The organism is Nocardioides glacieisoli (assembly GCF_004137245.1).
Taxonomy (GTDB): domain Bacteria; phylum Actinomycetota; class Actinomycetes; order Propionibacteriales; family Nocardioidaceae; genus Nocardioides; species Nocardioides glacieisoli.
The window spans coordinates 1-222,727 of the sequence record NZ_SDWS01000003.1; the positions used below are offsets into that span (position 1 = coordinate 1).

The 222,727-nt window shown below is 71.3% G+C and carries 223 protein-coding genes and 1 riboswitch (1 of these 224 cut by a window edge); of the genes, 134 read left to right on the top strand and 89 right to left on the bottom strand.

Annotated features, from left to right (window positions below; all coding sequences use genetic code 11):
* Window positions 1-70: 70 nt before the first annotated feature.
* The 9 genes from EUA06_RS07510 to EUA06_RS07550 form a co-directional block, all read right to left on the bottom strand.
* The gene (locus EUA06_RS07510) at window positions 71-1,438 is read right to left on the bottom strand and encodes a transaminase (protein WP_129474430.1); all 1,368 of its coding nucleotides are present in this window, start codon (window positions 1,436-1,438) and stop codon (window positions 71-73) included.
* A gap of 10 nt (window positions 1,439-1,448) precedes the next feature.
* A complete protein-coding gene (locus tag EUA06_RS07515) occupies window positions 1,449-2,909 on the bottom strand; it encodes an NAD-dependent succinate-semialdehyde dehydrogenase (protein WP_129474431.1) in 1,461 nt (486 codons plus the stop codon).
* Window positions 2,909-4,261, bottom strand: coding sequence for a 4-aminobutyrate--2-oxoglutarate transaminase (gabT, locus tag EUA06_RS07520; RefSeq protein ID WP_129474432.1), 1,353 nt, complete (start codon window positions 4,259-4,261; stop codon window positions 2,909-2,911). The genes EUA06_RS07515 and gabT overlap by 1 nt, the downstream gene beginning before the upstream one ends.
* Window positions 4,258-5,538, bottom strand: coding sequence for a saccharopine dehydrogenase family protein (locus tag EUA06_RS07525; RefSeq protein ID WP_242498031.1), 1,281 nt, complete (start codon window positions 5,536-5,538; stop codon window positions 4,258-4,260). Before EUA06_RS07525 ends, gabT begins: the two co-directional genes overlap by 4 nt.
* A 39-nt stretch (window positions 5,539-5,577) precedes the next feature.
* The gene (locus EUA06_RS07530) at window positions 5,578-6,432 is read right to left on the bottom strand and encodes an ABC transporter permease (protein ID WP_129474433.1); all 855 of its coding nucleotides are present in this window, start codon (window positions 6,430-6,432) and stop codon (window positions 5,578-5,580) included.
* A gap of 1 nt (window position 6,433) precedes the next feature.
* Entirely contained in the window at window positions 6,434-7,345 is a 912-nt protein-coding gene (locus EUA06_RS07535; RefSeq protein ID WP_242498032.1) for an ABC transporter permease, read from the bottom strand.
* On the bottom strand, window positions 7,342-8,454 hold the full coding sequence (locus tag EUA06_RS07540; protein ID WP_129474434.1) for an ABC transporter ATP-binding protein: 1,113 nt from the start codon (window positions 8,452-8,454) through the stop codon (window positions 7,342-7,344). Before EUA06_RS07540 ends, EUA06_RS07535 begins: the two co-directional genes overlap by 4 nt.
* A gap of 1 nt (window position 8,455) precedes the next feature.
* Window positions 8,456-9,703 carry an ABC transporter substrate-binding protein gene (locus EUA06_RS07545; protein WP_129474435.1) on the bottom strand — a complete coding sequence of 416 codons (1,248 nt, stop codon included), beginning with the start codon at window positions 9,701-9,703 and terminating at the stop codon, window positions 8,456-8,458.
* A 70-nt stretch (window positions 9,704-9,773) separates the two neighbouring features.
* Window positions 9,774-11,219 (bottom strand): gamma-aminobutyraldehyde dehydrogenase, encoded by a 1,446-nt coding sequence (locus tag EUA06_RS07550; RefSeq protein WP_129474436.1) that lies wholly within the window; start codon window positions 11,217-11,219, stop codon window positions 9,774-9,776.
* A gap of 201 nt (window positions 11,220-11,420) precedes the next feature.
* On the opposite strand from EUA06_RS07550, the gene EUA06_RS07555 reads away from it, so the two are divergent.
* The 29 genes from EUA06_RS07555 (at window position 11,421) to EUA06_RS07695 (ending at window position 29,511) form a co-directional block, all read left to right on the top strand.
* On the top strand, window positions 11,421-11,879 hold the full coding sequence (locus EUA06_RS07555) for an Lrp/AsnC family transcriptional regulator (RefSeq protein ID WP_129474437.1): 459 nt from the start codon (window positions 11,421-11,423) through the stop codon (window positions 11,877-11,879).
* Window positions 11,876-13,261, top strand: coding sequence for an aspartate aminotransferase family protein (locus EUA06_RS07560; protein ID WP_129474438.1), 1,386 nt, complete (start codon window positions 11,876-11,878; stop codon window positions 13,259-13,261). The genes EUA06_RS07555 and EUA06_RS07560 overlap by 4 nt, the downstream gene beginning before the upstream one ends.
* A 44-nt stretch (window positions 13,262-13,305) precedes the next feature.
* Complete coding sequence (gene trmB / locus EUA06_RS07565) at window positions 13,306-14,028, top strand: tRNA (guanine(46)-N(7))-methyltransferase TrmB (RefSeq protein WP_242498033.1); 723 nt, start codon at window positions 13,306-13,308, stop codon at window positions 14,026-14,028.
* Between the two features lie 194 nt (window positions 14,029-14,222).
* Entirely contained in the window at window positions 14,223-15,023 is an 801-nt protein-coding gene (locus EUA06_RS07570; RefSeq protein WP_129474439.1) for an alpha/beta hydrolase family protein, read from the top strand.
* A 363-nt stretch (window positions 15,024-15,386) separates the two neighbouring features.
* Window positions 15,387-15,695, top strand: a complete 309-nt coding sequence (gene rpsJ, locus EUA06_RS07575) for a 30S ribosomal protein S10 (protein WP_008360994.1) — start codon at window positions 15,387-15,389, stop codon at window positions 15,693-15,695.
* A 9-nt stretch (window positions 15,696-15,704) separates the two neighbouring features.
* On the top strand, window positions 15,705-16,373 hold the full coding sequence (gene rplC / locus EUA06_RS07580; protein WP_129474440.1) for a 50S ribosomal protein L3: 669 nt from the start codon (window positions 15,705-15,707) through the stop codon (window positions 16,371-16,373).
* A 2-nt stretch (window positions 16,374-16,375) separates the two neighbouring features.
* Entirely contained in the window at window positions 16,376-17,323 is a 948-nt protein-coding gene (gene rplD, locus EUA06_RS07585; RefSeq protein ID WP_129474441.1) for a 50S ribosomal protein L4, sunset domain variant, read from the top strand.
* Window positions 17,320-17,625 carry a 50S ribosomal protein L23 gene (rplW, locus tag EUA06_RS07590; RefSeq protein WP_129474442.1) on the top strand — a complete coding sequence of 102 codons (306 nt, stop codon included), beginning with the start codon at window positions 17,320-17,322 and terminating at the stop codon, window positions 17,623-17,625. The genes rplD and rplW overlap by 4 nt, the downstream gene beginning before the upstream one ends.
* Window positions 17,626-17,650: 25 nt before the next feature.
* On the top strand, window positions 17,651-18,487 hold the full coding sequence (rplB, locus tag EUA06_RS07595; RefSeq protein WP_129474443.1) for a 50S ribosomal protein L2: 837 nt from the start codon (window positions 17,651-17,653) through the stop codon (window positions 18,485-18,487).
* A 5-nt stretch (window positions 18,488-18,492) separates the two neighbouring features.
* Window positions 18,493-18,774 (top strand): 30S ribosomal protein S19, encoded by a 282-nt coding sequence (gene rpsS, locus EUA06_RS07600; RefSeq protein ID WP_091109718.1) that lies wholly within the window; start codon window positions 18,493-18,495, stop codon window positions 18,772-18,774.
* Window positions 18,771-19,220 (top strand): 50S ribosomal protein L22, encoded by a 450-nt coding sequence (gene rplV, locus EUA06_RS07605; RefSeq protein WP_129474444.1) that lies wholly within the window; start codon window positions 18,771-18,773, stop codon window positions 19,218-19,220. The genes rpsS and rplV overlap by 4 nt, the downstream gene beginning before the upstream one ends.
* Entirely contained in the window at window positions 19,220-20,023 is an 804-nt protein-coding gene (gene rpsC, locus EUA06_RS07610; RefSeq protein WP_129474445.1) for a 30S ribosomal protein S3, read from the top strand. The genes rplV and rpsC overlap by 1 nt, the downstream gene beginning before the upstream one ends.
* A gap of 4 nt (window positions 20,024-20,027) precedes the next feature.
* Window positions 20,028-20,447: a 50S ribosomal protein L16 gene (gene rplP / locus EUA06_RS07615; protein WP_129474446.1), complete on the top strand. Its 420-nt coding sequence runs from the start codon at window positions 20,028-20,030 to the stop codon at window positions 20,445-20,447.
* A complete protein-coding gene (rpmC, locus tag EUA06_RS07620; protein WP_129474447.1) occupies window positions 20,447-20,689 on the top strand; it encodes a 50S ribosomal protein L29 in 243 nt (80 codons plus the stop codon). The genes rplP and rpmC overlap by 1 nt, the downstream gene beginning before the upstream one ends.
* The gene (gene rpsQ / locus EUA06_RS07625) at window positions 20,686-20,967 is read left to right on the top strand and encodes a 30S ribosomal protein S17 (protein WP_129474448.1); all 282 of its coding nucleotides are present in this window, start codon (window positions 20,686-20,688) and stop codon (window positions 20,965-20,967) included. Before rpmC ends, rpsQ begins: the two co-directional genes overlap by 4 nt.
* A gap of 124 nt (window positions 20,968-21,091) precedes the next feature.
* On the top strand, window positions 21,092-21,460 hold the full coding sequence (gene rplN, locus EUA06_RS07630) for a 50S ribosomal protein L14 (RefSeq protein ID WP_129474449.1): 369 nt from the start codon (window positions 21,092-21,094) through the stop codon (window positions 21,458-21,460).
* A gap of 15 nt (window positions 21,461-21,475) precedes the next feature.
* On the top strand, window positions 21,476-21,817 hold the full coding sequence (gene rplX / locus EUA06_RS07635; protein WP_129474450.1) for a 50S ribosomal protein L24: 342 nt from the start codon (window positions 21,476-21,478) through the stop codon (window positions 21,815-21,817).
* Between the two features lies 1 nt (window position 21,818).
* Window positions 21,819-22,382, top strand: coding sequence for a 50S ribosomal protein L5 (gene rplE, locus EUA06_RS07640; RefSeq protein WP_129474451.1), 564 nt, complete (start codon window positions 21,819-21,821; stop codon window positions 22,380-22,382).
* Between the two features lies 1 nt (window position 22,383).
* Complete coding sequence (locus EUA06_RS07645; RefSeq protein ID WP_011757321.1) at window positions 22,384-22,569, top strand: type Z 30S ribosomal protein S14; 186 nt, start codon at window positions 22,384-22,386, stop codon at window positions 22,567-22,569.
* Between the two features lie 89 nt (window positions 22,570-22,658).
* A complete protein-coding gene (gene rpsH / locus EUA06_RS07650) occupies window positions 22,659-23,078 on the top strand; it encodes a 30S ribosomal protein S8 (RefSeq protein ID WP_129474452.1) in 420 nt (139 codons plus the stop codon).
* Between the two features lie 34 nt (window positions 23,079-23,112).
* Window positions 23,113-23,655, top strand: coding sequence for a 50S ribosomal protein L6 (gene rplF, locus EUA06_RS07655; protein ID WP_129474453.1), 543 nt, complete (start codon window positions 23,113-23,115; stop codon window positions 23,653-23,655).
* A 1-nt stretch (window position 23,656) separates the two neighbouring features.
* A complete protein-coding gene (gene rplR, locus EUA06_RS07660; RefSeq protein WP_129474454.1) occupies window positions 23,657-24,040 on the top strand; it encodes a 50S ribosomal protein L18 in 384 nt (127 codons plus the stop codon).
* A 48-nt stretch (window positions 24,041-24,088) separates the two neighbouring features.
* Window positions 24,089-24,709 (top strand): 30S ribosomal protein S5, encoded by a 621-nt coding sequence (rpsE, locus tag EUA06_RS07665; RefSeq protein ID WP_129474455.1) that lies wholly within the window; start codon window positions 24,089-24,091, stop codon window positions 24,707-24,709.
* Window positions 24,709-24,891, top strand: a complete 183-nt coding sequence (gene rpmD / locus EUA06_RS07670) for a 50S ribosomal protein L30 (RefSeq protein ID WP_129474456.1) — start codon at window positions 24,709-24,711, stop codon at window positions 24,889-24,891. The genes rpsE and rpmD overlap by 1 nt, the downstream gene beginning before the upstream one ends.
* A gap of 1 nt (window position 24,892) precedes the next feature.
* The gene (gene rplO / locus EUA06_RS07675) at window positions 24,893-25,333 is read left to right on the top strand and encodes a 50S ribosomal protein L15 (protein WP_129474457.1); all 441 of its coding nucleotides are present in this window, start codon (window positions 24,893-24,895) and stop codon (window positions 25,331-25,333) included.
* A gap of 217 nt (window positions 25,334-25,550) precedes the next feature.
* A complete protein-coding gene (gene secY, locus EUA06_RS07680; RefSeq protein WP_129474458.1) occupies window positions 25,551-26,846 on the top strand; it encodes a preprotein translocase subunit SecY in 1,296 nt (431 codons plus the stop codon).
* Window positions 26,847-27,422 carry an adenylate kinase gene (locus EUA06_RS07685; RefSeq protein WP_129474459.1) on the top strand — a complete coding sequence of 192 codons (576 nt, stop codon included), beginning with the start codon at window positions 26,847-26,849 and terminating at the stop codon, window positions 27,420-27,422.
* Between the two features lie 22 nt (window positions 27,423-27,444).
* Window positions 27,445-28,269, top strand: coding sequence for a type I methionyl aminopeptidase (gene map, locus EUA06_RS07690; RefSeq protein ID WP_129474460.1), 825 nt, complete (start codon window positions 27,445-27,447; stop codon window positions 28,267-28,269).
* 213 nt (window positions 28,270-28,482) lie between these two features.
* Complete coding sequence (locus EUA06_RS07695) at window positions 28,483-29,511, top strand: TerC family protein (protein WP_129474461.1); 1,029 nt, start codon at window positions 28,483-28,485, stop codon at window positions 29,509-29,511.
* A gap of 9 nt (window positions 29,512-29,520) precedes the next feature.
* On the opposite strand, the gene EUA06_RS07700 is transcribed toward EUA06_RS07695, so the two are convergent.
* Genes EUA06_RS07700 through EUA06_RS07710 form a run of 3 tightly spaced genes read right to left on the bottom strand, consistent with a single transcriptional unit; the run spans window position 29,521 to window position 32,761 of the window.
* The gene (locus tag EUA06_RS07700; protein WP_129474462.1) at window positions 29,521-30,207 is read right to left on the bottom strand and encodes an HNH endonuclease family protein; all 687 of its coding nucleotides are present in this window, start codon (window positions 30,205-30,207) and stop codon (window positions 29,521-29,523) included.
* Window positions 30,195-31,598, bottom strand: a complete 1,404-nt coding sequence (locus tag EUA06_RS07705; RefSeq protein WP_129474463.1) for a serine/threonine-protein kinase — start codon at window positions 31,596-31,598, stop codon at window positions 30,195-30,197. Before EUA06_RS07705 ends, EUA06_RS07700 begins: the two co-directional genes overlap by 13 nt.
* Window positions 31,595-32,761 carry an FHA domain-containing protein gene (locus EUA06_RS07710; protein WP_129474464.1) on the bottom strand — a complete coding sequence of 389 codons (1,167 nt, stop codon included), beginning with the start codon at window positions 32,759-32,761 and terminating at the stop codon, window positions 31,595-31,597. Before EUA06_RS07710 ends, EUA06_RS07705 begins: the two co-directional genes overlap by 4 nt.
* Before the next feature lie 194 nt (window positions 32,762-32,955).
* Here EUA06_RS07710 and EUA06_RS07715 point away from each other — a divergent pair, with 194 nt between their 5' ends.
* The 11 genes from EUA06_RS07715 (at window position 32,956) to rplQ (ending at window position 47,981) form a co-directional block, all read left to right on the top strand.
* Window positions 32,956-39,240, top strand: coding sequence for a fibronectin type III domain-containing protein (locus EUA06_RS07715; protein ID WP_129474465.1), 6,285 nt, complete (start codon window positions 32,956-32,958; stop codon window positions 39,238-39,240).
* Between the two features lie 64 nt (window positions 39,241-39,304).
* Window positions 39,305-40,276: an AAA family ATPase gene (locus tag EUA06_RS07720; protein WP_129474466.1), complete on the top strand. Its 972-nt coding sequence runs from the start codon at window positions 39,305-39,307 to the stop codon at window positions 40,274-40,276.
* Window positions 40,277-40,283: 7 nt separating this feature from the next.
* Complete coding sequence (locus tag EUA06_RS07725; protein ID WP_129474467.1) at window positions 40,284-41,474, top strand: DUF58 domain-containing protein; 1,191 nt, start codon at window positions 40,284-40,286, stop codon at window positions 41,472-41,474.
* A complete protein-coding gene (locus tag EUA06_RS07730; protein ID WP_129474468.1) occupies window positions 41,471-43,957 on the top strand; it encodes a transglutaminase-like domain-containing protein in 2,487 nt (828 codons plus the stop codon). The genes EUA06_RS07725 and EUA06_RS07730 overlap by 4 nt, the downstream gene beginning before the upstream one ends.
* Window positions 43,958-44,156: 199 nt before the next feature.
* The gene (gene infA / locus EUA06_RS07735) at window positions 44,157-44,378 is read left to right on the top strand and encodes a translation initiation factor IF-1 (protein WP_129474469.1); all 222 of its coding nucleotides are present in this window, start codon (window positions 44,157-44,159) and stop codon (window positions 44,376-44,378) included.
* A gap of 31 nt (window positions 44,379-44,409) precedes the next feature.
* A complete protein-coding gene (rpmJ, locus tag EUA06_RS07740) occupies window positions 44,410-44,523 on the top strand; it encodes a 50S ribosomal protein L36 (RefSeq protein ID WP_038272979.1) in 114 nt (37 codons plus the stop codon).
* 161 nt (window positions 44,524-44,684) lie between these two features.
* Window positions 44,685-45,059: a 30S ribosomal protein S13 gene (rpsM, locus tag EUA06_RS07745; RefSeq protein WP_036490072.1), complete on the top strand. Its 375-nt coding sequence runs from the start codon at window positions 44,685-44,687 to the stop codon at window positions 45,057-45,059.
* Window positions 45,060-45,123: 64 nt separating this feature from the next.
* Window positions 45,124-45,519, top strand: a complete 396-nt coding sequence (rpsK, locus tag EUA06_RS07750; RefSeq protein ID WP_010831742.1) for a 30S ribosomal protein S11 — start codon at window positions 45,124-45,126, stop codon at window positions 45,517-45,519.
* A 28-nt stretch (window positions 45,520-45,547) separates the two neighbouring features.
* Window positions 45,548-46,156: a 30S ribosomal protein S4 gene (gene rpsD / locus EUA06_RS07755; RefSeq protein WP_129474470.1), complete on the top strand. Its 609-nt coding sequence runs from the start codon at window positions 45,548-45,550 to the stop codon at window positions 46,154-46,156.
* A gap of 116 nt (window positions 46,157-46,272) precedes the next feature.
* Window positions 46,273-47,289 carry a DNA-directed RNA polymerase subunit alpha gene (locus EUA06_RS07760; RefSeq protein ID WP_129474471.1) on the top strand — a complete coding sequence of 339 codons (1,017 nt, stop codon included), beginning with the start codon at window positions 46,273-46,275 and terminating at the stop codon, window positions 47,287-47,289.
* A gap of 74 nt (window positions 47,290-47,363) precedes the next feature.
* Window positions 47,364-47,981, top strand: a complete 618-nt coding sequence (gene rplQ / locus EUA06_RS07765; RefSeq protein WP_129474472.1) for a 50S ribosomal protein L17 — start codon at window positions 47,364-47,366, stop codon at window positions 47,979-47,981.
* 72 nt (window positions 47,982-48,053) lie between these two features.
* On the opposite strand, the gene EUA06_RS07770 is transcribed toward rplQ, so the two are convergent.
* The 6 genes from EUA06_RS07770 to EUA06_RS23305 all read right to left on the bottom strand — a co-directional run bounded on the left by EUA06_RS07770 (window position 48,054) and on the right by EUA06_RS23305 (window position 52,613).
* Window positions 48,054-49,010 carry a ketopantoate reductase family protein gene (locus EUA06_RS07770; protein WP_129474473.1) on the bottom strand — a complete coding sequence of 319 codons (957 nt, stop codon included), beginning with the start codon at window positions 49,008-49,010 and terminating at the stop codon, window positions 48,054-48,056.
* Window positions 49,011-49,032: 22 nt separating this feature from the next.
* Window positions 49,033-49,632, bottom strand: a complete 600-nt coding sequence (locus EUA06_RS07775) for a dihydrofolate reductase family protein (RefSeq protein WP_129474474.1) — start codon at window positions 49,630-49,632, stop codon at window positions 49,033-49,035.
* On the bottom strand, window positions 49,629-50,207 hold the full coding sequence (locus EUA06_RS07780; RefSeq protein ID WP_129474475.1) for a TIGR03086 family metal-binding protein: 579 nt from the start codon (window positions 50,205-50,207) through the stop codon (window positions 49,629-49,631). The genes EUA06_RS07775 and EUA06_RS07780 overlap by 4 nt, the downstream gene beginning before the upstream one ends.
* A complete protein-coding gene (locus EUA06_RS07785; protein ID WP_242498034.1) occupies window positions 50,207-50,728 on the bottom strand; it encodes an SRPBCC domain-containing protein in 522 nt (173 codons plus the stop codon). The genes EUA06_RS07780 and EUA06_RS07785 overlap by 1 nt, the downstream gene beginning before the upstream one ends.
* A complete protein-coding gene (locus EUA06_RS07790; protein ID WP_129474476.1) occupies window positions 50,725-51,099 on the bottom strand; it encodes an ArsR/SmtB family transcription factor in 375 nt (124 codons plus the stop codon). Before EUA06_RS07790 ends, EUA06_RS07785 begins: the two co-directional genes overlap by 4 nt.
* A gap of 80 nt (window positions 51,100-51,179) precedes the next feature.
* On the bottom strand, window positions 51,180-52,613 hold the full coding sequence (locus tag EUA06_RS23305; protein ID WP_340640787.1) for a thrombospondin type 3 repeat-containing protein: 1,434 nt from the start codon (window positions 52,611-52,613) through the stop codon (window positions 51,180-51,182).
* 81 nt (window positions 52,614-52,694) lie between these two features.
* Between EUA06_RS23305 and truA the strand changes: the two genes are divergently transcribed.
* Window positions 52,695-53,531 carry a tRNA pseudouridine(38-40) synthase TruA gene (gene truA / locus EUA06_RS07800; protein ID WP_129474478.1) on the top strand — a complete coding sequence of 279 codons (837 nt, stop codon included), beginning with the start codon at window positions 52,695-52,697 and terminating at the stop codon, window positions 53,529-53,531.
* On the top strand, window positions 53,524-54,120 hold the full coding sequence (locus EUA06_RS07805) for a class I SAM-dependent methyltransferase (protein ID WP_129474479.1): 597 nt from the start codon (window positions 53,524-53,526) through the stop codon (window positions 54,118-54,120). The genes truA and EUA06_RS07805 overlap by 8 nt, the downstream gene beginning before the upstream one ends.
* Window positions 54,121-54,127: 7 nt before the next feature.
* On the opposite strand, the gene EUA06_RS07810 is transcribed toward EUA06_RS07805, so the two are convergent.
* Genes EUA06_RS07810 through EUA06_RS07825 form a run of 4 tightly spaced genes read right to left on the bottom strand, consistent with a single transcriptional unit; the run spans window position 54,128 to window position 57,411 of the window.
* The gene (locus tag EUA06_RS07810; RefSeq protein WP_129474480.1) at window positions 54,128-54,448 is read right to left on the bottom strand and encodes a DNA gyrase subunit A; all 321 of its coding nucleotides are present in this window, start codon (window positions 54,446-54,448) and stop codon (window positions 54,128-54,130) included.
* A 23-nt stretch (window positions 54,449-54,471) separates the two neighbouring features.
* Window positions 54,472-55,404 (bottom strand): phosphotransferase, encoded by a 933-nt coding sequence (locus tag EUA06_RS07815; RefSeq protein ID WP_129474481.1) that lies wholly within the window; start codon window positions 55,402-55,404, stop codon window positions 54,472-54,474.
* Between the two features lie 35 nt (window positions 55,405-55,439).
* Entirely contained in the window at window positions 55,440-56,150 is a 711-nt protein-coding gene (locus tag EUA06_RS07820; RefSeq protein WP_242498035.1) for a class E sortase, read from the bottom strand.
* A 19-nt stretch (window positions 56,151-56,169) separates the two neighbouring features.
* Window positions 56,170-57,411 (bottom strand): cytochrome P450, encoded by a 1,242-nt coding sequence (locus tag EUA06_RS07825; protein WP_165354305.1) that lies wholly within the window; start codon window positions 57,409-57,411, stop codon window positions 56,170-56,172.
* A gap of 113 nt (window positions 57,412-57,524) precedes the next feature.
* Between EUA06_RS07825 and mgrA the strand changes: the two genes are divergently transcribed.
* Genes mgrA through EUA06_RS07850 form a run of 5 tightly spaced genes read left to right on the top strand, consistent with a single transcriptional unit; the run spans window position 57,525 to window position 62,354 of the window.
* Complete coding sequence (gene mgrA / locus EUA06_RS07830) at window positions 57,525-58,568, top strand: L-glyceraldehyde 3-phosphate reductase (RefSeq protein ID WP_129474483.1); 1,044 nt, start codon at window positions 57,525-57,527, stop codon at window positions 58,566-58,568.
* Window positions 58,569-58,623: 55 nt separating this feature from the next.
* Window positions 58,624-59,997: an FAD-dependent oxidoreductase gene (locus EUA06_RS07835; protein ID WP_129474484.1), complete on the top strand. Its 1,374-nt coding sequence runs from the start codon at window positions 58,624-58,626 to the stop codon at window positions 59,995-59,997.
* A gap of 32 nt (window positions 59,998-60,029) precedes the next feature.
* On the top strand, window positions 60,030-60,764 hold the full coding sequence (locus EUA06_RS07840; protein ID WP_129474485.1) for an N-acetyltransferase: 735 nt from the start codon (window positions 60,030-60,032) through the stop codon (window positions 60,762-60,764).
* A gap of 53 nt (window positions 60,765-60,817) precedes the next feature.
* Window positions 60,818-61,336, top strand: coding sequence for a SigE family RNA polymerase sigma factor (locus tag EUA06_RS07845; RefSeq protein ID WP_129474486.1), 519 nt, complete (start codon window positions 60,818-60,820; stop codon window positions 61,334-61,336).
* Window positions 61,329-62,354, top strand: coding sequence for a hypothetical protein (locus EUA06_RS07850; RefSeq protein ID WP_129474487.1), 1,026 nt, complete (start codon window positions 61,329-61,331; stop codon window positions 62,352-62,354). The genes EUA06_RS07845 and EUA06_RS07850 overlap by 8 nt, the downstream gene beginning before the upstream one ends.
* Here the strand turns inward: EUA06_RS07850 and EUA06_RS07855 are convergent, their stop codons facing one another.
* Both EUA06_RS07855 and EUA06_RS07860 read right to left on the bottom strand, forming a co-directional pair.
* Window positions 62,355-63,614 (bottom strand): Nramp family divalent metal transporter, encoded by a 1,260-nt coding sequence (locus tag EUA06_RS07855; protein WP_129474488.1) that lies wholly within the window; start codon window positions 63,612-63,614, stop codon window positions 62,355-62,357.
* A gap of 33 nt (window positions 63,615-63,647) precedes the next feature.
* The gene (locus tag EUA06_RS07860; RefSeq protein ID WP_207208264.1) at window positions 63,648-64,133 is read right to left on the bottom strand and encodes a class I SAM-dependent methyltransferase; all 486 of its coding nucleotides are present in this window, start codon (window positions 64,131-64,133) and stop codon (window positions 63,648-63,650) included.
* Between the two features lie 66 nt (window positions 64,134-64,199).
* On the opposite strand from EUA06_RS07860, the gene EUA06_RS07865 reads away from it, so the two are divergent.
* Genes EUA06_RS07865 through EUA06_RS07880 form a run of 4 tightly spaced genes read left to right on the top strand, consistent with a single transcriptional unit; the run spans window position 64,200 to window position 67,908 of the window.
* Entirely contained in the window at window positions 64,200-65,882 is a 1,683-nt protein-coding gene (locus tag EUA06_RS07865; protein WP_129474490.1) for an ABC-F family ATP-binding cassette domain-containing protein, read from the top strand.
* Window positions 65,879-66,898 carry a GNAT family N-acetyltransferase gene (locus EUA06_RS07870; RefSeq protein WP_129474491.1) on the top strand — a complete coding sequence of 340 codons (1,020 nt, stop codon included), beginning with the start codon at window positions 65,879-65,881 and terminating at the stop codon, window positions 66,896-66,898. Before EUA06_RS07865 ends, EUA06_RS07870 begins: the two co-directional genes overlap by 4 nt.
* Window positions 66,898-67,374 carry a GNAT family N-acetyltransferase gene (locus EUA06_RS07875; protein WP_129474492.1) on the top strand — a complete coding sequence of 159 codons (477 nt, stop codon included), beginning with the start codon at window positions 66,898-66,900 and terminating at the stop codon, window positions 67,372-67,374. Before EUA06_RS07870 ends, EUA06_RS07875 begins: the two co-directional genes overlap by 1 nt.
* A gap of 9 nt (window positions 67,375-67,383) precedes the next feature.
* Window positions 67,384-67,908 (top strand): hypothetical protein, encoded by a 525-nt coding sequence (locus EUA06_RS07880; RefSeq protein WP_129474493.1) that lies wholly within the window; start codon window positions 67,384-67,386, stop codon window positions 67,906-67,908.
* A gap of 2 nt (window positions 67,909-67,910) precedes the next feature.
* Here EUA06_RS07880 and EUA06_RS07885 read toward each other — a convergent pair whose 3' ends face one another.
* Window positions 67,911-68,450: a P-loop nucleotide/nucleoside kinase family protein gene (locus EUA06_RS07885; RefSeq protein ID WP_129474494.1), complete on the bottom strand. Its 540-nt coding sequence runs from the start codon at window positions 68,448-68,450 to the stop codon at window positions 67,911-67,913.
* A gap of 29 nt (window positions 68,451-68,479) precedes the next feature.
* Here EUA06_RS07885 and EUA06_RS07890 point away from each other — a divergent pair, with 29 nt between their 5' ends.
* Window positions 68,480-69,226: an LLM class flavin-dependent oxidoreductase gene (locus EUA06_RS07890; RefSeq protein ID WP_129474495.1), complete on the top strand. Its 747-nt coding sequence runs from the start codon at window positions 68,480-68,482 to the stop codon at window positions 69,224-69,226.
* Here EUA06_RS07890 and EUA06_RS07895 read toward each other — a convergent pair.
* From EUA06_RS07895 to EUA06_RS07950, 12 genes are all read right to left on the bottom strand, one after another.
* Entirely contained in the window at window positions 69,223-70,467 is a 1,245-nt protein-coding gene (locus tag EUA06_RS07895; protein WP_129474496.1) for a WD40 repeat domain-containing protein, read from the bottom strand. The two genes, EUA06_RS07890 and EUA06_RS07895, sit on opposite strands and share 4 nt — an antisense overlap.
* A gap of 108 nt (window positions 70,468-70,575) precedes the next feature.
* On the bottom strand, window positions 70,576-71,727 hold the full coding sequence (locus tag EUA06_RS07900) for an acyl-CoA dehydrogenase family protein (RefSeq protein WP_129474497.1): 1,152 nt from the start codon (window positions 71,725-71,727) through the stop codon (window positions 70,576-70,578).
* Window positions 71,727-72,866 carry an acyl-CoA dehydrogenase family protein gene (locus EUA06_RS07905; protein WP_129474498.1) on the bottom strand — a complete coding sequence of 380 codons (1,140 nt, stop codon included), beginning with the start codon at window positions 72,864-72,866 and terminating at the stop codon, window positions 71,727-71,729. Before EUA06_RS07905 ends, EUA06_RS07900 begins: the two co-directional genes overlap by 1 nt.
* Before the next feature lie 10 nt (window positions 72,867-72,876).
* Window positions 72,877-74,028 (bottom strand): acyl-CoA dehydrogenase family protein, encoded by a 1,152-nt coding sequence (locus EUA06_RS07910; RefSeq protein ID WP_129474499.1) that lies wholly within the window; start codon window positions 74,026-74,028, stop codon window positions 72,877-72,879.
* 90 nt (window positions 74,029-74,118) lie between these two features.
* The gene (locus EUA06_RS07915) at window positions 74,119-75,318 is read right to left on the bottom strand and encodes a S1C family serine protease (protein WP_129474500.1); all 1,200 of its coding nucleotides are present in this window, start codon (window positions 75,316-75,318) and stop codon (window positions 74,119-74,121) included.
* 74 nt (window positions 75,319-75,392) lie between these two features.
* A complete protein-coding gene (locus tag EUA06_RS07920) occupies window positions 75,393-75,911 on the bottom strand; it encodes a GNAT family N-acetyltransferase (RefSeq protein WP_129474501.1) in 519 nt (172 codons plus the stop codon).
* An 18-nt stretch (window positions 75,912-75,929) separates the two neighbouring features.
* Window positions 75,930-76,451, bottom strand: a complete 522-nt coding sequence (locus EUA06_RS07925; RefSeq protein WP_129474502.1) for a SigE family RNA polymerase sigma factor — start codon at window positions 76,449-76,451, stop codon at window positions 75,930-75,932.
* Window position 76,452: 1 nt separating this feature from the next.
* Window positions 76,453-77,145, bottom strand: coding sequence for a hypothetical protein (locus tag EUA06_RS07930; RefSeq protein ID WP_207208265.1), 693 nt, complete (start codon window positions 77,143-77,145; stop codon window positions 76,453-76,455).
* A 124-nt stretch (window positions 77,146-77,269) separates the two neighbouring features.
* The gene (locus EUA06_RS07935; RefSeq protein ID WP_129474503.1) at window positions 77,270-79,570 is read right to left on the bottom strand and encodes an ATP-binding protein; all 2,301 of its coding nucleotides are present in this window, start codon (window positions 79,568-79,570) and stop codon (window positions 77,270-77,272) included.
* Between the two features lie 91 nt (window positions 79,571-79,661).
* The gene (locus EUA06_RS07940; protein WP_129474504.1) at window positions 79,662-80,966 is read right to left on the bottom strand and encodes a citrate synthase; all 1,305 of its coding nucleotides are present in this window, start codon (window positions 80,964-80,966) and stop codon (window positions 79,662-79,664) included.
* A gap of 112 nt (window positions 80,967-81,078) precedes the next feature.
* Entirely contained in the window at window positions 81,079-83,190 is a 2,112-nt protein-coding gene (locus EUA06_RS22335) for a hypothetical protein (protein ID WP_165354303.1), read from the bottom strand.
* A 102-nt stretch (window positions 83,191-83,292) separates the two neighbouring features.
* A complete protein-coding gene (locus EUA06_RS07950; RefSeq protein WP_242498036.1) occupies window positions 83,293-84,618 on the bottom strand; it encodes an NAD(P)/FAD-dependent oxidoreductase in 1,326 nt (441 codons plus the stop codon).
* A 61-nt stretch (window positions 84,619-84,679) separates the two neighbouring features.
* Here EUA06_RS07950 and EUA06_RS07955 point away from each other — a divergent pair, with 61 nt between their 5' ends.
* The 5 genes from EUA06_RS07955 to EUA06_RS07975 all read left to right on the top strand — a co-directional run bounded on the left by EUA06_RS07955 (window position 84,680) and on the right by EUA06_RS07975 (window position 89,102).
* Window positions 84,680-86,008 carry a TolB-like translocation protein gene (locus EUA06_RS07955; protein WP_129474506.1) on the top strand — a complete coding sequence of 443 codons (1,329 nt, stop codon included), beginning with the start codon at window positions 84,680-84,682 and terminating at the stop codon, window positions 86,006-86,008.
* 227 nt (window positions 86,009-86,235) lie between these two features.
* Window positions 86,236-86,679 carry a 50S ribosomal protein L13 gene (gene rplM, locus EUA06_RS07960; protein ID WP_129474507.1) on the top strand — a complete coding sequence of 148 codons (444 nt, stop codon included), beginning with the start codon at window positions 86,236-86,238 and terminating at the stop codon, window positions 86,677-86,679.
* Window positions 86,680-86,696: 17 nt separating this feature from the next.
* Window positions 86,697-87,209, top strand: a complete 513-nt coding sequence (gene rpsI, locus EUA06_RS07965) for a 30S ribosomal protein S9 (protein WP_129474508.1) — start codon at window positions 86,697-86,699, stop codon at window positions 87,207-87,209.
* A gap of 19 nt (window positions 87,210-87,228) precedes the next feature.
* Window positions 87,229-88,578, top strand: a complete 1,350-nt coding sequence (gene glmM, locus EUA06_RS07970) for a phosphoglucosamine mutase (protein WP_129474509.1) — start codon at window positions 87,229-87,231, stop codon at window positions 88,576-88,578.
* Window positions 88,575-89,102 (top strand): hypothetical protein, encoded by a 528-nt coding sequence (locus tag EUA06_RS07975; protein WP_129474510.1) that lies wholly within the window; start codon window positions 88,575-88,577, stop codon window positions 89,100-89,102. The genes glmM and EUA06_RS07975 overlap by 4 nt, the downstream gene beginning before the upstream one ends.
* On the opposite strand, the gene EUA06_RS07980 is transcribed toward EUA06_RS07975, so the two are convergent.
* Complete coding sequence (locus tag EUA06_RS07980) at window positions 89,099-89,452, bottom strand: GatB/YqeY domain-containing protein (RefSeq protein ID WP_129474511.1); 354 nt, start codon at window positions 89,450-89,452, stop codon at window positions 89,099-89,101. The genes EUA06_RS07975 and EUA06_RS07980 overlap by 4 nt on opposite strands.
* Before the next feature lie 82 nt (window positions 89,453-89,534).
* Between EUA06_RS07980 and EUA06_RS07985 the strand changes: the two genes are divergently transcribed.
* Window positions 89,535-90,533, top strand: a complete 999-nt coding sequence (locus EUA06_RS07985) for a GNAT family N-acetyltransferase (protein WP_129474512.1) — start codon at window positions 89,535-89,537, stop codon at window positions 90,531-90,533.
* Window positions 90,534-90,585: 52 nt separating this feature from the next.
* Entirely contained in the window at window positions 90,586-91,035 is a 450-nt protein-coding gene (locus tag EUA06_RS07990; RefSeq protein ID WP_129474513.1) for a hypothetical protein, read from the top strand.
* On the opposite strand, the gene EUA06_RS07995 is transcribed toward EUA06_RS07990, so the two are convergent.
* Window positions 91,008-91,385 carry a winged helix-turn-helix transcriptional regulator gene (locus EUA06_RS07995; protein WP_129474514.1) on the bottom strand — a complete coding sequence of 126 codons (378 nt, stop codon included), beginning with the start codon at window positions 91,383-91,385 and terminating at the stop codon, window positions 91,008-91,010. The two genes, EUA06_RS07990 and EUA06_RS07995, sit on opposite strands and share 28 nt — an antisense overlap.
* An 82-nt stretch (window positions 91,386-91,467) precedes the next feature.
* On the opposite strand from EUA06_RS07995, the gene EUA06_RS08000 reads away from it, so the two are divergent.
* Both EUA06_RS08000 and EUA06_RS08005 read left to right on the top strand, forming a co-directional pair.
* Window positions 91,468-92,052, top strand: a complete 585-nt coding sequence (locus tag EUA06_RS08000) for an NAD(P)-dependent oxidoreductase (RefSeq protein ID WP_129474515.1) — start codon at window positions 91,468-91,470, stop codon at window positions 92,050-92,052.
* A 172-nt stretch (window positions 92,053-92,224) separates the two neighbouring features.
* The gene (locus tag EUA06_RS08005) at window positions 92,225-93,187 is read left to right on the top strand and encodes a hypothetical protein (protein ID WP_129474516.1); all 963 of its coding nucleotides are present in this window, start codon (window positions 92,225-92,227) and stop codon (window positions 93,185-93,187) included.
* A 39-nt stretch (window positions 93,188-93,226) separates the two neighbouring features.
* On the opposite strand, the gene coaA is transcribed toward EUA06_RS08005, so the two are convergent.
* Window positions 93,227-94,207 carry a type I pantothenate kinase gene (coaA, locus tag EUA06_RS08010; RefSeq protein ID WP_129474517.1) on the bottom strand — a complete coding sequence of 327 codons (981 nt, stop codon included), beginning with the start codon at window positions 94,205-94,207 and terminating at the stop codon, window positions 93,227-93,229.
* A gap of 65 nt (window positions 94,208-94,272) precedes the next feature.
* Between coaA and glmS the strand changes: the two genes are divergently transcribed.
* From glmS to tsaD, 9 genes are read left to right on the top strand one after another with little or no spacing between them, the layout of a single operon-like run.
* Window positions 94,273-96,117: a glutamine--fructose-6-phosphate transaminase (isomerizing) gene (glmS, locus tag EUA06_RS08015; RefSeq protein WP_129474518.1), complete on the top strand. Its 1,845-nt coding sequence runs from the start codon at window positions 94,273-94,275 to the stop codon at window positions 96,115-96,117.
* A gap of 2 nt (window positions 96,118-96,119) precedes the next feature.
* Window positions 96,120-96,473, top strand: coding sequence for a holo-ACP synthase (locus EUA06_RS08020; protein WP_129474519.1), 354 nt, complete (start codon window positions 96,120-96,122; stop codon window positions 96,471-96,473).
* Window positions 96,473-97,864, top strand: coding sequence for an NAD(P)H-hydrate dehydratase (locus EUA06_RS08025; protein ID WP_129474520.1), 1,392 nt, complete (start codon window positions 96,473-96,475; stop codon window positions 97,862-97,864). The genes EUA06_RS08020 and EUA06_RS08025 overlap by 1 nt, the downstream gene beginning before the upstream one ends.
* An 8-nt stretch (window positions 97,865-97,872) precedes the next feature.
* On the top strand, window positions 97,873-99,018 hold the full coding sequence (gene alr, locus EUA06_RS08030) for an alanine racemase (RefSeq protein ID WP_129474521.1): 1,146 nt from the start codon (window positions 97,873-97,875) through the stop codon (window positions 99,016-99,018).
* On the top strand, window positions 99,015-100,082 hold the full coding sequence (locus EUA06_RS08035) for an alpha/beta fold hydrolase (RefSeq protein ID WP_129474522.1): 1,068 nt from the start codon (window positions 99,015-99,017) through the stop codon (window positions 100,080-100,082). The genes alr and EUA06_RS08035 overlap by 4 nt, the downstream gene beginning before the upstream one ends.
* Complete coding sequence (tsaE, locus tag EUA06_RS08040; protein WP_129474523.1) at window positions 100,079-100,966, top strand: tRNA (adenosine(37)-N6)-threonylcarbamoyltransferase complex ATPase subunit type 1 TsaE; 888 nt, start codon at window positions 100,079-100,081, stop codon at window positions 100,964-100,966. Before EUA06_RS08035 ends, tsaE begins: the two co-directional genes overlap by 4 nt.
* Window positions 100,967-100,976: 10 nt before the next feature.
* Entirely contained in the window at window positions 100,977-101,615 is a 639-nt protein-coding gene (gene tsaB, locus EUA06_RS08045) for a tRNA (adenosine(37)-N6)-threonylcarbamoyltransferase complex dimerization subunit type 1 TsaB (protein WP_129474524.1), read from the top strand.
* On the top strand, window positions 101,612-102,079 hold the full coding sequence (locus EUA06_RS08050; protein WP_165354306.1) for a GNAT family N-acetyltransferase: 468 nt from the start codon (window positions 101,612-101,614) through the stop codon (window positions 102,077-102,079). The genes tsaB and EUA06_RS08050 overlap by 4 nt, the downstream gene beginning before the upstream one ends.
* A complete protein-coding gene (tsaD, locus tag EUA06_RS08055) occupies window positions 102,072-103,118 on the top strand; it encodes a tRNA (adenosine(37)-N6)-threonylcarbamoyltransferase complex transferase subunit TsaD (protein ID WP_129474526.1) in 1,047 nt (348 codons plus the stop codon). Before EUA06_RS08050 ends, tsaD begins: the two co-directional genes overlap by 8 nt.
* Before the next feature lie 9 nt (window positions 103,119-103,127).
* Here tsaD and EUA06_RS08060 read toward each other — a convergent pair whose 3' ends face one another.
* Both EUA06_RS08060 and EUA06_RS08065 read right to left on the bottom strand, forming a co-directional pair.
* Window positions 103,128-104,354, bottom strand: coding sequence for a hypothetical protein (locus tag EUA06_RS08060; protein ID WP_129474527.1), 1,227 nt, complete (start codon window positions 104,352-104,354; stop codon window positions 103,128-103,130).
* Window positions 104,351-104,920 carry a SigE family RNA polymerase sigma factor gene (locus tag EUA06_RS08065; protein ID WP_242498037.1) on the bottom strand — a complete coding sequence of 190 codons (570 nt, stop codon included), beginning with the start codon at window positions 104,918-104,920 and terminating at the stop codon, window positions 104,351-104,353. The genes EUA06_RS08060 and EUA06_RS08065 overlap by 4 nt, the downstream gene beginning before the upstream one ends.
* A gap of 134 nt (window positions 104,921-105,054) precedes the next feature.
* Between EUA06_RS08065 and EUA06_RS08070 the strand changes: the two genes are divergently transcribed.
* Complete coding sequence (locus tag EUA06_RS08070; protein WP_129474528.1) at window positions 105,055-106,161, top strand: S-(hydroxymethyl)mycothiol dehydrogenase; 1,107 nt, start codon at window positions 105,055-105,057, stop codon at window positions 106,159-106,161.
* A complete protein-coding gene (locus EUA06_RS08075; RefSeq protein ID WP_129474529.1) occupies window positions 106,158-106,778 on the top strand; it encodes an MBL fold metallo-hydrolase in 621 nt (206 codons plus the stop codon). Before EUA06_RS08070 ends, EUA06_RS08075 begins: the two co-directional genes overlap by 4 nt.
* A gap of 4 nt (window positions 106,779-106,782) precedes the next feature.
* Here EUA06_RS08075 and EUA06_RS08080 read toward each other — a convergent pair whose 3' ends face one another.
* A complete protein-coding gene (locus tag EUA06_RS08080; protein WP_207208266.1) occupies window positions 106,783-107,343 on the bottom strand; it encodes a TOPRIM nucleotidyl transferase/hydrolase domain-containing protein in 561 nt (186 codons plus the stop codon).
* An 84-nt stretch (window positions 107,344-107,427) separates the two neighbouring features.
* Here EUA06_RS08080 and EUA06_RS08085 point away from each other — a divergent pair, with 84 nt between their 5' ends.
* Entirely contained in the window at window positions 107,428-107,886 is a 459-nt protein-coding gene (locus EUA06_RS08085) for a GNAT family N-acetyltransferase (protein ID WP_129474531.1), read from the top strand.
* A gap of 23 nt (window positions 107,887-107,909) precedes the next feature.
* Window positions 107,910-109,706 carry a glycoside hydrolase family 3 protein gene (locus tag EUA06_RS08090; protein WP_129474532.1) on the top strand — a complete coding sequence of 599 codons (1,797 nt, stop codon included), beginning with the start codon at window positions 107,910-107,912 and terminating at the stop codon, window positions 109,704-109,706.
* Here the strand turns inward: EUA06_RS08090 and EUA06_RS08095 are convergent.
* Together EUA06_RS08095 and EUA06_RS08100 are read right to left on the bottom strand one after the other, a co-directional pair.
* Window positions 109,700-109,966 carry a hypothetical protein gene (locus EUA06_RS08095; protein WP_129474533.1) on the bottom strand — a complete coding sequence of 89 codons (267 nt, stop codon included), beginning with the start codon at window positions 109,964-109,966 and terminating at the stop codon, window positions 109,700-109,702. The two genes, EUA06_RS08090 and EUA06_RS08095, sit on opposite strands and share 7 nt — an antisense overlap.
* Window positions 109,967-110,002: 36 nt before the next feature.
* Window positions 110,003-111,178, bottom strand: coding sequence for a class I SAM-dependent methyltransferase (locus EUA06_RS08100; RefSeq protein ID WP_129474534.1), 1,176 nt, complete (start codon window positions 111,176-111,178; stop codon window positions 110,003-110,005).
* Window positions 111,179-111,379: 201 nt separating this feature from the next.
* Here EUA06_RS08100 and groES point away from each other — a divergent pair, with 201 nt between their 5' ends.
* From groES to EUA06_RS08120, 4 genes are all read left to right on the top strand, one after another.
* Window positions 111,380-111,673, top strand: coding sequence for a co-chaperone GroES (gene groES, locus EUA06_RS08105; RefSeq protein WP_129426251.1), 294 nt, complete (start codon window positions 111,380-111,382; stop codon window positions 111,671-111,673).
* A gap of 98 nt (window positions 111,674-111,771) precedes the next feature.
* On the top strand, window positions 111,772-113,397 hold the full coding sequence (gene groL / locus EUA06_RS08110) for a chaperonin GroEL (protein WP_129474535.1): 1,626 nt from the start codon (window positions 111,772-111,774) through the stop codon (window positions 113,395-113,397).
* A 75-nt stretch (window positions 113,398-113,472) separates the two neighbouring features.
* Window positions 113,473-114,312, top strand: coding sequence for a glycosyltransferase (locus EUA06_RS08115; protein WP_165354307.1), 840 nt, complete (start codon window positions 113,473-113,475; stop codon window positions 114,310-114,312).
* A gap of 228 nt (window positions 114,313-114,540) precedes the next feature.
* Window positions 114,541-115,290, top strand: a complete 750-nt coding sequence (locus EUA06_RS08120) for a hypothetical protein (RefSeq protein ID WP_165354308.1) — start codon at window positions 114,541-114,543, stop codon at window positions 115,288-115,290.
* On the opposite strand, the gene EUA06_RS08125 is transcribed toward EUA06_RS08120, so the two are convergent.
* Window positions 115,266-116,798 (bottom strand): hypothetical protein, encoded by a 1,533-nt coding sequence (locus EUA06_RS08125; protein WP_129474538.1) that lies wholly within the window; start codon window positions 116,796-116,798, stop codon window positions 115,266-115,268. The genes EUA06_RS08120 and EUA06_RS08125 overlap by 25 nt on opposite strands.
* A gap of 48 nt (window positions 116,799-116,846) precedes the next feature.
* On the opposite strand from EUA06_RS08125, the gene guaB reads away from it, so the two are divergent.
* Entirely contained in the window at window positions 116,847-118,349 is a 1,503-nt protein-coding gene (gene guaB / locus EUA06_RS08130; protein WP_129474539.1) for an IMP dehydrogenase, read from the top strand.
* 15 nt (window positions 118,350-118,364) lie between these two features.
* Here the strand turns inward: guaB and EUA06_RS22340 are convergent, their stop codons facing one another.
* Window positions 118,365-120,053, bottom strand: a complete 1,689-nt coding sequence (locus tag EUA06_RS22340) for a CHAP domain-containing protein (protein WP_165354309.1) — start codon at window positions 120,051-120,053, stop codon at window positions 118,365-118,367.
* A 96-nt stretch (window positions 120,054-120,149) separates the two neighbouring features.
* Here EUA06_RS22340 and EUA06_RS08150 point away from each other — a divergent pair, with 96 nt between their 5' ends.
* Window positions 120,150-121,259, top strand: coding sequence for a GuaB3 family IMP dehydrogenase-related protein (locus tag EUA06_RS08150; RefSeq protein ID WP_129474542.1), 1,110 nt, complete (start codon window positions 120,150-120,152; stop codon window positions 121,257-121,259).
* Complete coding sequence (locus tag EUA06_RS08155) at window positions 121,256-122,974, top strand: glycerol-3-phosphate dehydrogenase/oxidase (RefSeq protein WP_129474543.1); 1,719 nt, start codon at window positions 121,256-121,258, stop codon at window positions 122,972-122,974. Before EUA06_RS08150 ends, EUA06_RS08155 begins: the two co-directional genes overlap by 4 nt.
* Here EUA06_RS08155 and EUA06_RS08160 read toward each other — a convergent pair.
* Window positions 122,971-123,498 carry a hypothetical protein gene (locus tag EUA06_RS08160; RefSeq protein ID WP_129474544.1) on the bottom strand — a complete coding sequence of 176 codons (528 nt, stop codon included), beginning with the start codon at window positions 123,496-123,498 and terminating at the stop codon, window positions 122,971-122,973. The genes EUA06_RS08155 and EUA06_RS08160 overlap by 4 nt on opposite strands.
* A gap of 132 nt (window positions 123,499-123,630) precedes the next feature.
* Between EUA06_RS08160 and EUA06_RS08165 the strand changes: the two genes are divergently transcribed.
* The 3 genes from EUA06_RS08165 to guaA all read left to right on the top strand — a co-directional run bounded on the left by EUA06_RS08165 (window position 123,631) and on the right by guaA (window position 128,843).
* The gene (locus EUA06_RS08165; protein WP_129474545.1) at window positions 123,631-125,241 is read left to right on the top strand and encodes a succinic semialdehyde dehydrogenase; all 1,611 of its coding nucleotides are present in this window, start codon (window positions 123,631-123,633) and stop codon (window positions 125,239-125,241) included.
* Window positions 125,238-126,974, top strand: coding sequence for a GMC oxidoreductase (locus tag EUA06_RS08170; protein ID WP_129474546.1), 1,737 nt, complete (start codon window positions 125,238-125,240; stop codon window positions 126,972-126,974). Before EUA06_RS08165 ends, EUA06_RS08170 begins: the two co-directional genes overlap by 4 nt.
* Window positions 126,975-127,265: 291 nt before the next feature.
* Window positions 127,266-128,843, top strand: a complete 1,578-nt coding sequence (guaA, locus tag EUA06_RS08175; protein ID WP_129474547.1) for a glutamine-hydrolyzing GMP synthase — start codon at window positions 127,266-127,268, stop codon at window positions 128,841-128,843.
* Window positions 128,844-128,849: 6 nt separating this feature from the next.
* On the opposite strand, the gene EUA06_RS08180 is transcribed toward guaA, so the two are convergent.
* Both EUA06_RS08180 and EUA06_RS08185 read right to left on the bottom strand, forming a co-directional pair.
* The gene (locus EUA06_RS08180; RefSeq protein ID WP_129474548.1) at window positions 128,850-129,200 is read right to left on the bottom strand and encodes a hypothetical protein; all 351 of its coding nucleotides are present in this window, start codon (window positions 129,198-129,200) and stop codon (window positions 128,850-128,852) included.
* Between the two features lie 35 nt (window positions 129,201-129,235).
* A complete protein-coding gene (locus EUA06_RS08185; protein ID WP_129474549.1) occupies window positions 129,236-129,853 on the bottom strand; it encodes a pyridoxamine 5'-phosphate oxidase family protein in 618 nt (205 codons plus the stop codon).
* A gap of 158 nt (window positions 129,854-130,011) precedes the next feature.
* Between EUA06_RS08185 and EUA06_RS08190 the strand changes: the two genes are divergently transcribed.
* From EUA06_RS08190 to EUA06_RS08245, 12 genes are read left to right on the top strand one after another with little or no spacing between them, the layout of a single operon-like run.
* On the top strand, window positions 130,012-131,727 hold the full coding sequence (locus tag EUA06_RS08190; protein ID WP_129474550.1) for a sodium:solute symporter family protein: 1,716 nt from the start codon (window positions 130,012-130,014) through the stop codon (window positions 131,725-131,727).
* A gap of 34 nt (window positions 131,728-131,761) precedes the next feature.
* On the top strand, window positions 131,762-132,082 hold the full coding sequence (locus tag EUA06_RS08195; RefSeq protein ID WP_129474551.1) for a hypothetical protein: 321 nt from the start codon (window positions 131,762-131,764) through the stop codon (window positions 132,080-132,082).
* A gap of 20 nt (window positions 132,083-132,102) precedes the next feature.
* Window positions 132,103-133,365 carry a DUF6986 family protein gene (locus tag EUA06_RS08200; protein WP_129474552.1) on the top strand — a complete coding sequence of 421 codons (1,263 nt, stop codon included), beginning with the start codon at window positions 132,103-132,105 and terminating at the stop codon, window positions 133,363-133,365.
* A 4-nt stretch (window positions 133,366-133,369) separates the two neighbouring features.
* A complete protein-coding gene (gene pucL, locus EUA06_RS08205; protein ID WP_129474553.1) occupies window positions 133,370-134,227 on the top strand; it encodes a factor-independent urate hydroxylase in 858 nt (285 codons plus the stop codon).
* Window positions 134,224-134,718: a 2-oxo-4-hydroxy-4-carboxy-5-ureidoimidazoline decarboxylase gene (gene uraD / locus EUA06_RS08210; RefSeq protein WP_129474554.1), complete on the top strand. Its 495-nt coding sequence runs from the start codon at window positions 134,224-134,226 to the stop codon at window positions 134,716-134,718. Before pucL ends, uraD begins: the two co-directional genes overlap by 4 nt.
* Window positions 134,718-135,038 (top strand): hydroxyisourate hydrolase, encoded by a 321-nt coding sequence (gene uraH, locus EUA06_RS08215; RefSeq protein WP_129474555.1) that lies wholly within the window; start codon window positions 134,718-134,720, stop codon window positions 135,036-135,038. Before uraD ends, uraH begins: the two co-directional genes overlap by 1 nt.
* Window positions 135,028-136,365 carry an allantoinase AllB gene (gene allB, locus EUA06_RS08220; RefSeq protein ID WP_129474556.1) on the top strand — a complete coding sequence of 446 codons (1,338 nt, stop codon included), beginning with the start codon at window positions 135,028-135,030 and terminating at the stop codon, window positions 136,363-136,365. Before uraH ends, allB begins: the two co-directional genes overlap by 11 nt.
* The gene (locus tag EUA06_RS08225; protein WP_129474557.1) at window positions 136,362-137,180 is read left to right on the top strand and encodes a bifunctional allantoicase/(S)-ureidoglycine aminohydrolase; all 819 of its coding nucleotides are present in this window, start codon (window positions 136,362-136,364) and stop codon (window positions 137,178-137,180) included. The genes allB and EUA06_RS08225 overlap by 4 nt, the downstream gene beginning before the upstream one ends.
* Entirely contained in the window at window positions 137,177-138,559 is a 1,383-nt protein-coding gene (locus tag EUA06_RS08230; protein WP_129474558.1) for a xanthine dehydrogenase small subunit, read from the top strand. The genes EUA06_RS08225 and EUA06_RS08230 overlap by 4 nt, the downstream gene beginning before the upstream one ends.
* Entirely contained in the window at window positions 138,556-140,916 is a 2,361-nt protein-coding gene (locus EUA06_RS08235; RefSeq protein WP_129474559.1) for a xanthine dehydrogenase molybdopterin binding subunit, read from the top strand. Before EUA06_RS08230 ends, EUA06_RS08235 begins: the two co-directional genes overlap by 4 nt.
* On the top strand, window positions 140,913-141,734 hold the full coding sequence (xdhC, locus tag EUA06_RS08240; RefSeq protein ID WP_129474560.1) for a xanthine dehydrogenase accessory protein XdhC: 822 nt from the start codon (window positions 140,913-140,915) through the stop codon (window positions 141,732-141,734). The genes EUA06_RS08235 and xdhC overlap by 4 nt, the downstream gene beginning before the upstream one ends.
* Window positions 141,731-143,110, top strand: a complete 1,380-nt coding sequence (locus EUA06_RS08245) for a guanine deaminase (RefSeq protein WP_129474561.1) — start codon at window positions 141,731-141,733, stop codon at window positions 143,108-143,110. The genes xdhC and EUA06_RS08245 overlap by 4 nt, the downstream gene beginning before the upstream one ends.
* Here EUA06_RS08245 and aceB read toward each other — a convergent pair.
* The gene (gene aceB, locus EUA06_RS08250; protein WP_129474562.1) at window positions 143,073-144,653 is read right to left on the bottom strand and encodes a malate synthase A; all 1,581 of its coding nucleotides are present in this window, start codon (window positions 144,651-144,653) and stop codon (window positions 143,073-143,075) included. The two genes, EUA06_RS08245 and aceB, sit on opposite strands and share 38 nt — an antisense overlap.
* Before the next feature lie 25 nt (window positions 144,654-144,678).
* Here aceB and EUA06_RS08255 point away from each other — a divergent pair, with 25 nt between their 5' ends.
* Both EUA06_RS08255 and map (EUA06_RS08260) read left to right on the top strand, forming a co-directional pair.
* Window positions 144,679-145,386 carry a hypothetical protein gene (locus tag EUA06_RS08255; RefSeq protein ID WP_129474563.1) on the top strand — a complete coding sequence of 236 codons (708 nt, stop codon included), beginning with the start codon at window positions 144,679-144,681 and terminating at the stop codon, window positions 145,384-145,386.
* Window positions 145,387-145,396: 10 nt separating this feature from the next.
* On the top strand, window positions 145,397-146,170 hold the full coding sequence (gene map, locus EUA06_RS08260) for a type I methionyl aminopeptidase (protein ID WP_129474564.1): 774 nt from the start codon (window positions 145,397-145,399) through the stop codon (window positions 146,168-146,170).
* 3 nt (window positions 146,171-146,173) lie between these two features.
* On the opposite strand, the gene EUA06_RS08265 is transcribed toward map (EUA06_RS08260), so the two are convergent.
* The 4 genes from EUA06_RS08265 to EUA06_RS08280 all read right to left on the bottom strand — a co-directional run bounded on the left by EUA06_RS08265 (window position 146,174) and on the right by EUA06_RS08280 (window position 152,129).
* The gene (locus EUA06_RS08265; RefSeq protein WP_129474565.1) at window positions 146,174-148,321 is read right to left on the bottom strand and encodes an MMPL family transporter; all 2,148 of its coding nucleotides are present in this window, start codon (window positions 148,319-148,321) and stop codon (window positions 146,174-146,176) included.
* 66 nt (window positions 148,322-148,387) lie between these two features.
* A complete protein-coding gene (locus EUA06_RS08270; protein WP_129474566.1) occupies window positions 148,388-149,425 on the bottom strand; it encodes a hypothetical protein in 1,038 nt (345 codons plus the stop codon).
* Window positions 149,422-150,279: a glycerophosphodiester phosphodiesterase family protein gene (locus tag EUA06_RS08275; RefSeq protein WP_165354310.1), complete on the bottom strand. Its 858-nt coding sequence runs from the start codon at window positions 150,277-150,279 to the stop codon at window positions 149,422-149,424. Before EUA06_RS08275 ends, EUA06_RS08270 begins: the two co-directional genes overlap by 4 nt.
* Window positions 150,276-152,129: an AMP-dependent synthetase/ligase gene (locus EUA06_RS08280; protein ID WP_129474568.1), complete on the bottom strand. Its 1,854-nt coding sequence runs from the start codon at window positions 152,127-152,129 to the stop codon at window positions 150,276-150,278. Before EUA06_RS08280 ends, EUA06_RS08275 begins: the two co-directional genes overlap by 4 nt.
* A gap of 58 nt (window positions 152,130-152,187) precedes the next feature.
* Here EUA06_RS08280 and EUA06_RS08285 point away from each other — a divergent pair, with 58 nt between their 5' ends.
* Both EUA06_RS08285 and EUA06_RS08290 read left to right on the top strand, forming a co-directional pair.
* Window positions 152,188-152,469 carry a hypothetical protein gene (locus EUA06_RS08285; protein ID WP_129474569.1) on the top strand — a complete coding sequence of 94 codons (282 nt, stop codon included), beginning with the start codon at window positions 152,188-152,190 and terminating at the stop codon, window positions 152,467-152,469.
* 19 nt (window positions 152,470-152,488) lie between these two features.
* The gene (locus EUA06_RS08290) at window positions 152,489-152,788 is read left to right on the top strand and encodes a hypothetical protein (RefSeq protein WP_129474570.1); all 300 of its coding nucleotides are present in this window, start codon (window positions 152,489-152,491) and stop codon (window positions 152,786-152,788) included.
* Between the two features lie 297 nt (window positions 152,789-153,085).
* On the opposite strand, the gene EUA06_RS08295 is transcribed toward EUA06_RS08290, so the two are convergent.
* Entirely contained in the window at window positions 153,086-153,877 is a 792-nt protein-coding gene (locus EUA06_RS08295; protein ID WP_129474571.1) for a hypothetical protein, read from the bottom strand.
* A 169-nt stretch (window positions 153,878-154,046) separates the two neighbouring features.
* Between EUA06_RS08295 and EUA06_RS08300 the strand changes: the two genes are divergently transcribed.
* On the top strand, window positions 154,047-155,408 hold the full coding sequence (locus EUA06_RS08300; protein WP_165354311.1) for a DUF222 domain-containing protein: 1,362 nt from the start codon (window positions 154,047-154,049) through the stop codon (window positions 155,406-155,408).
* On the opposite strand, the gene EUA06_RS08305 is transcribed toward EUA06_RS08300, so the two are convergent.
* From EUA06_RS08305 to EUA06_RS08315, 3 genes are read right to left on the bottom strand one after another with little or no spacing between them, the layout of a single operon-like run.
* On the bottom strand, window positions 155,337-155,747 hold the full coding sequence (locus EUA06_RS08305) for an HNH endonuclease (protein WP_129474573.1): 411 nt from the start codon (window positions 155,745-155,747) through the stop codon (window positions 155,337-155,339). The genes EUA06_RS08300 and EUA06_RS08305 overlap by 72 nt on opposite strands.
* Before the next feature lie 4 nt (window positions 155,748-155,751).
* Window positions 155,752-155,934: a PspC domain-containing protein gene (locus EUA06_RS08310; RefSeq protein ID WP_129474574.1), complete on the bottom strand. Its 183-nt coding sequence runs from the start codon at window positions 155,932-155,934 to the stop codon at window positions 155,752-155,754.
* A 9-nt stretch (window positions 155,935-155,943) separates the two neighbouring features.
* The gene (locus tag EUA06_RS08315) at window positions 155,944-156,459 is read right to left on the bottom strand and encodes a metallophosphoesterase family protein (RefSeq protein WP_129474575.1); all 516 of its coding nucleotides are present in this window, start codon (window positions 156,457-156,459) and stop codon (window positions 155,944-155,946) included.
* A gap of 39 nt (window positions 156,460-156,498) precedes the next feature.
* On the opposite strand from EUA06_RS08315, the gene EUA06_RS08320 reads away from it, so the two are divergent.
* The 4 genes from EUA06_RS08320 (at window position 156,499) to EUA06_RS08335 (ending at window position 159,503) form a co-directional block, all read left to right on the top strand.
* Window positions 156,499-156,777, top strand: a complete 279-nt coding sequence (locus EUA06_RS08320; RefSeq protein WP_129474576.1) for a hypothetical protein — start codon at window positions 156,499-156,501, stop codon at window positions 156,775-156,777.
* Window positions 156,778-156,866: 89 nt separating this feature from the next.
* The gene (locus EUA06_RS08325; protein ID WP_129474577.1) at window positions 156,867-157,310 is read left to right on the top strand and encodes a ferritin-like domain-containing protein; all 444 of its coding nucleotides are present in this window, start codon (window positions 156,867-156,869) and stop codon (window positions 157,308-157,310) included.
* 34 nt (window positions 157,311-157,344) lie between these two features.
* Window positions 157,345-158,568, top strand: a complete 1,224-nt coding sequence (locus EUA06_RS08330; protein ID WP_129474578.1) for an NAD(P)/FAD-dependent oxidoreductase — start codon at window positions 157,345-157,347, stop codon at window positions 158,566-158,568.
* Complete coding sequence (locus tag EUA06_RS08335) at window positions 158,565-159,503, top strand: NAD(P)/FAD-dependent oxidoreductase (RefSeq protein WP_129474579.1); 939 nt, start codon at window positions 158,565-158,567, stop codon at window positions 159,501-159,503. Before EUA06_RS08330 ends, EUA06_RS08335 begins: the two co-directional genes overlap by 4 nt.
* Here EUA06_RS08335 and EUA06_RS08340 read toward each other — a convergent pair.
* Window positions 159,475-159,840, bottom strand: coding sequence for a nuclear transport factor 2-like protein (locus EUA06_RS08340; protein WP_129474580.1), 366 nt, complete (start codon window positions 159,838-159,840; stop codon window positions 159,475-159,477). The two genes, EUA06_RS08335 and EUA06_RS08340, sit on opposite strands and share 29 nt — an antisense overlap.
* Entirely contained in the window at window positions 159,837-160,631 is a 795-nt protein-coding gene (locus EUA06_RS08345) for a DinB family protein (protein WP_129474581.1), read from the bottom strand. Before EUA06_RS08345 ends, EUA06_RS08340 begins: the two co-directional genes overlap by 4 nt.
* Before the next feature lie 55 nt (window positions 160,632-160,686).
* Here EUA06_RS08345 and EUA06_RS08350 point away from each other — a divergent pair, with 55 nt between their 5' ends.
* Complete coding sequence (locus tag EUA06_RS08350) at window positions 160,687-161,583, top strand: alpha/beta fold hydrolase (protein ID WP_129474582.1); 897 nt, start codon at window positions 160,687-160,689, stop codon at window positions 161,581-161,583.
* A gap of 1 nt (window position 161,584) precedes the next feature.
* On the opposite strand, the gene EUA06_RS08355 is transcribed toward EUA06_RS08350, so the two are convergent.
* The 9 genes from EUA06_RS08355 to EUA06_RS08395 form a co-directional block, all read right to left on the bottom strand.
* A complete protein-coding gene (locus tag EUA06_RS08355; RefSeq protein ID WP_129474583.1) occupies window positions 161,585-161,800 on the bottom strand; it encodes an amphi-Trp domain-containing protein in 216 nt (71 codons plus the stop codon).
* A gap of 22 nt (window positions 161,801-161,822) precedes the next feature.
* Window positions 161,823-162,971: an acyl-CoA dehydrogenase family protein gene (locus EUA06_RS08360; protein ID WP_129474584.1), complete on the bottom strand. Its 1,149-nt coding sequence runs from the start codon at window positions 162,969-162,971 to the stop codon at window positions 161,823-161,825.
* Window positions 162,964-163,863 carry an oxygenase MpaB family protein gene (locus EUA06_RS08365; RefSeq protein WP_129474585.1) on the bottom strand — a complete coding sequence of 300 codons (900 nt, stop codon included), beginning with the start codon at window positions 163,861-163,863 and terminating at the stop codon, window positions 162,964-162,966. The genes EUA06_RS08360 and EUA06_RS08365 overlap by 8 nt, the downstream gene beginning before the upstream one ends.
* Entirely contained in the window at window positions 163,851-164,891 is a 1,041-nt protein-coding gene (locus tag EUA06_RS08370) for an LLM class F420-dependent oxidoreductase (protein WP_129474586.1), read from the bottom strand. Before EUA06_RS08370 ends, EUA06_RS08365 begins: the two co-directional genes overlap by 13 nt.
* Window positions 164,892-164,930: 39 nt before the next feature.
* Complete coding sequence (locus tag EUA06_RS08375) at window positions 164,931-165,899, bottom strand: hypothetical protein (RefSeq protein ID WP_129474587.1); 969 nt, start codon at window positions 165,897-165,899, stop codon at window positions 164,931-164,933.
* Between the two features lie 93 nt (window positions 165,900-165,992).
* On the bottom strand, window positions 165,993-167,747 hold the full coding sequence (locus EUA06_RS08380; RefSeq protein ID WP_129474588.1) for an ABC transporter ATP-binding protein: 1,755 nt from the start codon (window positions 167,745-167,747) through the stop codon (window positions 165,993-165,995).
* Window positions 167,748-167,814: 67 nt separating this feature from the next.
* Window positions 167,815-169,527: an ABC transporter ATP-binding protein gene (locus tag EUA06_RS08385; protein WP_207208267.1), complete on the bottom strand. Its 1,713-nt coding sequence runs from the start codon at window positions 169,525-169,527 to the stop codon at window positions 167,815-167,817.
* 57 nt (window positions 169,528-169,584) lie between these two features.
* Window positions 169,585-170,196, bottom strand: coding sequence for an alpha/beta hydrolase (locus EUA06_RS08390; RefSeq protein WP_129474589.1), 612 nt, complete (start codon window positions 170,194-170,196; stop codon window positions 169,585-169,587).
* Window positions 170,197-170,251: 55 nt separating this feature from the next.
* Entirely contained in the window at window positions 170,252-170,812 is a 561-nt protein-coding gene (locus tag EUA06_RS08395; RefSeq protein WP_129474590.1) for a YbaK/EbsC family protein, read from the bottom strand.
* A 48-nt stretch (window positions 170,813-170,860) separates the two neighbouring features.
* On the opposite strand from EUA06_RS08395, the gene EUA06_RS08400 reads away from it, so the two are divergent.
* A complete protein-coding gene (locus tag EUA06_RS08400) occupies window positions 170,861-171,853 on the top strand; it encodes a glycerophosphodiester phosphodiesterase family protein (protein WP_242498038.1) in 993 nt (330 codons plus the stop codon).
* Here the strand turns inward: EUA06_RS08400 and EUA06_RS08405 are convergent, their stop codons facing one another.
* Complete coding sequence (locus EUA06_RS08405; RefSeq protein WP_242498039.1) at window positions 171,854-172,621, bottom strand: cytochrome c biogenesis CcdA family protein; 768 nt, start codon at window positions 172,619-172,621, stop codon at window positions 171,854-171,856. It lies immediately after the preceding gene.
* Between the two features lie 3 nt (window positions 172,622-172,624).
* A complete protein-coding gene (locus EUA06_RS08410) occupies window positions 172,625-173,218 on the bottom strand; it encodes a TlpA family protein disulfide reductase (RefSeq protein WP_129474592.1) in 594 nt (197 codons plus the stop codon).
* Between the two features lie 124 nt (window positions 173,219-173,342).
* Between EUA06_RS08410 and EUA06_RS08415 the strand changes: the two genes are divergently transcribed.
* A complete protein-coding gene (locus tag EUA06_RS08415; RefSeq protein ID WP_242498040.1) occupies window positions 173,343-175,031 on the top strand; it encodes an aminotransferase class V-fold PLP-dependent enzyme in 1,689 nt (562 codons plus the stop codon).
* Window positions 175,032-175,034: 3 nt separating this feature from the next.
* Here EUA06_RS08415 and EUA06_RS08420 read toward each other — a convergent pair whose 3' ends face one another.
* Together EUA06_RS08420 and EUA06_RS08425 are read right to left on the bottom strand one after the other, a co-directional pair.
* Window positions 175,035-175,334, bottom strand: coding sequence for a hypothetical protein (locus tag EUA06_RS08420; RefSeq protein WP_129474594.1), 300 nt, complete (start codon window positions 175,332-175,334; stop codon window positions 175,035-175,037).
* 11 nt (window positions 175,335-175,345) lie between these two features.
* Window positions 175,346-176,560, bottom strand: coding sequence for a PspC domain-containing protein (locus EUA06_RS08425; protein WP_165354312.1), 1,215 nt, complete (start codon window positions 176,558-176,560; stop codon window positions 175,346-175,348).
* 143 nt (window positions 176,561-176,703) lie between these two features.
* On the opposite strand from EUA06_RS08425, the gene EUA06_RS08430 reads away from it, so the two are divergent.
* From EUA06_RS08430 to pcrA, 6 genes are all read left to right on the top strand, one after another.
* The gene (locus tag EUA06_RS08430; protein WP_129474596.1) at window positions 176,704-177,999 is read left to right on the top strand and encodes an ATP-binding protein; all 1,296 of its coding nucleotides are present in this window, start codon (window positions 176,704-176,706) and stop codon (window positions 177,997-177,999) included.
* The gene (locus EUA06_RS08435) at window positions 177,996-178,661 is read left to right on the top strand and encodes a LuxR C-terminal-related transcriptional regulator (RefSeq protein WP_129474597.1); all 666 of its coding nucleotides are present in this window, start codon (window positions 177,996-177,998) and stop codon (window positions 178,659-178,661) included. The genes EUA06_RS08430 and EUA06_RS08435 overlap by 4 nt, the downstream gene beginning before the upstream one ends.
* Window positions 178,662-178,728: 67 nt before the next feature.
* Window positions 178,729-180,156 carry an APC family permease gene (locus tag EUA06_RS08440; protein ID WP_129474598.1) on the top strand — a complete coding sequence of 476 codons (1,428 nt, stop codon included), beginning with the start codon at window positions 178,729-178,731 and terminating at the stop codon, window positions 180,154-180,156.
* A gap of 2 nt (window positions 180,157-180,158) precedes the next feature.
* Entirely contained in the window at window positions 180,159-180,602 is a 444-nt protein-coding gene (locus EUA06_RS08445; protein WP_129474599.1) for a universal stress protein, read from the top strand.
* A gap of 27 nt (window positions 180,603-180,629) precedes the next feature.
* Entirely contained in the window at window positions 180,630-180,983 is a 354-nt protein-coding gene (locus EUA06_RS08450) for a hypothetical protein (RefSeq protein WP_129474600.1), read from the top strand.
* Window positions 180,984-181,041: 58 nt separating this feature from the next.
* A complete protein-coding gene (pcrA, locus tag EUA06_RS08455; protein WP_129474601.1) occupies window positions 181,042-183,411 on the top strand; it encodes a DNA helicase PcrA in 2,370 nt (789 codons plus the stop codon).
* Between the two features lie 241 nt (window positions 183,412-183,652).
* On the opposite strand, the gene EUA06_RS08460 is transcribed toward pcrA, so the two are convergent.
* Window positions 183,653-184,369 carry a M23 family metallopeptidase gene (locus EUA06_RS08460; protein WP_165354313.1) on the bottom strand — a complete coding sequence of 239 codons (717 nt, stop codon included), beginning with the start codon at window positions 184,367-184,369 and terminating at the stop codon, window positions 183,653-183,655.
* A gap of 242 nt (window positions 184,370-184,611) precedes the next feature.
* Window positions 184,612-185,934, bottom strand: a complete 1,323-nt coding sequence (locus EUA06_RS08465; RefSeq protein ID WP_129474603.1) for a cryptochrome/photolyase family protein — start codon at window positions 185,932-185,934, stop codon at window positions 184,612-184,614.
* A gap of 128 nt (window positions 185,935-186,062) precedes the next feature.
* Here EUA06_RS08465 and sucC point away from each other — a divergent pair, with 128 nt between their 5' ends.
* Window positions 186,063-187,232 carry an ADP-forming succinate--CoA ligase subunit beta gene (gene sucC / locus EUA06_RS08470; protein ID WP_129474604.1) on the top strand — a complete coding sequence of 390 codons (1,170 nt, stop codon included), beginning with the start codon at window positions 186,063-186,065 and terminating at the stop codon, window positions 187,230-187,232.
* A gap of 21 nt (window positions 187,233-187,253) precedes the next feature.
* Window positions 187,254-188,135 carry a succinate--CoA ligase subunit alpha gene (sucD, locus tag EUA06_RS08475; RefSeq protein WP_129474605.1) on the top strand — a complete coding sequence of 294 codons (882 nt, stop codon included), beginning with the start codon at window positions 187,254-187,256 and terminating at the stop codon, window positions 188,133-188,135.
* Window positions 188,136-188,354: 219 nt separating this feature from the next.
* Here sucD and EUA06_RS08480 read toward each other — a convergent pair whose 3' ends face one another.
* On the bottom strand, window positions 188,355-189,665 hold the full coding sequence (locus EUA06_RS08480; RefSeq protein ID WP_129474606.1) for a hypothetical protein: 1,311 nt from the start codon (window positions 189,663-189,665) through the stop codon (window positions 188,355-188,357).
* Between the two features lie 68 nt (window positions 189,666-189,733).
* Window positions 189,734-191,632, bottom strand: coding sequence for a SigE family RNA polymerase sigma factor (locus tag EUA06_RS08485; protein WP_129474607.1), 1,899 nt, complete (start codon window positions 191,630-191,632; stop codon window positions 189,734-189,736).
* A gap of 598 nt (window positions 191,633-192,230) precedes the next feature.
* On the opposite strand from EUA06_RS08485, the gene EUA06_RS08490 reads away from it, so the two are divergent.
* The 5 genes from EUA06_RS08490 to EUA06_RS08510 all read left to right on the top strand — a co-directional run bounded on the left by EUA06_RS08490 (window position 192,231) and on the right by EUA06_RS08510 (window position 197,010).
* Complete coding sequence (locus EUA06_RS08490) at window positions 192,231-193,487, top strand: cell division protein PerM (protein ID WP_129474608.1); 1,257 nt, start codon at window positions 192,231-192,233, stop codon at window positions 193,485-193,487.
* An 11-nt stretch (window positions 193,488-193,498) separates the two neighbouring features.
* Window positions 193,499-194,116: a phosphoribosylglycinamide formyltransferase gene (gene purN / locus EUA06_RS08495; protein WP_207208268.1), complete on the top strand. Its 618-nt coding sequence runs from the start codon at window positions 193,499-193,501 to the stop codon at window positions 194,114-194,116.
* 1 nt (window position 194,117) lies between these two features.
* Window positions 194,118-194,195, top strand: a riboswitch (ZMP/ZTP riboswitch).
* Window positions 194,196-194,219: 24 nt separating this feature from the next.
* Complete coding sequence (purH, locus tag EUA06_RS08500; protein WP_129474610.1) at window positions 194,220-195,800, top strand: bifunctional phosphoribosylaminoimidazolecarboxamide formyltransferase/IMP cyclohydrolase; 1,581 nt, start codon at window positions 194,220-194,222, stop codon at window positions 195,798-195,800.
* A 23-nt stretch (window positions 195,801-195,823) separates the two neighbouring features.
* A complete protein-coding gene (locus EUA06_RS08505; protein WP_129474611.1) occupies window positions 195,824-196,675 on the top strand; it encodes a bifunctional methylenetetrahydrofolate dehydrogenase/methenyltetrahydrofolate cyclohydrolase in 852 nt (283 codons plus the stop codon).
* On the top strand, window positions 196,672-197,010 hold the full coding sequence (locus tag EUA06_RS08510; RefSeq protein WP_129474612.1) for a DUF3017 domain-containing protein: 339 nt from the start codon (window positions 196,672-196,674) through the stop codon (window positions 197,008-197,010). The genes EUA06_RS08505 and EUA06_RS08510 overlap by 4 nt, the downstream gene beginning before the upstream one ends.
* A gap of 42 nt (window positions 197,011-197,052) precedes the next feature.
* Here EUA06_RS08510 and EUA06_RS08515 read toward each other — a convergent pair whose 3' ends face one another.
* Window positions 197,053-198,036 carry a malate dehydrogenase gene (locus EUA06_RS08515; protein ID WP_129474613.1) on the bottom strand — a complete coding sequence of 328 codons (984 nt, stop codon included), beginning with the start codon at window positions 198,034-198,036 and terminating at the stop codon, window positions 197,053-197,055.
* A gap of 109 nt (window positions 198,037-198,145) precedes the next feature.
* On the opposite strand from EUA06_RS08515, the gene EUA06_RS08520 reads away from it, so the two are divergent.
* A complete protein-coding gene (locus EUA06_RS08520; protein WP_129474614.1) occupies window positions 198,146-198,826 on the top strand; it encodes a hypothetical protein in 681 nt (226 codons plus the stop codon).
* On the opposite strand, the gene EUA06_RS08525 is transcribed toward EUA06_RS08520, so the two are convergent.
* The gene (locus EUA06_RS08525) at window positions 198,823-199,938 is read right to left on the bottom strand and encodes an MIP family channel protein (RefSeq protein WP_129474615.1); all 1,116 of its coding nucleotides are present in this window, start codon (window positions 199,936-199,938) and stop codon (window positions 198,823-198,825) included. The two genes, EUA06_RS08520 and EUA06_RS08525, sit on opposite strands and share 4 nt — an antisense overlap.
* A 172-nt stretch (window positions 199,939-200,110) precedes the next feature.
* Here EUA06_RS08525 and EUA06_RS08530 point away from each other — a divergent pair, with 172 nt between their 5' ends.
* The 3 genes from EUA06_RS08530 (at window position 200,111) to EUA06_RS22345 (ending at window position 203,893) form a co-directional block, all read left to right on the top strand.
* A complete protein-coding gene (locus tag EUA06_RS08530) occupies window positions 200,111-202,321 on the top strand; it encodes an NADP-dependent isocitrate dehydrogenase (RefSeq protein WP_129474616.1) in 2,211 nt (736 codons plus the stop codon).
* Window positions 202,322-202,397: 76 nt separating this feature from the next.
* On the top strand, window positions 202,398-203,630 hold the full coding sequence (locus EUA06_RS08535; RefSeq protein ID WP_242498041.1) for an MFS transporter: 1,233 nt from the start codon (window positions 202,398-202,400) through the stop codon (window positions 203,628-203,630).
* 104 nt (window positions 203,631-203,734) lie between these two features.
* Entirely contained in the window at window positions 203,735-203,893 is a 159-nt protein-coding gene (locus EUA06_RS22345) for a hypothetical protein (RefSeq protein ID WP_165354314.1), read from the top strand.
* Between the two features lie 19 nt (window positions 203,894-203,912).
* Here EUA06_RS22345 and EUA06_RS08540 read toward each other — a convergent pair whose 3' ends face one another.
* The 5 genes from EUA06_RS08540 to EUA06_RS22350 all read right to left on the bottom strand — a co-directional run bounded on the left by EUA06_RS08540 (window position 203,913) and on the right by EUA06_RS22350 (window position 207,722).
* A complete protein-coding gene (locus tag EUA06_RS08540) occupies window positions 203,913-205,118 on the bottom strand; it encodes a hypothetical protein (protein ID WP_129474617.1) in 1,206 nt (401 codons plus the stop codon).
* The gene (locus EUA06_RS08545) at window positions 205,115-205,636 is read right to left on the bottom strand and encodes a sigma-70 family RNA polymerase sigma factor (protein ID WP_129474618.1); all 522 of its coding nucleotides are present in this window, start codon (window positions 205,634-205,636) and stop codon (window positions 205,115-205,117) included. The genes EUA06_RS08540 and EUA06_RS08545 overlap by 4 nt, the downstream gene beginning before the upstream one ends.
* 81 nt (window positions 205,637-205,717) lie before the next feature.
* Window positions 205,718-206,953, bottom strand: coding sequence for a lipase family protein (locus EUA06_RS08550; RefSeq protein WP_129474619.1), 1,236 nt, complete (start codon window positions 206,951-206,953; stop codon window positions 205,718-205,720).
* A gap of 45 nt (window positions 206,954-206,998) precedes the next feature.
* Complete coding sequence (locus EUA06_RS08555) at window positions 206,999-207,520, bottom strand: DUF4328 domain-containing protein (protein WP_129474620.1); 522 nt, start codon at window positions 207,518-207,520, stop codon at window positions 206,999-207,001.
* Window positions 207,521-207,551: 31 nt separating this feature from the next.
* Entirely contained in the window at window positions 207,552-207,722 is a 171-nt protein-coding gene (locus tag EUA06_RS22350) for a hypothetical protein (protein WP_165354315.1), read from the bottom strand.
* Between the two features lie 94 nt (window positions 207,723-207,816).
* Here EUA06_RS22350 and trpS point away from each other — a divergent pair, with 94 nt between their 5' ends.
* The 4 genes from trpS to EUA06_RS08575 all read left to right on the top strand — a co-directional run bounded on the left by trpS (window position 207,817) and on the right by EUA06_RS08575 (window position 211,652).
* The gene (gene trpS / locus EUA06_RS08560; protein WP_129474621.1) at window positions 207,817-208,866 is read left to right on the top strand and encodes a tryptophan--tRNA ligase; all 1,050 of its coding nucleotides are present in this window, start codon (window positions 207,817-207,819) and stop codon (window positions 208,864-208,866) included.
* Between the two features lie 10 nt (window positions 208,867-208,876).
* Window positions 208,877-209,386 carry a 2'-5' RNA ligase family protein gene (locus EUA06_RS08565; protein ID WP_129474622.1) on the top strand — a complete coding sequence of 170 codons (510 nt, stop codon included), beginning with the start codon at window positions 208,877-208,879 and terminating at the stop codon, window positions 209,384-209,386.
* Window positions 209,386-210,447 carry a YihY/virulence factor BrkB family protein gene (locus tag EUA06_RS08570; RefSeq protein WP_129474623.1) on the top strand — a complete coding sequence of 354 codons (1,062 nt, stop codon included), beginning with the start codon at window positions 209,386-209,388 and terminating at the stop codon, window positions 210,445-210,447. The genes EUA06_RS08565 and EUA06_RS08570 overlap by 1 nt, the downstream gene beginning before the upstream one ends.
* A 263-nt stretch (window positions 210,448-210,710) precedes the next feature.
* A complete protein-coding gene (locus EUA06_RS08575) occupies window positions 210,711-211,652 on the top strand; it encodes a hypothetical protein (protein WP_129474624.1) in 942 nt (313 codons plus the stop codon).
* 155 nt (window positions 211,653-211,807) lie between these two features.
* On the opposite strand, the gene EUA06_RS08580 is transcribed toward EUA06_RS08575, so the two are convergent.
* From EUA06_RS08580 to EUA06_RS08590, 3 genes are read right to left on the bottom strand one after another with little or no spacing between them, the layout of a single operon-like run.
* Window positions 211,808-212,551 carry a succinate dehydrogenase/fumarate reductase iron-sulfur subunit gene (locus EUA06_RS08580; protein ID WP_129474625.1) on the bottom strand — a complete coding sequence of 248 codons (744 nt, stop codon included), beginning with the start codon at window positions 212,549-212,551 and terminating at the stop codon, window positions 211,808-211,810.
* Window positions 212,548-214,569 carry a fumarate reductase/succinate dehydrogenase flavoprotein subunit gene (locus EUA06_RS08585; protein ID WP_129475035.1) on the bottom strand — a complete coding sequence of 674 codons (2,022 nt, stop codon included), beginning with the start codon at window positions 214,567-214,569 and terminating at the stop codon, window positions 212,548-212,550. Before EUA06_RS08585 ends, EUA06_RS08580 begins: the two co-directional genes overlap by 4 nt.
* A gap of 32 nt (window positions 214,570-214,601) precedes the next feature.
* Complete coding sequence (locus EUA06_RS08590) at window positions 214,602-215,312, bottom strand: succinate dehydrogenase cytochrome b subunit (RefSeq protein ID WP_129474626.1); 711 nt, start codon at window positions 215,310-215,312, stop codon at window positions 214,602-214,604.
* Between the two features lie 107 nt (window positions 215,313-215,419).
* Here EUA06_RS08590 and EUA06_RS08595 point away from each other — a divergent pair, with 107 nt between their 5' ends.
* The 3 genes from EUA06_RS08595 to EUA06_RS08605 are packed head-to-tail and all read left to right on the top strand — an operon-like array spanning window position 215,420 to window position 218,879.
* Window positions 215,420-216,241 (top strand): hypothetical protein, encoded by an 822-nt coding sequence (locus tag EUA06_RS08595; RefSeq protein ID WP_129474627.1) that lies wholly within the window; start codon window positions 215,420-215,422, stop codon window positions 216,239-216,241.
* Window positions 216,241-218,106, top strand: a complete 1,866-nt coding sequence (locus tag EUA06_RS08600) for a fumarate reductase/succinate dehydrogenase flavoprotein subunit (RefSeq protein ID WP_207208269.1) — start codon at window positions 216,241-216,243, stop codon at window positions 218,104-218,106. Before EUA06_RS08595 ends, EUA06_RS08600 begins: the two co-directional genes overlap by 1 nt.
* Window positions 218,103-218,879, top strand: a complete 777-nt coding sequence (locus EUA06_RS08605) for a succinate dehydrogenase/fumarate reductase iron-sulfur subunit (protein ID WP_129474628.1) — start codon at window positions 218,103-218,105, stop codon at window positions 218,877-218,879. Before EUA06_RS08600 ends, EUA06_RS08605 begins: the two co-directional genes overlap by 4 nt.
* A gap of 3 nt (window positions 218,880-218,882) precedes the next feature.
* Here EUA06_RS08605 and EUA06_RS08610 read toward each other — a convergent pair whose 3' ends face one another.
* On the bottom strand, window positions 218,883-219,656 hold the full coding sequence (locus EUA06_RS08610) for a DUF4328 domain-containing protein (RefSeq protein ID WP_129474629.1): 774 nt from the start codon (window positions 219,654-219,656) through the stop codon (window positions 218,883-218,885).
* 93 nt (window positions 219,657-219,749) lie between these two features.
* On the opposite strand from EUA06_RS08610, the gene EUA06_RS08615 reads away from it, so the two are divergent.
* The gene (locus tag EUA06_RS08615; protein ID WP_129474630.1) at window positions 219,750-221,567 is read left to right on the top strand and encodes a methylmalonyl-CoA mutase family protein; all 1,818 of its coding nucleotides are present in this window, start codon (window positions 219,750-219,752) and stop codon (window positions 221,565-221,567) included.
* Window positions 221,564-222,727, top strand: the 5' portion of a protein-coding gene (gene scpA, locus EUA06_RS08620) for a methylmalonyl-CoA mutase (RefSeq protein ID WP_129474631.1). It continues 1,017 nt past the right edge of the window; the window shows 1,164 of its 2,181 coding nt (coding positions 1-1,164); the start codon lies at window positions 221,564-221,566; its stop codon lies off the right edge, out of view. The genes EUA06_RS08615 and scpA overlap by 4 nt, the downstream gene beginning before the upstream one ends.

The window sequence follows — 222,727 nt, forward strand, 5'->3', positions numbered from 1 at the left end:
TGAATGGAACCTGTCGGTCCCTTCCAAGCACCTCCGGAGGTGTCCCGTGAAGGACTAACCCCGACCTATATCAGCCGGTGAGGGCCTCCACGGCAGCACGGAAGACCGACGTGTGCGCGTCGACGTCGGCCTGGGTGTGGAACGGCGAGAACAGCGACATGTTGTGGAAGGGGGCCAGCAGCACGCCGCGGTTGACGGTCCAGAGGTGGAAGAAGGCGTCGAGCTCCTCGTCGACGGCCTCCGCGGCCTCCGCGCCGGCCCGCGGGGGCGGGCAGAACCAGTACTCGGCACGGCAGCCGAGCCGCTGGACGTGCCAGGGGAGCCGGTGGTCGTCGATCACGCCCTGGATGCCGTCGGTGAACGACTCGGCCAGAGGGATCGCGACGTCGAAGTCCTCCTGCCGCAACGCGGACGACAGTGTCGCGCGGACGGCAGCCATCGCGAGCGCCGAGCCCGACAGCGTGCCCCCGACGCCGGCCACGTCGATGTCGTGGCCGAGCATCGGTCCCTCCAGCCGTGCCGCGACCTCCGCGGTCATGCCGTAGGCCGCCACCGGGATGCCCCCGCCGATCGGCTTGCCGATCACCACGAAGTCGGGGTCGAGGTCCCAGGCCGCGGTCGCACCGCCCGGTCCGGCGCAGATCGTGTGCGTCTCGTCGTTGACCAGCAGCACGCCGTGCCTGCGGGTGATCTCGCGGACGCCGGCCAGGTAGCCCTCGTCGGGCAGCACGATGCCGATGTTGGTGAGCGCGGGCTCCATGAGCAGGCACGCGACGTCGCCCTCGGCGAGACGGGAGTCGAGCGCGTCGAGGTCGTTGAAGGGCACGACCGCGGTCGTCACGGCGACGTCGACCTGTGGGCCCAGCGCGCCCGGTCGGGCCACCACTCGGTCGCCCGCGCGGCCGTGCTCGAGCACGCCCAGCGTCTCGTCGACCGTGCCGTGGTAGCACCAGTCCATGACCGCGATCCGCGGCCGACCCGTGAGGTGGCGGGCGAAGCGCAGCACGAACCGGTTGGCGTCGGTGGCCGTCATCGCCATCTGCCAGCGGGGCAGGCCGAAGCGACGGCTGAGCTCGGCGGCGACCCAGGTCGCGTCGGTCGAGGGGAGCATCGTGGTGATGCCGCGCTCGGTGCGCTCACGCACGGCCTCGGCGACCGCCGGTAGGCAGTGGCCGGTCATCGACCCGGTGTCTCCGAGGCACAGGTCGACGTAGTCGAGGCCGTCGACGTCGGTGAACCGGCCTCCACCGGCCGACTCGACGAAGAGCGGGAACGACCCCGGCCACCGCGTCATCCAGGGCATCGGCACGCCCGCCAGTAGGTGCTCACCCGCGGCGGTCGCGAGGTGGGCCGAGGTCGGGTGCAGGTCGATGAACCGCTGCTCCTCCTCGGCGTGGAGCGCGGCCAGCCGGGTGCGGTCGACCTCCGCCGCCGTCACAGTGCCCCCCTCACAGGGCGCTGCCGACGTACTTGGTCTCGAGGTACTCCTCGATGCCCTCGAATCCGCCCTCACGGCCGAACCCGGACTGCTTCACGCCGCCGAAGGGCGCCGCCGGGTTGGACACGATGCCGGTGTTGACGCCGACCATGCCGAACTCCAGCGCCTCGCTGACCCGGATCACGCGGGCGTGGCCCTGCGAGAACAGGTAGGCGACCAAGCCGTAGTCCGTGTCGTTGGCGCGCGCGATCGCCTCCTCCTCGCTGTCGAAGGTGGTGACCGGCGCAACCGGGCCGAAGATCTCCTCGCGGAACACCCGCGCCGACGCGGGTACGTCGACGAGCACCGTCGGCGGGTAGAAGAAGCCCGGGCCGTCGGGGATCTCGCCGCCGACGACCGCGCGGGCACCGGCCGAGACCGCGTCGGTGACGAGCTCGTGCACGCCGTTGCGCGCCTTCGCGGTGATGAGCGGGCCGACGTCGACGCCCTCCTGCGTGCCGTCGCCGACGGTGAGCGCACCCATCCGCTCGGCGAGCCGGCGGGAGAACTCGTCCGCGACCGACGTGTGCACGAGGAAGCGGTTGGCGGAGGTGCATGCCTCGCCGATATTGCGCATCTTCGCGAGCATCGCCCCGTCGACGGCGGCGTCGAGGTCGGCGTCGTCGAACACGATGAACGGGGCGTTGCCGCCGAGCTCCATCGAGACCCGCAGCAGCTGGTCGGAAGCCTGGGCGACGAGCTTCTTGCCCACTGCGGTCGACCCGGTGAACGTGAGCTTGCGCAGCCGCGGGTCGGTGATGATCGGTTCGCACACGCCACCGGAGTCGGTCGTGGTCACGACGTTGAGCACGCCCTTCGGCAGGCCGACCTCCTCGAGCAGCGCGCCGAGCGCGAGCATGGTCAGGGGCGTCTCGTGGGCCGGCTTGACGACCATCGTGCAACCGGCCGCGATGGCCGGCCCGATCTTGCGGGTGCCCATCGCGAGCGGGAAGTTCCAGGGCGTGATCATCAGCGTCGGCCCGACGGGGCCCTTCATGGTGATCAGCCGGGTGTTGCCGGCGGGCGCCTGGGCGTAGCGGCCGTGGATGCGCACCGCCTCCTCGGAGAACCACCGGAAGAACTCGGCGCCGTAGGCCACCTCGCCCTTCGCCTCCGCGAGCGCCTTGCCCATCTCGAGCGTCATCAGCCGCCCGAAGTCGTCGGCGCGCTCGGTGAGCAGCTCGAAGGCGCTGCGCAGGATCTCGCCGCGCTTGCGGGGCTCGGTCGCGCGCCACTCGCGCTGGGCGTCGGCGGCCGCGGCCAGTGCGCGCTCGCCGTCGGCCGGCGTGCCGTCGGCGATGCTGGTCAGCACCTCGCCGGTGGCTGGGTTGCTGACCTCGAAGGTGGCGCCACCGCTGGCGTCGACCCACTCGCCGCCGATGAACAGCTGGTTCGGGACGGTCTCGATGAGGGACTGGTTCTGGTCGGCCATCAGTCCACCTTGCCACTGGCGGCAGCATCGAACGCCGCCTCGAAGATGTCGAGCCCCTCGCTCAGCAGGTCGTCGCCGATCGCGAGCGGCGGGAGGAAGCGGAAGACGTTGCCGAAGGTGCCACAGGTGAGCGTCACCAGGCCCTGTGCCGAGCACGCCCGGTGCACGGCTCCGGCGAGGGCGGCGTCCGGCGTACGACCGGGGCCGTCGCTGACGAGCTCGACCGCGAGCATCGCGCCGCGTCCGCGGATCTCGCCGACGCGGTCGGGGTGCCGGTCGGCGATCGCCCGGAGGCGGGGGACGAAGGCGGCCTCGATCGCGCGGGCGCGGGCCGGGAGGTCCTCGGCCTCCATCGTCTCGATGGCGGCGAGCGCAGCCGCGCACGCGACCGGGTTGCCGCCGTACGTGCCGCCGAGCCCGCCGACGTGGACGGAGTCCATCACGTCGGCGCGACCGGTCACCGCCGCGAGCGGGAGGCCGCCGGCCATCCCCTTCGCGGTGGTCACCAGGTCGGGCACGACGCCCTCGTGGTCGCAGGCGAACCAGTCGCCCGTGCGCGCGAAGCCGGTCTGGATCTCGTCGGCGATGAAGAGGATCCCGTTGTCCCGGCACCACTCGGCGACGCGGGGGAGCCAGCCCGGTGGCGGCACGATGAACCCGCCCTCGCCCTGGATCGGCTCGATCAGGACGGCGGCGCACTGGTCCTCGCCCACCTGCGCGTGGACGGTGTTGACGAAGGCCTCGAACGCCTCGTCGGCGCAGGCCTCGGCACCGCCCGGCCAGCGGTAGGGGTAGGCCATCGGCGCGCGGTAGATCTCGCCGGCGAAGGGCCCGAAGCCGTGCTTGTAGGGCATGTTCTTCGCGGTCAGCGCCATCGTCAGGTTCGTACGCCCGTGGTAGGCGTGGTCGAAGACGACGACCGCGTCGCGGCCCGTGTGGTGGCGCGCGACCTTGACCGCGTTCTCCACCGCCTCGGCGCCGGAGTTGAAGAGCGCCGAGCGCTTCTCGTGGCTGCCCGGGGTGAGCTCGGCGAGCTTCTCGCAGACCTGGATGTACTCCTCGTAGGGAGTGACCATGAAGCAGGTGTGGGTGAAGTCGGCGACCTGGCGCTGCACCGCCTCGACCACGCGGGGAGCGGCGTTGCCGACGGTGGTCACCGCGATGCCGGAGCCGAAGTCGATGAGCTGGTTGCCGTCGACGTCGCGGAGGATGCCGCCGCCGGCTCGCTCGACGTACACCGGCAGCGTGGTGCCGACGCCGGCGGAGACCGCCGCGACCTTGCGGGCCTGGAGCTCCTGCGAGCGCGGGCCGGGGATCGCGGTGGCGAGGATGCGTTCCTGGGAGAGTGTCATCGTTCCTCCATCCCCCAGGGGCTTCCGTACCCCTCGGGCTTCGGTGCGGCGAGCAGGTCGAGGAAGGGCTTCGGGGGAAGCGCCTCCGGGCCGAGCACACCGGTGCCCGACCAGGTGCCGTCGGCGAGCAGCTCCAGCGCGACGACGGGGTTGATCGCGGTCTGCCACACGACGCACTGGGCGCCGTAGTCGCGCATCGAGTCGGCGTTGTCGACCACGTGGTAGAGGTACGTCGACCGTGGCGCGCCGTCCTTGCCGGTGCCGGTGACGAAGAGGCCGGCGCAGGTCTTGCCCTCCATCCGCGGCCCGATCGTGGCGGGGTCGGGCAGGCAGGCGGCGACCACGTCGCGCGGCGAGACCTGGACGCCCTTGACGGTGACCGGCTCGGTCGAGTCGAGGCCGAGCGTGTGGAGGGTGCGGAGGATCGAGATCATCTCCTCGCCCAGGCCGTACTTGAACGTCACCCGGTCGGCGTCGACCCAGCGCGGCATGAGGAGCACCTCCTCGTGCTCGACGTGCACGCACTCCACCGGGCCGATGCCGTCGGGGAAGTCGAACACCTCGGGCTCGGAGAACGGCGGCAGGGTGAAGAAGCCCTGCTCCAGGTCGCCGGCCGCGCGCTCGCGCTCCCACACCACGGGCGGGTTGAGGCACTCCTCGATGATCGTCCACATCGAGAAGCCGGGCGCGAAGACCTCGTTGCCGTCGTCGTCGCGGATCACCAGGTTGGCGCCGTCGCGGGTGCCGAGCTCGTCGATGTGGTCGAAGAGCTCGTCGGCGGCGTAGCGCGCGAACACGTCGGACAGGCCGGGCTCGACGCCGATCCCGAGCAGCGCCAGGCGACCGGCCGACTCCCACTCGCCGGCCCGGGCGAACTGCTCGTCGCCGAGCTTGACCCCGACCTCCTCGTAGGGCCGGTCGGGGTGGCGCACGGACAGGCTCATCGCCATGTCGAGGTAGTCGGCGTCGGCGGCGAGCGCGCCGCTGAAGATCGGTATCACGAACCGCGGGTCGACGGCGTTGAAGACGTGCGTGGCACGCACCTCGCGGGCGAGGGCCGCTACGGCGTCGGCGTCCGACGCATCGACCTGTGCGGCGACGAAGCGCTCCTCGCCCGCACGTCGCCCGGTGGCCGCGGCGACGGTGTGCTCGGCGCGGCCGAGGTCGTAGTCGGCGACGACCCAGGCCTCGAAGAAGTCGCGCTCGACCGCGATCCGGGCCGCGGCGTCACCGACGCCCCCGGCTCCGACCATCAGGACGCGCATCGGCTCGGGCATGGTGCTCCTTGCTGTTGTAGTGCTCAGCTGGTGTGGTGCTCAGTCCTTGAGCCGGTTCGCCCGCAGCGAGCTGACGCCCTGCGCGCCGACGACGAGCAGGACGGCGATCACGAACATCGAGAAGCCGATGACGTTGGCCTCGGCGGGGATGCCGCGGCGGGAGGCGACGTAGACGAACTTCGGGAACGTGGACTCGTTGCCCGAGACGAAGTTGGTGATGATGAAGTCGTCGAAGGACAGCGAGAACGCCAGCATCGCGGCGCCCGCGATGCCCGGCAGGATCAGCGGGAAGGTGACCTTCCAGAAGGTCTGCATCGGGCTGGCGTAGAGGTCCTGCGCCGCCTCCTCGATCCGGGGGTCGAGGGACTGGATCCGTGCCTTGACCGTGACGACCACGAAGCTCAGGCAGAACATGATGTGGGCGAAGACGATCGTGGTGAAGCCCAGGCTGAGCCCGATGTTGGAGAAGCCCTGCACGAAGATCGTCAGCAGCGCGGCACCCATCACGATCTCGGGCGTCGCCATCGGCACGAAGATCAGCACGTTGCTGGCCTGCTTGCCGCGGAAGCGGTAGCGGACCATCGCCAGCGCCATCAGGGTGCCGAGCACCGTCGCGACGAGCGTGGAGATCGCGCCGACCTGCAGCGAGGTCACCAGCGAGCCGCACACGCCGGGCACACCGCACGGGTCCTGCCAGTGCTCCCACGTGAAGCCCTGCCACACGATGTTGGTCTTGCCATGGTCGTTGAACGAGAACGCGAACGTGTAGGCCACCGGCAGGAAGAGGTAGAGCAGCACCAGGATCGCGGACAGCATCGCGAAGTGGTTGGCCAGCCAGATCTGCGCGCGCTTGGCCGTGGAGGGCCGGTAGGGGGTCGTCGTCGTGGAGGTCATCTCACACCAGCTCCTCGGTGCCGAAGCGGCGAACGTAGAGGAAGACCATGACGAGGATCGCCGCCATCAGGGTGAACGACAGCGCGGCAGCGACCGGGTAGCCGCCCGGGATGGCGAGGAACTGGTCGTTGATGACGTTGCCGACCATCTTCCCGCGTTGGGGGCCGAGCAGCTCCATGTTGACGAAGTCGCCCGCCGCCGGGATGAAGGTCAGCAGGGTCCCGGCGAGGACGCCGGGCATCGACATCGGCAGGGTCACGGTGCGGAACGTCGTGAAGCCGTTGGCGTAGAGGTCTCCACCGGCCTCGATCACGCGCGGATCGGCGCGCTCGAGGGAGGCGTAGATCGGCAGCACCATGAAGGGGAGGAAGTTGTAGGTGAGGCCCGCGACCACCGCGAGTGGCGTGTTGATGATGTTGCCGCCCGGCAGCACATTCAAGAAGTTGAGGGTGCCGGCGACCCACCCCTCGTCGGCGAGGATCTGGGACCACGCGAAGGTGCGCAGGATGAACGAGGTGAAGAACGGCGCGATGACGCAGATCATCATCAGGTTGCGCCACTTGCCCGCCTTGAACGCCATCGCGTAGGCGAGCGGGTAGGCCACGACGAAGGCCAGGAACGTCGCGAGCCCGGCGTAGAGGAACGAGCGCGCGAAGTGTGGGGCGTAGTCGGTCAGCGCCGCTGCGTAGTTCTGGAAGTTGACGTCGCGGTAGTAGTAGCCGGGGAAGCCGGGGTAGCGGCTCTGCAGGCTGACGGCTGCCAGCTGGACCAGCGGCAGGACGAAGAAGACCCCGAGCCACAGCGCGCCCGGGAGCAGCAGGAGGTACGCCGTCCAGCCCCGCTTCGTCGCCTCCGGTGCGGGTGGCGCCGGGGTGACGTCCGGGTCGCCGGCGACGTGGGCCAGGGCGCTCACCTCTGGGCCGTCTCGTCGTCCACCGGGACGCCGAAGGCGTGACCGGGGTTCCAGGTCAGCCACACCTCGTCCCCGGGCCGGAGGTCGAGGGGCTCGACGTCGAGGTTCTGCTCGTAGCAGCTCCACGTGGTTCCGCTCGGCATGTCGACGAGGTAGCTGGTGGCGACGCCGAGGAAGGACACGTCGCGCACGACGCCCTTCACGTCGTTGCCGGCACCCTCGGGCTGGCTGCGCGAGACCGTCACCTTCTCGGGACGTACGCCGAAGAGCACCTCGCCCTCGTGCACCTGCGAGCGCGACTTGAGGATCTTCACCGGCGTGCCGAGGACGTCGGCGACGAGGTGGTCGCCGTCGGTGTCCTTGATGGTGCCCACCCCGGTGTTGGCCTGGCCGAGGAAGTTGGCGACGAACCGCGTGCGCGGGAGGTCGTAGAGCGCAGCCGGTGCGCCGAGCTGCTCGATGTGGCCCTTGTTCATCACCGCGACGGTGTCGGCCATGGTCATGGCCTCCTCCTGGTCGTGGGTGACGTGGATGAAGGTGAGCCCGACCTCGGTCTGGATGCGCTTGAGCTCGACCTGCATCTCGCGGCGCAGCTTGAGGTCGAGGGCGCCGAGCGGCTCGTCGAGCAGCAGCACCTCCGGGTGGTTGACCAGGGCGCGGGCCAGGGCGACGCGCTGCTGCTGGCCGCCGGAGAGCTGGGAGGGCTTGCGGCCGGCGAACTGCGTCATCTGCACCAGCTCGAGCGCCTCGTCGGTGCGCGTCGCGGCATCCTTGTCCTTGCGGCGCTTGGGACCGAACGCGACGTTGTCCTTGATGCTCAGGTGCGGGAAGAGCGCGTAGGACTGGAACACCGTGTTGACCGGTCGCTCGTAGGGACGCGACCCGGTCAGGTCGGTGTCACCGATCATCACCCGGCCGGCGGTGGGCTGCTCGAGCCCGGCGATCATCCGCAGGGTCGTGGTCTTGCCGCAGCCGGAGGGACCGAGCAGGGCGAAGAACGAGCCACGGGGGACGTGCAGGTCGATGTCGTCGACGGCGGTGAAGTCACCGAACGCCTTGGTCACCTTGTCGAGCTGGAGGTCGCCTCGCGCCTCGCGGAATCCCGCCATGTCAGTTCCCCATCACCTTCGTGGACCAGAGGTCGGCGAACTCGATGTCCTCGTCCGCGTCGAGCACGCGGAACGCCTGGATGTTGTTCTCCGAGATGTAGTCGGCGGTCGGGAAGATGAAGGGGCTCTCGGCCAGGTCGGGGTCGATCTTCTCCATCTCGGCCTGCGCACCGTCGACGGGGCAGACGTAGTTGACCCAGGCGGCGACCTGCGCGGCGACCGCCGGGTCGTAGTAGTAGTCCATGAGCTTCTGGGCGTTGGACCGGTGCGTCGAGGTGATCGGCACCATCATGTTGTCCGACCAGAGCGTGCCGCCGGACTCGGGGATCGTGAAGGTCCAGTTGGGGTCCTCGGTGTCGTAGGCGAGGACGAAGATGTCGCCGCTCCACGTGATGCCCGCGACCGCGTTGCCGCTGGTGAGGTCCTCCATGTAGGAGTTGCCCTTCACCTTGCGGATGTAGCCCTCCTCGATCTTCTGCTCGATGAAGTCCAGCGCGCTCTCGAACTCGGCCCTGCCCCAGTCGCTGTCGATGTCGACGCCCTGGGACTGCATGACGAGGCCCGCGGTGTCGCGGAACTCCGAGAGCACCACGATCCGGCCCTTGAGGTCGTCGGCCCAGAGGTCGTCGAGCGACTTGAGCTCGCGTCCGACCTTCTCCTTGTTGTAGCCGATGCCGGCGAAGCCGCTCTGCCACGTGATCGAGTGCTGGCGGCCGGGGTCGAAGGACACGTCCTTCAGCGGCTGCAGCAGGTTGTTGACGACGTTGGGCATCTGGATGAGCTCCAGCGGCTGGCAGAGCTGGTCGCGGATGATCCGTGCCGCCATCCAGTCGGTCATCGTGATGATGTCGCGGTCGATGCTCTGGCCGGCGCGCAGCTGGGGCCCGACCTTGGCGTAGTAGGAGTCGTTGTCGTCGATGTCCTCGCTGTAGGACACCTCGATCCCCGACTGCTCGATGAAGGCGGTGAGGGTGGGGGACCTCGTCTCCTTGCCGTTCATGTCGAGGTAGGCCGTCCAGTTGGCCCACTTGAGGATCTTCTCGGAGTCCGAGACGTCGGTGGGCAGCTTGACGGCTGCCGGGCCACCGGTCGGCGGCTTGGGGGGCGCGCAGGCCGACAGGGCGAGGCCGGCGCCGGCGGCGGCGCCGGTGCCCAGCAGGGCCCGTCGGCTCAGGCCGCCCGACGCGGAGACGACAGCCGCCGCCTCGGGGGACAGGTGGCGGCGCGAACGGCGCGGAATGGGTGTCATCAGTGGTAGTCCTCCGTCAGCCCCGAGTCGGTCCGTGATGGTGCGGTGTGCGGTGGTGCGTGCTCGCTCGTCAGCTCTCGATATTCGCCATGACGTGCTTGATCCGGGTGTAGTCCTCGAAGCCGTACATCGACAGGTCCTTGCCGTAGCCGGACTTCTTGTAGCCGCCGTGCGGCATCTCGGCCACGAGCGGGATGTGGGTGTTGATCCACACGCAGCCGAAGTCCAGTGCCCGCGACATCCGCATCGCCCGGCCGAAGTCCTTGGTCCACACCGACGACGCCAGGCCGTAGTCGACGCCGTTGGCCCAGCGGACCGCCTCGTCCTCGTCGGTGAACTTCTGCACGGTGATCACCGGACCGAAGATCTCGTTCTGGATCGCCTCGTCGTCCTGGCGGAGGCCCGACAGCACGGTGGGCTCGAGGAAGTAGCCGTCGCCCAGGTCCGTACGCCGGTTGCCGCCGGCCGACACGGTGGCGTGGGACGGCAGGTTCTCGATGAAGCCGCTGACGTGGGCCAGCTGACGCTGGTTGTTGACCGGACCGAAGAGCGCGTCCTCGTCGTCGGGCAGCCCGACGGGGGCGGAGGTGCGGGCGTAGTCGGCCAGCGCCGCGACGAAGTCGTCGTGGATGCCGGGCGCGACGAGCACGCGGGTGGCGGCGGTGCAGTCCTGGCCGGCGTTGAAGTAGCCGGCGATCGCGATGCCCTCGACGGCCGCCTCGATGTCGGCGTCGTCGAAGACCACGACCGGCGCCTTGCCGCCGAGCTCGAGGTGCACGCGCTTGATGTTCGGCGCCGCGCACGCGGCGACCTCGGCGCCCGCTCGCACGGACCCGGTGATCGCGACCAGGCTCGGGGTCGGGTGCTCGACGAGCAGCCGGCCGGTCTCGCGGTCACCGGTGATGACGTTGAGCGTGCCCGCCGGGAGGAACTCCGAGGCGAGCTCGGCCAGCCGCAGGGTGCTCTCAGGCGTGGTGTCGCTCGGCTTGAGGACGACGGTGTTGCCGGCCGCCAGCGCGGGCCCGATCTTCCACACCGCCATCAGCAGCGGGTAGTTCCATGGCGTCACCTGGCCGACGACGCCGATCGGCTCGCGCCGGATCCACGAGGTGTGGCCCGCCATGTACTCGCCGGCTGCCTTGCCCTCCAGGACGCGGGCCGCGCCGGCGAAGAACCGGAGCTGGTCCACCATCGGCGGGATCTCCTCGCTCGCGGTGAGCGCCTTGATCTTGCCGGTGTTCTCCGACTCGAGGGCGATGAGCTCCTCGGCGTGTGCCTCGATCGAGTCGGCGAGCTTGAGCAGCGCCTGCTGGCGCTCGCTCGGCGTCGTACGACCCCACTCGCCGAAAGCCGTGTCCGCGGCCGCGTAGGCGGCGTCGACCTCCTCGCCACCACTGACCGGGGCGTGGGCCACGACCTGACCGGTCGCGGGGTTCACCACCTCGCTGGTGGCACCGCCATCGGCGTCGACGTAGGCACCGCCGATGAAGTTGCGCAGCGTGCGTGGGCTGGTCACGTCAAACGTCCTCCCGGTCGGGTGCGGTGAGGGGAGAGTAGGCCGCAAACCGGCTTCGTCGCCATAGTCTGCCGTCACAATTCTGCGGTAATCGTGGATTTAACGGGCCGGAAACACGGATTCCGCGATCTGCGGCTTGCCTTTTCCCTCTTCGGCCCTCCACCATGGGCGCATGAGCGAGTGCAGCGGGGCGGGCCTGTCATGACCGACGGACCCGTACGCCTCGATGCGACCGCCAAGCGGATCATCGAGCTGCTCCAGGAGGACGGCCGGATCTCCTACGCAGCGATCGCCAAGGCGGTCGGGCTGTCGGAGGCCGCCGCCCGCGCCCGGGTCCAGAAGCTGCTCGACTCCGAGATCATGCAGGTCGTCGCGGTCACCGACCCGACCCAGGTCGGGTTCACCCGGCAGGCCATGATCGGCGTCCGCACCGAGGGTGACCCGATGCGGGTGGGCGACCGCCTCGCGGAGGTCCCCGAGGTCGACTACGTCGTCACCACCGCCGGCAGCTTCGACCTGCTCGTCGAGGTGGTGTGCGAGGACGACCCGCACCTGCTCGACGTCATCCGCCGAGTCCGTGAGCAGGAGGGCGTGCTCTCCTCGGAGACGTTCGTCTACCTCAAGCTCAACAAGCAGCACTACAACTGGGGAACACGATGAGCCAGTCAATCGACGAGTCCTTCGACTACCAGGCCGCCGGGCGCGACCACCTCTGGTTGCACTTCACCCGTCACTCGACCTACGAGAAGGGCGGCGAGATGCCGCTCATCGTCAAGGGCGAGGGCCACAAGATCTGGGACAGCCACGGCCGCGAGTACATCGACGGCCTCGCCGGCCTGTTCGTCGTGCAGGTCGGCCACGGTCGCGAGGAGCTGGCCGAGGCCGCCGCGAAGCAGGCCAAGGAGCTGGCGTTCTTCCCGCTCTGGTCGTTCGCGCACCCGCGGGCCGTCGAGCTCGCCGACCGGATCGCCGCGATGGCGCCCGGCGACCTCAACCGCGTCTTCTTCACCACCGGCGGCGGCGAGGCCGTCGAGTCCGCGTGGAAGCTCGCGAAGCAGTACTTCAAGCTCACCGGCAAGCCCAACAAGCACAAGGTCATCTCCCGCGCGGTCGCCTACCACGGCACCCCGCAGGGCGCGCTGTCCATCACGGGCATCCCGCCGCTCAAGGAGATGTTCGAGCCGCTGGTCCCGGGGGCCCACAAGGTGCCGAACACCAACTTCTACCGCCGTCCTGAGTTCGTGGGTGACGACGAGAAGGCGTTCGGCCGGTGGGCCGCCGACCGGATCGCGGAGGCGATCGAGTTCGAGGGTCCCGACACTGTCGCCGCGGTGTTCCTCGAGCCCGTGCAGAACGCCGGCGGCTGCTTCCCACCGCCGCCCGGCTACTTCGAGCGGGTCCGCGAGATCTGTGACCAGTACGACGTCCTGCTGGTGTCCGACGAGGTCATCTGCGCGTTCGGACGGGTGGGGGAGATGTTCGGCGCCGCCGAGTTCGGCTACCAGCCCGACATCATCACCTGCGCCAAGGGCATGACCTCGGGCTACTCGCCGATCGGCGCGATGATCACGAGCGACCGGCTCTTCGAGCCCTTCAAGTCGGGCACGACGGCGTACGCCCACGGCTACACGTTCGGCGGCCACCCGGTGTCGTCCGCGGTCGCGATGGCCAACCTCGACATCTTCGAGCGCGAGGGCCTCACCGACCACGTCGCGCAGAACGCCCCGGCGTTCCGCTCGACCCTGGAGAAGCTCTACGACATCCCGATCGTCGGCGACGTGCGCGGCCACGGCTACTTCTACGGCATCGAGCTGGTGAAGGACCGCGAGACCAAGGAGACGTTCGACGACGCCGAGTCGGAGCGGCTGCTGCGCGGCTACCTCTCGGGCGCGCTGTGGGAGGCCGGGCTGTACTGCCGCGCCGACGACCGCGGCGACCCGGTCATCCAGCTCGCGCCGCCGCTGATCATCGGCCAGCCCGAGTTCGACGACATCGAGCAGCGCCTGCGGTCCGTCCTCACGGGAGCGCTCGCGCACCTCTGATCGCCGATGTGCGTGTGTCCGGCACGCCGGGCGAGAATCAGCGCGTGAACGACGTACGCCCTGCCCGCCCGCACCACAAGCTCACCGAGGACGGGCGCCGGATGCGCGAGGTCCTCACCTACTCGCGTCGCGGCAGCCGGTTCACCCCTCGCCAGGCCGAGTCGTGGGCCGCGCACCAGGCGGACTGGGTGATCCCGGAGGAGGCCGTCGACCGTGCGGACTTCTCGCTGGCCGAGCGGTTCGGGCGTGAGGCGCCGCTGGTCCTCGAGATCGGGTCGGGCATCGGCGAGGCGACCGCGGTCCTCGCCGCGGCACGTCCGGACCACAATGTCCTGGCCCTCGACGTATGGCTGCCGGGCGTCGCCGACTCGTTGTGGCGGGTGGCCGAGGCCGGCGCGGACAACGTGCGGTTCTGCTCCGTCGACGCCGTCTGGACCCTCGAGAACCTGATCGCTCCCGACAGCCTCGCCGAGCTCTGGACCTTCTTCCCCGACCCGTGGCGCAAGACCAAGCACCGCAAGCGCCGCCTGGTCAACCCGGCCAACGCCGCGCTCGCATCCTCGCGCCTCGTGCCGGGCGGCGCGTGGCGGCTGGCCACCGACTGGGCCGACTACGCCGACCAGATGCGGGACGTCCTCGACGCCGAGCCGACCCTCGAGGGCGGTCCCGTCGAGCGCTGGGCCGAGCGCCCGGTCACCCGCTTCGAGCGCAAGGGCGTCGACGTCGGTCGCGACATCGCCGACTTCTGCTACCGCCGCGTCTCCTGACGCTTGTGTGCACACGCAGGTGCCGAGCTGACGCTTGTGTGCACACACAGGGTGCCGAGCTGACGCTTGTGTGCAACCCGGGCGTGCACAGGAGACAGGTCGGCGAGTTTGCGGCGCACCCAAGCGACAGGTCGGCGGGTGTGACGCGTCCACAAGCCTCAGTTCGACAGCAGTCCCCGCCTATCCTCGGAACCGTGCGGACGACGGGGGGCTGGGCCGGGGGAGCGGTGCTGGCAGCCGTGGTGCTGCTCGCCACCGCGTGCACAAGCTCCGGCGGGGCCGACGGGCCGGCCCAGCCCACGACGTCGACGACCCCCGACGCCACGACCGCACTGCGCGAGCGGTGCCTCTCCGCGATCCCGGACGACGCGGAGCTCGAGGCGTTCACCCTCACCGGCGCCACGGGCGGCGACCTCGAGGCAGCGCGCATCGGGCCGTCGGCCAACGAGCACGTGGCGGTGCTGCTGCCGCAGACCTCCGGGCTGTGCGGCTGGGGACGCTGGGCGACCGCAGCGGCCGGGGAGGGGCTGACCTCGATCCTGGTCAACCCGTGCGGCTACGGGGAGTCGACCTGCACGCCCGAGGAGGACGCCGACCCGCTCAACGAGGTGGCCGCGGCCGTCGTGGAGGCCCGCGACGGGCTCGGGGCCGAGCGTGTCGCCCTGTTCGGTACGTCGATGGGCGGGTCGTTGACCGTGATGGCCGCGGCCGCCGGGGCTGACGTCGACGTGTGGGCCGACGTCTCGGGCCCTGCCGCCTGGGAGGGCACCGAGCTGGCGCCGCTCGCAGCGTCGCTCCCGGCCGATGGCCTCGTGGTGATGGCGCCGAGCGACGGACAGGCCGAGTACGACGCTGCCGAGGCGCTCGCCGACGCCGCCGGCGTACCCTTCGTCCCGGGCAGGTCCGGCCACGGCTGGGAGCTGCTGGTGGACCCCGTGGACGGCTCCGTGACCCGGATCGGACGTCTGCTGACGGGTCTGGCGACCGGCCGCTGACGCCCCCCGCCATTCCGATTTGGCGTGTGCGTGCGGAGTCTGCCAAGATGTTCCGGTTGCTCCGGCGGGTCGCCAGGGCACGGCACACCTTGACTTCTGAATCGCGTCTCCTCGATCGAAACAGTCGTCTGCGTGCGCCGCACCGGATCAGAACTCTTGATCGGAGACCCGACCAGATCCGACAACCGTCGGGTGCCATCCAGAGCAGTACCGCCTCCGGAGACTGGGTCGTATCGCGAGTAACCAGCGCGACACGCCCGACCGCGGGGGTCGGAGGATGGCGGAGAAACAGGCGGTGCTCGCCCAACGGGGGCTGAGCGCCGAAACAGACCAGGCGTACGAGATCGAAGAGGACACGGACCTATGGCGGGACAGAAGATCCGCATCAGGCTCAAGGCCTATGACCACGAGGTGATCGACACCTCGGCGCGGAAGATCGTGGACACCGTCACCCGTACGGGTGCGAAGGTCGCCGGCCCTGTGCCGCTGCCGACCGAGAAGAACGTGTACTGCGTCATCCGTTCGCCCCACAAGTACAAGGACTCCCGCGAGCACTTCGAGATGCGCACGCACAAGCGCCTCATCGACATCATCGACCCGACGCCGAAGACCGTCGACTCGCTGATGCGTCTCGACCTGCCTGCCGGTGTCGACATCGAGATCAAGCTCTGAGGGCCTGAGATGACCAACACTTTTGAGCGCAACGCGAAGGGTCTGCTGGGCACCAAGCTCGGCATGACCCAGCTCTGGGACGAGAACAACAAGGTCGTCCCCGTGACCGTGATCGCGGCGAGCACCAACGTGGTGACCCAGATCCGCCAGCCCGAGGTGGACGGCTACAACGCCATCCAGATCGGCTACGGCGAGATCGAGGCCCGCAAGGTCAACTCGCCCGAGGCCGGTCACTTCACCAAGGCCGGGGTGACCCCGCGTCGCCACGTGGCCGAGATCCGCACCGCCAACGCCGCCGCGTACACCGTGGGCCAGGAGCTCGGCGTCGACACCTTCGCCGCAGGCGAGGAGATCGACGTCACCGGCACCAGCAAGGGCAAGGGCTTCGCCGGTGTCATGAAGCGTCACGGCTTCCACGGTGTCTCCGCCTCGCACGGTGCCCACCGCAACCACCGCAAGCCCGGTTCGATCGGCGCCTGCGCCACCCCGGGTCGTGTCTTCAAGGGCACGCGCATGGCTGGTCGCATGGGTAACGACACGGTGACCACGCAGAACCTGACGGTCCACGCCGTCGACGCCGACAAGGGCCTGATCCTGCTCAAGGGTGCCGTTCCCGGCCCCCGCGGCGGACTCGTCGTCCTGCGCTCGGCCGCCAAGAGCACCGTGAAGGAGGCCTGAGCATGGCTGTCAAGACCATCAAGGTCGACCTCCCCGCCGAGATCTTCGACGTCGAGGTCAACATTCCCCTGATCCACCAGGTCGTCGTCGCGCAGCAGGCTGCCGCGCGTCAGGGCACGCACGCCACCAAGACCCGCGCCGACGTGCGCGGCGGTGGCCGCAAGCCCTACAAGCAGAAGGGCACCGGCCGCGCCCGCCAGGGCTCGACCCGTGCGCCGCAGTTCGCCGGCGGTGGCGTCGTCCACGGCCCGCAGCCGCGCAGCTACGACCAGCGGACCCCCAAGAAGATGAAGGCCGCCGCCCTGCGCGGTGCCCTCTCCGACCGGGCCCGCAACGGCCGGGTGCACGTCGTCGACGCGCTGGTGTCGGGCGACACGCCCTCCACCAAGTCGGCGCTGGCCTCGCTCATCACGCTGACCGACCGCGTGGGCTACCTCGTGGTGCTCGAGCGCTCCGACGCGATCACCTGGCTCTCGCTGCGCAACGCGCCCGAGGTGCACATCGTCGCCGTCGACCAGCTCAACACCTACGACGTGCTCAACTCCGACGACGTGGTGTTCACCAAGGGCGCCTACGACGCCTTCGTGGGTGGCGTGTCCGCCGCCCCGGCCAAGGCCGAGACGAAGACCGAGAAGCCCGCCGCCGCGAAGGCCGAGAAGAAGACCGAGCCGAAGACCGAGGCCAAGGCCGAGGTTGCCGCGTTCGCCGACGTCCCGGCCGACGACGAGTCCGACGCCCCGGCCCTGCCGAAGGGCGCCAAGGCCCCGCTGAAGAGCGGCAAGGCCCCGAAGGGCTACGAGGTCAAGGGCAACGCCGACTCGGGCAAGTACCACGAGCCCGACGGCCAGTGGTACGACGCCACCGAGGCGGAGTTCTGGTTCAAGAGCGCCGAGGACGCCGAGGCCGCTGGCTTCGTGCGTGCCGGTGGTCCGAAGGAGGACGACAAGTGAGCACCCTGCACAAGGACCACCGCGACGTCCTGATCGCGCCGGTCGTGTCGGAGAAGAGCTACGGCCTCCTCGACGCGAACAAGTACACCTTCATCGTCCACCCGGACGCCAACAAGACCGAGATCAAGATCGCGGTCGAGAAGGTCTTCGACGTCAAGGTCACCTCGGTCAACACGATCAACCGCCAGGGCAAGACGCGTCGCACCCGCTACGGCGTGGGCAAGCGTCCGAACACCAAGCGCGCGATCGTCAGCCTCGCCGAGGGTCACCGCATCGACATCTTCGGAGGTCCGGTCTCCTGACCGGGCTCCTGACTAGGAACTGACTATGGCAATCCGCAAGTACAAGCCGACCACCCCGGGCCGTCGTGGCTCGTCCGTGGCCGACTTCGTCGAGATCACCCGGACCACGCCCGAGAAGTCGTTGACGCGTCCGCTGCCGAAGAACGGTGGCCGCAACAACCAGGGCCGCATCACCACCCGTCACAAGGGTGGTGGTCACAAGCGCGCCTACCGCATCATCGACTTCCGTCGCTACGACAAGGACGGCGTGCCGGCCAAGGTCGCGCACATCGAGTACGACCCCAACCGCACCGCCCGCATCGCGCTGCTGCACTACGCGGACGGCGAGAAGCGCTACATCGTGGCCCCCAAGGGCCTCGTGCAGGGCATCGCGGTGGAGTCCGGCCCGAACGCCGACATCAAGCCCGGCAACAACCTCCCGCTGCGCAACATCCCGGTCGGTACGACCATCCACTGCGTGGAGCTGCGTCCGGGCGGTGGCGCCAAGATCGCCCGCTCGGCCGGCAACTCGGCCCAGCTGATCGCCCGCGAGGGAAGCCGCGCGACGCTCCGCATGCCCTCGGGCGAGATGCGCTTCGTCGACGTGCGCTGCCGCGCCACGATCGGTGAGGTCGGCAACGCCGAGCAGTCCAACATCAACTGGGGCAAGGCCGGCCGCATGCGCTGGAAGGGCGTCCGCCCGACCGTCCGCGGTGTCGTCATGAACCCGGTCGACCACCCGCACGGTGGTGGTGAGGGCAAGACGTCCGGTGGTCGCCACCCCGTCTCCCCCTGGGGCAAGCCCGAGGGCCGCACGCGCAAGCGCAAGGCCAGCGACTCCCAGATCATCCGTCGTCGCAAGTCCGGCAAGGGTAGGAAGTAACCGACATGCCTCGCAGCCTGAAGAAGGGCCCCTTCATCGACGACCACCTTCAGAAGAAGGTGGACGCCGAGAACGCGAAGGGCAGCCACAACGTCATCAAGACCTGGTCGCGCCGGTCGATGATCGTGCCCGACATGATCGGTCACACCATCGCCGTGCACGACGGTCGCAAGCACGTCCCCGTCTTCGTGACCGACTCCATGGTCGGCCACAAGCTCGGGGAGTTCGCCCCGACCCGCACCTACCGCGGGCACGTCAAGGAAGACCGGAAGGGACGCCGTCGATGAGCACCACCGAGCGCAGCCGCACCAGTGCGCGCCGCAGCACGTTGCTCGGCGACCAGCCGGGCGCGTACGCCAGCGCACGCTACGTGCGGATCACCCCGATGAAGGCCCGCCGTGTCGTCGACATGGTCCGCGGCCTCCAGGTCGACGAGGCCCTGACCCTGCTGCAGTTCGCGCCGCAGGCCGCCTCCGAGACCGTCTACAAGGTGCTGGAGAGCGCCGTCGCCAACGCGGAGACGACCGAGGGCCTCAACCGGGCCGACCTGGTCCTGTCCGTCGCGATGGTCGACGAGGGCCCGACGATGAAGCGTTGGCGTCCGCGTGCCCAGGGCCGTGCCACCCGCATCAACAAGCGCACGAGCCACATCACCCTCGCGGTGCAGCCGGCCGACGCGCTCACCGCGCCGGGCAAGAAGGCCCGCGCCTCGAAGAACGGAAAGGGTGCCTGATGGGCCAGAAGATCAACCCGAACGGGTTCCGCCTGGGCATCTCCACCGACCACAAGAGCCGTTGGTACGCCGACAAGCTCTACAAGTCGTACGTCGGTGAGGACGTCGCCATCCGCAAGCTGCTCTCCAAGGGCATGGAGCGGGCCGGCATCTCCAAGGTCGAGATCGAGCGCACCCGCGACCGCGTCCGGGTGGACATCCACACCGCGCGTCCCGGCATCGTGATCGGTCGCCGTGGCGCCGAGGCCGACCGCATCCGCGGCGAGCTCGAGAAGCTCACCGGCAAGCAGGTGCAGCTCAACATCCTCGAGGTCAAGCAGCCCGAGATCGACGCGCAGCTGGTTGCCCAGGGCGTCGCCGAGCAGCTCGCCGGTCGCGTGCAGTTCCGCCGCGCCATGCGCAAGGCCATGCAGACCTCGATGCGCTCGGGTGCCAAGGGCATCCGGATCCAGTGCTCGGGTCGTCTCAACGGCGCCGAGATGTCGCGTACGGAGTTCTACCGCGAGGGCCGCGTGCCCCTGCACACGCTCCGAGCCGACATCGACTACGGCTTCTACGAGGCCAAGACCACCTTCGGTCGCATCGGCGTCAAGGTCTGGATCTACAAGGGCGAGGTCGCCGGCACCCGTGCCGAGCGTCAGGCCCAGCAGGCCGCCCGCGCCGGTGCCCCCGGTCGCGGCGGTCGCCCCGCCACCCGTGGCGCCGACCGCCCGAGCCGCGGCACCCGCGGCGACCGCGCGCCCCGCACCGAGTCGACCGAGGCTCCGGCCGAGGCCGCTCCGAGCACCGGACAGGAGGCCTGACCTCATGTTGATGCCCCGTCGCGTCAAGCACCGCAAGCAGCACCACCCCAAGCGCACCGGTACCGCCAAGGGCGGCACGTCGCTGGCGTTCGGTGACTTCGGCATCCAGGCGGTCGAGGGTCACTACGTGACCAACCGACAGATCGAGTCGGCCCGTATCGCCATGACCCGTCACATCAAGCGTGGTGGAAAGGTCTGGATCAACATCTACCCGGACCGCCCGCTGACCAAGAAGCCTGCCGAGACCCGCATGGGTTCCGGTAAGGGTTCCCCCGAGTGGTGGGTTGCCAACGTCAAGCCCGGCCGCGTCATGTTCGAACTCTCCGGTGTGGACGAGGTGACTGCTCGTGAGGCCATGCGCCGCGCGATGCACAAGCTTCCGATGAAGTGCCGGTTCATCTCCCGTGAGGCCGGTGAATTCTGATGGCTACCAAGCTGAACGCCCACGAGCTCGACGAGCTCAACGCCACCGACCTGGAGGCGAAGCTGCGCGAGGCCAAGGAGGAGCTTTTCAACCTCCGGTTCCAGGCGGCCACCGGCCAGCTGGACAGCAACGGCCGCCTGCGCGTGGTCAAGAAGGACATCGCCCGCATCTACACCGTGGTCCGCGAGCGCGAGCTCGGCATCCGCACCACGCCGGGCACCAACGAAGAGGCGAAGGCATGAGCGAGAACACTGCGACCGAGTCCGTCGAGCGCAACCAGCGCAAGACCCGCGAGGGCCTCGTGGTCAGCGACAAGATGGACAAGACCATCGTCGTCGCTGTCGAGGACCGCGTGAAGCACGCCCTCTACGGCAAGGTGCTGCGCAAGACCTCGCGCCTCAAGGCGCACGACGAGAGCAACCAGTGCGGCATCGGCGACCGGGTCCTGATCATGGAGACCCGTCCGCTGTCCGCCACCAAGCGCTGGCGCCTCGTCGAGGTCCTCGAAAAGGCCAAGTGACCCACCGGCGGAGTGAGCCCAGCTCGCCCCGCCCGGTCCCGGCAGACACACAGAACCCCACCAGTTCGGCCAGGCTCCCACCCCGCGAGGGTGTGAGAACCAGCTCGACAACCAGGAGAAATCAATGATCCAGCAGGAGTCGCGACTCAAGGTCGCCGACAACACCGGTGCGAAGGAGATCCTTTGCATCCGTGTTCTCGGTGGCTCTGGCCGTCGCTACGCCGGCATCGGTGACGTCATCGTCGCCACCGTCAAGGACGCGATCCCCGGTGGCAACGTCAAGAAGGGCGACGTCGTCAAGGCCGTGGTCGTACGCACCGTCAAGGAGCGTCGCCGCGCCGACGGTTCCTACATCCGCTTCGACGAGAACGCCGCCGTCATCCTCAAGACCGACGGCGAGCCTCGCGGCACGCGCATCTTCGGCCCCGTGGGCCGCGAGCTGCGCGAGAAGCGCTTCATGAAGATCATCTCGCTCGCCCCGGAGGTGTTGTGAGAGATGGGTAAGAACATGAACATCAAGAAGGGCGACACCGTCAAGGTCATCGCCGGCAAGGACAAGGGTGCCCAGGGCAAGGTCATCACGGTGCTCCGCGAGGAGGACCGCGTGATCGTCGAGGGAGTCAACCTCGTCAAGCGCCACACCAAGTCCGTCCAGCAGACCGGCACCACCGGCGGCATCATCACCCGCGAGGCCCCCATCCACGTGTCCAACGTGATGCTGGTCGAGGGTGACGGCGTCACCCGCATCGGGTTCCGCCGCGACGAGGTCACCAAGCGCCGTCCCGACGGCTCGACCTACTCCGCGACCCGCTCGGTCCGCGTGTCCCGCAAGACCGGCAAGGAGATCTGAGATGGCCGAGACCACCAACGAGATTCCCCGGCTCAAGACCCGCTACCGCGAGGAGATCCTCCCCGCGCTGCGTTCTGAGTTCGACATCGCCAACGTGATGCAGGTCCCCGGCCTGACCAAGATCGTGGTCAACATGGGTGTCGGCGAGGCTGCTCGCGACTCCAAGCTGATCGAGGGCGCCATCCGCGACCTCACCGCGATCACCGGCCAGAAGCCGGCCGTGACCAAGGCCCGCAAGTCCATCGCGCAGTTCAAGCTGCGCGAGGGCATGCCGATCGGTGCGCACGTCACGCTGCGCGGCGACCGGATGTGGGAGTTCCTGGACCGCCTGCTCTCGCTGGCCCTGCCCCGCATCCGTGACTTCCGCGGCCTCTCGCCGAAGCAGTTCGACGGGCGCGGCAACTACACCTTCGGTCTCACCGAGCAGGTCATGTTCCACGAGATCAACCAGGACAAGATCGACCGGTCGCGCGGTATGGACATCACCATCGTGACCACCGCCACCAACGACGACGAGGGGCGCGCGCTGCTGAAGCAGCTCGGCTTCCCGTTCAAGGAGAACTGACATGGCGAAGACTGCGCTCAAGGTCAAGGCCGCCCGCAAGCCGAAGTTCGCTGTCCGCGGTTACACCCGCTGCCAGCGTTGCGGTCGCCCGAAGGCCGTCTACCGCAAGTTCGGCCTGTGCCGGATCTGCCTGCGGGAGATGGCCCACCGCGGCGAGCTGCCCGGCGTCACCAAGTCCTCTTGGTGACCACCTTCTCCTGGTAACCACCTCTCAACACGTTGCAGGTCCCCAGGCCGCGAGCCTGGGGAAACCACGACGAGAAAGAAACACACATCATGACGATGACTGACCCGATCGCAGACATGCTCACTCGTCTGCGCAACGCCAACCAGGCGTACCACGACGTGGTGTCGATGCCTTACAGCAAGATGAAGGCCGGCCTCGCGGAGATCCTCAAGCAGGAGGGCTACATCACCTCCTACGACGTCGCGGACAACGTCTCCTCCGACGGCGAGCCCGCCGTCGGCAAGACGCTGACCGTCACGCTCAAGTACGGCCGCAACCGGGAGCGCTCGATCGCGGGTGTCCGCCGCATCAGCAAGCCCGGTCTGCGTGTCTACGCCAAGAGCACGAACCTGCCCAAGGTCCTTGGTGGCCTCGGCGTCGCGATCATCTCGACGTCGCAGGGGCTGCTGACCGACCGCCAGGCGAACCGGAAGGGCGTGGGCGGCGAAGTCCTCGCCTACGTCTGGTGACCCGGACCTACTGAGACCAGGAAGAGAGAGAAGCATGTCGCGTATTGGCAAGCTCCCCATCGCGGTCCCGTCCGGCGTCGACGTCGCGATCGACCAGTCGCTGGTGACCGTCAAGGGCCCCAAGGGCACCCTGTCGCACACCATCGCCGCGCCGATCACGATCGCCAAGGGCGAGGACGGCATCCTCGAGGTGCAGCGTCCCGACGACGAGCGCAACAGCCGCTCGCTCCACGGACTGACCCGCACCCTCATCAACAACATGGTGGTGGGTGTCACCGAGGGGTACGAGAAGAAGCTCGAGATCGTGGGCGTGGGTTACCGCGTCCTGCCCAAGGGCCCGACGCAGCTCGAGTTCCAGCTCGGCTACTCGCACCCCATCGTCTTCGACGCCCCCGAGGGCATCACCTTCACCGTCGAGGGCCCGACCAAGCTCGGTGTCGTCGGCATCGACAAGCAGCTCGTCGGAGAGGTTGCGGCCAAGATCCGCAAGCTCCGCAAGCCTGAGCCCTACAAGGGCAAGGGCGTGCGCTACGCCGGCGAGCACATCCGCCGCAAGGTCGGAAAGGCCGGTAAGTGACATGGCTATCTCCCTGAGCAACAACAAGCACACGGCGACCCGTGTCCGCGCCCGCCTGCGCCGCCAGGCGCGTGGTCGCAAGCGGATCAACGGCACCACCGAGCGTCCGCGCCTGGTGGTCACCCGGTCGGCGCGTCACATCAGCGTCCAGGTCGTCGACGACCTGGCCGGCGCCACCCTGGCGTACGCCTCCTCCATGGAGGCCGACGTCCGCACCGCGGGCGGCGACAAGACCACCCAGGCCAAGAAGGTCGGCGAGCTGGTTGCTTCGCGTGCCAAGGCCGCGGGGATCGAGGGCGTCGTCTTCGACCGCGCCGGCAACAAGTACCACGGCCGCATCGCGGCCCTCGCCGATGCCGCCCGGGAGGGCGGATTGTCCTTCTGATCGCGCTCGTCGCGAGAAGAGAGAGAACCTAGATATGGAGCACATCTCATGAGCGGAGCCCAGCGCGGACAGCGCAGCGGTGGCTCGGGTGACCGTCGCGGACGCGACAACGGTCGTGGCCAGGCTGAGAAGTCGGTCTACATCGAGCGCGTCGTCGCGATCAACCGTGTCGCCAAGGTCGTCAAGGGTGGTCGTCGCTTCAGCTTCACCGCCCTCGTGATCGTCGGCGACGGCGACGGCATGGTCGGCGTCGGCTACGGCAAGGCCAAGGAAGTCCCGGCGGCGATCGCCAAGGGTGTCGAGGAGGCCAAGAAGGCATTCTTCAAGGTCCCCCGCATCCAGGGCACCATCCCGCACCCGGTCCAGGGCGAGAAGGCCGCAGGCGTCGTCCTGCTGCGTCCCGCCGCTCCCGGTACCGGTGTGATCGCCGGTGGCCCGGTGCGTGCGGTCCTCGAGTGCGCCGGCATCCACGACGTCCTGAGCAAGTCGCTCGGCTCGTCCAACCAGATCAACATCGTCCACGCGACGGTCGAGGCCCTCCGCATGCTGGAGGAGCCCGAGCAGGTCGCGGCCCGCCGCGGCATGCGCGTCGAGGACGTCACCCCGGCAGCGCTGCTGAAGGCGCGCGCCGAGGGTCAGCTCGAGGCGACGGCAGGAGCGCAGCAGTAATGGCTCAGCTCAAGGTCCAGCAGAAGCGCGGAACGGTCGGCCTCAAGGCCAACCAGCGCGAGACGCTCCGCTCGCTCGGTCTCAAGAGGATCGGCGACGTCGTCGTCAAGGAAGACCGCCCGGAGATCCGCGGCATGGTCAACACGGTCCGTCACCTCGTGACGGTTGAGGAGGTGGAGTGACATGACGCTCAAGCTGCACCACTTGCGTCCCGCTCCGGGAGCCAAGACTGCCAAGACCCGCGTGGGTCGCGGTGAGGGCTCCAAGGGAAAGACCGCCGGCCGCGGTACCAAGGGCACCAAGGCGCGCTACCAGGTTCCGGTTGCCTTCGAGGGTGGCCAGATGCCGATCCACATGCGCCTGCCCAAGCTGAAGGGCTTCAAGAACCCCTTCCGCGTGGAGTTCCAGGTCGTCAACCTCGACCGCCTCGGCGAGCTGTTCCCCGACGGTGGCACCGTGACCGTCGCCGACCTCGTGGCCAAGGGTGCCGTCCGCAAGGGCCAGCCCGTCAAGGTCCTCGGTCAGGGTGACATCTCGGTGGCCGTCCAGGTCAGCGTCGACGCGTTCTCGTCCTCCGCCAAGGAGAAGATCGAGGCCGCAGGCGGCACCACGACCGTGATCTGAGGCAACGTCCTCGGATCCACGATCACACGCTCATCCGGTGAAGGCCTGGCCGCACAGTGGGAACTGTCGGCCGGGCCTTCGTCGTTAGCCCTCATCATGGGAGGGAGGCCGGTCGTACCCCGACTGTTAGGCTTCCCCGGGCCTCACGCCGTACGACGGTGAGTGCCTCTCGACCGCCCGCCGATCCCGGCTGGGCACCCGAACGAAAGAGGAACCAGTGCTAGGCGCGTTCGCCAACGCTTTCCGGACTCCGGACCTGCGGAAGAAGCTGCTGTTCGTCCTGTTGATCATCACGGTCTTCCGGCTCGGATCGCAGGTCCCGACCCCGGGCGTCAACGTGGCCAACGTCCAGGCCTGCATCAGCCAGCTCGAGGAGGGTGGGCTCTACAGCCTCATCAACCTCTTCTCCGGCGGTGCGCTGCTCCAGCTCACCATCTTCGCGCTGGGGATCATGCCCTACATCACGGCCTCGATCATCCTGCAGCTCCTCGTCGTGGTGATCCCACGTCTCGAGGCGCTGAAGAAGGAGGGTCAGGCCGGTCAGGCGAAGATCACCCAGTACACGCGCTACCTCACGCTGGGCCTCGCCGTCCTGCAGGCGACCGGCATCGTGGCCCTCGCGCGCAACGGCGCGCTGCTCCAGGGCTGCACGCGCGACCTGCTCCACGACAACAGCACCTCGACCTTCCTCGTGATGGTCGTGACCATGACCGCCGGCACCGCGGTCATCATGTGGCTCGGTGAGCTCATCACCGACCGCGGCATCGGCAACGGCATGTCGATCCTGATCTTCACCCAGGTCGTCGCGACCTTCCCGGCCTCGCTGTGGAGCGTCCAGACGTCCAAGGGCTGGGTCGTCTTCGGCATCGTGATGGTGATCGGCCTGATCCTCGTGGCCGGCGTGATCTTCATCGAGCAGGCGCAACGCCGCATCCCGGTGCAGTACGCCCGCCGCATGGTGGGCCGCAAGATGTTCGGCGGCAACTCGACCTACATCCCGCTCAAGGTCAACCAGGCCGGCATCATCCCGGTCATCTTCGCCTCGTCGCTGCTCTACCTCCCGGCGATGGCGGTGCAGTTCAACCCGGAGAGCAGCAACCCGGTGCTGGACTTCATCGGCACCTATCTCGTCGGTGGCGACCACCCCCTCTACATGATCACCTACTTCGCTCTGATCATCTTCTTCACGTACTTCTACGTCTCGATCACCTTCAACCCTGTCGAGGTGGCGGACAACATGAAGAAGTACGGCGGCTTCATCCCCGGGATCCGGGCGGGCAAGCCGACCGAGGACTACCTGTCCTACGTCCTGTCCCGCATCACGTTCCCTGGAGCTCTCTACCTCGGCCTGATCTCGCTGGTACCGCTCGTCGCGTTCGCGATGATCGGGGCCAACCAGAACTTCCCGTTCGGTGGCACGTCCATCCTCATCATGGTCGGCGTTGCGCTCGACACGGTGAAGCAGATCGAGAGCCAGCTCCAGCAGCGCAACTACGAAGGATTCCTGAAGTAGATGAGACTGATCCTCATGGGCCCGCCCGGCGCGGGCAAGGGCACCCAGGCCCGATTCGTGGCCGAGCACTTCGGGGTGCCCGCGATCTCCACCGGCGACATCTTCCGCGCCAACGTCTCGCAGGGCACGCCGCTCGGCGTCGAGGCCCAGCGCTACATGGACTCGGGGGAGTACGTCCCCGACGAGGTCACCAACCGAATGGTCCGTGCCCGGATCGACGAGCCCGACGCCGCGCCCGGCTTCCTGCTCGACGGCTACCCGCGCACGCTCGACCAGGTCGAGGAGCTCGACGGGATGATCGCGCACACGGGTCACTCGCTCGACGCGGCCGTGGTGCTGACCGTCGACGCCGAGGAGCTCGTCCAGCGCCTCCTGCAGCGCGCGCAGACCGACGGCCGCGCCGATGACACCGAGGACGTCATCCGGCGTCGCCAGGAGGTCTACACCGAGCAGACGGAGCCGCTGATCGGCGTCTACCGCGAGCGCGGCCTCCTCGTCGAGGTCGACGGGATGGGCGAGGTCGACGAGGTCACCCAGCGCATCTTCGACGCGCTCGACGACATCCCGCAGAGCTGACCTGAAGACGGGTTCGCCGCAGATGGGCTTCCGGGACCGTGGTCTCGAGATCAAGACGCGAGACCAGGTCGACCTCATGCGGGTCGCCGGTCGGCTCGTGGGGGAGACCCTCGAGCTGCTCCGAGCGGCGACCCGTCCGGGCGTGACGACGCTCGAGCTCGACACGCTCGCCGAGACCAACATCCGCGACCACGGTGGCATCCCGTCGTTCAAGGGCTACAGCCAGCCGCCGTTCCCGGCGACCATCTGCGCCTCGGTCAACGACGAGGTGGTGCACGGCATCCCCGGCCCGCGGACCCTGGTCGACGGCGACATCATCTCGATCGACTGTGGCGCCATCGTGGCGGGCTGGCACGGTGACGCGGCGATCACCGTCCCCGTCGGCGAGGTCGGTGACGACGTACGCGAGCTGCTGCGGGTCACCGAGGAGTCGCTCTGGCGCGGGATGGCCGCCGCCCGCCTCGGCGGCCGGGTCACCGACATCAGCCACGCCATCGAGACCTACGTCCGCTCGCAGGGGCGCTACGGCATCCTCGAGGACTACACCGGGCACGGCATCGGCACCGAGATGCACATGGCGCCCAACGTGCCCAACTACGGCCGGCGCGGTCGCGGCCCCGCGATCGTCGAGGGCCTGGCCCTGGCCGTCGAGCCGATGGTCACGCTCGGCAGCAAGGACACCGACCTGCTCGAGGACGAGTGGACCGTCGCGACCGTCGACGGATCGATGGCCGCCCACTTCGAGCACACCTTCACCGTCACCCGGGAGGGCTCCTGGGTGCTGACCGCGGTCGACGGCGGTCAGGCCCGCCTGGCCGAGCTCGGCGTCCCATTCGGCGGACGCTGACCGCTCCGTTTCGCCCCCCGCCGTCGGCTCGTGGAACACTGACGGTGCAGGAGGGGAGTATTCCCCGACAGTGGTGTCGTCAGCACGGCGTCCGCGCGAGCGGGGCCCGGCGCCACGGGTTCGCCCGACAGGTGCGAGCGGAAGAGACCTCCGGCCTCCGTGTGCTGCGCGGACCCCGAACTCATCCCCACCTTCGTCTCTAGGAGCATCAGCGTGGACGTACCCACCTGGGTCTGGATCGCCACTGGCGTGGTGACCGTCGCCATCTTCACCTTCGACCTCGCCGTGGTCGGCCGCCGGCCGCACGAGCCGAGCATGAAGGAGTGCGCGACCTACCTCTCGATCTACGTCGGCCTGGCGATCATCTTCGGCCTCGGGGTCTGGTACACCTCCGGCGGCACGTATGCGCTGGAGTTCTACTCCGGCTGGCTCGTCGAGTACTCGCTGTCGATCGACAACCTGTTCATCTTCATCATCATCATGGCGAAGTTCGCGGTGCCGCGAGAGCTCCAGCAGTACGCCCTCATGATCGGCATCGTGATGGCGCTGGTCATGCGCGCGATCTTCATCGCCGTGGGCGCTGCCGCGATCAGCAACTTCAGCTGGATCTTCTACCTCTTCGGCCTCTTCCTGGTCTACACGGCCTTCAAGCTGGCCAAGGAGGGCGGCGAGGACGAGGACGAGGAGTTCGAGGAGAACAAGCTCGTCGCGTTCATCGAGCGCCGATTCCCGGCCACCTCCGAGTGGCACGGCCGCGAGCTGTTCCACAAGGACACGGGCAAGCGGATGATCACCCCGATGTTCATCGTGATCGTCACGCTCGGCACGACCGACCTGCTGTTCGCACTGGACTCGATCCCCGCCATCTTCGGCATCACCAAGGAGCCCTACCTGGTGCTCACGGCCAACATCTTCGCGCTGATGGGCCTGCGCCAGCTCTACTTCCTCATCGGCGGCCTGCTCCAGCGCCTGATCTACCTGTCCTACGGCCTCGCGTTCCTGCTGGCGTTCATCGGCGTCAAGCTGTTCTTCCACGCCCTGCACGAGAACGAGCTGCCGTTCATCAACGGTGGCGAGCACCTCGACTACGACTGGCTGGAGATCCCGATCTGGCTCTCCCTCGTGGTCATCATCGCCACGCTGGCGGTCACGGCCGTGCTGTCCCTGTGGGTGTCGAGCCGGATGTCGCCCGAGGAGCAGGACGCGGCCACCGGGCCGCGCCGCGACTGGGAAGACGACTGACCGAGGCGGCTAGCAGGTCGCAGCGACGCGTCGTACGGCGTCCGCGTCGGCCGTGGTGAGGGGCAGGTCCCACGCCACGGCGACGCGGACGTAGCGGCGTACGTAGTCGCAGTGGGAGCGACGCCACGGCGGCAGCCAGTCGGCGGGACCGTCGGCCTCCTTGGCCTGGTTGGTGCGCGCCGAGACGGCCAGCAGCTCACGACGTACGTCGTTGGCGAAGGCGATCCGCTTGCGCAGCGGCCATGCCCAGGCGCCGCCGTGCCACGCGCGCGCCAGCGGGTAGACGTGGTCGATCGAGATGAAGTAGCCGTCGTCGCGCCACGTCATCCGCTCGCCCGAGTAGGGGTCGCGCAGCCGGGCCTCGTAGATCCGGCAGCGCGAGCCCCAGCGCATCTCGATGTCCTTCATCTGCATGAGCAGGACGTCCTCGCGGGTGGTGCACCCGTTGCGCCCCTTGGGGCCGTCGTGGTCGTCGGTCCACGGCTCACCGAAGACGCATCCGCCGGGGTCGCAGTCGCGGTCGTAGCCGGGCTGGTAGTCGATGTCGCCGACGATCCGGGCCTGCCCGAGCAGGTCGAGGATCCGCTGCTCGTCCGGACTCGTCCGGCTCGACCCCGCCGCCTGCGCCGGGGTCGCGCCTGAAACGGCCAGCACGAGCGTGCAGGCCGCCGCGGCGAGGCGGCTCAGGTCACGCACTGGCTGACCTGCGGCGAGTTGTCGGACCCGCGGGTCATCCGCAGGTCGAGGCAGACCGGGTCGTCGGTGCGCAGCAGGAGCCGCTGCTTGGTGGTCCGCCCGTAGTCGTCCGTGTCGTCGCGGTGGTAGCTGAACGAGTCGCCCGGCTCGGTCGGGACCGGAGGGTTCCACTCGAACAGCACGCCCCGCGGCGTACGTCGTCCGGTGAGGGTCGGGGCGGACGTCAGCACGTCCGGGACGACGGCGCTCGGCACCTGCGACTCGGTCGGGACCACGACGCCGGGGTCCTCCTCGCGGTCGCCGCCGAAGACCAGGAAGCCGACGACCAGCGCCACGACGAGCGCGCCGATGCCGGCCCAGACGAGGCCGGACACCGACGAGGGCTCGTCGTCGTCCGTGACCGCGGGCGCGATGTCCTGTGCGGCGATCCGCCGCGGCCCGCTCGCCGAGATGACGGTCACCGGCTTCATCGCGGTGGCGTCCTCGGGGGCCTCCGGGACACCGGGTGCGGCCACGGAGGCGTCCGGGCGATCGCCCTCCACCGCCACGGCGGTGCGGGACCAGCCGGCAGCCGACTCGATGCGCTGGAGTGCGCGGGCGAGCTCCAGTGCACTGGTGGGCCGGTGGTCGGGCCGCTTGGCCAGGCACTGCTGCAGCAGCCGGTCGAGGGCGGGTGGCACGTCGGGACGCTGGGTCGCCGGGGGAGCGGCGTGCAGGATGCGCGCGCTGAGCGCCCGCGTGGAGTTGTCGCCCGACGGGATCGAGAACGGCGAGCGGCCCACGAGCAGGTGCCAGATGGTGGCGCCGAGGGAGTAGACGTCGGAGGCCACCGACCCGTTGGACCGGCCGTCGAGGAGCTCCGGCGGCGACCACGGGTAGGAGATCCGCACGTCGTTGTCGCCCTCGACCTCGGCCATGTGGCCGGCGATGCCGAAGTCGGTCAGCGCGGGTTCGTGATAGCTGGTGACCAGGACGTTGCTGGGCTTGATGTCCCGGTGCAGGATGCCCGAGCGGTGGGCGGTCTCGATCGCGCTCGCGAGCTTGATCCCGGTGGACACCGCGTCGACCGGCGCCATCGGGTTGGAGCGCACCCGCACCCCGAGGTCCGGCGGCGGGCAGTAGCGCATGACGAGGAACGGCCGCCCGCCCTCGGCAGTGACGCCCGCGGTGATCACCGAGACGATGTAGGGGTGGTCGGCCAGGCGCGCCATCGCGTTGGCCTCGGCGGTGAAGAGGTACTTCTCGCGGTCGGTGAGCGGCACGTCAGGTCGTACGACCTTGACCGCGACGCGCTGGCGCGGCCACTGCTGCTCGTAGAGGAAGACGTCGGCGAAGCCGCCGCTGCCCAGGTGCTCGACGAATGCGAACCCGGGGATGACCGGGGCGCTCACCGGGCAACCGCCCCCGTCTCGAAGCGGACGGCGTAGACCTGCGCCAGGTCCAGGACGGTACCCGGCTCGAGGACGTAGGCGTCGCGCGGCCGCATCCGCTGCGGCTCGCGCCCGGGCGGGGCGATGGTCGTGCCGCCCCTGCTGTCGAGGTCGCGTGCCACGACGTCCCAGCCGTCGAGCTCGATCTCGAGGTGCTGGCGCGAGACGAACGAGTGGTCCCTCGGCAGGTGCACGAGGTGGGGCCAGTCGGTGCTGCCGTCGGCGGGCGCGGGCTTGCGGCCCAGCACCACGCCACGGTCGAGGGGCACGACCTCGCCGGTCGGCAGCCGCAGCCCGCCCAGCGGGGGACGCTCGACGCGGCGCGGCTCCTGCGGCGCGACGCGCTGGTGGCACACGCGGCACTGCGGGGACGCGGGCGGCGTCAGGTGGCCGAGGGGACAGCTGACAGCCAGGACGGTGGGTGCGGTGCCGTGGGAGAGGTGGGCCGGGCGGATCGTGGTCGCGCCGTCGTGGTCGTCGTGCGAACCGAGCACCTCGGCGCCGGCCGTCGGAGCCGAGTGGGGCTCGGACGGCGTACGGATCGTGGTGCGCGTGCCCTCCTCGATGCGGGCCGCGAGGAGCGGGTCTGGCTCGGAGGTGTCCCGTGCCGGACCGGTGTCGTCCAGCGACGGTCGGACGCGGTTGCGTGGCGGGGGACCGTCGGGCCCCTTGGCCGCGAGGATGGACGCCGGGATCCCGTCGATCATGCCGGCTGCGGGCTGGGGCGCCTCGGACTCCTGCGCCACGGGTGCCGGGGCGACGCGGGCCGAGATCGGCTTGAGCTCGACCCGCTGGGCGGCGACCACGCCGCCGACGAGCCGGCGGGTGGTGGCGAGCTCGCCGGGGTCGCTGCCGCCGTCCAGGCTCAGCACGCGGGCCGGCCCGGCCATCCGCACGTGGCCCGCCCCTCGGGAGAGGGTGGTCGAGGCGCCGGACGTGAAGTCGACGAAGGCCAGTCCGGGCGGGTCGCCGTCGAAGGCCTTCTCGACGATCGCGAGGACCCGCTCGACGACGCCTGCTCCCGACGGGGCGGTCATGGACAGCACGTCCCAGACCTCCTGGACGACGTGCTCGTCATCCGGGTCGGTGAGCAGCACCCAGTGGGCACCACTGCCAATCAGCACACCAGCCCCACTGGTGTACCGCGCCTCGACGATCAACGTCGGCTCCCCTCGTACGCGCCCACACCACCATCATCACCCATCACACGGGTCCGGCGCACGCGGTCGCGACTTGTCGGATGCTCGTCTCCCTACATACTGTCCTCTCGGGTGACTGCGGTGGGCGCACGTCATTCGTGGGCCAAGGGGGAATTGGCGTGGCGCGTGCGACCTTCGTGCGACGGCACCGGGTGGGCATTGCCTCCGGTGTCGCACTGGCAATCGCTTCTTCCGCCGTGGCGGTGTACGCCGTCACCGCGAGCGGCTACAAGAAGCACGAGGCCGAGCTCAACGACGGCGGCATCTGGGTGGTCAACGGCAAGAAGGGCTGGTCCGGCCGGCTCAACAAGCCGATCAACCAGCTCGACGGCGTCGTCCCGGGTGAGGACGGCAAGACGCGGCTCGACGTCGTCCAGGACGGCGCGTCGGTCGTCACGCTGGACCTGAACTCCGCGCGCGGCCAGGCGATCGAGACCAGCCGCCTGCAGCTGCAGGACGGTGGGTCGGCGGCTGTCCCAGCCGCGGCGGCGGTCCGGATGGGCGGCGGCACGCTCGCCAGCGCCGACCCCGAGACCGGTGACCTGTGGGCTGTCCGCTACGACGACGAGGTCGGCAAGCCCCTCATGAGCTCCCTCGACAGCCAGTCGGAGGCACTCGCCGAGGCCGGCGAGGACGCTGCCCTCGCCGTCAGCCAGGCGGGCACGATCGTCGTCACGTCGGCCGCCGACGGCACGGTGACGACCGTCGACCCCGACGGCCCGGGATTCGGCAAGCCCGTGACGACCGGCCTGCCGGGTGACGCGGGCCAGGTGAGCGACGTGACCACGGTGGGGGAGCGCGTCGTCACGCTCGACGCCGACTCCGGCGTCCTGCGCGTGCTCGACGGGGCGACCGTCTCGGTGCCGGCCGGCAGCGTGCTCCAGCAGTCCGGACCGTCCTACGACGCCGTCCTGGTGGGCGCCGCCGACGACGGGCTGCTCAGCGTCGACCTCGACTCCGGGGACGTCACCACGATCACCGAGACCTACTCCGGCACGCCGGTCCGGCCGGTGCGCCTGGGCCCGTGCGTGTTCGGCGCGTGGTCGGGCGGGCTCGGCGCGGTGGCGACGCAGTGCGGGTCGCGGCCGATCATGGAGGACACCCTCGGCGGCAACGCCACCAGCCTCGCGTTCCGCGTCAACCGCGGCGAGATCGTCCTCAACGACGCCACCAGCGGTTCGGTGTGGGACGTCGAGCAGGACCGCCCGATCAACATCGACAACTGGGACGCGTTCACGTCGAAGAAGCAGAGCGAGGACGACGAGAAGGACAACGAGAACCCCAGCGAGGCCGACAAGCGCCCGCCGACGGCCAAGCCCGACTCCTACGGCGTGCGCGCCGGTCGGACGACCGTGCTCCACCCGCTCGACAACGACGCGGCCCCGGAGGGGCGGCTGCTGAGCATCGTCGACGTCGACCAGCCCACCGGCGGTGCGCGCGTCGAGATCAGCCCGGACGGCCAGACGCTGATCCTCCAGATGCCCGACAGGGCGAAGCCGGCCGTCTTCGACTACTTCATCGACGACGGGCGCAACGGCCTGTCGGCGCGAGCGGCGGTCACCGTCGACGTGCGCAACGGCGACGAGAACGAGCCGCCGGACCTGCGGGAGGGCTACCGCAAGCCGGTCTACCGCGTCCCCCACGGCGGCGCGCTCGCCGTGCCCGTGCTTGCCGACTGGCGCGACGACCGCGACGGCGACACGCTCCTGCTCGACTCGGCCAGGGCCGTCGGCGGCGAGCAGACCGGTGCCGCCGCACGCACGACGGCGGACGGCCGGATCCGCTTCACCGCTCCCACGATCGCGGCCGACGGCCCGCAGACGGTCCGCGTCGAGTTCGCCGTCACCGACGGCCGCGCGGCGCCGGTGAAGAAGTCGCTGGCCTTCCAGGTGCAGGCGCCCAAGGACCAGAACTCCTTCCCGCCGAGCGCCGAGCCCGACGTCGTACGAGGTGAGGTCGGCAAGCCGATCAAGATCCGTCCGCTCCTCAACGACCTCCCCGGCTCCGACCCCAACACCCCCAACGCAGACCTCGCCCTGGGCGGCAAGGTCCCGCAGCAGCCGGGCTCGAAGGTGGTCACCGACCTCGACACCGGGCAGCTCACCTTCACCGGCGACCGGGCCGGCACCTACTTCCTCAGCTACGACGCGGGCTACGGCACCGCCGACCTCGACGAGGGCACGATCCGCGTCGACGTGAAGCAGCGGCCCAAGCGGGCGGCCGAGCCGATCGCGATGCCCGACAACCTCACGATCTACGGCCAGGCGCCGGGTGTCGTCGACGTGCTCGCCAACGACCTCGACCCGGCCGGCGGGCTGCTCACCGTCCAGCGGGCGATCGGCGACCGCGCCCGCCAGCTCGACGTGGCGATCATCGACGGTCGCTGGTTGCGGATCTCCGCCGTGCAGCCCGCCCTGTCGCCCACCACCCAGACCATCGCGTACACGATCAGCAACGGCACCAGCTCCGGAGTCCGCGGTGAAGTCGTGGTCACCCAGCGCGAGGCGCCGGCCGACAACACGCCGATCACCGCCGGCGACCGGGTGGTCGTGCGGGCCGGCACGTCCGTCAGCGCTCCGGTGCTCGACAACGACGTGTCACCTGCGGGTGACCGGTTGACCCTGGTCAGCGACCTCGTCGACAGCGCGACCCCGGGCGAGCTCGACGTCGTCGCGCCCATCGACGTCACCGGCGACAAGGGCCGGGCGTTCGTGTCGGGGCGCGTCGTGCGCTACGTCGCTCCCGAGAAGATCAAGGAGCGCGACACCTACGAGATCACCTACGTCGCACAGAACCTCGAGGGCAAGAAGGCCAACGGTCTCCTGCGCGTCACGGTCGTGCCCGCCGCCGACCCCAACGACCCACCGGAGCCGCCCACCCTCGAGAGCCGGGTCACCTCCGCCGACTCCGTGAAGATCCGCGTGCCCGGCACCGGGGTGGACCGCAACGGCGACCCGGTCACGGTCACGGGCATCACATCCGCGCCCCGCCTCGGCCGGATCGTGTCCTACGGCGGCAACTTCCTCGAGTACGAGGCCTACCCGCGCACCGTCGGGACCGACGAGTTCACCTACTCCGTCGTGGACTCGCAGGGAGCGTTCGCGACCGGCACCGTCCGCGTGGGCGTCGTGCGGGCCACGCAGTCCCAGCCGCCGCTGGCGGTCGAGGACCGGCTGACCGTGGCCCCCGGACGCACCGCGACGTTCGACCCGCTCGCGAACGACTTCGTCGCGCCCGGCGACGCCGTCGAGGTCACCCTGCTCGACGGACCCGACGGCGCCGCGCTCGACCCCGACACCAACCTCGTCACGGTGCCGGCCCCGAAGACCGACGCCCCGCCGGTCGTGATCGTCTACAGCGTCACCAACGGCCTGAGCGAGTCGCGGTCCACGATGACCCTCGAGACCTCGGAGGGCTTCAACAACCCGCCGATCGTCTACGACGCCTTCGGCCGCGTGAACGACAGCGGCAGCGTGGTCGTCGACGTCCTGGAGGGTGCCTACGACCCCGACGGCAAGGTCGACGACCTGACCGTCGCCGGGGTGAGCGGGGACGAGTCCGCCACGGTCGTCGACGGGGTCTCCGTCCGGGCCGACCGGGGCGCGTCCCCGAAGGTCCTGCCCTTCGTCGTCGAGGACGGCGACGGCGCCTCGGCCACAGCGTCGGTCTACGTCCCGCCGACCGGCACCGGCCTGCCCTTCGTCGTCGACGACGCCCTCATCACGCTCGACCCGGGCGAGACCACCACCGGCAAGATCGGTGACTACGTCTCCGCACCGGACGGCGCCGACGTACGCTTCGCCTCGGGGCGGCGGTCCTGGGCCGCGTCGCCGGAGCAGCTGACGGTCGACGGCGACGCCGAGCGCGGCTTCACCCTCAGTGCCCCCGACACCTTCCGTGGCCCCGGCGCCCTGCTGGTCGAGGTCACCACCGCCACCGACGCGACCGGCAACGAGGACACCACCACCACGGAGGACGGCGCCACCGTGCTGCTCTCCATCCCGGTGCTGGTCGGCGACGACAGGCCCGAGCTGGAGTGCCCCTCGTCGGTGGTGCCGATCTCCGCGGGGCAGCGCTACGACCTCGACATCGCCACCTTCTGCAAGGTATTCACCGTCGACCCGCGCGACGAGGCCGGTCTCGACTACAGCGCCGAGTGGGGTGAGTCCGTCGACGGGCTCGACGTCGGCTCGCCCGAGGGCTCCGTCGTGGCCGTGACGGCTGCCGAGTCCGCCACGCAGGGCGGCGAGGCCGTGCTGTCCGTGCGCGCCGGTGACAGCAACACCGAGGAGGTGCGCTTCCGCCTGGCCCAGGCGCCGCCCCCGACGATGAACCCCATCCAGGTGGACGCGATGGAGGCGGGGGAGACCCGGACCTTCGACATCGGGTCCTACCTGCAGGCCGGGGTGTCCGACCCCGACCCGTCGATCGTGTCGGTGCAGAGCATCGGCAACTCCGGGGTGCGTGCGAGCGCCGACGGCAGCAGGCTGACGCTGACAGCCGACAAGGAGGCGCGCGGCGTGAAGGCCGAGGTGCGGCTCGTCGTCAGCGACATCTCCTCGTCGAGCCCGCCCCCCGAGCGCCAGGCCGAGGCCCGGCTCCAGTTCCAGGTCATCGGCGTCCCCTCGCCGCCGGGAGAGCCACGCCCCTACCCGTCCAACAACGAGGTCGGCACGGTCAAGATGTCGTGGCAGCCGCCGGAGGACGACGGCGGAGCGCCGATCCTCTACTACGAGGTCAAGGAGGAGCGGAAGGGCGCCCGGCAGAAGTGCGAGACCAACGAGTGCGTCTTCCGCAAGCTCAAGGACGGCGGCAGCTACAGCTTCCGGGTGCGCGCGTTCAACCGCGTCGGACCGAGTGAGTACAGCGACCTCTCCACGCAGGCACGTGCGGACACCGAGCCGGGCCGGGTCCAGAACATCCGGTTGAGGGGCCAGGGCGACGGCCAGATCACCTTCGCCTGGGACAAGCCGTCCATCGGCGGCACCCGGATCCTCGACTACACGATCACCTGGGTCGGTGGGCAGGCCGTCGTGCCGGGCAGCCAGCTGAGCTACACCGCGTCCGGCCTCAACAACAACGAGAAGTACGTCTTCACGATCAAGGCCCAGAACAAGGTGGGCTTCTCCGCTCCGCGAGCGTCCGGGGAGTTCCAGCCCCTCGGCACACCGACGGCGCCGCCCGCGCCCACGGTGACGGACCTCGAGGCGGGAGCCAACCAGACGAACATGCGGATCGCCTGGCAGGCCGTCCTGCCCGAGGGCCAGGGCCCGACCGTCTACACCGTCTCCTACACCAACGGCGTCAACACGGGCTCCGTGCCGGGCTGCCAGAAGACCGCGTCCCTCACCTGCACGCACCAGGGGGTGCCCTACGACGGACTGACCTACACCTACCGGGTCGTGGCCGCCAACCAGCCCGCCAACCAGCCCGGCAACCGGTCGCAGCCGAGCGAGGGCACGCCGATCGAGGCCGTCGGCCGGCCGGCGCAGTGGGGATCCTTCAGCGCGGCGGCGACGGGCACCAGCCAGGAGGTCCAGCTCCAGTACACCGTGCCGGACTCCCGCGGCACCACGAGCAAGGTCGACATCCTCGTCGGCGGTCTGGTCAACCGGTCCTTCAACCAGCAGACCGGCCCGATCACGACCCGGATCCAGGTGCCGAGCAACGAGCAGCCCTATCCCGTCCAGCTCCGCGTCTGCAACGAGAAGGCGCCCGCCGGGTGCACGCTGAGCGGGCAGCAGAACGTCCAGTCCTACGGACGCCTCGACGGGATGCTCAACGACATCGGTGCGCCGACCGTCAACGGCAAGGACGTCACCTGGACCGTCACCGGGTCCAGCAACGGCGACCCGGCCGTGCTCGTCTACTCCATCAACGGAGGGGCCGCACAGTCGATCGGCCTGTCCGGCGTGGGCGCGTTCAGCCAGTCCATCACCGGTTCGACGGCGGACTTCGCCCAGGACATCAGGCTCGAGGTGTGGTTGCGCGACAACGCTCCCGCCGGTCGCGGCGAGTCCTACGAGAGGAACGACGCCCGGAGCGGTGCGCCCGACCCGGGCGTCAGCGTGCGCAGGATCCCCGCCCCCGACGGCAGCTGCAGTGATGGCGACGATGCGGAGAGCAACAACTGCAAGCCCAACGGCAACAACAACCTGCCGGTGTGCGACCTCAACACCTGCGCGCGGGTCGAGTTCACCGTCAACGGCTTCTACGAGAGCTTCTCGTGCCGCCTCACCGGCACCGGGCTCGACGACAGCGCCTGGGCCGTCCAGACGGGATCGACCTTCGGCGGGACAGCGACGTTCACCCCGGCCAACTGGTACGGCAAGGGGTCGGCGACCGTGAGCTGCACCGGCACCGGAGCCTTCGGCAAACAGTCGTCCGGCTTCGGCACATGGTGATCCGGCGCCACGCACCTGACCAGCACCACCCTCCGACCCCACGGCTCGCAGAAGGAGCTCGCACATGACGATCAGCCACGAACAGGCCGAGTGGTTCAGGACCACCTTCGACCAGCTCACCGACAACATGGAGAAGGCCGTCCTCGGCAAGCGCCATGTCGTACGGCTGGCGCTGACGTGCCTGCTCTCCGAGGGCCACGTGCTGCTCGAGGACTTCCCCGGCACCGGCAAGACGATGCTCGCGCGGGCGCTGGCGAACACCGTCCAGGGCAGCCACGCCCGGGTGCAGTTCACCCCCGACCTGCTGCCGTCCGACGTGACCGGCGTGACGGTCTACGACCAGCACAAGGGCACGTTCGAGTTCCACCCCGGCCCGATCTTCCACACGATCGTCCTCGCCGACGAGATCAACCGGGCCTCACCCAAGACCCAGTCGGCGCTGCTCGAGGTGATGGAGGAGGGGCGCGTCACCGTCGACGGCGTCGCGCACTCGGTGGGCAAGCCGTTCCTGGTGATCGCCACGCAGAACCCGATCGAGCAGGCCGGCACGTACCGCCTGCCGGAGGCCCAGCTCGACCGCTTCCTGATGAAGACCTCGGTCGGCTACCCCGACCGCCAGGCCACCGTGGAGCTGCTCAACAACGCCGCGGTCCGCGACCGCGCCGCGCTGGTCCAGCCGGTGATCACCGCAGCGACGATCGCGCAGATGAGCGGTCTGGCCGACCAGGTCTACGTCGACCCGGCCGTGATCGGCTACGTCGCCGAGCTGGCGGAGGAGTCGCGCCGCCAGCCCCACGTGAAGCTCGGCCTCTCACCGCGCGGCTGCCTGGCCCTCGTGCGGGTCGCCAAGACGTGGGCCGCCGCCGACGGTCGCGACCACGTCGTGCCCGACGACGTCAAGGACCTCGCCGAGCCGGTGCTGTCCCACCGCCTGCTCCTCGACGCCGAGGCGCAGTTCAGCGGCGTCGACGTGCAGACCGTGATCTCGCGCCTGCTCGACGCCGTCGCGCCGCCGACGGACCGCGTGGGGGTCTGACGCAACGATGAGGCAGCGGTTGAACGATGCGCTCGAGGTGATCAAGCCGATCGGTTGGCTGGTCCTCGGGCTGGGGCTGGGTGCGCTCGTGGTCGCCAGCCTCACCCAGTGGCGGGAGCTGGCAGTCCTCGGCACGGCGTGCCTCGCCCTCATCGTCCTCTCGCTGCCGTTCCTGGTGGGGCGCACATCGGTGTCGGTCGACCTCCGCCTGCAGCCCGAGCGGGTCGCGGCGGGGGAGTCGGTCGCCGCCGGTGTGCTCGTCGTCAACCGCGCGTCGTCGCGCCTGGTGCCCACCACGCTGGAGGTGCCGGTGGGTTCGGCGATCCACCGCTACGGCATCAGCTCGCTCGCGCCCGGCGACGTGCACGAGGAGTCGTTCACCATCCGCACCGAGCGACGCGGCGTGATCGCGGTCGGTCCGGCCATGACCCGTCGGGGCGACCCGGTCGGGATCTTCTCCCGCGACGTCGTCTGGACGCCGGTGCGCGAGGTGCTGGTGCGGCCGCACCTGGTGCCCATGGAGTCCCTGGGCGCCGGGCTCCTGCGTGACCTCGAGGGCGTGTCCACCGACGCCGTCAGCCAGAGCGACCTGGCCTTTCACGCGTTGCGCGAGTACGTCCCCGGTGACGACCTGCGCCACATCCACTGGCGCTCGTCGGCCAAGGTGATGGCCTCGACGGGCGAGTCCGCGCTGCTGGTCCGCCAGTACCTCGACACCCGCCGCAGCCACGCGACGATCGTGGTCGACGACCGGCTGGCGTCGTGGTCGGACCCGGAGGACTTCGAGACGGCGATGGCGGTCGCGGCCTCGATCGCCGTGCGTGCCGTGCTCGACGAGTTCGACGTGTCCTTCGTGTGCGGCTCGCACGCCTCGGCCGGCGCGTCCGGCTCCGACGGCTATCTCGCGCTCGACGCCGTGTGCCGCGCCGACTTCGGCACCCGGGGCATCGTCGAGTCCGGCCGGCAGGCAAGCATGCTGGCCCGCGACACCAGCCTGGCCTTCTTCGTCGGTGGCACCGGCACGGGCTTCCGCGACCTCCTCCGCTCGGCCGCCGCCTTCCCGCCCGAGGTCCGCCGGTTCGGCATCGTCGTCGACCCGGAGGGCTCGAGCCGGGTCACCGAGACGGGCGGCCTGCCCGTCCTGCACCTCGCCTCCAAGGAAGACCTCGGCGGCCTGCTGCGCTGGAGCGTCCGATGAGCTCCCACACCTCGACCACCGGCACCCGCACCCGTGTCCGCCCGCACGCCCTGCTGCCCGACCGGCACTCGTGGATCGACATCGGCTTCACGCTGGTCCTCGCCGCCGTCGCGCTGAGCGCCCTCGGCTCGTCCTTCACCGGCGTGACCTACCTCGTCGTGGGGATGCTCGGCGTCGTGATCGCACTGGTGGTCACCCACCTCACCCGCGCCGCGGGATGGCCGATCATCTCGGCGGTCGTCATCTGCGTGGTGCTCTTCTTCCTGCTCGGCGGACCGCTCTGCCTGCGGTCCCTGGGTGACGGCTCCCTGCTGCCCGGGCCCACGACGCTCGCCCGGGTGGCCGACCAGGCCGTCTTCGGGTGGAAGGACCTGCTCACCACCCTGCCGCCGGTTGACGGCCAGGGGCCGTTGCTGGTCCTGCCGTGGCTCGCCGGGATGCTGGCCGGCCTGGTCGGCCTCGGGCTCGCCCACCTGTCGGTGCGCCGCGCCTGGCTGGCGGCCGTGCTCCCGGTCGTCGGCATGACCCTCGCCCTCTCGGGCGCGATCCTGCTCGGCGTACGCCACCCCCAGTCGCTGCTGCTGCAGGGCTCGGTGTTCGCCGGGCTCGCCCTCGCCTGGCTCGCGATCCGCGCGCGCCGGGCCAGCGCCGCGGTGCAGGGCGGCACCACGTCCTACGTCCGCGGGGTCGGCGCCCTCGCGATGCTCGCCCTGGCCGCCGGGATCGCCTTCCCGGCGAGTGCCGTGCTGGCGGGCAACGACGAGGAGCGCGCCGTGGCCCGCAACTGGGTCGAGCCGCCCTTCGACATCGGCCGCTACCCGTCCCCGCTCGCCGGGTTCCGCAAGTACGTCAACCCCAAGGGCCGTCCCGACCGCGCCAACGCCAACGTCTACGACAAGACGCTGCTGGAGGTGCAGGGCGACCTCCCGGAGAACACCCGCGTCCGGTTCGCCACGATGGACCGCTACGACGGCATGGTCTGGGGCGCGAGCGACAACGCCCTTCCGGGGCCAGCCGACGACTCCTTCCAGCGGGTGTCCTCGACGATCGACAACCCGGTGGCCGACCCGGCCGACGGAGACGGCGACCCGACCGAGGTGACCATCACCCTCGGGGAGGGCTGGTCGGGCGTCTGGCTGCCGACCATCGGTGCACTGCAGTCGATGACGTTCGAGACCGCCGACGCGCGCGCCAAGGCCGAGGTCTTCCGCTACAACCTCGCCACGTCGACCGCGGTGGTCCCCACCGGTCTCCAGCCCGGTGACCGCTACTCCTTCGACCAGGTCCAGCCCGACGACGTGCTGACGCCGGAGACCGTGGGCTCGGCCGACGTCACGAGCCTCCCGCCGAGCGCCTCCTTCATCCAGGGGCCGACCGAGAAGTGGACCGAAGGCGCCGGCACCGACCCGATGGACCGCGTCCTGGCCGCCGCCGAGCACCTCCGGTCGCAGGGCAAGTACTCCGACGGCGTCGGGCGCACCGAGAAGATCTACGTCGGTGGTCACAGCGTGTGGCGGTTGTCCGACGAGTTCGTCAACGCCCCGCAGATCGTCGGCAACGACGAGCAGTACGCCGCCACGATGGCGCTGATCGCCAATGACATCGGCGTCCCGGCGCGCGTCGTCCTCGGGGCGGTCGTGCCCGAGAGCGGCGTGGTGACGGGCAGCGACGTGTCGGCGTGGGTCGAGCTCCGCGCGGCCGACGGCACGTGGCGCACCCTGCCGACCGAGGCCTTCATGTCGCTGACGCCCCCGGCCGACCAGGTGCCGGAGACCAACACCCCGATGTCCGGCACGGTGATCCCGCCGCCGAACCCGATCCCGCCGCCGTCCGACGCGGGCGAGCAGAGCGACGCCGACCTCAAGGAGCGCAAGGCGTCGAAGAAGAAGAAGGCTGCCGACGATCAGGGCCTGATCGCCGGGCTTCCCTCGTGGGTCGGGGTGGTGGTGACCTACGTCGGCGGCCCGTTGCTCCTGATCGCCCTGCTGCTGGGCGCGGTCCTCGCCCTGAAGGCGTGGCGCCGGCACCGCCGCCGCAGTGCCGACTCCGTGTCCGCCCGCTTCGTCGGGGCGTGGCGCGAGCTCGTCGACCACGCCCGCGACCTGGGGCAGCCGGTGCCCCTGGGGCCCACGGTGACCCGTCGCGAGCAGTCGGTCGGCATCGTGTCCGGCCAGGCCGGGTCGCTCGCCCGGCGCGCCGACAGCTTCGTCTTCGGCCCGAGCGCACCCGCCGAGGCCGCGGCAGCGACGTACTGGGAGTCGGTCGACGCCGAGCGCCGGGCGATGTCGCAGGAGGTCGGCACGTGGCACCGCGTGCGGGCCGCCGTGAGCCTCCGGTCGCTGCGTCCGGGTCGGTCATCGCGCCGGGACGATGACCCCGAGCGGGGCCTCGACGAGGGGGCGCCGACGGCCGAGCCGGTGGCGAGTCGCGCGTCGCGGCTCCGCGCCCTCGCTGATTGGCGTTCTCGCCGCACGCCTGACTAAACTGGTACGTCGGCCCAACGTGGGCTGTGTTTCGTGGCGCCTCGCGGCTGCCCGGAATCTCGTGCGATCGTCGCAGACGACTGTGCGTGTGCCCGGGAAGAGGCTCCCAGGAACCGCCTCACGAGGTCCACCGGACACCTGCGGGTGCCGGGCGGTTCCCGGGCCACGGTAGACAAACAGACAACAGATTGTGGAGGACATGCCGAAGAAAGAAGGCGTGATCGAGATCGAGGGCACCATCACGGAGGCCCTTCCCAACGCCATGTTCCGTGTGGAGCTGGCCAACGGGCACAAGGTGCTCGCGCACATCAGCGGCAAGATGCGACAGCACTACATCCGGATCCTCCCCGAGGACCGGGTCGTGGTGGAGCTCTCGCCGTACGACCTCACGCGAGGTCGGATCGTCTACCGCTACAAGTAACCAGTCAGCCGAGCAGCAAGGATTCGTTGACATGAAGGTCAACCCCAGCGTCAAGGCCATCTGTGACAAGTGCAAGGTCATCCGCCGTCACGGACGCGTCATGGTCATCTGCGAGAACCCCCGCCACAAGCAGCGGCAGGGTTGAGCAAGACCCACAACTGAAACACCACAACGTGATCGCTAGGCAGTGAGTCCCCGGACTCCCTGACCGAAGTCACCTCCGGAGCACTGGCCGGAGCCCACCCGAGGCGGGATGGGACGCGACACGACCAGAAACCATTGCGAGAACAGACAAGGAAACGCCACATGGCACGCCTCGTTGGTGTCGACCTCCCGCGCGACAAGCGCATCGAGATCGCACTCACCTACATCTACGGCATCGGCCGTACCCGCTCCCAGCAGCTGCTCGCTGCCACCGGTGTCGACCCGAACGCCCGGGTCCACACGCTCGGTGACGAGGAGCTGGTCAAGCTTCGCGACGAGATCGAAGCCAACTTCAAGATCGAGGGTGACCTCCGACGTGAGGTCCAGGCGGACATCCGCCGCAAGATCGAGATCGGCAGCTACCAGGGTCGCCGCCACCGCATGGGCCTCCCGGTCCGCGGTCAGCGCACCAAGACCAACGCGCGCACCCGCAAGGGTCCGAAGCGCACGGTTGCCGGCAAGAAGAAGGCGAAGTGATCGGCGCCCTGCGCTGATCCTCGTCATCACCGAAGCTTTCAGACCAGACCTCAGGAGTTAGTGAATGCCTCCCAAGAGCCGTGCGACCAAGGTCCGCCGCAAGGAGAAGAAGAACATCGCTCAGGGCGAAGCCCACATCAAGAGCACGTTCAACAACACCATCGTCACCATCACCGACCCGACCGGTGCGGTGATCTCGTGGGCCTCTGCCGGCACCGTCGGCTTCAAGGGCTCGCGCAAGTCCACCCCCTTCGCCGCCCAGATGGCTGCCGAGGCCGCTGGCCGTCGCGCCATGGACCACGGCATGAAGAAGATCGACGTCTTCGTCAAGGGTCCGGGCTCGGGTCGTGAGACCGCCATCCGTTCGCTGGGTGCCATCGGCCTCGAGGTCGGCACCATCCAGGACGTCACGCCCACCCCCCACAACGGATGCCGGCCGCCCAAGCGCCGCCGCGTCTGACCCGAGACTGAGAAAGAGAGACTGAAACATGGCCCGCTACACCGGTCCCATGACCCGCAAGTCGCGCCGTCTCGGTGTCGACCTCGTCGGCGGCGACGCTGCCTTCGAGAAGCGTCCCTACGCCCCCGGCCAGCACGGCCGCGGTCGCATCAAGGAGTCCGAGTACCTGCTGCAGCTCCGTGAGAAGCAGAAGGCTCGCTTCACCTACGGCGTGATGGAGAAGCAGTTCGTCCGCTACTACAAGGAGGCCAGCCGTCGCCAGGGCAAGACCGGCGACAACCTCCTGCAGCTCCTCGAGTGCCGCCTCGACAACGTGGTCTACCGCGCCGGCTTCGCCCGTACGCGCCGCCAGGCCCGCCAGCTCGTCGTGCACGGCCACTTCCTGGTCAACGGCAAGAAGGTCGACATCCCGTCCTTCCAGGTCACCGACCACGACATCATCGACGTGCGCGAGAAGTCGCTCGAGCTCACGCCGCTGATCGTTGCTCGTGAGACCCACGGCGAGCGCGTCACCCCTGCGTGGATGGAGGTCATCCCGTCGCGGATGCGCATCCTGGTCCACCAGGTCCCGGTCCGCGCGCAGATCGACGTGCCGGTCCAGGAGCAGCTCATCGTGGAGTACTACTCCAAGAAGTGATCCACCGTCGGTGGCCGCCTCCGGGCGGCCGCCGACGCCCCTCTTCCAGCTCGTTCTTCCGCCAACTCATGTTCGGATCCCTCAAATAGCGGTCGGATCCGGAAAGGAAAAACTCCGTGCTCATTGCTCAGCGCCCGACCCTCACGGAAGAGACCGTCGACGAGTTCCGCTCGCGGTTCGTCATCGAGCCCCTCGAGCCGGGTTTCGGCTACACGCTCGGCAACTCGCTGCGTCGTACGCTCCTCAGCTCGATCCCCGGCGCGTCGGTCACCAGCATCAAGGTCGACTCCGTCCTCCACGAGTTCTCGACCATCGAGGGCGTCACCGAGGACATGACCGAGATCATCCTCAACCTCAAGGGCATCGTCGTCTCCTCGGAGCACGACGAGCCCGTCGTGATGTACCTCCGCAAGTCCGGTGCCGGTGACGTCACCGCCGCCGACATCACGCCGCCCGCCGGCGTGGAGGTCCACAACCCCGAGCTCAAGATCGCCACGCTGTCCGACAAGGGCAAGCTGGAGATGGAGCTCGTCGTCGAGCGTGGCCGCGGCTACGTCTCGTCGGTCCAGAACAAGGGTGCCGACAACGAGATCGGCCGCATGCCGGTCGACTCGATCTACAGCCCCGTCATGAAGGTGACCTACAAGGTCGAGGCCACCCGAGTCGAGCAGCGCACCGACTTCGACAAGCTCGTCATCGACGTCGAGACCAAGCAGTCGATCCGTCCCCGCGACGCGATCGCCTCGGCCGGCAAGACGCTCGTCGAGCTCTTCGGCCTGGCTCGTGAGCTCAACGTCGAGGCCGAGGGCATCGACATCGGCCCGTCGCCCGTCGACGAGCAGCTCGCCGCCGACCTGGCCCTGCCGGTCGAGGACCTGCAGCTCACGGTCCGCAGCTACAACTGCCTCAAGCGCGAGGGCATCCACACCGTGGGTGAGCTCATCTCGCGCTCGGAGCAGGACCTGCTCGACATCCGCAACTTCGGCGCGAAGTCCATCGACGAGGTGAAGGCCAAGCTCGTCGAGATGGGCCTCTCGCTCAAGGACAGCGCGCCCGGCTTCGACCCGCACGCCGCCCTCGCCGCCTACGGCGACGATGACGACGATGCCTTCATCGAGGACGAGCAGCTCTGATCTGAAAATCGACCGGCACAGTGCCGGTCGTCTACCCGGGTACCTGACACGGCCCGAGAGAAGGAAGGCACCACATGCCCAAGCCCACCAAGGGCAAGCGCCTCGGCGGGAGCGCTGCTCACCAGAAGCTGATGCTCTCGAACCTGGCGACCGCTCTGTTCGAGCACGGCCGGATCACCACCACCGAGACCCGCGCACGCCTGCTGCGCCCGCTCGCGGAGAAGCTGATCACCAAGGCCAAGCGGGGCGACCTGCACAACCGTCGTGAGGTCCTCAAGAGGATCCACGACAAGTCGGTCGTCCACACGCTGTTCACCGAGATCGCGCCGACCTTCGCGGACCGTCCCGGCGGCTACACCCGCATCACCAAGGTCGGTCCCCGCAAGGGCGACAACGCCCCCATGGCGGTCATCGAGCTGGTGACCGAGGCCTACAGCCCCAAGGCTCCGTCGACCAAGAAGACCGAGAAGGCCGCTGCTCCGGCGCCGGCTGCCCCGGTCGAGGCCGACGAGACCGAGGAGACCAGCGCCGACACGGCTGCCGAGGAGCACGAGGCCGCCGCCGCCGAGCACGAGGCCGCTGCCGAGGAGCACGAGGCTGCCGCTGAGGAGCACGAGGCTGCCGCCGAGGAGCACGAGGCTGCCGCCGAGGCTGCGGAGTCGGACTCCACCGAGGACGACGCCAAGGCCTGATCCACGCCTTCACACACGAGGCCCGTCACCCCACTGGGGTGGCGGGCCTCGTTGCGTGTGCTGCTCGGGGGACTAGAGGGAGGCGAGGACCGACGCGGCGTCGAGGCTGCGGGGAGCGCCGCCGGACTGCGTGAGCGAGCGGGTGGCGGCGACGACGGCCTCGTTGACCGGGGTCGGGACACCGTGGAGGCGGCCCTGGAGGACCACCTCACCGGCGAGGTAGTCGATCTCCGAGTCGCCGGTGCCGCGGGCCAGGCTCTGCCAGGTCGAGCCGCCGCGGCGCTCGAGGTCGGGGCGCCGCACCAGGATGTCCCCGCGTCGCGACCGGTCCTCCTCCGCGCTCACGAAGGTGAGCCCGGCGGCGGTGAGCACCTGCTCGCCCTCGGCCTGGGCGCGCTCGGCGAGCTCGTCCGCGGCGTCGCCCTGGGCGAAGGAGGCGTCGACGCCGTTGCCGAGGTTCATCAGGAGCTTGCGGCGCTTCCACGCCATGATGTCGTCGCGCTCGACCGAGGCGATGGAGGCGGCGGCGAGGTCGGCCGCGACCGCAGCCGTCGTCTCGTCGGTGCCGCCGGGGATCCGGCCGATGTCGAGGATCGCGGGCGTCGGGTGGCACCCGGCCACCACGACGCCGGGCTCGAGGTGGGAGGACGGCAGCATCACGCAGACGGCGTACGTCCGGGGGAAGAGGCGCAGCGTCGCGGTCTCGGTCGCGATGCCGTTCGTCGCGCACACGACCCGCGTGTCCACCGGCGCGTGCGCGCGCAGGTCGGCGAGGGCGACGGCGGCCTGGTGGGACTTCACGGCCAGGATCACCACGGTGTCGTCGGTCCACGCGACCTCGGCCGCGGTGTCGGTGGCAGGCGCGTCGATCGTGTGCCGCCCGTCGCCTGCGTCGAGCACCAGCCCGTCGGCGCGGATCGCCGCGAGGTGGGCGCCGCGGGCGACGAGGGTCACCGGGAGGCCGGCGAGGTGGAGGTGGCCACCGATGACCCCACCGACGGCCCCGGCGCCGTACACGACGTACTTCATGACCTCGACCCTACGAGGCGCCTCAGCGGCGGACGCGGAACCGGAGGTGGAGCACCCGGTCTCCCTGGACGACGACGTGCGGGTCCTCGAGCAGGTGCTGGGTGTCGATCGATCCGAAGAACCGCTTGCCGCTGCCGAGCACGACGGGCGCGACGTCCATCGCCACCTCGTCGACGAGGCCGAGCGCGAGCGCCTGGCCGCCCACGTCGCCGGCCGTCAGCGCGACCATCCGGTCGCCGGCCAGCTCCCGCGCGGTGGCGATGGCGGCGGTCACGTCGTCGACGAAGCTGTACGACGCCTCCGGGTGCCACCCCTCGGGCTTCGGCCGGTGGGACACCACGACCACGTGGTCACCGGTGGGCGGACGACCTTCCCAGCCGTTGGTGATGTCGAAGAGCTGGCGGCCGATCACCATGCAGCCGATGGCGTCCCACACGGGCCGGACGTGGTCGTACGACGTCTTCGACACGCGCAGGCCACCGGGCGACGGGTCGGCCATGTCCTGCGCGGCCAGGGGCTGGTCACCGTTGAAGTACCAGTCGAACAGCGGACCGGGGTCGTCGTGGGGGTCGGCCACGAACCCGTCCACCGAGACGACGGCGTGCAGCATCACGGTGCTCATGGTGTTCCTCTCGTCGACGAGCGCCAGCCGGGGTCGCGACCGACGAAGCCCATCAGCTGCTCGACGGGGGCCGCGTCGTCGGGCACGGGAACGGCAGGGCCGTACTGGCCCGAGTCGCGGAGCAGCGACTCGATGGGCCGCATGGCTTCCAGCATCTGCCCGGCGAAGTCCTGGTCGAGCCGTGGCTCCTGCCCGGTGGCGCGGGCCAGGTCCCACGAGTGCATGAAGACGTCGGAGGTGTAGAACCGGTCGATGGTCCCGGCGAGCTGTCCGGGCCCGACGTGGGGGTGCGTGAACTCCTCGTCACCGCGCTTGTCGAGCAGCGCCTGCACGCCGTTGGCGTGGTGGTGCCAGGCAGCCAGCGGGTCGTCCGCGACGGAGGGGCCGGCCGGCAGCTCGACTCCGCCGGCGGACAGGAACCCGCCGAACCAGGAGACCAGGTGGTCGACGACGTCGCGGGCGGTCCAGCCCTCGACGGGTGCGGGTGCGGACCAGTCGGTCGTCTGCTCGACCAGCCTGGCGAACTCCCCGGCCACCACCTGGTGCCTGGCGGCCGGGGCCTCGGGGAGTGACATCAGAGCGAGCCCTCGGCCAGCATCCGGTCGATCGCGGCGTAGCCGTCGTTGACGCCGACCTCCATGCCGCTGCGCAGCCAGGCGTCGCGACCCTCGAAGGAGTCGCAGAGGCTGAACGCGTGCAGCCGGGTGCGGCCGTCACCGAGGTCCTCGAAGGTCATGGTCTCCAGCGACACCTCGTCGGGCATGCCGTCCCACGTGAAGGTCTGGACGAGGCGGTCCTCGCGCACGGTGTGGAAGCAGCCGCGGAAGGACGTCTCGAACTCCTCGCGCCCGTCGGTGCCGCGCACGGAGTAGCTCCAGCTGCCGCCGTCGTGGGCCTCCCAGTGCGTGATGTCGGCGCCGACGTCCTTCGGGCCGACCCACTGCGAGAAGATCCCGGCCTCGGTGTGCGCCCGGAACAGCTGCGCCGGGGTGGCGTCGAAGTCTCGCCAGATGTGGATGGCGGGCACGTGCTCGTCGGCGAGGATCGCGGCCTCGGGGAAGCGGGTGCTGGTGTCGGGGCTCTGCATTGTGGTCATGATGCGGTTCCTTCCTGCTGCTGGGTAGGTGTGGTGGCGGTCCTGTCGTCGTCGTCCTGCATCCGCGCGAGCACGGCGTCGAGGCGTGAGTAGCGCTCCTCGGCCTGTCGGCGGTAGCGCTCGATCCACTTGGTCATCAGGTCGAACACCTCGGCTTCCAGGTGCACCGGCCGGCGCTGCGCCTCGCGGGTCCTGGTCACCAGTCCGGCGTCCTCGAGCACCTTGAGGTGCTTGGACACGGCCTGGAGGCTCACGTCGTAGGGCGCGGCCAGGTCGTTGACGGTGTGGTCGGCCTCGGTGAGGCGCGCCACCATGTCGCGACGGGTCGGGTCCGCCAACGCGGCAAAGACTCGGGAGAGCTGATCGGCCATCTGACACCTTCTTCAACTAATTGGTTGAATGAAGGTACGACGGCTCGCCCAGCGTTGTCAACCAGTTGGTTGAACAACCCTCAGCCGCGCGGGGCGAGCACCTTCCGCGACTCCGCGGCACCACACTCGGCGACACCGGAGGCGTACGACGTCGGCACCGTCACGTAGTACGTCGCCCCCCGGGCGACCTTGATCCGCAGCCGACCGCTGAAGCTGACGCTGCCGCCGAAGACCTTGTAGTCCCGGTTGGGGCGCACCCGGAAGAGCGCGATGCGTGCCCGCTGCGCGCAGCCCGCGACGGGGGAGCCCACCTGCACCTGGAGGCGCTGCTTCCCGGCCAGCCACTTCAGCGAGACGCTCCGAGAAGCGGACGGGCAGCCGGTGGAGGTGCTCGCGGCGACCGTCGGGCAGCCGTCCCGGGTGTCGTCGAGGCCGTCACCGTCGGTGTCGACCAGCAGGGCGCGGAGCGCCGTCCTGGCCCGCGGCACGCGTTCCTTCTTCGACCGGGCACGGCCGCACTCGGCCTCACCCGTGGCGTAGGAGCTGGCGACCTTCACGTAGTAGCGGCCGGCCACCTTCGGAGCCTTGCGCGTCCAGCGACCCTTGCTGGTGGTCGTGCCGACGACGAGCTTGGTGTCCTTGCCGGGCTTCGAGCGGAACAGCGTCACCTTGGCGTCAGCACGGCAGGAGGGCATGTCGGAGCGGACGACGGCCGTGAGCTTCTTCGTGGCCTTGGCGTATCTCAACGAGGCCGTGCGGCCGACCGCCGGACAGCCGGTCTCCGTTGCCGCGGCCGTGCGTGCGCAGCCGTCGGTGCTGTTGCCGAGGCCGTCTCCGTCGATGTCGAGGTCGCAGGCATCACCCAGTGCATCGGCGTCGCGGTTGACCTGGTCGGCGTTGGCGACCAAGGGGCAGTTGTCGGCCTTCTCCTCCACGCCGTCGCCGTCGCTGTCGCAGGTGGCGTAGGTGAGGGTCAGGGTCATCGAGCTGACGATGCCTGCCGCTGATCCATAGTTGGAGAGCCAGAGGTTCCAGGTCCCGGTCGCCGGGTAGCCCTCGAGGATCTTCTCGGGGGTGGCGGTCCCATAGGTGCCGGGAGCAGGGTTCGCGCCGGAAAGCGGCCTGGCGCCGGAGTCCTCGTCGAAGGTGTACGCCCCCTGTGCGCGGCCGGTTGCCATGCCGGTGTTGAACGCCTGGATGGTGGGTGAGAGCCCCTGCGTCTGCGGTGTCAGGAGGTGCAGGCTCAGCTGGCTCACGTCCGGGTGCGTGAAGTCGGCGGTGATGTCGATGTCGGTGACGACCCGCGCGTCGTCGACCTTCGCGACGAGCCACAGCAGCGAGTGGTTCTTGCCCGCGTCGGGCTCCGCTCGAATCGCCCCGCCCGGTACGGCGTACGCAACCTCGCAGGGCTGCACCGCGGCCCCCGCCGGCACGACCAGCGCCGGCACGCCGCCGAGCGCGCCGGCCCCCAGGGCGAGCGGCAGGAACAGTCGCAGCAGTCGGATCCCCCACATCACGCGGGTCAGCCTAGGTAATGAATCCGTCGTGCGACACCACTTCTCGCAGGCGGTCCGGACGCGCCCTAGGATCGCAGGGTGCGCCTGAGGATCGACTGTGCCTACGACGGCGCCGACTTCTCCGGCTGGGCGGCGCAGCCCACGCTGCGCACCGTGCAGGGCACGCTCGAGGACGCCCTCGCGACCGCGCTGCGGATTCCGCAGGCGCGGATCACCGTGGCGGGTCGCACCGACTCGGGCGTCCACGCCCGCGGGCAGGTGGCACACCTGGACGTCGAGCCCGACGTCGTCACGGCGTCGGCCGGTCGCTCGACCGACCCGCCGCTCGACGCACTCGCCCGCCGGGTCGACGGGATCCTGCCGCCCGACCTGCGCGTACGCCGGATCAGCGAGGCGCCCGACGGCTTCGATGCCCGCTTCTCCGCGATCTGGCGCCGCTACGCCTACCGCATCGTCGACGCCCAGGAGCTCGCCGACCCGCTCGTGCGCGGGCACGTGCTGACCTGGCCGCGGCGCCTCGACCTCGGCGCGATGAACGCCGCCTCGGCGCCGCTCGTCGGGCTCCAGGACTTCGCCGCCTTCTGCAAGCAGCGTGAGGGTGCGACGACGGTGCGCACCCTGCTCGACCTCGCCTGGAGGCGCGACGCCGCAGGCCTGGTCGTCGGGTCGGTCCGCGCGGACGCCTTCTGCCACAACATGGTGCGGGCGCTCGTCGGCAGCCTGATCGCGGTCGGCGAGGGGCGGCAGCCGACGACCTGGCCCGCCGAGGTGATGGCCGGACGCCGTCGCGACGCCGGCGTGCGCGTCGTACATGCGCACGGGCTCACGCTCGAGGAGGTCGGCTATCCCGACGACGCCGAGCTGGCCGCGCAGTCCGAGCGGGCCCGAGCGAAGAGAGAGGCGATCGATGCCTGAGCACTACTTCTCCGCCGACCCGAACGTGCCGTTCGAACGGGAGAGCTTCGAGGTCGAGCTGTGGGGACACCGGCTGACCCTCGACTCCGGCTCCGGGGTCTTCAGCCGCGGTCACCTCGACCACGCGACGGCCGTGCTGTTCCGCGAGCTCGAGCCTCCGCCGCAGGGACAGTTCCTCGACCTGGGCTGTGGTTACGGCGTCATCGGGCTCGCGCTGGCCCGCGCAGTGCCGCTCGCCAACGTCACCGCCGTCGACGTCAACGAGCGCGCGATCCTGCTCGCCAACGACAACGCGCGTGCGGCCGGCCTCGCCCCGCGCTTCGTCGCGTGCCTGCCCGAGCAGGTGCCGAGCGACCAGGTCTTCGACGAGATCTGGTCGAACCCACCGATCCGCATCGGCAAGGAGGAGCTGCACGACCTCCTGCTCACCTGGCTCCCGCGCCTCGCCCCCGGCGGGCGGATGGTGATGGTCGTCGGCAAGTTCCTCGGCGCCGACTCGCTCCAGCGCTGGCTCGGCGAGCAGGGTTGGCCGACGACGCGGCTGGCCAGCCACAAGGGCTTCCGGGTGCTGGAGACGCGGCGCGGCTGACGGTGCGTCAGCCGAGCTGCTCCTCCAGCTCGGCGACACGAGCTCTCACCTCGTGCAGGCCCTGCTCGATCCGCTGCCGCTGCGAGGACGTCACGCGCGAGAGCTGGAGGTCCAGCACGGCGGACGCCTGGACCTCGGTGAACCCGTAGCGCTCCCGGAGTGCCGCGCGGGCGGCGTCGGGGTCCGCCGCACCGAGCAGGTCGTCGAGCACGGCGTGCGCATCGCCTGCCGCGACCAGGATGGCCTCGTAGACGTGCACCTGCTGGCGACCCATGCGGAGGTCGGTCTCCGCGGTGCTCCGCTCATCGCCCGGGTGGTCGCCTGCCATGTGCGTCAGCCTGCCACGCCGGCCTACGGCTTCCCGTCGAGGAACATCTTCAGCCGCACGTGGGTGCGGTCGGGCTCCTGCGGGAGCGCGCCGTTGACCGCCCGGCAGACCCAGCCGAGGCGCATCGCGATCGCGGCCGCCTCGCGCAGGTGGGCGACCGTGGTGCCGTAGCGGGCGGCGTAGGGCTCGAGGTAGGCCGCGAGGTGCGGGCGGAGGTCCTCGGAGTCCTGGACGTCGTCGACGCCCCACGAGATCACTCCCTCGAGCGTCACGGCGAGGGTGAAGAAGGGGTGGGAGACACAGGCATCGCCCCAGTCGAGCACCTGGTGGACGCCGTCGGAGAGGAACACCTGGCCGTCGTGGAGGTCGTCGTGCTGCACGGTCTCGTGGATGCCGTACGCCGCCAGCCGGGTGCAGAGCTCCTCGATGTCCGACGCGGGAGGCAGGCGCCGATCGGCGTCGGGGAGGGCGGCCACCAGGTCGGCGTACGCCCCGGGCAGCGTCGCCAGCCGGCGGTCGGGCAGGCCGAGGGCGAGGAGCTCGTCGACGACGTCCTCGCACGCGATCTGGACGCGCGCGTACGCGCCCAGCACGTCCTGCCAGCGAGCCAGGCTGCGCTCCTCCTCGACGAGCTCGCGCAGCCGTTGTCCGCCGTCGGCCAGCAGCATCCAGCCCGTGCCGGGATCGCGCACGAGCGGTGCGGGGACGCGACCGGCCGAGCGCGCCGCGACCAGCTCGAGCACCGCGGCCTCGTGGACCATGGTGTCGTCGTTGGCCTTGAACCACACCGTGCCGCCGTCGGTCGGGACGCGCATGACGGTGGACCAGTCGGTGACGTGCGGCTGCTCCACCTCGCCGGTGCGCGTGCGGCCGAGGTCGACGAGACGCTCGTCGATCCACGCGTGCGAGCGCTCCACGAAGTCGGGCTCGCGCCAGGTGTCCTGCATGGCGCGCATCCAATCCTGTCGCCGGTCCGCGCGGCAACCGGGAATCAGGCAGGCCGGGTGGCGACGAGCACGCCGATCTTGTCGATGCGGTGCTCGGGGTTGTCGAACTCGTCGGACCAGTAGTTGCCGTTGGCGTGGTCCTCGAGCGTCGCGCACGTCGAGAGCGTGATCATCGGCTCGGTCGCCTCCTCGCCGATGCGGCCGGGCATCGGTGCGCGTTGTGCGCGCAGCGACCGCGGCTGGCGGAAGGACGTCCAGCGGGTGCGGCGGACCTCGTAGACGAACACGGTGTCGCCGGTCCGCACGAGGATCCGGTCGCCGCGGCGCAGCGAGGGGGAGTCGCGCAGGGGAGCGGTGCCCGTGAGCCGGTGGCCGGTGACGATGTAGTTGCCCACCTCGCCCGGACCGACACCACCGCGGGCTCCGCGCGGGGACGCCATCTCGCCCGCGTTCTGCAGCTCGGTGCCCGGGGCGTCGTCGGGCGAGCCCGTGTAGCGCACGACCGGGAAGTCCTCCAGGCCGATCGCCGGGATGGTGACGAACGAGCGCCTCGGCTCGGGCACCGGCGCGGGAGCAGGCGTCTCGGAGGCGGTCGGGGTCTCCGTGGGGGTCGGGGTGGGCGCCGGCGTCGCCGCGCTCGTCGTACGTCGCTCGACGGGCGCCTGCGACGAGGACGGGCGCCGCGGGTCGTCCGTCGCGCAGGCCGAGGTCATCGCGACCACTGCCGCGGCGAGGACGAGCGGACTGCGTGCCACCCGTTCGAGCCTACGACCGTCACCCCAGCCGCACCGGCAGCGCCTCGACGCCGTGGACGATGGCGAGCTCGGTGAAGCGGAGGTCGGCCGGGTCACACGCGAGCGACAGGTCGGGGAAGCGTTGCGCGAGCCCGACCAGCGCGGTCCGCAGCTCCATCCGGGCCAGCTCCGCGCCGACGCAGCGGTGCAGCCCGTGGCCGAAGGCGAGGGTCCCCGCCGTGGCGGTGTTCGGGTCGAACCAGGCGGCGTCGACACGACGAGCGGGGTCGCGCTCGGCACCGGTGAGGGACACGACGACGACGTCGCCGGCACGCACGGCCTGCTCGCCGACCACCAGGTCGCGCCGGGCGACGCGCGGGAAGGCGATCTGCACGGGGCAGACGAAGCGGAGCAGCTCCTCGACGACCTGCTCGACCTCGGCGGGCTCGCCGCGCTGCAGGGTCTTCCACGCGGTCGGGTGCTGCAGCAGCACCCACGTGCCGAGCGACAGCATGCTGGCGCTGGTCTCGTAGCCGCCGAGGAAGACACCGTCGGCGAGGCCGCCGAGCTCCACGTCGTCGAAGTCCGGGCCGTGCTCGGCGACCATCCGGGCCAGCAAGCCGTCGGGCAGGTGCGGGTCGCGGCGCTCCGAGGCGACGAGGTCGATGAGGAACTGTCGCGTCCCGGCTGCGGTGTCGAAGATGCGAGCGGTGCCGTCACGCAGGTCGAAGCGCGCGGCCCCGCGCTGCCGGAAGTCGAGCCGGTCGACCTCAGGCATCCCGAGCAGGTCGCAGATCACCCCGAACGGCACCGCGAAGCCGAACCGCTCCACCAGGTCCACCTCGGGACCGTGTGCGGCCATGTCGTCGAGCGCGTCGGCGACGACCCGGTCGATGTCGGCCTGCAGGTCGGCCAGGCGGCGACGCGTGAAGTACGGCGTCAGCACCCGCCGCAGCCGCTCGTGGTCGGGCGGGTCGGTCATGCCGAGGCCGCCGATCCGTTCGGCCGGCGCGCGGTCCTGCCGCCCGATCAGCTGGCGCACGTCGTTGGCGAACGAGTCGGAGTCGGCGAGCACGGCCCGCGCGACGTCGTACCCCGTGACCAGCCAGACGCGCGTGCCCAGCAGCCGCGTGAGGCGTACGACGTCGCCGTGCGCACGGGCCTCGTCGAGCCGCCGCACTGGGTCGACGCCGTCGCGCTGCAACGGGAAGCGGACGTGCGCAGGAAGGCGCCGTGACGCGGTCGAGACCGCGAGCCTGAGGGCCGTTCCGCGCAGCGACATGTGACCAGTGGACTCCTGTTGGCGCCGGCAAGCCATCCGGTACAGCCCGGAGGCGCCCCCGGGACACCCCCGAGGGCGATCACCGGGTGGGGCGCAGGCGGCAGGATGGGGCCATGGCCCACGAAGCAGCGTCCAGCAGGTACGACGACTCGACCGGGATGACCTACCGCTACACCGGGCGGAGCGGGTTGAAGCTGCCCGCGCTCTCGCTCGGGCTCTGGCAGAACTTCGGCACCGACCGGCCCGAGGAGACGCAGCGTGCGATCCTGCGCCGCGCCTTCGACCGCGGCGTCACCCACTTCGACCTCGCCAACAACTACGGGCCGCCCTACGGCCGCGCCGAGGAGAACTTCGGGCGCTACCTCGCGGACGACTTCAAGCCCTACCGTGACGAGCTCGTCGTCTCGACGAAGGCCGGTTACGACATGTGGCCGGGCCCCTACGGCCAGGGCGGTGGGTCGCGGAAGTACGTCCTCGCCTCGCTCGACCAGTCACTGGCCCGGATGGGGCTCGACTACGTCGACATCTTCTACAGCCACCGCTTCGACGCCGAGACGCCGGTCGAGGAGACCATGACGGCGCTGGACACGGCCGTCCGGTCCGGGCGCGCGCTCTACGTCGGCATCTCGTCCTACTCCGCGGCGAAGACGAAGGAGGCGGCCGAGATCGCCCGCGACCTCGGCACGCCGCTGCTGATCCACCAGCCGTCCTACAGCCTGCTCAACCGGTGGATCGAGGAGCCGCAGGACGGCGGCCCGAGCCTGCTCGACGAGCTCGAGGCGCAGGGGATGGGCTGCATCGTCTTCACCGCGCTCGCGCAGGGCCTGCTGACCGACCGCTACCTCGACGGCGTGCCGGCGGACTCCCGGGCCGCGCGCGACGACTCGACCATCGCCGGGCTGGAGGACGACGTGCTCGCGCGGGTCCGCCACCTCAACGGCGTCGCCGAGCGGCGCGGGCAGAAGCTCGCCCAGCTCGCGCTCCAGTGGGTGCTGCGTGACGAGCGGGTGACCAGCGCCGTGATCGGGGCCTCGAGCGTCGAGCAGCTCGACACCAACCTCGACGCCCTCGCCGGGCCGGGGCTCACCGACGACGAGCTCGCCGAGATCGAGCGCTACGCCACCGAGTCCGAGGTCAACCTCTGGGCCAAGCAGTGAGCGAGCGCAGCGAGCGAAAGCGCTCATGGACGCGCGCAGCGCAGCAAGCGCGCACATGAGTCCGGCGAAGCGGGTGATCATCATCGGCGCCGACGCCGCCGGCATGTCGGCCGCCCACCAGGCACTGCGGACCGCGAAGCGCACCGGCCGCGAGCTCGCGATCACCGTCCTCGACAAGGGCACCCACACGTCCTACAGCGCATGCGGCATCCCCTACCTGATGGCGGGCGACGTCGACTCCGCCGACGACCTGGTCGCCCGGACCGCCGACGCGCACCGCGAGGCGGGCATCGACCTGCGGATGTCGACCGAGGTCGTGTCGGCCGACCTGGTCGCGCAGACCGTCACGACCGGCGAGGGCGAGGTCGTGGAGTGGGACGAGCTCGTGGTCGCCACCGGAGCCCCGGCGGTCCTGCCCGACTGGGCCCTGCGACCGGACGGGACGACGTACGACGGCGTGGGCGCGGTCAAGACGCTCGACGACGGAGCCGAGTGGATCGAGCGCTTCGCGGGTGCTCCCGAGGGTGCGCACGTGGTCGTCGTCGGTGCCGGCTACGTGGGGGTCGAGGTCGCAGAAGCCGCACTGCGCAAGGGTTTCGGCGTCACCGTGCTCACCCGCACCCGCGGGATGGCGATGCTCGAGGACGAGATGTCCGACCGGGTCAACGTCGGCCTGGCCGATGCCGGCATCGAGCTGCTGCTGGGCGCGGAGGTGACGGGCCTCGAGCTCGACGGCGACCGTGTGACCGGTGTCCGCTGGGACGGCGGCACGCGTGAGGCTGACCTCGTCGTGGTCGCGATCGGCGTACGACCCGCCACGGCCTTCCTCGAGGGCACGGGGATCGAGCTGACGGAGGGCGGGGCGCTGCGCCCCGACCCGCACGGCCGGGTGGCCGACCACGTCTGGGCCGCCGGCGACTGCTGCGAGGTGCGCCGACGGCTCGACGACGCGTGGGTGTTCCGACCGCTCGGCACGCACGCCAACAAGCACGGCCGCGCTCTCGGCGACAGCCTGGCGGGCGGCACGCTGTCGTTCGACGGGATGACCGACACCTCGATCACCCGCTTCTCCTACGGCGACGTGCACCTCGAGATCGCCCGCACCGGGCTGTCGCGGAAGGATGCCGAGGCCGCGGGCCACGATCCCGTCGCCCTGGTCACCGAGGGATCGACCGCCAGCGGCTACATGCCGGAGGCGGAGCCGATCGCGCTGTGGGTGATGGCCGACCGCACCACACGGCGGCTGCTGGGCGTGCAGGTCGTCGGGGGACGCGGCGCCGGGAAGCGGATCGATGCCGCCGCGGCCGTGCTGTGGGCCGGGGGGACGGTCGACGACCTGGCGTGGATGGACCTCGCCTACGCCCCGCCCTTCTCGACTGCCTGGGAGATCCTGCAGGTCGCCGCGCGACGGGTGGCCGAGCGACTCTGAAATCGGTTGCTCCCGCGAGGACGATGAGTGGCATGGACCTCGAGATCGTGACCCTGGCCGAGCGGCCGCAGCCGTGGGACGTGTTCTGGGACATGGAGACCTCCTGGCCGGAGTTCATGAAGCACGACCCGATCGGCAACTCCTATTACGACTGCCTCGACGAGTTCCTCGACTACGTCCTGGTCGCCCTGGACGCGACGGGCAGGATCGTCGCCAAGGCGTTCAGCGTGCCGTTCCAGCTACCGGCCGGCGACCTGCCCGACGCCGGCTGGGACTACGCCCTCCGCAACGCCCTGCTGACCCGGATCTGGGAAGACACCCCCAACGCGGTGACGGCCGCGGAGATCTGCGTGGAGCCCGCGCTCCAGGGCACCGGGCTCTCGAGCGTCATGCTGGCCGCGCTGCGCGACAACGCCGGGCGGCTGGGCTTCGCCGAGCTGCTCGCCCCGGTCCGGCCCAACGGCAAGACGGACCCGCACGAGCCGATGTCGACGTACGCCTTCCGCACCCGCGACGACGGCCTGCCGGTCGACCCGTGGCTGCGCGTCCACGTGCGGGCCGGCGGCACGATCGACCGGGTCGCGCCGCGGTCGATGTGCATCCCGGGCACCGTCGAGGAGTGGCGCGGGTGGACCGGGCTGCCCTTCGACACGACCGGTCCCGTCGTGGTGCCCGGCGCGCTGGCGCCGGTGATGTGCGACGCCCAGCACGGCACCGCGACCTACGTCGAGCCCAATGTCTGGATCCGGCACCGGACCGGCATCTGACACTGTCTGCACCACGCCTGCAACAGGAGGCCGCCCAGCGGCGTTGGTAGTGCATGACGACGATGGCCCAGGCCGGGAGGACCAGCGTGGAGGTGCCCGACTTCGACAGCTGGGTCGCGGCCAGGGGTCCCGCCCTGCTGCGGTTGGCCTACGTCCTGACCGGCAACGGCGCCGACGCAGAAGACGTCGTGCAGGACGCGCTCTCCCGGGCGCTGCCACGGTGGTCACGCATCTCGACCGTCGACGACCCCGACGCCTACGTGCGCCGGATGGTCGTCAACGCCCACGTGTCCCGGTGGCGCAAGCTGCGCCGGCGCGAGGTGCCCGTGGAGGTCGTGCACGACCGACCGGTGCCGACGGGTGTGGGCGCCGAGGACCGCGACCGGCTCTGGCGTGCGTGCCAGGCGCTGCCGCCGGACCAGCGGACCGCCGTCGTGCTGCGGTTCTACGAAGACCTCGACTATGCCGAGATCGCCGCCCTCACCGGCGTGCGCGAGGGGAGCGTGCGATCGCGCGTCTCCCGCGGGATCGCGGCGATGCGACACGACCTGGGAGAAGAAGACGATGAGTGATCTCGAGGCACGGCTGCGCGACACCCTCACCGAGCGCGCGGGCGCTGCGCCCGACGCCCTCCGGCTCGCCACCGGTGCACGCCGGCGCCTGCGTCGACGTCGTACGACGTGGGCGGTCGCGGCTGCCGCGGTCGTGGCGGCAGGGGTGCCGCTGGGACTCGACCAGCTCGGGCCGTCGTCGGACGGCGGTGGGCGGATCGCCGACGAGCCGACCGCGACCTCCGGCCTGCCGCCGGGGGTCATCGAGACGGGCTACCGCGCCGAGTCGTGGCACGACGTGACCTTCGAGGTGCCGGTGGACTGGGGATACGGAGGAACGTCCGGCTGGTGCACCGTCGGGGCGACACCCGACGAGGCGCTCCCGCTCGTCACCCGGCCCGACACGCTCACGCCTGCGATCGCGTGCTCGCCGATCAACGGCTATGGCGTGACGATCGGCGACGGGGCGGCGCTCGACCCGGCGTACGACAGCGGTCACGTATGGCAGTTCGAGACCGAGGGCGCCTCGGACCCGATCTACCCCGACGGCGCCTGGCTGGGCTACTGGTACGACGCGGACACGGTGGTCACCGTCGTCGCTCCCGACCGCGCGACGGCGCGACGGCTGGTCGACTCCGTCGAGACCAACGACGGCGTCGACCCCAACGACTGCCCCGCGACGTTGGGGGAGGCGGAGGCGGCGACGACCACCGAGTCGTACGCGACGTTCTCGATCTGCCGCTACGGCCCCGACGACCTGCTGGAGGCGAGCCGGCGGCTGATCGGCAGGGAGTCGAGTGTGGCGGAGGACGCGATCTTCTCCTCCCCGCGCCGCACGGCCGACTACGACTGCCCGACCGAGAACGACCTGTCGCGCATCGCCCTGCTCTCCAGCGGTGGCTACGTCGCGACCGCCGTCACGGAGGCGTCCTGCCCGGGCTGGAACGGTCTCTTCCGGTCCGGTGTCGTCCAGGACCTCACTCCGGAAGCTCTGCGGCAACTCGACCTGTCGCAGCTCCCGGTGCCGCCCGAGGAGTGATCAGGCGCCCGCGATCGCCTTGCGCACCTCGTTGACGCAGAGGGCCAGGAAGGCGAGGGCGATGATCACCATCAGCACGTTGGAGTGCAGCTTGTTGCGCCACTCGACCGGGGTGCGGTCGGTGTTGAGCAGCCACAGCAGGGTGACGGCGAGGAACGGCATGAAGAAGGCGCCGAGCACGCCGTAGGCCAGGAACAGCCAGACCGGCTTGCCCAGGAAGAGCATCGCCATGGGCGGGAAGGTCAGCCAGAGCAGGTAGGCCTTGTACCACTTGCCCCCGGCGCGGGCGTCGGCGTCCTCACTGACGCCGCCGCGCACGATGGTCACGAAGTCGGCGAACATCAGGCTGACGCCGTTCCACACGCCTACGAGTGACGACATCGCGGCCGCCCAGAAGCCGAGCAGGAAGAGCTTGCCGGCCCACTGGCCGTAGCGGTCCTGCAGCACGAGACCGAGGTCCAGCAGTCCGGCGTCGCCGCTCTCGATCGCGACGCTGGTGGAGTACAGCAGCTCGGCGCCGACGACGAGGGTGGCGAGCACGAAGAGGCCGGTGACGACGTAGGCGACGGTGTTGTCGATGCGCATCACGCGCATGTAGGTCGGGGTGCTCCAACCCTTCTCGCGCAGCCAGTAGCCGTAGGCCGCGAGCGTGATCGTGCCGCCGACGCCGCCGGCGAGGGCCAACGTGTTGACCAAGCCTCCGTCGGGGATCCGCGGGGCCAGGCCGGTGAGCAGCTCACCCAGGTTGGGCAGGGTCAGGAGGGCGGCTCCGACCATCGTCACGAACATGATCCCGACGAGGGCGGCGAGCACCTTCTCGAACACCGAGTAGCGACCCGTCCAGACCAGCGCGAGACCGATCAGGCCCGACGCGATGCCCCACCAGGTGGTCGACAGCCCACCGAACAGTCCCTGCAGGGCGAGCCCGGTGCCGGCCATCGCGGCGGCACCATAGACGAAGCCCCAGATCACGATGTAGGGCGCGAAGTACCACGTGGTCCAGATGCCGAGGGAACGCCAGCCCTCGAAGATCGTCTTCCCCGTGGACAGCGAGTAACGTCCCGCTCCCTCGACGAGCACGATCTTCATGAGGCAGCCGACGACAACGCACCACAGCAGCGTGTAGCCGAACTTCTGCCCCGCGATCAGCGTCGCGACGAGGTCGGCCGCACCGACGCCCGTGGCCGCGACGACGAGTCCGGGGCCGATGATCTTCCAGCGGGGGACGGTGGTCTGCTCTACCGAGGTGGAGGACGCCATGTCCGTCACCCTAGGCATGGACTAGACCGGTTGTCAGCGCCCCCTGCGGACGAGGAAGGTCAGCCAGTGGCTCTCCTCGGAGTCCTCGGCCTCGGCTCGCCACACGAGGTCGAGGTCGGCGTCCTCGAGCAGGTCGCAGAGGTCCGGCTCGCGCCACAGCACGGTGAAGTAGGGGTTGCCGGAGTCGCCGACCTCCCACTGCTCGCCGTCGCCCACGCGGACGGAGAGGAGGAACACGCCGCCGGGTCGCAGGGCTCCCGCGACCCGGCCGAGCACGTCGGGGAGCTGCTCCCGTTCGACGTGCTGCAGCACGGCGAGCGCCAGCACGGCGTCGTACGGACCACCGAGGTCTTCGGTGGTCACGTCGGCACGGAGCACGGTGATGCCCTGCGCCTCGAGGACCTCGGCGTCCTGCCCGGGTCCGGAGGCGATCTCCAGCGCGGTGCCGCCGGCTGGAATCGCGGCGACCAGCTGGCGCAGGGCGTCACCCGGCTCCGGGACGGGCGTGCGCGGAGTCATGGTCTCGACCCTAGTCATGGCAATTGAGGTGACGGCCCCGACGGCGGCAGTGGACAATCCCCTCTCGTGGGTCACGTGGATGTCGCTGGAGTGCGTTACGAGCTGCCGGACGGGCGGGTGCTGCTCGACGACGTGAGCTTCCGCGTCGGCGACGGCCAGAAGGTCGCCCTCGTCGGCGCCAACGGGGCCGGCAAGACCACGCTCCTGCGCATCATCACCGGCGACCTGGCGCCCCACGCAGGCGTGGTGACCCGCTCCGGCGGGCTCGGTGTGATGCGGCAGTTCGTCGGCCACGGCGGGGGCGACGAGACCGTCCACGACCTGCTGCTCAGCGTCGCTCCGCCGCGCGTGCGTGAGGCCGCGGCGGCCGTCGACGCCGTCGAGCTCGAGATGATGGACACCGACGACGAGCGCACGCAGATGGCCTACGCCACCGCGCTGTCCGACTACGCCGACGCCGGTGGGTACGACGTCGAGGTGACGTGGGACGTCTGCACGACCGCGTCGATGGGGCTGCCCTTCGACCGCGCGCGGCACCGGCTGCTCAGCACCCTCTCGGGCGGCGAGCAGAAGCGGCTCGTGCTGGAGTACCTCCTGCGCGGGCCCGACCAGGTGCTGCTCCTCGACGAGCCCGACAACTACCTCGACGTCCCCGGCAAGATCTGGCTCGAGGGCCGGATCCGCGAGTCGGCCAAGACGATCCTCTTCATCAGCCACGACCGCGAGCTGCTCGACAACACCGCCACGCGCATCGTCACCGTCGAGCTCGGCAGCGCGGGCAACCTGGTGTGGACGCACCCGGGCGGCTTCGCGAGCTATCACGCGGCGCGTGCGGACCGGTTCGAGCGCTTCGAGGAGATGCGGCGCCGCTGGGACGAGGAGCACGCGAAGCTCAAGGCGCTCGTGCTGCGCTACAAGATCAAGGCCGAGTACAACGACGGCCTGGCCTCGCAGTACAAGGCCGCGCAGACCCGCCTCCGCAAGTTCGAGGAGGTCGGGCCGCCCGTCGAGCAGCCGAGGGACCAGCAGGTCACGATGCGGCTCAAGGGCGGTCGAACGGGCAAGCGCGCGGTCGTGTGCACCGACCTCGAGCTCAGCGGGCTGATGAAGCCGTTCGACCTCGAGGTCTGGTACGGCGAACGGGTGGCGGTCCTCGGCTCCAACGGGTCGGGCAAGTCGCACTTCCTGCGGCTGCTCGCCGCGGGTGGCAGCGACCCTGACGTCGAGCACCAGCCGGTCGGTGACACCCCTCCCAAGGCGGTGCCGCACACGGGCCTGGCCAAGCTCGGCGCGCGCGTGCGGCCCGGGTGGTTCGTGCAGACGCACGAGCACCCCGAGCTGGTCGGGCGCACGCTGCTGGAGATCCTGCACCGCGGTGACGACCACAGGGACGGGATGGGACGTGAGGCCGCCAGCCGGGTGCTCGACCGCTACGAGCTGGCCCACGCGGGCGAGCAGCGGTTCGAGTCGCTCAGCGGCGGGCAGCAGGCGCGCTTCCAGATCCTGCTGCTCGAGCTGTCGGGCGCGACGCTGCTGCTCCTCGACGAGCCGACCGACAACCTCGACGTCCAGTCCGCCGAGGCGCTCGAGGCGGGTCTCGAGGCGTTCGACGGCACCGTGCTCGCGGTCACCCACGACCGCTGGTTCGCGCGGGGCTTCGACCGATTCCTGGTCTACGGCGCCGACGGCGAGGTCTACGAGTCCGACGGGCCGGTGTGGGACGAGGGCCGGGTGGTCCGGGCGCGATGAGTCTCGAGATCGTCGACCTCGACCCCTTCGACGCCACCGCTTTCGAGGCCTGGCACCGCGTCTACCTCCGCGCCCAGGACGCGATGGGCGAGGCGGCCACGCCGTGGATGCTCGAGGAGCTGCGTGCCGTCATGCAGCAGACCGGGGCGTCGGCGTGGTCCGGCGGTTGGTCGGCCGTCGCCGCAGGCGAGACCGTCGGCGCCGGTTTCCTGCGCACGCCGCTGCTGGACAACCTCGAGCTGGCCGAGCTCGACGTGCACGTCGACCCCGACCGGCAGCGGGCGGGGATCGGCACGGCGCTCCTGGCGCACGTCGAGGAGCAGGCGCGTCGCCGCGGTCGCACGGTCCTGACCGGGCTGGTCGGGTGGACCTGGGACCACGGCCCGCTCGGCGAGGACGCGCCCGGTCCGCAGTTCGCCCGCGCCCGCGGCTACGACCTGGCGCTGACCGAGGTGCAGCGCGAGCTCACGCTGCCGGTCGACGACGCCGTGCTGGCGCGGCTGGCGGACGAGGCGGCGCTCGCGCACCCGGCGTACGAGCTGCGGTCCTGGGTCGGCCCGGTGCCCGACGACCTGCTGGAGGGGTGGGCCGCACTCACCTCGAGCCTGGCGACCGAGGCCCCGACGGGCGAGCTGGAGCTCGAGCCCGAGGTGGTCAGCACCGACGCGGTGCGCGAGCGGGAGGCCACCCTGGCGCGGCAGGGCCGCACGAAGTACAACACCGTCGCGCTCTCCGCGTCCGGTGACGTGGTCGCGTACTCCGACCTCGCCACCACCGTCCACGACCCCGGTCGCGCGTACCAGTGGGGCACCCTCGTGCGCCGCGAGCACCGTGGCCACCGGCTGGGGGTGGCGGTCAAGGTCGCCAACCTCCGTCTGCTGCAGCGGGAGCGCCCCGATGTCGTCCGGCTCACGACGTACAACGCCGAGGTCAACTCCCACATGATCGCGGTCAACGAGGTGCTGGGCTTCCGCCCGGTGGCCTGGCTGGGCGACTTCCAGAAGAAGCTCGGCTGATGTCGGCGCCCGAGCTCGTCCGCGTCGGTCCCGACGAGTGGGAGACCTTCCGCGACGTGCGCCTGGCCTCGCTCGCGGACGCACCCGGTGCCTTCGGGGCGTCGTACGCCGACTGGGTGGACGCGCCCGAGCAGCGCTGGCGCTCACGGCTGACCGACGTGCCGCTCACGGTCGTCGCCCTGTCCGACGGCCGCGGCGTGGGCGTGGTGTCGGGCGCGCAGGCCGACGACCACGTGGAGCTGATCTCGATGTGGGTCGCGCCCGAGCACCGGGGGACCGGGCTCGCGGACCGCCTCATCGAGCAGGTGGCCGGGTGGGCGTCGTCGAGCGGCCACGACACGTTCCTGATGGTCCGTGACGACAACGAGCGCGCGGTCGCGGCCTACGAGAAGTCCGGCTTCGTCGACCTCGGGGTGCCGGCGGACTGGCCGGCCGACGCGCTGCGCGAGCGGCGCATGCGGCGGGCTGAGCAGTAGGGTCGGGTGATGACCCGGCCACGTTTCGTCACCGCGGCCGCAGGCGTGGCGGGCCTCAGCGCTGCGCTGGTGGTCGTGCTCTCGACCGTCATGGACTTCGCCATCAGCACCACGACCGAGCCACGACCACCCGCGCCACCCGCCGGTGTGTCGCAGAGCGAGTGGGAGGCGGTGCTGGCCTCGCCGTCGCCGGCGCCCGAAGCTGAGGGGCTGACCAACCTCGAGCTCTACGGCCGGCTCTTCGACGGCCTCTCGATCGCGCTGCCCCTTGCTGCCATCGTCCTGTGGCTTGCCGTCGGGGTCGCCGCCCTCCGTGGCCTTGCGTGGTCCCGGCCGGTGGCGGTGGTGGTCGCGGCGGCGCAGGGCGTGTGGCTCCCCGTCCATGCGACGGGCAGCGCGCCCGTCGTGCTCGTCGTCACTGGGGCGGCCGTCGCTGCCGGAGCGGCGTGCGTGGTGCTGCTCTCCAGCCGCGAAGCCACCGCCTATGTCGGCGCGAGGACGAACCGCTCGCCAGCTGCGGTGCCAGCGCGCTGACGTCAGGCGAGGTGGGTCAGCGCCTCCGCGAGGTTCGCCTCGACCGACACCTCGGCATCGAGACGGAGCCAGTCCTGCTCAGGACGGACCAGCTGCGACTGCCACGTGCTCAGGGTCCTCTCGGGTGTGCCGAACTCCCACGCGGTGCCGGGAACCGGTGCCGTCGACGAGGCGACCTGCGAGGCCCGTGGCGTACGCCGGTCGAGTCGAGGCAGCAGGGCAGCCGTGTCCGAGGCCCAGAGCTCGATGAAGGCGTACCGGACCCCAGCGTCCCTCGCGAGCCGCTGCCCCGCCGCGAGCAGCTCCGGGTAGCGGCAGGGGGAGTCGAGCACGACGCCTCGGTGCTGGGCCAGGAGGTCGGCGGACAACGCCAGCGCGGCGGCGTACGTCGGCCGACCTGCGGCGGCGACGGCGATGCCGCTGCCGACCAGCGCGCTCTTCAGGACGTCGGTGTCCACCACCACGGCACCGGTCGCCGCGGCGATGCCGCGCGCCAGCGTCGACTTGCCGGAGCCCGGGACTCCCGAGAGCTGCACTAACATCGCCCGACAGTAACGGCATGATCGGCCTCATGACTGCTCGCCGCGGACTCTTCGTCGCCCCCTTCGACGCCCTGGCCGACCCGCGGGTGGTGGGCGACCTGGCCGCCGAGGCCGAGGCGGCCGGGTGGGAGGGGTTCTTCGTGTGGGACCACCTGCAGTACGGCGACCGCGTGACCGAGATCGCGGACGTGTGGACCTGCTGCGCCGCTGTGGCGATGCGCACCGAGCGGATGGTCTTCGGGCCGATGGTGACGCCGCTGGCCCGGAGACGCCCGCAGGTGCTGGCCCGGCAGGCAGCGAGCCTGGCGGTGCTGTCGGGGGAGCGGTTCGTGCTGGGGCTCGGGCTGGGTGACGACTGGGTCGGCGAGTTCAGCGACTACGGCGACGAGCCCGACCCGAAGGCGCGCGCCCGGCTGCTCGACGAGGGCCTCGAGGCGCTGACCGGCTACCTCGCCGGCGGCTTCCAGCCCGCGCCGCGGGTGCCGATCTGGCTGGCCGGGCGGTTCCCCAACAAGGCGCCGATGCGGCGCGCAGCCCGCCACGACGGCTTCTTCGTCATCGGCCTCGACGGCCCCGAAGCCCTCGACGTCGTGACCGGTGACCTCGCCGGCCACGAGCCGAAGGCCGGGTTCGAGGTCGTCGTCGACCTGCAGCCCGACCAGGACGTCGCACCGTGGCTCGACCGCGGTGCCTCGTGGGTGCTGACCCGCATCGGGCCCTACGACCTCGACGTGGACGACGTACGACGCCTGGTCGAGGCGGGACCGCGGCCCTAGGCCCGAAGCGTGACCCGGCGCCCGATCCGAACGACGGCCGCTGCGACGAGCCACATGACGAGCCCGGCGAGGACGGCCGCCGAGATGCGCTGGAGGAGCGGCCACGGACCGCGGCCGACGTCGTCGGGGTCGACGACCTCGAGGCGATCGCCGGCCGCCGCGGCCAACTGGAACCGGCCGACGCCGTAGGAGCCCATGTCGTCCATCCGCATGAGCGTGGTGGGCTCCGAGCCGTCGAGCGGGACACGGGAGACGGTGTAGGCGTCGTCGTCCTCGACGGCGAGGAGCACCAGGACCGCCTCGGTGCCGTCCCACCCGAGCACCCGCCCCGGGCCGGTCAGCGGCAGGGGGAGCGGCTCCGGGACGTCCCCACCGTCCCCTGTCGGGTCGACGAACGCGAGCCCGGACGGGACGCCCGGCTCGTCCGCACCCGGCGGTCCGAGGGCCGGCTCGACGGTGGTGATCGCCAGCAGGCGCCCGTCGGGCGACCACGCGGTCGGCCCGGCCAGGACTCCGTCGAGGGACAGGCGGCGCTCGGAGCCTCCGCCGCCGAGGGCGATCAGCGACAGCTCCCGGGGGGACGCGCGCTCGACCCCGATCTCCGAGCCGTCGGGAGAGAACGCCGCGGTGGCCCCCGTGCCGCCGACGTCGATCACCTCGGTCGAGCTGTCGGCGAGGTCGAGGACGCCGACGTCGCCCGTGATGCGCACACCCCGGTAGGGGTTCGTCGGCTCGGCGGACAGCAGCATCGCGAGCGATCCGCCGTCGGCGGAGAACGCCACGGGGATGACGCTGCGGCCCTGCGGGAGGTCGTACGTCGACGTCTCGCCGGTGGTCAGGTCGACGATCGCCACGTCGGGCTCGGTGGTGTCGTGGTCCCCGACGGCGACGTACTGGCCGTCCGGCGACAGCAGCATCGGCGCCGGGTCGCCCTGGGTCTCGGCGCCCGCCCGGTCCTCGGCCACGTCGACGCGGCGGTAGGAGTCGCCCCCCGCGCCGAGGACGACGGCCTGGGGGAAGTCCATGAACTCGACGCCGAAGCCGTGCTGGAAGAGCGCGACCGCGGGTCCGGGAGGGGACGACGAGACGCTGCCGGTGACGTAGGAGTAGCCGGCCAGCTCCTCGGGCAATGCGTAGGTCCCGGCCTCAGGGGCCTGTCGATCGTGCTCGGAGCCGAGGGTGAAGGCCAGGCCGGACGCGCAGAGGCCGAGGACCAACGGCACCCCCGCTGCCATGCGCATGGCGTGACTCTAACGACGTTGTGCGGTGACTGCGGTGCGGCTGGCGCACTGCCATCACCGCACTGTCGTCGTGATCCCCGGATATCCGGGGATCACGACACGACAGGATCAGCCGAAGGCGCTGATCCCCGTCTCGGCGCGGCCGATCAGCAGCTTCTGGATCTGGGACGTGCCCTCGTAGAGCGTCATCACGCGGGCGTCGCGGAGGTACTTCGCGACCGGGAAGTCGTCGACGTACCCCGCCCCGCCGTGGACCTGGATGGCGTTGTTGGCGGCGCGCACCGCGGCCTCGGAGGCGAACAGCTTGGCCTTCGACGCGGCCACCCCGTAGGGCTCGCCGCGGTCGATGAGGTCGGCGCACCGCCACGCGAGCAGCCGCGCGGCGTCGGCGTCGAGGGAGATGTCGGCGATCAGGTCCTGCACGAGCTGGAACGACGCGATCGGCTTGCCGAACTGCGTGCGCTGGGTGGCGTACGCCACCGACGCCTCGAGGCAGCCCTGCACGATCCCGACGCACCCCGAGGCGACCGCCAGCCGGCCCTTGTCGAGGGTGCCCATAGCGATCTTGAAGCCCTGCCCGACCTCGCCCAGCCGCGCTGAGTCCGGGAGGCGTACGCCGTCGAGGAACAGCTCGGCCGTCGCCTGACCGCGCAGCCCGAGCTTGTTCTTGATCTCGCGGGCCTCGAAGCCGGGGGAGCCGGTCGGCACGAGGAACGCCGTCACCCCGCGCGGCCCGTCGTCGCTCGTGCGGGCGAAGACCAGCGCGACGTCGGCCCACGTGCCGTTGGTGATGAAGAGCTTGCGGCCGTCGATCACCCAGTCCGACCCGTCCCGGACGGCGCGGGAGGTGAGGTTGCCGGCGTCGGACCCGGTGCCGGGCTCGGTGAGCCCGAAGCAGCCGAGCTTCGTCGCCGCGGCGAGCTGGGGCAGCCACTCCTGCTTCTGCTCGTCGGTGCCGTGGAAGAGGATCGACTTGCCGACCAGGCCGCTGCTGACCGACACGATCCCGCGCAGCGCGGAGTCGGCGCGGCCGAGCTCCTCCATCGCGATCGAGTACGTCACGTAGTCGCCGCCCACCCCGCCGTGCTCCTCGGGGATGGTCAGGCCGAAGAAGCCGAGCTCGGCCATCTTCGGGATGATCGCGAGGTCGACCGACTCGTCGTGGTCCCACTGCATCCGGTGCGGCACGGCCTCGCGCTCGAGGAAGTCGCGCGCGAGGTCGCGGAACGCCTCCTGCTCGTCGGTGAGCGAGAGGTCCATCAGACGGCCTCGACGAGCTCGTGGTCGGTGACGCGCGCGGACAGCCGGGTCAGGTGGTGGTGGGCGTTGCCGAGCCACTGGTCGAGGACCTCGAGGTGGGCCGTGCCGACGCCGACGGCGTACTCCGCGGTCATGCCGATGCCGCCGTGCAGCTGGATCGCCTCCTGGCCGATGTGCCGCCCGGCTCGCGCGACGGCCAGGCCGACCCGGTCGGCGGCGTCGGCCACCACGTCGCGGTCGCCGCCGGCGATGGTCATCGTCGCCCAGTCGACCATGCTGTGCGCGAGCTCGAGCTCGACGTACATGTCGGCGGCCCGGAAGGTGAGCGCCTGGAAGGTGTTGAGGGTGACGCCGAACTGCTTGCGGCTCTTGAGGTAGTCCGTCGTCGCGCGCACCTGGCTCTGCATCACGCCGAGCGCCTGGTTGGCGCCCATGATCCGGGTGAGGTCGCTGATCGTCGCGATGCTCTCGGACAGGTCGCGCCCCGGCTCGCCGAGCGGCGTCGCGGCGCTGCCGTCGAAGGTGACGCTGGCCGCCCGGGTCAGGTCGGCGGCCGCGTAGCCGGTGCGGGAGACCGCGTCGGCCGCGACGACGAAGACACCCGTGCCGCCGTCATCGGGCAGCGCCGCCGTCACGACGAACTGGTCCGCGACCTCGCCGCCGACCACCGGGTCGGCGACCCCGTCGAGGGTCCACGCGTTGCCGTCGAGTGACGCGCGTACGCCGTCCGCGCGCGACGTCCAGCGCCCGCCGGGGGAGGTGTCGGCGGCAGCCAGGACGATCTCGCCCGAGCTCAGCCGGCCCAGCAGGTCGGCCTTCTGCTCGGGCGTCCCGACGGCAGCGACGAGGCCGCCGGCGTGCACGACGCTCGCGAGGTAGGGCTCCGGGGCGAGCACACGACCGAGCTCCTGGCACACGATCCCGATCTCGACCGGGCCGGCGCCGACGCCGCCGTCGTCCTCGCTGAAGGGCAGCCCGAGCACGCCCATCTCGGCGAGCCGGCCCCACAGGGCGCGGTCGAACCCGTCGTCGGAGGCCACCGCCTGCCGACGTGCCTCGTGGTCGCCGTACGTCTGCTTGAGCAGGCCGCGCACGGCCTCGCGCAGCGCCTGCTGCTCGTCGTCGTAGGTGAAGTCCATCGTCTGCTCCTCAGAGTCCCAGGATCGTGCGGCTGATGATCTGGCGCTGGATCTCGTTGGACCCTCCGTAGATCGACGCCTTGCGGAGGTTCAGGTAGGTCGGGGCAGCGCGTCGGGCCCAGCCCTCCTGCGGCGAGTCGTCCTCGGCGCGTGAGGCGAGCGACGCCGGGCCGGCGAGGTCCAGGGCCAGCTCGCTGACCGCCTGCTGCAGCACCGTTCCGCGGAGCTTGAGGACGGACGAGGCCGGGTGCGGCTCGCCACCGGCGGAGTGCGCCACCACCCGCAGCGCGGTGAGCTCGAGGGCGAGCAGGTCGTTCTCCAGCTCGGCGACGCGGGCCCGGACCAGCGGGTCGTCCATCAGGTCGCCGGCCGTCGCCTTGAGGGTCGCCAGTGCGCGCTTGGTGGCGCCCACCGGCGCGACGCCGACCCGCTCGTTGCCGAGGAGGAACTTCGCGATCGTCCAGCCCTCGCCGGGCTCGCCCACCAGCAGGTCGCCCGGCACGCGGACGTCGGAGAACCACACCTCGTTGACCTCGTGGCCGCCGTCGATCAGCTCGATCGGTCGCACCTCGACGCCTGGCGAGGTCATGTCGATGAGCAGCATCGAGATGCCCGCCTGCTTCTTCACCTCGGGGTCGGTGCGCACCAGCGTGAAGATCCAGTCGCCGTGCTGCCCGAGCGTGGTCCACGTCTTCTGACCGTTGACGACCCAGTCGTCGCCGTCGCGCACCGCCGTCGTGCGGAGGCTCGCGAGGTCGGAGCCGGCGTCGGGCTCGGAGAAGCCCTGCGACCACCAGATGTCGAGGTTCGCGGTCTTGGGCAGGAAGCGCTCCTTCTGCTCCTCGCTCCCGAACTGTGCGATCACCGGCCCGATCATCGAGGCGTTGAAGGCCAGCGGGATGGGCACGCCGGCGCGCTGCATCTCCTCGTGCCACAGGTGCCGCTGCAGGTCCGTCCAGTCCTGGCCGCCCCACTCGACCGGCCAGTGCGGCACGGCGAGTCCCTCGGCGTTGAGGGCCCGCTGGCTCTCGACGATCTGGTCACGGGTCAGGTGCCGGCCCTCGAGCACCGTGTCGCGGATCTCCTGCGGGACCGTGCTGGTGAAGGCCTCCCGCATCCGGTCGCGGAACTCGCGGTCGGTCTGGCTCAGCTCGAGCTGCATGTGACTCCTCTGCTTGGTGCCTGTGACCGGCGCACACGACAGGGCCGGCCGCCCCATCATGGCGCGGCCGGCCCAAGACTGCGCAGCAGGTCAGCTCGTCGTGGCGTCGCTGTCGAGCACGAAGCTGCCGCTCCTCTCCTCGCCGTTGCTCGTCCACGTCACGGTGACGGAGTCGCCGGGGCGGTAGGAGCGGATGGTCGCGACGAGGGAGTCGGGACCGGTGATCCGCCGGTCGTCGACCTTCGTGATCACGTCGCCCTCGGCCAGTCCGCCCTCGCTGGCGGTGGACCCGGGGCTGACTTGGCTGACGACCGCGCCGGCGTCGTCACCGGTCGCCGGGTTGCCGACCTGGATGCCGAGGCGGGCGTGGGTGGGGGTCTCGCCGTTGGCCATCTGGTCGACGATCGGCATCACCTCGTCGATCGGGATCGCGAAGCCGAGACCGATCGACCCGGACTGCTCCGACGTCGCCGAGCTGGCCGTGCGGATCGAGGAGTTGATGCCGACGACCGCGCCGGTCATGTCGGTCAGCGGGCCACCGGAGTTGCCGGGGTTGATCGCCGCGTCGGTCTGGATCGCGGGGTACGTCGTCGAGTTGCCGTCGGCGTCGGAGCCGACGTTGACCGGGCGGTCGAGCGCGCTGACGATGCCGCTCGTGACGGTCGCGTCGAGGCCGAACGGCGAGCCGACCGCGACGACGCCCTCCCCGACGCCGAGGTTGGCCGACTTGCCGATGGTCGCCGGGGTCAGGTCGGAGACGTCCTGCGCCTGGATCACGGCGGTGTCGGTGAGCGGGTCGGTGCCGAGGATCTCGGCGTCCGCGCTCGTGCCGTCGGAGAAGTCGACCTTGATCGTCCCGCCCTCACCGGCGACCTCGACGACGTGGTTGTTGGTGAGGATCATGCCGTCCGCGGTCAGGATGATGCCCGACCCCGACCCGGACTCACCGCTGCCGGTGACGTCGATCTTGACGACGCTCGGCAGCACCTTCTGCGCCACCGACTCGACCGAGCCGTCGGCCGGCGGGCTCTGCGTCTGGTTGGCCACCGTCGACGTCGTCGGTGCCGCCGACGCGCTCGGCGTGCCCGAGGTGCCGTCCTGGGTGGCGTCCCACACCGCCGCGCCCCCCAGCCCGGCGCCGCCACCCACGAGGAGCGAGGTCGCGACGACGGCGGCAGCCAGGCCCGTACGCCGTCGCCGCGGCGGCTCCGGCCGCTGCTGGTGCTGCGGCTGGGGCTGGGGCGGCTGGTGGTACGGGAACTGCTGTGGGGTGGGGTACTCGTCGCTCATGCCTCGAGCCTGCGTCGCGAGCCTGTGGATGCCCTGAGAGCGGGCTGGGAAGGTGCAGAGACCTTGCTCGCCGCTCAGCTCGGCAGGTCCGGTAGCGCCATCCACGCATCCCACGTGAGATCGCGTCCGACGTAGCGCGGGCGGTCCAGCGGCCAGTCCTCGGCGATCCATCGGGGCACCAGGTCGTCCAGTGCCGCCTCGAGCTCGGTGCCGACGCACTCGTCGACGACCCACCACGAGATCTCGGCGTCGGCGCCCGGCTTCTCCGGCGGGTCGATGTAGACGCAGCCGAGCAGTGCCGTCTCGTCGGTGTCGAAGAGGGCGTAGTTGAACGACTCGTGGGTCTCCATCTCCGCGGCGTGCCGGGCGAGGTCGGCACGATCGTCCTCGTGGGTCATGTCAGCGGGCGGCCACCCCCACGCGGCGCCGTAGATGCTCCACAGGCGCTCGCGCGAGCCCATCACCGCGACCATGTCGAGGTCGGTGTCCTCCGCGCGGATGGGGCGGAGGTGGTGCCCGAACGGGACCTCGACCCGGGTCGGGTGGCGGAACCCGGCGGGTAGCCAGGTGGGAGCGGTGCCGTGCGACGACATGGGATTCCTCTCGGGTGGTCATCCGGCCAGCGCCGGGTCGGCGACGAGCCGGCGCAGGGTGGCGAGCCCGCGACTGGTGTTGGACTTGACGGTGCCGGTCGAGCAGCCGAGCACCTCGGCGGTCTCCGCGACGCTCAGCTGCTCGTAGTAGCGCAGGGCCACGGTCGCACGTTGCCGTGCGGGCAGGGCCAGCACCAGGCCCCACACCCGGTCGGCGTCGTCCGGGTCGGCACGGACGTCGACCGTGCCCGAGGGCTCGGGAAGCCGGTCCGAGGCGACCTCGTCGCGACGCCACGGCCGGCGTTGCGAGCTGATGTGCTGCCGGGTGATGGTGCGGCGTACGTACGCGTCGGTGGCAGCGCTCTCCCGGATCGACCCCCAGCGGGGGAGGACCCGGACGAGCGAGTCCTGGAGCAGGTCCTCCGCGGTGTGCGGGTCGCCGGCGACGGCCCGTGCCCAGCGGAGCAGGGCGGGTCGCCGCTCGGCGACGTACGCCTCGAAGTCGACGACCCGCTGCCCCGACTGCTCCGCGGGCGCCATGTCAGTCCTCGCGGGCCGTGCGGAGCAGGCCCAGGGACGCCACGACGAGCCACAGCGGTCCCGTCATGCCCGCCATGTACTGCAGGGGGCTGATCAGGAACAGCGCGCTGAGGCCACCGAGCACGAGGCTGGTCCACCCGAGCCACGAGGCGTACGCACCCTGGCGGGCCGCGCGGAACAGGGCCAGGCCGGTGAGGCCGGCGCCACCCCACAGCCACGGGATCGTGCCGATCCAGTGGTTGAAGAAGACGGCGCTCTCCGGCACCACCAGACCGGCGTCCTCGGTGAGGGCGAAGGCGAACTCGGTGGTGAGGCCGGCCCCGATCAGCTGGGCCACGGCGACGAGGCCGAGCCCGGCGACGGCGGTCCCGGGCACCAGGCTGTCGGGTGCGGTGCGCGCCCGCAGCTGGCGGTGCAGCCCCACCGCGAACAGCACCAGCAGGACGCACGAGAGCATCGTGGCGGTGTGGAACGCGATGATCTGCGGCACCTGCGTGGCGAGCTTCTCGGTGATCGCCACGGCGTCGCCGGAGGCCGCGGGGTCGTAGACGGCGTTCACCATCCCGCTGGCGACGCCGCCGACGATGCCGAGGACGCCGGCGCCGAGGCCGGCGAGGACCCAGCCACGGCCGAGGGGCACGGCCCGCGCGCCGGTTCCTGCGCTGGTGGTGGACGGGTGGACGGTGGTGCTCATGGCGGCTCCTGTGTCGGATGTCTTCCGGCACGGGTGCGTGCCGTGGGACCACCCTCGGAGGCGTGAGGGGTCGCGCACCACGGACAGTCGCAGGTGTACGACCGGTGTACGGGTCCGGTGCGGATCAGGTCCGGAGCATCGCGGCCGCGTCGGTGGGCGAGAGCCCGCGGCCGGTGTCGAGCGCGTCGTCGTAGCGGTCGCCGCCGAGATGTGTACGGGCGTCGGTCGCGGCAGCGTCGATGGTGGCTGGGTCGGGCCGGTAGTAGCCGTAGCCCCGCGAACCGAGGGTCTCGCGGATCGCCTGCGCGGCGCCGAGCAGCAGCGGCACCCGGGCGTGCTGCCCGGTCGCGGCGGCCAGCACCGCGCCCGCGTCGAGGAGGTAGGCCAGGTTGGCCTGGTCGCCCGTCTCCAGCGAGAGCCGGGTGCTCTCCTCGAGGTGGCGGCGCGCCGCGGCGTGGTCACCGCGGCCGAGCTCGACCTGAAAGAGGTTGTAGAGCGCGATGTAGGACGACAACCTGTCCTCGCGACTCCTGGCCGACTCGAGGCCGGCCTCGACGAGACGTACGGCCTCGTCGGCGTCGCCCTCGAGCAGCGCCACCGTGCCCAGCCAGACGTGGGTCAGCCCCCACGTCCACTGGACCTCGGTGCCGCCCACCTCGGCGTGGTGCATGGCGCGCTCGAAGCGGTCGCGGGCCACGGAGAGGTCGCCGGCGACGAGCGCCGCAAGGCCCTCGCCCGCCACCGCGTTGGAGAGGATCGCAGGGTCGTCGCCCGCGTGCTGGTGGGCGCGCTCCCACCACCCGGCGGCCGCTGCGACGTCGTCCATGGCGAACGACATGGTCGCCGCGGCCAGCGCGGCACGGGCGTGCACGTCGTCGGGCAGGTCTGCAGCATGGGCGAGAGCCGTCTCCGCGAACCTCCGGCCGTGGTCGTGGTGCCCCCGCAACCACCAGTAGAGCCACAGCTCCCAGGCGATCCGGGCCGGCGTCTCGGCGTCGCCTGCCGCCATCGAGCGCTCGGCGGCCGCGGTGAGGTTGGCGTGCTCGAGGTCGATCCTGGTGAGGGCGGCGACCTGGCCACCGTCGCGGTAGCTCGAGTGGTTGGCAGCGGCCACCTCGAGGTAGTGCGCCGCGTGGGCACGTGCGGCCTCGGTCCACTCGCCCGCGTCGTCGAGCAGGTCGCGGGCGTACTGGGCCACCGGCTCCAGGAGCCGCAGTCGACCTGTGGGCTCGGCGACCACCAGCGAGTGCTCGACGAGCGCCTCGAGGTGGGTCACGAGCTCGGGCTCCCCGAGCCGGGCTCGCGTCGCCACCGACTGGAGGTCCGCCAGCGTGGTGCCGCCCACGAACACCCCCATCAGGCGGAACAGGCGGCGGCCGGGCTCGTCGAGGAGTCCGTGGCTCCAGTCCAGGGTGGCGCGCATGGTGCGCTGCCGGGGAGGGAGGTCGCGTGGTCCGGCGTCGAGGGCGCTGTCGAGACGGTCGAGCAACGAGGTCGGGTCGAGCAGCCGCGCCCGGGCCGCGGCGAGCTCGAGGGCGAGCGGCAGCCCGGCGAGCCTCTGGCAGGTGGCGGCCACCGCTGCGGCCTCCTCGGGGTCCGATCCCCATCCGGGACTGACCCGCTGCGCGCGGTCGAGCAGCAGCCGGGCGGCAGGGGACGGGGTTCCGTCCGGGAGGTCGCGCACCTCCAGCGGTTCGACGGCGTACTCGATCTCCCCGCGCACCCGCAGCGGAGCCCGGCTCGTGGTCAGCACAGTGAGGTCCGGCACCGCCTCGACGAGCGCCGCCACATCGGGCGCAGCTCCGAGGAGGTGCTCCGCGTTGTCCAGGACGAGGAGGAGGTCGGTCCCGCGCAGGCTCTCGGCGAGGTCCTCGGCCACCGGGCGCGTGGGATCGCGGACGACGCCGACGGCATCGGCGACGGCCGGCATGACCTGGTCGACCTCCAGCAGCCCGGCGAGCTCGACGAGGCGGACACCATCGGCGTAGCGCTCGCCCACGCCGGCGGCCACGGCCAGGACGAGGCGGGTCTTGCCCACGCCCCCGGGCCCGCTGAGCGTCACCAGTCGGTGGGTCCGCAGCAGGTCGCCCACCCGGGCGATGTCGTCGGCACGGCCGATGAGGGGGGTCGCAGGAACCGGCAGGCCGCGCGGGCCGCGGGACGGGACGGCCTCCGTCGACGGGCGAGCGGTGCGGGGCGCGACCGCGCTGAGCAGGGCCGTCCGCCGGCCCTCGTCGAGGCGCAACGCGGTGGCGAGCGAGCGCAGCGTGTGCGGGTAGGGCCGGGTGCGGGTGCCGCGCTCGAGTGCGCTGATGGCGTGCGTGCTCAGGCCCGCGCGCTCGGCCAGCTCCTCCTGCGACAGCCCCGCCTCCTCGCGCATCGCGCGCAGCAGGGCACCGAGCGTGCTCGTCGCCTCGTTCCCCACGCGGCGGAGTGTAGTGATACGGGGGCCGGCTGGAAACGAGAAAACCCCCGGCCTGGTGGCCGGGGGCTCTCGTGCGTTCAGGTGCGGGTGCTCACGCCCAGCGCTCGGACGCCGCGGTGAAGGTGAGCTCGCGGTCGCCGGTGTAGATCTGCTTGGGACGCGCGATCTTCTGGTCCTTGTCCTGCACCAGCTCGGCCCACTGCGCCAGCCAGCCCGGCGTACGCCCGATGGCGAAGAGCACCGTGAACATCTCCGGCGGGAACTGGAAGGCCTCGTAGATCAGGCCCGAGTAGAAGTCGACGTTGGGGTAGAGCTTGCGCTTGACGAAGTACTCGTCCTCGAGTGCGATCTTCTCCAGCTCCTTGGCGATCTCGAGGAGCGGGTTGACCCCGGTGACCTCGAAGACGTCGTCGCAGGCCTTCTTGATGATCGTGGCGCGCGGGTCGAAGTTCTTGTAGACCCGGTGGCCGAAGCCCATCAGGCGCTCGTTGCCGTTCTTCACGCCCTCGATGAAAGCGGGGATGTTCTCCTTCGAGCCGATGCGCTTGAGCATCCGCAGGACGGCCTCGTTGGCGCCGCCGTGCAGCGGGCCGTAGAGGGCGCCGACACCGGCCGCGACGGCCGAGTAGGGGTCGACCTGCGAGGAGCCGACGGAGCGGACGGCGTTGGTCGAACAGTTCTGCTCGTGGTCGGCGTGCAGGATGAAGAGCACGTCGAGCGCCTTGACCAGGCGCGGGTCGGCCTCGAACTTCGACTCGCTCATCTTGAAGAGCATCGAGAGGAAGTTGGCCGTGTAGCCGAGGTCGTTGTCCGGGTAGACGTAGGGCTTGCCCTGGGCGTGGCGGAACGACCACGCACCCAGGGTCGGCATCTTCGCGATCATGCGGACGATCTGCATGTGGCGGTTGTCCGCGTCGCTGATGTTGCGGGCGTCGGGGTAGAACGTCGACAGCGCGCCGACCGAGGCCATCAGCATGCCCATCGGGTGGGCGTCGTAGCGGAAGCCCTGCATGAAGGTCTTCACGTTCTCGTGCACGAACGTGTGGTAGGTGATCTCGTGGACCCAGGAGTCGTACTGCTCCTTGGTCGGCAGCTCGCCGTGCACGAGGAGGTAGGCGACCTCGAGGAAGTTCGACTTCTCCGCGAGCTGCTCGATCGGGTAGCCGCGGTACTCGAGGATGCCCTTGTCGCCGTCGATGAAGGTGACGGCCGAGCGGCACGAGGCGGTGTTGACGAAGCCCGGGTCGTAGGTGGCCAGACCGGGATCGTCGTCGGTGAGGCGGATCTGTCCCAGGTCCTTGGCGGCGATCGTGTTGTCGTTGATCGCGATGTCGTACTGCTGACCCGTCCGGTTGTCGGTGACAGTCAGTGAGTCCTTGGCCGCTACGTCGGTCACGTCGGCTCCTGTTCATACGTCTTGGGTTGTCGCTCCAACTTAGCCGCGGGTGTCGCGCGAGCGCGAACCCGGTGTCCAGTCAGCGACCGGCGTCGTGCGGAGCAGTCGCGGATCAGCGGACCCGGCCGCGGACCTTGACCGTGCGCACCGTCGTGGTCACCCCGGGCCTGGTCAGGGTGATCCGCACCGAGATGCGCTTGCCCTCGAGCTTGGCGGTGAGCCGCAGCTTCGTGCTCGTGGCCCGGCGCACGAGTTTGCCGTTGGCGAACCACTTGTAGGACACGGTCGCCGGGACCGGGGTCCACGTGCCAGGACGCGCGGTCAGCCTGCGGCCGACCTTGGGCTTGCCGGTCACGGTGGGCTGTGCGGTGGCGGTGAACGTCGACGCGGGTGGGGCCGGAGCCGGACTCGATGGGGCAGGAGCCGTGGGTGCGGACGGGGACGGTGCGGGCGGGGACGGGGTGGGCGAGGGCGACGTCGGCGTCTGCGTCGGATCGCTCGTCGGGCCGTAGATGCGCACGGGGGAGCGCGTCAGCTTGCCGTTGATGGAGGCCAGCCGGCCGTCCGGGAGCTGGATGACGTCCTGCTGCGCGGCGTCGGGGCCGGCGAAGCAGGCCGAGATCGGACCGTCGACCGTCATCGTGCCACCGTGCAGCACGGCCATCCCGCAGTCGCTGGTGGACGAAGTGCCTCGGTAGTAGAAGACGGCCACGTCCGCCCCGTGAGCGAATGCCCGCTGCACGCGTACAGCTGTGGGGTCGGCCGCGTCCGGGGTCCACACGACCTCTGAGCCGGCCCGCTCGAACCGGATGGTGCTGCCCACTCCGACCACGGTCACGGTCCCCGACGTCGTGCCCACGCGCGTGGAGAGGTCGGCTCCGTAGGAGGTCTCGCGGACCGCCGCAGCTGCAGGACGCGACGCCCCCGGCGCGACGGCGATGCCCGCCGTGGGCCAGTCGGTGCCCCAGTCCGTGGAGCCCCAGTCGTCGAAGCAGAAGATGGAGGTGGGCGTCGGGTCGTCGCACGGTTCGTCGAGGAACTGGTTGAGGACGACCTCGGCGGACGGGTCGCTGCTGTAGTCCAGCTCGATGCGCAGCTGTCCGTCGGCTGCGTAGGAGGCGGAGCGGGTGCGTGAGTGCTCTCCCGGGCACGACGTGGTGATCCCGGGGTTCAGGCTGAAGGCCTTCCACTCCGCCCAGTGGGCAGCGAGCGGGGGGTTGGTGGGCAGGTCGACGGCTGCGCAGCTCACGGGGGATTCTCCGGACACGACCAGCTTGGCCGGAGCGCTCCACCCCTGGCCCGGGTCGAGGTGCATGACCCAGGCGGTGGTGCTGGTCGCGTCCCACGGTCGCTCCGCTATCCCGTCCCAGACGTTCGCCACGTTGGGGCCGGTGAACCCCTCGCTGAGCGGGTGGTTCATCGAGTGGGTCGCGCGGTGCTTGTAGAGGGAGTACACGAAGCTGATACGGCCGTCCGAGGTCCTCGACGACTGGGACGGGTTCGCCCAGATCGAGGTCGTGTCCGGCAACATGGGTTGTACGGCGAATGCCTCGCTGCCGTAGCCGTCGGAGACGATCACCGACCCCCAGGCCCCGGCCGTCCATCGCTTGGCGCGGAACGGGTTGTCGGTTACGGGCACGCGGGACGAGGAGGCGTTCGCCACGGTGGCCCAGGCCAGCGTGACGGTGTCGCCGAACGGGACCAGTCGGGGCGCGATGCCGGCGATCTCCAGGACGTCGCCGAGGGCCCCGTCGGTGCGGGCGACGTAGAGCTCCTCCGGGACGCTCCAGACGCCGCCGGCAGAGCGGGAGACCGACCGCACCGGCCACTGGCCGGCCGTCGTCGCCTTGACCGCCCACACCGCGACGATGCGCCCGGCAGAGTCGGCGAAGCTGTCGAAGGTCCGCGTCGCCGGCGACTCGGCGCCGAGGGGGACGACCTCGGGTGCGCCCCACGTTCCGGACTCTTCCCGTACACGGGTGACGAGCACGTCGCCGCTCGCCTGGCCGTACGCACTGCCGGCCACCACCATCAACGCCGCCAGCCGACCGCCGGGCAATCGTTCCACGCGCGCGGCCTTGGCCGTGCCCGAGTCGAGGAGCGGCTCGCTGGCCGACCAGGTCCATGACTCGTTCGGGTCGAAGCCGGCGGCGCGGCCCGGCGTGGCCGTGCTGAGCACGCACACGACGAGCGCCAGCGCGGCGACGACGGACAGGAGTGACATGAGTGCAGCGCGACGCGCGACGAGAGTGGCCCCCATGCGAGACGAGTGTCGCGTCCGTGACGAGCCGTGTGAACTTCCGCCCGTCGATGTCTAGACCGCGCGTCAGCGCCCCGCGACCACGTTGGCGATGCGCGCGATGCGGCTGGTGCGTCCCAGGCCGGCGTCCTCGCGCCGGTCGGCGGCCCGGTAGAGCCGGTAGAGCGCGTGCACGCCGGCCCACCGCAGCGGCTCGGGCTCCCAGCGGCGTACGACGTGGTCGGTCCACGGCAACGCGGTCAGATCGGTGTCCTTGCCGAGCACCAGGTCGCGCAGCGTGCGGCCCGCAAGGTTGGTCGCGGTGAGCCCGGAGCCGACGTAGCCGCCGGCGTGGCCGAGGCCGGTCGCCGGGTCGAAGGAGACGCTCGCGCTCCAGTCGCGCGGCACCCCGAGCACGCCGCACCAGGCGTGGTCGATCGCGATCCCGGCCAGTGACGGGAAGAGCGAGGTGAGGGTCGAGCGCAGCGACTCGACCGTCCAGTCCTGGGTGCGTCCGTCGACGTCGGTGCGCGACCCGAAGCGGTAGGGGATGCCGCGCCCGCCCATCGCGATGCGGCCGTCGGCGGTGCGCTGGGCGTAGCAGTAGGCGTGCGCCTCGTCGCCGAGCAGCTCCTCGCCGGCCCAGCCGATCTCCGCCCACTGGGCATCGGTCAACGGCGCGGTCGCGATGATCGCGGAGTTCATCGGGAGCCACTCACGGCGATGGCCGCGGAGCCCGGCTGTGAACCCCTCCAGGCAGCGCAGCACCACGGCGGCGCGGACCGTGCCGCGGTCCGTGACCACCGCGCCCGGCTCGATGCGGACGGCGCGGGTGCCCTCGTGGATGCGTACGCCGCGCTCCCGCACCGCACGGGCCACGCCTCCCACCAGCTTCGCCGGGTGGACGCGGGCGCAGTCGGGGTCGAGGTGCCCGGACACCGCGCCGGCGATCCGGATCCGCTCGGCGACCTGGGCCGCCGACAGCTCGCCGTCGAGGCGCTCGGCCTGCGCCTGCGACCGGGCGACGTGCAGCACCCCGCTGAGCCGGATGTCGGCGTCGATGTCCTCACTCCCGGCGACGGCGATCACCTCGTGCACCGAGCCGCGGACCGCGGCACGCATCGCCTCCAGGCCCGCTGCGCCCGCCGCGGCGGCGTACGCCCGCGGGCTGCCCGGCAGCTCGCTCGAGAGCCAGCCGCCGTTGCGTCCCGAGGCGCCGAACCCGGCGAACTCGGCCTCGACGAGGCGGATGTCGAGCGAGGGGTCCGCCGCGTGGAGGTAGTACCCCGTCCACAGCCCGGTCAGGCCCGCGCCGACGATCGCGACGTCGCAGGTGACGTCGCCGTCGAGCCGGTCGGTCGGGGTCGGCAGCCCGACCTGCTGCCACCAGAAGGACACGCCACCGTTGCGCACGACGTCATTGTGGCCTCCTGGGGGTGTTCCGCTGCGCGGGCCGCGCTGGCAGCGTGCCTCCATGGGACTCTCGGCGACCGGCACTGCGGCGACCTCTCTCCTCCTCGCAACGAGCCTGCTGGGGGCTGCTCCGGCACCGGCTGCCGCGCCGGACGACCGGGTCGCGGCGAAGCGTTACGTGATGGTGTCCGTCGACGCGCAGGGCCGCCCGGCCGACGACGACGTCATCGGCGCCTCAGTGAGCCGCGACGGGCGGTGGACGGCGTTCCAGAGCGACGCCACCAACCTCGACCGGCGCACCCGTGACGGCCGCCAGCAGGTCTACCTGCGTGACGCCCGGACGGGGAAGGTGCGGGCCGTCGGCACGGACGGACGTGGCCGCCTCGCCGTCTCCGCCGCATCGGTCTCGCTCTCGCCCAACGGCCGGTTCGTGGCCTACTGCAGCACCGACGAGCTGGTCGGCCCGGACTCGTCCGACTTCGACGACAACACCCCGAACACCGACGTCTTCGTGCGGGACATGAGGACGGGCAAGGTGCGACGTGTGTCGTCGGCCCCGGGCGGCAGGGAGGGCGACGAGTACTCCTGCTTCCCCGACGTGGCCGACACCGGCGACGTGGTGTTCTTCTCGCGCGCGACCAACCTCGTCACCGGGGACACCAACGGCGTGCCCGACTACTTCCTCTGGGACCGGGGCTCGGGCAAGGTCCGCCGCCTCGCGACCGCCGAGATCGCGTCAGCGTCCGTCCGGATCTCCGCCGACGGACGCGTCGCCGCGGTGGTCACCGCCGAGGTGCTGGCGAGCCGGGACAGCGGCACGCTGCCCGACGTGTACGTCCTCAGCCGCGGTCGCGGGCTGCGTGGCACCTGGTCGATGCCGCTGACCCAGGACGCCGGCCTGCCGACCGACACCGGTTGCGGGTGGACCGGGCTCAGCGTCAGCGGGACGGGGCGCTACGTCACCGGCGCCTGCTCCGACGGCGGCGTCGCAGCCTCGCCGATCGCGGACAAGCCCGTGCACCTGTGGTGGACCGACCGCCGGTCCGGTGACGTCCGGCTGGTCAACCGCACGCAGGACATCGACTCGGAGGTCAACGTCGCCCAGGTCTCCGACGACGGACGGCGGGTGTTCTTCGGCGGCGACGAGCGGGCGTACGCCCGCGCTGCCGGAGAGCGGCGCGCGCCCTACCAGGGGATCTTCGTGTGGCAGCGCGGCGAGGGCGTGCGGTCGCTCACCCCGGGCGACGCGTGGTGGGACAACTACGGGTTCGACGCCTCGGGCGACGGGCGTACGGTGGTCTTCGCCTCCGACAGCGAAGCGATGGGCGCGCCGCCGGCCGTGCTCGACGACGCGGACGTGCAGGTCTTCTCGCGCCGGATCGGGCGCTGACTCCCCACCCCCGCCGTTTTGACCGCCCTCGCGCGAGCGCCGTACTCTTGCTGGTCGCGACTCCTGCCGCGTCCGCTCCCTCCCCACGGAGGACCAGAGCGGGTGCAGATCCGGACGTCATCCCTCCTGAGGAGGGAGCGATCCGGGCCGTGTTCGTCAGAAGCCGCAGCACGACCTCCGCCGCTCGACCGAGCAGCGGGACCAACGAACGAGAACGGGACATCGCCGTGCGCACGTACAGCCCCAAGCCCGCTGACATCCAGCGCGAGTGGCACGTCATCGACGCCACCGACGTGGTCCTCGGACGCCTCTCCGTCCAGACCGCCAACCTCCTCCGCGGCAAGCACAAGCCGACCTTTGCTCCTCACATGGACATGGGCGACTTCGTGATCATCGTGAACGCCTCCAAGGTGTCGCTGTCGGGGACCAAGAAGACCACCAAGATGGCCTACCGCCACTCCGGCTTCCCGGGCGGCCTCTCGGCCACCCCCTTCGGTGAGCTCCTCGAGAAGGACGCCCGCAAGGCCATCGAGAACGCTGTCTGGGGCATGCTCCCCAAGAACAAGCTCGGTCGCCAGATCCTGAAGAAGCTCAAGGTCTACTCCGGCCCCGACCACCCGCACCTGGCCCAGCAGGCCACTCCCTTCGAGATCACGCAGATCTCCCAGTGACGACTGAGGACGCACAGATGACTGAGAACGCTGACCTGAACCCCTCGGGCGAGGTCGAGGAGACCTACGAGACGAACGCCGACGGCGTGTACACGTCCGAGAGCGACGCCTCGGCCGACACCCCGGCCCGCCCGGCGACCATCGCCCCCGGCGCGGCCACCGGCCGTCGCAAGGAGGCCGTGGCCCGCGTGCGCATCGTCCCGGGCACCGGCGAGTGGCGCATCAACGGCCGCACGCTCGACAACTACTTCCCCAACAAGCTGCACCAGCAGATCGCCAACGAGCCGTTCGCCGAGCTGCAGCTCGAGGGCCGCTTCGACGTGATCGCGCGCATCCACGGTGGCGGCACCGCTGGTCAGGCCGGCGCCCTGCGCCTCGGCGTGGCCCGCTCGCTCAACCAGATCGACGAGGAGACCAACCGCCCGGCCCTCAAGAAGGCCGGTCTGCTGACCCGCGACGCCCGCGTGGTGGAGCGCAAGAAGGCTGGTCTCAAGAAGGCCCGCAAGGCCTCGCAGTTCTCGAAGCGCTGATCACCCAGGGTCTCGTCCCATGACGCGACTCTTCGGCACGGACGGGGTCCGGGGCCTGGCGAACGCCTCTCTGACGGCGGAGCTGGCCCTGGACCTGTCCGTGTGCGCAGCACATGTCCTGGCCGACCGCGGCGAGTTCCAGGGGCACCGTCCCCTGGCCGTGGTGGGTCGGGACACGCGCATCTCCGGGCAGTTCCTCGAGGCGGCGGTCGTCGCCGGGCTCGCCTCGGCGGGCGTCGACGTGCTGCTGCTGGGCGTGCTGCCCACGCCCGGCGTCGCCTACATGACCGAGCGCCTCGGCGCCGACCTCGGCGTGATGCTCTCGGCCTCGCACAACCCGATGCCCGACAACGGCATCAAGTTCCTGGCCCGCGGCGGGCACAAGCTCGACGACGCGATCGAGATCGCCATCGAGCGCCGCATGGGTGAGCCGTGGGAGCGGCCGACCGGCGGCGACGTCGGCCGGGTCACGACGTACGACTCCGCGGTCGAGCAGTACGCCGCCCACCTCGAGAGCACGATCACCCACCCGCTGGTGGGGCTCAAGGTCGTCCTCGACTGCGCCGAGGGTGCCGCCCACGCGGCCGGTCCCCGCGCCCTGGAGGACGCCGGCGCGACGGTCATCGCGATCCACGCCGACCCCGACGGCCTCAACATCAACGACAACTGCGGCTCGACCCACCTGGAGTCGCTGCGCGCAGCGGTCGTCGAGCACGGCGCCCACGCCGGCTTCGCCCTCGACGGCGACGCGGACCGCTGCCTGGCCGTGGATGCCGAGGGCAACGTCGTCGACGGCGACCAGCTCCTCGCGATCCTCTCCCTCTCGCTGCTCGAGCAGGGACGGCTGGCCAAGGACACCGTCGTCGCGACCGTGATGAGCAACCTCGGCTTCGTGCAGGCCATGCGCGCCAACGGGGTCGGCGTGCGCCAGACCAAGGTCGGCGACCGCTACGTCCTCGAGGCGATGAAGATCTCCGGCTACAGCCTCGGCGGCGAGCAGTCCGGCCACGTCATCATGAGCGACCACGCCACCACGGGTGACGGCATCCTCACCACCCTCCACGTGATGGAGCGGATGGCGACCACCGGCAAGTCACTCGCCGAGCTCGGCGCCGTGATGACCCGGCTGCCGCAGGTGCTGCTCAACGTGCGCGACGTCGACAAGACCCGCGCCGACGAGGACGCCGTGCTGGCCGCCGCCGTCTCCGAGGAGGAGGCAGCGCTCGGCGACCGCGGCCGGATCCTGCTGCGGCCCTCCGGCACGGAGCCGATCGTCCGCGTGATGGTCGAGGCGCCGACCCACGACGAGGCCGAGGGGGTCGCCGCCCGGCTCGCCGAGGTCGTACGCCGCCAGCTGGCCCTGGCGTGACGACCGACCCGCGTGCCGAGGGCTACGACAACGTCGAGCCACCGCGCTGGCTGTCGGTCCGCGACGTCCTTCTCGCAGTGTGCGTCGGGCTGGTGCTGGCCGCAGCGCTCGTCCTGCTGACGCCGGGCTCGCGCACCCACCTGCTCGGCGGGACCGACCTGCGCGAGACGACGGTCGTCGCCGTGCGCGAGGGCGCCGTGCCGGACGACGTCGACAAGCCGCGCACGACCTACGACCTGAGCTGGTCGGACGACGGCGAGGTCCGCACCGCGACGTTCAGCCGTGCGGGGAACCCCGACCGCGAGGCCGGCGACACCTGGTCGCTGTGGGTCTCGCCGGACGGCTCGGTGGTGGAGACGACCTCACCGCAGACGACCTTGCTGGCGCTCGGGATCGGGCTCCCGCTCTTCGTGCTGCTGATCGGCCTGATCGTCCGCTGGCGCAATCGCGCGATGGCGATGGCCCCCCTCAAGGAGGCCGACAAGATCGAGGCGCAGAGGCAGCGGCGCTCCTCCCGCTCCTAGCGCGCCTCGCGCAGGTCGGTCAACGCGCGCACGGCCCGGCGGGCCGCGGCGGCGCGCTCCGGCACCGAGTCGGCGTACGTCCGGCCAGCCTTCTCGAGCGACGCGATCTCGACGTCGAGGACGGCGACCTCGTCGGCGTCGCTCAGCACCCGTCGCTGCGCCTCGGTCGCCCCTACCCCCACTGGGGCGTGCTCGATCGCCCCGGAGGTGCGAGCCGTGGGCACCGCCTCGGCGTTCTCGAGAGCCGCGAGCGCCGTACGCAACGTCGAGACGGTCTCTGCGTCCCGGGCCTTGCGAGCGGTGAGCAGTGCGGCCCGCAGCCGGTCGCGCAGGGGTGAGTCCGTCGTCATGGCGCCACCCTGCCAAGGGCCGACGGGCCCCGCACCCCGATATCCGCATGACGGAGGCGTGCGCGGGCACTAGCGTCGCGGCGTGGTCGACATCGAGCAGCTCAACCCGCACAACCAGGCCGCACTGCGCGCGTGGTGGGAGGTCGGCCACGCCGCCACGGCCGAGCGGCCGGGCAAGCCCTGGCCCCTGTGGGAGACGAGCCGCGTCGCCCTTCCGGCACCGAATCCCGAGCGCGGCATCACGCTCCTCGGCGCCATCGACGGCCGCGAGATGGTCGGCGCCGGGCTGCTGACCCGCACGCTCAAGGAGAACCTCCACTCCGCGATGGCCTTCGCCTGGACCCGCCCCGACCGCAGGCGCGAGGGGATCGGCCGCCGGCTGGCCCAGGAGCTCGAGGTGATCGCATCGGGCGACGGCCGTACGACGCTGCAGAGCGAGGCCTACCTCCCGCCCGGCGGTGCCGGCACCGCGCCGGAGGCGTTCGCCGAGGCGATGGGGTACGTCGTCGCGAGCCGGGAGTCGATCAAGGAGCTGACGCTCGCCGACTACGCCGACCGGCGCGACGCCCTCGCAGTCGAGACCGACACTGCCCGCGACTACCGGATCATCACCTTCGACACGGTGTGCCCGGACGAGCACCTCGGGTCGTTCGGTCGCCTGCTCGGCATGCTGATGGACGAGGTGCCGCTCGGCGAGCTGGACCTCGAGGCGTCCGAATGGAGCCCCGAGCGGATCCGCGGGGCCGAGCAGCGGCAGGTCGACATCGGCCGGCACGTGCACACGGCCATGGCGATCGCTCCGGACGGCGCCGTGGCCGGCGTCTCCGACGTACGTGTCGACGACGACGACCCGGTCCACGGGCAGGTCGGCATCACGATCGTCGACCCTGCCCACCGGGGCCACCGGCTGGGGCTTGCGCTCAAGCTCGCGACCCACGACCTGGCCGTGGCGACGTACCCCGAGCTGCGCGTCCTGGACACCTCCAACGCTGAGGTCAACACGTGGATGAACGCCGTCAACGAGGCGCTGGGCTACCGCACCATCGAGACGCTGCTGGAGCTGCAGAAGAAGACGGTGTGAGCCGAGCCCGCGTGCTCAGGAAACCCACTCCGCGCCGGGTGAGGCTGGCTGCATGACCACATCAGGGAATGCTTCCTGGCGGCGCCTCGCGGTGCTGCCGATCATCCTCCTCGTCGCCGGTGTGGGCGTCCTCAATGCCGCCGGCTGGCTCATCGACTCCAGCTCGCTCGACCAGGGCGAGGACTCGTGGGGCTACGCCTTCGGCGCCTTCTTCCTCACGCTGTACGCCGCCCCGGTCCTCGTCGTCGCGGCGTGCAGCGCCCTCGTGGGCGGGCTCTCCTCGCTGCCCCGCGCGGCGAAGGCGTGCGCGTGGGTCGGTGCGGTCGTCTGCGGCACGGTGGCGGTGGGACTCGCCGCGGTGGCGCTCGCGTCGATCCCCGGCGTCGACGCGGAGGTCGCCTTCGGGCTGGTGTCGTTGACGACGGGTCTCGTGCTGGCCGTGCCGGCCGGGCTGTGCGTGCGGCTGACCCTGCGTCAGCGCGCCTCGGCGGCCGCGTCGTAGGAGTCGCGCGAGCCGAGGATCTGCGTCAGGTGGGTCTCGGCCCAGTCGGTGAGGGTCGCGATCGGACCGGTGAGCGAGGCGCCGAGCGGGGTGAGCTCGTAGTCGACACGAGGCGGCACCTGGGCGTGCACGGTGCGCGTGAGCAGGCCGTCGCGCTCCATCGCACGCAGCGTCTGGGTGAGCACCTTGGGCGCGACTCCGCCGATGCGGGCGCGCAGCTCGCTGAAGCGCAGCGAGCCGTCCTCGAGGGAGCCGATGACCAGCACGGTCCACTTGTCGCCGATCCGGTCGAGCACGACGCGGGTGGGGCAGTCGGGGTCGAAGGCGTCGCCGCGCTCAATGGTAACCATGAGGTACTTATAGCACGTTGAAGTGCTTGGTTACCAACGGTTACTGTCGGCGCCGTCCACTCCTCACGAAAGGCTCCACCCCATGAAGATCGCCCTGTTCGGCGCCACCGGCATGGTCGGCTCGCGCATCGCCGCCGAGGCCACTGCCCGCGGCCACCAGGTCACCTCGCTCAGCCGCTCGACGGGCGGCGACCTCGCGGACGCGTCCGCCGTCCGGGCGGCGGCCGCCGACCACGAGGTGGTCGTCTCCGCCACCGGCCCCAGCCGCACCGGCGAGTCGCACGAGCCGTGGCTCGAGGCGGTCTCGACCCTGATCGACAACGCCGGGGACGCGCGCGTGCTGTTCGTCGGCGGTGCGGGCTCGCTGCTGACCCCCGACGGCACCCGCCTCCTCGACACCGACGGGTTCCCGCCGGAGTACCTCGGCGAGGCCACCTCCGGCGCCGCCGCCCTCGACCTCTTCCGCGCCGCACCCGACTCGCTCGACTGGACCTTCGTCAGCCCGGCCCCCGTGATCGCCCCCGGCGAGCGCAGCGGCTCCTACGCCACCTCGCTCGACACCCCGGCCGGCGACTTCATCAGCGCCGAGGACTACGCCGTCGTGCTGCTCGACGAGATCGAGGAGCCGAAGCACCGCCGGCAGCGCTTCACCGCCGCCGCGGCCTGACCGGCGTACGCCGTTCGCGTCATGAGAATCTCCGGTTCGCACCGGGGATTCTCATGACGTACGTCGGCGGAGTGGGTCGCGGACTGTCCACAGGCCCGCGTGCGGCGGGGTTCTCCCCAGCCGATCGGCACCACGGTCGCGCGCGGAGCGCCGGTTCGCCGATCCTGCGGGCATGCCGAAGAAGGGGGAGTCGCCGCGGGCGCGTTCCGATCGCGAGACGAACCTGCGCCTCGTACGACGCCTGGGAGACGCCCAGGGTGGTGTGGTCTCGCGTGACCAGCTCAGGGGTCTCGGAGTGAGCGACCACCAGCTCGCGGCCGATCTCGCAGCGCACCGATGGCGAGCCGTGCACAGCCAGAGCGTCGCGGTCCACACGGGTCCGCTCGACCGACTCGGCCAGCACTGGGCGGCGGTCTTCGAGGCGGGCGACCGTGGCTGCCTCGACGGCACCTCAGCGCTGATCGCGGGCGGTCTCGAGCACTACACGGAGGACGTGGTGCGGGTGTCGGTTCCGCGCGGGGTGCTGGTCCGCCGCGCCACAGGGATCGACATCCGCCAGACGCGTCGGTGGGAGGGCGGCGACCTGGCGCCGTCGGGCATCCCGCGCACCCGGCCCGAGGTCGCCGGCGTACGCGCGGCGCTGTGGGCGCAGTCGGACAAGCAGGCCACCCTGCTGCTGACGATGACCGTCCAGCAGGGGCTCACCAGCGCCGAACGGTTCGGCGCGCAGCTCATGCGGGTCCGCAGGCACCGCCGCCGGACACTCGTCACGACGGTCGTCACCGACCTGCTCGGCGGCGTGAGGTCCCTCGGAGAGCACGAGTTCGCGCAGATGTGCCGGCTCCGCGGGCTGCCCGAGCCGACCCGCCAGGTGGTCAGGAGGAGTCCCGGCGGTCGGTGGTACCTCGACGTCGCCTGGGAGCCGTGGGGAGTCGTCGTCGAGATCGACGGCATCCACCACGAGTGGGCCGTCAACGTCGTCGCCGACGCGTTGCGCCACAACGCGATCGCGCTCGACCGGGCAGTGGTCCTCCGGCTCCCGCTGCTCGGCTTGAGGGTCGCCCCCGACGAGTTCTTCGTCCAGATCACCGAGGCGCTCGTCGCTCGGGGATGCCCGCTCGTCGTTGCGTCATGAGAATCTCCGGTTCGCACCGGGGATTCTCATGACGTCCGCTCAGAGCTTGCGGAGGCGGACGTACTTCACCGAGTGGTCGGCGTCCTTGCGGAGCACCAGGTTGGCGCGGGAGCGGGTGGGGGCGACGTTCTGTACGAGGTTCGGCTCGTTGATCGAGTCCCAGATGCGCGTGGCCTGGTCGACGGCCTCGTCGTGGGAGAGGGCGGCGTACTTGCGGAAGTACGACGCCGGGTCGCGGAAGGCGGTCTCGCGCAGCCGCAGGAAGCGGTCGACGTACCAGCGCTTGATGTCGGTCAGGGCGGCGTCGACGTAGACGGAGAAGTCGAAGAAGTCGCTGACCGCCAGGCCGGTGCGGCCGTCCTCGCGCACGCGGGCGGGCTGGAGGACGTTGAGGCCCTCGATGATCACGATGTCGGGCCGCTTCACCACGACCTTCTCGTCGGGGACAACGTCGTAGACGAGGTGGGAGTAGATCGGCGCCTCCACCTCGTCGCGACCCGACTTGATGTCGATGACGAACTTCAGCAGCGCCCGGCGGTCGTAGGACTCCGGGAACCCCTTGCGGTGCAGGAGCCCGCGGCGCTCGAGCTCGGCGTTGGGGAGCAGGAAGCCGTCGGTCGTGACGAGCGCGACGTTGGGGTGCTCGGGCCAGTGGGCGAGCATCTGCTGCAGCACGCGGGCGGTGGTCGACTTGCCGACCGCGACCGAGCCGGCGAGGCCGATCACGAAGGGCGTACGCGGTGGGGTGACGCGGTGGAGGAACTCCTCCTGCTCGCGATGGAGCCGCGAGTTGCCCGCGACGTAGAGGCTGAGCAGGCGGGAGAGCGGGAGGTAGACCTGCTCGATCTCGTGCAGGTCCAGCTGGTCGCCCAGGCCGCGCAGGCGGAGGACCTCGTCGGGGGTGAGGGCGGTCTCGGCGGTGCCGGCGAGCTGGGCCCACGCGGCCCGCTCGAGCTCGACGTAGGGCGAGGACTCGTTGCCTGGGGCCGAGCCGTTGGAGGACGACGCGACCTCGGACATGGGTGCGATTGTGGCACCGCTCCGCGCCGCGGGGGCGCGGAGGCCTGCCGATAGACTCCGCGGCCATGTGCGGAATCGTCGGGTACGTGGGTGCCAAGCCGGCCGAGGGCGTCGTGATCGAGGGCCTGAGGCGACTGGAGTACCGCGGCTACGACTCCGCCGGCATCGCACTCGTCGACGGCGGATCGATCGTCAGCGACAAGCGCGCGGGCAAGCTCGCCAACCTCGAGAAGGCCATCGCCGAGTCGCCGTTGCCGCAGGTCACGACCGGCATCGGGCACACCCGCTGGGCCACCCACGGCCCGCCGACCGACCGCAACGCGCACCCCCACCTGGGACGTACGCGCCGGGTCGCGCTCGTGCACAACGGCATCATCGAGAACTTCGCCGAGCTGCGCGGCCGCCTCGAGTCCGAGGGCGTCGAGATGGCGTCCGACACCGACACCGAGGTCGCCGCGCACCTCCTCGAGGAGCAGCTCGAGACGGGCGTCGACCTGACCGTCGCGATGCAGAACGTCTGCCGCGGCCTCCACGGCGCCTTCACCCTCGTCGCCGTCGACGCCCATGACCCCGACCGCGTCGTCGCCGCCCGCCGCAACTCGCCGCTCGTCGTCGGCATCGGGGAGGGCGAGAACTTCCTCGGCTCCGACGTCGCCGCCTTCATCGAGCACACCCGCGAGGCGATGGAGCTCGACCAGGACCAGGTCGTCACCATCACCCGCGACGGCGTGAGCGTCTCGGGCTTCGACGGAACGCCCGCCGAGGGCCGCCGTTACCACGTCGACTGGGACCTCTCGGCCGCCGAGAAGGACGGCCACGACTGGTTCATGCGCAAGGAGATCTTCGAGCAGCCGCGCGCGGTCGCCGACTCGCTCCTGGGTCGCCGCGGCACCGACGGCCTGCTCCAGCTCGACGAGATGCGCCTGTCCGACCAGGACCTCCGCGACGTCGACAAGATCATCATCATCGCGGCCGGCACGTCCTTCTACGCCGGCATGGTCGCGAAGTACGCCATCGAGCACTGGTGCCGGATCCCGGTCGAGGTCGAGCTGGCCAGCGAGTTCCGCTACCGCGACCCGATCCTCACCAGCGACACCCTGGTCGTCGCGATCAGCCAGTCGGGCGAGACCGCCGACACCCTCCAGGCGATCCGTCACGCCCGCGAGCAGCGCTCGAAGGTGCTGTCGATCTGCAACACCAACGGCTCGACCATCCCGCGCGAGTCCGACGGCGTCATCTACACCCACGCCGGCCCGGAGATCGGCGTCGCGTCGACCAAGGGGTTCCTCACCCAGCTGGTCGCCTGCTACCTCCTGGCGCTCTACCTCGCACAGGTCAAGGGCACCCGCTACGGCGACGAGATCTCGCAGGTGATGGACCAGCTGGACCAGATGCCGGCCCACATCCAGACCGTGCTCGACAAGTCCGAGCAGGTCTACGGCCTGGCCCGCGACCACGTGGGCAGCCGCTCGGTGCTGTTCCTCGGTCGCCACGCCGGTTACCCGGTCGCCCTCGAGGGAGCCCTCAAGCTCAAGGAGATCGCCTACCTCCACGCCGAGGGGTTCGCGGCCGGTGAGCTCAAGCACGGCCCGATCGCCCTCGTCGAGGAGGGCCTGCCGATCCTGTGCATCGTGCCTCCGCGCGGGCGCGACCAGCTCCACGACAAGATGATCAGCGGCATCCAGGAGGTGCGCGCCCGCGGGGCCCGCACGCTCTGCCTCGCCGAGGAGGGCGACACGGCCATCGAGCCCTACGCCGACGTGCTGATCACGCTGCCGCAGGTGCCCGTGCTGCTCCAGCCCCTCGTCGCGGTGGTGCCCCTGCAGCTCTTCGCGTGCGAGCTGGCCACGCAGCTCGGCCACGACGTCGACCAGCCGCGCAACCTCGCCAAGTCCGTCACGGTCGAATAGGCATGCCGATCATCGGCGTCGGCATCGACGTGGTCGACATCGACCGCTTCGTGCAGTCCCTCGAGCGCACGCCCAACCTCCGCGGGCGGCTGTTCACCGACGCCGAGGCGTCGCGCCCGCCGGCCTCGCTGGCCGCCCGGTTCGCGGCGAAGGAGGCGATCGCCAAGGCGCTCGGCGCCCCGGTCGGGATGGCCTGGCACGACGCCGAGATCGTCTCTGAGGAGACCGGGCGCCCGCGCTTCGAGATCCGCGGCACCGTGGCGGCGCAGGCGGAGGCGCTCGGCGTGGTCCACGTCCACGTCTCGCTCTCCCACGACGCCGGCATCGCGTCGGCCGTCGTGATCCTGGAGAGCTGATGCTCCGCGCCCACCTCGTCGACGACGTACGCCGTGCGGAGGCCGCCGCGATGACGCGGCTGCCCGACGGCGCGCTGATGCAGCGCGCCGCGGCCGGTCTCGCCGCGGCGGTGCTCGACCTCCTGGGCAGTGCGTACGGCAGCCGCGTGCTGCTGCTCGTCGGCCCCGGCGACAACGGTGGTGACGCGCTCTGGGCCGGTGCCCGGCTCGCCGGCCGCGGCGTTGCCGTCGAGGCGCTGCTCCTCGCCGAACAGGTCCACGAGGCCGGTCTCGCCGCGTTCGAGCGAGCCGGGGGCCGCGCCACGCGCGACCTCACCGACCTCGGTCCGGCGCCCGACCTGCTCGTCGACGGCATCGTCGGCATCGGCGGTCGTCCCGGCCTGCGTCCGGGGGCCGTCGCCGCGCTCGAGGCGTACGCCGGCGTGCCCGTCGTCGCGGTCGACGTGCCGTCGGGCGTCGAGGTCGACACCGGGCGCATCGACGGTCCCCACGTGCGAGCCGCCCTGACGGTCACCTTCGGCACCCACAAGGTCGCCCACCTCGTCGACCCCGCCTCCGCCGCGAGCGGCGCGCTCCACCTCGTCGACCTCGACCTCGACCCGGGGGAGCCGGCCGTCGAGGCGCTGCAGCCCGACGACGTACGAGCCCTGCTGCCGCGCCCGGGGCTGGACGCGCAGAAGTACGCCCGAGGAGTCGTCGGCGTGCGCGCCGGGTCGAGCACCTATCCGGGGGCCGCGCTCCTCGCAGTGGCGGGGGCGAACACCGGCCTGGTCGGGATGGTGCGCTACGTCGGTCCCGACCACGTCGCCGACACGGTGCGCACGGCCCACCCCGAGGTCGTGGGCGCGGGCCGCGTGCAGGCCTGGGTCGTCGGGCCCGGAGGTGGTGACGATGCGGCGTCCATGCTCGCCGAGGCACGCGAGGACGGCGTGCCGGTCGTGGTCGATGCCGATGCCCTGGCCCACGTGGGCGACGCGGCGACCGACTGGGTCCTGACGCCTCACGCCGGCGAGCTCGCCGCGATGCTCGGCGCCGATCGCGGGGAGGTCGAGGCCGCACCGCTCGCCCACGCCCGCGACGCCGCCCGTCGCTGGGGGTGCGTGGTGCTGCTCAAGGGCCACCACACGCTCGTCGCCGCCCCCGACGGACGGGTCCGCGTGACCACGACCGGGGTGCCCTGGCTGGCGACCGCCGGCGCGGGAGACGTGCTCGCCGGGCTCGTCGGCGCGCTGCTCGCCGCCGGCCTGGAGCCCTACGACGCCGCGTCCGTCGGGTCGTGGCTGCACGGCGCGGCCGCGACGCAGGCCGCCGCCGGTGGCCCGCTGACGGCCAGCCGGGTCGCGGTCCAGATCCCGCAGGTCGTGCGCGAGACGCTCGCAGGACTGGGATGATCGGATCCATGACCGATCCCGCGCCGTCGCGTGCCGAGATCGTGGTGGACCTCGCTGCCATCCGGCACAACGTCCGGATCCTGCGCGACCTCGTGCAGGTCGACGACCCGGTGCAGCTGATGGTCGTGGTCAAGGCCGACGGCTACGGGCACGGCATGGTCGAGGTGGCCGATGCTGCCCGCGACGCGGGCGCGGACTGGCTCGGTGTGGCGACGATCGACGAGGCGCTCGCCCTGCGGGCGGCGGGCGACCGCGGCCCGCTCCTCTGCTGGCTGAGCGCCCCGGGCGACGACTTCTCCGGAGCGGTCGCGGCGGGCGTCGAGGTGACGGCGTACACGCTGGAGGAGCTCGACGAGATCGCCGCGGTGGGCGGCAGTGCGCACGTGCAGATCAAGGTCGACACCGGCCTGTCGCGCGGGGGAGCGCCCCGGGCGGAGTGGGTCTCGCTCTTCGCCGCCGCCGCCGCGCACGAGGCCGCCGGGCGGGTCCGGGTGACCGGCATCTGGTCGCACTTCGTGGCCAGCGACGAGCCGTCCCACCCGATGAACCACACGCAGGAGGCCGCCTTCCGCGACGCGCTGGCGCTCGCCGCGGAGGCCGGTCTCGACCCCGACGTCACCCACCTCGCCAACTCCGCCGCAGCGATCCTGCGCCCCTCCTCCCACTTCGACCTGGTCCGCTGCGGCATCGCGGCCTACGGTCTCGACCCGGCTCCCGGCGAGACCCCGCGCCTCGGCCTGCGCCCCGCGATGACCGCACGCGCGCGGCTGGTGACGAGCAAGCCGATCGAGGCCGGTGACGGTGTCTCCTACGGTCACACCTGGACCGCCCACGAGGACACGACCGTCGGTCTCGTGCCGACCGGGTACGGCGACGGCGTGCCCCGTGCTGCCGGCAACACCGCGTCGGTGTGGGTCGAGGACTCGCTGCGCCCGATCCGCGGCCGGGTCTGCATGGACCAGGTCGTCGTCGACCTGCACGGCGAGCTGCCGCCGCCGGGCACCGAGGTCGTGCTCTTCGGCCCCGGTGACCTCGGTGAGCCGACCGCCCAGGACTGGGCGGAGGCCGTCGGCACCATCAGCTACGAGATCGTCACCCGCATCGGCGGGCGGTTCGTCCGCCGCTTCGTCGACCGCGAGGAAGGCACGCCATGAGCATCAAGGGCCGGATCTTCGGCACCGTCGTCGGCGCGGCCGGCCTGGCCGCCGCAGCCGGCGCCGCCGGCATCGTGCGCCAGAGCCGGATCATCGGCCGGCGCGACGCGGGAGAGCAGGTGGCGTTCGGCGAGCTGCACAGCGCCCCGCGGGTCGTGGTGGCCGACGACGCGCTCGACCTGCACGTCGAGATCGACGAGCCGGCCGACTTCGGCGGGCGCGCGTCCACCGACGACGACCTGACCGTGGTCTTCGTCCACGGCTACTCGCTGAACCTCGACAGCTGGCACTTCCAGCGCGCCGCCTACCGCGGCCAGGTCCGCACCGTCTTCTACGACCAGCGCAGCCACGGGCGCTCGGCGCGGTCCGACGAGGACCACTGCACGATCGACCAGCTCGGCCACGACCTGCGCCGCGTCATCGAGGACACCGTGCCCGGCCGGTGCGTCGTCGTCGGCCACTCGATGGGGGGCATGACGGTGATCTCGCTCGCCGAGCTGCACCCCGAGCTCTTCGGCGACAAGGTCGTCGGCGCCGTCCTGATGTCCACCACGGCCGGCGGGCTCGACCCGGGGCGCATCCTGTTCCCGATGCTCCCGCTCGGCCTCGGCGGACGCTTCATGGGCCGCGCGGTCCGGACGCTCGACCGTGGTCACCGCGTGGTCGACGTCGCGCGGGCGTGGGGGCACGCGGTCGCCGACGTGGTCACCGACCGCTACGCCTTCGGCACCGACGAGGTGCCCGTCTCCCACGTCGAGTTCGTCTACTCGATGCTCAACTCGACGCCGTTCGCCGTCGTCGCGGACTTCTACCCGGCCTTCGCGTCGCTCGACAAGTTCGAGCACCTCGAGCCACTGGGCCGGGTGCCGACATCGATCATCTGCGGCACCGAGGACAAGATCACCTCGGTCGGCCACAGCCGCAAGCTGCACAGTCGGATCCCGGGCTCGAGCCTGCTGGAGTGCGAGGGCGCGGGACACATGGTGCTGCTCGAGCGCCACAAGCAGGTCACCGCCGAGCTCGACGACCTGATCTCGCTGGCCCAGGGGCAGGCGACACCGTGAGGGTCGTCGTACGTCGGGTCGGTGCGGAGGCGGCCGCCGAGGTGCTGGCGGTCGTGCAGTCCGCGTTCGGCGCCCGGCCGCCCCTCGATCCTCCTGCCGACGCCCTCGGCGAGGACGAGCGGTCGATCGCCCGCCTGCTGGCCAGGCGCGGAGGCTTCCTCGCCACGGTCGACGACGTCCCGGTCGGCTGCGTCGTCCTGGACCCGACGCCCGACGGGTTGGTGCTGCGTCGCTTCGGCGTCGTACCGACCGCGCAGGGAACGGGCGTCGCGACCGCGCTGGTCGAGGCCGCCGTCGACGCCGCCACCGGCCGGGAGGCCGTCACGGTCGTCGCCCGCGAGGAGCTCCCGGAGACCATCGGCTTCTGGGAGCGGCACGACTTCGTGGTGACCGCCCGGCGCAGCCCCTACGTCGAGCTCGCGCTGTGGCTGGGCACCTCCTTCGACTGCCCGGACGCCGAGACGATGCGGCGGCTGGGGGAGCGCGTCGGCCGCAGCCTGGTGGCCGGCGACCTGGTCGTGCTCTCCGGCGAGCTCGGGGCGGGGAAGACGACCTTCACCCAAGGCCTCGGCACGGGCCTCGACGTCCGTGGTGGGGTGACGTCACCGACCTTCGTGATCTCCCGGGTCCACCCGTCGCTCGTCGGCGGCCCCGACCTGGTGCACGTCGACGCCTACCGCCTCGGCGGCCTCGACGAGCTCGACGACCTCGATCTCGACGCGTCGCTCGACTCCGCAGTGACCGTCGTCGAGTGGGGCTCGGGGATCGCCGAGGGCCTCGCCGAGTCGCACCTCGAGGCCGTGATCGAGCGCGCGGTGGGTCACACGCCCGACGACGAGCTCGACCCCCGCCGCGTTTCACTGCGCTGGGTCGTCGGCCAGTAACCTCGTCGCCGTGCTCCTCGCCCTCGACACCGCCACCCCGCTGGTGTCCGTCGCGCTGCACGACGGTGAGCGCGTCGTGGTCGAGCTCTCGTCCGAGCAGCCGATGAAGCACGGCGAGCACCTTGCGCCGCTGGTGGCCCGTGCGATGCAGGACGTCGGCATCGTGCGCCAGCACCTCACCGCGATCGCCGTGGGCGTCGGGCCCGGCCCGTTCACCGGCCTCCGGGTCGGCATCGTCACGGCCCGCACGCTCGGCTTCGTGCTCGACATCCCGGTCTACGGCGTCTGCTCGCTCGACGCGATCGCGCTGGAGGTGGTCGAGACATCGGCTCCGGACAGCGGCTTCCTGGTGGCCACCGACGCCCGGCGCAAGGAGGTCTACCTCGCCTCCTACGACGCCGACGGCCGCCGCCTCGAGGGCCCGGTCGTGACGAAGCCCGCCGAGGTCGCGACGGACGCACCCGTGGCCGGTGCCGGTCCCGTGCTCTACCCCGAGCACTTCACCCGTGCCATGGCACCCGAGAGGCCCGGTGCGGGCTGGATCGCCCACGGGGTCAGCGGCGAGCTCGTAGAATTGATCGACCCCGAACCCCTCTACCTGCGCCGCCCCGACGCGGTCGCGGGAGCACCCAGAAAGCCTGTCTCGTGATCCGTCCCGCCGCCCTGGCCGACCTGCCCGGCCTCACCGCGCTCGAGCACGAGCTGTTCGGCGCCGACGCCTGGAACGAGTCGCTCGTGCGGCAGGAGATCGAGGGCCCCGGGCGACGCTTCGTCGTCGCGGAGGACGCCTCGGGTGCCCTGGCCGGTTATGGCGTGACGATGAGCGCCGGCGACATCGTCGACCTGCTCCGCATCGCCGTGCGTCCCGAGGCTCGCCGCGCCGGCCTCGCGTCCCAGCTGCTCGACGAGCTCCTCGTCGACACCGACGACGCCTCACGGATGCTGCTCGAGGTCAGCGTGACCAATGTCGAGGCCCTCGGCTTCTACGTCGCGCGCCAGTTCAGCGTGATCGACGTACGACCCCACTACTACCGCGACGGGTCCGAGGCGCTGGTCATGTGCCGTTGGCTGCCCGGCGCCGCGCGCGCGGAGACAGCGACGCGGAATGACTGACGGACCCCTCGTCCTCGGCATCGAGACGTCGTGCGACGAGACCGGTGTCGGCATCGTCCGCGGCCACACGCTCCTCGCCGACAGCGTGGCGAGCAGCGTGGAGGAGCATGCCCGCTTCGGCGGTGTGGTGCCGGAGGTGGCCAGCCGGGCCCACCTCGAGGCGATGGTCCCGACGATCGAGCGGGCAGCCGAGACCGCCGGCATCTCCCTCGACGACGTCGACGCGATCGCCGTGACCAGCGGCCCCGGTCTGGCCGGCGCCCTGCTGGTCGGTGTCGCGAGCGCCAAGGCGCTCGCGATCGGGCTCGGCAAGCCGATCTACGGCGTCAACCACCTGGCCGCGCACGTCGCCGTCGACCAGCTCGAGCACGGTCCGCTGCCCGAGCCCTGCCTGGCGATGCTCGTGTCCGGCGGCCACTCCAGCCTGCTCGAGGTCACCGACGTGACCGTCGGCGTGGAGCCGATGGGCTCGACGATCGACGACGCCGCCGGCGAGGCGTTCGACAAGGTCGCCCGGCTGCTCGGACTGCCCTTCCCCGGCGGACCGCACATCGACAGGGCCGCTCGCAGCGGCAACAGCGTCGCCATCGACTTCCCGCGCGGCCTGTCGAGCAAGCGTGACCTCGAGCGCCACCGGTTCGACTTCTCGTTCTCGGGGCTGAAGACCGCGGTGGCGCGCTGGGTCGAGGCCCAGCAGCGCGCCGGCGCCACGATCGACGTGGCCGACGTGGCCGCGTCCTTCCAGGAGGCCGTCTGCGACGTGCTCACGCGCAAGGCGATCGACGCGGCCACCAGCCGCGGTATCGAGGACATCCTCATCGGCGGCGGCGTCGCCGCCAACAGCCGGCTCCGGGCGATGGCCGAGGAGCGCGCGGCCGCGCAGGGCATCCGCGTCCGCGTCCCGCGACCGGGCCTCTGCACCGACAACGGAGCCATGGTCGCCGCGCTGGGGGCCGAGCTCGTCGCGCGAGGACGTACGCCGTCGCTGCTGGACCTGCCGGCCGACTCCTCCATGCCGATCACCACCGTCGTCGCCTGACGTCGTGGGTCAGCTCGGGACCGCCACCGTGAGGCCCGATGCACCGACGCTCTCGATCCCGATGCGCTGCACCGATCCGTCGAGGCCGAGCCGCATCATGTAGTAGTCGTCGCCGATGAACATCCGGGCCACGATCGCCTCGTCGCCCACCCAGGTCATCTGGGTCCAGAACCCGCCCACCGTGCGGCGCGGGAGGACGGCCTCGAAGGTGACGACCTCCTCGCCGGTGGCCGCGTCGAGCACCGCGATGCTCGGCGAGCCGGTGTCGTCCTGCGCGCTGGTGCCGACCACGTAGGCGCCACCCGCGCTGAACGGCCCGAGCCGGTGGTCACAGGTGGTCCAGGTGGGGTCCCCGCCGCCGGCGTCCACGACGCCGAAGCAGGTCCCCTCCGGGCGGAACTCGGTGATGCCCGCGATGGCGCCGAGCGAGGGGGAGGCCGTGTCCGCCTGGAGGAGGCCCGTCACCTCGACCGGCTGCCCACCGCCGGCGGTGAACGTCCTGGTGCCGCCGATGTTGTACATCGCCTTGACCGCCACCGTGTCAGCGGACACGAAGCCGACGGGGATCACCGGCTCCTCCTCGGCCGTCGGGTCGAACGTCGTCTCGACCGGCTCCACCTCGCCGGCAGGGTCGGCCACGAAGACCCGCCATCGGGTGCCGTCGTACTCCGACCAGGCGATCCGCCCGCCACCAGGGCTGACGACGAGGCCGCCGGTGGCGTTGCCGCCGTCGTCGACGCGGAGGTCGGCGCCCAGGAACTCGATCGTCGCCAGGGGCACGCCGGGCTCGTCGTGGCGAGCGACCCCGACGTAGCCGTCGAGGTAGGGGGTGAGGGTGTCGAAGACCTCCGGCAGCTCGATGGTGCCGTCGGGCGTGATCAGGCTGGGACCGTCGACGTCCAGGAGCGGGACGGGAGTCTCCTCGACCACCTCGGCATCGTTCACGTCGACATCCACGGTGCCCGAGGCCACCTCCGGGGTGGGGCTCGGGGTCGGGCTCGGGGACTGCGTCGCGGGGGGCACGTCGCTGCGCTGGCTCGGGCCGGTGGCGGAGAGCCCCACCGGGATCGCGATGGCCAGGACGGCGGCGACGGCGACCCCGGCCGCGGCCGCCCGGCGACGCTGGATGCGCCGCGCGCGGTGACGTACGTCGGTGACGGTGAGGGGCGCGTGCTGGATCGGGTCGGCGCGGCGGTGCAGGGCGTCGTGGACCTGGTCCTCGAGGGGAGTGTTCATGAGTCGTCTCCGGGCTCGTGGGGGCGGTGCTCGCGGGGGTGGAGGGTGCTGGGTGCGCGGGAGCGCAGCCCGGCGAGGGCGCGGCTGGCCTGGGACTTCACGGTGCCGACGGAGATGCCGAGGACGTCGGCGATCTCGGCCTCGCTCAGCTGCTCGTAGTAGCGCAGCACGATGACCGCGCGCTGCTTGGGCGGCAGGGTCTGGACGTGCGACCAGAGTGCCCCGCCCATGCCGTCGTCGTAGGTGTCGTGGGTGCCGGTCTCCGGCATCGTGTCGGTGGAGTGCTCGCGGCGCTTCCACGCGCGTCGCCACAGCGAGTTGTTCTCGTTGACCATGATCCTGCGGACGTAGCCGTCCAGGGCGCCGCGGTCGCGGATCTTGTCCCACGAGAGGTAGAGCTTGGCGAAGGCGACCTGAAGGAGGTCCTCGGCGGACGCGTGGTCGCCGGCCAGGAGGTACGCCGTCCGGTAGAGGGCGGGCTGGCGCGCTGCCATGTACGCCGAGAAGTCGGCGTCCTTGTCTGCGCGGCGGCCCTGCGAACCCATGTCCACGAGTGTCGTGGTCACCCTCCACCTCCTGTCCGATCCCGGGCCCCTCGGCGGGGCGTGTCGGGGTGAGGACGCGACCGGGTCGACGGAGGTTGCATCCGTTTGGGAGGCTCATGGCACACAGACGCCCCCGACGTAGCAGGAGACATCGCATGCAGCAGGTCAAGGCCGTGGTCGCACTCGCGAAGGGTGCACCGGTCGAGGTGGTCACGATCAACGTCCCCGACCCCGGTCCGGGCGAGGCGGTGGTGAAGGTGCAGGCCTGCGGCGTGTGCCACACCGACCTGCACTACCGCGAGGGCGGGATCAACGACGACTTCCCCTTCCTGCTGGGCCACGAGGCGGCAGGCCTCGTCGAGGCGGTCGGCCCTGACGTCACGAGCGTGGCCCCCGGCGACTTCGTCGTCCTCAACTGGCGCGCGGTGTGCGGCGACTGCCGTGCCTGCAACCGCGGCGAGCCGCAGTACTGCTTCGCGACCCACAACGCGACCCAGAAGATGACGCTCGAGGACGGTACGGAGCTCTCGCCCGCGCTGGGCATCGGCGCCTTCGCGGAGAAGACCCTCGTCGCCGCCGGCCAGTGCACGAAGGTCGACCCCTCCGCCCGGGCCGCGGCCGTCGGCCTGCTCGGGTGCGGCGTGATGGCCGGGCTCGGTGCAGCGATCAACACCGGCAACGTCGGCCGCGGCTCGACCGTCGCCGTGATCGGCTGCGGCGGCGTGGGGATGGCCGCGATCGCCGGCTCGGCCCTCGCGGGGGCGTCGCGGATCATCGCGGTGGACGTCGACGACCGCAAGCTCGAGCTCGCCCGGTCGATGGGCGCGACCCACACGGTGAACTCCTCCGAGGTGGACGCCGTCGAGGCGATCAGGTCGCACACGCCCCCGCCGGACGCCACCGGGCACGAGGGCGGTGCCGACGTCGTGATCGACGCCGTCGGCCGGCCCGAGACGTGGAAGCAGGCGTTCTACGCCCGCGACCTGGCCGGCACCGTGGTCCTGGTCGGTGTCCCCACCCCGGACATGAAGGTGCCCGACATCCCGCTCATCGACGTCTTCGGGCGGGGCGGGTCGCTCAAGTCGTCCTGGTACGGCGACTGCCTGCCGTCGCGCGACTTCCCGATGCTCGTCGACCTCTACCAGCAGGGTCGGCTCGACCTCGACGCCTTCGTGAGCGAGGAGATCGGGCTCGACGACGTCGAGGCCGCCTTCGACACGATGCACTCCGGCGGCGTGCTGCGCTCCGTGGTGATCCTGTGAGCGCCCGCGTCGACCACGCCGTCGTCTCGGGGACCTTCAGCCTCGACGGGGAGACCCACGACGTCGACAACAACGTGTGGGTGATCGGCGACGACGAGCAGTGCATCGTCATCGACGCCCCGCACGACGTCGACGCGATCCTGCGGGTCGTCGGCGGCCGGGCGGTGAAGGCCATCGTCTGCACGCACGCGCACGACGACCACGTACGCGTGGCGCCGGCGCTGCGCGTCGCGACCGGTGCGCCGATCCTGCTGCACCCCGACGACCGGCCGCTGTGGGAGCTCACCCACGGTGGTGACGAGGAGGGGGCCGAGCTGTGGGACGTGGACCTCTCGGACGGGATGACCCTGACGATCGGTGGCGCCGCGGTGACGGTGCTCCACACCCCCGGGCACGCGCCCGGCGCGGTCTGCCTCTACGTCCACGACCTCGGCTGCGTCTTCACCGGCGACACGCTCTTCGAGGGTGGGCCGGGGGCGACCGGGCGGTCGTACTCGGACGCCGACGTCATCACGCAGTCGATCCGGTCGAAGCTCTTCGACCTGCCGGACGACACGGTCGTGCACACCGGTCACGGCTCCGACACCACGATCGGCGCCGAGAAGGCCAACGTCTGACGGGTCAGGGCTCGGGCGTGACCCCGAGGTGGGCGAGCAGCGCGCGGAGCGGCGCGGGCTCGCCGCCTCGGGGCATCGCCTCGACGAGCAGCCGGGCGTAGCGATCCTTGCGGCCGCTCCTCGAGGTCATGAACCGGGCGAGCAGCTCCTCGCGCGTCCATCCCACTTGCGCCGGCATCTGCGCCAGCCGGTCCAGCGACCGGGTCTCGCCGGCAGCGGCGATCACCTGCTCGACCCGGTCGGCGCCGAGGGCACGCAGCAGCTCCTCCTCGAGGTCGCGGCGGCAGCAGAAGAAGCCGTAGGTCTCCAGGTCGGCGTCCTCGCCGGGCGTGACCCCCGCCGCCGCCAGCCCCCGGCGGACGAACCGCACCTCCGGGGCGTCGTACAGCCCGGCCAGGCGCTCACCCGCGACGTGCAGCCGCGCCGCCACGTCCCGGATGTTGGTGATGCCACCCAGTGGCAGGATCGCGACACCGGCGTCGGCGAGGTCGCGCCCGTAGGCATCCGCGAGCGTGCGGAGCGCCACCTCGTCGCTGTGACCCTCGACGAGGACGGCGGTGTGCACGCGCCCAGTGAACCCCTCGGGGGCCACGTTGCCGAGGGGATATCGCGTTGTGGGGGTCGCTCCGCCCGGCCTAGCGTCGACGCCATGAGCAACGAATCGTTCGTCCCCAAGGACTTCGACCCGCCGACCCGGCTGGCGACCGAGCAGTTCGTCCTGGAGCCGCTCGGGCCGCAGCACAACGACTCCGACCTCGCGGCCTGGGGATCGAGCATCGAGCACATCCGCTCGACGCCGGGCTACCCCGACGGCGGCTGGCCGCCCGCAGGCGGGATGTCGTCCGAGGCCAACCTCGGCGACCTGACCCGCCACGCGGCCGACTTCGTGGCGCGGAAGGGATTCACGTTCACGGTGCTCGACCCGGGGTCGGGCGAGGTCATCGGCTGCGTCTACCTCTACCCGACGAAGGCCGACGGCCACGACGTCGAGGTGCAGTCGTGGGTGCGCGCCGACCGGGCCGAGCTCGACGTACCCCTCGCGGATGCGGTGGCCGCGTGGCTGGCCTCCGACTGGCCGTGGGAGCGGCCCGAGCGTCACGGCAGGTGATCGGTCCGTGCCACCATGACGGGATGCCCTCTCGCCTGACTGCGCTGGTCGCGACCCTCGCACTGGTCGCGACGGCAGCGGCGTGCAGTGGCGAGGGCGAGCCGGCGGAGAAGGAGCCGGACGCGCGCAGCACCGCGGCCAGCAGCACGCCGACCGTCCCGCCCACACCGTCGGAGGCGCTGGGCCTGGTCGAGGGCTGGGGCCCTGACCGCGCTGAGCTCGACCGGGCGGCGAAGCTCGCCGGTCGGATGCGCCTGCCCGACCTCGCCGGCCAGGTGATCGTCGCCGACTGGAGCGGCACCCGTGCGCCGGTCGCGATGGTGCGCGACCTGCACCTCGGAGGCGTGATCGCCTTCAGCTCCAACGTCGCGTCCGCCGACCAGGTCCGGGGCGTCAATGCCGCGCTCACGCGCCAGGTGCGCCGGAAGTGGCCGCTGTTCCTCGGCGTCGACCAGGAGGGCGGCGTGGTCGAGCGGCTGCGAGGAGCGGCGAGCCGGTTCCCGACGTTCATGAGCACCGGCGCCGCCGGCGACCCGGCGCTCACCCGGCAGGCGTACGCCGCCAGCGGCGCCGAGCTGCGCGGCCTCGGCTTCACCGTCGACTTCGCGCCCGACGCCGACGTGACCTCCGGGCCGGGGGACCCGACGATCGGGTCCCGGTCAGCCTCGTCGAGGCCCGCGACCGTGGCCGAGCACGTGGTCGCCGCGGCCGACGGCTTCTCCGGGGCCGGCGTCCTCCCGGTCATCAAGCACTTCCCCGGCCACGGCTCGGTCCCGGCCGACAGCCACCTGACCCTGCCCGTGCAGACGAAGTCGCTCGCGGACCTCGAGGCCTCCGACCTCGTGCCGTTCCGCGAGGCGGTCACCGCAGGGCTGCCCGCGGTGATGGTGGGCCACATCGACGTGCGCTCGGTCGACCCGCGCGTGCCGTCGTCGCTGTCCCGCAGGGTCACGACCGGCCTGCTCCGTGACGAGCTGGGGTTCGGCGGGCTCGTGGTGACCGACTCGCTCCGGATGGCCGGCGTCACGCGCGGCCGGTCGCCGGCACGTACGGCGGTCCAGGCGATCCGGGCCGGCTCCGACGTGCTGCTCATGCCGCCGTCGCCCGCGGTGGCCCGCGCCGCCCTGATGAAGGCGGTCAGGTCGGGGACGCTCCCGCGGCGGCGCCTCGAGCAGTCGGCCGCCCGCCAGATCGCCCTCCTCACCCACCTGGCGGCCACCGGGGACAGCGGCAAGTCCGTCGGATCCGCGGCGGGTGCGTCGCGCAGCCTGTCCGCCGCGGCGATCACCGTGACCGACGGAGGGTGTTCGGGTCGGCTCGTCGGCGACGTCGTCCACCCCTACGGCGACCCCGGCGCGGTGAGCGCGTTCGTCGCGGCGGCCGGCCGTGCCGGCCTCCCCGTGCTGCTGCGCCGCTCGCCGCCGAGCAAGCTCGCCGATGCGAAGCCGAGGCCCGAGCGACGCAAGAAGGAGGCCAAGCGGCAGTTCAAGAAGCGGCTGCGGGCGTGGAAGAAGTCCGAGAGCAGGCGCGAGCGCCGACTCGATGCGTGGACCGCCCGCGAGGAAGCACGGCTCGCCGTCGGCACCGGCATCGGCTTCACGGGCTTCCGCGACGCGCCGGTCGACGGGGCGGTCGCCGTCGCGACGGACTCCCCGTGGGTGCTGGGCCAGGTCGGCGCACCCGTCCGCGTCGCGACGTACGGCGACACCCCGGCCGCGATGGGAGTGCTGGTCGACGTGCTGCTCGGGCAGGCCCCGGCGCCGGGGCGACTTCCCGTGAAGGTGGCCGGCGTCTCCCGCGCCGGATGCGCAGGTCAGTAGGCGGGCCGACCCGTCTCGCCGGGCGGCTCCTCCGGCGGTTCCTCCGGCGGCTGGTGCGCGGCCTGCTCTGCTGCTTGCTCTGCCTGCGCCCTCGCCTGCTCGGCCGCCAGCACCTCGGCCTCCCAGGTGCCCACGGAGTCGAGGGAGGCGGGCGGTTCGAGGTTCTTGAGCTCTTCGCGCTGCTGCTTGACGTAGCGGTTCGTCAACACCAGCAGGACGGCAGCCACGATGGCAGCGAGGATGAGCTGGGTGGGTCCCATGGTGGACATTGTGGGCCGCGAGCGGCCTCCGTGAGGTCAGAACGGCTCGACCAGCAGGGCCGTCCCCTGCCCGGCGACCCGGGTGAGCACGAGGGTGCCCTCCTCCTCGCCCTTGAGCGCGAGCCGCTTCCTCAGCTCGTCGGGCACGACCTGCACCCCCCGCTTCTTGATCGTCAGCCGGCCGATGCGGCGCTCGTGCAACGCGGCGCGCAGCTGCTTCTCGCGGTAGGGGAGGTGCTCGACCACGCGGTAGCCCCGCGCGAACGGCGTACGGAAGGCGTCGTCGCCGGTGACGTAGGCGATGTGCTCGTCCACGAGCCCACCGCCGACACCCGCAGCGACCGCGGTCACCAGGCCGGCCCGGATCACGGCACCGTCGGGCTCGTAGAGGTAGGCGCCGACCTCGCGGACCTCGGCCCCGGGGTCGTCGTCCTCGGTGAGGGTGGCCAGGCCGCCCGCGCCGATCACGGTCGCCCGGCGGTCCGTGGTCGCCAGGCCGGGTGACCAGAGCACGGCCTCCTTGACCTCGCCGCCGTCGCTGACCCACTCCGCCTCGACGCCGGGCGGCACCAGGTCGTGGCCGATCCCCGGCGCGACCTTGACCAGCGCCCGGCCGGCCAGCAGGTCCAGCACCCACGACCACGGCGGGGTCCACCCCTCGACGTCGAAGACGCGCCCGCGCCCTCCTCGACGAGCCGGGTCGGCGAACGCGGCGTCGAACCCGCCGGGGTCGAGGGCGGTCGCATCGCCCACCATCACCGCGCCGGCCAGCTCGAGGGCGGCCAGGTTGGCCTCGGCCATCGCCACCCGCACCGGGTCCTGGTCGATGCCGGCAGCGACCAGTCCGGCCCGGGCGAAGGCCAGCAGGTCGCCGCCGATGCCGCAGCCCAGGTCGATGACGCTGCCCCCGGGGATCGCCGCCGCGAGCCGGGCCGCGCGGTGGTCGGCCACCCGGGCGCGCGTCGCCTGCTCGAGGGCGTCCGGGGTGAAGAACATGAGGCCTGCCGCATCGCCGAACTTCGTCGCTGCCTTCGCCCGCAGCTGCGCCTGCGTGGTCGCCGCGGCCGCCTTCTCGGCGTCGGGCTCGAGACGGCGTACGACGCTCGCGACCCGCACCGGGTCGCCGGGGTGGTCGGTCCAGGCCTGGCTCGCGTGGACGAGCAGGCGCTCGCCCTCGCTCGTGCGCAGCCAGTCCAGCGTCTCGATCTCCACGCACGCATCCTGTCAGCCGGTCGAGCAGTGACCTCTGCTAGCACTCGATCGGTGAGAGTGCTAGCGTCTGTTCTGGCACTCTCACCCCGAGAGCGCCAGATGCCCGAGGCCCCGGCGCGACCCCCGCGACGGCGTGCCGACCAGGTCCCGGGCCCACGTCCTGAACAAATCTCGTGCAGAGAAAGTGGAGGTTGATCCGAAGTGTCGGTCAACATCAAGCCCCTCGAGGACCGCATCGTCGTCCAGGCGATCGAAGCCGAGCAGACCACCGCCTCCGGCCTGGTCATCCCGGACACCGCCAAGGAGAAGCCCCAGGAGGGCTCGGTCGTGGCGATCGGTCCCGGTCGCATCGACGACAACGGCAACCGTGTCCCGATCGACGTCGCCATCGGCGACAAGGTCATCTACAGCAAGTACGGCGGCACCGAGGTCAAGTACTCCGGCCAGGAGTACCTGATCCTCTCCGCCCGCGACATCCTCGCCGTCGTCTCCTGATTCCCTTCGCCCGGAACGTCATGGCTGCCGGTCGCTTCGGCGACCACCGGCCATGACGTCCGGGCGAACCCCTTTCACACGTTCCTAGGAGCACAGCAATGCCCAAGATCCTGGAGTTCGACGAGAACGCCCGCCGCGCCCTCGAGCGCGGCGTCGACGCCCTCGCCAACGCCGTCAAGGTGACGCTCGGCCCCAAGGGCCGCTACGTCGTCCTCGACAAGAAGTGGGGCGCCCCCACGATCACCAACGACGGTGTCACCGTCGCTCGTGAGATCGAGCTCGACGACCCGTTCGAGAACCTCGGTGCCCAGCTCACCAAGGAGGTGGCCACCAAGACCAACGACATCGCTGGCGACGGCACCACCACCGCCACCGTGCTGGCCCAGGCCATGGTCCACGAGGGCCTCCGCGCCGTCGCGGCCGGCGCCAACCCGATGGGCCTCAAGCGCGGCATGGACGCCGCGGCCGAGGCCGTCGGCGACGCGCTGCGCGAGGCCGCCCGCGAGGTCGAGTCGCGCGAGGACATGGCGTCCGTCGCCACGATCTCCAGCCGCGACAGCCACATCGGCGACCTGCTCGCCGAGGCCTTCGACAAGGTCGGCAAGGACGGCGTGATCACGGTCGAGGAGTCCAACACCATGGGCACCGAGCTCGAGTTCACCGAGGGCATGCAGTTCGACAAGGGCTACATCTCGGCCTACTTCGTCACCGACCCGGAGTCGATGGAGTCCGTCCTCGACGACCCCTACATCCTTCTCCACCAGGGCAAGATCTCCTCGATCCAGGAGCTGCTTCCGGTCCTCGAGAAGGTCATCGGCACCGGCAAGCCGCTCTTCATCCTCGCCGAGGACGTCGACGGCGAGGCGCTGTCGACACTGGTCGTCAACAAGATCCGCGGCACCTTCAACGTCGCCGCCGTCAAGGCCCCGGCCTTCGGCGACCGCCGCAAGGCGATGATGCAGGACATCGCGACCCTCACCGGTGCGCAGGTCGTCGCCCCCGAGGTCGGGCTCAAGCTCGACCAGGTGGGCCTCGAGGTCCTGGGCCAGGCCCGCCGCGTGGTCATCACCAAGGACCACACGACGATCGTCGACGGCGCGGGCGAGAGCTCGGCCGTCGAGGGCCGCGTCAACCAGATCAAGGCCGAGATCGAGAACACCGACTCCGACTGGGACCGCGAGAAGCTCCAGGAGCGTCTCGCCAAGCTCGCCGGCGGTGTCTGCGTGATCAAGGTCGGCGCCGCCACCGAGGTGGAGCTCAAGGAGAAGAAGCACCGCATCGAGGACGCCGTCTCCGCGACGCGCGCCGCGATCGAGGAGGGCATCGTCCCCGGCGGTGGCTCCGCGCTCATCCACGCCGTCTCCGTGCTCGACGGCGACCTCGGCCTCACCGGCGACGAGGCCTACGGTGTGCGCGTGGTCCGAAAGGCGTGCGACGAGCCGCTGCGCTGGATCGCCGAGAACGGCGGCGTCAACGGCTACGTCGTGACCGCCAAGGTCCGCGAGCTCGGTGTCGGCAACGGCTACAACGCCGCCGACGACACCTACGGCGACCTGGTCGCCCAGGGCGTCCTCGACCCGGTCAAGGTCACCCGCTCGGCGCTCGTCAACGCGACCTCGATCGCCGCGATGCTGCTCACGACGGAGACGCTGATCGTCGAGAAGCCCGAGGACGACGAGCCGGCTGCTGCCGGCGGCGGCCACGGTCACGGCCACGGTCACTGATCCAGTCCTCCACCCGCCGCCCCCGTCCGAGTCCGCTCGGCCGGGGGCGGCTGTGCGTGCGGCAGGATGCCACCCATGTCCTCCGTCGAGCTCGTGCGAGCGGTCCTGGGTAGTCCGCTCGGCGCGCCGGTGCGGGTGCTCTACTCCGGCGTCCTCCGTCTCCAGGTGGTCGCGGTGGGCATGCTGGACGCCGCCCGGTCACGAGGCAGGTCGGACCGGGGCTGGCTGGCGGAGCAGCTGAGCGTCTCGGCCAAGACGTTCCTCAGGCCGGCGACCGCGCGCCGCATGGTGCGGACCGTGCGGCGGGTGTTCGACGGTGACGTCGTCATCGCCGACGACTCGCCGACCCCGATGGCGCCACCGGATGCGCGCTGCCGCATCGTCGAGCTGCCCTTCAACTCGGGGGTCACTGTCGGCCGCAACGCGGCCCTGGCGCAGGTGCGCACACCCTTCGTCCTGGTCACCGACGACGACGTGCTGTTCACCAGGGCGAGCGACCTCGAGCGCGCGGTCCGCTTCCTGGTCGACCACCCCGAGGTCGATGCCGTCTGTGCGTTCCAGGTGGAGCTGCCGCGCTGGTACGCCGTCGAGGCCGGCGACGAGAGCGAGCTGTTCCCCGGACACCGGCCGCTGCGCATCCCGCACGGGACCGAGATCGACGGCACCCGGGTCGTCGCCAAGGGCCCCACCGCGTACGTCGGTCGCACCGAGGCGCTGCGTCAGGTGCCCTACGACGAGAAGATCCGCATGGTCGACCACCGAGACTTCTTCAGCTCCGCAGCGGGCCGGCTGGTCTTCGTCCAGGCCCGGTGGTTCGTGGTCTACCACGCCCGCACACCGTTCAACAGGTCGTACAACCAGCACCGCGACGACGTGCACCCGGACCTGTTCTACCTCGGCGGCAAGTGGGGCTGACGTCAACCGACCGGCACCGGTGCGCGTCACACGGACGTGCGTCAACGGTCCGCGGCACTCCTCGTCGTCCCACTCCTCGCAGTGGGATGTACGTCGACGCCCGCCGCCGACGCACCTCCGACGGAGCCATCCGTCGTCACACCGACGCGCGAGCCGACGGGTGACCCGACCGACGCGCGAGTGTCGCTCGGCGACCTGGAGCGGTCCGGCCCGCCCCGGCTGGCGTACGTGCGAGACCTCGTCCTGCACGGCACCGACGGGCGGTTGCTGAGGATCCGGCTCGGTCTCCGCGGGCAGTGGGGGGTCACCTCGCTGGTGGCCGACGGCGACGGCTACATCGCCACCGACGACCGCTGGTTCGAGGGCACGATCGGCATGCACCGCCTCGACGGCGAAGGGCAGGCCGTGGCCAGCTGGACCTCCACCGGTCCGGCGCTGGCCGGACCTCGCGGAGCCGCCGCCTGGGTGAGCCTGGTGGCCCCGGAGTCGGGCGAGTCCGGGCCGACGCTGCTCCACGCGGGCGGTCGCGAGCAGGACATCGGCCCGCTGATCTCGCCGGTGCTCGCGGCCCACGACGGCCGGACGCTCACCTTCACGGCGCTGCAGGACGGAGGCCGGTCCTACGTGCGGCGCGGGTTCACGACCGACCTCGTCGACCCGCCCGAGCGGGTCCCCGTGCCGTCGACGAGGACGTACGCGTCCGATGGCGAGCACTGGTGGGAGCTCCGCCGCTGGCGGCTGGTGATCGGTGGCCCGGACGGCGAGGTCGCGATCCGTTCGCGGCCCTTCGTGCAGGCCTTGGGAAGACCGGCCTGGGAGGACGACTCCCACCTCCTGGTGACGGTCACCCACCGTCGGCGCCAGGCGATCGGGCGCATCGACCTCGACGGCACGCTCAGCCTGGCCAGCGACTGGTCACCCTTCGACAACGCCGGCTTCGCGTTCGTGACCGATCACTTCCCCCAGATCGTCCGGTAGGGGGTCGTGCAGTCCACGTCGACCTCCACGGGGTCGACGGTGTTGAGGTGGTAGATCCGGTAGCGGTCGCAGGCGGTGACCACGAACTCGTACTTGCGGATCAGCGAGCTCTCGATCGGGCGCGTGCCAAGCTCGCTCCACGTGTTGATGTAGCTCGCCTCGACGAACCACGTCGGCGGGTTGCTGCCGGTGAGCGTTGAGCGGAGGTCGTCGAGGCCGGGGTCGAGCGTGCGCATCGGCAGCGACCAGAGATGGGGGTACGGCGACGAGGCGTGCGTCGCCCACTGGATGTCCGCACGACCGCCGTAGACGAGGACCCGGTCGCCGGGTCGCGCGATCGAGTCGAGCGCCTGGCCGGTCCGCACCTCGACCGGCACCCGGCCGCCGACCCAGGCGCCGGTCCAGCCGACCAGCGCGACGACGCTCGACGCCACGCAGAAGGCGACGGCGGCCGGGTTGACCTTGTCCCGGGTCCCACGGACGCGGTCGTTGGACAGGAGCAGGGCGAGCGCCAGCGCGATCGCCGGGATCGGCACGAAGAGGTAGGGCATCCAGTAGCTGCCACTGACCGCGACACCCGCGAGGTCGACGCCCAGCATGACGAGCACCGCCACGGTCGCCACACCGTCGAGCCGCAGCAGACCGGGCAGCTGGGCGAGGAAGCACACCACCAGCAGCAGCATCCCGATGCCGATGAAGACCAGCAGCAGCACCCAGACCCGGCCGGTCGCGCCCTCGGAGCTCTGCGTGGCGATGGTGCGGCTGGCGTCGGAGCGGAAGGACACCGTGACGTACCAGAGCGTCTCGAGGCGTACGCCGACCGCGAGGGCCCAGCCGACCACGACGACCACCGGCACCGCGGCACCCGCGACGGCAGCCAGCGCGCACCGCAGGGTGTCCCGCACCGGCAGCTGCCGGGCGACGACGGAGCCGACGAGCAGCACGCCGCCGAACACCAGCCCGCCCACGATGCTCTGCTTGAGGCCAACGGCGAGCATCGCGAGGAACCCCGCCCAGAACGCGTCGCCTGCCGAGATCCGGCGTACGGCCCGCAGGGAGAGCCAGCACGACAGCATCACGAGCGGGATGCCGAGGAGCTCGCCCTTCGCGGCCACCGGGTCGATCTGCGCGTTGCTCACGAGCGCTGCGGTCCCGACCGCGACCCAGGCCGTGGTCCGGCGTACGGCGGCCGGGTCGACGACGCCGGCGCGCCGGGCGATCTCGCGGGTGGCGGCCGCGGCGGCGAGCACGAGGAGGGCGCAACCCACCGCGCCGACGAGGCGGTGCGTGTAGGCGCCGCCGACGGAGTCGGTCGCCTGCATCAGCCAGATGATCGGCGGCGGGCGGTCGACGAAGTAGTGGCCGTAGACCGAGTCGGCCTCGGGCCGCCACGCTCGCGCGACGAGCAGGAAGCCGGCCTCGTCGGGCCGCAGCGGCCACAGGAGCCCGGGGAAGCGGGCGACGAACGCCGCCACGGCCGCCAGCCACACGACGCGCCCCGTCCCCATGCCTGACACCCTCTCAGAGCACCGTCGGCGCGCCCGTAGAATGAGCGCGTGGAGATCCCCGAGAAGTTCGCTGCGCTGGGCCTCACCTACGACGACGTGCTGCTGCTGCCGGGCGAGTCCGACCTCGCGCCGAGCGACATCGACACCACGACCCGCCTCACCCGCGAGATCTCGATCCGCGTGCCGCTGATCAGTGCGGCGATGGACACGGTCACCGAGGCGCGGATGGCGATCGCGATGGCCCGCGAGGGCGGCATCGGAGTGCTGCACCGCAACCTCTCCATCGACGACCAGGCCCGTCAGGTCGACCTGGTGAAGCGCACCCAGACCGGGATCATCTCCAACCCCGTCACCATCGGCCCCGACGCGACCCTGGAGGACCTCGACCGGCTCTGTGGCGAGTACCGCGTGTCTGGCCTCCCGGTCGTCGACGTCGACAACCACCTGCTCGGCATCATCACCAACCGCGACCTGCGGTTCACCCCGGTCGCCGAGTGGGCGACCACCAAGGTCACCGAGGTGATGACGAGCGAGGGCCTGATCACCGGCGCGATCGGCATCTCCCGCGAGGAGGCGACCGCGCTGCTGCGGGCCCACAAGCGCGAGCGGCTCCCGCTCATCGACGGCGAGGGCCGCCTCGGCGGGCTCATCACCGTCAAGGACTTCGTCAAGGGCGAGCAGTTCCCCCATGCGTCCTACGACGCCGACGGCAGGCTGCTGGTCGGCGCGGCCATCGGCTACTTCGGGGACGCCTGGGAGCGGGCCACCACCCTGGTCGAGGCCGGGGTCGACGTGCTCGTCGCCGACACCGCGCACGGCCACGTCCACCTGCTGCTCGACATGGTCAAGCGGCTGAAGTCCGACCCCGCCACCCAGCACGTGCAGGTCATCGGCGGCAACGTCGCGACCCGTGCGGGCGCGCAGGCGTTCGTCGACGCCGGCGCGGACGCCGTGAAGGTCGGTGTCGGGCCCGGCTCGATCTGCACCACCCGCGTCGTCACGGGCGTCGGTGTGCCGCAGGTGACCGCTGTCTACGAGGCGTCGCTCGCCACCAAGCCCGCCGGCGTCCCGCTGATCGCCGACGGCGGCATGAAGCACTCCGGCGAGATCGCCAAGGCGCTCGTCGCCGGCGCCGACGCCGTGATGGTCGGCTCGATGCTCGCCGGCTGCGAGGAGTCGCCCGGCGACGTCGTCTTCGTCAACGGCAAGCAGTTCAAGTCCTACCGCGGGATGGGCTCGCTCGGCGCGATGAGCAGCCGCGGCAAGAAGTCGTACTCCAAGGACCGCTACTTCCAGGCCGAGGTCGCCAGCGACGACAAGATCGTGCCGGAGGGCATCGAGGGCCAGGTCGCCTACCGCGGCCCGCTGTCGGCCGTCGCCCACCAGCTCGTCGGCGGGCTCAACCAGTCGATGTTCTACGTCGGCGCGCGGACCATCCCCGAGCTGCAGGACAAGGGCCGGTTCGTCCGGATCACCTCCGCCTCGCTCAAGGAGAGCCACCCGCACGGCGTGCAGATGACGGTCGAGGCGCCCAACTACAGCGGGAGCTGACGCCAGCCGACCGGGTCAGGGCGTGAAGCCGGCCCGGGTCGGCGACGACTCGTCGACCACGGCAGAGGCGGGCCGCGTCAGCAACCTCGCCGTCGTACGCCCTCCGGAGACGACGAACGTGCCTGCGTTGCGGCGGGTCACGAGCCCCGGGGACCGGGTCGGGTCGCCGGTCGTGCCGACGCGCGCCGGCATGTGGGAGCGCTCGCCCGGCACCGCCGCACGCACGAGCACGGCGCCGTTGCTGTCGACCGCAGCGACGTGCAGGCGGTCGGCGATCATTCCCACGGCCGGGGAGGCGTAGGGCGACCAGTCGCCGGCGATCTCCTCCGGTCGGCTCCAGCGCCGACTGGTCAGCGTGCGCACGAGGAGCCGGCCGCGGGCGTCGACCTGGTGGACGTACGTCGTGCCGTCCCCGGTCGCGGTCAGTGCGGGCGTCGAGGTGACCGAGCCCGGTGCTCCGGGCAGTCGCGCGAGCCGGCCCGCCTCGAGGGACAGTGCGTACGTCGTCCCGCGGCGGCCCACCGCGACCAGCAGCGTGCGACCGGCTCCGTCGGGGCCGAGCACGGGTGCGACGTGCGTCGCCCACGAGCCCGCCCGGCCGATCCGGTCCGGCCTGCTCCAGCCGGAGTGCTGCGTCAGGCGCCGGACCTGGAGCGTCCCGGCCGACGAGGTGGTGGCGACCAGCGGCCGTCCGGTGCGCGACAGCGCGATCGCCGGGCTGGCGGTCGGGGCGGAGGCCGCCATCCGGCGCAGCACCAGCCTGCCGTTGCGCGGCGTACCGGCCAGGACGCGGCCGTCGCGCGTCGTGGCGGCGAGCCACGGCAGGCCCTGACCCGACAGCGTCAGCGCGGGTGCCGCGAAGGTCGAGAACGCGCGGCGCGGGCCGACGGCCCGCGTGGTCCCTCCCGGGCGGGACAGCCAGAGGGTGCCGGAGCCGTCGACGCGCGCGGTCCAGGACTCACCGAGCCCGTCAGCCACGGAGACGATCGGACGGTCTGACCCGAGGAGCGGCGAGGGTGCCACGTCGTCGAGGTGGAGGTAGCGGAAGTCGCCGACCGGGACGGTGCGCGTGCTGTAGCCGCCCGGTGTCACGTAGTTGTACTCCTCGACCGTCACGGTGCCCGGTCCGATGGCCGAGACCCAGGCGAGGTGCCCGACGCGGCCGTCGTCGGTCTGCGCGATCGCACCGATCGCCGGGACGGAGTCGACGCGGTAGCCCAGGCGCCGGGCGACGTCGTCCCAGTTCTCCGCATTGCCCCAGTGCTCTCCGCCGAAGCTGTTGGAGAAGCCGTCCATCCGGTTGCGCTCCTGCAGCCGCCACGCCACGAAGCTCGTGCAGTTGCGCAGCACGAAGCCCCACGAGTCGCCGATCGAGCCGTTGATCGACCACACCCGGCTCGCGCACGTCGGGCGTGGCCCGCGCGGGTCGTAGGTGTGCCCGGTGACCGGGTCGAACACCGGCGGCGGGGGAGGAGGCGGCTCGACGACGGGCGGCGCGGTCTCGCCCGGCTTCAGCGGGGTCGGGCTCGGGGTGGGCGGCGGCGTCGGCTCGACGATCGGCTCCTGCGGGACGATCGGGCACTGGCCCTGCCAGGCCCACGGGTAGTCGTCGGAGGCCGAAGCGGCAGGCGCGACCACCCCCAGCAGCCCGCCCGCGATGCAGACGGCTGCCAGGGCGCGCGCGACCAGACCTGTGTTCCCCACCGCACGACCGTAAGGACGGTCGGGGGTGCCTGTACGCGGTTTGCCGAACCTGTTGCCGTGGCGTGGACCACGGGGACCGGCCGATAGTCTGCACGTGTGACCGAGATCGAGATCGGCCGTGCCAAGCGCGGCCGCCGCGCGTACTCCTTCGACGACATCGCGATCGTGCCCTCGCGGCGCACCCGCGACCCCGAGGAGGTCAGCACGGCCTGGCAGATCGACGCCTACCGCTTCGACATCCCGGTCCTCGCGGCGCCGATGGACTCGGTGATGTCTCCGTCGACCGCCATCGCGCTCGGCCAGATGGGTGGACTCGGGGTGCTCAACCTCGAGGGCCTCTGGACGCGGTACGACGACCCGACAGGTCTGCTCGAGGAGGTCGCGGGCCTCCAGGGCTCCGAGGCGACCCGGCGGATGCAGGAGATCTACACCGAGCCGATCAAGCCCGAGCTGATCACGGCCCGGCTCAAGGAGATGCGCGCCGCGGGCGTCACCGTCGCGGGGTCGCTCTCGCCGCAGCGCACCAAGGAGCACGTGAAGGCCGTCGTCGACGCGGGCGTCGACATGTTCATCATCCGCGGCACCACGGTCAGTGCTGAGCACGTCAGCAGCCAGTCGGAGCCGCTGAACCTCAAGGAGTTCATCTACGAGCTCGACGTCCCGGTGATCGTCGGCGGCTGCGCGACCTACCAGGCCGCGCTCCACCTGATGCGCACCGGCGCGGCCGGCGTGCTCGTCGGCTTCGGCGGGGGAGCGGCCCACACGACGCGCACGGTCCTCGGCGTGGCGGTGCCGATGGCCAGTGCGGTCGCCGACGTGTCGGCCGCGCGCCGCGACTACATGGACGAGTCGGGCGGTCGCTACGTCCACGTCATCGCCGACGGGTCGATCGGCAGCTCGGGCGACATCGCCAAGGCGATCGCCTGCGGCGCCGACGCCGTGATGATCGGCTCGCCCCTGGCCCGGGCGACCGAGGCGCCGGGCCGCGGCTTCCACTGGGGGAGCGAGGCCACGCACGCCCAGCTGCCGCGCGGCGAGCGCGTCGGCTTCGAGCCCGTCGGGTCGCTCGAGGAGATCATGTTCGGCCCGTCCCGCGTCGCCGATGGCACGATGAACCTCGTCGGTGCGCTCCGCCGCGCGATGGCGACGACGGGCTACACCGAGCTCAAGGAGTTCCAGCGCATCGAGGTCGTGGTCCAGGCATGAGCATCGCCAAGGCCCTCGACGCCCACCAGCGAGCCGACGCGCTCGAGCAGCTCGGGGCCGGTGAGCTCGACGTGCTCGTCGTCGGCGGCGGGATCGTCGGCGTCGGCGCCGCGCTCGACGCCGTCACGCGCGGCCTCAGGGTCGGCCTGGTCGAGCAGCGCGACCTCGCCTCCGGCACGTCGTCGCGCTCGTCCAAGCTGGTCCACGGCGGCCTGCGCTACCTCGAGATGTTCGACTTCGCGCTGGTCAAGGAGGCGCTCGAGGAGCGCGGTCTCCTGCTGACGCGGCTCGCGCCCCACCTCGTACGCCCCGTGCCGTTCCTCTACCCGCTCGAGCACGCGTGGGAGCGGCCCTACGTCGGCGCCGGGATCGCGCTCTACGACGGCATGGCGATGACCGGCAAGTACGACATGGGTGTGCCCAAGCACAAGCACGTCTTCCGCAAGCAGCTCGCGCGGATGGCGCCGGACATCCGCACCGACGACATGCACGGCGCGATCCGCTACTACGACTGCCTGGTCGACGACGCGCGGCTGGTGATGACGATCGCCCGCACCGCCGCCAACAACGGCGCCCACGTCGCGACCCGCACCAAGGTGGTCGCCTTCCTGCGCGAGGGCGACGCGGTCGTCGGCGCGCGCGTGCGCGACCTGGAGGGCGATCGCGAGATCGAGGTCCGGGCGAAGGTGGTCATCAACGCCGCCGGGGTCTGGACCGACGAGGTCCAGGACCTCATCGGCGGGAAGGCGCAGCTCGACGTCGACGCCAGCAAGGGCATCCACCTCGTCGTGCCCAAGGACCGGATCCGCTCCGAGTGCGGCTTCATCACCAAGACCGAGAAGTCCGTGCTCTTCGTGATCCCGTGGGGCCAGTTCTGGATCATCGGGACGACCGACACCGCCTGGGACCTCGACCTCGCCCACCCCGCGGCCAGCAAGGCCGACATCGACTACCTCCTCGGCCACGTCAACCGGCTGCTCAAGGACCCGCTCGACCACCGGGACGTGATCGGCGTCTGGGCAGGCCTGCGGCCGCTGCTCAAGGCGGTGGGGAAGCAGGGGGAGAGCAACGGCGGGGAGACCACCAAGCTCTCCCGCGAGCACACGGTGGCCAACCCCGTGCCGGGCCTCGTGCTGGTCGCCGGCGGCAAGCTGACGACGTACCGCGTGATGGCCCGCGACGCCGTCGACCACGCGATCCGCGAGTTCGACGCGACCCCGCGCTCCATCACCGACCGGGTGCCGCTGATGGGCGCGTGGGGCTTCGAGACCCGCACCAACCAGCGCGTCGCGCTGAGCCGCTCGTCCGGCCTCGACATCGGCATGGTCGACCACCTCCTCGGCCGCTACGGCGGGCTCGTCGACGAGCTGCTCGCCCTGATCCACCAGCGCCCCGAGCTGGCCGAGCCGCTGCCGGGCGCCGAGCACTACCTCAAGGTCGAGGTGCTCTACGCGGTCACCCACGAGGGCGCCCGCCACCTCGACGACGTGCTGGCACGGCGCACCCGCGTGTCGATCGAGACCTTCGACCGCGGGATCTCGGCCGCCCGGCCCGCCGCGGAGCTGATGGCCGAGGCGCTCGGCTGGGACGAGGCGCAGCTCGAGGACGAGGTGGACCACTACCTCCGGCGGGTCGAGGCCGAGCGGCAGAGCCAGCTCATGCCGACCGACCAGGAGGCCGACGAGGCTCGGGTCAAGGCCCCCGACATCGTCTAGAAGCGCTGGATCGGCCCCGGGCTCGACAGCCCGAAGGTCTCGCGCAGGCCCGAGCGCCGGCCACCGGCCTCGAGCGCATCGGCGACCTTGCCGACCGGGCGGGACCACGGCCACACGTGCACGGTCATCAGGGCGAGCGAGACCACCGCGCCACCGAGGTAGACCAGCAGGTCGCCGTCCGGCAGCACGAAGGCGGCCGCGAGCGACGCGATGGCGATGAACTCGGACACGGCGAACCGCAAGATCATCCCGCTCTGCCAGCGGATGCGCGCCTGGGCCGTGGCGTCGTCGTCGGAGAGGTCGGTGGCGAGCGGCGGCGTGCGGTAGCCGACCGCCTCGAGGAGGCCGTGGGCCGCGAGGCCGGCCACGACCTGGGCGAGCAGCACCACGAACGACACCGACCCCTCGGGCGGAAGCACGACCGAGATCGCGACGCCGATCACGACGAGCGCGCTCATCAGCGAGGCCGCGAGGATCCGGTTCGAGAGGGCGAAGGGAGCGCCGGTGGGCAGCGGTGACGACATGGCGCCGACCCTAGCGACGGACGCCGTCGGACGCCGTCAAGGTGATTGGACAAATGTCACAGAAGTGTCAAATGCCGGGACAGAAGTGACCGACCGGTAGCAACGCCGCCGGCACCGTCCTACTCTGCAGAGATGAGCGAGCAGAGCGCCAACCCCCTCATCGGCGGCCCCGCGGACCCCGAGCACGACAGCACCGCGGCCTACGGCCTCGACCGGTCGTACGTCGCCTCCCTGACGCGGCGGATCGTGAGCACCACCGGCGAGACGCACGCCGTGTCGTCGCCGATCGGCGGAGCCCCGCTGGGTCACGTCCCCCAGTCGGGTCCGGCCGACGTGACCGAGGCGTTCGTGCGTGCGCGCCACGCCCAGGCCGGGTGGGCCGCGACGTCGATCGACGAGCGCGCCGCCGCCCTCCTGCGCCTGCACGACCTCCTGCTCGACCGGCAGGACGAGCTCATCGACCTCGTCGTGTGGGAGTCGGGCAAGGCCCGCAAGGACGCCTACCTCGAGGTCGCCCACCTCGCGCTGACCGCGCGCTACTACGCCCGCACCGCGCACGAGCACCTCGACACCCAGCGGGTCGGCGGGATGTTCCCGGTGCTCACGCGCGCCGAGGTGCACCGCGTGCCCAAGGGCGTCGTCGGCATCATCTCGCCCTGGAACTACCCGCTCACGATGGCGCTCTGCGACGGGATCCCGGCCCTGCTCGCCGGCAACGCGGTTGTCTCCAAGCCCGACGCCCAGACCATGCTCACCGCGCTCCTGGCCGCGCAGCTGCTCGACGAGGCCGGCTTCCCGCCCGAGCTGTGGCAGGTCGTCGCAGGCCCTGGCCCCGAGGTCGGCGGCGCGATCGTCGCCGAGGCCGACTACATCTGCTTCACCGGCTCGACCGCGACCGGGCGGACCATCGCGAAGCAGTGCGCCGAGCGGCTCATCGGCTGCTCGCTCGAGCTCGGCGGCAAGAACCCGATGCTCGTCCTGCGCGACGCCGACGTGCACCGCGCGGCGGAGGGTGCCGTCCGCGGCGTCTTCTCCAACGCCGGCCAGCTGTGCGTCTCGATGGAGCGGCTCTTCGTCGCCGACCAGGTCTACGACCGGTTCGTCGACGCGTTCGTGTCGCGCACGCAGGCGATGACGCTCGGCGCCAGCCAGGACTGGAGCGTCGACATGGGCTCGCTGATCTCGCAGGCCCAGCTCGACACCGTCGCCCGCCACGTCGAGGACGCGGTCGCCAAGGGCGCGCGGGTGCTCACCGGCGGCAAGGCACGTCCCGACCTCGGCCCGTTCGTCTTCGAGCCGACGATCCTCGAGGGCGTCTCCGCCGACATGGAGTGCTTCGGCAAGGAGACCTTCGGCCCCGTGGTCGCGCTCTACCGCTTCCACAGCGAGGACGAGGCCGTCGAGCGCGCCAACGACGGGGCGTACGGCCTCAACGCGTCGGTCTACACGCGCGACGGCGCCCGCGGCCGGGCCGTCGCGCGTCGCATCAAGGCTGGGACGGTCAACGTCAACGAGGCCTACGGCGCCACCTTCGGCTCGCTCGGCGCGCCGATGGGCGGGATGCGCGAGTCGGGGATGGGCCGGCGCCAGGGCGCCGAGGGCATCCACCGCTACACCGAGGCGCAGTCCGTCGCGACGCAGCGGCTGGTGCCGATCGCCCCGATGCTCGGGATGTCGGAGGAGACCAACGCCAAGGTCATGACCGCTGCGCTCCGCCTGCTCAACAAGCTGGGGCGCGCATGACCGCCCAGCACTACGACGTCCTCGTCATCGGGTCCGGCTTCGGCGGCTCCGTCACCGCACTGAGGCTGACGGAGAAGGGCTACAAGGTCGGGGTGCTCGAGGCCGGCGCTCGCTTCGAGGACGACGACTTCCCGGCGACGTCGTTCGACGCGAAGCGCTTCCTCTTCGCACCGTCGATGGGGATGTACGGCATCCAGCGCATCGACATGGTCAAGGACTGCCTGATCCTCGCCGGGGCCGGCGTCGGCGGCGGGTCGCTCGTCTACGCCAACACGCTCTACGAGCCGCTCGACGCGTTCTACCGTGACCCGTCGTGGGCCCACATCACCGACTGGAAGACCGAGCTCGCGCCCTACTACGACCAGGCCAAGCGGATGCTCGGCGTGGTCGAGAACCCCCGCCACACGCCGTCGGACGAGGTGATGAAGCAGGTCGCCGAGGAGATGGGCGTCGGCGACACGTTCCACCCGACGCCGGTCGGCGTCTTCTTCGGCGGACCCGACGCGCAGGGCGGCGAGGAGGTCGCGGACCCCTACTTCGGTGGTGCCGGTCCGGCTCGCAACGCCTGCCTCAACTGCGGCGAGTGCATGACCGGCTGCCGCCACAACGCCAAGAACACGCTGGTCAAGAACTACCTCCACCTCGCCGAGCAGGCCGGGGCGGTCGTCCACCCGCTGACCACGGTCACGCGCGTCCGACCCCGCGGTGCCGGTGGCTACGAGGTGACGACGCGGTGGACCAAGGCCAAGCTGTCCCGGCTCTCCAGGAACAACCCGGCCACCAAGACGTTCACCGCCGACCAGGTCGTTTTCTCCGCGGCGGCGCTCGGCACCCAGAAGCTGCTCCACCAGCTCAAGAACGACGGTGACCTGCCGGCGATCAGCGACCGTCTCGGCGTGCTCACCCGCACCAACTCCGAGGCGATCCTCGGTGCGCTCGCACCCCGCGCGACGACCGACTTCACCGAGGGCGTGGCGATCACGTCGTCGTGGCACCCCGACGAGTTCACCCACATCGAGCCGTGTCGCTACGGCAAGGGGTCCAACGCGATGGCCCTGATGCAGACGGTCCTCGCCGACGACACCCCCGGCACGTGGCGGGTGGGCACGTGGCTGCGCGAGCTGTGGGCCCAGCGGCGCACGGCGTTCGACCTCTACGACTTCAAGCACTGGTCGGAGCGCACCGTCATCGCGCTGGTGATGCAGACGCTGGACAACTCGATCACCACGAAGTGGACTCAGCGAAAGTGGGGCAGGGGTCGCTTCGGCTGGCGGATGACGAGCGAGCAGGGCCACGGCCTGCCCAACCCCACCTACATCCCCATCGCCTACGAGGCGACGCGACGCATCGCCGACGCCCTCGGCGGCACGGCCGGCGGCAACGTGGGCGAGGTCTTCAACCGACCGCTCACCGCCCACTTCATCGGCGGCTGCACGATCGGCGACTCGCCGGCCAACGGCGTCGTCGACGCCTGGCAGCGGCTCTACGGCCACGAGGGGCTCCACGTCGTCGACGGCTCGGCGGTGTCGGCGAACCTCGGCGTGAACCCGTCGCTGACGATCACCGCACAGGCCGAGCGGGCGATGGCCTTCTGGCCCAACAAGGGCGAGGCCGACCCACGTCCCGAGCTCGGCGCGACCTACCGCCGGCTCGCCCCGGTCGAGCCGAAGAACCCGGTCGTGCCCGAGGCTGCCCCGGGTGCGCTGCGCCTACCGATCGTCGGCGTCAGCTGATCGCTGCGATTTACTTTCGCGGGGCCCGTAACCAGCCGCCGCAGAAGGTCGTTGCCCCAAGTGAGGGGTCCGGCAAGTCATGCTCCCTCCCAAGGGCCGGGTCCTTCGATCTCGGCACTGTTCTGCAGTGGCGGGGACTCAAGTCCCAGGGCCCGACCACCCTCCCTCCCCGGTCGGGCCCTGGGGCGATTCCAGGCTGAGCTGGGCGGGCCGGGGCCCGACGCTCTACCCTCGCTCCCCGGTCGGGCCCTGGGGCGATTTGAGAGGGAGCGAGGTCGATAGACTCCGATCGTGACGCAGCCTGCAGAGCACGACCTGGTCCTCGTCGTCGACTTCGGGGCGCAGTACGCCCAGCTCATCGCCCGCCGCGTCCGTGAGGCGCGGGTCTACTCCGAGATCGTGCCCCACACGATGCCGGTCGCCGAGATGCTCGCGCGCGGCCCGAAGGCGATCATCCTGTCCGGCGGCCCGTCCAGCGTGTACGCCGACGGTGCCCCCGGCATCGACGACGACGTCTTCACGGCCGGCGTCCCGGTGTTCGGCATGTGCTACGGCTTCCAGCTGATGGCCAAGGGCCTCGGCGGAGAGGTCGCCCACACCGGGGCCCGGGAGTACGGACGTACGCCCGTCACCGTCAGCGAGGCCGGCACCCTCCTCGAGGGCATCCCCGCCCAGCACACGGTGTGGATGTCCCACGGCGACTCGGTGGCCCAGGCGCCCGAAGGATTCACCGTGCTGGCCTCGACCACCGACACCCCGGTGGCGGCCTTCGAGGACGTCGGCCGCGGCCTGGCCGGCGTGCAGTGGCACCCCGAGGTGCTGCACACCGAGCACGGCCAGAAGGTGCTCGAGCACTTCCTGCACCACATCGCCGGCGCCCGGCAGACGTGGACGATGCTCAACATCGCCGAGGAGCAGATCGAGCGCGTCCGCGAGCAGATCGGCGACACCGGCCTGGCCATCTGCGGCCTCTCCGGCGGCGTTGACTCGGCGGTGGCGGCAGCCATCGTGCAGCGTGCGATCGGTGACCGACTGCACTGCGTCTTCGTCGACCACGGCCTGCTCCGCGAGGGCGAGGCCGAGCAGGTCGAGCGCGACTTCGTCGCCGCGACGGGCGTCAACCTCCACGTGTACGACGCCCGCGAGACGTTCCTCGCCGCGCTGGCCGGGGTGACCGACCCCGAGGAGAAGCGCAAGGTCATCGGTCGCGAGTTCATCCGCGCCTTCGAGGCCGCCGAGGTGCAGGTGCTCGGCGAGGCCGCCGACGCCGGCGAGAAGGTCGGCTTCCTCGTGCAGGGCACGCTCTACCCCGACGTGGTCGAGTCCGGTGGCGGTGCCGGCACCTCCAACATCAAGTCCCACCACAACGTCGGCGGCCTGCCCGAGGACCTCGAGTTCGCGCTGGTCGAGCCGCTGCGCACGCTCTTCAAGGACGAGGTCCGGCTCGTCGGGGAACAGCTGGGTCTCCCCGCGGACATCGTGTGGCGCCAACCGTTCCCCGGACCGGGCCTCGGCATCCGCATCATCGGCGAGGTGACCGCCGACCGCCTCGACATCCTGCGCCGCGCCGACGCGATCGCCCGTCAGGAGCTCACCCGCGCCGGGCTCGACCGCGACATCTGGCAGATGCCGGTCGTGCTGCTCGCCGACGTCCGCTCCGTCGGCGTCCAGGGAGACGGCCGCACCTACGGCCACCCCGTCGTGATCCGCCCGGTCACCTCCGAGGACGCGATGACCGCCGACTGGGCCCGCCTGCCCTACGAGGTGATGGAGCGGATCTCCACCCGCATCACCAACGAGGTCGCCGAGGTCAACCGGGTCACCCTCGACATCACCTCGAAGCCGCCGGGCACCATCGAGTGGGAGTGAGCCGCCCTACTCCTCGAAGCAGGTAGCGCGGTCGATGCTGCGCGGGCAGCCGCGGAGGTCGGAACCGATGACCACGCCGGTGACGAACGTGGTGACCACCGCGAGGGCGAGGGCGCCGACCGCCAGGCCGCCGCTGCGGCGTACGAGCGCGTAGACCGCGAGCGGCAGCGCCGCGACCAGCCCGGTCAGGCCGAGCATCACCAGGGTCGCGTCCGGGTCGGTGGCGCGGCCGAAGCCGCCGCCCGAGCACCCGGAGACCCCGCAGATCGCGATCGTGGACATGAAGGCGGGGGCGATCGCCAGCACGACGCCGAGCACGACGAGGGCCGTCGCCACGCGTCCCGAGACACGGTTCATGGCCGCCACCCTGCCAGAGGGCGAGATCGTGTCGCTCAGAAGCGCGGGACCGACGGCGCGCTCGGGTTGGCAGCGTCGAGGGCGGGGTCGCCGTCGGGCAGCGTCCCGTCGAACCACTCGTCGAGCTTCCAGTCCGGCACCGGCGGCTGCTCGCCCTCGACGGGCACGAACACCGACCGCTCGGCCGGGCCGTGGGTGTGGACGTAGCGACGGCAGTTGGGGAAGACGGCCCGCGCGCGGACGCGTACGACCAGCTTGGCACCGGGGAAGTCGGCGACCAGCGGATCGGTGGGATCGACGGACGCCTCGCCGTTGACCCGCAGCCGGGACCCGTTGGCGAAGTCGATGAACAGCAGCCCGACCAGGTGGTTCTCGGTGACGTTGCCGATGGTGAGGAACATGCCGTTGCCGTCGTAGACCGGGAAGGCGATCGTGTGGTCGTCGACCACGCGGACGAAGCCGGGGTCGCCGCCCTTGTAGGAGCTCTGCGGCTGCCCGTCGGCGTCCGCGGTCGCGATGAAGAACATGTCGCGCGCCTCGATGAACTCGCGGAACCCCGACACGTCGTCGCCGGCGACGCTGGCGAGGCGGTCGGCGAGCCGGCGCGTGTCGAAGGCGTCCTGCAGGGCGCGGTGCGAGTCTCGGTAGTCCATGGCGGTGCCTCTCCCTGATCGAGGATGGCACTGCACCGGGCCGGGAGGAAGGCCGGTCTAGGTTGGCTCCCGTGCCCCCCGACCCGAAGGGGTGGTCGCGCGGACCGCCTGTCAGGTCTAGGTTGCTGCGTGGCCCAAACTGAATCTCGGGAGGACACATGAGCTCCGACACCCTGATCGACGCAACCTGGCTGGACTACCTGCTGGTCGCGATCTACTTCGGGTTCGTCCTCGGCATCGGCGTGATGGCGCGCCGCTCGGTGTCCGACTCGATCGACTTCTTCCTGTCGGGACGCTCCCTGCCCGCGTGGGTCACGGGCCTGGCCTTCATCTCGGCCAACCTCGGTGCCGTCGAGATCATGGGCATGTCGGCCAACGGCGCGGAGATCGGCCTGTCGACGTTCCACTACTTCTGGGTCGGTGCGGTGCCGGCGATGCTGTTCCTCGGCGTCGTGATGATGCCGTTCTACTACGGCTCGAAGGTCCGCTCGGTCCCCGAGTTCATGTTCAAGCGGTTCGGCACCGGCGCCCACCTGGTCAACGCGATCAGCTTCGCCGTCGCCCAGCTCCTCATCGCGGGCGTCAACCTCGCCCTGCTCGCCGGCATCGTGCACGCCCTGCTCGGCTGGCCCATCTGGGTCGCGCTGATCGTGGCCGGTGCGGTCGTGCTGTCGTACATCACGCTCGGAGGCCTGAGCGCCGCGATCTACAACGAGGTGCTGCAGTTCTTCGTCATCGTGGCCTCGCTGCTGCCGCTGACGCTGATCGGCCTGCACCGCGTCGGCGGCTGGAACGGCCTGACCGACAAGATCACCGCGGCCTCGGAGAGCGCGTCCTCGGCCTCCGAGGCACCCGCAGCGGCACAGCAGCTCAATGCCTGGCCGGGCGAGGCGCTGTCGGGCTTCGACTCGCCGGTCCTGTCGGTCGTCGGCATCGTCTTCGGACTCGGCTTCGTGCTGTCCTTCGGCTACTGGACGACCAACTTCGTCGAGGTCCAGCGGGCGATGGCTTCCGACTCGATCTCGGCTGCGCGCAAGACCCCGATCATCGGCGCCTTCCCCAAGATGTTCATCCCGTTCATCGTGATCATCCCCGGCATGGTCTCCGCCGTGCTGGTGACGGAGATGATCGACCTCAAGAACGGCGGTACGCCCGCCGGCGGTGCGTCGGGCGAGGGAGTGGCCTACAACGACGCGCTCCTGCTCCTCATGCGCGACGTGTTGCCCAACGGCCTGCTGGGCCTGGCGATCGCCGGCCTGCTCGCGGCCTTCATGGCCGGCATGGCGGCCAACATCTCGGCCTTCAACACGGTCTTCTCCTACGACCTGTGGCAGCGCTACATCCGCAAGGACCACAGCGACGACTACTACCTCCGCATCGGTCGCCTCGCCACCGTCGGGGCCACCGTCATCGCGATCTTCACCGCCCAGATCGCGATGGGCTACGACAACGTCATGAACTACCTGCAGACACTCTTCGGGTTCTTCAACGCGCCGCTCTTCGCGACCTTCATCCTCGGCATGTTCTGGAAGCGGATGACCCCGACCGCAGGCTGGGTGGGACTGGTCGCCGGCACCCTGTCGGCCATCGCCGTCGACCGCGCGGGAGCGGCCGGCGTCTTCGAGCTGTCCGGCCAGGGGACGGCCTTCCTCGCGGCGTCGGTCGCCTTCGTGGTGGACATCGTGCTCAGCATCGTGGTGTCCCTCGTGACCAAGCCCAAGCCGGCCTCCGAGCTGCGCGGACTGGTCTACTCCGAGACGCCACGTGAGGACCGCACCGACCCGAACGAGGCAGCCATGCCGTGGTACCAGCGCACGCTCCCGCTCGCCGGCATCGCCCTCGCGATGGTCATCGCCCTCAACTTCGCCTTCTGACCCGGAACGACAGAGAGGAGTCACCATGCCCGACATGTCCGACACCACGGCCGCGGACGACACCGCCGGCAAGCCCCACAAGGCGGGGCTCTTCGACATCCGCAACATCATCGGCGCCCTGATGGGCATCTACGGCGTGATCCTCGTGCTCGCCGGACTGCTCGGTGAGCACGAGCCCGAGAAGACCGGCGGGATCAACGCCAACCTCTGGACCGGCCTCGCGCTCCTCGTCGTCGGTGCGTTCTTCGCCACCTGGGCCCGTCTCAAGCCCATCGTGGTGCCCGAGAACGTCGAGGCTCCCGACGACGACCCGACGCGCCCCGCGCCGCAGCGCAAGCGCCCGCCCGTCCACTGACTCTCCTCTAGGGTCTCCGCATGGAGAGCCCGGTGGACCTCGAGCAGCTGGTCGGTGCGCTCACCGCCGAGCTGGACGACCGGTTGGGCGAGGTCGACGCCGACCTCGCGCGCCACTACCCGGGCGGGCGTCCCGGTCGGCAGCCGGTGCACACCGTCTACGTCCCGGCCGACCGGTTCCGTGCCGACCTCGCGACGACGTACGGCGCCACCGCCCTGCGCGCGACCGAGGAGCACGAGGCCGTGCTCCTGTCCCTGCTCGACGGCGACGCCGACCTGCTCGGCCGCGTCCGCGACAAGCTGGCCCGCGAGCCGGTCGAGGACGTCCGCATCGACCTGGAGGACGGCTACGGGGCGCGTCCGGACGACGAGGAGGACGCCGACGCCGTGCGCGCGGCCGACGAGCTCGCCGCGGCGCTGGCCGCAGCTGCCGCGCCTGCGTGGTGCGGCATCCGTTTTAAGAGCTTCGAGGCGCCGACCCGGCGGCGGGGGATCCGGACGCTGACGGTGTTCCTCGAACGCCTCCTGAGCAGTACGCCGCTGCCCGGCGGCTTCGTGGTGACGCTGCCCAAGGTCACCGCGGTCGAGCAGGTCGAGGCCCTCGTCCACGCGGCCGAGCGACTCGAGCCCGCGCTGGGGCTCGGCGCCGGCGCGCTCCGGTTCGAGATCCAGGTCGAGACGCCCCAGTCGATCCTCGGACCCGACGGCACCGCGCTCGTGGCGCGGATGGTCCACGCGTCCGCCGGCCGGTGCACCGGGCTCCACTACGGCACCTACGACTACAGCGCCTACTGCGGCATCGCCGCCGCCCACCAGAGCCTCGACCACCCGGTGGCCGACCACGCGAAGGCGATCATGCAGGCAGCCGCGGCCGGCACCGGCGTACGCCTCTCGGACGGGTCCACCAACGTGCTCCCGATCGGCACGGCCGACGAGGTCGGCGCCGCCTGGGCCAACCACCTGGGGCTCGTACGCCGCTCGCTGGAGCGCGGCTACTACCAGGGCTGGGACCTGCACCCCGCACAGCTGCCGACCCGGTTCGCGGCGACCTTCGCGTTCTACCGGGAGGGCTGGGCGGCCGCCGCCGCGCGGCTGCGCACCTACGTCGAGCGCCGCGAGTCCGGCGTCCTCGACGAGCCGGCGACCGCGCGGGCGCTCGCCGACTTCCTGCTCCGCGGGACCGACTGCGGCGCGCTGACGACCGACGAGGTCGCCACCGCGACCGGGCTCGACACGCGGACACTGATGACACTGGCGCACCGCGCCGACGAGGCTGGAGGCTGACGACATGGGGATCGTGCTGGGACCGAACCGCTACGGCAAGGCGGAGAACCGCGTCGTCCGGATCGTGCGCGACACGCCGCGCCACGAGATCCGCGACCTCAACGTCTCGACCTCGCTCCGTGGCGACTTCGCCGCTGCCCACACCGATGGCGACCAGTCGCAGGTGCTGCCCACCGACACCCAGAAGAACACCGCGTTCGCCTACGCCAAGCAGCACGGCATCTCCTCGCCCGAGGACTACGCGCTGGCGCTGGGCAGCCGGTTGCTCGAGGCGACGCCGGCAGGGACCGGCGCGACGATCGCGGTGGAGGAGTACGCCTGGGACCGGATCGAGGTCGACGGCGCCGGCCACGACCACGCGTTCGTCCGCCGCGGGGGAGAGGTGCGCACCACCACCGTCGACCTCACGCGCGACGGCGCGACGGTCGTCAGCGGACTCCAGGACCTGGTCGTGCTGAAGTCCACCGGCTCGGAGTTCAAGGACTTCCTGCGCGACGAGTACACGACGCTGCCCGACGCCGACGACCGGATCCTGGCGACCGCGCTGCGGGCCGACTGGCGCTACGTCCCCGGAGCCGACGTCGACTGGAACACGACGTACGACGCCGTGCGGGCGCTGCTGCTCGCCACCTTCGCGACGACCTACAGTCGGGCGCTCCAGGAGACCCTCTACGCGATGGGCCGGGCAGTGCTGGAGGCGCACGACGACATCGCCGAGATCTCCTTCGCGGCCCCCAACAAGCACCACCACCTCGTCGACCTCTCTCCCTTCGGCCTGGAGAACCCGGGTGAGGTGTTCATCGCCGCCGACCGTCCCTACGGGCTGATCGAGGCGACCGTGACCCGCGAGGAGGAGCGATGAACCTCGCGGAGTTCAACGCGATGGACGACGCGGCCGCCCGCGAGCGGCTGCTCGTCTGCCTCGACGTGCCGCGGTGGGCCGATGCCGTGGCGGCCGGGCGCCCCTACTCCGACATCGGCGAGGTCGAGGCGGCGATGTCCGCCGCCTCCGCGACGATCACCGACGACGAGCTCGAGCAGGCGCTGGCCCGCCACCCGCGGATCGGCGAGCGTGCGGATGCGGCCAAGCACGATGCGGCGCACTCGGCCCGCGAGCAGTCCGGGGTCGACCACTCCGACGCCGACCTGGCGCGTCGCCTCGAGGAGGGCAACCGGGCCTACGAGGAGCGCTTCGGCCGGGTCTTCATCGTACGGGCGGCCGGCCGCAGCGGGCAGGACGTCCTCGACCACCTGCAGCACCGGCTCGACAACACCGACGAGCTCGAGCGGGCCGCCACGATCGACCAGCTGACGCAGATCGCCCAGCTCCGGATCCGGGAGGTGCTGTCCTGATGACGTCACTGAGCACCCACGTCCTCGACACCTCGACGGGCCGGCCGGCGGTCGGCGTGCAGGTGTCCCTGTCGACGGCCGACGGCAGCCTCGTGGCCGAGGGCGTCACCGACGACGACGGGCGCGTTGCCCCGCTCGCCGGCGACCTCGCGCCCGGTGACCACGTCCTGCGCTTCGACACGGGCGCGTGGTTCGCGGCCCAGGGGACCACCGCGTTCTACCCCGAGGTCGTCGTCACCTTCACGGTCGCCGACGACCGGCACCACCACGTGCCGCTGCTGCTCAACCCCTTCGGCTACTCGACCTACCGTGGCAGCTGAGCCGGACCTCGTCGTCCGCGCCCGGCGGGCCATCGTCGACGGCGAGGAACGCGCCGTCGCGGTTGAGGTGACGGGCGGCGTGATCACGGCCATCCACGCGTACGACGCCGACGTCGAGGCAACCCACGAGCACGAGCTCGCCGACGACGAGGTCCTGCTGCCAGGACTGGTCGACACGCACGTGCACGTCAACGAGCCCGGACGCACCGAGTGGGAGGGCTTTGCGAGCGCGACCCGCGCGGCGGCCGCCGGCGGCGTCACCACGATCGTCGACATGCCGCTCAACAGCATCCCGCCGACCACGACGCTCGCGGCGCTGGACGTCAAGCGCGAGGCGGCGCAGGGCCAGACGTGGGTCGACGTCGGCTTCTGGGGTGGGGCCGTGCCCGGCAACGTCCCCGACCTCGCCGACCTCCACGGGGCGGGGGTGTTCGGCTTCAAGTGCTTCCTGCTCGACTCGGGCGTCGACGAGTTCCCGCACCTGGAGGCGCACGCGTTCCGGACCGCGATGGCCGAGACCGCCCGGCTCGGCGCGCTGATGATCGTGCACGCCGAGGACGGGGAGGCGATCGACGAGTGCGAGCACGGAGCGGCGTACGCCGGTTTCCTCGAGAGCCGTCCGGGCGAGGCCGAGGAGCGCGCGATCGAGCTGGTCCTAGCGACCGCGCGCGCCACCGGCGGCCGTGCCCACGTCGTGCACCTCAGCGCGTCGGGGGCGGTCCCCGCGCTGCATGCCGCCCGCGCCGCCGGCGTCGACGTCAGCGTCGAGACCTGCCCGCACTACCTGCACTTCGAGGCCGGCTCGATCGCCGACGGCGCGACCGAGCTCAAGTGCTGCCCGCCGATCCGCGACGCCACCAACCGCGACGCCCTCTGGGCCGCGCTGGGCAGCGGCGACATCGACATGGTCGTCAGCGATCACTCGCCGTGCACCGCCGAGCTCAAGCGGCAGGACACCGGCGACTTCGCCGAGGCCTGGGGCGGCATCGCGTCGCTGCAGCTGGGCCTGCCGGCCGTCTGGACGTCCGCGCGCGAGCGGGGCGTGCCGCTGACCGACGTCGTGCGCTGGATGTCGACGACGCCGGCCCGTCGGGTCGGGCTGACCGGCAAGGGGGAGATCGCGGTCGGGGCCGACGCCGACCTCTGCGTCTTCGCGCCCGAGGAGTCGTGGACGGTGGACGTCACCAGGCTGCACCACAAGAACCCGGTCACGCCCTACGCCGGGCGTACGCTCACCGGCACCGTCCGCGCGACCTGGTTGCGCGGTGCACAGATCGAACTCGCCGACGACCCGCGCGGACGGCTGTTGAGAAGGGGAGACCGATGAACTACCACGTGCCCACGGGTGGGCTGCCTGCGCAGACCGAGCTCACGACCGACCGCGCCGTCTTCACGGAGGCGTACGCCGTGCTCCCGCGCGGCACCATGCGCGACATCGTCACCAGCCGGCTGCCCCACTGGGACGACACCCGGCTCTGGGTGATCGCCCGCCCGCTGTCCGGCTTCGCCGAGACCTTCTCGTGGTACGTCGTCGAGGTGGCCGCGGGCGGCGGCTCGGACCGCCCCGACGACGACCCCGACGCCGAGAGCGTGCTGTTCGTCGTCGGCGGCACCGTGGCGCTGGCGATCGACGGGGTGCAGCACCGGATGGGTGCCGGCGGCTACGCCTTCCTCCCGCCGGGCGCCGCGTGGACGCTGCGCAACGACGGCGACGAGGGGGCGACCTTCCACTGGATCCGCAAGGCCTACGAGCGGGTCGACGGCGTCGAGGTGCCCGAGCCGTTCGTCACCGCCGAGGTCGACGTGGCGATCGAGCCGATGCCCGGGACCGACGGCGCCTGGGGCACGCAGCGCTTCGTCGACCCGCTCGACGTGCGCCACGACATGCACGTCAACATCGTCAGCTTCGAGCCCGGCGGCGCGATCCCCTTCCCCGAGACGCACGTCATGGAGCACGGCCTCTACGTCCTCGAGGGCAAGGCGGTCTACCTGCTCAACAAGGACTGGGTCGAGGTGCAGGCGGGCGACTTCATGTGGCTGCGTGCCTTCTGCCCGCAGGCCTGCTACGCCGGCGGACCGGGCCGGTTCCGCTACCTGCTCTACAAGGACGTCAACCGGCACCCGCGGCTGGGGATCCGATGACCGAGCCACACATCACCGTCAACGGGCGCCCGCGCGCGCTCGGTGCGACGCCCGCCCACACCAACGCGCTCGACTTCCTGCGCGGCCTCGGCCTCACCGGGGCCAAGGAGGGCTGCGCCGAGGGGGAGTGCGGCGCCTGCGCCGTGATGGTCGCGCGCCCCGACGGCGAGGGCAGCCGGTGGACGCCGGTCAACGCCTGCCTCGTGCCCGCTGCCGCCCTCGACGGCCAGGAGGTCGTCACGGCCGAGGGCCTCGGCAGCCCCGACGACCTGCACCCGGTCCAGGCCGAGCTCGCGGAGCGTGGCGGGTCGCAGTGCGGCTACTGCACGCCCGGGTTCGTCTGCTCGATGGCCGCCGAGTACTACCGGCCCGGCCGCGAGGACTTCGACCTCCACGCCATCGGCGGCAACCTCTGCCGCTGCACGGGCTACCGGCCGATCCGCGACGCGGCGGCCGCGCTCGGCCCCGCCCCTGCCGACGACCCGTTCGCCGAGCGCTGCATGCATGCCGCGCCCGCGAGCGTGCCCACCCGGCTCGACGACTTCGCCCGTCCTGCCGACCTCCACGACGCCCTCGCCCTGCTCGCCGAGCACCCGGACGCGACCGTGGTCGCCGGCTCCACCGACTGGGGTGTGGAGGTCAACCTCCGCGGCCGCCGGGCGTCGTACGTCGTCGCGGTCGACCGGTTGCCCGAGCTGCGGCAGCTGGTGGTCGGCGACGAGATCGAGATCGGCGCGGCACTCACCCTCAGCGAGGTCGAGGCCGGCCTCGGCGGCAGCGTCCCGCTGCTGGACCGGGTCTGGCCGCTCTTCGCGTCGCGGCTGATCCGCAACGGTGCGACCATCGGCGGCAACCTCGGCACCGCGTCGCCGATCGGCGACCTGGCGCCGGCCCTGCTCGCCCTGGATGCGAGGCTCGTGCTCGCGTCGGCCGACGGGTATCGCGAGGTCGCCCTCGCGGACTACTTCACCGGCTACCGCGAGAGCGTGAAGCGCCCCGACGAGCTGATCCGCAGCGTGCGGATCCCGACGCCGCTGGCGTCGCACACCACCTTCCGCAAGATCTCGAAGCGGCGCCTCGACGACATCTCCAGCGTGGCCGTCGCCGCCGCGCTCGACGTCGTCGACGGCACCGTCGCGAGGGCCCGGATCGGGCTCGGTGGCGTCGCGGCCACGCCGATCAGGGCGCTCGCCACCGAGGCGGCGCTGGAAGGTCGGCCGTGGACCCTCGACACCGTCGAGGAGGCGGCCGCGGTCATGGCGGGGGAGGGCACCCCGATCGACGACCAGCGGGCGAGCGCGGCGTACCGCTCCGCGATGCTCGGCAACGCCCTGCGGGCCTGGTGGAGCGAAGGCTCGCAGGAGGGGGAGTCGCGATGAGCCACCTCTCCGACCGTCCCGGCGACGCCGTCGTCGGGCTCGCGCTGCCCCACGAGAGCGCGGCGCTGCACGTCACCGGTGAGGCGCTCTACACCGACGACCTCGTCATCCGGACTCCCGGAGCGCTGCACGCGCACCCGGTCTGCTCGCCGCACCCGCACGCCCGGGTCAGCCGCGTCGACACCGAGCCCGCACTGGCGGTCGCCGGGGTGGTCCGCGTGCTCACCGCCGACGACGTGCCGGGCATCAACGACGCCGGCGTGAAGCACGACGAGCCGCTCTTCCCCGAGATCGTGATGTTCGTCGGGCACGCGGTCTGCTGGGTGCTGGGGGAGACGCTCGAGGCCGCCCGGCTGGGCGCGGCCGCCGTCGAGGTCGACTACGAGCAGCTGCCCGCGGTCGTGGCGCTGACCGAGGCGATCGACGCGGAGAGCTTCCAGGGCGGCCAGCCCGTCGTCACGCGCGGTGACGTCGAGCAGGGCCTCGCCGGCGCTGCCCACGTGTTCAGCGGCATCACCGAGATGGCCGGCCAGGAGCACTTCTACCTCGAGACCCACGCCTCGCTCGCCCTCGTCGACGAGGGGGGACAGGTGTTCGTGCAGAGCAGCACCCAGCACCCCACCGAGACGCAGGAGATCGTCGCCCACGTGCTGGGGCGGCAGTCCCACGAGATCACCGTGCAGTGCCTGCGGATGGGCGGCGGCTTCGGCGGCAAGGAGATGCAGCCGCACGGCTTCGCCGCCGTCGCTGCGCTGGGGGCGACGCTCACGGGCCGGCCGGTCCGGCTGCGCCTCAACCGCACCCACGACATGACCATGACTGGCAAGCGGCACGGCTTCCACGCGCAGTGGCGGGTCGGGTTCGACGACGACGGCCGGTTCACCGCGCTCGAGGCGACGCTCACCTCCGACGGCGGCTGGAGCCTCGACCTCAGCGAGCCGGTGCTCGCCCGGGCGCTCTGCCACGTCGACAACGCCTACTGGATCCCGCACGTGCGCGTCCACGGCCGGGTGGCGCACACCCACAAGACGTCGCAGACCGCGTTCCGCGGCTTCGGCGGTCCGCAGGGGATGCTCGTCATCGAGGACGTCCTCGGCCGGTGCGCCCCGCTCCTCGGCATCGACCCGGTCGAGCTGCGGCGTCGCAACTTCTACGTCGACGGGCAGGCGACGCCGTACGGTCAACCCGTCCGCCACCCGGAGCGCGTCGTCGCCGCGTGGGACCAGGTGCTCGAGACCGGTGAGGTCGCGCGCCGCCGCCGCGAGGTCGCGGAGTTCAACGCCGGCCACGAGCACGTCAAGCGCGCCCTCGCGGTGACCCCGCTGAAGTTCGGGATCTCCTTCAACTTCACCGCCTTCAACCAGGCCGGGGCGCTCGTGCACGTCTACAAGGACGGCTCGGTGCTGATCAACCACGGCGGCACCGAGATGGGGCAGGGGCTGCACACGAAGATGCTGCAGGTGGCAGCGACCAGCCTCGGGATCCCGCTCCAGCGCGTACGACTCGCGCCGACCCGCACCGACAAGGTGCCCAACACCTCGGCGACCGCGGCCAGCTCGAGCGCCGACCTCAACGGCGGGGCCGTCAAGGACGCCTGCGAGCAGATCACGACGCGGCTGCGCGAGGTCGACGCCGGGCGCGGCCTGGCGTGGGACGACCTGGTGCGCGAGGCGTACTTCGGGCGCGTGCAGCTGTGGGCGGCCGGCTTCTACCGCACCGAGGGCATCCACTGGGACTCCACGGCGATGCAGGGACACCCGTTCAAGTACTTCGCCTACGGTGTCGCGGCCGCCGAGGTCGAGGTCGACGGCTTCACCGGCGCGCACACCACCCGGCGCGTCGACATCGTGCAGGACGCCGGCGACAGCCTCTCGCCGCTCGTCGACATCGGGCAGGTCGAGGGCGGCTTCGCCCAGGGCGTGGGCTGGCTGACGCTCGAGGACCTGCGGTGGGACGAGAGCGACGGTCCCGGCCGCGGTCGGCTCACCACGCAGTCGGCCAGCACCTACAAGCTGCCGAGCCTCGGCGAGCTGCCCGACGAGCTCCACGTCGCGCTGCTCGAGCAGGCCCACGAGGACGGTGTGGTCTACGGCTCCAAGGCGGTCGGGGAGCCGCCGCTGATGCTGGCCTTCGCCGTCCGCGAGGCGCTGCGCGAGGCGGCCGCGGCGTTCGGCCCCGAGGGCACCAGCGTCGACCTGCCCTCGCCGGCCACGCCCGAGGCGGTGTTCTGGGCGGTCGAGCAGGCCCGCACCTCCGGCCCCGACCACGTGGTGGACGGACTCCCGGGCATCGTCCCGGACCCGCCGGACCCGGATGCACCCGCCCTCCACCCGACCTCCGAGCGGAGTGCGACGTGAGCTGGCTGACCGCCGTCCAACGGCTCCGCACGCAGCGGGAGGCGGGCGTCCTGGTCACGGTGACCGACGTACGCGGCCACGCACCGCGCGACGCCGGCGCGAAGATGGTCGTCGCCGAGGCGCGCACCTGGGGCAGCGTCGGCGGCGGCAACCTCGAGGAGACGGCCGTCGCCCGCGCCCGGGCGATGCTCGTCGCGGGAGCCGCCGAGCCCGAGCGGCTCGAGGTCGGGCTGAGCGACAAGGCGCGCACCGACCACGGCCGCCAGTGCTGCGGGGGCGAGGTCACGCTGCTCCTCGAGCCGCTGCCGGTCGTTCCGTCCGTCGCCGTCTTCGGCGTGGGCCACGTCGGGCTCGAGCTGGCCCGGGTCCTGTCCGGCCACGACCTCGACCTCCACCTCGTCGACTCGCGCGCCGGCCAGCTGGCCGACGACCGGCTGGCCCCGGTGCTGGCGGGCGAGGCGCGGGTCGAGGTCCACCGTGCGCCCGTCCCCGAGCTCGCCCTCGGCGCGATCCCGCCCGGCACCCACGTCCTCGTGATGACGCACGACCACGCAGAGGACTTCGCGCTCTGCGACGCCGCGCTGCGGTGCACCCACCTCGCCACGATCGGCCTCATCGGGTCCGACGCGAAGTGGACCCGGTTCCGCACCGGCCTGACGGTCGAGGGCCACGACGAGCCGACCATCGCCCGGATCCGCTGCCCGATCGGACTGCCCGGTCTGGGAGGCAGCGGCAAGGAGCCGGCCACGATCGCGGTGTCGGTCGCGGCCGAGCTGCTTGATTTGTTCGCCGCCGACCGGGCGCGGGCGGTCCGATGATCGACGCCGCTGCGAGCCCGGGGTTCCTCTACCGGGCCCGGGCCTTCGACACGCCCGTCGACCCGTTCACGAGCGCCGACGGTCCGGGGTTCCGACACGACGACGACCTCGGCCTGCTCGTGTCGCACGACGACGGCACCATCGTCGCCCGCGGCCCGTTCGCGACGGTTGCCGAGGCTCATCCCACGGCGCCGGTGATCGACCTGCGCGACGGCATCCTGCTCCCGGGGCTGGTCGACACCCACGTCCACTTCCCGCAGGTGCGGGTGATCGGCGCGCTCGGGATGCCGCTGCTCGAGTGGCTCGACCGGTGCGCGTTGCCGGAGGAGCAGCGCCTCGCGTCACCGGCGTACGCCGCCACCATCGCCGGCGAGTTCGTCGCCGGCCTGGTCTCGGCCGGGACGACCACGTCGCTGGTCTTCGGGTCGCACTTCGCCTCCGCCGTCGACGCCCTCTTCGCCGAGGCCGAGCGCTTCGGGCTGCGGGTGACCAGCGGCCTCGTGGTGAGCGACCGGATCCTGCCCGAGCCGCTGCTGACCACCCCGGAGCGGGCCTACGACGAGTCCGTCGAGCTGGCGACGCGCTGGCACGGCAGCGGACGGTTGCGCTACGCCGTCACGCCGCGCTTCTCGCTGTCCGCCTCGGACCCGATCCTGGCCGCCTGCGGTGCGGTGATGGAGTCGGTGCGCGACGTCTGCTTCACCTCCCACGTCAACGAGAACAACGCCGAGGTCGCCACCGTCGCCGGTCAGTTCCCCGACCGCGCGCACTACGTCGACACCTACGACCACCACGCCCTCCTCGGCCCGCTCTCCGTCCTCGCCCACGACGTGCACCCCACCGACGCCGAGCTCGCCGTGATGGCGGCCCGCGGGTCGTCGGTGGCCTGGTGCCCGACCAGCAACGCCGCGCTCGGCTCCGGGCTGTTCCCGCTGCGCCGCCACCTCGACGCGGGCGTACGCGTCGCGCTCGGCAGCGACGTCGGGGCCGGCACCGGGTTCTCGATCTTCAAGGAGGGCCTGCAGGCCTACTTCCTCCAGCACCTCATGGGTGCGGAGGGGATGCCGCTCGGTGCCGGGCACCTGCTCCACCTGAGCACGTCGGCCGGCGCGGCCGCGCTCGGCCTGGCCGACACCGTCGGCGACCTGTCGGAGGGCAAGCAGTTCGACGCCCTCCTGCTCCGGCCGCCGCCCGGAACGGCGCTCGACATCGGCCTGCGGCACGCCGACTCGCCGGAGTCCGAGCTCGGCAAGATCTTCGCCCTCGCCTCGGACGCCGACGTGGCCGACGTCTGGGTGGGCGGCGAGCAGATCGCCTCCGGCGGCTTCGTGCGGCCGGTCAATCGCCTCGCGCCAGCAGCACGTCGTACGCCCTGAGCGTCAGGAAGTCGGGGAAGTCCTCGCCGAGCGCGCAGTCGACGAAGAGCCGGCGCGCGTCGTCGTCCAGGCTGCCCTCGAGCGCCGCGAACTCCTCCTCGACGACCCGCTCGACGAGCTCCCGGGTGACCGCCTCGCCGGTGTCGAGGGTGGCGCCGCTGTGGACCCACTGCCAGACCTGGGAGCGGGAGATCTCGGCGGTGGCCGCGTCCTCCATGAGGTTGTCGATGCCGGCGGCGCCGTTGCCGGACAGCCAGGCGTGGAGGTACTGCATGCCGATCCGCACGTTGCCGCGCAGCCCGGCCTCGGTCCGCTCGCCCGGTGTCTCGCCGACGGCGAGCAGGTCGGCCGCGGACACCGAGACCTCGTCGCGGGTGACGTCGAGCTGGTTGTCGCGACCGGCCAGGGCCTCGTCGAAGACCTCGGCACACAGCGGGACGAGGTCGGGGTGGGCCACCCACGAGCCGTCGAAGCCGGCCCGTACCTCGCGGGTCTTGTCCTCGCGCACCTTGGCGAAGGCGCGCTCGTTGACCTCCGGGTCGCGCCGGCTCGGGATGAACGCCGCCATCCCGCCGATCGCGAAGGCGCCCCGTCGGTGGCAGGTCTGCACGAGCAGGTCGCTGTAGGCCTTCATCATCGGCGCTGCCATGGTCACCGCGTTGCGGTCGGGGAGCGTGAAGCCGGGACCCGCGTCGCGGAAGTTCTTGATGATGCTGAACAGGTAGTCCCAGCGGCCGGCGTTGAGACCGGCGGCGTGGTCGCGCAGCTCGTAGAGGATCTCGTCCATCTCGAAGGCGGCGGTGATCGTCTCGATCAGCACGGTGGCGCGCACCGAGCCGTACGGCACGCCGAGCGCCTGCTCGGCGTGGGTGAAGACCTCGTCCCAGAGCCTCGCCTCGAGGTGCGACTCCATCTTCGGCAGGTAGTAGTAGGGCCCGCTGTCCTGGGCGAGCAGCTCGCGCGCGTTGTGGAAGAAGTGCAGGCCGAAGTCGACCAGGGCTGCCACCACCGGGCGGCCGTCGCGGATCAGGTGCGCCTCGTCGAAGTGCCAGCCGCGGGGCCGCGGCAGCACGACCGGCGTCGACGCGGGGTCGGCGACGGCGTACTCCTTGCCCTCGGGCGAGGTGAACGCCAGCTGTCCTCTGACGGCGTCGCGCAGCGTGAGCTGGCCGCCGACGACGTTGCGCCAGTGGGGCGTGTTGGCGTCCTCGAGGTCGGCGAGCCACACGCGGGCGCCCGAGTTGAGGGCGTTGATCGCCATCTTGGGCTCGGTCGGCCCGGTGATCTCGACGCGCCGGTCGCGGAGGTCAGCGGGGACGTCCGCCACCCGCCAGTCGCCCGCGCGGACGTCGGCCGTCCCGGGCAGGAAGTCGAGGGTGCCGGTGCGGGCGATCTCCTCGCGGCGCGTCCGGCGCGCGGCCAGCAGGTCGTCGCGGCGGTCGTGGAAGCGCTCGTCGAGGTCGGCGACGAACGCGAGGGCCTCGGGAGTGAGGATCTCCTCGGACCGCGGCACGGCTGGGGCGAGGAGGTCGAGGTCGGTCATGGCGGTCACGATAGCCTCGGGCCCGATGTTGCGAGCCCGACTGCTGACCTGCGCCCTCGTGGTCCTCGCGCCCCTCCTCGCGGGGTGCGACGGCGACGAGCCGACGATCGCGCTGCTGGTCGCCGACGCCTCCGACTCCACGTCGCGCGCGGTCGACGCCGAGCAGTTCACCGACCGGGTCGAGGCGACCTGCGACGAGTGCCGCGTCACGGTGTACGACAGCGAGGGCGACGCGGACACGCAGCGGAGCCAGGTCCGTCAGGCAGAGGCCCGCAGCTCCGACGTGATCGTCGTCGTGCCGGTCGACGTCGACGACCTCGCGTCCCTGACCGGTCCCGAGGTGCCCGTCGTGTCGCTCGGCGAGCTGGTGCCGGGGTCGGACCGCTTCGTCGGCCTGGAGGGCGGCGACGTCCCCACGCAGTCGACGGACGACCTGCAGGCGGCGCGCGACGTGCTCCTCGGCGACGAGGAGTCGATGACCTACGTCCCGACCCGCGCGATGAGCGACCAGGCTGCCGACGTCGCCGTCGCGCTGCTCGCCGGCACGCCGCTCGACGACATGGGTGGGGCGGACGCGCAGGAGGTCGACGGCGTCGAGTCCTGGCTCTACGAGCACCAGGACGTCACGATCGACGACCTGACCTCCGTGTTGGTGGGACAGGGCGTGCTGACCCTCGACGAGCTGTGCAGCGGGACCGCCGAGAAGCGCTGCCAGAAGCTGGGGCTGAGATGATGGCTCCACGATGATCGAGATCCTCACGCCCGTCCAGGTCGACCGGGCCCGTCGTACGGGCGCCCTGGTCGCCGACATCCTCGCCACGCTGCGCGGGCGGAGCATGGTCGGCACCAACCTGCTCGAGCTCGACCGGTGGACCGCCGAGATGATCCGCGACGCGGGCGCCGAGTCCTGCTACGTCGACTACGCGCCGTCCTTCGGCCGCGGGCCGTTCGGCCACTACGTCTGCACCGCCGTCAACGACGCGGTGCTGCACGGTCGCCCGCGCGACCAGCGGCTCGCCGACGGCGACCTGCTGACCCTCGACCTCGCGGTCCGGCTCGACGGCGTCGCCGCCGACTCCGCGATCAGCTTCGTCGTGGGGGAGAGCCGACCGGCCGGGAGCGTCGAGATGATCGAGACCACGCAGCGCGCGCTGGCGGCCGGCATCGCCGCGGCCGGTCCGGGCGCGAAGATCGGTGACCTCTCCCACGCGATCGGCAGCGTCCTGCGTGAGGCCGGCTACCCGATCAACATGCAGTTCGGCGGCCACGGCATCGGCACGACGATGCACCAGGACCCGCACGTCTCCAACGACGGCCGACCGGGCCGTGGGTACAAGCTCCGCCCCGGCCTGCTGCTCGCCCTCGAGCCGTGGATCATGGCCGACACCGACGAGCTCGTCACCGACGAGGACGGCTGGACGCTCCGCAGCGCCACCGGCTGCCTGACGGCCCACAGCGAGCACACGATCGCCATCACCGAGGACGGTGCGGAGATCCTGACCCTGCCCTCGCGCTAGAGGTCAGTGCACCGTCTCGATCGGCGCCTCGATCTCGTCGAGGCTGAGGTGGTGGTCGTCGTCGTCGAGCCTGCTCGGCCACCAGACCTTGCCGCCGAGGTCCATGTTGATCGCGGTGACGAGCACGGAGCGGACGATCATGGTGTCGAGGATGACGCCGAGGGCGACCGCGACGCCCAGCTCGGCGAGGAACACCACGGGGATCGTGCCCAGCACGAGGAACGTCGCCGCGAGGACGAGCCCGGCGCTGGTGATCACGCCTCCGGTCGAGGTCAGCGCCACGAGGGCTCCCTTGCGGGTGCCGTGGTGCATCGTCTCCTCGCGGACGCGGGTCATCAGGAAGATGTTGTAGTCGATGCCCAGTGCCACGAGGAACACGAAGGCGAACAGCGGGAAGCTCGGGTCCGCCCCGGCGAAGCCGAAGACGTAGGTGAAGAGCAGCGACGACAGTCCGAGCGCGGCACCGAACGACAGCACGACGGTGACCATCAAGATGACCGGCGCGAGCACCGAGCGCAGCAGCGCCATCAGGATCAGCAGCACCACGACCAGGATGATCGGGATGATCACGATGCTGTCGCGCTCGGAGGCGTTGAGGGTGTCGAGGAAGAACGCCGAGCCCCCGCCCACCAGCGCGTCGGCGCCGTCGACGTCGTGCACCGCGTCGCGGACCCGCTCGACGGTGTCGAAGGCGGCCTGGGTGGACGGGTCGGAGGTGATCGTCGCCTGGATGAACGCCACGTCCTCCTGGACCACCGGGGGTGAGGGCGCCTCGACGCCCTCGAGCCCGACCATGGCGGCGGCCACGGCCTCGCCCTCGTCGGCGTTGGCGACCACCAGGACGGTGTTGGACTGGTCGAGCAGGCCGTGCTCAACGAGCGTCTGCTGGCCCGTCACGGACTCGAAGTCGGTGGTGTAGGTGTCCTCCGTGCTGAGGCCGTTGGTGTTGAGGGTGAAGAGGCCCAGGCACGCCACGGCGAGCAACGCGGACGTGATGACCCAGACCCGCCGCGGGCGAGGGGCGATCGCGCGGCCGACCCGTGCCCAGATGCCGGACTGGGTGGGCTCGGGGGACCCGAACGACGGGCGGCGCGGCCAGAACACCCAGCGGCCGGTGATCACGAGCAGCGCGGGCAGCAGCGTCACCATGACCACGAACGTGACCGCGATGCCGATGGCGGCCACCGGGCCGAGCCCCGCAGTGGAGTTCATCTCGGCGAAGAGCAGGCACAGCATGCCCAGGACGACCGTGGCGGCGCTGGCGAGGATCGCGGGCGCGGCCCGGTGCAGCGCGAACGCCATCGCCTCGTGGCGGTCCTCGTGGCGACGGAGCTCTTCCCGGTAGCGGGCGACGAGCAGCAGTGCGTAGTCGGTGCCGGCGCCGATCACCAGGATCGTGAGGATCGCGTAGGACTGGCCGTTGACGGTGAGGTCGGCATACTTGGCGAGGAAGTAGATGAGCGCCTGCGCGGCGAAGAGCGAAACACCGGCACAGAAGATCGGCAGGATCCACAGCACCGGGCTGCGGTAGGTGAAGAGCAGGATGAGGATGACCACCGACAGCGTCGCGACCAGCAGCGTGGAGTCGATGCCGCCGAAGGCCTCGGCCGCGTCGGCGGCCTGGCCGCCGGCGCCGGCGATGTAGGTCTCGACCCCGTCGATCGCGGCGATGTCGCGCAGGTCGGTCGCGATGTCGGGCAGCTTGTTCCAGCCGTCGGCCCCGAGGTCGAAGGTGATCTGGGTCTGCGCCACCTCGCCGTCCTCCGAGATCGCCGGGATGCCGATCTCCTGGGCAGCGGCGGGGCTGATGACCGGGGGCGCACCCTGCGCGCCCAGGGCGGCTAGTCCCTCCATCGTGGCGAACTCCGCGGCGTCCTCCTCGATCGCGGCGAGGTCCTCCTCGGTGAGCCCGCCCTCGCGCTCGTAGACGACGAGCGTGGGGATGGCGTTGGGGTCCTGGAACGGGCCGAGCCGCTCGAGCGCGCGGGTGGACTCCGCCGAGGCCGGCAGCCAGGAGGACGCCTCGTTGTTCTGGACGTCGGCCAGCTTGCTGGCGAAGCCCGCTGCGCCGACGGTCACCACGATCCACGCGACGAGGACGATCCACTTGCTGATGCGTCCTGTGAGCGATCCCGCGAGCTGTCGGTTCATGCGTCCAGTCGACCAGCCGGGACCGACATCGTGCATCGGTGATTCCCCCGAGGTCTAGACAGGGGGTCAGCGCGTCTGCAGCCGGAACGGCGAGAAGGCGTCCACCGATCCGCGGCGCGGGGCGACGGCGTACTCCATCGAGCCGTCCACGCCGAGCCGCACCACCGCCCACTTGCCGTCCTGGTAGGTCACGACGAGCACGTGCGCGGCGTCCTCCCAGACCTCGTCGAAGTACGTCGCGGAGCTGCCGTCGCGTGCCGAGGTGAACGAGCGGACCACGGAGCCGTCGGACGTCGTGAGGACGTCGAGGGCGGTGGGGCCGAAGCCGTCGGCGTACGCCGGGGTGCCGAGGACGTGGCGGTTGTCGGGCGAGATGTCCGAGAGCTGGTTGTCGCAGGTGCGCCACTTCACCTGCCAGCTGCGCAGCATCGCGCTGCACGACCCGAAGTCGGTGACGGAGGTGGTGCCGCCGAGCCACCGGCCGCGGCCGGTGTCGGTCTGGCGCAGGTGGGGGACCGTGTCGACGATGCCGTGCGAGGAGGTGTAGAACGCGCGGTGCGGGCCGTTGACGGCGATCGAGCAGCCGAAGCCCGGGTCGCCCTCGCCCTCCTTGCAGTTCTCGCCGGTGACCGCAGCCGCGTGGGCGGTGCCGGTGACCGGCGGTCGGTTGAAGCGGAGGACCCGGTCGCCCTCCTGGTCGATCGTCCACACCCGGCCGGCGCGGCCGGCGAAGGCGACGACCTGTCCCTTCGGCGAGACGGCGAGGCCGTAGCCGGTGCGCCACTCGCCGCGGCCCGGGGTGCCGTCGGCGGCGATCCAGCGGGTGGTGGGACGGCCGCCGATCGTCTGGACGACGTAGCCCGAGCCCATCCGCGCGAACTGGTCGAGCCGGTTGGAGACCGGCGTCCGTGTCCCGTCGGTGCCGTGGATGACGGTGCTGCCCGAGCGTCGCTCGGACCAGGCGATCTCGGGAGGGGCGCCCTGCTCGAGGTCGGAGACGTCGAGGACCGTGCGTGCGGCCTGCTCCCCGGCGGTGGCGGGCGCGAGGGCGGACGCGAGCACGAGCGTGGTCGCGGCGAGGACGGCGGTGCGGACGATGGTCATGCTGAGGAGACGCCCGGGACGGCGTCGGGGTTGCCTCCACCGGGGAAGGATTCCGGCAGCGCGCGGCCCTCGCTCGACAGCACCTGGCGCAACCGCTCGGGGTGGTTGGTGATCAGGCCGTCGACCCCGAGGCGGACGAGGTGGCGCATGGTGGGCTCGTCGTCGACGACGTAGGGGATGACGCGCAGGCCCACCCCGTGCGCCTCGTCGACGAGCGCGGCGGTCGCGAACGGCTTGTACGACGGGTCCTCCACGCCGGCTGCGAACGGCGAGCCGTGGATCGGCGAGATGGCCGTGAAGCCCTCCGCCGCCGCGGTGCGCACGAAGTGGGTGTCGACGGCCAGCCCGTCGAACCACGGGGAGGGAGTGCCCTTCAGGTACTTCGGCGAGACGAGCAGGTTGCGCTCCAGCGCCGGCTCCGCGTCCGCGACCCGGGTGAGCACGCCCCAGTCGAAGCACTGGATGCTGGTGCGCCCGACCATTCCGTCGATGTCCAGCGCCTCGACGACCTTGGCCACGAAGGCCTCGCGGGTGGTGAGCTGGGCCGCGTCGAGGGCGTCGTACTTGATCTCGAGGTTGATCCGCACCGGGTCGGCGCCGCGCTCGCGCAGCAGGGCGGCGACCTGGCGCAGCAGCGGCATCGTCGGCGGGAGGTCGGGGCGGGTGAGCCGGCGGATGAGGCGCGCGTCGGCGAGCGCGGCGTCGTGGGCCACGACGACGTCGTCCTCCGCGGTGAGGTGGACGTCGAGCTCGAGCGTCGAGACGCCCAGCGCGAGAGATCGGCCGAAGGCCTCGAGGGTGTTCTCCGGCCAGAGCCCGGCGCCCCCGCGGTGGGCCTGCAGGTCGAAGGTCACGTGTAGAGGGAGTCCACCACGTCGGCGTACTTCGTCTTCACGACCCGTCGCTTGAGCTTCAGCGTCGGCGTGAGCTCCTCCGACTCCGCGGTCCACTCGTCGGGGAGCAGCTCCCACGCCTTGACCTGCTCGGGCCTGGATAGCCGCTCGTTGGCCTTGTCGACGGCCGCCTGCGCCATCGCCCGGATCTGCGGCTTGGTCGAGAGGTCGGCGAGGTCGGTGAACTCGACGCCCATCTTCGCGGCCACCAGCGGCGCGATCTCGCCGTCGAGGGTGAGGATCGCGACGACGTAGGACTGGCCGTCGCCGAGGGCCATCGCGTGCCCCACGATCGGCGACTCCTTGAGGTAGTTCTCGATGTTGGAGGGCGCGATGTTCTTGCCCGCGGAGGTGATGATCAGCTCTTTCTTGCGGTCGATGATGGAGTAGAAGCCGTCCTCGTCGACGGTGCCGATGTCCCCGGTGTGGATCCAGCCGTCCTCGTCGATGAGCGCGCGGGTCGCCTGCTCCTGGAGGTGGTAGCCGGGGGTGTTGACCGGCCCGCGGACCAGGATCTCGCCGTCCTCGTCGAGGCGCACCTCGATGCCGGGGTTGGGTACGCCGACGGTGCCGAGCTTGAAGTGCTCGGGGCCGTTGGAGGTGAAGGCTCCCGTGGTCTCGGTCATGCCGTAGACGTCGTACACCCGCAGGCCGAGGCCGCCCATGAACTTCGCGACCTCCAGCGGCATCGGCGCGGCGGCGCTGGCCGCCCACTCGACCTGGTCGAGCCCGAGCAGCAGCCGGAGGAACCCGAGGATCGCCTCGTCCGCCTTCGCGTAGGCCTCCGCGACCTCCGGCGTCATCTCGTTGCCGTACTCGTGGGCCTGCGTCCACGCGAGACCCGCAGCCATCGCGTTCTTCACGAGCTCCTGGTTGTCGGGGTTCGGGTCCTCCGCGAGCTTGGCCGAGATGCCGGTCTTGATCTTCTCCCAGACCCGCGGGACGCCGAAGAACGCCGTCGGGTGCACCTCGCCGAGCGCGCCGAGCAGGCCGGCGGGGTCGGGGATCGCGTGGACGTGGCTGCCGAGGAAGGGAGGGGCGTACGTCGCCAGCACCCGCTCGGCGATGTGGGCGAGCGGGAGGTAGGAGACGGTGCGCTGCGGACCGCTCAGGCCGGCGTTGTCGAGCGTCGAGACGGCCTCGAACATCACGTTGTGGTGGGTGAGCACGACGCCCTTGGGGTTGCCCGTCGTGCCCGAGGTGTAGAGGAAGGTCGCCGGCAGGTCGGGGGTGATCCGGTCCATCCGCTCCTCGACGCCACTGGTGTCGTCGCCGCGGGCGAGGAGGTCGTCCCACGTCATCACGCGCGGGTCGTCGACGCTGTCGGCGTCGGCCAGCATCACGACGTGGCGGATCGAGTCGACGTCGGCGAGCGCCTTCTCCCAGCGCTGGTAGCGGTCACGGTCCTCGAGGATCACCACGACGGGTCGGGACTCGCCGGCGATGAAGGCGACCTGGTCCTGGGCGAGCGTGTTGTAGATGGACATCGGGACGGCCGCGGCCGTCATCGCGCCGTAGTCGGCCAGGGTGTGCGCCGTGCGGTTGGCGGCCATGATCGCCACCGGGTCGCCCTTCTCGACGCCGAGCGCGATCAGGGCGGCGGCCACCCGCTGGGTCTGCTCCCACGTCTGCGCCCACGAGATCGTCGACCAGGTCTCGCCCTCGGGCACGTCGAACCGGTCGGAGAAGGCCGGCTGGTCGCCGAACCTCTCCGCGGCCTGGCGCACCGTGGCCGGCATGTGCAGGCCGAGGATGCGGGCCTCGTACTCCTCGCGGACTGCTGCGACGTCGGCAGGGATCTCGTGAGCCATGGCATCTCCTGATCGATCCTGTGTGGCGGGGGTCACATCATGGCGGTTGAATGCACGGGTGTCGACGGAACCCTCACCCCCGCGCTCGCGGACCCCGGAGCAGGCTGCGGCCTGGGCCAGGGCGGAGGAGGAACGCCGCCTCGCCGCGTCGCGCGTGCGGGTCGGCCCGGCACCGCGGGCGGTCGCGCACCTGGTCATCGGGCTGCTCGTCATCGTCGCCGCGCTGACGACGTGGTGGGTGACCTCTGACCGCTCCGACGACCGGCTCGACGTGCTCGTGCTGATCGGGCTCATCGGTGGGGGAGCGGCGCTCGCTGCCTCGGTGCTGCCGCGGGAGTGACGGCAGGTACGGTCCGGTCATGGTGGCGAGTCGATCAGCGCGGGAACGCAAGGCCGCGACCCAGGCGGGTCCGCTGGCTCACGTGAAGATCGACCTCGACGGCGACCAGCAGTTCCTCTACCGGATCAGCTGCACGACGTGCACGGCCCGCGGCCACCGTCCCTGGTCCACGCACCGCGCGGGGTCGGACAACGGGTTCATGGCCGCGATGGACCGCTGGATCTTCCACCTGGTCGAGAAGCACCCGGGCGAGGACGCTCCCTGCCTGGCATTCCGCGCTGAGGCGGAGCAGAGGCTGCACGAGCGGCGCGAGGGGTAGGGGACGCTCCATTTCCTGTGGTGCGTTCGCGGCGGTACGACGCGCCGACATCGTGTCGGGCGAACAAGTTACATCTACAACAGACGAGATCAGCGGCCCAAGGTACGCCTCAGCGCGAAGGTGCCAGGTCATCCGCTGTCATGCTGTCGAACGATCGTGGCGTCAACTATCCACTCAACGGTTCTACTCGCTCTCCAATGGGGAGAAGAATTGCTTGTTGTCGAGCTCGCTCCAGTGCCGCACCGACACCTCGGTTGCTTGAATTTTGGGGAGGACGGGGACGCGGGCCTCCGCTGATCAATTGATGCGTCGGCTCTGGCAGTACGCGATATACCCCTGCAGTTGCTCTAGGTCTTGCCTTGCCGAGACGAGCGAGGCTTTGGCGTCAGCCAAGGTGACCTTCAATCCCGCAAGCTTCTTCCGCGCCTTCACCAGAGTGACCTTTGCGCTGCGGATCGCTGCCGGACGATTGCTCGCCTTGGCCTTGGCAAGAGCTGCCTTGGCTCTGCTCACCGCGATCTTCGCTCTGTAGACCTGCTGCCTCGATTTCGCGAAAGCGGCCAGCGCCTCTGCGACCGTGGCTTGAACGGCCTCGAGAGAGGACCAGTCCGAACTGGCCGAAGGGTAGAACGTCTTGAGCGTTACTGCTTCTGGGGTTCCGGGGCTGAATGTGACGTAGATATCGGGTGTCGGGTTCAGGTCACTCTTGATCGCGCACATCGAGTTTGTTTCATCGGTGACCTCCATCGGCGCGAGCGTCCGAGTTTGCGCGCCGTATGTTGGGTCCGAGAAATCGATGCGAACTACGTAGGTGGTCCGGTTGCCAAGAGTCAACATGTCGGTTGCGTCGATCCGAAGCGCATCAATACGTTTGATGTTTGGTTCGTCGTAGGCGTGAGCGGCCGGCGGCGCGATGCTGGCGGGAAGAAGCAGAACGGGAAACGCGAGAGCAGCTCTTCGCGCCCAACCAACAACTTGAGACATGGGCTTCCGTCCTAGGCCACGACAATTTTGCGCACCGTAACACGCCGCCTCGATGGGCCGTTCGAGTTCGACGAAGAGATCGTCGAGCGCTAATCGGAACTTCATCGAGCACTCTGAGACGAGTGCCGGGGTGGCCACCTATGCCGTCAGGTGCGGACTCGCGCCCACGAGACGCTGCGTCATAGTGGGCGGGTCGAACCGTGTCGAGTCACGCAGGACCAAGGCCGCCAGCGGGACCGACCCCACTGTCGGACCCTCCTGCTTGAGTGGAGTCATGCACCTGACCACCGCTCTCGAGGAGCTGACCGAGGCCGAGCTCCTCGATCACGCCGACGAGGTGGCGCGCACCCAGCGCGAGTGCGAGGCGCAGGTGCTCCGGATCGCTGGACAGGTCGCGATCCTCAACAACCCCGACACCCTCGACCCCGAGGTGAGCGCGCTGCCCGGGCGTGAGCGCGTACGGCGATTCGGTGGGGTCGGGACGCCGGACGTCTCGGAGTTCGCGGCGGTGACGCTCGGCGCCCGGTTGGGCCTCTCGTCGGGATCCGCGCACTCGCTCATGGCCGACGCACTCGACCTGATGATCCGGCTGCCGCAGCTGTGGCGACGCGTGGAGGCCCTCGAGGTCAAGGCGTCGTACGCCCGCTTCGTTGCGCGCCGCACGCGCGACCTGACCGCAGAGCAGGCGTCGTACGTCGACGAGCGCGCCGCCGAGCCCGCCGACGGTCGGATCCCGTGGTCCCGCTTCGAGGACCTGGTGACCGGGCTCGTGGTCGCGAGTGACCCCGAGGCCGCGGCTCAGAAGGAGCGCGACAACGCCGAGCGTCAGGTCGCCAACCCCACTCGCTCCACCGACGACGGGATGCGCGGCTTCTTCATCCGCGCGCCGTTCCCGGTCATCGCCCTCTTCGACGCGCGCGTCCAGTGGTTCGCCGACATCCTCGCGAGCCTCGGCGACACCGACGACCGCGATCGCAGGAGGGTCAAGGCGATCGTCATCCTGGCCAACCCCCATGCAGCCGTCGCGCTCATCGAGGCGTTCGTCCAGTGGCGCGACGGTGACCCCGAGAAGCCCGACCTCGACTGGGCGACCGTGATGCCCAGCGTGACCCTCCACGTCCACACCTACGCAGGCGCGGAGCCGACCGGGACAGCCCGCGCCGAGGGCCACGGCCCCGTCACCGAGGAGTGGGTGCGCACCCACCTCGGCCCCCACGCACGCTTCACCATCAGGCCGGCCCTCGACATCGAGGGCCAGGCGCCGGTCGACGCCTACGAGATCCCCGACCGACATCGGCAGGCCTTGCATCTGATGACGCCGGCCGACACCTTCCCCTGGGGCGTGAGCACCTCACGTGACCAGCAGATCGACCACACGGAGCCCTACCGGTCAGGCGGGCCGCCCGGTCAGTCGAGGGTGGGCAACTACGGCCCGATGACGACCTTCCACCACCGCATCAAGACCCACGGTGCGTGGGAGGTGCGCCAACCGTTCCCGGGCATCTACGTCTGGCGCGACCCGCACGGAGCGACGTACGTCGTCGACCACACGGGGACGCGGCGACTAGCCGACGTCGGGTGGAGGAGTCCGGCCGAGGCCAGGCTCGAGCAGGTCCTGTTCTCCCTGGCTGCTTGATCCCGCGAGCCCGCCGACGACCTCGGCATGCCTGACCAGGAACGCCCGCTCGTCGAGCCGCTTCCGCCGCAGCCACCCGGTGACCTCGTCGTTGCACTTGCTCGCGTTGCACGACCCGCAGGCCGGCACGACGTTGGTGACGGTGTAGCGCCCGCCGCGCGAGATCGGGAGGACGCAGTCCTTCTGGAGCGGGACGCCGGACGCGCCGCAGTAGGCACAACCGCCCCACGCGGCCTGCAGGCTCGACCACTCGGTGGGGCTCAGGTCGTGCTCGACCCCGGCCATCCGGCGCTTGCGCTTCCGGGCGGCCCTGGCGCGGCGGGTCCGGACGGCGGGCAAGGCCTCACTCGCCCTTCGGCATCAGGATCCATCCGATGATGTAGGCGATCTCGCCCGCACCGAAGATGCCGCCGATCACGAACAGCAGCCGGACCAGGCCGCGGGAGATGCCGAACCGGTCGGCCAGACCGGCGCAGACGCCAGCGATGATCTTGCCGCGACGGGGACGCACGAGGATTGAGGACATGGGTCTTGTCTACCGCACGCCCCGCAGCGGCAGCCGGTGCAACGCGACGTCGCGGAGCTCGCCGTCGTCCACCACGGCGGTCATGTAGGTGCAGTGGGGCTGTCGCCGCCGGTCGGTGGGCGAGCCGGGGTTGAGCAGGCGGAGCCCCGAGGCCGCGGTGGTGTCCCACGGGATGTGGCTGTGGCCGAACACGAGGACGTCGACGTCGGGGTACGCCGCAGCCATCCGCTCCTCGCGACCCCTCGACTGGCCGGTCTCGTGCACGACCGCGATCCTCAGCCCGTCGAGCGAGACCCTGGCGACCTCGGGGAGCCGATCCCGGAGCTCGCCGTGGTCGTTGTTGCCGAAGCACGCGACCAGCTGGCGCGAGCGCGCTTCCAGCTCGTCGAGGAGACGTACGTCGACCCAGTCGCCGGCGTGCAGCACGACGTCCGCCTCGTCGACCGCCGCCCAGACGTCGGCGGGCAGCGATCGAGCCCGCTGGGGGACGTGGGTGTCGGCCAGCAGGAGCAGTCGGGTCGCCATGCGGCCAGTGAATCCCATCCCAGTGGGTACGGCACACGCATGGCATCCGATGACACCGTCGACGACATGGTCGCCGAGGCAGTGCTCCAGCTCTGGTCCGCGGCACAGACCGACTTCGACCCCTTCGAGGTCCCCTCAGAGGAGTGGCCGGCGAACGCCGTGCCCGTGCGCGACGCCGACATCGCCGTAGACACCCGCCTCGAGCTCGACGACGTACGCGCCTCGCTGGAGCGCCTCGACGGCCTCAGGCTCGTGCTGGGGGGGGACGCCGGGACGGTCAGCGTCGTGCGGGTGCTGCCCGAGGACACACCCCTCTGAGGGCTCGCAGGGCTCGTCACACCCAGGGGGATGTTCCGTCGACCGGCCGGGTCGGCGAGCGTGGCAGGTTCCCTACGAAGGAGAAACACGTGTCTGATGACGCCAAGGCAGCCAAGGAGCTCGTCGAGACCCTGAAGGACGGCGAGAAGGGCTACGCCACCGCGGCGGACAAGCTGCGTGACAGCGACCGTCCGGAGTGGGCCACGACGATGCAGAGGCTCTCGCAGCAGCGTGCCGGCTTCTGGCGCGAGATCGTCGACATGGGCCACGAGTACGGCGACGACGTCGACGAGAGCGGCACTGTGGCCGCGGCCGTGCACCGCGGCTGGCTGTCCCTCAAGGACGCCGTGACCGGTGACGACCCGGACGGCGTGCTCGGGGCTGCCCAGACCGGGGAGGACCACGCCGTCAAGGAGTACGAGGACGCGCTCAAGATGGACCTCAGCGCCGGCTTCCGCGAGGTCGTCGTCCGCCAGCAGGCCGACGTCCTCGCCGCCCGCGACGAGCTCAAGGCGCTGAAGAGCGCCAGCTGACGGGACGCATCGTATGGCTGGCTAGGGTCGCGACATGAGAGCCGACGTCGTGGTCGTGGGAGCGGGTCTGGCCGGCCTGCGGTGCGCACAGGTGCTGCAGGGTGCCGGGCGCGACGTCGTGGTCCTCGAGTCCGCCGACGAGGTCGGCGGCCGCATCCGGACCGACCGCGTCGACGGGTTCCTCGCCGACCGCGGCTTCCAGGTGCTCAACCCCGCCTACCCGGCCGTACGACGCTGGGTCGACGTCGACGCGCTGCGGCTCCAGCCGTTCGGTGCCGGTGTCGCGGCGCGGGGTGACAGGGGGCTCGACGTCCTCGGCCACCCGCTCCGCAGCCCGGGTCTCCTCCCTGCGACCCTGCGCGTCGCCGGTCGGCACCCGGCCGAGGTCGCCGCGCTCGCGCGGTGGGCCGCTCCGCTGCTGCGCCCGCGTCCGGGTCGGACGCTGTCCGACGTCCTCGACAAGCGTCCGGACGTGACCCGACGGGAGGCGCTCGACCGGGCCGGGGTCGACGGCCTGCTCCGCCGGGTGGTGGACCGGTTCCTCGCCGGAGTCGTGCTCGAGGACGACGGCAGCACCTCCGACCGCTACGCGCTGCTGCTCGCCTGGATGTTCGCCCGCGACGTGCCCTCGCTGCCGGCGGACGGGATGACCGCGCTGCCGCGACAGCTCGCGGCGACGCTCGGCGACCGGGTCCGGCTCGGCCGTGCCGCCCGTCGCGTCACCGGCACGACCGTCGAGACCGACGACGGGACCTGGGCCGCCGACCACGTCGTGGTCGCGACCGACGCCGTCGCCTCGGCCGACCTCACCGGACGCCCAGCGCCGGCGACGAAGGGGGTGGTCACCGTGTGGTGGGCCGCGCCCGATGCCCCGGCGAGCGACCTGGTGCACGTGGACGGGCGCGCGACCCCGAGCGGGCCGCTGGTCAACGCTGCGGTCGTGTCCCGCGCTGCACCGTCGTACGCACCTCGCGGTCGTCACCTCGTGCAGGGCTCGGCACTGATGGGTCCGGGACGCGACACCGACGAGGCGTCGATGCGACGCCATGCCGGCGACCTGCTCGGGACCGACAGCTCCCGGTGGGAGGTGGTGGTGCGGCACGAGGTGCCGCACGCGCTGCCGGTCCAGCCGGCGCCCTTCACGGCTCGCCAGCCGGTGCGTGTCGGCGACCTCGTGGTGTGCGGTGACCACTGCGACACCGGCTCGATCCAGGGCGCGCTCGTCAGCGGTCAGCGTGCCGCGGAGGTACTGCTGTGAACGACGTCGTCGTCGTCGGCGCCGGCCTCGCGGGCGTCGCCTGCGCCCGTGCGCTGCAGGAGTCTGGAGTGGGCGTCCGGGTGCTCGACCGCGGCTACGTGCCGGGCGGGCGGATGGCGTCGAAGCGCCTGTGGGGCCGACCGGTCGACCTGGGCGCGTCCTACTTCACCGTCGACGACCCGGGCTTCGCGGCGGTCGTCGACGACTGGGCCGCGCGCGACCTGGCGCGCCCGTGGACCGACACCTTCACGGCCATCGACGCCGACGGGTCCAGCTCCAAGACCGGGCCGGTGCGCTGGGGAGCGACCCACGGCCTGAGGTCGCTGGTGGAGGACCTTGCCCAGGACCTGGGGGTCGAGCGCAGGGAGGTGACGGACCTCGCCGATCTGGAGGCGGCCATCGTCGTGCTCGCCATGCCCGACCCGCAGGCCCGCCGGCTGGTCGGTGACCACCCGGTCGCCGAGCTGCTGGACCGGGAGTGGGAGCCCGTGATCGCGCTCGCCGCCCGCTGGCCGGATCGGTCGTGGGACCTCGACGGCGCCTTCGTCAACGACGACCGCGACGTCGCCTGGATCGCCGACGACGGTCGCCGACGCGGGGACGACGCACCGGTGCTGGTCGCGCACTCGACGCCCGCGTTCGCCGCCCGACACCTCGACGACCCGGGTGGGGCGGCGCCGGCGATGGTCGAGGCCGTACGTCGATCGCTCGGGGTGGGGGAGCCGGACGAGGTCCACGTCCACCGTTGGACCTTCGCGCGGCCCACCGGGGAGCGCGAGGCGGCGTACGCCCTGGTCGATGGTGACGCGCTGGTCGGGGTGTGCGGTGACGGCTGGGGCCCGAGGCCCAAGGTCGAGACGGCATGGGTGTCGGGCACCTCGCTGGGGCAGGCCCTCGCCCGGCGGCTCAGCGCGGCCGGAACCCCGAGCACATGATGCGCAGGTGCTCGATCGACTCGCTGCCACGGTAGTAGGCCTGCTGCTCGGCGACGTAGGAACCGTCGTCGTTCGAGAGGTCGAAGCGATAGCTGACGTGCGAGGTGTCGGCGACAGCCTCCCCGTCGGACACCCCGAGGACGCGCTCGATCCGGTCGGACTCCGCGAACCACGAGCCGAAGACCACCTCGACCACGTCGTCGGGGCCGGTGCCCTCCCACGTGCGGCCCGGCGTCAGGCCGCGGAAGTCCACGTCGTCGGCGAGCAGCGCCCGGAGGGCCGCCTCGTCCTTGGCGGCGACGGCGTGCGCGAAGCGGGTGCCCAGGGTCTCGGTCATGAGGCCAGCTTCGCGAGGTCGCGCTCGGCGTACAACCGGTGCTGCCACTCCTCGTTGAGCACCACGCGCAGGCAGTCCGCGACCGTGAGCCCGGTGGCGTCGGTCATGAACTGCGTGGCCGAGGTGACCGAGCGGTCCAGGCCCGCGTCGGTGAGGCCGTCGAGCACCTCCGCCACGGTGTTCCGACGCTGCCGGCGCAGGGCCATCACCTCGTGCAGCTCGGGACGCGCCCGCCGCGCCCACGGGACGTCCTCGAACTCGGGCGCCTCGTCCCACGGGAGGTCGAGGGGGTGCCACGGGGAGCGCTGGGCGAGCACGACGCCCCCGATCCAGCAGGCGTGGGCGAAGCCGAGGTGGCGCAAGGTCTCGATGAACGACCACTCGTCGTCGACCTGCTCGTAGAGCTGGTCGGTCTCCAGCTCGCGGGCGCGACCCATGGTCTCGCCCCACAGGCGGTCGGTGATCGCAAAGGCTTCACGAAAGCCGTCGACGGTCGTCGGCGCCATGAGCGCCCGCTCCGGCATCTGCCGGTTGAGCTCGGCCTCGACGAGCGGGACGACGTCCACGCCGTTGACCACGAGCCGCACGATCTCGCCGCTGATCTCCATGTCGGGGACCTCGACGCCGGTCATGCGGACGCCGTCGAAGTACGCCGCCCGCACCCGCGTGCCGCTGAAGTTCACCTCGCGGATGTCGAGGTCGGTCATGTCGGCCCGCCGGAAGGTGCTGCCCGAGAGGTCGACCTGCTGGAAGCCCGAACCGGAGAGGTCCTGCTCGCTGAAGTCGGTCATGGGACGAGAGTAGGAGTGGTTGCGGACGATCGGGGACCGAATCGACACTGTGCCCATGACTGCATCGATCCGTACGCCGGGCACCGTGGCCGTTCCCGGGGCCGTCCTCTCCTACACCGTGATCGGCGACCTCGCCGACGCGACCGCGGACTCACCACCCTTGCTGCTCGGTGGCTCGCCGATGGACAGCACCGGATTCGAGAGCCTCGTCGCCGGCCTCGAGGCGAACGGGGCCCGCCGGGTCCTCGTGCTCACCGACCCGCGCAACGTCGGGCGCAGCACGCGCGACGACGACACGGCGGCCGTGACGCCCGAGCAGCACGCCGACGACCTCCACGCCCTCGTGGAGGCCCTCGGTGTCGGTCCGGTGGACTTCTTCGCCACGTCGGGAGCGGCCGTGAACTCGCTGTTCCTGGTGGCGGCGCACCCCGACGACGTACGCCTCCTGGTGGCGCACGAGCCGCCGATGGCCCCGCTGCTGCCCGACGGCGCCGCGATTGGCAAGGCGTGCGACGACCTCGTCGCTGCCTACGACGCCGACGGCATCGGGGCCGGGATGTCGCGCTTCATCGCGCTGGTGATGCACCGCGGGGAGTGGACCGGCGACGACCCGCTCCCGGACCCGGCGATGTTCGGCCTGCCGAGCGAGGACGACGGGTCCCGCAGCGACGGCCTGATGGCCAACATGCGCGGCGAGGGCTGCACCCGCGTCCCGGACCTCGACGCGATCCGCCGCGCGCAGACGAGGTTCGTCATCGGCGTCGGGGAGGAGTCGGGTGGTCCCGTGGACGGGGAGATCGCCGGCCGGGCCGGGTACGCCGTCGCGCGCGAGCTCGGTGTCGACCCGGTCGTCTTCCCGGGTGGCCACAACGGGTTCCTCGGCGGTGAGTACGGCCAGATGGGCAAGCCGGAGGAGTTCGCGGCCGAGCTGCGCTCGGTGCTCGAGGGCTGAGCTACCAGGTCAGCTCGATCTCGATCTCGTTGTCCTCACCGAGCTCGACCTCGACCTTGAGGTTCACCTGGTCGGGCACCGCCACGGTGATCCGGCCGCCGTCGCGGGAGAACTCGACGGAGTTGTGCTTGGCGAGGGAGTCGGCGAGGTCGCGCAGGCGCGTCGCGGCCTCCTCGCGGGTCATCGTGCGGGTCTCGTCCATCTCGAAGAGGTCCATGCCTAAAGAACCTAGCCAGCGCTCACAACCCGAGCATCCGCCCGATGATCTCCTTCTGGATCTCGGTGGTGCCGCCGTAGATCGTCTGGATGCGCGAGTCGACGTAGGCCTTGGAGATCGGGTACTCGTTCATGTAGCCGTAGCCGCCGTGCAGCTGGACACCCGCGTCGACGACGCGCTTCTGCAGCTCGGTCGTCCACCACTTCGCCATTGACGCGAGGGCGGTGTCGACCTCGCCGGCGTTGAGCCGCAGCACGCAGTCGTTGATGAAGACCCGCGCGATGTGGGCCTCCGTGGCCATCTCGGCCAGCACGAAGCGGTTGTGCTGGAACTTGCCGATCGGCTTGCCGAAGGCCTCGCGCTCCTTGGCGTACGTCAGGCACAGGTCGAGGACGTGCTCGACTGCCGCGACCGCGATGCAGCCGATGGAGATCCGCTCCTGGGGCAGGTTCTCCATCAGGGAGATGAAGCCCGAGCCCTCGGCGCCGAGCAGGTTCTCCTTCGGCACGTGCACGTCGGTGAACGACAGCTCGGCGGTGTCCTGCGCGTGCAGGCCCATCTTGTCGAGGTTGCGGCCGCGCTCGAAGCCCTCCATGCCGCGCTCGACCACCAGCAGCGAGATGCCCTGGTGCCCGGCGTCGGGGTCCGTCCGGCAGACCACGACCACCAGGTCGGCCAGGATGCCGTTGGAGATGAAGGTCTTCGAGCCGTTGAGGACGTAGTGGTCGCCGGCGTCGACCGCCGTCGTCCGGATGCCCTGGAGGTCCGACCCCGCGCCCGGCTCGGTCATCGCGATCGCGGTGACGATGTCGCCGGACACGCAACCGGGGAGCCAGCGCTGCTTCTGCTCGTCGGTCCCGAGGGAGGAGATGTAGGGGACGATGATGTCGGTGTGCACCGCGAAGCCCGGGCCGGAGGCGCCGGCGCGGGCCGACTCCTCGGCGAGCACCATGTTGTAGCGGAAGTCCTTGATGCCCGGCCCGCCGAACTCCTCCTCGACGTCGAAGCACAGCAGCCCGCGCTCGCCGGCCTTGCGCCAGAGCTCGCGGTCGACGATGCCGGCCTCCTCCCACGCGGCGTGGTGGGGCACGACCTCCTTGTCGAAGAAGGCGCGCGCGACGGCGCGGAAGTCCTCGTGCTCCTGCTCGAGGATGCTCGGGCGGTCAGGCATGGGCGCTCTTTCCGTGAGGGCTGTTGAGGTGGTCCAGCATCGACAGCGGACCGAGGTCCTCGAGCCGGTGGCCGTGGGGATAGGTGAGGGGCCGGTGGACGTACGCCGTCCGCCGGGGCGGCGCGAGGCGGAGCATCCGGCCGCGGAGCCGCAGGCCGCCGCGCACCGCGTGGACGAACCACCGCGGCTGCCGCGGCAGGCCCAGGGCCTCGCGCAACGGCTCGTCCATGACGGCGATCGTCACCCGCCGCAGCAGCGGCCGCAGCGGCGCGGGCGACACCTCGCGGGCGATCCGGATCGACGACTCGGCCAGCCGGGTCGCGGCCGGGGTCCGGGCGAAGTGCTTCCGCTCGGTGTCGACCAGCAGCGCGAGGTAGCCGTCGTACGTCGTGGGGAGTCCCTTGATGCCCATCAGCTCGCCGAAGCGCGTGGTCACCGTGGCGATCGCGGCGAGCTCGCGGGGGTCGAGCGGGCGCCAGCCGTAGGCGTCGATCCAGCGCACCGGGCCGACGATCGTGGTGGCGAGGACGTAGGCGAACTCCTCGTTGGTGATGTCGTAGTGGCCGTGGATCCGGTTGAGCCGGCGCAGCGCGGCGTGCGAGCGCGGCGAGTCGATGCCGTCGAGCGTCGCCTCGTCGCCGATCAGGATGGTGTCGTCGTAGCGCTTGACGCCGTGGTCCTCGAACTCGCGCGTCCGGTCCAGCAGGTCGGCGATCGAGGGGATGCCGTAGTCGCGCATGAAGGCGATGCCGGTGCCCTGGACGTAGTCCCACGGGAACTCGTGGCGCGCCGTCAGCCGCAGGATCTCGTCGTGGTCGACCTCCGGGTCCAGCGACTGGATCCGGCGCAGGTTGGCGTAGCGACCGGGGGCGTGCAGCTTCAGGACACCCATTCCTTCACCTGGGCGACCGTCGCCGCCGGGTCGTCGCTCACCGGGGTGATGTTGAGGTCGGTGACGCCGGCCTCCCGGAAGGCGGCGATCCGCTCCTTGACGTACGACTCGGGGCCGACGAGGTTCGCGGCCTCGAGCCACTCGGTGGGGATGAGCGCCTCGGCCTCCTTCTTCTTGCCGGAGAGGTAGAGGTCCTGGATCTCCTCGGCCTCCTTCTCGTAGCCGTAGGCGCGGGCGACGTCGTTGTAGAAGTTCTTGCCCTTGGCGCCCATGCCACCGACGTAGAGCGCGAAGATCGGCCGGGCGAAGTCGAGCAGCGCCTTCGTCTCCGGGCCCTCGCCGATGGCGACCATGCCGCCGGCCATCACCTGCAGGGGAGCGAGCCCGTCGAGCCGCTTGGCGTTGCCGGCCGCGAGCGCGTCGCCCCAGACCAGGTGCGCCCTCTCGGGGTGGAAGAGGTGGGGGATCCAGCCGTCGGCGATCTCGGCGGTCTGCTCGACGTTCTTGGGGCCGAGGGCGGCGATCCAGATCGGGATCGTGTCGCGCTCGGGCTTCGTCAGCAGCTTGAGCGGCTTGCCGAGCCCGGTCACGGCGCCGTCCTCCTTGGTCAGCGGGAGGTGGAACTCACCGCTGGCGGTCAGCGGCTCGCGCTTGAGCCCGCTGCGGATGATCTCGACGACCTCCTGGGTTCGCGCCATCGGCTTCTTGTACGGCACGCCGTGGAAGCCCTCGATCACCTGCGGCCCGCTCACCCCGATGCCGAGGATCGCGCGACCACCGCTGACGTTGTCGAGGCCCGCCGCGGTCTGCAGCAGCGCGCCCGGGGTGCGGGAGTAGATGTTGAGGATCCCCGACCCGATCTGGATCGTGTCGGTCTTCGCCGCGAGGTAGCCCATCAGCGTGGGGGAGTCGAAGCCGTAGGCCTCCGCGACCCACACGCTGTCGAGCCCGGCCTTCTCCAGCGTGACGACCTGGTCGGCCGCACTGCGGGGGTTGCCGTCGTACATCAGGAGGGTGGCGAGACGCATACCGCAACTGTGACAGTTTCACTGTCACGATGGCAAGGGTCAGCGGCGGAGCCGGTCGAGGATCCGCTGGGCCTCGGGGGAGGGGTACCAGAAATCCTGGTCCTCGGGCACGACTGAGTCGCCGTCGCTCAGCAGGTAGGTGTCGCAGACGCCGCGGATCACCACGACGTCGCCCCAGCTCGTCCTCCCCAGGATGTCCTGCCAGACGTAGCGCTCGTTCCCGCAGGGACCGGTGTCAAAGCCGAGGTCGCGGCGGGTGTGCTCGGGGATGTCGCCCATGAGGACCGCGAGGTCGCGTGGTGCGACGGGCGCACCACCGCGCCACGACCCGACGTCGTCCTTGGAGTCCGGTCGCCAGCACGACACCGCCTCGACCATCTCGCGCGGATCACCGAGCGGCGAGAGCCGGTGGTCCTGACCGCGGGGCGTCGCGGTGCAGTCGAGCGCCGTGGTCGGCGCCAACGGGGGCGGGTCGCGGTGGGAGCGCTGCTGGGCAAGCGCGGTGAGGTAGGCGTGGAACGGCTCGTCGGTGTTCCAGTAGTCGACACCGCCGACCGAGAACTCGAGGCAGCTCGGCTGCGTCCGCAGCGACACGACCTCGGCGTCCACGACCAGCCGCAGGTCGTAGTGGTACGAGCCTGACTGGGCGCAGAAGGCGCCCTTCTCCGGCGGTTCGAGCCGGCCGAGTCCAGCGGCCAGCACGTCAAGGTCCTCGAACAGGGGCTCGGGCGCGGTCCATGCTCGGTACCTCGGTGTGGTCGCGCACAGGCGCGCGCCCTGCAGTGAGCCGCTCAGGGGGAGCGACGCCGGAGGAGCGGCCTCGGCGTCGCAGGTGATGGCGTCAGCGGTGCTCCTGTCCCCGGCGGCGTCGAGGGTCGGTTGCTCTCGGCGAGCCGGAGGCTCACCGTCAGGTTCAAGCGGCGCAAGGACGTACGGCACGAGCCCGAGCGGCACGACGAGCAGCACGAGCACGGCCAGCGCCCCGGCGACGTACCCCCGTCTCGTCATGCGCCGAGCATGGAGCCAGCCCCCGTCGTCGCGGAAGGTTCGTCATCGAACCGTGACCGGGTCTCGATACGTCCGCTCGCTGGCGCTCGCGGCCTACTCGACCACCGTGGAGGCCCCGTGCCACGACTCCCAGAGCGCGGCGTACGACCCGCCGGCGGCGACGAGGTCGTCGTGCGAGCCGAACTCCGAAATGACCCCGTCCTCGACCACGGCGACCCGGTCGGCGTCGTGGGCGGAGAACAGGCGGTGGGCGATCGCGATGACCGTGCGTCCCTCGAGCACCGCGGCGAGCGAGCGCTCGAGGTGGCGGGCGGCGCGCGGGTCGATGAGCGAGGTCGCCTCGTCGAGCACGAGGGTGTGCGGGTCGGCGAGCACCAGCCGGGCCAGCGCGATCTGCTGGGCCTGGGCCGCCGTGACCGCGCGGCCGCCCGAGCCGACCACGGTGTCGAGGCCGGCGGGCAGCAGGTCCACCCACTCGAGGGCGTCGACGGCGCCGAGGGCGGCGCGTACGGCGTCGTCGGACGAGCCGGGCCGGGCGAGGACGACGTTCTCGCGCAGGGTGCCGACGAAGACGTGGTGCTCCTGGGTGACGAGCGCGACGTGGCCGCGCAGGTCGCCGAGCGGCAGCTCGACGAGGGCGACGTCGCCGACGGTCACCGCGCCGGTGCGCGGCGGGTGGATGCCGGCGAGCAACCGGCCGAGGGTGGACTTCCCCGCACCGGACGGGCCGACCATCGCGATCCGCTCGCCCACGCCGACGTCGAGGTCGATGCCGTGCAGCACGTCGCGCCCCTCGACGTAGGAGAAGCGGACGTCCTCGGCATCGAGCTTCTCCGACGACGGCTCACGCCCTGAGACCTCGCGGTCGTCCGGCACCTGCGCCACACCGAGCAGCCGCGAGAGGGACGCGGCACCGAGCTGGAGCTCGTCGAGGATGGACACGATCCGGTCGACCGGGTCGATGAGCATCTGGACGTAGAGCGTCGCCGTCGTGACCTCGGCCAGCGAGACCTCGCCGCGCGTGTAGAGCCAGCCGCCGAACAGAAGGGTGCCGACCACCGGCAGCAGGTAGCTCAGCTCCATGCTCGGGAAGAAGACGGTGCGCAGGTGGAGCGTGTACTTCTCCGCCTCGAACGACTTCGCGCAGTCGTCGTCGCCCAGCTCGACGCGCTTCCGGCCGAGGCCGAGCGCCTCCACGGTGCGCGAGCCCTCGACCGTCTCGGAGAGCGTGGTGGTGATCTGGGAGTACGACGCCGTCTCGGCGAGGTAGCCGTCCTTGGCGCGGGCGAGGTACCACCGCAGCCCGATCACGAGCGGTGGCATCGCGAGCAGGCACGGGAGCGCCACCCACCAACCGACGCTGAGCGCGGCGGCGAAGGTCAGCACCGCGGAGACCACCGCGATCGTCCACTCGGGCAGCGCCCACCGCACCGACCACCCCAGCTGGTCGATGTCCGACCCGGTGCGGGTCAGCAGGTCTCCGGACCCGGCGGCCTCGACGATGCCGACCGGGAGCGCCAGCGTGTTGGCGACGAAGTCCTCGCGGAGCTCGGCGAGCACCAGCTCGCCCATCACCTGCGAGCGGTAGCGGGCGTACCTGGTCAGCACCGACTGCAGCACCAGGAAGATCGCCAGCCACATCACGATCTCGTCGACGTGGGAGCGGGTCGTGCCGTTCTCGACCGACTCGACGAGGCTGCCGAGCAGGCGCGGCGCGGCGAGCGCGGTCAGCGCGGCGAGCACGTGGAGGCCGAGCGCGGTCCACAGGAGGCGGGGGTGCCGGTGCGCGACCTGGCCGACGTAGCGGCGCACGGCCCTGCCGTCGGCGATGGGGAGACGGGTGCTCACGCTCATACGGGGTCCCTGCGGCGTTGTTCGGAGGAGCGAAGCGGGGGAGAAGAACGTCGTGGGGTGTTCACAGCACGGCCTCCACGTCGCGTACGACGACCCGGCGGTAGGCCGCGACGTCCTGGAGGAGCTCGGTGTGGGTGCCGACCGCGACGACCCGGCCGTCGACCAGGAAGGCCACCTCGTCGACGGCGTCCAGCACGAGTGGGCTCACCGTGGTGACCACGGTCGTGCGGCCCTCGCGGTGCGCCCGCAGGCGGGCTGCCACGCGCGCCTCGGTGTGGGCGTCGACCGCACTGGTCGGCTCGACCAGCACGAGGATCTCCGGGTCGGCAGCGAGGGCACGGGCGAGGACCAGTCGCTGACGCTGGCCACCGGAGAACGAGCGACCCTTCTCGGTGACCACGGCGTCGAGTCCGTCCGGCAGGGCCTCGAGGATGTCCTCGGCGGACGCGGTGAAGAGGGCCTTCTCGACGTCACCGGTGCCGCGCTCGTCGATCCGGTCGGCCAACCGGCCCGCGAAGAGGGCCGCTCCGGTGTCGGACACCATGATCCGCTCGCGGACGTCGGCGTGGCGCAGCGACGTCAGCGGGATGCCGCCCAGGTGCACGTCGTCGTCCTGCTCGGCGGCGCAGAGCCCGAGGCGGTCGGCGAGCAGCGCCGACTCGTCGGGCTGGTCGGAGACGATCGCGGTGAGCAGGCCCGGTCGGACCCGGAGCCCCGAGCGGGCGTCGTACAGCTCGGCGCCGGGCGCGGGGGGAGCGGCGGGCGAGGAGGGCTCGACGACGTCGGGCTCGAGCGCCATCACCCGGCACACGCGCGAGGCGGCGACGCGGCCGCGGATCAGCTTGTTGGCGAACTCCGTGGCGGTGCGCAGCGGCAGCATGAGGAAGGCGGAGTAGCCGTAGAACGCCACCAGCTCGCCCGCGGAGATGTCACCCGTGACCGCCGAGCGCGCGCCGAGCCAGACCACGAGCACGACGAAGATGCCGGGCAGGAAGACCTGCAGTGCGTCGAGCACGGACTGGAGCTTGGCGACGTTGACCGCGGCGGTGCGGGTGGCCTGCGACTCGCGGCGGTAGCGGTCGAGGAACACGCCCTCACCGCCGATCCCGCGCAGGACGCGCAGTCCGCTGACGATGTCGGTGCCGGTGTTGGAGAGGTCGGAGCGCATCTGGCGCTCGGTGGCGCTGCGCGTCTGCAGCGGCTTGAGGAGCGGGCCCATCAGCAGCAGCAGGAGCGGTACGCCGACCAGCACGACCAGGCCGAGCTGGACCGAGGTGCTGAGCAGGATCGCCGACACGAGCAGGAACGACACGATCGCGCCGGCGAACCGGGCGGTCACGTCCATCACGTTGCCGATGTGGGAGAGGTCGGTGGTGCCGATCGCGATCACCTCGCCGGTGCTGACCTTGCGCGGCAGCGAGCCGCCGAGGCGCACGGACTGGCGGGTCGTGAGCTGCACGATCCGGTAGGACGCGGTGAGCCAGTTGGTGACCGCGAAGCGGTGCCGCATGATCCCGGTGACCGCCTGGAGCAGTCCGATGAGGAGCATCACGCCGGCCCAGAACAGCAGCTGCTGCTGGTCCTTGTCGGCGACGCCGCGGTCGATCGCGCGACCCAGCACCGCGGGCATCACGGCCTGGCACGACATCCACACGATCCCGAACGCCATGCCGCCGGCCAGCGTGGGCAGCTGCTGGCGGGCCAGCCACCACAGGAACCGGTCGGGGGACCGATGGTCCGGGGTTCCCGGCTCGGCGACCGGCAGTGTTCTCACTGGCCCGATCCTAGGTTCGGCGCCGGGTGGGGACGAATCCTTTTCGGTCGGGTGCTGTCAGTCGAGCAGGGTGGTCACGACGAACTCGGTCGCCCACTCCTCGAAGGCACGTCCGTGGCGCAGCATCGCGTGCTTGCCGTCGGGGATCAGGACGTGCTCGACGTCGGTGCCTGCGGGGAGGCGGCGGACGAGGTCGGCGGAGCGGGAGGGCGAGGCGATCCGGTCGGCGGTGCCGTGCACGACCAGCACGCGACGCCCGCGCAGGTCCACGCGGTCGGTCGGCAGCACCCACGGGTTGAGCGCGACCACGCAGCGCACGTGCGGGTCGTCACCCGCCAGCAGCGCCGCGCGACCCCCGAGCGAGTGGCCGACGAGCGCGACCGGGAGGTCGCCGTGCTGGTCGCGGACCTGCTCGATCGCCCACCGCGCGTCCATCACCGGCGTCGTCCGGGTGTCCCAGCCGCGGTGCGAGTTGAGGAGGCGGTGGACGGCGAGCCGCGACCTGCCGGCCCGCGCGATGCGGCGCGCGATCGGGATCATCCGGAGCACCGACAGCTGGGCGGGGCTGACCATCACCTGCTCGCCCCGGCTCGCGCCACCGTGCAGCACGACGACGACGCCCTCGGGGGAGGCGGGCGTGCGGACGGGGATCAGGCGGGGACCGGTCATGGTGTGCGGCCCGTACCCGGACCGCTCCCCGCCATGCCCCTCAGCGGCCCGATCCTCAGCGGCCCAGCCCCGCCACGACCTCGGCACCCGGCAGGTCGGCGAGCAGCCGGCCGGGGACGAGGAGCTTCGAGCGTCGTACGCCGCTGCCGAGCACGACCACGGGCTCGTCGAGCAGGGCGTCGTGGACCAGGATCCGCCAGCCCGTCGGCAGGCCGAGCGGAGTGATGCCGCCGTACTCCATGCCGGTCTCCTCGACCGCGCGGTCCATCGGCAGGAAGGAGCACTTGCGGACGTCGAGCAGCTTGCGGACCAGCGTGTTGACGTCGGCGCGGGTGTCGGCGCGCACGACGCAGGCCGCGATCCGCTCGTCACCGGCCCGGGCGCCGGAGACGACGACGCAGTTGCCGCCGGCGGTCATCGGGATGTCGTAGGCCTCGCTCATCGCAGCCGTGTCGGCGAGGTCGGGATCGATGTCCACGACCGCGACCTCGGCCGCTCCCGGCCACGCAGCCAGCGCGGCGGCGACCGGAGCGGCGACCAGGTCCGGGTGGTCGGTCGCCGGCAGGGAGGTGAGGGTCGGGTAGCTCGGGAGTGTCACGTCGACATCATGCGGCATTCACCTGCGCGCCATCCTCCGGTCCCGGGGGCCGTGCAGCCTGTGGTCGTGACGGTGTCCCGGGAGGCGCTCGGCCGGACCTCGTCGTTGGTCCTCACGCCTGCCGTGGTCGCGCACCGCGGCGCCAGCGGTCACCGTCCGGAGCACACCCTCGACGCCTACCGGACGGCCATCCGGATGGGCGTCGACGACATCGAGCTCGACCTCGTCGCCACGCGCGACGGGGTGCTCGTCGCCCGTCACGACCTCGAGCTCAGCGCCACCACCGACGTCGCCGACCGTCCCGACCTCGCCCACCTGCGCCGCACCCTCGTCGTCGACGGCGTCGCGCAGGAGGGCTGGTTCGTCCAGGACCTCACCCTCGCCGAGCTCAAGACGCTCGCCACGCGCGAGCGGATGCCGGGCACCCGGCCCGCCAACACGGCGTACGACGGTGCCGAGGGCGTGCCGAGCCTCACCGAGGTGTTGGCGATGGTCGGCGCGGAGTCAGTGCGCCGCGGCCGTCCCGTGGGGCTGCTGCTCGAGCTCAAGCACGCCGCCCACCACGACGCGATCGGGCTGCCGCTCGACGTGCCCCTGCTGCGGGTGCTGGCCCGCCACGGACTCGACCACGCGTGGGCGAGGGTCGGGCTCATGTCGTTCGAGCCCGGGATCCTGCGCCGACTCGCCGGTCGCACCCGGCTGCCGATGATCCAGCTGCTCGACCTCGGCGACGAGCTCACACCTGAGGCGCTGGACGCGATCGACGAGTACGCCGACGGCATCGGACCGCACGCCTCGCTGGTCCTGCCGCGGGACCGCACCGGCGCGGTCGGCGAGCCGTCGAGCCTGGTCCGCGACGCCCACCGCCTCGGCCTGACCGTGCACGTGTGGACCGTCCGGGCCGAGAACCGCTTCCTGCCCAGCAACCTGCGCCACGGCGACGCGCCCGACGCGCTCGGCGACATGGCCGGCCACGTCCGTGCGCTGCTCGGAGCCGGTGTCGACGCGGTCATCACCGACCACCCCGAGGCGGCGTTGGCGGTGCTGCGCGAGCCCTGATCAGGGAGCCAGCGCCCTCACCCAGTCGGCGAGCGTCCGCTGGATCCGGGCGGCGGCCTCGATGACCGGGTCGGCGGGATCGCTCCCGCCGAGCACGCGCAGCTCCCAGGCGCCGTACCACGCGACGTAGGCACCGACCACGAGCAGGAGCAGGCCGCCGACCCGCGGCACCCACCGTCCGGTGCGTCGCAGTCGGGTGACGAGTCCCCGTCGGGCCAGCGCGACAGCGACGGCTGCGACCCCGACGAGGAGACCCATGCCCACTCCGTAGGCCACGTAGAGGAGGGCCCCCTCGGCGGTCGACCCGGCCCGGAAGCTGGTGACGACGAGGGCCAGGAACGGTGCGATGGAGCAGGTCAGCGAGGCGGTGGCGTAGGACGCACCGAAGCCGACCATGGCCGGCGCGGAGCGGGTCAGCGCCGCACCACCGGACCTGCCGATCCGCAGCGTCGGCAGCTCACGACCGGCGACCAGCCACAGGCCCGCAACCGCCACGAGGACGCCGAAGGCCACGGTGAACCAGGGGAGGTACTGCTGCACCTGGGAGGCGACCGGCGAGATGACCAGCCCGAAGACGCCGAAGACGGCGATGAAGCCCACCGTCATCCAGGCCGTCAGCGCCAGCGCCCGACCGACAGCGCGCGCCGTGCCGGGCGAGTCGTCGCCGATCACCAGGACCGAGAGGTACGCCGGCAGCAGCGCGAAGCCGCACGGGTTGACCGCCGCGAGCATGCCGGCCGCGAGCGCCAGCGCCAAGGACTCGGACACGGGTCAGCCGAGGACGTCGTCGACCTGTGCGTCCAGGTCGTCGGTGCCGCCGTAGCCGGCCTCGAACACCACCGCCCCGTCGGCGTCGAGGAGCACGAAGGAGGACTGCTCGGTGACCCCGAACCGCTTCCAGATCTCACCGTCGACGTCCTCGAGGTGCACGACGTCGTCGACGTCCCCGGCAAAGCCGGCGATCGCCTCGGCGCTGTCGAGGGAGCCGATGCCGATGACGTTGAGCTCCCCTGCGTGGTCGGTGGCGATGCCCTCGACCTGCGGGATCTGTCCCCGGCACGTCGGGCACCAGGGTGCCCAGAACCAGAGGAGGGTCGGGCGGCCGGTCAGCGACGCACCCTCGAACGCGTCGCCGGAGACGGTGGTGGCGGTGAAGTCGAGGGTCTCGGGCACCGTGCCCCCGGCCTGGTCGTTGCCCGCGCCCTCGGGCTCGGCCTGGGGCTCGGGGACGTCGGCCGACGCGGACCCGGACGACGACGGTTCCTGCGCGACGTCGTCACCGCCGGCACCGCCGGTACCGCTGTCGGCGCATCCGGCGAGCAGCAGACCGAGCAGCGCAGCGGCGACCATCACGAGGCGGGACATGGCTTCATGGTCCCACCCGAGGACGCCGGGTTCACGCCCCGCAGGGAGTCGTCACCGGTCCGTAAGACCTGGGTGCCCCGTGCACGGTGACAGGCACGGCCTTGCACCGGCGTACCCTCGGGTCGTGACGCGCGACACCCCTGCAGCGACCGCCCTCCTCGAGCGCATCCGCGCCTCCGTCATCGGCGACGACCAGGTCATGCTCGGCCCCTACGGCCCGCGCCGGGTGACGTACGCCGACTACACCGCGTCGGGCCGCAGCCTGAGCTTCATCGAGGACTTCATCCGCCACGAGGTGCTGCCGGCCTACGCCAACACCCACACCGAGGCCAGCGGCACCGGGCTCCAGACGACGCGGCTGCGCGAGGACGCTCGCCGGATCATCCGCGACGCCGTCGGCGGCGACGACGAGACGGTCGTGGTGTTCTGCGGGTCGGGCAGCACCGCGGCGATCGACAAGCTCATCGGCATCCTCGGACTGCGGATCCCGGCCGGGCTCGACGACCGCTACGACCTCAGCTCGGCGATCCCCATGGAGGAGCGACCGGTCGTCTTCATCGGCCCCTTCGAGCACCACTCCAACGAGGTCAGCTGGCGCGAGACGATCGCCGACGTCGTCACCATCCACGAGGACGCCGACGGCCGGGTCTCGCTCGACCACCTCCGCGAGGAGCTCGAGCGGCACGCCGACCGGCCGCTGAAGATCGGCTCGTTCTCCGCCGCCTCCAACGTCACCGGCATCGTCACCGACACCGAGGGGGTCGCCGACCTGCTGCACGAGCACGGCGCGCTGAGCTTCTGGGACTTCGCCGCGTGCGCGCCCTACGTCGACATCGAGATGTACGGCCCCGGCACGTCCCGCAAGGACGCGATCTTCATCAGCCCGCACAAGTTCATCGGCGGCCCCGGCACGCCCGGCGTGCTCGTCGTGCGCCGCGAGCTGATGGCCAACCGGGTGCCGGTCGTGCCCGGTGGCGGCACGGTCATGTACGTCAACCCGACCGAGCACCGCTACCTCGACGACAAGGCCCACCGCGAGGAGGGCGGCACCCCCGCGATCGTCGAGTCGATCCGCGCCGGGCTGGTCTTCCAGCTCAAGCAGGCGGTCGGCGTCGAGACGATCCAGGCCCACGAGGAGGAGATGCTGCGGCGCGCGGTGGAGGCGTGGGTGGCCGAGCCGACCATCCAGATCCTCGGCAACCTCGACTCCCAGCGGCTCTCGATCGTGTCCTTCGTGGTGAAGGCGCCCGACGGGACCTACCTCCACCACAACTACGTCGTCGCGCTGCTCAACGACCTCTTCGGCATCCAGACCCGCGGCGGCTGCTCGTGCGCCGGGCCCTACGGGCACCGGCTGCTCGACATCGACCTCGAGCACAGCCACCGCTTCGAGGCCCAGATCGCCACCGGGTGCGAGGGCATCAAGCCGGGCTGGGTGCGGGTGAACTTCAACTACTTCGTCGAGGAGGCGGTGTTCACCTACGTCGTCGAGGCCGTGCGACTCGTCGCCCGCGAGGGCTGGCGGCTCCTCGGTGACTACCGCTTCGACCCGCTCACCGGGCTGTGGCACCACCGCACCGGGGCGGTCGAGCCGCCGATGCGCCTGGCCCACGTGACGTACGCCGACGACGGCAGCATGCAGTGGCCGGCGCACGCCACGTCGGCCCCCGTCTCGGTGCTCCAGGAGCACCTCGACGAGGGCCGCGCGATCATGGCTGCCGCCTCGCCCCCGGACTGGTCGGACGCCGCGCACCTGGACGCCGACTTCGACGACCTGCGGTGGTTCGCGCTCCCGGCCTGCTCGCTGAGCTGAGGCTCAGGCCCGACGCCCGGGCCACACCGTTGCGGCGAGACCCGCGGCACCCGCCGCGATCCACGGGATCGGCATCAGCCAGCGGAGCTCGCTGGTCTCGACGACGTCGCCCTGGACCAGGGCCCACACCAGCACCATGCCGGCGAACGCGACGCCGAGCACGAGCTGGGTGATGTTGACCGGGTGCAGTCCCGAGCCCGTGTCGGGGGCGTCCAGTGGGCCGACCATCGGCTCGTCGTAGACCGACGTGTCGGTGCCGTACACGTCCGCGTCGTAGGTGTCGTAGCTGCTGTTCTCGGTCATCTCGTTGCTCCTCAGGCCGCTTCGCGGACGATGATCTCGCCGGCGACCAGGTCGATGGTGATGGACATGTCGGGGACGCCGTCCCCGCCGTCCAGGAAGCCGTTCTGGGTGATGTCGAAGCCGTCGCTGCGCTGGTCGAAGACCCGGCTGTCGCCACCGACGACCTGCGTCGTCACGTCGACGTCCATCCCGTCGGGGACGATCACCTCGACCCGCCCGCCGACGCCGTCGATGGTGATGTCGCGACCGTCGAGGGCGTCGACGTCGGAGACGTCGGAGAGGTCGAGGGTGAACCGCCCGCCACCGAAGTCGTACTGCTCCTGCACCTCACCGGCGCTGGTCGGGGCGTAGGAGCGGTCCTCCTCGTCGATGCTGTTGCCGATCGTCGCGCCGGCCGTCGCGATCGCGGCGACGAGGCCGAGCGCGATCAGGCCACCGGCGCGGCCCCAGAACGAGCCGAGGATCAGCATCGCGGCCGTGATGCCGAGCGCGAGGGCGGGGTACGCGCTGTCGACCACCGGGCCACCGGCGAGGTCGACCACACCGAGGACGCCCTCGGCCAGCGCGATCAGCGCGACGGTGAAGAGGAAGAGCCTGGGGCCGCGCTTGCGCGGGTTCCGCGGCCGGTGCGGCTCGCGCGCGTAGGTCGGGTGACCGTAGGACGGCGGGCCGTAGGAGGCCTCCGGCGCGAGTGCCTCGTCGGTGTACGCCTCGGGGTAGCTGGGCTCGGCGTAGCCGTAGCCGCTGTGGGGCCGGGTGGCGTTCTTGTCCTTGCGGTGCAGGAACCACACCACGAGCGCCGCGACGATGGCGACGGGCCATGGGAACCAGGAGGCGCCGGCCCAGTCGCCGAGGGCGGCGAGGAGGGCGAGGATGCCGACACCCACCAGGGCGATCGAGCGGCTGCGGCGGTCGAGCCCGAGGGGCTCGTCCTCCGTGCCCTCCTCGGGCACGAGGAGCCAGGCGCCGACGTAGAGCAGGAGGCCGGCGCCGCCGAAGAACACTCCGACGACGAGGGCGACGCGGACGATGATCGCGTCGATGTCGAGGTGGCGTGCGATACCGCCGGCGACGCCGGCGATGTGCCGGTCGGTCACGCTGCGGCGCAGGCGGCCGAGGTCCTTCATCTCGTCGCGGCCGACGCGCGGGCCGCTCGTCGGTGCCGGGGCCGGGTCCTGCGTCTGGGTGGGCTGCTCGCTCGTGGCGGCGGGGTCTGCGTCGTTCATGGCTCCACTCTCGCCGCCTGCGCGGCTCCCCACCATCGGGGACAGCCCTGATTCCACCCAGCCGGACCGGGTGGGACCTCAGGGTCGGCTCGGGGTCTGTCCTCATGGTCCGGGCCGCGCCCGCCTGCGACGATGGACGCACGATGAGCCAGGCACACGCGCCCCGAGCCGGTCGGTCCCGACGGGCCTACCGCGACATCTCGGCGCCCATCGCCGGCGGTGTCGCCGCCGGACTGGCCACGCACCTGGCCGTCCCGGTGCTGTGGGTGCGCGGGTTCTTCGTCGCGACCGCCTTTGTCGGCGGTTTCGGGCTGATGCTCTACGCCGGCCTCTGGATGTTCCTGCCCGCCGACCAGTTCTTCGAGGTGAGCGCTCCCGGCCTGGAGAGCGCGTCGCGCACCGGGAAGCGCCCGCGCCGCCGCTCGCGGCTGCGTGACGCCGGGCCGGCGATCGCCCTCGGCGCCCTGTTCTTCGGCGTGGTGCTCGGCGTCGAGGGCATCTTCGGCCAGGGCGCGCTCTTCTGGCCGGTCATCCTCGGCGTCGCCGGCATCGCGCTGCTGTGGCGCCAGGCCGACGAGGCGCAGCGCGAGCGCTGGACCGACACGTCCGGGCGGATCGACCCGTTCCGGGCGGTCTTCGGCAACGGCGGCTGGGCGGCGTACGCCCGCATCGCCGCCGGCCTCGGCCTGATCGTCACCGCGATGATCGTCTTCGCGGTCGCCGCCGGGCAGGCGACCTTCGCGGTGCCCGTGCTGGTCGCCGGGCTGCTCGGGCTGCTCGGGCTGGCGATCGTCGTCGGGCCGTGGGGCCTGCGGCTGGTCAACGACCTCGGCGCCGAGCGGGCCGAGCGCGTCCGCACCCAGGAGCGCGCCGACATGGCCGCGCACCTGCACGACTCCGTCCTCCAGACCCTCGCGCTGATCCAGAAGAACGCGCACGACTCGACGATGGTCGCCCGGCTGGCCCGCTCGCAGGAGCGCGACCTGCGCCAGTGGCTCTTCGAGGCCGACACCCCCGACTCGACCACGCTCGCGGGTGCCCTGAAGGAGATGGCCGCCGACGTCGAGACGCAGCACGACGTCGTCGTCGACGTGGTCACGGTCGGCGACTGTCCCCTCGACGAGGCGCTGCGTCCCGTCGTGCACGCCGCCCGCGAGGCGGTCGTCAACGTCGCCAAGCACGCCGGCACGCAGCGCGCCGACGTCTACGCCGAGACCACCGACTCCGCGGTCGACGTGTTCGTCCGGGACCGCGGGGCGGGCTTCGACGTCGACTCCGTCGCCACCGACCGGCACGGCGTCCGCAGCAGCATCGTCGACCGGATGGGCCGCCACGGCGGCCGCGCGGACGTACGCTCTGCTCCCGGCGAGGGGACCGAGGTCCGCCTGCACATGCCCCGCACCCGCACCGACAGCCGCAAGGACGAGGAGAACCGATGACCCAGCCCAGTCAGGGAGGGCCCGTCCGAGTCGTGCTGGTCGACGACCACGCCATGTTCCGGGCAGGCGTCCGAGCCGAGCTGGCCGCCGCCGGTGCCGGCCTGGTCGAGGTGGTCGGCGAGGCCGCCGACGCCGACGCCGCCATCGCGGCCGTCCACGAGCTCCAGCCGCAGGTGGTGCTGCTCGACGTGCACCTGCCCGGCGGCGGTGGCGTCGAGGTGATGCGGCGCCAGCCCTCGCCCGACGCGCTCTACCTCGCCCTGTCGGTCTCCGACGCCGCCGAGGACGTCATCGGCACCATCCGCGGCGGTGCGCGCGGCTACGTCACCAAGACGATCACCGGCCCCGAGCTGGTGGATGCGATCACACGGGTCGCCGGGGGAGACGCAGTGTTCTCGCCGCGCCTGGCCGGCTTCGTGCTCGACGCCTTCGCGGGCTCGATCGACGTCGCGGCGGTCGACGAGGACCTCGACCGGCTGACCGAGCGCGAGCGCGAGGTGATGCGGCTGATCGCCCGCGGCTACGCCTACAAGGAGGTCGCGAAGGAGCTCTTCATCTCGGTGAAGACCGTCGAGACCCACATGTCATCGGTGCTGCGCAAGCTCCAGCTCTCGAGCCGCCACGAGCTCACGAAGTGGGCGTCGGACCGGCGTCTGCTCTAGTCACGCTGCGCCCCCTCTGGGTGGGGCGATGTTTGACAACCGGCTGGCGAGACGATGGGGTCAGGGAATGTCTGACACCAGGGCCATCGACACGGATCTTGACGACGACGGTGGGCTGAAGAGGTCGATCACCGGCAAGCAGCTCTTCTTCTACACGCTCGGCGACGTCCTCGGCTCCGGCATCTACGTTCTCGTCGGCCTCGTTGCGGCTGCGGTCGGTGGTGCCTTCTGGATCGCCTTCGCGCTCGGTGTCACCGTCGCGGCCATTACGGGCTCGGCGTACGCCGAGCTGGTGACCAAGTACCCCCAGGCCGCGGGTGCCTCGCTCTACGTCAACAAGGCGTTCGGCAACAAGGCGCTCACCTTCCTGACGACCGTGTCGTTCCTGGCGGCGAGCATGGCGGCGACCGGATCGCTGGCCACCGGCTTCTCGTCCTACTTCGCGGAGCTGTGGGACGCGCCGCCGCCGCTGCTGGTGTCGCTCGTCTTCCTCGCCGTCCTCGTCGTCATCAACTTCATCGGCATCACCGAGTCGGTCGTCATCAACATGCTGATGACCTTCGTCGAGGTGTCCGGCCTGATCATCGTGATGATCACGGGCATCTGGTTCATCGCCCAGGGCGACGCCGACTTCGGCGTGCTGGTGGACATCGACACCACCGGCTCCTACGGCAACCCGGCGCTCGCCGTGCTGGCCGGCATCGCGTTCTCGTTCTTCGCGATGACCGGCTTCGAGAACACCGCCAACGTCGCTGAGGAGACCATCGAGCCGCACAAGAACTTCCCGCGCTCGCTGGTGACCGGCATGATCGTGGCCGGCATCGTCTACGTCCTCGTCTCGATGGCCGCGGCCCTGACGGTGCCCACAGACACCCTCGCGGACTCGCCCGCCGCCCTGCTCGAGGTGGTGAAGACGGGCATCCTGCCGATCTCCGAGGGCTTCATGACGACGCTGTTCACGATCATCGCGCTGATCGCGATCACCAACACCACCCTGGTCACCGTCGTCACCCAGCCGCGCATCCTCTACGGGATGGCCAAGGAGGACGTCGTCCCAGGCGTCTTCGCCAAGATCCACCCGACCCGCCGCAGCCCGTGGATCGCCCTCTTCTTCTCCGGCGCAGTGGTCGCCGCACTGCTCGTCATCGGCAACCTGGTCCCCGAGGTGGAGGGAACGCCGCTGGTCGAGCGGCTCGCGCTGGTGACGGTGGTGCTGCTCCTCGCGATCTACGCCCTGGTCATCGTCTGCTGCCTCAAGCTGCGCGGCCGGGACGAGGACGAGCGCACCTACCGCGCCAACACGCCACTGCTCTACCTCGGCATCGTCGGCAACCTCGCCATCCTGGGCTTCTCCATCTACGACGACCCGACCTCGCTGCTGTGGTGCGCGGCGCTGCTGGGCGTCGGCGGCGTGCTCTTCCTCGCGGAGTACTTCTTCGGCAACAAGGGCACCGGCTCCAGAGCGCCGGACCTCGACGATGTGAAGGGAGTCTGACCATGCACGTCATCGTCGCCACCGACGGCTCGAGGCAGTCGCTCGCCGCCGCCAAGCACCTCAAGTCGTTCGCCGACCCGACCAAGGTCACCGAGATCTCGGTCGTCGCGGTGATCCGCCCGCTCGCCTCGGTCGCCTTCGCCGACGACCTGTCCGAGGGCAGGATCGACGGCTCCTTCCGCGACGCCGCCCAGGGCGCGGTCGACACCATCGCGGGTGTCTTCGAGGGATGGGGTCCGAAGGTCAACAAGCGGATCCGCAGCGGCTCGGCGGCCAACGAGATCATCAAGGCCGCCAAGCAGTACGACGCCGGGCTGATCGTGGTCGCCGCCGGTGGCGGTGGCCTCAGTGACGCGGTCCTCGTCGGCAGCACCGCGCAGCGTGTGCAGCACTACGCGCCCTGCCCGGTGCTCGTCGTGCGCCCCGCGCCCCGGAAGAAGAAATAGCTCCCACTGCGGCCTAGGGTGTCCGGCATGGAGACCCTGCGGCTGGTGCTGCTCTTCGTCCACATCCTCGGCTTTGCGGCCCTGCTCGGGGGCCTCCTCGTGCAGGTGCGCGAGGACACCAAGTCGGTCAACCCGCTCATGCGCGACGGGATCGGGACGGCGTTCGTCGCCGGCCTGCTCCTCGTCGGCGTGCTCGAGAGCCTGGGCTCTCCCGACAACGCCAAGATCGGTGCGAAGTTCGCGATCGGACTGGTGATCCTGGTGCTCGTGATGGTGAACATGCGCAAGCCGAGCATCCCGCAGGGGCTCTACGTCGGCCTGCTGGTGCTCACGATCGCGAACATCGCGGTGGCCGTCTTCTGGTCGCCCGTCCACACCTGATCGCACGGCTGACGCCTCTGACGCCTCTGTCGCCGGGGCCGCATAGGGTTGGGACGAGATGACCCCCCGCGACGCCTCCTCCGACCCGGCCCTGCTCGAGCACCCCCTCCTCGAGGGCCTCAACGACCCCCAGCGGGCGGCCGTGACGCACTCCGGCGCACCGCTGCTGGTGGTCGCCGGCGCCGGGTCGGGCAAGACCCGTGTGCTCACGCGGCGCATCGCCTGGCTGATCTCCGAGCGCAAGGCGCACCCCGGGTCGATCCTCGCCATCACCTTCACCAACAAGGCCGCGGCCGAGATGAAGGAGCGCGTGCAGGACCTCGTCGGCAACCGGGCGAGGATCATGTGGGTCTCGACGTTCCACTCCTCCTGCGTGCGGATCCTGCGCAAGGAGATCGACCGGGTCGGTTTCAAGTCCAACTTCTCGATCTACGACGCCGCCGACTCCAAGCGGCTGATGACGCTCGTGCTGCGCGACCTCGAGCTCGACCCCAAGCGCTACCAGCCCAACGCGGTGCTCCACTGGGTGTCCGACCAGAAGAACGAGCTGCGCGACGCCGAGGACGCCGCCAAGGAGGCGCGCAACTCCTTCGAGGAGGCCTACGCCAAGGCGTACACGAACTACCAGCGCCGCCTGCGCGAGGCCAACGCGCTCGACTTCGACGACCTGATCATGACGACGGTCCACCTGCTGCAGGTCTTCCCCGACGTGCGGGAGAACTACCGCCGCCGGTTCCGCCACGTGCTGGTGGACGAGTACCAGGACACCAACCACGCGCAGTACAGCCTGATCCAGCAGCTCTGCGGGCAGTCGCTCGAGGAGGGCCACCAGGAGGTCGAGCCGAGCGAGCTCATGGTCGTGGGCGACGCCGACCAGTCGATCTACGCGTTCCGCGGCGCCGACATCCGCAACATCATGGACTTCGAGCAGGACTTCCCCAGCGCGCAGACGATCCTGCTCGAGCAGAACTACCGCTCGACGCAGACCATCCTGACCGCCGCCAACTCCGTCATCGGGAACAACTTGGGGCGCAAGCCCAAGCGGCTGTGGACCGACGCCGGCGAGGGGTCGCGGATCGTCGGCTACGTCTCCGACGACGAGCACGACGAGGCCCGCTTCGTCAGCGAGGAGATCGACAAGCTCGTCGACGACAGCGACGTACGCCCCGCTGACGTCGCCGTGTTCTACCGCACCAACGCCCAGTCGCGGGTGTTCGAGGAGGTGTTCATCCGCACCGGCCAGCCCTACAAGGTGGTCGGCGGGGTGCGCTTCTACGAGCGCCGCGAGGTCCGCGACGCACTGGCCTACCTGCGGATGCTGGTCAACACCGCCGACGAGATCTCGCTGCGCCGGGTGCTCAACACCCCCAAGCGCGGGATCGGGGAGCGGGCCGAGGCCTGCATCGCCGCGCTGGCCGAGCGGGACCGGATCACCTTCTGGGAGGCGCTGACCCGCGCCGCGGAGGCACCCGGGCTCGCCACGCGCAGCCTGAAGAACATCGAGGCCTTCGTCGCGATGGTGCAGGAGATCCAGTCGATGGTCGAGGCCGACGAGCGCCCCGACGTCATCCTCGAGTCCGTCCTCGAGCGTTCGGGGCTCCTCGCCGAGCTCGAGGCCAGCGACGACCCGCAGGACGGGACCCGCGCGGAGAACCTCGCCGAGCTCGTCGCCGTGGCCCGCGAGTTCGCCGAGGACCCGCAGCCCGGTCCGAGCGCCGACCCGGCCGAGGTCGAGGCCGGCACCGTCCCGGTCGGTCTGGGCGACTTCCTCGAGCGGGTCGCCCTGGTGGCCGACGCCGACCAGATCCCCGACACCCCCGACGGCGACGACTCCGGCGTGGTGACGCTGATGACGCTCCACACCGCCAAGGGGCTCGAGTTCCCCGTCGTCTTCCTCACCGGACTCGAGGACGGCGTCTTCCCGCACCAGCGCTCCCTCGGCGACCAGCCGGAGCTCGAGGAGGAGCGCCGCCTGGCCTACGTGGGCCTCACTCGCGCCGAGAAGCGCCTCTACGTCTCCCGTGCCCTCGTCCGGTCCGCATGGGGCGCGCCCAGCCACAACCCCGCCAGCCGGTTCCTCGACGAGCTCCCGGTCGACCTCGTCGACTGGCGACGTACGGCTGCCGAGCAGACCCGCTGGGGACGGCCCGACCACGCCGGCGGCTCCGCCCGCCTCGGCACCCCGACCGACGCCGGGCGTCGCAACTTCTCCTCGGCCGCCCTGCGCGCCGACGCCGCGTCCAAGGCCAAGCCGGCCCGCGAGATCCCGAGCCTGTCGCCCGGCGACCGCGTCGTGCACGACTCCTTCGGCATGGGCACCGTCGTCGCGGTCGACGGGGTCGCGGAGAAGTCCGTCGCCTCGATCGACTTCGGCTCCGACGGCGTCAAGCGCCTGCTGCTGCGCTACGCGCCGGTCGAGAAGCTCTGAGGGTCGCCGTGCCTCACTCGCTGGTCGAGTAGCCCGCGAGGAACGAGCGGGCGTATCGAGACCCGGCCTGGGTTGCTTGGTCGCCACGCTCTCCGCGGCTTCGTTCCTCAGCCGCGGGTCGCGCGGCTCAGGCGGTCACGCACATCGACCGAAGATTTCGACACGCGCCGTCGCGACCTCGCAGGCTCGGTCGCGGGCGCTGCTCAATCTTCCGTGACTTCCGATCCGCTTCGCGGATCGGTCACGGAACGATGCCGTGCTCGACGAAGGCCTGGAACGGGTCGACCGGGCCACCGCCGCCGGGGCGGACCTCGAGGTGGAGGTGCGAGCCGGTGACGTTGCCCGTGGCGCCGACGGTGCCGATGACCTCGCCGCCGTTGACGCGCTCGCCGACCGAGACGTAGATGTCGGTCTGATGGCAAAACCAGATCTCGGTGCCGTCGTCGAGGGTCACGACCGTCTTGTTGCCGTAGGCGCCGTCGTAGCCGGCCGAGGTGACCGTGCCGTTGGCGACGGCCATGATCGGATCGCCGGAGTCGCCGTTGAAGTCCAGTCCGGTGTGGTAGTTGGCCCACAGGCCGTACTCACCGTAGGTGGCAGTCAGCTGGTAGCTGGCCAGGGGGAAAACCCACTTGTTCTCCTTGATCTTCGCTGCCTGCTTCTCGGCGGCCTCGCGAATCTCGGCGAGCTTGGCCTCACGCTCGGCCATCTGCTTCTCGGCGAGGGCGACCAGCTCCGGGTCGGTCTCCTCGCCAGCGGCGTCGCGGCTGCCGCTGCGGCTGACGACAGCGCCGCGGCGCGAGAGCGCCTGGCCGGCAGCCGAGCTGATCGAGCCCTGGGCGTCGAGCGACGAGCCCGACGAGGTCAGGGCGGTGACGCCCGCGCCCGATGCGGTGACGGCCCCACCTGCGGAGATGGCCAGCATGGCGACCCCGGCCACGAGAGGCAGGGACGGCACGCTGCGCAACACAGAACGGCGGGTCGGCGTGGTCGCGCGACGCTTTCCGATCAGCGGTGCATCCGTTGCCGAGGAGGGGCGTCGCTTGGGAGCGCGCTCCGCTCGGTGGTTGCCCATAAGAAATAGTTACCAATCTGCCGGGTCGTCATCAGGGGGGTTTGAGGTCGGCAAGACCGCGCACGACTGTAACGGATAGATCACGGAAAAAGACATTGACGGCAAAATTCGTGCATAACCGCAGGTCAGCCGCGTGCGGCTTGGTAGCGCTCGAGCGCATCGACCCGCTCGTCGGCGTGATCGACGATCCGAAGGGGGTAGTCCTTCTCGTATCCCACGTCGGACTTCCACGGCTCGTGTGCCGCCTTGCCGGGCAGGTGGGCGAGCTCGGGGACCCAGCGGCGTACGTAGTCGCCCTGCGGGTCGAACTTGAGGCCCTGGGTGATCGGGTTGAAGACGCGGAAGTAGGGCGATGCGTCCGTGCCCGTGCCGGCGACCCACTGCCAGCCGTGGTTGTTGGACGCGACGTCGCCGTCGATCAGCAGGTCGAGGAAGTGCCGCGCACCGACCGGCCACCACACGTGCAGGTCCTTGGTGAGGAACGAGGCGGTGATCATCCGCACCCGGTTGTGCATCCAGCCGGAGTGCAGCAGCTGCCGCATCCCGGCGTCCACGATCGGGAAGCCCGTCGTGCCGGTGCGCCACGCCTCGATGGCGTCCTCGGGCTCGTCGTACCTCATCCCCTTCAGCGCGGGCTTGAGGTCGGCCCAGGCCGAGGCCGGCTCGTGCCACAGCACGTCGGCGTAGAACTCGCGCCACGCGAGCTCGTTGGCGTACGTCGAGCGGGTGTCGATGTCGGCCAGCAGCGAGCGCGGGTGCAGCACCCCGAGGTGGAGGTAGGGGGACAACCGGGAGGTCCCGTCGTGGTCTGGGCGGTTGCGCTCGGCGGGGTAGGCGCGCAGCCCGTCGTCGCGGAAGGCGCGCCAGCGGCGCCAGGCCGCGTCCTCGCCCGCGCCGGGAAGCTCGAAGGGCACGTCCGCGACCGCCTTCTCGAGCAGGTCGACCGCGCGCTTCTGGGAGTCGGCGGGCGCGAGGTCGGGGGAGCGGGGTGTGTGGGCCGGCTCGGGCCAGCCGCGCTCGCGCCAGCCTCGGGCGAAGGCCGTGAACACCTGGTAGGGGTTCCCGCTGCCGTTGCGCACCAGGCCCGGGCCGACGGCGTACGGCGAACCGGTGGCGACGAGCTCGACCTGCGCGCCGACCGCCTCGTCGCGGCGGCGGCCGTAGGGCGTGGTCTCCGCCGAGACGTGCACCCGGCGACCGTCGGCGACGCGGGGCACGACGTCGCGCGGGTCGCCGTGGTGGATGGTGAGCGGGATCTTCTCGGCTAGTGCGAGGACGTTGGCCGCGAGCCACGCACGCCGCGCGGCACCGGCGCCGGACCAGATCGCCGGGTCGAGCACGAAGAGCGCCGTGGTGGTGCCCTCGTCGAGCGCCGCGAGGAGCGCCGGGTTGTCGCGCACCCGCAGGTCGCGCCTGAACCACATCACCGAGGAGGTCGCCGAGGACATGCCCTTCAACGTAGCCGGGGGTGACCACCGCCACCTCCACCCGACCTCGTGCGACCCGCCCGATGAGGTCTAGGGTGCCGAGAGGGAAAACCCGCCACTGTTCGCAGACGAAAAGGATCGGTCACCTCGTGGACCTGATGGAATTCCAGGCGAAGGAGCTCTTCGCCAAGCACGGAGTCGCAACGACGTTGGGTGTGGTCGCCGAGACCCCCGAGGCCGCGCGCGCAGCCGCCGAGGAGATGGGCGGAGTCACCGTCGTCAAGGCCCAGGTCAAGGCCGGCGGCCGTGGCAAGGCCGGCGGCGTGAAGATCGCCAAGACCGCCGACGAGGCCGAGTCCTACGCCCGCGACATCCTGGGCATGGAGATCAAGGGCCTCACCGTCAACCGGGTCCTCGTGACCCCGGCGACGCCCCCCGTGGAGGAGTACTACTTCTCCTTCCTGCTCGACCGCTCCAACCGCTCGCACCTGTGCATCGCCTCGGTCGAGGGCGGCGTGGAGATCGAGGAGGTCGCCAAGACCAACCCCGAGGCCGTCCGGCAGATCCGCATCGACGCGATCGAGGGCGTGACGCCGGAGAAGGCCGCCGCGATCGTCGACGAGGCCAAGTTCCCCGCCGAGCTGCGCGACCAGGCCATCGAGATGGTCCAGAAGCTCTGGCAGGTCTACGTCCAGGAGGACGCGACCCTCGTCGAGGTCAACCCGCTGGCCCGCCTCGAGGGCGACAAGCTCGAGGCCCTCGACGGCAAGATCTCGCTCGACGACAACGCCTCCGAGGTGCGCCACCCCGACCACGCGCAGTTCGAGATCCGCGAGGAGGCCGACGCCCTCGAGTCGAAGGCCAAGGACAAGGGCCTCAACTACGTCAAGCTCGACGGCCAGGTCGGCATCATCGGCAACGGCGCGGGCCTCGTGATGAGCACCCTCGACGTGGTCGCGTACGCCGGTGAGGCGCACGGCGGCGTGAAGCCCGCCAACTTCCTCGACATCGGCGGCGGTGCCAACGCCCAGGTGATGGCCGACGGCCTCGACGTGATCCTCAACGACGAGCAGGTCAAGAGCGTCTTCGTGAACGTCTTCGGCGGCATCACCGCCTGCGACGAGGTCGCCAACGGCATCAAGGGCGCGCTCGAGATCCTCGGTGACGAGGCGTCCAAGCCGCTCGTCGTACGCCTCGACGGCAACAACGTCGCGGAGGGTCGCCGCATCCTCGACGAGCTCAACCACCCGCTGGTCACCCAGGTCGACACGATGGACGGCGCGGCCGACAAGGCCGCCGAGCTCGCCCACCAGGCCTGAGAGAGAACTGGACACAATCACATGAGCATCTACCTCAACAAGGACTCCAAGATCATCGTCCAGGGCATGACGGGCGGGATGGGCGCGAAGCACACCACCCTCATGGTCGAGTCGGGCGCGAACATCGTGGGCGGCGTCAACGCCCGCAAGGCCGGTACGACGGTCGAGCTCGGCGGCAAGGAGCTGCCGGTCTTCGGCACCGTCGAGGAGGCCATGAAGGAGACCGGCGCCGACGTGTCCGTCGCCTTCGTGCCGCCCGCCTTCACCAAGGACGCCTGCATCGAGGCGATCGACGCCGAGATCCCGCTCCTCGTGGTCATCACCGAGGGCGTACCGGTGCTCGACACCGCCGTGGTCGTCCAGTACCTCGAGGGCAAGTCCACCCGGATGATCGGCCCCAACTGCCCCGGCATCATCACGCCGGAGGAGTCGCTGGCCGGCATCACGCCGCACACCATCGCGGGCAAGGGCCCGGTGGGCCTGGTGTCGAAGTCGGGCACCCTGACCTACCAGATGATGTTCGAGCTGAAGGACTTCGGCTTCACGACCGCCATCGGGATCGGCGGCGACCCCATCGTCGGCACGACGCACATCGACGCCCTCGAGGCGTTCGAGAACGACCCCGACACCAAGGCGATCGTGATGATCGGCGAGATCGGTGGCGACGCCGAGGAGCGGGCCGCGGCCTACATCAAGGACCATGTGACCAAGCCGGTCGTCGGCTACGTCGCCGGCTTCACGGCTCCGGAGGGCAAGACGATGGGCCACGCCGGCGCCATCGTCTCGGGCTCGTCGGGCACCGCGCAGGCCAAGAAGGAGGCCCTCGAGGCCGCCGGGGTCAAGGTCGGCAAGACGCCGTCGGAGACCGCCGCGCTCATGCGTGAGATCCTCCAGAACCTCTGATCAACGACTCTCGAGACGGCTCCGCAGGTCCACCTGCGGGGCCGTCGTCGATTTCGCTTGGTCGTGGCGGTGGCGGGCCGGTCGCTGGGCCTCCCACAGGATCCGCCACACGACGTGTGCGCCGAGGAGGCGCACCGGCGCCACCGCTGAGACGCGGCGCGGCGAGGGGAGGGTCGGGCAGGCCGAGCTGGCCAGCGTCGAAGGAATGGACATGACTGGTTAACACCCCGTTTTCGTGAACTGACACATCTTGGCGATCGACGTCGCGGCCTGGGAGCCCATGGCCTCGACCTGTTGCTGCCCGTCGCCGCCCGGATGACCGGCATGGCCCCCGTGGGCGAGGACGAGCACCGCGCGTCCGACCCGCACGACGACGGTGGTCCCACCGAAGGCCGACGGACCTCCGTCAAAGGTGTCGCGCTCGAGTATCGCCCACGCCTCGTCCCCCAGCGCGACCGGGCGGACCTCACGTTCGGTCCCGAACCTGTCGTCCCCGGGCGGCTCGGTGGGACAGGACTGCAGCTGCGCGACCAGTCCGTCGACCATCTCCTCGGCCCCGGCCTCGTCGGCGTACGTCGTCAGCACGCGGGTCCGGTAGTCCTCGGCGCTGTCCCACTGGGCCCGGAGCCGGTCGGCGTGCGGGGGATCGACCCACGTCTCGCCGCAGATCGTGAACCGGACCGCCTCGTCCGACCGCGTCGGGCCGACCCGGCCCTCGCCGTCGGCCTCCGAGCTCCTCGGCCAGCCGGCGAGCATCGGGAAGTCGTCCGGGATCGCGGACGACGAGGCCGTCTCGGTGGGTGTCTCGGTGGGTGTCTCGGTGGGTGTCTCGGTTGGCGTCTCGGTCTCGGCGAAGACGTCCATCGCCTCGACGGTCTCCGCCACGCCCTCGGTGGTCTGGTCGACGCCCTCGGCCACCTCCGGCCACTCGCCGTAGGTCCGGGTCACCAGCAGGGCCGACCCGACCGGCACGACGTGGACGACGAGGTGGCCGGGCCCGGGGTCGCCGTCGAAGACGTACCCCTGCACGAGGACGGCCGCGGGAGCCTCGCCGAAGGTCGACCCCCGCACCTCGGTGGTGGTGGCCATGCCACCCGTGCCGGCGGAGCCGTCGCAGGTCGAGGGCAGGTCGGCGAAGGCCTGCGCGACCAGCGCCGCAGCGTCGGGGCTGCCGAGGAGCACCAGCTCGCGGGTGTCGGCGGACTCGCCGCCGCTGTTGTCGGCGACCATGCGGTCGCGCGTGCCCAGTCCGCGCAGCGGGGAAGTGCCGCACAGCTCGAGGTCGCGCAGTCCGGTGCCGGTGCGGGATGTGGGGACGCTGTCCGCGGGACCGCCCATCCCGGCGGTCAGGGGGAAGTCGTCGGGGATGCCGGTCGTCGGCAACGTCGTGGCCGTCTCCTGCTCCGACGTGCCGTCCGCGGCCGCCGAGCCGGATCCGCCTGACGCGTCACCCGACGACTGGCTGCCGCACGCGGCGAGCGCGAACGTGCAGGCCAGGACCGCGGGGAGCAGTCGAGCGGGGGACCTCATGACACCTAAGACACCGCGGGGGGTGAAAAGGTTGCGTCAGTCCCTCCGCAGGCTCAATCGGGGAAGGCTCAGCGGGAGAGGCCCTCGAGGCGCTCGAGCATCCGCCGGGAGAGCTCGACGAAGTCGTCGCGCGCCATCGTCTGGTCGTTCCCCGGGGCGAAGCCGAGCTGCGACACGGCCGTGCCGTCGCGCACGATCGCCATCAGGAAGGGGAAGGACTGGCTGTCGTTGAGCTCGATCGAGAGAGCCCACACGCTGACCTCCGTCACCCTGGACGACGAGGAGGCGAGCGGGGTGACCGAGGTGCCGAGGTTGGCCTGGCCGCACTGCCGGATCCGGGTGCGGACGGTCTCGACGAACTTCCGGGCCCTGACCGGCGTCATCTCGCCGATCGTCTGCGTCAGCCCGAGCTGCTGGGTGGCATTGGGCGTCTCCGGGAAGACGAAGGTGCGGGTGCGCGCGCGGGTGATGCCGCTTCCGGTGAAGGTGGTGCGGTCACAGGGGGAGTCCGCGAAGTTGGTACGCGCCCTCTCGGGGTCCGTGCCCACCCACGGCCCGCGCACCGAGGTGACGGGCGGCAGGTCGACCACGGACAGGAAGCCGGGGGGCGCACCGATGTCGAGGGGCGGGGTCCGGTTCGAGCGCGCCCGGCCCGCGCACGCCCCGGCACCCTCGGTGCCGCAGAGCGCGTTGACGGAGGCGGCGAGGCCGGTGAGGGTCGCCTTGTCGCTCGGTGCGCGACCGGTGCTGCGGACGACGGTGGTGACCACGAGGCTGCCGGTGCGGGCCACGCCCACGGTGAGGGTCGCGGGCTGCTTGCCCCACGTCCGCAGCCGGAACGCGCGGGCCTCGTCGCCGACGCGCTTGACCGTGCGGGTGTCCATGAGCTGGGTGCGCGGGTCGGCGCACCCGGCGTACCAGACCGACGCGGTCTGGAAGCTCGCCGCAGCCTGGTCGCCGTCGCGTGACAGCTCGACGAGCTGGACGGCGGTCGCGGCCACCTGCGTCTCGCTGCGCTTGCGGGTGCGCTGCCGGTCGCCCTTGCCGACCGTCGTGCGCACCGTGCGGGTCGCGGTGCCCTCCCAGGTGCGGGCGAGGGCGGTGACGCCCTCGGGGTCGGCGAACCGCTCCCGCTGGCAGGGGGCGAGGAGGCCGTTGCCCGACAGGTTGTCCGTGGTGGCGGTCTCCGACCAGTCGAGGTCGGCGCCGAAGCGCGCCATCTGGGCCGGGGACAGCAGGGCCGCCTCGTCGACGATCGGCTCGCCCGTGGCGCTGGCAGGTTCCGGGGCGTGGACGGTGATCCCGGCCGACACCTTCTCCTCGCTCAGGCTCGTCGGCTCGGCGTCGGCGCCAGTGGCCACCAGCGAGCCGGACACGACGAGGGCGGCGGCGGCCACCCCGGCACCGATGACCGTGTGCGTGCGACGACGTGCGGCGCCCGCGCGGCGGATGACGGTCGCCCGCGGCCACCGGATCTCCTCGAGCGGGGCGGCGAGGTCCTGGAGGAGGCGGCGTACGTCCGTCGTCTGGGTGTCGCGCGCCAGCGAGAACTGCGACGTGGCGGTCTGCAGCTCGCGCTCGGCGTCGGAGCGCGGGAGGCCGACCATGCGGCCGATGTCGGTCAGGGATAGCGAGGAGAGCGCGTTGAGCACCAGCAGCTCACGCTGGCGCGGGGTCAGCTTGGCGAGCGCGTCGAGGGTGGCGCGCACCTCGGGGGCCAGGGACTTGTCGCGGTGCCAGATGCGGGCGGTGTGCTTGCGTCGCGCCCGCCGGAAGGCGAGGGGGCGGACGTAGCCGTCGCGGTCGTCGAGGCCGCTGACCTTGCGCCAGTGGTGCCAGGTGACGACGAACGCGGCCCGCACGGCAGCCCGGGAGGCCGGCGCGTCGCCGGTGAGGGCGTACGCCTCGTGCAGCAGGCGCGTGCGCGTCTCGACGTAGTAGGCGTCGAAGGTCTCGGGGCTCCTCATGGCCCGCTCAACGGTACGGGAGTGGCACACGGTGCGCACATCGGTCGTCGGCGGTGTGGGAGCACGGTCAGCCGCGGGTGCCGGCTCCGCACGGACCTCGCGAGGAGCGGTCGATCAGCTCCAGACCCACGCGGTGCGGATCTGGAAGCTCAGGGGCGTGCCGTAGGAGCATCGAGCAACAGAGGGAACTCCCGTGCCGTAGCGACGGGCGTCACCAGTGACGTAGCCGCCGTCCCGGCACTCGAGAAGGATGTAGTACCTGTTGCCCGACCCCGAAGAGCAGAAGGCTCTGATCTCGACTCCACCATCCGCTGACCCAAAAGTGCAGACGGCCGCCGACGCGGGGGCGCTGGCCCCGACTGTGAACGTCAAGCTCCCGAGAACGGCCGCGAGAAAAAACAAGATCCTGTGCTTCACGTGTGAAATCCCCCGAGTTGAATGATCCGGAACGGCTGGCCGATCGGCGAGCCTCTCGGGCGCGAACGGTAGTAGACGCCAGCGTCCGGTGACAAGGTCGCTCGAGGTGGTCGAAGCCTCCGTTCGGCGGGCGGCGTGGGAGCACGGTCCGTCGTGGGTGCCGGGTGATGATGGATCGGCCATGACGTCGCTCCTCACCCGTCCCGACACTGTGCGGACCGACCCTGCCCGGCAGCGGCCTCTGGTCCTGATCGCGACCCTCGGTGGTGCGTGCGCGGCGCTCGCCCCGCTGGTCGTCCTGCTGGCCGTCGGGGTCATCGGCTGGTTCGTCACCGACGCCGGCGTGCACGGCGCCCCGCGCGACGGGATGCGGGTGGGCGCCCTCGCGTGGCTGGCCGGCCACGGGTCCGGCTTCACCGTCCTGGGCGCCCGCGTGACGATCGTGCCGCTCGGCATCACCGCGATGAGCGTCTGGTCCATGTGGCGCCTGGGCCACCGCGTCGGTGACGCGGTCTCCAGCCACGGCCCCGACGCCGACCGCATCTCCGACGGCGAGCGCGACCTCACGGTCCCGATCGCGATCGCGACCTTCTTCGCCGGCTACGCCGTCGTGGCGGTCGTCGTCGCCACGCTCGCCGCCGGCACGACCGCGGACCCGTCCGTGCCGCGCGTGCTCGCCTGGACGACCGTGATGACCGCGCTGGTCGCGGCCCCTGCGATCGCAACCGGCTCGGGCCGTGCCGCCATCTGGGCGGCCCTCGCGCCGCCGACCGTGCGGGCCGGGGCGGCAGTCGCGGGTGCCGTGCTCGGCACGCTGCTCGTGGTCTCGATGGTGACCTTCCTGGCCGCGCTGGCGATGTCGTTCGGCGAGGCGGCGACGATGACCTCGAGCCTCCACCCGAGCCCGGCCGAGGCCGGCCTCTACTCCGTCGTCAACGCCGCCTTCGCGCCCAACGCCGCGCTCTACGCCGGCTCGTTCCTGCTCGGCCCGGGCTTCGCGGTCGGCGGTGCCACGCTGGTCTCGCCGGCAGCGGTCGTCGTCGGACCCCTCCCGGTCGTGCCCGTGCTCGCGGCACTGCCCTCGGTCGGTACGCCGGCGGGCTGGGTGGGCGGCCTGATGGTGATCCCGCCGCTGGTCGCCGCGGTCGCCGCCTACCGCACGCTGCGGCCGCGCGCGCTGACCTGGGACCAGGTCGCGCTGGCCGGGTGCGGCGGCGGGCTGGTCGCCGGCTTCGGCTTCGCCCTGCTCGCCTCGCTCTCCGGCGGCGCCGCCGGACCGGGACGGATGCGCTTCGTCGGGCCGTTCACCCGCGACGTGCTGTTCCACTCGGTCACCGCGTGCGGTGTCGGTGCGCTGCTCGGTGCCTCCGTCGTCGCACTGCTGGTGTGGCGCTCGAACCGGGCCTGGCCGGAGCCGGAGTCCGCCGAGGACGCCTAGACTCACCGCTCGTGAACCGCCCCGCGCGCCTCGTCGTCCTCGTCTCGGGGTCCGGCACCAACCTGCAGGCCCTGCTCGACGCCTGTGCCGATCCGTCGTACGGCGCCCGCGTGGTCGCCGTCGGTGCGGACCGGGACGGCATCGAGGGCCTGGCGCGCGCCGATCGGGCCGGCATCCCCACCTTCACGCGGTCGGTGACGGACTTCGAGACCCGCGAGGGCTGGGACGCCGCGCTGGCGACCGTGGTGGAGCGCTTCGAGCCCGACGTGGTGGTGTCGGCGGGCTTCATGAAGCTGCTGTCGACGGACTTCCTGGAGAAGTTCCTGACGCTCAACACCCACCCGGCGCTGTGCCCGGCCTTCCCGGGGATGCACGGTCCGCGCGACGCGCTCGAGCACGGCGTCAAGGTCACCGGGGCCACCCTCTTCGTGGTCGACGCCGGCGTCGACACCGGCCCGATCGTCGCGCAGGTGCCCGTCGAGGTGGCCGAGGACGACGACGTCGAGTCGCTCCACGAACGGATCAAGACCGCCGAGCGGGCGATGCTCGTCGAGGCGGTCGGCCGGATCGCGCGCGACGGGATCACGGTCGACGGCCGCCGGGTTCGCATCGGCGGGCGGGATCGCTAGTCTGCTGCCACACGACTGGCGCAGGTGGGCCACCACCAGGGAGTGACGCGCGGGAGCATCGAACGCCTGGGTGCCCCGACTCAATCACCATCCGAGGAGTCCCGTGTCCGACCAGCCCCACCCGACGCGCATCCCGATCCGCCGCGCACTCGTCTCCGTCTACGACAAGGCCGGCCTCGACGACCTGGTCCGCGGCCTGCACGACGCAGGCGTCGAGCTCGTCTCCACCGGCGGTTCCGCCGCGCTGATCGAGTCCCTGGGCCTGCCGGTCACCAAGGTCGAGGACCTCACCGGCTTCCCCGAGTGCCTCGACGGCCGGGTCAAGACGCTGCACCCGCGCGTGCACGCCGGCATCCTGGCCGACCGCCGTCTGGAGTCCCACGTCGCGCAGCTCGAGGAGCTCGGCGTCGAGCCGTTCGACCTCGTCGTCAGCAACCTCTACCCCTTCACCCAGACCGTCGCCTCGGGCGCAAGCCCCGACGAGTGCGTGGAGCAGATCGACATCGGCGGCCCGTCGATGGTGCGCGCCGCGGCCAAGAACCACCCGAGCGTCGCGATCGTCACCTCGCCCGCGGCGTACGACGCCGTGCTCGCCGCCGTGGCTGCCGGCGGCTTCACGCTGGCCGAGCGGCAGCGCCTCGCGGCCGAGGCATTCGTGCACACCGCGACCTACGACGTCCACGTGGCGTCGTGGATGGGCAACGTGCTCACCGACACCTCCGAGGGCTCCGGCTTCCCCGCGTGGATGGGCGCGACGTGGACCAAGGAGGCGGTGCTGCGCTACGGCGAGAACCCCCACCAGGGCGCCGCGCTCTACAGCAACGGCTTCCTGCCGGGCGGTCCCGGGCTGGCGCAGGCCACGCAGCACCACGGCAAGGAGATGTCCTACAACAACTACGTCGACTCCGACGCGGCCCGGCGGGCGGCGTACGACTTCAGCGAGCCGGCCGTGGCGATCATCAAGCACGCGAACCCGTGCGGCATCGCCGTCGGCTCCGACGTCGCAGAGGCCCACCGCAAGGCCCACGAGTGCGACCCCGTCAGCGCCTTCGGCGGCGTGATCGCGACCAACGTGCCGGTGTCGGTGGCGATGGCCGAGCAGGTGGCGGAGGTCTTCACGGAGGTCATCGTGGCGCCCGGCTACGAGGACGGCGCGATCGAGGTGCTGCAGGCCAAGAAGAACATCCGTATCCTCGAGTGCCCGCCGCTCGCGCCGGGCGGCGGCGAGACCCGAGCGATCTCTGGCGGCCTGCTGCTCCAGGAGCGTGACGTGCTCTCCGCGGACGGCGACGACCCCTCGACCTGGACCCTCGCGACGGGCGAGGCCGCCTCGGCCGAGGTGCTCGCCGACCTCGCCTTCGCCTGGAAGGCCTGCCGCGCGGTGAAGTCCAACGCGATCCTCCTCGCCGCCGACGGCGCCTCGGTCGGCGTCGGCATGGGCCAGGTCAACCGCGTCGACTCGTGCCGGCTCGCGGTCGAGCGGGCGGGGGAGCGGGTCACCTCCGCGGTCGCCGCCTCCGACGCGTTCTTCCCGTTCGCCGACGGCGCGCAGATCCTCATCGACGCCGGTGTCAAGGCGATCGTGCAGCCCGGTGGCTCGGTGCGCGACGCCGAGGTCGTCGCGGCCTGCGAGGCGGCCGGCGTGACGATGTACTTCACCGGCGCGCGCCACTTCTTCCACTGATCCCTCTCCCTAGGATGTCCACCGTGACGGCACAGACCCTCGACGGCGCAGCGACGCTGAAGACCATCAAGGCCGAGCTCGCCCAGCGCGTGGCGGTGCTCAAGGAGAAGGGCGTCGTGCCCGGCCTCGGCACGGTGCTGGTCGGCGACGACCCCGGCTCGCACTGGTACGTCGGCGCCAAGCACAAGGACTGCGCGGAGATCGGCATCACCTCGATCCGCCGTGACCTCCCGGCGACCGCCGCACAGTCGGAGGTGGAGGCCGTCATCGACGAGCTCAACGCCGACGACGCGTGCACCGGCTTCCTCGTGCAGCAGCCGACGGGCCTGGACGAGTTCGCGCTGCTGTCGCGCGTCGACCCCGACAAGGACGTCGACGGCCTGCACCCGATGAACCTCGGCAAGCTGGTGCTCGGCGAGTCCGGCCCGCTGCCCTGCACGCCCGTCGGCGCCATCGAGCTGCTGCGCCGCCACGACGTCGAGATCGCCGGCGCGGAGGTCGTCGTGGTCGGCCGCGGCCTGACGGTCGGGCGGCCCCTCGGCCTGCTGCTGACGCGTCGCTCCGAGAACGCCACGGTGACGCTGTGCCACACCGGCACACGCGACCTGGCCGCCCACGTGCGCAACGCCGACATCGTCGTCGCCGCGGCCGGCGTGCCCGGCATCATCACCGGCGACATCGTCAAGCCGGGTGCGGCCGTCCTCGACGTGGGTGTCTCCCGCGTCGACGGCAAGGTCACCGGCGACGTGGACGCGAGCGTCTGGGACGTCGCCGGCTGGGTCTCGCCCAACCCCAAGGGCGTCGGCCCGATGACCCGCGCGATGCTGCTCACCAACATCGTCGAGATCGCCGAGCGGTCCGCCGGCGCCCGATGACCTCGTCCGAACCCGAGCACCTCGACGGCGCCTCGACGCCCGAGGAGGAGCGCCGCTACCCCTCGACCATCGGCGGGATGTTCTACCTGCTCGTACTCGTCGTCGTGGTCGGGGCCCTGGTGGTCGCGGCGGTCGACGAGTGGCGCACGGGCGTACGCGTCATGGGCGGTGCGCTGGTCTTCGGGGCCTTCGTGAGGCTGGTCCTCCGCGCCCGCGACGCCGGCATGCTCGCCGTACGCCACAAGGTGCTCGACGCGCTCATCCTGCTCGTGCTGGGCGGCCTGCTGATCTTCCTGGCCGGGTCGATCCCCGAGCAGCCCGGCGGCGGTTTCTAGGCCGGCCGGGCCGCTCGGTCAGCAGCTCAGATCAGGTCCAGCTCAGATCAGGCCCAGCTCCGTGACGGCGTTGCGCTCGTCGGCCAGCTCGGCGGTCGAGGCGTCGATGCGGGCACGCGAGAACTCGTCGATCTCGAGGCCCTCGACGATCGACCAGTCGCCACCGGAGGTGGTGACCGGGAACGAGGAGATGAGGCCCTCGGGCACGTCGTACTCGCCATGGGAGACGACGGCCATCGAGACCCAGTCGTCGGCGGCGGAGCCGTGGAGCCAGTCGCGGGCGGCGTCGATGGTCGCGGACGCGGCGGAGGCGGCCGACGACGAGCCGCGGGCCTCGATGATCGCGGCGCCGCGCTTGGCGACGGTCGGGATGAAGTCGTTCTCCAGCCAGGCCTGGTCGCCCACGGCCTCGGCGGCGTTCTGGCCGTTGACCTCGGCGTGGAAGAGGTCGGGGTACTGCGTGGCGGAGTGGTTGCCCCAGATCGTCATCTTCTTGATGTCGGTGACCTTGGCGCCGGTCTTCGCCGCGAGCTGCGAGATCGCGCGGTTGTGGTCGAGGCGGGTCAGCGCGGAGAAGCGCTCGCGCGGGATGTCGGGGGCGTTGGTCATCGCGATCAGGGCGTTGGTGTTGGCCGGGTTGCCGGTCACGCCGATCCGCACGTCGTCGGCCGCGACGGCGTTGAGGGCCTTGCCCTGCGCGGTGAAGATCGCACCGTTGGCCGAGAGCAGGTCGCCGCGCTCCATGCCCGGGCCGCGGGGGCGGGCGCCGACGAGCAGGGCGAGGTTCACGCCGTCGAAGATCTTCTCGGCGTCCGCGCCGATCTCGACACCGGCGAGGGTCGGGAACGCGCAGTCGTCGAGCTCCATGACGACGCCCTCGAGCGACTTCAGCGCCGGCTCGATCTCGAGCAGGCGGAGCTCGATCGGTCGGTCGCCCAGAGCGCCGCTCGCGAGGCGGAAGAGCAGGCTGTAGCCGATCTGGCCGGCGGCGCCGGTGACGGCCACCTTGAGGGGTTCGGAGGTCACGATGTTTCTCCTCGAGAGGGGTGGTCAGGAGCAGGTCCGGAGTTGTCCCGCTGACGCTAGCAGCGCTGGGTCGGCGGTCGGCTGGTGGGCGGCTGGCATGCTGGCGCCCATGCCCGCGCCCGTCCCCGCACGCCGCCTGCGCACGGCTGTCGCCCTGGTGCCGCTCGTCGCCCTGGCCGGATGTGGCGGACTGGGGCAGCCGGAGGCCTACGACCAGCCCGGTATCAACGGCCTCGTGGTCCCGACGCCGTCACCCGACCCCGACGACTTCGTCGACGTGGTCGACAACCCGTGGCTGCCGCTGGAGCCGGGGGCGACCGCTCGCTTCGACGTGCGCGAGGACGGGGCCGACATCGGGTCGATCGAGACCGCGGTGCTCGACGAGGCGGCCGACGTCGGCGGCCTCGCGGCGACCGGCGTCACCACGGCGTACGACGTCGACGGCAGGACCGACATCACGACCCGCTACTACGCGCAGGACGCGGCCGGCAACGTGTGGGTGGTCGGCGCCGACGCGGGCGGCCCCGGCAGGGGTGACTGGCGGGCGGGCGAGGACGGCGCCGAGGCCGGCCTCGTCATGCCGGCCCACCTGCGGTTGGGCGACGGCTGGTTGTCGTACGCCGTCCAGTCGCTGCCCGAGGCGAGCAGGCGCGTCGAGGAGCTGTCGAGCGACATGGTGGAGATGCTCGACGAGGCCGACACCTCGACCCGCACCGTGTACGAGAAGGGTGTCGGCCTCGTGGGCTTCGAGGACCTGGCCGCCGGCTGGACGGCCGAGCTGCTCGACTAGTCGGGGCGGCGCACCTGGGTGCGGCCGTCGTCGTCGCCGTCGGGGTTGCCCCAGTGACCGGGAGCGCCGGGCGCGGACTGACCGGGCTGACCGGGCTGCTGCTGGGCCGGCGGCGCGCCCCACTGGCCGGGCTGGCTCGGCGGCTGCTGCGGCGCCTGCTGGGTGGTGTCCGGGTGGCCCCACTGGCCGGGAGCCGGCTGCGCCTGCGGCGTGGAGTACGGGTCGGGCTGGGGCTGGGGCTGGCCCCACTGCTGCTGCGGGGGAGCGCCCCACGCCGCGCCGGGCTGTCCCCAGCTGCCCTGCTGCTGGTGCTGCTGGCCCTGGTTCCACTGGGCCTCGTAGCTGCCGGGGACGAACTGGTCGCCCTTGCGACCGCCACCGAAGTTCAGGCCGGAGCCCGCGACGGGCTCGGTGCCGTGACCGAAGAGGACGGGGTAGGTCAGGCCGGCGATCGCGGCACCCACCAGGGGCGCGACCACGAAGAGCCAGAGCTGGACGATCGCGTCGGTGCCGGCGAAGACGCCGACGCCGATCGAGCGGGCCGGGTTCACCGAGGTGCCGGTGGCGCTCATCGACGCGAAGTGGATCATCGCGAGCGCCAGGCCGATGGCCAGCGGGCCCATCGCGACGTTGACCTCGTTGCGCTCGTCGGTGACCGCGAGGATCACCCAGAGGAAGACGGCCGTCATCAGGATCTCGAGCAGGAGGGCGGCCCACCAGGCGAAGCCGGTGCCCTGGTCGCCGAAGAAGTTCTGCGCCATGTTGCCCTCGGCGCTGAACCCCTCGAAGCCGTGGTTGAGGCCGAACAGCACGGCGCCTGCCAGCAGGCCGCCGAGGAGCTGGGCGGCGAAGTAGATGCCGACCTGGTTCCACGGGAGCCGCCCGCCGAGGACGGCGCCGAGCGTGACGGCCGGGTTGAAGTGGCCGCCGGAGATGCGCCCGACGGCGTAGGCCATCACGACGACCGTGAGGCCGAACGTGAGTCCGGTGGCGACGTAGTCGCCGCCGCTGCGCATGGCCGCGCCGCAGCCGAAGAAGACGAGCACGAAGGTGCCCAGCGCCTCGGCCGTGAACTTCTGGCCGGTGGACGGTGTGTCGATGGTGTCGCTCATCTCGGAGCTGTCCTCCCAGTCGTGTGGCCGTACCCCGCGTAGGCCACGGGCACTCTAGCGATGCATGAACAGTGGTGCGAGGGTAGGCGAGTCGCGTCGCCTCCCCGCGTCAGGTATCTTGACGTCAAGAGTTATTGCTGGACCACCCCGATCCACAGGAGATGTCCTACCCATGGCCAAGATCATCTACACCCACACCGACGAGGCGCCACTGCTGGCGACGTACTCGTTCCTCCCGATCATCGCGGCCTACGCGAAGACCGCCGGCGTGGAGGTCGAGACGCGAGACATCTCCCTCGCCGGGCGGGTGATCGCCCAGTTCCCCGACCGCCTCACCGACGAGCAGCGCATCGACGACGCGCTCGCCGAGCTCGGCGAGCTGGCCACGAAGCCCGAGGCCAACATCATCAAGCTGCCGAACATCTCGGCCTCGCTCCCGCAGCTCAAGGCGACGATCGCCGAGCTGCAGTCCCAGGGCTACGACCTGCCGGCCTACCCCGAGAACCCGCAGACCGACGAGGAGCGCGAGACCCGCGCCCGCTACGACAAGGTCAAGGGCTCGGCCGTCAACCCGGTGCTGCGCGAGGGCAACTCCGACCGCCGCGCGCCGGCCTCGGTGAAGAACTACGCGAAGTCGCACCCGCACTCGATGGGCGCCTGGAGCAGCGACTCGAAGACCTCGGTCGCGACGATGGGCGGCGACGACTTCCGGAGCAACGAGAAGTCGGTCGTCCTCGAGGGTGACGACACCCTCTCGATCGTGCACGTCGGCGCCGGTGGCGAGGAGACCGTGCTCAAGGAGAGCCTCCCGGTCCTCGCCGGCGAGGTCGTCGACGGCACCTTCATGAGCGCCGCGGCGCTCGACGCCTTCCTCGAGCAGCAGGTCGCCAAGGCCAAGGACGACGGCGTCCTCTTCTCCGCCCACCTCAAGGCCACGATGATGAAGGTCTCCGACCCGATCATCTTCGGCCACGTCGTGCGCGCGTACTTCCGTGACGTCTTCGCCCAGCACGGCGAGCAGCTGGCCGCCGCGGGCCTCTCGGCCAACGACGGCCTGGGCGGCATCCTCGGTGGGCTCGACGCCCTCGACAACGGCGCGGAGATCAAGGCCGCCTTCGAGAAGGGCCTGGCCGACGGCCCCTCGCTCGCGATGGTCGACTCCGACAAGGGCATCACCAACCTCCACGTGCCCTCCGACGTCATCATCGACGCCTCCATGCCGGCGATGATCCGCACGTCGGGCCAGATGTGGAACGCTGCTGGTGAGCAGCAGGACACCCTCGCGGTGATCCCCGACTCGTCCTACGCCGGCATCTACCAGGCCACGATCGACGACTGCCGCGAGCACGGCGCGCTCGACCCCTCGACGATGGGCTCGGTGCCCAACGTCGGCCTGATGGCCAAGGCCGCCGAGGAGTACGGCTCGCACGACAAGACCTTCGAGATCCCCGCTGCGGGCACGGTCGAGGTCCGCAACGCCGCCGGCGAGGTGCTCATGTCGCACGACGTCCAGCCCGGCGACATCTGGCGCGCCTGCCAGACCAAGGACGCCTCGATCCGCGACTGGGTGAAGCTCGCCGTCACCCGCGCCCGCGCCAGCCAGACCCCGGCGGTCTTCTGGCTCGACGAGACCCGCGCCCACGACGCGAACCTGATCGCGCTCGTGAAGGAGTACCTCAAGGACCACGACACCGAGGGCCTCGACATCTCCGTCATGGCGCCGGCCGAGGCGACGACGTTCTCCCTCGAGCGGATCCGCAAGGGCGAGGACACCATCTCGGTCACCGGCAACGTGCTGCGCGACTACAACACCGACCTGTTCCCGATCCTCGAGCTCGGCACCAGCGCCAAGATGCTGTCGATCGTGCCGCTGATGAACGGTGGCGGCCTGTTCGAGACCGGCGCCGGCGGCTCGGCGCCCAAGCACGTGCAGCAGCTGGTCAAGGAGGACTACCTCCGCTGGGACAGCCTCGGGGAGTTCTTCGCACTGGCGGCCTCGCTCGAGCACCTCGCGGGCTACGACGACAACCAGCGGGCCAAGCTGCTCGGTGACGCCCTCGACCGGGCCACGGAGACGTTCCTCAACGAGGACCGCTCGCCGGGCCGCAAGCTGGGCACGACCGACAACCGCGGCTCGCACTTCTACCTCGCGCTCTACTGGGCCGAGGAGCTCGCGAAGCAGACCGAGGACGCCCAGCTGGCCGAGGCGTTCGCCTCGCTCGCCTCGACGCTGCGCGAGTCCGAGCAGACGATCGTCGACGAGCTGCTGGCCGTGCAGGGCAAGCCGGCCGACATCGGCGGCTACTTCCGCCCGGACCCGGAGAAGGCGGCCGCGGTGATGCGCCCGTCCACGACCTTCAACGAGGCGCTCGCCTCGCTCTGACTGCGTCATTGAGGGGCGCGTCACAGGCAGGGCCCTCGGGGAATACCTCCCCGGGGGCCCTGTCTTGCATCCTGTGATGACCATGACGACCGCCGCCGCTGACACTCCCGCCGATCTCGACGTCCCGTCGGTGACCGCGCGCCACTTCGGCCTTGCGGTCGTCGCGCTGGCGATGGGCGGCTTCGCGATCGGCACGACCGAGTTCGTCACGATGGGCCTGCTGCCGCAGATCGCGAGCGGCGTCGGCGTCTCGATCCCCACCGGCGGCCACGTCATCTCGGCGTACGCCGTCGGCGTCGTCGTCGGAGCCCCGCTGCTCGCCTTCCTGGGCGCGCGCCTGCCGCGCCGGGCGCTGCTGGTCGCGCTGATGGCCGCCTTCGCGGTGGGCAACGGGGTGAGCGCGCTCGCGACGTCCTACGAGCAGCTGATGCTCGCCCGCTTCGCCGCGGGCCTCCCGCACGGTGCCTACTTCGGCGTGGCCTCGCTGGTCGCGGCCAGCATGGCCCCGCCCTCGCGCAAGGGGCGCGCGGTCTCGCAGGTGATGCTCGGCCTGTCGGTCGCCAACGTGATCGGCGTACCGGCCGCGACGCTGCTGGGCCAGGCGCTCGGCTGGCGCGCTGCCTTCTGGGCCGCCGCGGGGCTGGCCGTGGTGACCCTCGCGCTCGTCGCGTGGTTCGTCCCGTCCTGCCCCGGCGACGCCGACGCGAGCGGTCGTCGCGAGCTCAGCGCCTTCAAGGTGCCGCAGGTCTGGCTGACGCTGCTCGCCGGCGCGGTCGGCTTCGGCGGCATGTTCGCCGTCTACTCCTACATCGCCCCGGTCGTCACCGACGTGTCCGGGCTGGGGGAGCGGTCCGTGCCGGTCTACCTGCTGTTCTTCGGCCTGGGCATGGTCGCCGGCACCTGGCTCGCCGGGATCATGGCCGACTGGTCGATCTTCCGCTCGCTGATCATCGGCGGCGTCGGGATGGCAGCGACCATGCTGCTCTTCTGGCTCACCGCGCCCTACGGCTGGGCCGCGCTCCCCGTCGTCTTCCTGATCACCGTCCTCGGCTCGGTGCTGGTGGTGAACCTCCAGCTGCGGCTGATGGACGTCGCCGGTGATGCCCAGACCCTGGGTGCGGCGATGAACCACGCGTCGCTCAACATCGCCAACGCGCTGGGCGCCTGGCTCGGCGGGCTCGTCATCGCCGCCGGCTACGGGCTGCGAGCCCCGGCCCTCGTCGGCCTCGCCCTCTCGCTGGCGGGCGTGGTGATCCTGCTGGTCTCCGCGCGCCTGCACGTGCGAGGCCAGGCCGTCACGGGCGACTGAGTTTTCCTGTCGTTAACACGACGGGAACCCTTGCGTAGCCTGAGTTTGGAACGATCCAATGGTCGGGGCGGACGGACCGCCCGACGGACCGTGGGGAGTCGGACATGGACGAGAAGAAGATCCAGCAGGCGATCGAGCGCCGGCGCGAGCTGGCGGACCGCAACCTGGGCAACGTGGTGACGCTGCTCGAGCGACGCCAGGAGCTGCGCGGGATCTACCCGATGGCCGACCTGCTCGCCGACAACGTCGGCTGGCTGGTCTGACCCGAGTCGTGGGTGCCGATCAGCCCAGCCCCGGCAACGGCTGGTCGGCCCACTCGGTGAGGCCGTCGGGCGAGCACGTCAGCGCGTCGTAGCGTCCGCGCTCGACCACGACGCACACCTCGTCGCCCGAGGCGAAGACACTGCTCTCGAAGGCCGACAGCTGGATCGGGGTCGCGTCGCCCTGGTCGTCGATGCGCAGCAGGTGGTGCGACTCGGTGGTCAGGTACGTCGTCCCGTCAGCGCCGACGGCGAGGGCCGACATGTTGCGCACCCGGTCGCCGCCCTCGGTGTCGAGATTGACGGTCGCCACCCAGGTCCGGCCTGCGTCGTGCGACACCTGCGCGCTGAGCACCGGCACGGAACCGTCCGGATCATCGCCGAGGACGACGAGGGCCACGTCGTCGCCATTGCCCGCCAGGACCTGTGTGCGCGTGCCGGCGTCGTCGTCGAGCGTCCTGATGAAGTTCACGGAGCTGCTCCACCCGCCCTCCGACCCGAGCGTGGCGTGCTCGATGCGTCCCACGCCCGACGAGGCGACGACAAGCTGGCCGTCCGGTGTCACGTATGCGCTGCTCACCTCGAAGTCGGGCGATGGCGACGGCAGCGGGATCAGCTTGTCGCCCCGCAGCAGCCGCCAGCCGTCGGCCGTCGACACCGCGGTGTCGCCCGCCATCACGTCCCCGCTGCCGGGGCCGGTGTCGAAGATCTCCGCCCGCTCCCCCGACGCGGAGAGCCGGAAGGTGCCGCGGGCGTCCTGGACGAGCCAGCCCCCGGGCACCGGGCTGACCGTGGGGAAGGACGCACCGAGCTTCTCGCCGAAGACCTCGTCGCCGTCACGCGTGACCAGGGCGAACTGGCACGGGTCGAAGTCGCAGCCGCGCCACAGGGCAGCGGAGGTGCCGTCCTCGCCACCGGCGATCGACCAGAGCTGGAGCTGGTCGTCGTCCAGGACGGCGACGACGTCGGACGGCAGCCGGTCGTCGGGTGACGAGGTGCCGTCCCAGGGCGAGGGCGCAGGGCTCGCCGGCTCCGGTGACCGAGCGTCGCCGACCACCCCGCCCGCGACCGCTGCCACTCCGGCAACCACGACCGCGGCGGCCAGTCCCGACGCGATCGTCGTACGACGTCGGCGGCGGCGTGCGTCGACCCGCTCCATGACGGCGTCGAACCCGGGCTGGGGGGCGCGGGCGGCGACCTCGTGCTGCAGGTCCTGGGGGAGGTTCATCGGGGGCTCCGCTCGGTGCTCGGGTCGGGCTCGTTGTCGGGCTCCGAGAGCAGCAGCGCCAGGGCCGCCCGGCCGCGGGCCAGCCGGGCCTTCACGGTCCCGACCGGTGCGCCGACCGCCTCGGCCACCTCGTGCACCGGCAGGTCCGCCAGGTGGTGGAGGGCGATCGCCTCCCGCTGTGGGGCTGGCAGCAGCCGCAGTGCGGCCAGCAGTGCCACGCGGTCGTCCGGGAGGTCGGCGTACGCCTCCTCGGCCACCAGGCGGTGGCGCACGTCGCGGAAGAAGCGGTTGCGACGCCACCGGGTGCGGGTGACGTTGACCGCGACGGTGCGCAGCCACGCCTCGGGGTTGTCGGCGTCGAGGAAGGAGCGTCCCGAGCCCACCGCGCGGGCGAACGCCTCCATGACCGCGTCCTCGGCCTCGACCGGGTCGCCGGTGACACCGGTGAGCTGGCCCACGAGACGGCGGTAGGACGTGGCGTACACCTCGTGCACGCGGTCCACCGCACTCCGGGGCATGGCCCACCCTCCCACTCGTCGTCTGCTCCCACCACCACGACTCGTGGGACCGCCGGACGGTTGCACCCCCGTGCGGACGACTCAGATCAGCCAGCAGTTGCTGACCTGGGGGAGCCCGGCGAACCGCGCCTCGAAGAACGGCAGCGCCTCGACCGTCTGCGGCACGATGCCGCCGACGTGGCCGGGTGCGACGTTGGTCGAGAAGCGGACGTTTGCTCCCTTGCCGCACCACGACCTCGCCATCTGCTTGCCGACGGCGTAGGGGATCACGTCGTCGAGCGCGGAGTGGGTGACGAGCACCGGCACGGTCGGCCTGACGGTGCCGATCCGCTGGGCCTCGACGATCGACCGGAACGGCTCGACCGCCATCAGCTCCGACATCGGCCGACCGCTCGCGCTGAGGGTCGACGACTTCACGAAGGCGTGGTTGAGCAGGTCGAAGACGCACTCGGTCTCGACCTGGTCGCTGACGGCGCGACCGCGGTCGTTGAGGTAGGGGGAGAGGTCGACGTCGTAGCTGGCCGAGAGGCCCCGGAGCGCGAAGTAGGCGAAGGCGGAGTAGAGCCCGCCGTCGAGGGCGCCGGCCACCTGGGCGAGGTCGGCCGGGACCGCGCCGACGACCGCGCCCTTCACCCTGAGGTCCGGGGCGTAGGTCGGGGCGAGCTCGACGGCCGACGCCGCGGCGCCGCCGCCCTGCGAGTAGCCCATGATCCCGACCGGGCTGCTGGTGGTGAGGCCGGTGCCCGACAGGCGCTGCGCGGCTCGTACGACGTCGAGCGTGGCGCGACCCTGGGACACCCGGTCCATGTAGGTGTGGATCCCGACGGTGCCGAGGCCCTCGTAGTCAGGCATCGCCACGGCGTAGCCGCGCTGCAGCAGGCCCTCGATCCCGACGCCTTCGTACTCGATGCCTTCGGAGAACTGTCGCGACGGGGCGCACCGGTCGGCCATGCCCTGCGTGCCGGGTGCGTAGCCGATGACCGGCCGCGTGCCGAGGCCGATCCACGGCGAGGTCGGCACCAGCACCGTGCCGGAGACGGCGATGGCCTCACCGGTGCGGTTGGTGGTGCGGTAGAGCACCCGTTGGGCGTTGCGCACCAGGCTGGTGGCGTCGAGCGGGTCGAGCAGGAACGTCATCTTCTCGCTGCGGATCACCGCCCCGTTGGCGCCGGGCAGGACCGCGGGGGCCTCGTAGAAGGCGGGCCGGGGCGGTTCGGGGACGACGGCGGTGGCCGTCGGCGTACCGATGGCCACGACCGCGGACGCGGCGGTGAGCAGGGCGGCGAGCGTGGTGCTGGCGCGGCGGACGAGTGACATGGGTTCCTCCCTCGGCCGGACCCGGACCGGCCTCCTGCTGGGAACCTACTCGCGAGTCACATCGGGGCGCAGTGTGACGTCCGTCACGTCCGCCGGGCTCGGTGGCATCTTGAGGGCTGTGACCACGGAGCTCACGATCCGCATCCACAGCACGAAGCCGATGACCGTGGCCACCGCCGCGATGCCGTGCAGGAACGGGAGCCTGCCGACGGCGTCGGCGTCGGGCACGCCGGACCACGGGATCGAGCGGTCGACGGCCCGTCCCACGAGAAAGGTCACGAGCCACGCGGCCCACCAGAACCCGAGGTTGAGGTGCTGCCGCTGGTCGCCCCACGGGTCGCGCCACGCGTTGCGCGCGATGTCGCGCACCACCTGGAAGGGGAACCAGAGGCTGACGATCGGCACCACCCAGCCCAGCCAGGTCCAGACGGGGCCGCGCTCGTGCGTGAACCCGGGTGCCAGGGCGATGGCCCGCCGACGAGCGCGGCGGAGGAACACGCTGGTGACGATCCACAGCGGGAACAGCACGAGGTACCCCGCACCCAGCAGGTCGTACGTCGTCCACACCTCGCCGGAGGGGGTGCCCGTCCGCGCGGCCTCACCGTAGGCATCGGGCGCCGAACGAGGTGGCGAACAGGAGCACCTCGACCAGCGTGTAGATGCCGCCCAGCAGGAGCACCGCCAGTGCGAGTCCCTCGGGCACGGACGGAGGAACCGCTCCGGGCGGAGGTGGTCCGTAGTACTGCTGTGGCGCCTGCTCGCTCGTCATCGGGACCCCCGTCTCGTGCAGTGACCGCTCACCGCTCGCCGGGACAGTACCCTCGCCTGCTCCCGGGCCCGGCCGCTTTGACACAATCGCGCGCATGTCCGCCTCCACGCCGTCCACCCCCACGACGGGCGCCGGGACGTCCCGGCCCCGGGTGCTCTCCGGCATCCAGCCCACCGCCGACTCGTTCCACCTCGGCAACTTCCTGGGCGCGCTGAAGCAGTGGGTGGCGCTGCAGGACGAGTTCGACCCCTTCTTCTTCGTCGCGGACCTGCACTCGATCACGATGCCGCACGACCCGAAGCTGCTGCGCGAGCGCACCCTCGTCTCCGTGGCCCAGCTCCTGGCGGCCGGCGTCGACCCCGACCGGGCGACGATCTTCGTGCAGAGCCAGGTGCCCGCGCACACGCAGGCGGGGTGGGTGCTGGAGTGCCTCACCGGCTTCGGCGAGGCGCGCCGGATGACACAGTTCAAGGACAAGTCGGCCAAGGGCGGCGAGGGCGCCGCGAGCGTCGGCCTCTTCACCTACCCGATCCTCCAGGCCGCCGACATCCTGCTCTACCGGCCGCAGTACGTCCCGGTCGGCGAGGACCAGCGACAGCACCTCGAGCTCACCCGCGACCTCGCGCAGCGGTTCAACAGCAGGTTCAAGAAGACCTTCCGGCTGCCCGAGCCCTACATCATGGCGAGCACCGCGAAGATCTACGACCTCCAGCTCGTGGAGAAGCAGATGTCCAAGAGCATCGGCGGCAGCGGCTGCATCTGGCTGCTCGACGACCCCAAGGTCTCCGCGAAGAAGATCCGCTCCGCCGTCACCGACTCGGAGACCGAGATCCGCTTCGACCCCGAGAACAAGCCCGGCGTCTCCAACCTGCTCAACATCCACTCGGCGCTCAGCGGCGCGGACATCGACGACCTCGTCGCCTCCTTCGAGGGCAAGGGCTACGGCGACCTCAAGGGCGAGGTCGCACAGGTCGTCGTCGACTTCGTGACGCCCTTCCGCGACCGCGTGCACGAGCTGCTCGACGACCGCTCGGAGCTGGAGTCGATCCTGGCCGCCGGTGCCGACCGCGCGACCGAGGTGGCCGACGCGACGCTGCGGGACGTGTACGAACGGGTGGGATTCCTGCCGAGGTCCGGCAGCTAGGGTCGTATCCGTGCCCACCATCGGAGTAGCCATCGCGATCCCGGAACCCTGGGCCAGCGAGCTTCAGGACTACCGCACGTCGATCGGCGACACGACGGCTGCGCAGATCCCGACGCACATCACGCTGATCCCGCCCACCGAGCTGGCCGCCGACGACATCGAGCCGGTCGCCGAGCACCTCGCCTCCGCCGCGGCCGCGGTGGAGCCCTTCGACATCCACCTGCGGGGCACCGGCACCTTCCGGCCGGTCTCGCCCGTGGTGTTCGTGACGGTCGCCGAGGGCATCTCGGCGTGCGAGCTGCTCGCCGACGCCGTACGCAGCGGTCCGCTCGAGGTCGACCTGCCCTTCCCCTACCACCCGCACGTGACGATCGCCCACCACCTCGACGACGCGACGCTCGACCGCGCCTTCGGTGAGCTGCAGGACTTCGAGTGCTCCTTCGACGCCGCGGCCTTCAGCCTCTACGTCCACGACGACGACACCGGCTGGGTTCCCACGCACGAGTTCGGGCTCGGCTGATGGCCCTCCTCTCGGGAGTGAAGGCGCGGATCCACGAGGTCCGTGAGCGCCGACCGCTCGTCGACCACGTCGTCCGGATGGTCGAGCACTACGGCGACGTCAACGGCAACGCACTGGCCGCCGCGGTGACGTACTTCGCCTTCCTGTCCTTCTTCCCGATCCTCGCGCTGGCCTTCGCGGTCTTCGGCCAGGTGACGAAGGTCTACGCGAACGCGCAGGACACGCTCCTCGACGCGGCGAACTCGGTGCTCCCCAACCTCATCGGCGGCGAGAACGGGATCTCGCTCGAGACCCTCCAGGGCGCTGCGCCCGGCATCTTCAGCGTCGGCATCCTGCTGGCGCTCTACTCCGGGCTCGGCTGGCTCTCCGGCATGCGCCAGGCGCTCGTCGCGGTGTTCGAGGAGCCCGAGCGGGACCAGCCGAGCTTCGTGAAGGGCAAGATCCGCGACGTCCTCGCCCTGCTCTCCCTCGGATCGGTGCTGGTGTTCAGCGTCGCCGTGTCGGGCGTCGCGACCAAGGTGCTCACCCCGATCCTCGACGCGCTGCAGCTCGGCACCGTCGGAGCGGTGCTCCTGGTGGTGCTGGCGATCGCCGTCGGCATGGCGGCGAACACCGTCCTCTTCTTCGCCTTCTTCCGCCTCCTCGCCGCGCCAGACGTTCCCACGCGCTCACTCTGGTCGGGTGCCCTGCTCGGCGCCATCGCCTTCGAGGTCCTCAAGCAGGTCTCGACGCTGCTGCTGAAGTCGACCGCCAACTCCGACGCCTTCCAGGCCTTCGGCATCGCACTGATCCTCCTGGTCTGGATCAACTACTTCTCCCGGGTCGTGGTGTTCGCCGCCGCCTGGGCGCACACCTCGCCCGAGGCCCGCGCCGCCCGCGAGGCCCGCACCGTGGCCGAGCAGACCGTCGAGGGCCCGAGGATCGACCTCGCCGAGGCAGCGGACGTCGTACCCGCCTCGTCGTCGCCCGGAGTCGGGCCGTCCTCCTCGCCGAGGACCGCCTTCGCCGCCGGCGCCGCCGCGATGCTCGGGGTGGTCGCGGTCGTACGCCGCCGCCGCTGACCGCCTCCACCCACTGTCCCCTTAGCGGTGGTGGAGCCACATTTTCGTGCCATCGAATGTGGCTGGATCACCGCCCACGGGCGTGTCCCCGCTGGACATGCCTCGAGCGGTGGTGGAGCGACATTTCCTGGCGCCCGAATGTGGGTGGACCACCGCTCCACACGTGGCCAGTCGACGTCCACACACAGGCCTGCACGCGGCTTCTCCACAGGACTGGGAGTCGTACGAGGCGTGACTGGCCGCCGACGTGGCGCGATGGGCAGATGTTCACCATCCTCGACGACTTCCTCCACCGACCGTTCGGGCGCCGGGAGGCCCTCGACAAGGGCATCCCGGCCCGCGTGCTGGAGGGAGTGCGGTTCCGACGGCTCCACAAGGGCGTCTACGCGCAGCGCGATCACGAGATGTCCTGGGAGGACCACGTCGAAGCAGCGAGGTTGGCGCTGCCGGACTCGGCGCGTACGACCGGTGCGACCCGGCTGCGCCAGCTCGGATTTGCGGTGGGCAGCGAGTGGCCCCTGCACTTCGTGGTGGAGGGCGACCTCCACCTCGAGCTGGACGACGTGTTCCTCCACCGCACCGTCAAGATGCCGCCGTCCGACGACGAGGGAGTGACCGCCGAAGCCGCCTTCGTCGCGTTCTGCGCGGAGGCGCGCCTCCTCGACGCGATCAAGGTGGGCTGCGTGCTGCTCAACAAGGAGCGGCTCGACCTCGACCTCCTCGACCGGATCCTGACGGAGGAGAAGTGGCGCCGAGGCGTCGTCGAGACGGCGTACGTCCTGTCGCTCCTGGACGGCCGGTGCAGATCGATGGCCGAGGCAGAGCTGCTGACGTTCTTCGTATTCGCAGGCCTGCCGATGCCCGAGGTCAACGTCGCGATCGAGGTGGCGCCCGGGGTCGAGCTGACACCTGACTTCCGGTTCACGCACTACGAGCAGGTCGTCGAGTACGAAGGCGGACAGCACCAGGATGACCGCGGGCAGTACGTCGCCGACATCGATCGCTACGCCCTCTACCGCCGGCACGAGGTGCCCTACGAGCTGGTCACCAAGGAGCGGATGCGCTCACCGAAGGCGACGGTCCGACTGGTGCACCGCGCGCTGGTCGCCCGCGGGTACGACGGGCCACCGCCAGAGTTCGGGGAGCAGTGGGACAGCCTGTTCCGGCGGGTCGCGGACGTCGTACGCCCGAAGCGTGCCGCGTGAGCGGTGATGCAGCCACATTCTCGTGCCGCCGAAGGTGGCTGGACCACCGCCCACGGGGGTGTCGTGCCCGACACGCACACGAGCGGTGGCCCACCCACGTTCCCGGACTCAGGAATGTGGGTGGACCACCGCTCGAGCGGAGGTCAGGACGAGGCTCAGTGGCCGTGCTTGATCGCGGTCCGCAGGTCCTTGTTGAGCTGGGAGATCACGTCGAGCGGGATCTCCTTGGGGCAGGCGGCGGTGCAGGCGCCGATGTTGGTGCAGCCGCCGAAGCCCTCGTGGTCGTGCTGGGCGACCATGTTCACCACGCGGCTGTCGCGCTCGGGCTGGCCCTGCGGGAGCTCGCCGAGGTGCGTGATCTTGGCACCCATGAAGAGCGAGGCCGAGCCGTTGGGGCAGGCGGCGACGCAGGCGCCGCAGCCGATGCAGGTGGCGACGTTGAAGGCCCTCAGCGCGTCGTCACGCGGGACGGGCACCGAGTGGGCCTCGGGGGCCGAGCCGGTGTTGACCGAGATGTAGCCACCCTGCTGGATGATGCGGTCGAAGGCGCTGCGGTCCACGACCAGGTCCTTGAGGACCGGGAAGGCCTCGGAGCGCCACGGCTCGATGGTGATGGTCTCGCCGTCGCTGAACGACCGCATGTGCAGCTGGCAGGTCGTGGTGACCTCCGGCCCGTGCGCGTCGCCGTTGATCATCAGCCCGCACATGCCGCAGATGCCCTCGCGACAGTCGGAGTCGAACGCGATCGGCTCCTCGCCCTCGGCATTGAGCTGCTCGTTGAGCACGTCGAGCATCTCGAGGAAGGACATGTCGGGGGAGACGTCGTCGAGCTGGTAGGTGTGGATGGCGCCCTCGGCCGTGGGGCCGTCCTGGCGCCAGATCTTCAGGGTCAGTTTCACTTGTAGCTCCGCTGCTTCATCTCGATGGCGGTGTAGACGAGGTCTTCCTTGTGCAGGACGGGGATCGAGTCCTCGCCGGCCCACTCCCAGGCGGCGACGTAGGCGTACTCGTCGTCGTGGCGCAGCGCCTCGCCGTCCTCGGTCTGCGACTCGCCACGGAAGTGGCCGCCGCAGGACTCGCGCCGGTTGAGGGCGTCGATGCACATCAGCTCGCCGAGCTCGAAGAAGTCGGCTACCCGGCCGGCCTTCTCGAGCGACTGGTTGAGCGTCTCCGCGCCGCCGAGGACCTTCACGTTGCGGTAGAAGTCGTCCTTCAGCGAGCGGATGAGGTCGATGGCCTTCTTCAGGCCGGTCTCGGTCCGCTCCATGCCGCAGTACTCCCACATGATGTTGCCGAGCTCGCGGTGGTACGAGTCGACGCTGCGGGTGCCGTTGACGGACAGGAAGTGGTCGATGCGGCCCTTGACGGACTCGCGCGCCTCGACCACGGCCGGGTGGTCCTCGGTGATCTCCTCGAACGGCCCGTCCGCGAGGTAGTCGCGGATGGTGTGGGGGAGGACGAAGTAGCCGTCGGCCAGGCCCTGCATCAGCGCCGATGCGCCGAGGCGGTTGGCGCCGTGGTCGGAGAAGTTCGCCTCGCCGGTCACGAACAGCCCGGGGATCGTCGACTGGAGGTCGTAGTCGACCCACAGGCCGCCCATCACGTAGTGCACGGCGGGGTAGATCCGCATCGGGACCTCGAACGGGTTCTCGCCCGTGATCCGCTCGTACATGTCGAAGAGGTTGTCGTACTTCTCCGTGATGCCCTGCTCGCCGAGGCGCTCGATGGCGCTGGCGAAGTCGAGGTAGACCCCACGTCGTACGCCGTCGACCTCGGGCCCGACACCGCGACCCTCGTCGCAGACGTTCTTCGCCGCACGCGAGGCGATGTCGCGGGGGACCAGGTTGCCGAAGGAGGGGTAGATCCGCTCCAGGTAGTAGTCGCGGTCCTCCTCGGGGATGTCGCGCGGGTCCTTGTCGCAGTCGGCCTGGTTCTTCGGGACCCAGATCCGGCCGTCGTTGCGCAGCGACTCCGACATCAGCGTCAGCTTGGACTGGTGCGAGCCCGAGACCGGGATGCAGGTCGGGTGGATCTGCGTGTAGCAGGGGTTGGCCATGTAGGCCCCCTTGCGGTGCGCACGCCAGGCAGCGGTGACGTTGCAGCCCATCGCGTTGGTCGACAGGTAGAACACGTTGCCGTAGCCGCCCGACGCCAGCACGACGACGTCGGCGAGGTGGGTCTGGATCTCACCGGTGACCATGTCGCGGGCGACGATGCCGCGCGCCTTGTCGTCGACGGTGATGAGCTCGAGCATCTCGTGACGGGTGTATGTCGACACGGTGCCGGCCGCGACCTGGCGCTCGAGCGCCTGGTAGGCGCCGATCAGCAGCTGCTGGCCGGTCTGGCCGCGCGCGTAGAACGTGCGGGAGACCTGGACGCCGCCGAAGGAGCGGTTGTCGAGCAGGCCGCCGTACTCGCGGGCGAACGGGACGCCCTGCGCGACGCACTGGTCGATGATGTTCGTGCTGACCTCGGCGAGGCGGTAGACGTTGGACTCGCGCGAGCGGTAGTCGCCGCCCTTGACGGTGTCGTAGAAGAGGCGGTGGACCGAGTCACCGTCCTCCTTGTAGTTCTTCGCGGCATTGATGCCGCCCTGCGCGGCGATGGAGTGCGCGCGTCGCGGGGAGTCCTGGTAGCAGAACGCCTTCACGTTGTAGCCGGCCTCGCCGAGCGTCGCGGCGGCCGAGGCGCCGGCCAGGCCGGTGCCGACGATGATGACGGACAGCTTGCGCCGGTTGGACGGGTTGACGAGGCGGGCCTCGAGCTTGCGATTCTGCCAGCGCTCGGCGATCGGGCCGTCCGGGGCCTTGGTGTCGACCAGCGGCGTGCCCGGCGTGTAGTAGCCCACGGCGTCGTCGTAGTCGCCGTCGAGGAAGCCGGAGAGCGAGGCCTCCGCCGCAGTGACGGTGTCGGGCATGTCCATGTCGTGGTTGCTCACGCGTGAACCCCTTACTTGATGATGCCGACGAGCACGCCGAGCGGGACGAGGGAGAAGCCGACCGTGACGATCAGCGCAGTGATGAAGCCGACCGTCTTGGCCCGCTGGCGCTTGGCCGCGGTGCCGGTCCAGCCGAGCGTCTGGGCGGCGCTCCAGATGCCGTGGTGCAGGTGCGCGCCGAGGGCGAGCATCGCGACGATGTAGATGAGCGTCAGCCACCACACCTCGAAGCTGTCGACGAGCAGGTTGTAGGGGTCGTTGGTGGCCCCGCCCTGCACGTTGACCTTGCCGATCGTGAAGTTCAGCAGGTGCCAGACGAGGAACAGCAGGATGGTGACGCCGCCCCAGCGCATCATCAGGCTGGCGCGGGTCGCGCCGGTCTGCTTCTTGGTGACGTACTTGGTGCCGCGGGCACGGGCCGCCCGGCGCCACAGCACGACGGCGCAGTAGACGTGCACCACGAGCGCGCCGATGAGCCCGACGCGGAGGATCCAGAGCAGGCCCTCGTGCGGGAGCATCGGCTCGCCGATCTCACGGAGGTGCTCGGCGTACTCGTTGAAGGCGTCGTGCCCGGCGAAGGCCTTGAGGTTGCCGTACATGTGCGCGAGCACGAACCCGAGGAAGAGGATGCCGCTGATCGCCATGCCCAGCTTGAGGGCGATCGTCGTGCGCGAGGCACGTGCGCCCTTCACAAGGGTGGGGGTCTTGGTCGTTGTTGCCACTCGTTCACGGTATCGCGGCGTCCACGCGTGCGACGCGCCGAGGCCGTGTGAGGTTTTCGTGGGCGCGTTGTCTTCCGCTCAGGTGTGACACAAGACATAGTCGCCGCATGGCAACCACTGATCACGGCGTGACCAGTCCGGGCCGGGCGCGCATCGACGCGCGGACGCTCCGCGAGGACCGATGGTGGCTCCAGCCGCTGACGACGTTCGTGGTCTTCTCGGCCTTCGTGGTCTACGCGACGGTCCGCGCGTTCATGGGCCGCGACTACTACGCCTCGCCCTACCTGTCGCCGTTCTACTCGCCCTGCCTGGGCGACTGCGTCGAGGGTGCCTCCGACTTCGGCCAGCCCTTCAGCTGGTGGCCGCTCTCCGCGGCGCTGATCATCCTGATCTTCCCGCTGGGCTTCCGGATGACCTGCTACTACTACCGCAAGGCCTACTACCGGGCGTTCTGGCTGAGCCCGCCGGCGTGCGGCGTCGCCGAGCCCCACAGCGCCTACTCCGGTGAGACGAAGTTCCCGCTGATCCTCCAGAACGTGCACCGCTACTTCTGGTACGCCGCCGTGCTGGTCGGCCTGGTGCTGACCTTCGACGTCGTCCTGGCCTTCCGGCCGATGCCGGCGGAGTACGCCGTCGGCGACGGCGAGACCAGCGGCATCCACATGGGCCTCGGCACCCTGCTGATGATCGCCAACGTCGTCTTCATCTGGCTCTACACGCTCTCGTGCCACTCGTGCCGCCACGTCGTCGGTGGCCGGCTGCGGCACTTCTCGAAGCACCCGGTCCGCTACAAGCTGTGGACCTGGGTCTCGAAGCTCAACGGCAGCCACGGTCGGTGGGCGTGGTACTCGCTGTTCTCGGTCGCCCTCGTCGACCTCTACATCTTCCTGCTGGCCACCGGCACGATCCAGGACCTGAGGTTCTTCTGATGAGCGAGACGAACGGGCCGGCCGAGGGTCGCCACCCGATGACCGGCAACGCACTGTCCGGCGACGCGCAGGGTGGGATGGAGCGCCACACCTACGACGTCGTCGTGATCGGGGCCGGCGGCGCCGGCCTGCGCGCGGCGATCGCGGCCCACGAGTCCGGGGCGCGTACGGCGATCGTGTGCAAGTCGCTGCTCGGCAAGGCCCACACCGTGATGGCCGAGGGCGGCATCGCCGCGGCGATGGGCAACCGCTGGCCGGAGGACAACTGGGAGGTCCACTTCCGCGACACCATGCGCGGCGGCAAGATGCTCAACAACTGGCGGATGGCCCAGCTGCACGCCCAGGAGGCTCCCGAGCGGGTGCAGGAGCTCGAGGACTGGGGCGCGCTCTTCGACCGCACCGACGACGGGCTGATCAGCCAGCGCGACTTCGGCGGCCACAAGTACGCCCGGCTCGCGCACGTCGGCGACCGCACCGGCCTCGAGATGATCCGCACGCTCCAGCAGCGCGCGGTCGCGCTCGGCATCGACGTCTTCATGGAGTGCACGGTCACCGACATCTTCAAGGACGGGAGCAAGGTCGCCGGCGCGTTCGCCTACTGGCGGGAGTCGGGCCGCTTCATCGTCTTCGACGCGCCGTCCGTGATCCTCGCGACCGGCGGCATCGGCAAGTCCTTCAAGGTCACCTCGAACTCGTGGGAGTACACCGGGGACGGCCACGCGCTCGCGATGCGGGCCGGAGCGAGCCTGATCAACATGGAGTTCGTCCAGTTCCACCCGACGGGGATGGTCTGGCCGCCCTCGGTGAAGGGGCTGCTCGTGACGGAGTCGGTGCGCGGCGACGGCGGCATCCTGAAGAACTCCGAGGGCAAGCGCTTCATGTTCGACTACATCCCGGAGTTCTTCAAGGCGGAGACGGCGGACACGGTCGAGGAGGCCGACGCCTGGTACGACGACAAGAAGAACAACCGTCGGCCCCCCGAGCTGCTGCCGCGCGACGAGGTCGCCCGCGCGATCAACTCGGAGATCAAGGCCGGTCGGGGCACGCCGCACGGCGGGATCTACCTCGACATCGCGTCACGTCGTACGCCCGAGTTCATCCGCAAGCGGCTGCCGTCGATGTACCACCAGTTCAAGGAGCTCGCGGACGTCGACATCACCGCCGAGCCGATGGAGATCGGCCCGACCTGCCACTACGTGATGGGCGGCGTCGAGGTCGACGCCGACACCCAGGAGAGCGCGGTCACGGGGCTCTACGCGGTCGGCGAGTGCTCCGGCGGCATGCACGGCTCCAACCGGCTGGGCGGCAACTCGCTCGGGGACCTGCTGGTCTTCGGCAAGCGGGCCGGCGAGGCGGCGACGACGTACGCCGCGTCGCTGGGGGACCACCGCCCGCGGGTCGACGAGGCCGACGTCAAGGCCGCGCAGACGAGCGCGCTGGCACCGTTCGAGGTCGAGGGCGGGGAGAACCCGTACACGATCCAGTCCGACCTGCAGCAGTCTATGAACGACCTCGTCGGCATCATCCGCACCCGCACCGAGCTCGAGGAGTCGCTCGCCGAGATCGAGGCGTTCAAGGTGCGCGCGAGCACGATGGTCGTCGAGGGGCACCGGCAGTACAACCCCGGCTGGCACCTCGCCCTCGACCTGCGCAACATGCTGATCGTCTCGGAGTGCATCGCCAAGGCGGCGCTCGCGCGCGAGGAGTCGCGCGGCGGCCACACCCGCGACGACTTCCCAGGTCCGAACGACGAGTGGGGCACGAAGAACCTGGTCGTGAACCTCAACGAGGCGGGCACGGGTGTCGACCTCCACGAGAAGCCGTTGCCCGAGATGCCCGACGAGCTGAAGGGGTACTTCGCATGAGCTACACACTCAAGCTGCGGATCTGGCGGGGCGACAAGGACGGCGGTGCCGTCGAGGACTTCCCGGTCGAGGTGTCCGAGGGCGAGGTCGTGCTCGACGCGATCCACCGCGTGCAGGCCACCCAGGCGGGCGACCTCGCCGTGCGCTGGAACTGCAAGGCCGGCAAGTGCGGCTCGTGCAGCGCCGAGGTCAACGGCCGACCGCGGCTGATGTGCATGTGCCGGCTCTCGGACTTCGAGGAGGACGAGACCATCACGGTGACGCCGATGCGTTCGTTCCCGGTGATCCGCGACCTCGTCACCGACGTCTCGTTCAACTACGAGAAGGCCAAGGAGCTGCCGTCGTTCTCGCCGCCGCCGCGAGACGCGGACGGCAAGCGGCGGATGGCGCAGGTCGACGTCGAGCGGGGCCAGGAGTTCCGCAAGTGCATCGAGTGCTTCCTGTGCCAGAACGTCTGCCACGTCGTGCGCGACCACGAGGACAACAAGGAGGCGTTCGCGGGTCCGCGCTTCTTCCTGCGCTACGCCGAGCTCGACATGCACCCCCTCGACACCCACGACCGGCGCGAGCTGGCCCAGGGGGCTGCCGGCCTCGGCATGTGCAACATCACCAAGTGCTGCACGGAGGTCTGTCCCGAGGGCATCCAGATCACCGACAACGCGATCATCCCGATGAAGGAGAGGGTCGTCGACAAGAAGTTCGATCCGCTCGTGTGGCTGGGCAACAAGATCGGTATCCGCAACAAGGACAACGACGGCCGCACCGAGGTGTGAGCCTCAGGCGCGCTCGGCCGTCACGAGCGACCTGACCTCGCGCACCACCGCGACCGCCAGCAGCGCGGAGACGATCGCGATCAGCTCCGACCCCCGCTCCCAGCTCGCGGCGCTCGCGAAGTGGTCGAGGACCCGGCCGGCCTCGTCGTCCGACGTCGACTCGAGCGCGCGGTAGTAGAAGGTGGCGACCATGCCGGCGGCGTACGACGCCCAGAACGTGGCCCACCACCAGCCGAGGGTGCGGGTCGTGGGCAGGTCGGCGTCGCCGGTGGCGCCGCGCCGCACGTCGAGCACCATCTGGAAGGGACGCCAGAAGCTCAGGAACGGGACGAACCAGCCGCCGATGGCCCACCCGGAGCCGTGCCGGAGCACCGAGCGGTCCATGCGTGCGCTGTGGTGCACGGTGTAGCTCCAGATGATGAAGAGCAGGCCGGTGCCGAGCCATGCCAGCAAGGCCACGGACGACTGGAGCATCAGCGTGTCGATGCGGGTGCCGTCGGCCTCGGTCACCGTGTCGGGCCGCAGCCGGAGCTCCTCGACGAACGCCAGGATCTGCTGGTCGACGTAGAGCACGTAGAGCGAGGTCGCGACGTTGAGCAGGAGGCCGACCTGCAGGGCCACCGTCAGGCCGCCCCACCAGCGCGGCAGGGGGCTGTGGTGGGCCGCGGTGGACCCGACGCCGTCGTGCGTGTGCGCGGTCCACGCGGTGCCGTCCCACCACCTGAGCCTGCGTGCATCCTGCGGGTCGGCGTACCAACCCTCGCCCCCGAGTGCCATGGCCGGACACTAGTCCCACGGACCGCCGTCGTGAGACGAATGCCATAGGTCCGGCCCTGCCCACCGCGGGGGCCGCGCCCTATCGTTCGGCGTATGACCGACCCGGATCCCCGCCTCGACGGCGGGCTGGACGAGCCCGAGGACCTGCAGCCGGCCGAGGGCTCGCTGCGACTGGTCGGCGACGACGACACCTACGACGTCACGGCGTGGGAGGCGGCGACCGCTGCCGTGCTGCGCAAGGCGCGCCGGCTCACCGACGACGCGCCCGACTCCGACGTGTGGTCGGCCCTCACCCGGACGACGCTCGACGGCATCGAGGTCGCGCCGATCGGGCAGCCGTCCGACCTCGAGGGGCTCACGACCGCTGGCCGCCCCGCGCGCGTCGGGGCGTGGGACGTGCGTACGTCGCTCGTCGGCGACGACGCTGCGGCCCTCAACGAGGCGGCCCTGGTCGACCTCGACAACGGTGCGACGTCGTTGCACGTCGACCTCCAGAGCGGGAGGGACCTCGCCGTCGCCCTGCGCGGCGTTCTGCTCGACCTCGCCCCCGTCACGCTTGAGCGGCCCACCACGCACCGGTCGGAGGAGCTGGCCAGGCTCCTCGAGGACTCGCCCGCCGACCCGCACCCCCACCACAACCTCTCCGCCGATCCGGCCACCGCGCTGCTCATCGGCGAGGGCGTCGGTGAGAACGAGCCGCTGCTGGCCGAGTCCTTCGTCGACACCGTCCGCCGCGCCCAGGCCCTCGGCGTGCTCGGTGCGGTCGTCGACGGCACCGTGCTGCACGACCTCGGCGCGAGCGACGCCCAGGAGCTCGGCTGGACGATGGCCGTGGGCGTGCACTACCTCCGCGAGCTCACCGACGCAGGCCTCACCGTCGACGAGGCCGCCGGCCTCCTGGAGTTCCGCTACTCCGCCACCGACGAGCAGTTCCCGGCGATCGCCAAGCTCCGCGCCGCCCGACGGCTGTGGGCACGCGTGCTCGAGGCGAGTGGCGGATCGGACGTCCCGCAGCGCCAGCACGTGGTGACCAGCCGCGCGATGATGGGCAAGGTCGACCCCTGGGTCAACATGCTTCGCGGCACGGTCGCAGCGTTCGCGGCCGGCGTCGGCGGCGCCGACGCACTCACCGTGGTGCCGTTCGACGAGCGCCTCGGCCAGCCCGACGCCCTCGGTCGGCGGATCGCCCGCAACACCTCCTCGCTCCTCATCGAGGAGTCCCGCGTCGCGACGGTGACCGACCCGGCCGGTGGCTCCTACGCCGTCGAGAAGCTCACCGACGACCTCGCCGTCGCCGGGTGGGCCGAGCTCGGCCTGATCGAGTCCGACGGCGGCGTCGGGTCGAAGGCGGCCGAGGCGGTGCGCGCACGGGTCCACGAGGTGCGTGCGAAGCGGGACGCCGGCATCGCGGACCGCTCGCGCCCGTTGACCGGGATCTCGGAGTTCCCGAACCTCGACGAGGTGCTGCCCGAGCGCGAGCCCTACCGCCGCAACGGTGAGCTCGTGCACTACGGCGACGCGTACGAGGCCCTCCGCGCCGAGCCGGCCGCGCGCCCGGTCTTCCTGGCCACGATGGGCCCGGTTTCGGCCCACACCGCGCGCGCCACCTTCGCCACCAACCTGCTCGCCGCCGGCGGGGTCCGCGTCGAGGTGGCCGGTGCGACCGACTCCGTGGAGGCGGTGACGGCGGCCTATGCCGGCCAGCCCGTCGTCTGCCTCGCCGGCACCGACGCGGCGTACGCCGAGTGGGGTGCCGACCTCGTCGCGGCGCTGCGCGCGGCAGGGGCGTCGTACGTCGTGCTGGCGGGCAAGCCGGGGGAGAAGACCGTGACCGAAGTCGATGACTCGTGTGCCATGGGGGTCGATGCGCTCGGCTTCCTCGGCCGGGTGAGAGAGGAGCTCGCGCGATGAGCATTCCCCAGGACTTCTCGAAGGTGGGTCTCGATACGCCCGCTCGTTCCTCGCGGGCTACTCGACCAGCGATCGAACAGCCGTGGAGCAGCCCCGAGGGGATCGACATCCTCCCGGTCTACGGCCCCGAGCACCTCGAGGGGCTCGACGGCCTCGACACCTGGCCGGGCATCGCGCCGTTCCTGCGCGGGCCCTACCCGACGATGTACACGACGCAGCCGTGGACGATCCGGCAGTACGCCGGCTTCTCGACCGCGGAGGAGTCCAACGCGTTCTACCGCCGCAACCTCGCGGCCGGGCAGAAGGGGCTGAGCGTCGCCTTCGACCTCGCCACCCACCGCGGCTACGACTCCGACCACCCGCGGGTGCGCGGTGACGTCGGCATGGCGGGCGTGGCGATCGACTCGATCTACGACACCCGCACCCTCTTCGACGGCATCCCGCTCGACGAGATGTCGGTGTCGATGACGATGAACGGCGCGGTGCTGCCGGTGCTCGCGCTCTACATCGCGGCGGCCGAGGAGCAGGGCGTCGCGCCCGAGCAGCTCGCCGGGACCATCCAGAACGACATCCTCAAGGAGTTCATGGTCCGCAACACCTACATCTACCCGCCGGCGCCGAGCATGCGGATCATCAGCGACATCTTCGCGTTCACCTCGCAGAAGATGCCGCGCTTCAACTCGATCTCGATCTCCGGCTACCACATCCAGGAGGCCGGGGCGACGGCCGACCTCGAGCTGGCGTACACGCTTGCCGACGGCGTCGAGTACATCCGCGCCGGCCTCGGGACGGGCATGACGATCGACCAGTTCGCGCCGCGGCTGTCGTTCTTCTGGGCCATTGGGATGAACTTCTTCATGGAGGTCGCCAAGATGCGCGCGGCCCGGGCGCTGTGGGCCCGGCTGGTCGACGACTTCGACCCGCAGAACCCGAAGTCGCGCTCGCTGCGCACGCACAGCCAGACCTCGGGCTGGTCGCTGACCGCACAGGACGTCTTCAACAACGTCGGCCGCACCTGCATCGAGGCGATGGCCTCTACACAGGGGCACACGCAGTCGCTGCACACCAACGCCCTCGACGAGGCGATCGCGCTGCCGACCGACTTCTCGGCCCGCATTGCGCGCAACACCCAGCTGCTGCTGCAGCAGGAGAGCGGCACC

What these genes read in the sequence shown, in the direction of transcription:
- EUA06_RS07515 (WP_129474431.1), bottom strand. Translation starts at nt 2,909, where the DNA reads ATGGCCGACCAGAACCAGTCCCTCATCGAGACCGTCCCGAACCAGCTG.
- gabT (WP_129474432.1), bottom strand. Translation starts at nt 4,261, where the DNA reads ATGACACTCTCCCAGGAACGCATCCTCGCCACCGCGATCCCCGGCCCG.
- EUA06_RS07525 (WP_242498031.1), bottom strand. Translation starts at nt 5,538, where the DNA reads ATGCCCGAGCCGATGCGCGTCCTGATGGTCGGAGCCGGGGGCGTCGGT.
- EUA06_RS07530 (WP_129474433.1), bottom strand. Translation starts at nt 6,432, where the DNA reads ATGACCTCCACGACGACGACCCCCTACCGGCCCTCCACGGCCAAGCGC.
- EUA06_RS07540 (WP_129474434.1), bottom strand. Translation starts at nt 8,454, where the DNA reads ATGGCGGGATTCCGCGAGGCGCGAGGCGACCTCCAGCTCGACAAGGTG.
- EUA06_RS07545 (WP_129474435.1), bottom strand. Translation starts at nt 9,703, where the DNA reads ATGACACCCATTCCGCGCCGTTCGCGCCGCCACCTGTCCCCCGAGGCG.
- EUA06_RS07555 (WP_129474437.1), top strand. Translation starts at nt 11,421, where the DNA reads ATGACCGACGGACCCGTACGCCTCGATGCGACCGCCAAGCGGATCATC.
- EUA06_RS07560 (WP_129474438.1), top strand. Translation starts at nt 11,876, where the DNA reads ATGAGCCAGTCAATCGACGAGTCCTTCGACTACCAGGCCGCCGGGCGC.
- rpsJ (WP_008360994.1), top strand. Translation starts at nt 15,387, where the DNA reads ATGGCGGGACAGAAGATCCGCATCAGGCTCAAGGCCTATGACCACGAG.
- rplC (WP_129474440.1), top strand. Translation starts at nt 15,705, where the DNA reads ATGACCAACACTTTTGAGCGCAACGCGAAGGGTCTGCTGGGCACCAAG.
- rplD (WP_129474441.1), top strand. Translation starts at nt 16,376, where the DNA reads ATGGCTGTCAAGACCATCAAGGTCGACCTCCCCGCCGAGATCTTCGAC.
- rplB (WP_129474443.1), top strand. Translation starts at nt 17,651, where the DNA reads ATGGCAATCCGCAAGTACAAGCCGACCACCCCGGGCCGTCGTGGCTCG.
- rpsS (WP_091109718.1), top strand. Translation starts at nt 18,493, where the DNA reads ATGCCTCGCAGCCTGAAGAAGGGCCCCTTCATCGACGACCACCTTCAG.
- rplV (WP_129474444.1), top strand. Translation starts at nt 18,771, where the DNA reads ATGAGCACCACCGAGCGCAGCCGCACCAGTGCGCGCCGCAGCACGTTG.
- rpsC (WP_129474445.1), top strand. Translation starts at nt 19,220, where the DNA reads ATGGGCCAGAAGATCAACCCGAACGGGTTCCGCCTGGGCATCTCCACC.
- rplP (WP_129474446.1), top strand. Translation starts at nt 20,028, where the DNA reads ATGTTGATGCCCCGTCGCGTCAAGCACCGCAAGCAGCACCACCCCAAG.
- rpmC (WP_129474447.1), top strand. Translation starts at nt 20,447, where the DNA reads ATGGCTACCAAGCTGAACGCCCACGAGCTCGACGAGCTCAACGCCACC.
- rpsQ (WP_129474448.1), top strand. Translation starts at nt 20,686, where the DNA reads ATGAGCGAGAACACTGCGACCGAGTCCGTCGAGCGCAACCAGCGCAAG.
- rplN (WP_129474449.1), top strand. Translation starts at nt 21,092, where the DNA reads ATGATCCAGCAGGAGTCGCGACTCAAGGTCGCCGACAACACCGGTGCG.
- rplX (WP_129474450.1), top strand. Translation starts at nt 21,476, where the DNA reads ATGAACATCAAGAAGGGCGACACCGTCAAGGTCATCGCCGGCAAGGAC.
- rplE (WP_129474451.1), top strand. Translation starts at nt 21,819, where the DNA reads ATGGCCGAGACCACCAACGAGATTCCCCGGCTCAAGACCCGCTACCGC.
- EUA06_RS07645 (WP_011757321.1), top strand. Translation starts at nt 22,384, where the DNA reads ATGGCGAAGACTGCGCTCAAGGTCAAGGCCGCCCGCAAGCCGAAGTTC.
- rpsH (WP_129474452.1), top strand. Translation starts at nt 22,659, where the DNA reads ATGACGATGACTGACCCGATCGCAGACATGCTCACTCGTCTGCGCAAC.
- rplF (WP_129474453.1), top strand. Translation starts at nt 23,113, where the DNA reads ATGTCGCGTATTGGCAAGCTCCCCATCGCGGTCCCGTCCGGCGTCGAC.
- rplR (WP_129474454.1), top strand. Translation starts at nt 23,657, where the DNA reads ATGGCTATCTCCCTGAGCAACAACAAGCACACGGCGACCCGTGTCCGC.
- rpsE (WP_129474455.1), top strand. Translation starts at nt 24,089, where the DNA reads ATGAGCGGAGCCCAGCGCGGACAGCGCAGCGGTGGCTCGGGTGACCGT.
- rpmD (WP_129474456.1), top strand. Translation starts at nt 24,709, where the DNA reads ATGGCTCAGCTCAAGGTCCAGCAGAAGCGCGGAACGGTCGGCCTCAAG.
- rplO (WP_129474457.1), top strand. Translation starts at nt 24,893, where the DNA reads ATGACGCTCAAGCTGCACCACTTGCGTCCCGCTCCGGGAGCCAAGACT.
- EUA06_RS07685 (WP_129474459.1), top strand. Translation starts at nt 26,847, where the DNA reads ATGAGACTGATCCTCATGGGCCCGCCCGGCGCGGGCAAGGGCACCCAG.
- map (WP_129474460.1), top strand. Translation starts at nt 27,445, where the DNA reads ATGGGCTTCCGGGACCGTGGTCTCGAGATCAAGACGCGAGACCAGGTC.
- EUA06_RS07720 (WP_129474466.1), top strand. Translation starts at nt 39,305, where the DNA reads ATGACGATCAGCCACGAACAGGCCGAGTGGTTCAGGACCACCTTCGAC.
- EUA06_RS07725 (WP_129474467.1), top strand. Translation starts at nt 40,284, where the DNA reads ATGAGGCAGCGGTTGAACGATGCGCTCGAGGTGATCAAGCCGATCGGT.
- EUA06_RS07730 (WP_129474468.1), top strand. Translation starts at nt 41,471, where the DNA reads ATGAGCTCCCACACCTCGACCACCGGCACCCGCACCCGTGTCCGCCCG.
- infA (WP_129474469.1), top strand. Translation starts at nt 44,157, where the DNA reads ATGCCGAAGAAAGAAGGCGTGATCGAGATCGAGGGCACCATCACGGAG.
- rpmJ (WP_038272979.1), top strand. Translation starts at nt 44,410, where the DNA reads ATGAAGGTCAACCCCAGCGTCAAGGCCATCTGTGACAAGTGCAAGGTC.
- rpsM (WP_036490072.1), top strand. Translation starts at nt 44,685, where the DNA reads ATGGCACGCCTCGTTGGTGTCGACCTCCCGCGCGACAAGCGCATCGAG.
- rpsK (WP_010831742.1), top strand. Translation starts at nt 45,124, where the DNA reads ATGCCTCCCAAGAGCCGTGCGACCAAGGTCCGCCGCAAGGAGAAGAAG.
- rpsD (WP_129474470.1), top strand. Translation starts at nt 45,548, where the DNA reads ATGGCCCGCTACACCGGTCCCATGACCCGCAAGTCGCGCCGTCTCGGT.
- rplQ (WP_129474472.1), top strand. Translation starts at nt 47,364, where the DNA reads ATGCCCAAGCCCACCAAGGGCAAGCGCCTCGGCGGGAGCGCTGCTCAC.
- EUA06_RS07770 (WP_129474473.1), bottom strand. Translation starts at nt 49,010, where the DNA reads ATGAAGTACGTCGTGTACGGCGCCGGGGCCGTCGGTGGGGTCATCGGT.
- EUA06_RS07775 (WP_129474474.1), bottom strand. Translation starts at nt 49,632, where the DNA reads ATGAGCACCGTGATGCTGCACGCCGTCGTCTCGGTGGACGGGTTCGTG.
- EUA06_RS07780 (WP_129474475.1), bottom strand. Translation starts at nt 50,207, where the DNA reads ATGTCACTCCCCGAGGCCCCGGCCGCCAGGCACCAGGTGGTGGCCGGG.
- EUA06_RS07785 (WP_242498034.1), bottom strand. Translation starts at nt 50,728, where the DNA reads ATGACCACAATGCAGAGCCCCGACACCAGCACCCGCTTCCCCGAGGCC.
- EUA06_RS07790 (WP_129474476.1), bottom strand. Translation starts at nt 51,099, where the DNA reads ATGGCCGATCAGCTCTCCCGAGTCTTTGCCGCGTTGGCGGACCCGACC.
- EUA06_RS23305 (WP_340640787.1), bottom strand. Translation starts at nt 52,613, where the DNA reads ATGTGGGGGATCCGACTGCTGCGACTGTTCCTGCCGCTCGCCCTGGGG.
- EUA06_RS07805 (WP_129474479.1), top strand. Translation starts at nt 53,524, where the DNA reads ATGCCTGAGCACTACTTCTCCGCCGACCCGAACGTGCCGTTCGAACGG.
- EUA06_RS07810 (WP_129474480.1), bottom strand. Translation starts at nt 54,448, where the DNA reads ATGGCAGGCGACCACCCGGGCGATGAGCGGAGCACCGCGGAGACCGAC.
- EUA06_RS07815 (WP_129474481.1), bottom strand. Translation starts at nt 55,404, where the DNA reads ATGCGCGCCATGCAGGACACCTGGCGCGAGCCCGACTTCGTGGAGCGC.
- EUA06_RS07825 (WP_165354305.1), bottom strand. Translation starts at nt 57,411, where the DNA reads ATGTCGCTGCGCGGAACGGCCCTCAGGCTCGCGGTCTCGACCGCGTCA.
- mgrA (WP_129474483.1), top strand. Translation starts at nt 57,525, where the DNA reads ATGGCCCACGAAGCAGCGTCCAGCAGGTACGACGACTCGACCGGGATG.
- EUA06_RS07835 (WP_129474484.1), top strand. Translation starts at nt 58,624, where the DNA reads ATGAGTCCGGCGAAGCGGGTGATCATCATCGGCGCCGACGCCGCCGGC.
- EUA06_RS07840 (WP_129474485.1), top strand. Translation starts at nt 60,030, where the DNA reads ATGGACCTCGAGATCGTGACCCTGGCCGAGCGGCCGCAGCCGTGGGAC.
- EUA06_RS07845 (WP_129474486.1), top strand. Translation starts at nt 60,818, where the DNA reads ATGACGACGATGGCCCAGGCCGGGAGGACCAGCGTGGAGGTGCCCGAC.
- EUA06_RS07850 (WP_129474487.1), top strand. Translation starts at nt 61,329, where the DNA reads ATGAGTGATCTCGAGGCACGGCTGCGCGACACCCTCACCGAGCGCGCG.
- EUA06_RS07855 (WP_129474488.1), bottom strand. Translation starts at nt 63,614, where the DNA reads ATGGCGTCCTCCACCTCGGTAGAGCAGACCACCGTCCCCCGCTGGAAG.
- EUA06_RS07860 (WP_207208264.1), bottom strand. Translation starts at nt 64,133, where the DNA reads ATGACTCCGCGCACGCCCGTCCCGGAGCCGGGTGACGCCCTGCGCCAG.
- EUA06_RS07870 (WP_129474491.1), top strand. Translation starts at nt 65,879, where the DNA reads ATGAGTCTCGAGATCGTCGACCTCGACCCCTTCGACGCCACCGCTTTC.
- EUA06_RS07875 (WP_129474492.1), top strand. Translation starts at nt 66,898, where the DNA reads ATGTCGGCGCCCGAGCTCGTCCGCGTCGGTCCCGACGAGTGGGAGACC.
- EUA06_RS07880 (WP_129474493.1), top strand. Translation starts at nt 67,384, where the DNA reads ATGACCCGGCCACGTTTCGTCACCGCGGCCGCAGGCGTGGCGGGCCTC.
- EUA06_RS07885 (WP_129474494.1), bottom strand. Translation starts at nt 68,450, where the DNA reads ATGTTAGTGCAGCTCTCGGGAGTCCCGGGCTCCGGCAAGTCGACGCTG.
- EUA06_RS07890 (WP_129474495.1), top strand. Translation starts at nt 68,480, where the DNA reads ATGACTGCTCGCCGCGGACTCTTCGTCGCCCCCTTCGACGCCCTGGCC.
- EUA06_RS07895 (WP_129474496.1), bottom strand. Translation starts at nt 70,467, where the DNA reads ATGCGCATGGCAGCGGGGGTGCCGTTGGTCCTCGGCCTCTGCGCGTCC.
- EUA06_RS07900 (WP_129474497.1), bottom strand. Translation starts at nt 71,727, where the DNA reads ATGGACCTCTCGCTCACCGACGAGCAGGAGGCGTTCCGCGACCTCGCG.
- EUA06_RS07905 (WP_129474498.1), bottom strand. Translation starts at nt 72,866, where the DNA reads ATGGACTTCACCTACGACGACGAGCAGCAGGCGCTGCGCGAGGCCGTG.
- EUA06_RS07910 (WP_129474499.1), bottom strand. Translation starts at nt 74,028, where the DNA reads ATGCAGCTCGAGCTGAGCCAGACCGACCGCGAGTTCCGCGACCGGATG.
- EUA06_RS07915 (WP_129474500.1), bottom strand. Translation starts at nt 75,318, where the DNA reads ATGAGCGACGAGTACCCCACCCCACAGCAGTTCCCGTACCACCAGCCG.
- EUA06_RS07920 (WP_129474501.1), bottom strand. Translation starts at nt 75,911, where the DNA reads ATGTCGTCGCACGGCACCGCTCCCACCTGGCTACCCGCCGGGTTCCGC.
- EUA06_RS07925 (WP_129474502.1), bottom strand. Translation starts at nt 76,451, where the DNA reads ATGGCGCCCGCGGAGCAGTCGGGGCAGCGGGTCGTCGACTTCGAGGCG.
- EUA06_RS07930 (WP_207208265.1), bottom strand. Translation starts at nt 77,145, where the DNA reads ATGAGCACCACCGTCCACCCGTCCACCACCAGCGCAGGAACCGGCGCG.
- EUA06_RS22335 (WP_165354303.1), bottom strand. Translation starts at nt 83,190, where the DNA reads ATGTCACTCCTGTCCGTCGTCGCCGCGCTGGCGCTCGTCGTGTGCGTG.
- EUA06_RS07955 (WP_129474506.1), top strand. Translation starts at nt 84,680, where the DNA reads ATGGGACTCTCGGCGACCGGCACTGCGGCGACCTCTCTCCTCCTCGCA.
- rpsI (WP_129474508.1), top strand. Translation starts at nt 86,697, where the DNA reads ATGACTGAGAACGCTGACCTGAACCCCTCGGGCGAGGTCGAGGAGACC.
- glmM (WP_129474509.1), top strand. Translation starts at nt 87,229, where the DNA reads ATGACGCGACTCTTCGGCACGGACGGGGTCCGGGGCCTGGCGAACGCC.
- EUA06_RS07980 (WP_129474511.1), bottom strand. Translation starts at nt 89,452, where the DNA reads ATGACGACGGACTCACCCCTGCGCGACCGGCTGCGGGCCGCACTGCTC.
- EUA06_RS07990 (WP_129474513.1), top strand. Translation starts at nt 90,586, where the DNA reads ATGACCACATCAGGGAATGCTTCCTGGCGGCGCCTCGCGGTGCTGCCG.
- EUA06_RS07995 (WP_129474514.1), bottom strand. Translation starts at nt 91,385, where the DNA reads ATGGTTACCATTGAGCGCGGCGACGCCTTCGACCCCGACTGCCCCACC.
- EUA06_RS08000 (WP_129474515.1), top strand. Translation starts at nt 91,468, where the DNA reads ATGAAGATCGCCCTGTTCGGCGCCACCGGCATGGTCGGCTCGCGCATC.
- EUA06_RS08005 (WP_129474516.1), top strand. Translation starts at nt 92,225, where the DNA reads ATGCCGAAGAAGGGGGAGTCGCCGCGGGCGCGTTCCGATCGCGAGACG.
- coaA (WP_129474517.1), bottom strand. Translation starts at nt 94,207, where the DNA reads ATGTCCGAGGTCGCGTCGTCCTCCAACGGCTCGGCCCCAGGCAACGAG.
- glmS (WP_129474518.1), top strand. Translation starts at nt 94,273, where the DNA reads ATGTGCGGAATCGTCGGGTACGTGGGTGCCAAGCCGGCCGAGGGCGTC.
- EUA06_RS08020 (WP_129474519.1), top strand. Translation starts at nt 96,120, where the DNA reads ATGCCGATCATCGGCGTCGGCATCGACGTGGTCGACATCGACCGCTTC.
- EUA06_RS08025 (WP_129474520.1), top strand. Translation starts at nt 96,473, where the DNA reads ATGCTCCGCGCCCACCTCGTCGACGACGTACGCCGTGCGGAGGCCGCC.
- alr (WP_129474521.1), top strand. Translation starts at nt 97,873, where the DNA reads ATGACCGATCCCGCGCCGTCGCGTGCCGAGATCGTGGTGGACCTCGCT.
- EUA06_RS08035 (WP_129474522.1), top strand. Translation starts at nt 99,015, where the DNA reads ATGAGCATCAAGGGCCGGATCTTCGGCACCGTCGTCGGCGCGGCCGGC.
- tsaD (WP_129474526.1), top strand. Translation starts at nt 102,072, where the DNA reads ATGACTGACGGACCCCTCGTCCTCGGCATCGAGACGTCGTGCGACGAG.
- EUA06_RS08060 (WP_129474527.1), bottom strand. Translation starts at nt 104,354, where the DNA reads ATGAACACTCCCCTCGAGGACCAGGTCCACGACGCCCTGCACCGCCGC.
- EUA06_RS08070 (WP_129474528.1), top strand. Translation starts at nt 105,055, where the DNA reads ATGCAGCAGGTCAAGGCCGTGGTCGCACTCGCGAAGGGTGCACCGGTC.
- EUA06_RS08085 (WP_129474531.1), top strand. Translation starts at nt 107,428, where the DNA reads ATGAGCAACGAATCGTTCGTCCCCAAGGACTTCGACCCGCCGACCCGG.
- EUA06_RS08090 (WP_129474532.1), top strand. Translation starts at nt 107,910, where the DNA reads ATGCCCTCTCGCCTGACTGCGCTGGTCGCGACCCTCGCACTGGTCGCG.
- EUA06_RS08095 (WP_129474533.1), bottom strand. Translation starts at nt 109,966, where the DNA reads ATGGGACCCACCCAGCTCATCCTCGCTGCCATCGTGGCTGCCGTCCTG.
- groL (WP_129474535.1), top strand. Translation starts at nt 111,772, where the DNA reads ATGCCCAAGATCCTGGAGTTCGACGAGAACGCCCGCCGCGCCCTCGAG.
- EUA06_RS08115 (WP_165354307.1), top strand. Translation starts at nt 113,473, where the DNA reads ATGTCCTCCGTCGAGCTCGTGCGAGCGGTCCTGGGTAGTCCGCTCGGC.
- EUA06_RS08125 (WP_129474538.1), bottom strand. Translation starts at nt 116,798, where the DNA reads ATGGGGACGGGGCGCGTCGTGTGGCTGGCGGCCGTGGCGGCGTTCGTC.
- EUA06_RS08155 (WP_129474543.1), top strand. Translation starts at nt 121,256, where the DNA reads ATGAGCATCGCCAAGGCCCTCGACGCCCACCAGCGAGCCGACGCGCTC.
- EUA06_RS08160 (WP_129474544.1), bottom strand. Translation starts at nt 123,498, where the DNA reads ATGTCGTCACCGCTGCCCACCGGCGCTCCCTTCGCCCTCTCGAACCGG.
- EUA06_RS08165 (WP_129474545.1), top strand. Translation starts at nt 123,631, where the DNA reads ATGAGCGAGCAGAGCGCCAACCCCCTCATCGGCGGCCCCGCGGACCCC.
- EUA06_RS08170 (WP_129474546.1), top strand. Translation starts at nt 125,238, where the DNA reads ATGACCGCCCAGCACTACGACGTCCTCGTCATCGGGTCCGGCTTCGGC.
- EUA06_RS08180 (WP_129474548.1), bottom strand. Translation starts at nt 129,200, where the DNA reads ATGAACCGTGTCTCGGGACGCGTGGCGACGGCCCTCGTCGTGCTCGGC.
- EUA06_RS08185 (WP_129474549.1), bottom strand. Translation starts at nt 129,853, where the DNA reads ATGGACTACCGAGACTCGCACCGCGCCCTGCAGGACGCCTTCGACACG.
- EUA06_RS08190 (WP_129474550.1), top strand. Translation starts at nt 130,012, where the DNA reads ATGAGCTCCGACACCCTGATCGACGCAACCTGGCTGGACTACCTGCTG.
- EUA06_RS08195 (WP_129474551.1), top strand. Translation starts at nt 131,762, where the DNA reads ATGTCCGACACCACGGCCGCGGACGACACCGCCGGCAAGCCCCACAAG.
- EUA06_RS08200 (WP_129474552.1), top strand. Translation starts at nt 132,103, where the DNA reads ATGGAGAGCCCGGTGGACCTCGAGCAGCTGGTCGGTGCGCTCACCGCC.
- pucL (WP_129474553.1), top strand. Translation starts at nt 133,370, where the DNA reads ATGGGGATCGTGCTGGGACCGAACCGCTACGGCAAGGCGGAGAACCGC.
- uraD (WP_129474554.1), top strand. Translation starts at nt 134,224, where the DNA reads ATGAACCTCGCGGAGTTCAACGCGATGGACGACGCGGCCGCCCGCGAG.
- uraH (WP_129474555.1), top strand. Translation starts at nt 134,718, where the DNA reads ATGACGTCACTGAGCACCCACGTCCTCGACACCTCGACGGGCCGGCCG.
- EUA06_RS08225 (WP_129474557.1), top strand. Translation starts at nt 136,362, where the DNA reads ATGAACTACCACGTGCCCACGGGTGGGCTGCCTGCGCAGACCGAGCTC.
- EUA06_RS08230 (WP_129474558.1), top strand. Translation starts at nt 137,177, where the DNA reads ATGACCGAGCCACACATCACCGTCAACGGGCGCCCGCGCGCGCTCGGT.
- EUA06_RS08235 (WP_129474559.1), top strand. Translation starts at nt 138,556, where the DNA reads ATGAGCCACCTCTCCGACCGTCCCGGCGACGCCGTCGTCGGGCTCGCG.
- EUA06_RS08245 (WP_129474561.1), top strand. Translation starts at nt 141,731, where the DNA reads ATGATCGACGCCGCTGCGAGCCCGGGGTTCCTCTACCGGGCCCGGGCC.
- aceB (WP_129474562.1), bottom strand. Translation starts at nt 144,653, where the DNA reads ATGACCGACCTCGACCTCCTCGCCCCAGCCGTGCCGCGGTCCGAGGAG.
- EUA06_RS08255 (WP_129474563.1), top strand. Translation starts at nt 144,679, where the DNA reads ATGTTGCGAGCCCGACTGCTGACCTGCGCCCTCGTGGTCCTCGCGCCC.
- map (WP_129474564.1), top strand. Translation starts at nt 145,397, where the DNA reads ATGATCGAGATCCTCACGCCCGTCCAGGTCGACCGGGCCCGTCGTACG.
- EUA06_RS08265 (WP_129474565.1), bottom strand. Translation starts at nt 148,321, where the DNA reads ATGAACCGACAGCTCGCGGGATCGCTCACAGGACGCATCAGCAAGTGG.
- EUA06_RS08270 (WP_129474566.1), bottom strand. Translation starts at nt 149,425, where the DNA reads ATGACCATCGTCCGCACCGCCGTCCTCGCCGCGACCACGCTCGTGCTC.
- EUA06_RS08280 (WP_129474568.1), bottom strand. Translation starts at nt 152,129, where the DNA reads ATGGCTCACGAGATCCCTGCCGACGTCGCAGCAGTCCGCGAGGAGTAC.
- EUA06_RS08290 (WP_129474570.1), top strand. Translation starts at nt 152,489, where the DNA reads ATGGTGGCGAGTCGATCAGCGCGGGAACGCAAGGCCGCGACCCAGGCG.
- EUA06_RS08295 (WP_129474571.1), bottom strand. Translation starts at nt 153,877, where the DNA reads ATGAAGTTCCGATTAGCGCTCGACGATCTCTTCGTCGAACTCGAACGG.
- EUA06_RS08300 (WP_165354311.1), top strand. Translation starts at nt 154,047, where the DNA reads ATGCACCTGACCACCGCTCTCGAGGAGCTGACCGAGGCCGAGCTCCTC.
- EUA06_RS08310 (WP_129474574.1), bottom strand. Translation starts at nt 155,934, where the DNA reads ATGTCCTCAATCCTCGTGCGTCCCCGTCGCGGCAAGATCATCGCTGGC.
- EUA06_RS08315 (WP_129474575.1), bottom strand. Translation starts at nt 156,459, where the DNA reads ATGGCGACCCGACTGCTCCTGCTGGCCGACACCCACGTCCCCCAGCGG.
- EUA06_RS08320 (WP_129474576.1), top strand. Translation starts at nt 156,499, where the DNA reads ATGGCATCCGATGACACCGTCGACGACATGGTCGCCGAGGCAGTGCTC.
- EUA06_RS08330 (WP_129474578.1), top strand. Translation starts at nt 157,345, where the DNA reads ATGAGAGCCGACGTCGTGGTCGTGGGAGCGGGTCTGGCCGGCCTGCGG.
- EUA06_RS08340 (WP_129474580.1), bottom strand. Translation starts at nt 159,840, where the DNA reads ATGACCGAGACCCTGGGCACCCGCTTCGCGCACGCCGTCGCCGCCAAG.
- EUA06_RS08345 (WP_129474581.1), bottom strand. Translation starts at nt 160,631, where the DNA reads ATGACCGACTTCAGCGAGCAGGACCTCTCCGGTTCGGGCTTCCAGCAG.
- EUA06_RS08350 (WP_129474582.1), top strand. Translation starts at nt 160,687, where the DNA reads ATGACTGCATCGATCCGTACGCCGGGCACCGTGGCCGTTCCCGGGGCC.
- EUA06_RS08355 (WP_129474583.1), bottom strand. Translation starts at nt 161,800, where the DNA reads ATGGACCTCTTCGAGATGGACGAGACCCGCACGATGACCCGCGAGGAG.
- EUA06_RS08360 (WP_129474584.1), bottom strand. Translation starts at nt 162,971, where the DNA reads ATGCCTGACCGCCCGAGCATCCTCGAGCAGGAGCACGAGGACTTCCGC.
- EUA06_RS08365 (WP_129474585.1), bottom strand. Translation starts at nt 163,863, where the DNA reads ATGGGTGTCCTGAAGCTGCACGCCCCCGGTCGCTACGCCAACCTGCGC.
- EUA06_RS08370 (WP_129474586.1), bottom strand. Translation starts at nt 164,891, where the DNA reads ATGCGTCTCGCCACCCTCCTGATGTACGACGGCAACCCCCGCAGTGCG.
- EUA06_RS08375 (WP_129474587.1), bottom strand. Translation starts at nt 165,899, where the DNA reads ATGACGAGACGGGGGTACGTCGCCGGGGCGCTGGCCGTGCTCGTGCTG.
- EUA06_RS08390 (WP_129474589.1), bottom strand. Translation starts at nt 170,196, where the DNA reads ATGACCGGTCCCCGCCTGATCCCCGTCCGCACGCCCGCCTCCCCCGAG.
- EUA06_RS08395 (WP_129474590.1), bottom strand. Translation starts at nt 170,812, where the DNA reads ATGCCGCATGATGTCGACGTGACACTCCCGAGCTACCCGACCCTCACC.
- EUA06_RS08410 (WP_129474592.1), bottom strand. Translation starts at nt 173,218, where the DNA reads ATGTCCCGCCTCGTGATGGTCGCCGCTGCGCTGCTCGGTCTGCTGCTC.
- EUA06_RS08420 (WP_129474594.1), bottom strand. Translation starts at nt 175,334, where the DNA reads ATGACCGAGAACAGCAGCTACGACACCTACGACGCGGACGTGTACGGC.
- EUA06_RS08425 (WP_165354312.1), bottom strand. Translation starts at nt 176,560, where the DNA reads ATGAACGACGCAGACCCCGCCGCCACGAGCGAGCAGCCCACCCAGACG.
- EUA06_RS08430 (WP_129474596.1), top strand. Translation starts at nt 176,704, where the DNA reads ATGAGCCAGGCACACGCGCCCCGAGCCGGTCGGTCCCGACGGGCCTAC.
- EUA06_RS08435 (WP_129474597.1), top strand. Translation starts at nt 177,996, where the DNA reads ATGACCCAGCCCAGTCAGGGAGGGCCCGTCCGAGTCGTGCTGGTCGAC.
- EUA06_RS08440 (WP_129474598.1), top strand. Translation starts at nt 178,729, where the DNA reads ATGTCTGACACCAGGGCCATCGACACGGATCTTGACGACGACGGTGGG.
- EUA06_RS08445 (WP_129474599.1), top strand. Translation starts at nt 180,159, where the DNA reads ATGCACGTCATCGTCGCCACCGACGGCTCGAGGCAGTCGCTCGCCGCC.
- EUA06_RS08450 (WP_129474600.1), top strand. Translation starts at nt 180,630, where the DNA reads ATGGAGACCCTGCGGCTGGTGCTGCTCTTCGTCCACATCCTCGGCTTT.
- pcrA (WP_129474601.1), top strand. Translation starts at nt 181,042, where the DNA reads ATGACCCCCCGCGACGCCTCCTCCGACCCGGCCCTGCTCGAGCACCCC.
- EUA06_RS08465 (WP_129474603.1), bottom strand. Translation starts at nt 185,934, where the DNA reads ATGTCCTCGGCGACCTCCTCGGTGATGTGGTTCAGGCGCGACCTGCGG.
- sucD (WP_129474605.1), top strand. Translation starts at nt 187,254, where the DNA reads ATGAGCATCTACCTCAACAAGGACTCCAAGATCATCGTCCAGGGCATG.
- EUA06_RS08480 (WP_129474606.1), bottom strand. Translation starts at nt 189,665, where the DNA reads ATGAGGTCCCCCGCTCGACTGCTCCCCGCGGTCCTGGCCTGCACGTTC.
- EUA06_RS08485 (WP_129474607.1), bottom strand. Translation starts at nt 191,632, where the DNA reads ATGAGGAGCCCCGAGACCTTCGACGCCTACTACGTCGAGACGCGCACG.
- EUA06_RS08490 (WP_129474608.1), top strand. Translation starts at nt 192,231, where the DNA reads ATGACGTCGCTCCTCACCCGTCCCGACACTGTGCGGACCGACCCTGCC.
- EUA06_RS08510 (WP_129474612.1), top strand. Translation starts at nt 196,672, where the DNA reads ATGACCTCGTCCGAACCCGAGCACCTCGACGGCGCCTCGACGCCCGAG.
- EUA06_RS08520 (WP_129474614.1), top strand. Translation starts at nt 198,146, where the DNA reads ATGCCCGCGCCCGTCCCCGCACGCCGCCTGCGCACGGCTGTCGCCCTG.
- EUA06_RS08525 (WP_129474615.1), bottom strand. Translation starts at nt 199,938, where the DNA reads ATGAGCGACACCATCGACACACCGTCCACCGGCCAGAAGTTCACGGCC.
- EUA06_RS08530 (WP_129474616.1), top strand. Translation starts at nt 200,111, where the DNA reads ATGGCCAAGATCATCTACACCCACACCGACGAGGCGCCACTGCTGGCG.
- EUA06_RS08535 (WP_242498041.1), top strand. Translation starts at nt 202,398, where the DNA reads ATGACCATGACGACCGCCGCCGCTGACACTCCCGCCGATCTCGACGTC.
- EUA06_RS22345 (WP_165354314.1), top strand. Translation starts at nt 203,735, where the DNA reads ATGGACGAGAAGAAGATCCAGCAGGCGATCGAGCGCCGGCGCGAGCTG.
- EUA06_RS08540 (WP_129474617.1), bottom strand. Translation starts at nt 205,118, where the DNA reads ATGAACCTCCCCCAGGACCTGCAGCACGAGGTCGCCGCCCGCGCCCCC.
- EUA06_RS08545 (WP_129474618.1), bottom strand. Translation starts at nt 205,636, where the DNA reads ATGCCCCGGAGTGCGGTGGACCGCGTGCACGAGGTGTACGCCACGTCC.
- EUA06_RS08550 (WP_129474619.1), bottom strand. Translation starts at nt 206,953, where the DNA reads ATGTCACTCGTCCGCCGCGCCAGCACCACGCTCGCCGCCCTGCTCACC.
- EUA06_RS22350 (WP_165354315.1), bottom strand. Translation starts at nt 207,722, where the DNA reads ATGACGAGCGAGCAGGCGCCACAGCAGTACTACGGACCACCTCCGCCC.
- trpS (WP_129474621.1), top strand. Translation starts at nt 207,817, where the DNA reads ATGTCCGCCTCCACGCCGTCCACCCCCACGACGGGCGCCGGGACGTCC.
- EUA06_RS08570 (WP_129474623.1), top strand. Translation starts at nt 209,386, where the DNA reads ATGGCCCTCCTCTCGGGAGTGAAGGCGCGGATCCACGAGGTCCGTGAG.
- EUA06_RS08575 (WP_129474624.1), top strand. Translation starts at nt 210,711, where the DNA reads ATGTTCACCATCCTCGACGACTTCCTCCACCGACCGTTCGGGCGCCGG.
- EUA06_RS08585 (WP_129475035.1), bottom strand. Translation starts at nt 214,569, where the DNA reads ATGCCCGACACCGTCACTGCGGCGGAGGCCTCGCTCTCCGGCTTCCTC.
- EUA06_RS08595 (WP_129474627.1), top strand. Translation starts at nt 215,420, where the DNA reads ATGGCAACCACTGATCACGGCGTGACCAGTCCGGGCCGGGCGCGCATC.
- EUA06_RS08600 (WP_207208269.1), top strand. Translation starts at nt 216,241, where the DNA reads ATGAGCGAGACGAACGGGCCGGCCGAGGGTCGCCACCCGATGACCGGC.
- EUA06_RS08605 (WP_129474628.1), top strand. Translation starts at nt 218,103, where the DNA reads ATGAGCTACACACTCAAGCTGCGGATCTGGCGGGGCGACAAGGACGGC.
- EUA06_RS08610 (WP_129474629.1), bottom strand. Translation starts at nt 219,656, where the DNA reads ATGGCACTCGGGGGCGAGGGTTGGTACGCCGACCCGCAGGATGCACGC.
- EUA06_RS08615 (WP_129474630.1), top strand. Translation starts at nt 219,750, where the DNA reads ATGACCGACCCGGATCCCCGCCTCGACGGCGGGCTGGACGAGCCCGAG.